Genomic DNA, 168,178 nt, shown 5'->3' on the forward strand with positions numbered 1-168,178 from the left:
AACGAAAGAATTAGGGATAGGAGCGAGCTTACTAGGAATTATTATTAATAAGTGAGAGATGGTGCGGCGAACTTTTTCGAGCCAAAACCATGAAAAGCTTATGATCTATGGATTTCATCTTTCTTGTCCCCCTGTCAGGTTCCTCACACCAATTGGCAATCTTACCAAGTCGGGGCAAAGTGTTTAAGGGATTGGGTTTCAGGTTTTTGATTAAGTCAGTCCATTCTACCCCTTGGGTCACAGCAACTGCGCCGCTATTTGAGCCACAGGTTGAAATTTTGCCCCAATTTTTACCCCAGGCGGCGCCGACGAAATCACCGTTACCGGTTTTACCGAGGGAATAGTCAGGAGCAAAGATAAACGCTTCTAGTCTTTGGTTTTGACCCACTCTCAGACAAATTTGCGGCGCGGCGGCACCTAATCCATTATCGGCATAAATTTGTAGATTGCCCGGTTTACAAACCGTGGGTGGGCTAACACTGCTGCAGTCGTGTTCGATGACACCGTTAATATCACCTCTAACATAAAAAACCACCCGTTGCCCTGGAGTAATGGCAATCTTATCGTTACCACTCAAGTTGATATTATCAACGATATACTCGTACACCTGTACGCTTTGACCGTTAATCGTGCGATTAGTGGGTGTGTCTCCCTGTCTGGGAAAAGTTTTCTGAGCAGGCAAAAGAGGACTGGTAAGTTCTCCTAGGTTTGTAATACCGTTGGGAGGCTCCGGTAAATTGGGGAAAGGGACACCGACAAATTGCGCTTTGTAGGGGGTATTGGGTGCAGGTTCGGGGGGTTCGGGCTGTTGAATATTATTTTGGTTAATATGACATTCTAGGTTCGGTTGCAAAGTTCCTGTCTCCTCGACAAATCCCGTCGCCACCGTGGTGTCGCTCATAACCACATCCCCCTGAAATTTAGCACCGCCAGAATAATTCGGATTGCTGACCGTAATCTGGCTAGTTTGACTTAGATCTTCTGTGGCTCCCTCCCTTATCCACAAAGCGGGAACCGTGGTGCGAGTAAATGCGAGGGGAAGGGAAGGCAGAATCGGGATAGTTACTACCACGCGGTTACGCGAGGCGGCGTTGTCGCCACTATCTCTATTGATATCAATGTTAGTTAGGTCTGTTTCGGCACTTTTGCGAGAACGTCCTTCGAGGATGAGAACTCCCCAACCCAAAATATTGGGGTCAGAGCTTGGGGTAAAATTGTATGCAACCACGCGATAATAACGATTATCATTCAACTGAAACCATTCACCACTAGCCAAATCTCTTAATCCTGGATTTACTGCTCGTTGTTCTGTGGGTGCGAGTATTTTGTAGGCAATTTCGTTATTACGATTGCGATTACCACAGGCGGTGGCAATGGCTAATTTTTTTAAATCTTTTTGTAAATTGGTACTAGGATTGCCAGTAGGTACTTGGGCGGTCTGCCAACAATCGCCAGCAGTACAATTACTATCAACCGTTGCCATGACTCGAACGCTATTCAGTAAATCCTGCACGCGAGCCACTCCAGCTTCGGAACTTGTTAAACTATCAGCCTGGGCTTTTTGGGCAATTACTTTCGATTGGTCTCCTTGGACGCGCATAATCACAGTTATTCCTGTTCCCATTATGATAACTCCAATTAACAGGGCAAGAGCCAAGGCAAACCCTTTTTCCCTATTAGCCATCAGGTGAAGGTATAAACGATTGTTCATGGGCCAGTCCATCTAAGAATGGTTACTTTTATTATAATACTGTCAAGTTTTGGTCAAGTGACAAATGTGATAATACAGGAATAGCACTGTGAGTAAAATCACAGACAAAAGCCAGTTAATAGAATAGTCAGCCAGTAATTTTTCGATAAGTAGGTAGGCGTTAAAAATTATCAGATGCCCCCTTTATTAAGGGGGATCGGCCCCCCCTTATCAAGGGGGGCAGGGGGGATCGAACCTAGAATCTATTTTTAATTTAATTATAACCAGCTACTTAAGTATTTTCGACTTTTGACTAAACTAAAGGGCTGTTTTTCGATTCAGAATTGCCCGCCAAATCAAGCCGATTCCCCGAAAAAAGCTGATAATTAACAACCAAAGTGATTGTAATTCTCCCGCCGTATTTTTCGGTTGCCAGCGCTGGGGACGACAGAATAGAAAAGTAATTAATTTTCTTTGCTCTGATAGGGTAAGTGGCTGGAATTTAAGGGTTGCTTGCCAGATTTTTCCTCGTTTTTCTAGATTGACTAGATGAGCCGATAGGCGCAAATCTTCGCCTAAAATATCTAGGAGCAATTTTTCTGAGGAGATGGGTTGACTCAGGTGAATTTCTGCTCCTATTTCCGAAAGTTTTTTGAGATTGCCCTGTATAATTATATCCGATTCTGTGATCAAGTTAACAGGAGATTCCAGTACTTGATATTGAGTTTCTAGGGTGAGGGGAGCTTCCAATAAAGCCACCAGAGCAGTCATGATAATAACCACGTTATATATAGCCAAAATCAAGCCAAAATTTATGGAACTTTCTTGATAATTGTGATGGTGTAAATTAAATAAAATACCAATTAAAGTAATGGTGAGAAAAAACAGCAATGGGTAGGATAAACGCCAATTATATTGATAATTTTGGCGAGCAATTCCCTTCGGTGTCACCTGAAATCCTTTGTCAAAGGGTTTCCAAAGAATATGGAGAACTGTTAGGGCTGTAGGTACACAAATAATCATCGATAGTACCTCAGAAAAAACAATAGAGCGCGAGCGAGAATTTAACCAGTGATAAGTGGCTAACTGCAGCATCATGTAGGGTAAAAAGATATAGATTGTCTCATCGATGGTAATGTTCAAAGGTACGATATATCCAAAGGTATAAAGGAGAGGAATAAGCAGAGAAAATAAACGAGCTAAGGGAGAAAACCAAGATAAGATACCTTCTAAGTGTGCCAATCTTTGGGGTAGGGTTAGTCCCGCAATTTTCAGGGGATTAGCTTTGATAAAAAATGCCTGTAAAGTTCCCCTTGCCCAGCGCAATCTTTGCCGTAAATAAGCCGATAAACTTTCAGCAGATAAACCAGCACTGAGTTTTTCATTTAAGTAAATAACTTCATAACCTTTGGCAGAGATAGCAATTCCAGTGAAATAGTCTTCACTAATAGATTCTATATTAAAATATCCCACTTCCTCTAATGCTTTTCTTCTGACAATAAAAGAAGTGCCAGCACAGACAGGACTACCCACCCCATCTTTAGCCGGTTGGATATGACGATAAAATAATTCTTCATCGGGAGTAACGATATTTTCTAAACCTAAGTTATGGGCAATAGGATCGGCATTATAAAAGCTTTGGGGAGTTTGCACTAGGGCAATTTTTGGGTTTTGAAACCAGCCAACAGTTCTTTCTAGAAAGTTCCGACAAGGGATAAAATCTGCATCAAAAACTACCACTAATTCCCCTTGGGTTTGTCTGAGAGCATGGTTTAAATTACCTGCTTTAGCATTTTTTCTATCCTCACGAGTCAGATAATGACAATTTAATTTTTCTGCCAATTGATTAATTTCTAATCTCTGGGTATCATCGAGGATATAAATATTTTTATGAGGATAATTAAGGGCTTGACAACCGATAATAGTTCTTTTTAAGATGAAGGCTGGCTCATTATAGGTGGGAATCAGAATATCTACCGTGGGCAAATACTGTTTATTGATCACTGCTTGGCTATAAAAATCAGCTTCTTTGCGTCTATCCTTCGTGGTTAAGACTAAAACTAACTGAATTATGCTAATACTTAAAACCATCATCTCAACGCCTAAAAGTAGTAAACTAAAAAAGCCATTGAGAGGAGTAGAAAGATTTAAGGTTTCCAGAATCCTCCAGAGTAGATAGCGCAGGGTGATAGCGAGAGTGATAGAAATAATGACTAATCTTGACCAAACTTGCGGACGCGGAGACAAGAAAATGATTAACTGCGTAGAAATTAGCAGGATAACCGTGGGTAATAATAATTGATAGCTATGAGCAACCGTGGGAACTTTAATCCAAGCAAAGGGATTAAAAAAATCTTCTACTAAGCCAAGGAGTAATCGATAAATATTGTCTTCCGGCCAACATAATGATAAACTGACCATCATTAACCCGCCGATCACTGCTAACATAATTAAGATAACTGATATTATCGCTAAAATCGGCTTGAATACGGAGGAATACACTGGTTTTTGAGGGAATGGAAAAATCGACTCTCGGTTAGACATAAATCCCTTTCTGAGTGAATAAATCTAACTACATTTTACAATTCTTAACAAAAACCCGGGCATTTTTGGCAATGACAGGAGCGCTCTCCACCAAAATGCTAAATTTTGTATCAAGCCGAAGATGAAACTAGCGAGAAAAAGTCTAAAAATAGTATACTTCGGTTAACCGTGAGGAAAAATTAATCTATGATAGCCGTCAAAATCGCCGTTGTTAGCGCTCTCGTTTTAGTTGTGGTCAAATTCGTCGCTTCTGTTCTAGGTAAAGGCAATATACCCCTACTTAATCAGGCTGTCACCGTGATTTTAAGCCTTTTTATCGGTTTTGAGTTGATTCAACTAGGACAAACGGTGATTGAAAAGATTAATTAAGGGCTAAACGGGCCAGATAGAAGCTAGTAATAGTTTTAGCATCGATCGATTCTCCCCTAGCGATCGCTGATTCCATTTCCTCAAAACTCATCAAAACCACTTCCAGATCTTCATCGGCATCTTGAGCGGGGGGCAAGCTTAATTTTTCCAGATCCCTGGCCAGAAAAGCATAGATGTATTCATCGGAATAACCAGGCGCTAGGGCAAATTTACCCAAAGATTGCCAATTGTGCGCCCGATAACCCGCTTCTTCCTCTAATTCTCGTTTTACCGTCGTAGCGGGGTCTTCTCCTTCATCGATCGTTCCGGCGGGAAATTCCAGAATGCGAGCTTGCAAACTAAACCGATACTGACGTACTAAAACTAATTGACCTTCCTTGGTGATTGGAACTGCTAAAGCACCCCCCGGATGACGCACACATTCCCATTCTCCCTCGACACCGTTAGGTAAACGCAGTTTCGAGACTTCAAATTGAAAGACGCGACCCTGATAAAAAAGACGTTGTTGGAGAAATTGAGGCGGTTCAGACATAGAAAATTTGCAACTAGGACTTTAAGAATTAATATCAAGAAATGTCACCTTTGTCACCGGTGTTTCAGGTTATAATAGAAAATGCTGTCTTTACAGGTTAAATCTTTTTCGAGAAACCCCATGGCAAAAAAATCGATGGTAGAACGCGAGAAAAAACGCGCTCGTCTCAGACAAAAATACGAAGCTAAACGGGCGGAACTAAAAGAACAATTCCGTACCGCCGAAGATTTTGAAGAAAAACTAGCAATTCACCAAAAATTACAGGAATTACCCCGCAATAGCGCCCCCAGTCGTCACCGCAACCGTTGTTTAACGACCGGCAGACCGAGAGGATACTATCGCGATTTTGGTTTATCCCGCAACGTTTTACGCGAATGGGCTCACCAAGGTCTTTTACCCGGTGTGGTCAAGTCTAGCTGGTAGTCAGAAACAATATCTAGGGAAAATACTGGGATAGAGGCGTGGTTTTTGCGTCTCTATTGCTGTTTTTAGGTAATTTTAGCGATAAAATAAAAACTCTCGATCGAGCGATCGAGAGTTAACCATGAACAGAAAATTTACCTAGACTACAGTAGCAGCTTTACGGGCAGCGGCGGCCTCATCGGGATGAATACCGAGACGGGTGAGATTGAGACGACCTTTACTATCGATCTCGCGTACCTTGACTAACACCTCATCCCCCACGGCCACTTCATCCTCCACCTTACCGACGCGTCCCTCGGCCAATTGGGAAATATGGATCATTCCCTCTTTGCCTGGCAAAACTTCCACAAAAGCACCGATTTGGATAATGCGAGTCACGCGACCGAGATAAACCTCACCCTCATTGAGTTTGCGGGTCATATTGTAGATCAGTCGTTTAGCTTTTTCGGCCTGTTCCCCATCGGTAGAGGAAATGGTGACAGTACCATCGTCATCGATATCGATTTTCGTGCCGGTCTGTTCAGTAATCCCTTTAACCGTCTTACCACCCGGCCCGATGACTAACCCGATCAGATCCGGATCGATCTTGATCGTCAATAACCGGGGTGCGTGGGGAGATAATTCCGTGCGGGGTTTTTCTAGGGTCGCTAACATCTTCTCGAGGATATGTTTGCGGGCCGGTAAAGCTTGTTCGATCGCCTTGGCCACCACTTCCATGGTTAAACCGGGGATTTTCATATCCATCTGGAGAGCGGTGATGCCAGAATCAGTACCAGCCACCTTAAAGTCCATATCTCCCAGAAAATCCTCGATACCCTGAATATCGGTCAAAATCCGCACTTCTTCCCCTTCTTTAATTAAACCCATGGCCGCACCGCTAACGGGTTTTTTCAGGGGAACACCGGCATCCATCAGCGCCAGGGTAGAACCGCACACGGAACCCATGGAGGTGGAACCATTAGAAGAGAGGACTTCCGACACCACCCGCAGCACATAGGGAAATTCCTCCTGGGGGGGAAGGACAGGTACGATCGCCCTTTCCGCTAAAGCACCGTGACCGATTTCTCGACGGCCGGGAGAACGCATGGGACGGGTTTCACCGACGGAAAAGGGTGGGAAATTGTAGTGATGAAGATAGCGTTTTTCGTCTTCGGGATGGAGATCGTCGCCCAAATCCTGAGCATCACCGGGGGTGCCAAGAGTGGCGATCGAAAGCACTTGGGTTAAACCGCGATTAAACAAACCGCTACCGTGAACCCGACGGGGTAAAACTCCTACCCGGCAAGAAATCGGGCGTACTTCGTCCAGTTTACGACCATCAACCCGCACCCCATCCTCGATAATTTGGGCGCGCATCAGTTTTTTGGTCAGATCCTTAAAGAGATTACCGATTAACTTTGGCTCTTCCAGCGTTGGAGCTTTTAAGGGATCTTCATCGGGGAGAGCGGTTATAGTTTCCTTGAGCCGATTTTCGATCGCATCTAATTTCTCATCCCGTTCGGTTTTGCTGAGGGTAAACTGAGAGAGAATCTGTTTAATTTCCTCTTTAGCTTGTTCTCTCAGGAAATTCTGCACGGTTTCGTTTACTGCCGGTGCTTCTCGGGTGACGAGGGGAATACCCAACTGATCGATCAATTCCCGTTGAGCGGTGATCAGGTCGCGCACTGCTTCATAACCAAAATCGATCGCCTCAATAATATCCCGTTCCGGTAACTGATTGGCTCCCGCTTCGATCATCACCACCCCTTCAGGACTACCGGCCACCACTAGATCCAATTCTCCGTTATGGATTTCCTTGTAGGTGGGATTGATGATAAATTCATCCCCTAATAAACCGACGCGCACCGCTGCCATCGGTCCTTGGAAGGGAATACCTGCCAACAAAACCGCCACGGAGGCTCCAGTAACAGCCAAAACATCCGGGGGTACCTCCTCATCCATCGAGAGGGTCGTAGCGACCACCTGAATATCATCCCGCATCCAACTGGGAAATAGGGGCCGCAGGGGGCGATCGATCAAACGACCAGTCAGAATCGCTTTTTCCGGGGGACGACCTTCACGACGCAAAAATCCTCCCGGGATGCGCCCGGCGGCGTATAATCTTTCTTCATAGTCAACGGTTAAGGGTAGGAAATCTACTCCTTCTCTGGCTTTGGCTGTGGTTGCTGTCACTAAAACCGCCGTTTCTCCCGATTGGATCAGAACACTCCCGCCAGCTTGGGGGGCTAAAAGCCCTATTTTTAGTCGAATATCCCTGCCATCAAAGGATATTGACTTGTCAAACTCTTCCATGTAAAGCTATATTCCTTTCTTTCACTTTTCTCTGTGCTGTGGCAATCCTAGCATTTTTTGTACCCCTTTCCGGCAGGTTTAGTATTCAGTGATCAGTTATCAGTGATCAGTTATCAGTGATCAGTTATCGGTTATCAGCTTTTTTCTCCCTGCTTCCATCTCCGATCTCCCCACTTCCCCAATTTCCCACACCCCACACCCCACACCCCACTACCCCACTACCCCACACCCCACACCCCACACCCCAATTCCCCACTTCCCCACTTCCCTGCTTTTAAACAGGATTTAACATGACTTGCTCAAACCGGCCAAAAAATGATAGTTTCAGATAGAGGAATAATCTGGTTAAGAAAAAAAATGTCTTCCCTTGCCGCTTGCTGGCCTAAAAATATTTCTAAGTATTAGCAAAACTGACTGACTGTCAGCAGTTGGGCGGGATTTTTCCAGGCTCGAAGAACCCCAGACAAAGAAAATTAAGACAATTAAAAGGATTGCGTCTCTATTATCTGTCAGACGCTTCTATTCCAGTGAATTTGCGGGTTATCTTCCAATTAACCCCGTTTAACCCTATTTATTATCGATCATGGCTGAAAGTTACTTATTAAACAAACTGCAATCTGTAGAACAGACCTACAAAGAATTAACCCGTCGTCTAGCGGATCCCGATGTCACCAGTAATCCTGGTGAATTGCATCGTCTGGCCAAATCCCGCGCTTCCCTAGAGGAAACGGTCAACACCTACGAAATTTGGCAAAAAAGTCAAGAGGATTTAATCGGTGCGAAACAAATCTTCAAAGAATCCGCCAGCGATCCCGAATTACGCGAAATGGCCGCCCTAGAAGTGGCAGAATTAGAGGCAAAAATCGCCACTTTGGAAGACCAATTAACAATTCTGCTGCTGCCCCGGGATCCCCTCGATGAAAAGAATATCATGCTGGAAATTCGCGCCGGGACTGGCGGTGATGAGGCCAGTATTTGGGCGGGGGATTTAGTGCGTTTGTACTCAAAATATGCCGAAACTCAAAACTGGAAAGTTAGCCTTTTGAGTGAATCTCCAGCGGATATGGGAGGATTTAAAGAGGCAATTTTAGAGATTAAAGGCGATAACGTCTATAGTAAGCTGAAATTTGAGGCAGGAGTCCATCGGGTGCAGCGGGTTCCTCTGACGGAAGCGAGTGGTCGCGTCCACACTTCCACCGCTACCGTGGCGATTATGCCAGAAGTGGACGATGTGGAAGTGCATATCGATCCCAAGGATATTGAGTTAACCACGGCTAGATCTGGGGGAGCAGGCGGTCAAAATGTCAATAAAGTGGAAACTGCGGTCGATTTAATCCATAAACCCACGGGAATCCGGGTTTTTTGCACCGAAGAACGCTCGCAATTGCAAAACCGGGAACGAGCTATGCAGATTCTCCGGGCGAAACTGTACGATATGAAGTTACAGGAACAACAGGAAGCGGTCAGTTCCATGCGACGCTCTCAGGTGGGAACCGGTTCGCGTTCGGAAAAAATTCGCACCTATAACTATAAGGATAATCGTCTCACCGATCATCGCTTAAATCAGAATTTTTCCCTCGATCGCATTTTAGACGGCGATATCGAAGATGTGATTCAATCCTGTATCGCCAAGGATCAACAGGGAAAACTGGAGGAATTAGCCGCTGCCCAAGAGACAGCTTAATCAGTGATCAGTTACCAGTGATCAGATTTTATTTTTCAGTGAATAGTATTGAGTGGCAAGTTCAGAGCTTTCTGTTCACTGATTACTGATTACTGGTTACTGTTTACTATTCACAACAAAAAGCTCCCCACTTCCGGCACTTTCCCCACTGGTGGGGGTGAGTGCGGGTGGGGACTGATGCCGGTTAGTTCAACTCACGACTAATTCTAAGCTTCCACTAAACGAAAAGCCGCACCCAAACCGACAGCGATCTCATCGGGAGAAATCTTCCCATCATGGTTAATATCGATCGCATCGAATACCGCATCGGTTCCCGCCCATTCTTCCCGGGTGATGAAACCATCGCCATCATGGTCATAGACTCGGAAAATATCTTCGGCGGCGTGTTCTAGGGTTGACTGACCTTCCAACTGGGTTAAACGTTGAATCAGCAATTGTTCCAATAATTCTAAAGCTTTGGTAAAACCTTGAATACCTTCCGCTAGTTTTTCGGAAGCCATGGCATCTTCGGCGTGCATTTTCTCAAAAGTCGCTTGATCCATGGTAATTTTGACAATATCAAGGGTTGCAGCCTGGTCTGGATCGAGCTTACGGGGTAAATCGGCTTCTGTCTCTTGTAATTGTTCGAGAAGTTTCGGAGAAATGGTTAAAAGATCACAACCAGCTAACTCGCAAATTTCACCGATATTGCGGAAACTTGCCCCCATAACTTCGGTTTTATAGCCAAACTTTTTATAGTAGTTATAGATCTGGGTAACGGATTGGACTCCGGGATCTTCAGCACCAACGTAGTCTTTACCAGTTTCTTTTTTATACCAATCGAGAATGCGACCGACAAAGGGAGAAATTAAGGTGACTCCCGCTTCCGCACAGGCGATCGCCTGATGAAAACCGAATAATAGGGTTAAATTACAGTGAATTCCTTCTTTTTCGAGGACTTCTGCCGCTTTAATCCCTTCCCAAGTCGAGGCAATTTTAATTAAGACTCTTTCTCTAGAGATACCCGCTTGTTCATACTGGGAAATGAGATAACGGGCCTTGTCGATGGTAGCTTGGGTATCGTAGGAAAGACGGGCATCCACTTCGGTGGAGACGCGGCCGGGGACGATTTGCAGGATTTGCAGACCAAAACCGATCGCTAGACGATCAAAAGCTAATTTGGCCACATCTTCCGGGGTGGCCTGCTCCCCTAATTCTTTTCTGGCCGCTTGCAGGGTTTGATCGACAATCGGCTGATATTGGGGCATTTGGGCCGCAGCCGTGATCAGGGAGGGGTTAGTGGTGGTATCTTGGGGGGTAAAAGCTTCGATCGCTTGGATATCGCCGGTATCGGCAACAACCACTGTAAATTGGCGTAATTGTTCTAGTAGGGTTTTAGCCATAACTTCTCCAGATGCGTGTTAACGCGAGACATTATCTGGATCTTAGCGATTCGATCAAGAGGAAGGGGAAAAATTCCCGATTGATTTAATTCCCAAGTACAGACCTGGCCAAAGTAAGGATGAGCCGGGGAATCTTTTGGCCACTCCTTGCCTAAAGTCCTCTATTTGTGATAGTATTAGTGATTGTGTCGATTTAATAAAAGGGAGTTTATGCCCAAGCTAAAAACGCGAAAGGCGGCGGCCAAACGATTTGAGGCCACGGGAAGCGGCAAAAAAATCAAACGTCGCAAAGCCTTCAAAAATCATCTACTCGATCATAAGAGTGCCGAACGCAAGCGCCGTCGTTTGTCCCAGATTACCCTGGTACACGAGCGCGACGAGAAGGAAGTGCGCTTAATGTTGCCCTATTTGTAAATTTTCCAGAAAAATCGTCTAAAGGATTATCATGTCTAGAGTAAAACGGGGGAATGTCGCCCGCAAGCGACGCAAAAAAGTTCTCAAATTAGCCAAAGGTTTTCGCGGTTCCCACTCGCGCTTATTCCGTACCGCTAACCAACAGGTAATGAAGGCCTTGCGGAATGCCTATAGAGACCGTCGCAAACGTAAACGCGATTTTCGTCGTCTTTGGATTACCCGCATTAACGCGGCTGCTCGTCAACAGGGCATCAGTTACAGCCAACTAACCGGACAATTAAAGAAAGCTAATATCCTCCTGAATCGGAAAATGTTGGCCCAATTAGCTGTCCTCGATCCCGTCGCTTTTGCTAAAGTGGTAGAAACAGCCAAAGGATAATTTAGCCCCAAGCATGACGGAAACTTGGCAAACGATTCAATTCCCCAGTTCAGAAAGTGCGATCGCTTTAGCGGGTCATCAAGAAGCTAACCTCAAATTGATAGCCAGGCAAACTGGGGCGAATTTAGTCCTCAGAGGCATGGAATTGCGGATTGGGGGACAACCAACCCCGGTGGAGCGTGCCACAGCGATTGTACGCTCCTTAAGTATTTTATGGCAAGAGGCCAAGTTAATCGCCGAAGCCGATATTATGACCGCTATCCATGCCCTCGATACGGGGCGTTCTAGCGAGTATAAAGAACTACAGCAGGATATTCTCGCTCGTACCCGTCGCGGGGAGCTAATTCGGGCGAAAACCTTCCGTCAGCGTCAATATATCCAAGCGATTCAAAGTCACGATATCACCTTTTGTATTGGACCTGCCGGCACGGGGAAAACCTTTTTAGCCGCCGTTTTGGCTGTACAGGCTTTATTAGAAGATAAAGTAGAACGGATTATCCTTACCCGGCCGGCCGTGGAAGCGGGGGAAAAATTAGGCTTTCTCCCGGGGGATTTACAGCAAAAAGTCGATCCTTTTTTGCGTCCCCTCTACGATGCTTTATACGAATTTATCGAAGCGGCCAAAATTCCCGACCTGATGGAACGGGGTAAAATTGAAATCGCTCCCTTAGCTTATATGCGGGGACGAACCTTAGCTAATGCTTTTGTTATCGTTGATGAGGCCCAAAATACCACCCCAGCACAGTTAAAAATGGTCTTAACTCGCTTGGGATTCGGTTCGCGCATGGTAGTAACCGGAGATGTCACCCAAACCGATTTACCGCAACAACAGGAATCGGGGTTAATTGCCGCTCAAAAAATCCTCAAATCAGTAGAAGGGATCGCTTTTTGTTACCTATCGCGGGCCGATGTGGTGCGTCATCCCTTAGTACAAAAAATCGTCTCAGCCTACGAACAGCACGAAAAATAACAGATTGTTGAGATAGTCGCTCTTGTACTCTTGCGAGAGAGTATTAATCAAGATTGGCAGTAATTTTTCCTTTGACAGCCGAAATTGCGACCGTTCTGGGGGAAGCCAAATAGTTTTTAGCGGTAGGGTCGCCACTGCGTCCTTTAAAATTACGATTGGTGGCATAGACTCCCGTTTCTTCCTTGTCTAATACTCCCTTTCCTGAATTAATACAAGCTCCACAACCAGATTTGAGCATTTGCGCTCCAGATTCCTCAAAAATGGTAAGATAGCCCAATTCTTCGGCTTTTTGACGGACTTCCATCGAAGCTGGCACTACAAATAAATCTACCCCCTGGGCAACCTGACGATCTTTTAATACAGCCGCCGCTTGGGCGAGATCGTAGAGTTTTCCGCCAGTACAAGAGCCAATAAAAGCTTTGGTGATGGGAACATCTCCTAATTGACTAACGTTAACCACTTTTGTAGGGGATTAACACTGTTAAGCCCTTTTATGCGTCTATCAAGCAATACATTGTCTGTTGACCGTTGAGATTAAGGACATAATGGTGTTCATCGGTTTATTGCTCAAGGTCTTTATCCAAACGATTGGGGAATGAGAGAAATTCCCATTATTCCTGATAATATTCGCGATGAGTAACGGTAGTAACCTAATATAGAAAGAAGAAAGGCGCGTTAAGAAACGCACTCTACGCGATCTATGTGATCGGCTAACACATCCTACTGGACTGTTTCAGCTAAAATAGGGCAATAGATTTTGGCTTAAAGTCTTAGATTATAGAATTTATAGCATTTTTCTAATACACCAAATTAGCTGAAACAGTCCACTACGTTATCCCACAGTGGCTATCGGCTTGGGAAGATGAAATTTGCTATAGTTTTTACCAGATTTTTATCCAGTAAGCCCTATTTAAACTTCCTTGGTAGTGTAGTGCTGTAGTAAAGCCAAATATAGTCTCCATATGCACCTTCATTCAGGTCTTGGGGAATGGCTACCCATCCAGGAATATTTGGAGGAGAACTTTGGTTACCTGCAATAACTAGAACATTGATAATATAGCGGTGTGCAGTCGTATGAAGTACAGTGTCACGAGCTATAAACCATGCTAGGCAAGGCTTGGTCTGTATCTCACTCAAGCGCTTACCGCTATAGGAGGCTTAGGTTCTCCAGTTTTCCACAACACATAAATATACTTACCACTTGCGCCTGCATTTAAATCTGACGGATCCCAAAGCCAACCAGAGGGGGGATTAGATTGTGCAGAATCATAAGCTTTAACATCGATAGAAGTAACCGGAGTGTTTCCACTGATCGCCTGAAAACCTAGATAGATATATTTTCCGCCAGCTCTTTGATTAAGGTCTGTGGTCAAAAAATCCCACCCTTCCTCATATTTAGGACCAGATTGACTGAGAGTCTGAATTTTGAGTTGAGTTATTGGATTACTCATGATTTCTCCGATTTGTAATTGACTTTGCCATTATAAACTTTGGGTTTCCTTATGTCAATCATTGGTGTCAACTATCAGCAATTCTCATTTCAAAAAGTAACAATTTATACAGACAGAAAAAGAGATTTAACAGGTGGCAAAATCGTGATCGCCAATCAGTGTTGGACGGGTGTAATTTCAGCTATTCAGTCATTATGAGGGTTATGACATTTTTGGTGGGGGTGCTAAAATCTGCTTCTAGCATCAAAATGAGAATTGCTGTCAATAACGGTTTTCGGGTAGTCTGCGTATTCGGGAGGACTTTGTAACCCTTTTTCTCTTTTTTCCCTTTTTACCCTTTTTCGATTTTTTTGAGCAGATGTACTATATGTGTACTATAAAAAGATTGAGAGAATTATCATGAGTAGAAAAAGGGTTTCTCCGAGAAACCCTTTTTCTGTGGGGTATAAATTGCTTGTTGAGACGAGACAAGAGGCAACAGTAAAGGGATTGGGGGAAGTTCAACTAATCTAAGAATAAGCGGTTTAAATGCGTCTTAGTTTACATCAACAGCGGCTCAGTTATTAGTATTCTCCCCCATCATTTTTTTTCTGGTCTAAAAGATGATTATAGATCACACTTTTGAGAGATTGCCAAAAAGGAACTAATAAAATATTCAGAAGTAAGAAAATAGTAGTCAGACCATAGAAAAACATCGCCATTTGTCGGAAAAAAAGAGGATTTTCCGTGAGCGTTTCCCAGTCCTCCACCGATTCAAAGCTACTATAAAAAGAAGAAAAATTGACCCAAAGGGGAATTGAAGCCAAAGCTCCTGACAGAAGATAAACTGGAATAATTAATAAACTGGCAATAAATATCACTCCCACAATTCTCCAAGCCGAGTTTTTAGTTAAATGCCAACCTCTCTTGATTGCTTGCCAACTGCCTAAATTATCTTCAATTACTAAGGGCAATTCTGCAATATAAATCCGAGCAGATAACCAAAGGAAGAAAACAGGAAGACAGAAAGAAGCCAGTAAAATAAGCAATACACCAAGGATGGGGATAAAACCTACTAGCACCAGAGACAGCGTTATCGCCAAAATTATTGCCGCTCCCAACAAACCGATCAAAACCTGCATCCACCACAAGCGCCACATTTTCGGCTTAACTTTTTTTTCCGCTTGTCCGGCAGTTTCTGGCTGATAAATGATGTCTTGAAAAGCTAATCGTGAGATAACCGCATTATTGAAAAGATACTTAGCAGCCGAGAAAATTTGTATCGGGAAAAGAAATAAACGTAAACCGATATCGCTGCCTTGTTCGGGGGTAATTGTTTGATAAAGTAATTGACTGAGAATTAATTGCAAAACTAAGGGAAAAAGCGACCACAAACAGGCGCGGACAGCAAAGAATACATAAGTCTGGAAGCGATCACGATAAAGACGGAAGGCAGTATTAATCGTATTGCCAATATTCAAAGGCTCGATGGAATTGTTAGTCACGGCGGGACTCCTTACAGAATGCCACCAATATATTAGGTTAAGTAACTAATAACAGCTAAAAAACTTCCAATTGAATCAATATTTCCAGCTAAGACAACAATTTTGCTAAAGTGGTAGAAATTGGCCAACGATTCAATTCCCCAGTGGAGAAAGTGCGATCGCATTGATGATCTTAACTCGCTTGGGATTCGGTTCGCGCATGGTAGTAACCGGAGATGTCACCCAAACCGATTTACCGCAACCACAGGAATCGGGGTTAATTGCCGCTCAAAAAATCCTAAAATCAGTAGAAGGGATCGCTTTTTCTTACCTATCGCGGGCCGATGTGGTGCGTCATCCCTTAGTACAAAAAATCGTCTCAGCCTACGAACAGCACGAAAAATAACAGATTATGGATATTAAAAATGGTTTCGTCGATGCGGTGGGTAATACTCCCCTAATTCGTCTCAATAGTTTTAGCGAGGAAACCGGCTGCGAGATTCTCGGTAAGGCCGAATTTCTTAACCCCGGTGGTTCGGTCAAGGATCGGGCCGCTTTATATATTATTCAAGAAGCGGAAAAAGCCGGTACTCTCCAACCGGGGGGAACCGTTGTCGAAGGAACCGCCGGCAATACTGGCATCGGTTTGGCCCATATCTGCAATGCTAAAGGTTATAAATGCCTGATTATCATTCCCGATACCCAATCCCAAGAGAAAATCGACCTATTGAGAACCCTTGGCGCGGAAGTGCGTACTGTTCCCGCCGTTCCCTACCGAGATGCCAATAATTACGTTAAATTATCGGGGAGATTGGCCAGTGAGATGGAAAATGCTATCTGGGCCAATCAATTCGATAATCTGGCTAATCGTCGCGCTCACTACGAAACCACCGGCCGGGAAATCTGGGAACAAACCGACGGTAAAATTGATGCTTGGGTGGCTGCCACAGGAACCGGGGGAACCTACGCGGGGGTGGCGATGTTTTTAAAAGACCAAAATCCGCAGGTGCGTTGCGTGGTGGCGGATCCGATGGGTAGCGGTTTATATAGTTATGTGAAAACTGGGACAATTACCCTGGAAGGTAGTTCAATTACGGAAGGGATTGGTAATAGTCGTATTACCGCTAATATGGAAGGCGCACCCATAGATGATGCCATTCAAATTGATGATCCCACTGCCATTAAAGTTGTTTATCAACTATTACAAAAAGATGGTTTATTTATGGGAGGTTCTGTGGGTATTAATGTTGGTGCTGCGGTGGCTTTAGCTAAACAAATGGGGCCGGGCCACACCATAGTTACTGTTCTTTGTGATGGTGGGGCCCGTTATCAATCTCGTTTATATAATCCTCAATGGTTGGCTGAGAAAGGATTGGCTTAATCAGGAATTATCGGCTCATAAATTAGTGGAGATAATGGGAGGGGGAGGGCAACAATGAGGGAAGGCAGCAAGGGAAAATGAGGCACGACTTTGGGCAAGCAATTAAGACAAGATAGATAACAATACTGATAACTATCATTATTAGGAGAATCATCAGATGTCAGTTACTATTGAACAGGATCTCAAAGAAATTTTAGGTTCAATTAATCAGAAGTTGGATAATCTACAAAAAGATGTTATGGATATTAAAATAGTACAGGCGAGATTAGAGGAAAAAGTCGATAGTTTAGAAAAAGATATTGAAGGGGTAAAAGAAGATACAAAAGAATTAAAAGGCTCCCAGAAAGCCCAGATTTGGACGTTAATCGGCATCTTGGGAACAGCTTTAATAGGAACAGTGATTCGCTATATTATTCTCCCTTTTCCTCAATCATAATTAAGATAATGAATTTTGAACCGCCTTGTGCAACAGTTATTCCTCAAATTGCAGAAAATCACTGTAGGGGTGAAGCATTTGGGCATAACCTATCGCTAAAACCCTAGATTTTTTATCCGAATGCTTCGCCCCTACCCCGACCAATGTTTAGGCCATGCTAGAATGGTGATAAAAGCATAGAATCCTATGTAGTTTAATTAATGGATGAAGATTCTACAGCGTTCAAAAGGCTTTAGATAATCCGGCTTGTTTCAAAACTGCATTGGCAGTATGGCGTGATTTAATAGTATTATCAACTACAAATCTTCTTTCTGTCAGAGGACTATACCAAATTTCATGATCTCCTTTACCTTGACGTTCAAAATAACATCCGGCTGCTGAGAGCATTTTTTTTAATGCAGGTGTTAAAGAAGTAGCCATCTAAACAGCGCACTCAATTGATTCTTGGCGATGACTAATTAGTTCAAAAGTTATCGATGCTTGAGGTTCAAGAGTAATTAGATGATTTAGTTGTAATAATTCTGGAATCATCTGTCGTAATTTAGCTGTTAAAGCTTCGATGGTATCAGCTTCGGTGACTAATCCCGGAATATCTTCACTCTCTGCTACCCACACTTGCGCCTCTCGATCCCAAAATGCTTCTACTTGGTACGGTTTTTGATTCATGATGATTTAGTTCAAGTGAGTAGAATTAGCTTATCTATCAATCAAGATTATACAGTGCGATCGCCTTTCTGACAATCTTACCACCAATCCCCAACTCTTGATGATTGCCGCTGAATCGCCTATAACTGAATTAACCGCCACCATCCGCCACGCTATGAATGAACAACGCACCCAAGCCTACCTAAACCTCATTAATCAATTATCATCGTCCTCATTCAATTATGTCCAATTTTTTACGGAATGGCGAATCAAGGTGTTGTAGTTCTGATAAGTTTCGTGGTTTAGAAGTGATAAGGAGTCTAAATTATGTTTGAACGGTTTACAGAGAAAGCGATTAAGGTAATTATGTTAGCGCAGGAGGAAGCGCGTCGCTTGGGGCATAATTTTGTAGGAGCGGAGTTTATATTTTTAGGGTTAATCGGTGAAGCATCAGGAGTTGCGTCGCAAGTTTTAAGACAGCAGGGAATAACGCTAAAAAATGCTCGAATTGAAGTTGAAAAAATTCTAGGAAAGGGTTCAGGAATTAGCCCAGAAATGAATCCTGTAGATATTCCTTTTACAGAGTCCGCAAAACTCGTTTTAAACAGTGCATTATCATTTGCTGATAAATTAGGGAGTGAATCTATTGATACAGAGCATTTACTGATTGGGATTTTTCAAGAGGGGGAAAGTACAGCGATAATTTTACAAAATTTACAGGTTAATCTAAAAGATTTAACTGTTTCTTTGAGTCAGTATTTTCAGCAGCAACCCTCTAATCAGTTACCTCAAACTGTTTATGTTCTGCTTTACAATGTGGGAACAGATGATGAGGGTATTCATACTATAAGCACAGGCAATAAGGATACAATATTAATATTTGAGACTCAAGAAGATGCGGCTACTTTCGCACGACGATTAGGGGAGCAAAATTTTCCTGTACCGAGTGTTGAAGCAGTAGAATATGAGAATATTTTGGGATTTTGTCAGCAGCAGGGTTATGATTGGGATTTAGTGCCAGAAGAAGAAAATCGAAATCCTCCTAGAGAAGGTGTAATTTTTAATCAAGCAACATCAGAACTTAATGACTCAAAACCTTCATTAAAAATAGAGTATTTAGAGCTAATTCATAAAATACTTTCTACAGCTTCAGAAGATAAGGAACAAACCGCACAAATATTCGCTCAAGTATTAGAAGACAACTTAGATTTGCTAGATTCGGAGTTACTTGAAACGATGAGGAGTTTTGCACAGCAGCTTGAAGAAAACGGGGAAAAAGAAGGATCACAAGGAATTATTGCCATAGCTCAAGAATTACCAAGCTTATTTGATTTGTATGAAGTTGAAATTATCAATTCAGCAAACCAACCTCAAAGTTATTTTGAGTTGTTTATAAAGTTATTGGAGCTAAGTTCTGCACCTTCTGCATCTTTTAATTATTTTCTTAAAAAACACTTAGATAAATTAGATAATTCTTTTATAGAAGTAATCAGTGATTGGGGGATAAATACATTTTCAACTTTTGAGAAAAAGACAGTCGAATATACTGAAGATGGTGGTGTACTAGATTTTGATATCAAATATACTGCGGATGCTCTAGTAAATCTTGGCGATAAATTTCAAGAATTTCCTCTGGGTAATATTTCTATTAATCAAGAGATTGCTATTACATTTCATAAAATTTCTCTCACTTTCTTTGATTTTGATGATTTTCCTTATGACTGGGCAAGATCAAAAAATAATTTAGGAAATGCTTATGTTAGTAGAATAAAAGGTAATATAGCAGATAATATCGAAGAAGCGATAGGATTTTTTAATGAATCTCTAAAAGTTTATACCTTTAAGAGTTCTCCATTTTATTGGGCAACAACTCTATATAATTTAGGCCATGCTTATTCTCATAGAATTAAAGGTAATAAAGCTAATAATATAGAAGAAGCAATCAAGTGTTACACTGAATCTCTGAAAGTAAGAACATTAAATGCTTACCCTTATAAATGGGCAATGAATCAAAATGCTTTAGGGAACATTTACATAGATAGAATCAAAGGGAACAAAGCTGATAATATTGAAATGGCTATTAACTTTTGCAATGAATCTCTTAAAGTGAGAACTTTAACAGCCTATCCTTATGATTGGGCATTTACAAAAATGATTTTAGGTGATGCCTACCAATACAGAATACAAGGAAATAAAAGCGATAATATAAAAGAATCAATAAAGCATTATACTGAATCTCTTCAAGTTTTTACAATTAATTTTTTTCCTTATAAATGGGCATACATAAAAAATGGCTTGGCATTGATTTATTTGGATAAAACTGAAGGTGAATTAAGCGAAAACCAAGAAATGGCTAAAAGCCTATTAATTGAAGCACTACAAGTTTATACTTATGACAATCATCGTGTTAAATGGGCCATGATTCAGGGAAATTTAGCTCAATTATATTCTGAAAGAAAATACGGAAATAGAGAAAATAACCTGAAAAAAGCAATCTATCACTCCAACGAAACTCTAAAAGTTTATACGTTTGATGCGTTTCCTGAAAGATGGGCAGGCACCCAAAATAATCTAGGATTAATTTACAGAAATCTTGATCAAATTCCTCAAGCGATAGAGGCTTTTCGCTTATGTTTAAAAGTTGCTAATCCGACAGATTTTCCCTTAAAGTGTGCAAATACAGGACAAAATCTTGGAGAAACCGCCAGACTTATTGAAGATTGGGAAACTGCAATTGAGGGTTATAGTATTGCTATTGAAGCGGTAGAGAATGCCCGCTTAGAAGCATTAAACCCCCACAGTCGTCAAGAAGTTTTATCCAATGCCATTGGTGTTTTCCATCGCATTGTGCAAGCCCATCTTAACCTCAATCAACCTGAGAAGGCATTAGAATATATCGAACGCAGCAAAGGGCGTAACCTTGTGGAATTAATCACCCAGAAAAACCTACAACCCCAAGGCGTTAGTCAAGAAATTATCGCCCAATTAAATGAATTAAAGCAAAGAGTTGTTAACGAGCAAATCCGCTTACACCATCAAAGCATTAACCAGAATTTAATGAGTCGTGATAACCTAACTCCCTACGTTCAAGATCACAGTTATCTGAAAGAATATAAACAAGACTTAGATAATTTTATTGCAAGAGAAATTAAAGATCCTCTCTTTAGCCTCACTCAAAAAGTTGAGCCGATCGCATTTACAGAGATTCAGGCTTTAACTGATGCTGAAACTTGTCTGCTGCAATGGTACATTACAGGGGAGAAAATACTCGCTTTTGTGGTGTCTGCTGAGGGAGAGGTTAAAGTTTGGCAATCTTCCGAAGATGATGTAAAGCAATTATTTGATACAATCAAAAATTATCTACAGCTTTACTACTCCAAAAATGGCAAACAAGAATGGAGAAATCAACTGTCTAACCTCTTACAGACTTTTGCTGATATTCTGCATATTAATGATATTCTTGCCCTGATTCCCGATACTTGTCAACGCTTAATTATTATTCCCCATTGGTTTCTGCATATTCTCCCTATACACGCCTTACCTGTTGATCCCCCCCAACCCCCCTTAAAAAGTGGGGAGTCGGCAACGGGGAGATCAGAATTACAAGATTTATTCCCCAAAGGCGTACAATATGCCCCCAGTTGTCAAATCTTGCAAAAAATCTCCCAAACTTTTCACCATTCCGACTTTAATAAACTGTTCGCCATTCAAAACCCCACCAAAGACTTATTTTACACCGACTTAGAAGTTAATATCCTCTCAACTTTCTTTACTGAACCTCAAGTTATCGCTAAAGATAACGCCACTAAAAACGCTGTTCTTCCCCATCTCAAATCCTCAGATAACCACTGTTATCACTTCTCCTGTCATGGAAGCTTTAACCCAGCTAACCCCCTTGAATCCGCCTTATTTTTAGCGAATAAGGAACCCTTAACATTAGGCGAAATCTTTGAACTGCGCTTGAATAAATGCCGCCTTATCACCCTTTCCGCTTGCGAAACTGGCATGATTGATATAAACTCTATCAGCGATGAATATATCGGTTTACCCAGTGGGTTTCTGTTTGCAGGAAGTCCCAGTGTTGTCAGTAGTTTATGGACAGTTAATGACCTGTCAACCTCCTTCTTGATGATTAAATTATATGAGATTTTATTTGATGAGAATCAGCAAGTTTCTGTACCAGTTGCTTTAAAACAAGCTCAAAACTGGTTACAGAATTTAACCGTACAAGAATACTTTAATCAGTTGGATAGTTGCCTAAAAATTGTCAAGTCAATGCAACAAAAATTAACATCAAAAGAATTTAATCGATTGATGGATATGATTGAAGATGAACAAATTAGAATAAAAGGGTTTGAACTTAATTATAAGCTGTTCAATAACCCTTTTTATTGGGCTGCTTTTACCGCATCAGGTATCTAAACTAATCACAAAAATTGTCTAATGTTTCCCTAAAAACGTGAATAGCGAGAGGAGTTGCTACCACTACCAAAACTGGATTACCAGAAGTAGCAAGTAAACCAACTAATCCACCTAATATATTAGGTGCTAAATCATCTTTAACTCGGTCATGACATATTAATTGACGTGCTTGGGTGATAGCTTGTTGCCAAAAATTATCTTCATCTGCTCTCACTGTATCAATATTTGAACGCCTTGCTAATCTCATAGCAGCATACTTCAAATCGCCATCACACCGCTCAATTAAGTCAATATCTCCTAATGCGTTAGAATCCTCTGCCAATTCAGCGCGAAACTGGGCAATTTCTTCGGGAGTAACTTTAGTTGATTCAATATCCATAGGTTGTTCTTATTTACAGACAATACTGATTGTATAGTTTCTATTTTGCCATCTAAAGTATTAATCTGACTGGTTACTGATAACTGAAAAGGTTCTTCATTCCCTACCATTGTGATAATTGCTGTCATTTAAACCACGACAAAATTAACTAATTTGCCCGGGACAACAATCACTTTTTTGATTTCCTTACCCTCTAAATAACGTTGGGCGATTTCTGATTCCAGGGCGAGGGTTTCTAGGGTGCTTTTATCGGCACTAGCGGGAACTTGTATCGTGCCTCTGGTTTTTCCCAAAATTTGGATGACAAGGGTAATCTCGTCCACAATAAGGGCAGTGGGATCAACTTTTGGCCAGGGTTGCAGGTGAATTGATTGGCTATAGCCTAAAGCTTGCCATAATTCTTCGCTAAGATGGGGAGCAAAGAGGGAAAGTAAGATTAATAGGGTTTCGATTCCTTCCCGATAAATGGGGGATTCAAAACACTTATTATCCCCTAAAGCGTTACTGAGTTTCATCAATTCGGAAATGGCGGTATTAAATTGATAATCTCCTTCTAAATCCTCGGAGATTTCTTTAATAGCGGTGTGAATTGCCCGTCTTAAATCTTTGTCAGTTTTCGAGAAAGTCTCTATTTTTTTGACTTGCTTGGGTTTATTTTCAATATATTCGCTGACTAAACGCCACACCCGATTAAGAAAGCGAAATTGTCCTTCTACCCCCGCATCATCCCACTGTAAATCTTTTTCTGGGGGTGCCGTAAAAAGTATAAACATTCGGGCAGTATCGGCCCCATATTTTTCGAGAACTTTCAGAGGATCAACGCCGTTATATTTCGACTTAGACATTTTTTCAAAGAAGAAAGATAGAACTTCTCCCGTGTCTTTATCGCAATATTTATCCTCTTTATAGATAACATTTTCTGCGGGGACATATTTGCCAGTTTCGGGATTTTTGTAGGTCAATCCCTGTACCATTCCCTGGGTTAACAGACGGTTAAAAGGTTCATCGACATTAACTAAACCTCGGTCCCTTAAAACTTTGGTAAAGAAACGAGAATAGAGTAAATGTAGGATAGCGTGTTCGATTCCTCCGACGTATTGATCCACGGGCATCCAATCATTAACCTTCTCGAATTGAAAGGGTATATCTTCATTTTTAGCATCGGTATAACGGAGGAAATACCAACTAGAATCGATGAAAGTATCCATAGTGTCCGTTTCCCGTTTTGCGGGAGTTCCACAGCGAGGACAATCCACATTTACCCAGTCTTCTAATTTGGCTAAAGGAGAAGCACCTCGACCGCTAAATTCGACATTTTCTGGTAAATTAACGGGTAAATTATCGATAGGTACTGGCACGGTCCCACAGTTAGGACAGTGGATAACTGGAATCGGACAACCCCAATATCTTTGACGGGAAATTAACCAATCCCGGAGGCGATATTGTATTCTAGCTTTGCCGTAACCTTGGGCAGTGGCATAATCAATAATAGCGGTTTTTCCTGCTGTAGAATTAAGTCCATTAAATTGAGCGGAATTAATCATAATTCCCGCTTCTGTGTAGGCTTCTTTTAACTCAATTTCGCCACTTTCTGGAGTAATAACTATCTTAATTGGTAGGTTATTTTCCCGAGCAAATTTAAAATCGCGACTGTCGTGAGCCGGGACTCCCATCACTGCCCCCGTCCCGTATTCGTAGAGGACATAATCAGCAATTAAAATCGGAATTTCTTCACCAGTAAAAGGATTAATTGCCAGTCCTCCGGTTTTAATACCGCGTTTGGGTTTATCTTCGGCAGTTCTTTCTAATTCGCTTTCGCTGGCTATCTCTTGAATAAAAGTTTCTACGGCCGATTTTTGTTCGGGAGTGGTAACTTGTAAAGTTAAGGGATGTTCGGGAGCAAGTACCACATAAGTCACTCCATAAACCGTATCGGGACGAGTGGTAAAAACAGCAATTTTTTCTGTGGAATTAACAAGAGGAAATTCTAAATAAGCACCTACCGATTTACCAATCCAGTTGGCCTGCATGGTTTTAACCCGTTCTGGCCAACCGGTAAGTTTATCTAAATCAGTCAGTAATTGTTCGGCATAATCGGTGATTTTTAGGAACCATTGCCGGAGTAATTTTCTTTCTACTTTAGCACCCGATCGCCAAGATTTTCCTTCACTATCTACCTGTTCATTTGCTAAGACAGTTTGATCGATAGGATCCCAATTCACTGCCGCTTCTTTTTGGTAGGCTAATCCCGATTCAAAAAACTGTAAAAATAGCCATTGGGTCCAACGATAATATTCCGGGGAACAGGTGGCAACTTCTCTTTCCCAATCGATAGATAATCCTAACTGTTGTAATTGCCGTTTCATCTGGGCAATATTTTGGTAAGTCCATTTTGCCGGAGGAACTCCCCTTTCAATAGCGGCATTTTCTGCGGGTAATCCGAAAGCATCCCACCCCATGGGATGCAGCACGCGATAACCCTGCATTCTTTTCAGACGGGCAATCACATCGGTAATAGTATAGTTACGAACGTGACCCATGTGCAGGTTGCCCGATGGATAGGGGAACATGGAGAGGGCGTAAAATTTCAGTTTATCGGCGTTTTCTGGGGTTTTGTCCAATCCCATTTGCTGCCAAATCTTCTGCCATTTCTGTTCGATTTCTGCGGGGTTGTACGGCACTGGGGTCTTTTCTCCTGAGTTGTATCTATCCTTCCTATTTTACAGCAGCCGGCTGGGGGCGATTGCCAGTTTTGGGGCTATCCACCCTAGCAAAAACCCTCTGGGTTTTAAGTAAGTGGTTCTAATTAAATATGAAGATAGATTTTGCCTCCGGTCCCCCCTCTCTATCCATTAGTCAGATATTTCTTAACAAAAAGAGAAGAAACTTAAAAAAAGGGGAAACGATTGATAGGTATAGTTTTGAAAGAAGGAATCAAGGTGGAGGTCAGCAAAAAAATGGAGAAATGGGCAGCCCAAGAATTACAGTATCGTGGAAAACTTGGCTGGACAATTTAGTACAAGTGTTCCGTAAGCTTCGGAAAATCTAGCCGCGATGAATGGCAATTTTTGTGTGACACTATTCATAAAAACGTTCCGCTCAATTTCTTCTTATCAATATGCTCTTAAAATTTCCTCAAAACCTGAAAATTAAGCGAATAGTATTATTAGTATTCTGCCTAGTGATAGGGATATTTGTCTGGTGGTTATCGTGGCAATCCACCGGGATGAGCCAAATTCAACGACCCGAAACAGTTGCTCAACAAATTTACCAAGTAATGCCAGATTTACCGAAAGAAAACAACTATATCCGTCGAGACACAGGAAAGATCGATCCGAATAATACTTTAATCAGTCGCTTTCTTCGTTATCATCAAGATACAAAAAAAAGGTTTACTCTCATCCGTTTTGATTGGCAATTAACCCTAGGGGATTATCTAGGAGTGAACGAGAAAATCAGCGAAGAAAACTATCCCGGACAGGTCACTCTTACGGTTAACCCGATGGCAGCCGATATCAAAGCGATGAACAGTCTTAATCGTCGTCAACGGCAGCAGTTAGTCACCCTTCTAGTCGAAATTTATAACCCCGCTATTCTCCCCCAAGAAACCCCCAATCCTAGTCCTTCTCCTAGTCCCTCTCCCCGTCGTCCATCTTTATCAAAACCGGGAGATGCTGACCTATTAAAATTCTAGAAAATTATGGAAAAAATTCTCAAATATGGTTCGGGTTGGCGCCTGGGTTGGAATCCTACGGCAGCCGTTTATAAAGGATTAATTGGTGGCGATGATTGGGCGATGGAGTTGACCGAGGCCGAGTGGCAAGATTTGCGTCGGTTACTATCACAATTGACCGCAACTATGGCGGCCATGGCCACAGAATTAATGGATGAAGAAAGTATTGCTTGTGAAGCGGAAAGCGAGCTTTTATGGTTAGAAGCGGCAGGATTTCCCGATCATTATTCCCTGCGATTGATTCTCTATCAAGGTCGCGGTTGTGAGGGCAATTGGTCAGCCACTGCCCTGCCAGAGTTGCTCGCCGCTTGGGACAATTTGCTTTACAATTTTTAAGAAAGCGGTGGACATAAGTTAATTTTTGTTTCCCCCTCTTGACTTTTAGATTCCCCTGTGCTGCCATGATTGCCCATCCGAGGACGAAGACCGATAATCTCACCTACACTCCGCCCCCATTGCTGAAAAACGGTTTTGCCATGACTCTCTATGTGGCCCTGAAAGCGCGAGAAACCTGGCAAAATACGATCGCTATTCCCGAACCAGTCTATCAAGAAACCATTTTCACCGGGGCCAATGCCGTCCCTATCTACGGGATTGTTTCCATTCCCCCGCAAGCGAAAGGAACAATTATCGGGACCTACGGCATCACGGGAGACTTAGATAATCAATGGTTTTTAAGGATTTTAGGCAGAAAAGCCGTAGCGAGAGACTACGCAGTCGTCCTCTTCGATTGGCGGGCCCACGGTAAGACAGCCGAATTATCCCCGACTCTCACCTCCGATGGCATCTATGAAGGGCTAGATTTCATTCATATTGCCGCCCAAGCCCAAAAAATGGGCTGTCCCGCTCCTTTTTGGTTCACAGGTTACTCTCTGGGGGGACAATTGGCCCTCTGGGGAATTAAATCGGCAGAGAATCAGGAAGATATGGGGATCGATCCCGTCGATATCGGCGGTGGGGCGGTAATTTGTCCTAATTTAGACTCTAATCGTTCCTTATCCTATCTCGTCCGGGATCCCTGGGGGAAACATTTGGAAAAAGCGATCGCCAGGGAATTACGCAAGTTAGCCAAACGCATCCATCAAGCTCATCCCGATCATATCGATCCCGAAGCAATTACTCGCGCCACCACGATTGCCGGATTCGATCGAGAATTAGTGATTAAAAACTTAGGATTTGAGACAGTTTTTGACTATTATGCCGCTAGTAGTCCCTTGCCCTTTCAACCCTATTTAACTAAACCCACTTTTATCCTCTACGCGGCCGATGATCCCCTCTTTTCCCCCGCAGTTATTCCCGATCTGCAAGCAGCGATCGCTGATAATCCCCACGTCGATCTACTCTTAACCAACCATGGCGGTCATGTGGGCTATATCAGCAGTTTATCCTGTCAGCGTCAGTGGGGCGATAGCGATCGCTGGTGGGCATGGAATCGGGTTTTAGACTGGTTTGACCAAAAAACTGGCAAATAAGGGCTAATTTCTAGGATTCAAAGGCCGCTAGAAACTCCTCCAGCTGCTGCCGAGTCGGTTGGGATGCGATCGCTCCTGCCCCCCTTGTCACCATTGCCCCCACCGCACAGGCATAAATCACCGCCTTACGCGCTAAATCGGCATTTTCCCCGATTTTATCGCCTCCAAGACCGGCAAGAGCCAAAAAACCAGCCACAAAGCCATCTCCTGCCCCGGTTGTATCCACCGCCTCCCCGGGAAAAGCCTTGACAGTGCCGCTATTTTCGCCTAAATGATATTTACAACCTTTTGCGCCGCCAGTAACCAAAATTACCCCTAAATTGGGGTATTGTGATGATATTTCTCCGGGGGTATCAGTGCCAAATAACCATGCTGCTTCTTCCTCGCTACATTTGAGCAAATCGGCCTGGACGATAAAATCTCGAATGATATCAGGAGCGGCCTCAAGATTAGGCCAAAAAACCGGCCGCCAGTTGATATCGATCAATACTTTCACCGCGTCAATTTTAGCCAATTGCAGGGCCCGCATCATCGCCGCTCTCGCCGGGGGATAGGCTAACCCTAGGGTTCCCATCACTAGATAATCGGCATTTTTCCAGAGATTTTCGGGCAATAGGTCAGCATTAAGGGCAGTATCGGCAAAATCAGTCGTTTTTCTGCCGCCAAAACCCGCAAAATGTCTTTCTCCCCCAGCATCGCGGGTGACATAAACTTGTCGGGTGGGTAGGGTGGCATGATACTGTACACCAGTGGTATCGACTCCGAGAGCGTCTAGCAAGGCGATTAACTGTTCTCCTGGTTGATCTTTGCCCACACAACCGATAAAAGCCGAATTTATGCCCAATTTTCGCAATCCACAGGCCACGTTTGCCGGCGCACCCCCGGCGTAGGTTGTCCAAGAAGTTACTTGCTCTATAGAGCGATCGCTTTGATCGGCAATTAGATCATAGAGGATTTCCCCTAAACAAATGACAGACACCGGCGAAGATCTTTGATTGTTAAGCATTGGTGTGGGAATTATGAATTATGAATTATGAATTATGAAGTGGGGTAGTGGGGAAGCTGTCTCATCACCCTATCACCCCAAAACCCTATCACCCTATCTCCTCCTGACTCCCGACTCCTATCTCCTGACTGTTGACTCCTGATCACTGATTAATAACTTGTCAAGAAATCACGATAAATCAACTAGAGATTATCTTAGACATTTAGTATAATCAAACACATAGATTAGGGGAAATTGCTCATAAATCAGCCCGATCGAGCGTGAATCCTCTTTTATTTTTTAGTCTTAGACTAAGGAAATATCATGGTTGATTGTAGTCAGATTCAGTTTGACGAGGATAAAAGCAAGATAGATCTATTGCAACTACGAGAATTATTTAATTTAACCGCATTTTGGGCAATAGATCGCCGTTTAGAAGATTTAGAAACCGCAATTGACTATAGTGATCCGGTGGTGACGGTGTGGAATGAGCGGCAATTAATTGGTTTTGCTCGCGCCACTTCTGACGGCATTTATCGGGCAACTATTTGGGATGTGATCGTTCATCCCGATTATCAGGGAGCCGGTTTAGGGCGTAAATTAGTAGAAACAGTTTTGGCCCATCCCCGAATAAATCGGGTGGAAAGAGTCTATTTGATGACTACTAATCAAGAAAATTTTTACCAGCGCATTGGCTTCCAAAGCAACGCCACCACGACGATGGTATTATTTAATCGTTATCCCGAGGAGTTTTCCTATCCGGCGATCGAGGTAAAGAAAAAACGATCCGTGTGAGCTTGTCCTGACTATTGTTATCGATTTGATCTAAGCTCATTTCCCCCCCCGAGACTTCGATAATTCCCTTCGCTAACTGAAATTTAAGACCGGGAGAAAGATCGAGAGCTTGAGTAAATTGTTTTACTTCTTCTGGCTTTGATTCTAAACTCAAGGGGGAAATTTCTGGCATTTGCCAGAGAGCGATTTCCCCCGGAAATTCTAGGGTAATAGTGACTTTTTTCTCGCCAAGGGCGCTTACCGATATACAAATAGAGCCACTCGTTAAGTTGGCGATCGCTGCATCGACGAGAAGGACAAGAGCGGAGGATAAACACTGATAATCGGCAATAATAGCAATATCATCGGTTAAAGGGCTAAATTTAAGCTTAATATTGCGATTAGCTGCCTGTAAATAGGTTAAACTTGCCCAATCTTGCCAGAGTTTAGTTAAAGAAAAAATTTCTTGATCGAGAGGTATAGTACCAGACTCTAGTTTGGAGAGATTAATCATCTCATCGAGCATTGCCATCAGTTTACGGCCCGCCAGTTGTCCTTGGGCGATAAATTCCCTTTCTTCGGCTGGACTTTCACAAAGATCGGCGAGAATCAGTTGATGGAGACTGATCATACTGCTCAATGGCGATCGCAATTCGTGGGCAACCCGTCCCAAAAAACTGCTTTTGAGGTGATTAATTGCCACAGCCAGGTGATAAGCGAGGCGAGTTTGCTGTAATTCCCGTTTTAAAGCGTCAATATCGTCCATATTTACAGAAAAACTGCCCCCTGTCGTAAGATATCCCATCCTTGACATTGCCAACGTGCGACGGTGGAGGGTTGTCCACTATTGATTATTCCCCATGCTTGCCTTTCTGTGGGCGCTAACACCGTCACGGAGGGAAAAGTAGTCATAATTGCGGATGGAGTTAATAAAGGCTCTTGTCCTGACAGATTAGCACTTGTGGTCGCTAAAACACCAGTTCGACCGAGAATTTCTCTTGCGATCGCATGAGCGGGAACTCGGATACCAATCGTGCTAGGATTTTTAGGGTTAAGAGCTTTTGGTACTTTTTCAGAAGCAGGTAAAACCAAAGTTAGAGACCCAGGCCAGTGTTTTTCGGTCATTTGCTGCCAAATTTCCCTTTCTTCCTGATTTCCCTTGACATAATCCCATAAATCTGCTGCTGAGGCCGCCATGAGAATTAAAGGTTTATCAAAAGTCCGTTTTTTAGCGGCAAAAATCAGGGAAGAATAGGGGGGAGAAACCGCTAAAGCGGGGACTGTATCCGTGGGAAAAGAAACCACTTGACCACTGAGGGCTGCGTGAACAATTTCGTTAAGAGAAGCAGTAGGCATTGAGAATTGATCATTTTTGGGGACTAATTTAGCCTAAGACTTTTTGGTACAATTTTAAACGGGTAGGGTTGATTCATGAATCAACCCTACCTTGAATCAACTCTACCTTGAATCAACCTACTTGATCAGCGGGGTATCTGAAAGTTTTTAACACCTACCGACTTATCTCCAACCAATTATCGACAGTTAATTATGAACGAGCCTGATACTTTTGCTAATCTCGAACAATTAGAATATATTCCTTACCTAGATACCACGGGTAATATATCTGCTGATTTCCAGGGAAAAATCGGGGTTTATGCCATTTTTGATCGAGAACAAGTCTTAGAGTTTGTCGGCTATTCTCGTGATATTTATCTCAGTTTAAAACAACATCTTGCCCGACAGCCTCAAGCTTGTTATTGGCTAAAAGTACAGTTGATTGATCGTCCTAATCGGACTATTCTCGAATCGATTAAACAAGCTTGGCTAAGAGAAAGTCAGGCAGTAATCGGCAATGAAAAACTCTGGACAGAACCAATTGATGCTAAATTAGCCATGACTGAGACAGAAAAAGAAATTTATCAAAGTGCTGACGAATTGGGGCAAATTAAGTTATTAAAACAGGTATCCAGACGAGTAGAAAACGATATTTTATCAACCCTAGAAAAACGGGGAGTACAGATGGAAATTCGTTTTAATCCCAAGTTAAAAGAACAGGGTTTGCTCGATTTAAAGTAAAAATTCCTAGGGGCGATCGATTCTCCAGACAAACCGCTATGATAATATATCGCCCCCTCCCGACACCAATGGAACAGCGATGACCACTCCAGACTGGCCAAACCTACTGCAGCAACTACTCGAGCAAAAATCCCTTTCCCTTAACCAAGCTGAAGAATTAATGACCGGATGGTTAAACGTTGAGATTCCGGAAGTTTTATCGGGGGCGATTTTAGCGGCTTTGCAAGCAAAAGGAGTCTCGGCCGCCGAATTAGCGGGAATGGCCAGAGTTTTACGGCAACAATCTCGCTTAGAAGACCCTAAACCCCATACCACTCCCGTTATCGATACCTGTGGCACCGGCGGTGACGGGGCTTCAACCTTTAATATTTCCACTGCTGTGGCTTTTGTGGCGGCCGCCGGGGGCGTAAAGGTGGCTAAACACGGCAACCGCTCGGCCTCCAGTAAAGTCGGTTCGGCCGATGTTCTAGAATATCTTGGGGTTAATTTGAGTGCCCCTAGCGAGAAGGTGGCGGCGGCTTTAGATGGGGTGGGAGTGACCTTTCTTTTTGCCCCCGGTTGGCATCCAGCCCTGAAAAGTGTGGCTAATCTCCGCAAAACCCTGAAAGTTCGCACGGTTTTTAATCTTCTGGGACCTCTAGTTAATCCTCTCCGTCCCACAGGTCAAGTTATCGGGGTTTATGACCAGCAATTTCTCACCCCCATGGCCACAGCTTTGGCACAAATGGGAACCCCCAAGGCGATTATTGTTCACGGCCGGGAAAAACTCGACGAGGTGGGGTTAGGAGAGCTGACCGATATGGCTTTATTAAATAATGGCGAGGTGATTTCTGGGGCGATCGATCCCTTGTCAATTTCTATCCCTAGAGCCAGTTTAAATGCCCTTAAAGGCGGGGAAGTGCCAGAAAATGCCGAAATCCTCAAAAATGTCCTGCAAGGGGGGGGAACGCCCGCTCAACGGGATGCTGTGGCGATTAATGCCTCTCTTGCCCTACAGGTGGCAGAAAAGGTCACTTTTGGCGATCATGCTGCTGGTTTCGCCCTCGCTCGCGAGATTTTAGCCAGTGGGTTAGCTTGGCAAAAATTAGAGGAGTTGGTTAAGTTTCTCGCCTAGGACAATTCAGAGGAGACAGAAAGCAGTCGCGATGCCAAAGTTGACACCACCAAGTATGACAATATTCTGATTGACGAATTGGCGTTATTTCAGCTTCTATTTTCCAGTCAGTGCCTCTCTTGATATGTAGCCTATACTCAACGGATTTAGTATTACTTACGATTTTATTGCTCAATCCAAGTTTTTGGGGGGTTCTACCCCCCAAACCCCCCGTTGGGGGCGTGGCGCCGCCCCCAAACCCCCCGCGCATTAGTTTTTCGGTAGGATGCTTACACGCGGCTGCTGATACATCTGTAATAATTTAAGAGTCACTCCACTTGCAGGAGTGCCTGTCCTGATATGTAGCCTATACTCAACGGATTTAGTATGATTGACGAATTTGCGTTATTTCAGCCTCTATTTTCAAGTTAGGAGATTATTTTTATTTATTCTCCCATCTCCCATCTCCCATCTCCTCACACCCCACACCCCACACCCCACCCCCACTTCATAATTCATAATTCATAATTCCATCTCAATGCACTTACTGCATGATATAAATGCCTAAACACGATGGTGAGCGAATTTCTGTTACAAACAATACAAAATTATCCAAGTTAAAAAGAATTAAATAACAAATAGAGACTAGGTAAATTACTAAATTTTTGCTAATGACGACAGTATTTTACAGAATACTTATTGTTAAATCCCGATTTCTTCATTTCTAACCCGCACCAACTAGAACAATTACACCCACAGACCAGTAAGGAGATAGATTCGTGGTACAAGCACCTGAAAAAGATGGAACAACTCTCAATAAATTCGAGAAATTTAAAGCCGAAAAAGACGGATTAGCCATTAAAGATGAACTGGATCATTTTGCCCAAATCGGTTGGGAAGCGATGGATAAAACCGATTTAGAACATCGCTTAAAATGGGTGGGGGTTTTTTATCGTCCTGTCACCCCGGGTAAATTCATGATGCGTTTGCGGGTTCCTAACGGCATTATTAGCAGTGAGCAAATGCGAGTTTTAGGGGAAATTGTGCAGCGTTACGGTGATGATGGCAATGCCGATATTACTACTCGTCAAAACCTACAATTACGCGGTATTCGTATCGAAGATATTCCTGATATTTTCCAACGACTAAAATCCGTGGGCATGACTTCGGTACAATCGGGCATGGATAATGTCAGAAATATTACTGGTTCACCCATGGCAGGACTAGACGCAGATGAATTAATTGACACCAGGGAATTAGTCCAAAAAGTCCAAGATATGATTACCAACTACGGTCAAGGTAATTATCAATTTAGCAATCTGCCCCGCAAATTTAATATTGCCATCGAGGGGGGCCGGGATAACTCGGTTCATGCGGAAATTAACGATATTGCCTTTGTTCCTGCCTATAAAGAGGGAGAATTAGGCTTTAATGTTGTGGTGGGTGGCTTTTTCTCCGCTAAACGCTGTGAAGCGGCAATTCCCATGAATGTTTGGGTGAGACCGAATCAGGAAGTGGTGGATTTATGCCGAGGGATTTTGGAAGTTTACCGCGATAACGGATTGCGTGCCAATCGTCAAAAATCCCGTTTAATGTGGTTAATTGATGAGTGGGGAATTGAGGAATTCCGCACGCGGGTGGCTAATCACCTAGGTTATCCCTTGGCAACGGCAGCGGAAAAAGACGCTATTGACTGGGAAAAACGAGATCATTTAGGAGTTTTTCCGCAAAAACAGGAGGGATTGAGCTATATCGGTCTTTGTATTCCCGTTGGTCGTCTATTTGCCGATGATATGTTCGATTTAGCCCGGATTGCCGAAGTGTATGGCAGCGGAGAATTGCGTTTAACTGTGGAACAAAACGTGATTATTCCCAATATAGCGGCTGAAAATATGCCAACTCTTTTAACCGAGCCTTTACTGGCTAAGTTTACCCCCAATCCCACTCCTTTACAACGAGCGCTCGTTTCCTGCACGGGGGCGCAATTCTGCAATTTTGCCCTGATTGAAACCAAAAATAAGGCTGTGGACTTGATTCGTCAGTTAGATGCCGAATTAAATATTCCCCGGGGTGTGCGGATCCATTGGACCGGTTGCCCTAACTCCTGCGGACAACCCCAAGTGGCCGATATCGGTTTGATGGGGACAAAAGCGCGCAAAGACGGCAAAACTGTAGAAGGAGTTGACCTCTACATGGGGGGTAAAGTGGGTAAAGATGCTCACCTGGGAAGTTGTGTGCAAAAAGGGATTCCCTGTGAAGATCTAAAATCGGTGTTAACTTCTATCCTCATCGAACAATTTGGGGCGACACCGAAAGGTTAATTAAGTAGGGTTTGCTGAAAAAGTTTTTCGTGGGGGTAGGGTGTGGGGTGTAGGGTGTGGGGTGTAGGGTTTTACCGATTTTGAGGGTGTCAATTACCTAATTTTCAGGGAAAAAGTCCCTGAATTTTCCCCCCGAACACTCCCATATCCGGTACTTTTTGATTGACAAAAAGTCTAAAAGTCTTACCCAACAAGGTTTTTAGATTTATTCAGCCCACCCTACTTAGCTTCAAATTGAGCTTGTTTACGAAGTAATTCCCCGATGGTTAAATTGGGTTGGGGTCTGCCATCAAAAACCGTTCCTATCTCAAATTTTTGCAACTGTACCCTTGCCAAATGATAGGCATCATCGGGTAGGGGAATATAACCAATACTATCTAATAAATCAGGAACTCGATCGAGATAATATTCGACAAATTTCTCTAAAGCGGGATTCTCTTGGGCTTTTTGAGCATTAACATAAATAAACAAAGGACGAGATAAAGGCTGATATTTACTATCCTCGACATTGCTGCGAGTTGGTTCAATACCGTTAACTTTCAAGGCTTTTAATTTATCCCGATTTTGTTCATAGTAAGCATGACCAAAATAGCCTAAAGCGTTGGCATCTTGACTGACGGCATTAACTAAAGCTTCATCATCTTCACTAAAATTAAAGTCCCCACGACTGGCATCTTTACTGTTAATTACATCACTAAAAAAATCGTAGGTTCCAGAGTCTTTACCTGGTCCGTGAAGGGTCATCGGTCGGTCGGGCCAAGCGGGATTAATTTGATTCCAACGTTTGATTTTATTCTCGGCCGCTGGTTCCCAAATAGTTCTTAATTCTGTGGTGGAAATATCATCAACCCAGTTATTTTGGGGATTGACTACCACGGTTAAAGCATCAAAAGCGATCGGTAGTTCAATAAATCTTACCTTATTAGCATCACATTCTTTTAATTCTTCCACAGAAATCGGCCGAGAAGCATTATTAATATCGGTTTCTCCCGCACAAAATTTTCTAAAACCGCCGCCGGTTCCTGAAATATTAGCGTCAATTTTAACATCAGCCAAAACTTTGTTAGGGGTATTAGCTTTAAAATCTTCGAGAACTTTATCGGTAATTGGTGCTACGGTACTCGAACCATCGATTTTAATTGGTTTTAGGTCTTGAGGATTAATATTGGCACAGGCGGGTAAAATTAGGGCAGTACCCAGGACAATTGCCACTACTTTGGTCGGACGAGATAGCTGAGTAAAAATTTCTAGCATAGGTGTGAAAAGGACAAAGTAAAAACGGGTATTGGGGAGACTTTTCAGTTATCAGTGGGGTAGTGGGGTAGTGGGGTAGTGGGGTAGTGGGGAAGTGGGAAGAAAAAAGCTGCGGGATGATGGCTGTAAACCTTAATCTTTTCTTTGTTGTTTTTACGTCACTATAATGGTAAGGAAAGAGAAACCCCCTATATAGACGGGAAAAGTTAGCGGCTTTACCTGCGACTTAAAACTAATGTTTAGTCAAAATAAATAGTAAAAGAAGTTAAGATTTTTGTCTAGTTATCGAGAAAATTTTTCTTGACAATAGATTATGTTTTTTTATTCACTTCTTAACCTATTCTTTACCAAGCAGTGGTAACTTTTAGCGTAAGATTTAAGGCAGTTTACGGATCAAAATTAATCCTATGCTCAACAAAAACAGAACCCATTTACTAACAGCCTTATCCATAGCGACTTTAACAGCGACTTTAACCGCTTGTGGGGGCGGTGATACGGCAGGAACTAGCGGAGAGGGAAGCAATAGAATTGCCCAAGTTCCTCTACAAGGAGAAGTGTCGCTCAATGGTGCGGGTGCTTCTTTCCCTGCACCCCTATATCAAAACTGGTTTGTCACCATTAATCAAATATTTTCTAAACTACTAATTAACTATCAATCTACCGGCAGCGGGGCGGGAGTCGAACAATTTATCCAAGGTACGATCGATTTTGGCGCTTCCGACGTAGCCATGAGTGACGAAGATATGGCCAGAGTTAGCCGCGGGGTTTTACTGCTACCGATGACGGCGGGAAGCATCGTTATGGCTTATAATTTGCCCGGAGTAGAAGGGCTGAAACTAAGTAGGGAAGCCTATGTAGGTATCTTTTTAGGCACGATTACCCGTTGGAACGATGCCAAAATTGCCGCCGATAACCCCGATTTAAAACTACCCGATGAAGAAATTACCGTAGTTCACCGGGCAGACGGTAGCGGAACAACGGGAGTTTTTACCAAGTTTTTAAGCGCCGTTAGTCCCGAATGGAAAAAAAGTATCGGTGAAGGAAAAGCCGTACAATGGCCGACCAAAAAAGGTAAATTTCTCGGCGGTAGAGGAAATGAAGGTGTAACTGCCCTAATTCAACAAAATCAAGGCTCGATTGGCTATATCGAGTACGGTTTCGCTAAAAATAATAACCTGCCCATGGCGGTCCTGCAAAACCAAGCCGGTCAATTCGTTATCCCCAATGAAACTAACGCCGCTGCCACCTTAGCCACGGTGGAATTACCCGAAAATCTGCGGGCTTTTATCGTTGATCCCCCGGGGGAAAATTCCTACCCCATTGTCACCTATAGTTGGATGTTGGTTTATAAAAAATACAACGATCCCCAAAAAGCTTTAGCTATGGAGGCGATGATCGAATTTGGACTCAATCAGGGACAGGAACAGTCCGCCGTCCTTGGTTATATTCCCCTACCGAAAAATGTCCGCGAACGAGTAGCCGCCGCCGCCGATGTCATCTATCCCGATTACACAATCAAGGTGGATTAGTCGCCGAAAAAATGTATTCAAAGTTACAATAATAGTGTAGAAAAGTCAATTTCGACCTTAGCTACCGCAAACTAGCTGGATTTAAACCCTAATCATGAGTGCGCCCACAGTTTCGCCCGACTCAAATTTTAAAGAACGTCCAGAATCGGAAAAAATCCTCGACAAAGGCTTTGTTGGATTAACCACCGCCTTTGCCATCGCTATTGGGGTAATTTTGCTCCTAATTGCCCTAGTTATTTTTATTCGGGCCTTACCAGCGATTCAAACCTTTGGTCTGGGATTTTTGACCAGTAGTGCTTGGAATCCCGTGCGCGGTCGGGAAGAATTCGGAGTTCTGCCCGTTATCTACGGAACTCTCGTTAGTTCTCTGATTGCCCTCCTGATTGCTGTTCCCCTCGGTATCGGTTCAGCCATTTTTTTAAGCGAAGATTTTATTCCCTTAAATGCGCGGACAATTTTGGTTTTTCTCGTACAACTTTTGGCCGCTATTCCCAGTGTTGTTTACGGATTGTGGGGTATATTTGTACTGATTCCTATAATCAGACCCCTTGGTAACTGGTTAAATGCTAATTTTAGTTGGATTCCTCTGTTTAGTACTCCTTTAGGGGGTCCTGGAATGTTACCGGCGGGGGTTATTTTAGCAATTATGATCCTGCCGATTATTATCGCTATCTCTCGCGACTCTTTGGCCGCTTTACCGACGGATCTAAGGCAAGCTTCCCTAGGCTTGGGGGCCACCCGTTGGGAAACGATTTTTCGGGTATTAATTCCCGCCGCTTTTTCCGGGATTGTCGGGGGGATTATGTTAGCTTTAGGGCGCGCTTTAGGGGAAACCATGGCAGTAACGATGATTATCGGCAATTCTAACCGCATTAGTGCCTCTATTCTCGCCCCCGCTAACACGATCGCTTCCTTATTGGCTAACCAATTCGCCGAAGCATCGGGAATGCAAGTATCAGCTTTAATGTATGCAGGTTTTGTTCTCTTGGTTTTGTCCCTAGTAGTCAATATCTTCGCCGAATTAATCGTTAATCGCGTCAAAGCTAAGTATTAAGCCGTCAGAAGGCAGAAGGCATCTTTTTTCTCCCCACTCCCCACTCCCCCACTTCATAATTCATAATTCATAATTCATAATTTCCACTGATAACTGATATGGATAGTGCGAATTTAGGCAATAATCTCAAAAAGAAACCGAGTAGTCCTCGATCGCTATTGGGGACAATTATGACCGTGATTTCGGGTTTATGTTTAGCAGTGACGATTATTCCCCTTTTTGCCGTCCTAGGCTTCGTTTTTGTGCAAGGGGTGGGCAGTTTAAACGCCAATCTCTTTACCAAATTACCGCCACCGCCGGGGTTAGGAGGGGGAGGCATCGCTAACGCCATTTTAGGCACAATTATCGTCGTTGCCCTAGCCACAGCGATCGCAGTTCCCATCGGCGTTTTAGCGGCGGTTTATCTCTCGGAATTTAGCGGTGATAACAAACTTGCCCAGGGTGTGCGCTTTGCTACCAACGTTCTAGCGGGTGTCCCTTCAATTATTGTCGGGGTTTTCGCCTACGGTTTGCTAGTTGCCCCCTTATTTGGCGAAGGAACAGCCCTTTTAGGCTTTTCTGCCCTTGCAGGTTCGATCGGTTTAGCGGTGTTAATGTTACCCACTATTATTAGAACCACCGATGAGGCTTTAAAAATCGTTCCCCAAGACATCCGCTGGGCGGCCATGGGTTTGGGGGCCTATAACTACCAAACCGTCCTAAAAATCGTCCTTCCTGCGGCAGTTCCCGCTATTTTGACCGGTGTTACTTTAGCAATTGCTAGGGCTGCTGGAGAAACCGCCTCCTTAATTTTTACGGCATTATTCTCTAACTTTTGGCCCCGGGGTGTCTTTGAACCGATTGCCACCCTTTCGGTCTTAGTGTTCAACTTTGCTACTGCCCCTTTTGCCCCCCAACAGCAATTAGCTTGGGCAGGTGCTTTAATTCTGGTGTTTTTGGTGTTGGTAACTAACATTTTATCCCGTTTAGCCACGCGCCAGAAAACCTATTAAGTCAAGGAAAAAGTAAAAAGGGATATTTAAGTAAAAATCTACCTATCTTTCCAATTCCTCAATTATCCAAATTCAAGGTCAATAATTTATGCTAACTAATCGCACTACCCAATCAACTGCAACCGTTTTAAAGGTTGATAAGGCTGATATCTACTATGGTAATTATCGAGCAGTGCGGGACGTTTCGATCAATATTCCTAAAAATAAAGTCACCGCTTTTATCGGACCCTCTGGCTGCGGAAAAAGTACCATTCTCAGGTGTTTTAATCGTCTCAATGATTTAATTCACGGTTTTCGTATTGACGGCAAAGTTTTTTATCATAACCAAGATATTTACTCTCAAGAGGTGGATCCTGTCGAAGTAAGAAAATGTATCGGGATGGTGTTCCAGCGCCCTAATCCTTTTCCCAAATCCATTTATGATAATGTGGTTTACGGAGCGCGCTTAAATGGTTATAAAGGCGATTTGGATGAATTAGTAGAAACTTCCCTGCGTCGGGCTGCTCTCTGGGAAGAAGTAAAAGATAAACTGAAAGAAAGCGGTTTTTCCCTATCGGGGGGACAACAACAAAGATTATGTATTGCTCGCGCTATTGCCGCTCAACCAGAAGTATTATTAATGGATGAACCCTGTTCGGCACTCGATCCGATTTCAACTTTAAAAGTTGAGGAATTAATGCACGAATTAAAAGAACGTTACACGATTATTATTGTTACTCACAATATGCAACAAGCCACAAGAGTAGCAGATTTAACGGCTTTTTATAATGCTGAAGCCACCGATAAAGGTGGCAAAATTGGTTATCTAGTCGAGTTTGATCATACGGACAAAATCTTCGGTGATCCTCAAGAACAAGCAACTAAAGATTATGTTAGTGGACGTTTTGGCTAAATCAGTTATCAGTTATCAGTTATCAGCTTTTTTCTTCCCTCTCCTCCTCTCCCTTTTCCCTTTTCCCTTTTCCCTTTTCCCCAACACCTATTCCTTTAAAGATTATGTATAGTACCGATGTTGTTACCGATGCGGTTTTGAGAACCAAAAATTTAAATGTTTACTATGGTTCTAATCTCGCTGTTCGTGATGTTAACCTTGATATTCCTGAGAAAAAAGCGGTCGCTTTTATCGGTCCTTCTGGCTGCGGGAAAAGTACGGTTTTGCGCTGTTTTAATCGCATGAATGATCTGGTTAAAAGTGCCAAAATTGAGGGAAAAGTTACCTTTCGCGGTCAAGATATTTATGGTAATTCCGTTAATCCTATCGGGTTACGCAGTCGTATTGGTATGGTTTTTCAGAAACCGAATCCTTTCCCTAAATCTATCTATGAAAATATCGCTTTTGGGGCGCGATTAAATGGTTACATCGGTGATATGGATCAATTGGTAGAGGAATCTTTAAAAAAAGCCGTTCTCTGGGATGATGTTAAAGATAAACTTAAAGAAAGTGGTTTAGCTTTATCGGGGGGACAACAACAAAGGTTATGTATTGCTCGCGCTATTGCGGTTAAACCGGAAGTTGTTTTAATGGATGAACCCTGTGCGGCACTCGATCCAATTTCTACCCTAAAAATTGAGGAATTAATTCACGAATTGAAAACCCAATATACTATAGTTATTGTTACTCATAATATGCAACAAGCGTCGCGGGTTTCTGATTTAACGGCTTTTTATAATGCTGAACCGACCCCAAAAGGGGGTAAAGTAGGTTATTTAGTGGAATATGATCGCACCGAGGTTATCTTTCAAAATCCCGCTCAAGAGTCCACTAGAGATTATGTTAGCGGTCGTTTTGGTTAAAGGATTAATAATTAATCGTTATTCACGACTCCAGGATAGATTAATTTTTTTCCCAGGGAATTATTGAAAAACGATTAACTTAACTGATTGCGAAAACGTTTGATGCTAATAGTTAAAAGTATCACAGCGAAACCAATCAGAGCCAATACATGAACCCATAAAGCTTCTAAACCGACACCCTTTAAAAGAATACCGCGGATAATAGCTATGTAGTGACGGAGAGGATTAAAAAGAGAGAGATATTGAAAAAATGGCGGCATCGTTTCAATCGGCGCGATCGCTCCTGATAATTGTACCATGGGTAAATTGATAAAAAAGGTGGTTAAAACTACCTGCTGTTGGGATTGACAGAGTGTCGCTAACATAATACCGACACCAATACTAACAAAAATATAGAGACTAGCTAAAGCCATAAATAGGAAAAAGTTGCCCCGAAATGGCACATTAAAAATCACTTTACCGATGGTTAATGCTAACAAAACATCACCCAAAAGGAGGATGAATAAAGGCACAACTTTAGCTAACAAAATCTCCCAAGCAGCGGCAGGAGTCATCAGTAATTGTTCGAGAGTTCCCGTATCTTTTTCTTTAACAACGGTGATAGAAGAAACGATCGAACCGATTAAAGTTAATACTAATCCCATGACTCCGGGGACAAAAAACCAACTGCTAGAAAGTCCAGGATTATAAAAGAAAATTACTTGTGTTGAGATGGGAAGTGGCGCATTTTGATTAACTTTTCCCGTACCGAATTCTTGTACAATTTGATTGATATAACCCTTAGCAATTCCTGCGGTATTGGCATCCACTCCATCGATAAAAACTTGAATAGATGCGGTTTTTTCTCGGGTGAGATTGCGACTAAATTCGGGAGGAATTATCAAACCTGCGGTTAATTTTCCTGTTTCCACCTGTTGGGTTAATGTCTTCTCATCAAAAGTGATCATTTCAGCATCAAAAATCTGATTTTCGGTAAAAGCAGCGATGAGGGAGCGACTTTCAGCAGTAGCTGCATAATCGACTATTCCTAATTTAATATGATGAACATCGGGATTAAGCGCAAATCCATAAATTAATAGTTGAATAGTTGGGGGGAAAATCAAGATAATAATTAACTGTTTGTTGCGTAATATCTGGCGAATTTCTTTAATAACTAAAGATAAAAAACGACCTGTAAATAATTGCTTAAACATCTTATTATTCTCCTAACTGCATTCTTGATAGAGCTTTTATTGCCAATAAAAATAAGACCATTCCCAAGAGGAAAATGATAACTAAATTATTGCCAATACCCGCCCAACCCACACCCCTGACAAAAGCATCTCTAGTAATTTCGATATAATAACGAGCGGGAACTATATTTGAAACTAAAGAGAGGGGAAAGGGAATATTACTTAACGGATAAATAAAACCACTGAGTAATAACGCAGTGAGAAAACCCACTAAAGAAACACCTTGCACCGCAGAATTTTGATTACCGGTACGCGCACCTAACATTAATCCAAACATCACACTTGCCCATAAATAGAGGATAGTTCCTAATAGTAATGGCATTGGATCACCGGCAAAATCTAATTGAAAAATGAGACTTCCTAAACCCATAACTCCGATAGCGATTCCGATTCCTACTATTAGATAAGCGAGGGATTTACCTAGTATTAATTCTCCAGCAGTGAGAGCGGAAGCATAAACTTGTAAAATTGTGCCTTTTTCCTTTTCTCGTACCATAGCGATCGCTGATAAAAGTGAGGGAAAAATCCATAAAACCACAGCATAAACCCCCGGCACAATATAGAGAGATTCTTGTCGTCCCGGATTAAACCAAAGTCGGGTGGCAGTTTCGATAGGAATAGTGGCAGAAATTAATTTTTCTGCTTGTAAAAAAGAGCGGGTAGTCGCTTTAATCGCATTGCGAATAATTCGGGCATTATTAGCATCTGTACCATCAACAATTGCTTGAATTTCGGCAGTTTTATTGGCTTGTAAATTACGACTAAAATCGGGAGGAATCACAACAATTGCCCTAGCAATACCTCGATCTAAAGCGGTTTCAGGGTTGCCTTCCCAAACCACGGGAATAAATAAATTAGTGGCGAACAAGCGATCGCTATAATTTTGACTAAAAACTGTTCGATCTTGATCTTGCACTAAAACCGGTATATCTTTCGCCTCTAAACGAATAGCAAAACCAAAGATAAAAAGAGTCATCACGGGTAAAATGAAAGCGAGGGCGAGGGTAAGTCGATCACGACTAAACTGCACTAATTCCTTACGACATTGGGAGATAATTCGTTTCATGAAATTGCCCGATTAAGAATAAATTTTTACGGCATTTCTAGGGAACTTATTCAGCAAGCCCTATATAATTCTTAGTAGAGGGACAGATAAAAAGCTCTAAAGGGATTGTAACCGATGACAGATGAAAGATTAGAATGGATCGAGAGCATACTACAGGCTACCGTTGTCCTCACGCAACAGAATCGAGAAGATATAGCACAGCTAACCCGTGAGGTTAGGACAATAGCAGCGAGTCTGGAACGAACCAACGAGCGCTTAAATCAATTTATCACTCAAGCTGAGAGCGATCGACAGTTTTTCCGCAACGAAGTCACTGGTATCCGTACAGAAGTTAAGCGAATCGTAGAGCATCTTTTCGGACAATCCCCGGATCAGGAATAAAGATTAGCCAACGGGTATATAGTGTTTCTCACACCTGTGTGGCACAGTTAAACTTTTGCTGATTAAGCTTTTCACCATCGACAATGTACCTCTTGCGAACAGGAAACGCTATATATGGAACCTGCGTAGGAATAACATCCCAGGGAGACAATGGCTCTGTAGAAGGAGTGGACTAACCCTAAATGGGACAATATAGAAGTTACGCATTGACAGAAAGCCTCAAATAGGCATAGCAAGTTTATGCGAACATAGTCTCCGTAATATTCTCCATAATAAATTGGCGAATAACAGGGATAAATAGCTTTCGGGCAAATTCATAGCAGTTGTTAATCAGTTGATTAAGGCAGGCAGTCTGAAGATGAGAGAAAGCAGGGAAAGCGCAAAAGAAATGATTACGAATTGCCCACTCATCACTACTACCGAATCACCACCAAGCGCGTGAGAACCGATTTATCGAGAGACGCGACACCTGTCTACGACACGCTGTCTGTTGACTTCCAGAAAAATCTTTCTTACGATAGGTAGAACAAAATCTCTGACAAAATATATGTTTATTTTGACTAATAAGGCTTTAAATGCCTTTTTCGTCTCGATTTCCGCCGTCTTTCTTAGTTCGACCGCGAGCCTCGCCCAATCCCATAGTAGTCATCATCATATTATGGTCGGGATAGACGGACTCCCGACTCTAGCCAGCGGGACTTATAAAGCTCTGGCCAATCCGAACTATGGGAGACTATCGCTTCTGTTCCCGCATCAACATGAACCCGTCAATATCAGTCATTTCCACGCCATCGGTATTTATAGTTACACGGGGGAGGCAACGAACGCGACAGTGGTAGAGACCAGTACCAATAACCGATTGCCCGAAACACGGTTCAACCTATCCCCGATCCCCCTGTTTCCGGGTAGCGGCGTTTTTGCGGGAAAGAATATTAGCCAGAAAACGGACGATCATATGTATTCGGATTTGAAAATACGTCCGGTCGCCCATTTAACCGACGATCTCGCCGATCCTTACGTGAACGCAATTTATAATACGGGAAACGGTCGCTGGAAGGACTTGTTGGGAGACGAGGCGACGATCGCCCTACAATTAATCGATATCACGCCAGGTTTGACGGTAACGGACGCTTCGGGAATAAATTTGTTTAACGCGGTCAACGATACTTATGTTATCGGGCAAGGAGATTGGTTCGCTTTCACTCCCGTGTTTTCAACAGATGGGAACGCGCCGTTAGGAACCTATTCCGCTACCTTTCGCTTCGTGGATACGAATACCGCAAACGGTCGTACCCCGCTATTACCATCGGGAACCTTTAGCCTCGATTTCCAACCGGTTCCCGAATCCTCTACCTTGCCCGGAATCGTTCTCTTGGGTTCGCTCGGTCTTCTCGGCGGAGTAAAAAGGCAAAAAAAGAAAAATAGCCGATAATCCGTCCAAAATGTTAGGACTTTTCTAATCTAACGACCTACCATTGTAGGGAACCTGCGTAGGAATAACATCCCACGGAGACAATGGCTCTGTAGAAGGAGCGGACTAACCCTAAATGGTACAATATTAAAGAGCAGGTCTCTATTATCCAAGTTATCGGCAAAAAACTTGATCAATCCTCATTAATTCTCTGCACAACGCTGATAAATGCGTCTTCTAAAGAAAAGGGAAGCAAACGCAAGGATTGTACCTGTATTCCTGCGGTGCTGACAATCTTTTTTATCTCTGGAATTTCCCTGTCGGGATGATCGAGAGTCAGGTGCAAGCAATCGCCAAAAATCGAGACGCGCCAAGCTTGTAAACGGGTTTTGAAAATTTCTGCCGCTTGTTGCACTCGATCGAGACGTAATTCGATTAATTGCCCCGGTTGTGCTGCTTTAATTTGACTGGGGGAACCTTGCATCACCACTTCTCCAGCTACCATAAAACCGAGACGATTGCATTGTTCCGCTTCTTCGAGATAATGGGTTGTCACTAATACCGCAGTTCCCTGACGAGCCAAATCGTTAATTAAGCGCCAGAATTGTCGTCGCGCTAGGGGATCAACTCCAGAAGTGGGTTCATCGAGAAATAATATCTCCGGTTCGTGCATCACGGAAGCGCCAAAAGCGACGCGTTGTTTCCATCCTCCCGGCAGTCTTCCGGTTAACATTGTTTCCCGTCCGATTAATCCCACCGTTTCCAAAACCCAAGCGATTTTTTGGCGACGGTAGCGCGGGGGAACCCCATAAACCCCGCAGTAAAATTCCAGATTTTCGATCACAGTGAGATCATCATAAAGGGTGAATTTTTGGCTCATATAACCGATTTTTTGCCGTAATACGGGATTACGCAGGTCTTGACTGCGCCCAGCTAAGGAAATATCGCCATCAGAGGCGGAAAGTAGCCCACACAGCATTTTAATCGTGGTGGTTTTTCCCGCACCATTCGCCCCCAATAACCCGTATATTTCTCCGTAGTCAATGGTTAAAGTAACACCTTTGACGGCGCAAAAATTAGCGAAGCTTTTCCGCAAATCCCTAGCATCGATCGCTATTCCCGTGGTGATGGTCTCGGATTTAAACTTTGGTAAGGGGATAAAAGGGGGATCGGAACCCTGTTGTCGCAAACGGGTGACAAAGACGTTTTCTAGGGTTGCCTCGCTAGGGTGGATAGCGCTGAGATTATCGATCGCATTCTGAATAATTCTGGTTGCTTGCTGGGGATTGCCAGTTAACACATCTAGACGATCACCAAATAACTGCACGTCATTAATATTTTGTCCATCAACCAAAAGAAGTATTTTTTCGGCGGTAGCGGCGATATCGGGCGATCGAATTTCCAAGCGTTGTAAACCGAGACGTTGGCGCAATTGGCTGAGAGTTCCGATCTCGTGAATTTCTCCCTCGTACATCAAAGCGATGCGGTGACAACGTTCCGCTTCATCGAGGTAGGGAGTAGCCACCACAATTGTTATACCTTCGCGGGCTAAAGTGGCTAAAATATCCCAAAATTCTCGCCGAGAGACGGGATCAACTCCGGTGGTGGGTTCATCGAGAAGTAGGATTTGGGGACGGGAAATCAGGGCGCAACAGAGGGCGAGTTTTTGTTTCATGCCCCCGGAAAGTTGACCAGCCAGGCGATCGCCGATGCCCTTCAGGTTCATTAAAGTTAAATATTTATCCCGGCGCGCTTGCAAATCCCTCTCGGTTACTTGGCGCAAATTGGCCACATAACGCAGGTTTTCATCAATGCTGAGGTCAAGATAGAGGGAAAATTGTTGGGTTAAATAGCCGATAGTTTGACGGACGTGACGGGGCTTTTTTCCCTCTAAATCCACATAACCACCCGATGGGTTCATCACCCCCCCCAGAATATGAAAGGTGCTGGTTTTTCCCGCCCCATCTGGACCAATTAAGCCAAAAATTTCCCCGGGATAGACTTGGAAATTTATCCCTCTGACGGCGGCAAAATTGCCGTAGTTTTTCTGGAGGTTGACGACTTCAATTAAGGGGGATAAAGAGGGATCGGCGGCGGAAACCATGGTTATTTCAAGTCAATTTTAGCATCGGCGGGCATCCCGGGTTTAGCGTAGGTTTCCGACTGATCGATCGCTAATCTGACACCAAACACCTGCCGGACGCGATCTTTTTGGAAGTAAATATTTTCGGGAGTAAAGGCCGCTTTTAGATCGATCGCACTAACTTTAGCAGCTAAGGGGCGATCGGGATCGGAGTCGAGAAATACCTGCGCTGGTTTGCCCACATAAATTTTGCCGATGTCCCCTTCTGGTATATAGGCGCGCAGATAGATCGATTGGGGATCGATGACGGTGAGCAGGGTTTTCCCACTGGTAACTACGGCCCCCGGTTGCAAGGGACGATCCTGAACGATGCCATTAATGGGACTTTTCACCTGCATGGAGTCGAGACGTTTTTGTAATTGTTGTTGATTAGCGATCGCCGCTTGTAAATTTGCCCGGGCGATGGCTAATCGGGCCTTAGCTTGTTCTTTTTGTTGTTGGTAAGCGCTTAACTGATTACTGCGAATGACGGAATTAAGGGCGGTGGAACGGGTTTGGGCTAAATTTCCCTGCGCTGCTCGCAGTTGCTGCCAGGCAGTGTTAACGGCGGCTTTTCGTGCCACGAGAGTAGCTTTAGCGGTGTCTAAGTCTGCTTTGGCCGCGTCGGCATCGGTACGGGTGCGATCGAATTGTTGCTGGCTAACTACTCCTTGCCTAAATAGTTGATCGTAACGTTCTCGATCGGCTAAAGCCAGTTTTAATTGGGCTTCTGCCCTGATTATTGCCGCTTCTGCCTGTTTTACCTCCGCTTTTGCCTGTTCTACTGCCGCTTGACCGGCAGCAACGTTGGCGCTCGCTTGGCTAACTCGTCCGGAGGAGTCTTCTTTTGCCTGCACTAAGTTCGCTGCCGCTTCTTGAATGCGACTTTCGGCCACGCTAATATCTAACAATGCTTGTGCTTCCTCTTGTCGGGCGGCGTTAACGGACGCGATCGCTGCTTGCAGTTGTTGATTAACTTCCTCATCGACGATTACTGCGATCACTTGTCCTGCTTTGACTCGATCGCCCTCCCGGACTAAAATTTGATCTACTCGTCCGCCAGTTTTTGCCCCGATATCAGTTTCGTCTGCTTCAATCCTGCCACTGACATTGAGTACCGTAGCTGGGGGGACAGGGGCAAAATGTCGCCAACCGAGATAACCGGCGGCAATCACAACAGCTAGGGGCAACAGCAACCGCGGGTTGAATTGCCGTTTTTCCGGGGCTACCGGCAAGTTAGGAACGAGGTGAGATCGAGCCATTACCTTTACTTCCCAAATTTGGCCAAGGTTGATACTTCGATCATAAACGATAACTAGGGGCGCAATTTTTGAGAACTTATAAGTAGTCGTGGACAATTAATTTCCTAGTTGAGACAGGAGTCAGGAGTCAGTAGCCGGTCGTTTCAGGCTTTGTTGCCCTCTCTTTTTGTACTAGTTTATGTACTACAAGAAGGATAATGCAAGGTTTTTGAGGGTTCCAATCCGATTTTCTGGCACTAAGATCGGATTTTAACAGGTCAAAAGCCTTATTTTAAAAGGGTTTTACCATTATTCAGCAAGCCCTAATTAATTCTCTGCACAACGCTGATCAATGTGTCTTCTCAAGGAAAAGGAAGCAAACCCAAGAATTTTAGCTTTATTCCCGCAGCATAAATAAAAGTTGATAGGGTGAGTTAATCTCACCCTATTTTAAGTTTCTAAAACTTGGCTTTCTGGCGCAGTAATTCGGCTAAAGTCACATCGAATTTTGAGTGTCCCCCGAAAACTGTTCCCGCTTCCCCGTTAAAGAAAGTGACCTTGGCTAAATGATAATGCTCACCGCTCAGGGGAATATAACCGACCTCTTGAACGATATTTTGAGCTTGACTGAGATAATACTCGACAAAACGCTGTAAATCCTTATTAGACTGAGCTTTTTGGGCGTTAACGTAGATAAATAAAGGACGGGCTAAGGGTTGATAGGTGGATTGTAGCACCGTTTCCCGGGAGGGCAAAATAGCCCCTTTACCACTGTCTATTGCTAAGGCTTTTAAGTTTGCCGCTTGTTTTTCGTAGTAAGCTAGACCAAAATATCCCAGGGCGTTGGCATCTTGACTAACTCCTTGGATTAGAGTGTCGTCATCTTCACTGGCAACGTAATCGCTACGGCTAACATCTTCTTTTCCTACCACCGCTTCCGTAAAATAATCGAAAGTTCCCGAATCTTTGCCCGCACCAAAGAGATTGAGAGGTTTATCCGGCAATCCTGATCGCACTTGACTCCACTTGGTAATTTTACCCTGGGCCGCAGGTTCCCAGATTTTTTTTAATTCCTCTAAAGTGATGCTATCAATCCAATTGTTTTCTTTATTGACTGCGATGGTAAGTGCATCAAAGGCGATCGGCAATTCGATAAATCTAATGTTATTCCGATTACAAGCTTCGATCTCATCGCTGCGAATCGGTCGCGAAGCATTGCTAATATCGGTTTTTCCAGCGCAAAACTGCCGAAATCCGCCAGTAGTACCCGAAAATTTGACGCTTATATCCGCAGACGGCTGTTTTTGTTTTTTGTATTCATCGGCGACAGCTTTGGTGATCGGGTAAACGGTGCTAGACCCATCAATAATAATTGATTTGTTTGATTGGGAGTCAACGGGAGCGCAAGCAACTAAAACACCAGCACTAACAAAAATAAGAGCCTTTTTGAGCAATTTATCGAGATTTATCAGCATTTATCCATCCCCTTGCTTTTCTGGGAGTCAGAAAAATCTATCTCCATCATTTCAAAAAAAATTGATTTGACACGAAAATTCCACCAAAAAGATAACAAACTTAACAGTAGCGAAAAGCAGCGGTGGCCCTGTTTGCCTTGACAGGCCCAGATAAAAAGCTTTGTCTGGGCAATTTCTCCCCAATAGATGGTTTAATACCATTTTTCTTTATTCGTAGCAGGTATCTTACTCCCCTCTCCCTTTCTGGGAGAGGGGTTGGGGGTGAGGGCAATTAACCATCTCTGCCATTACTTTTGAAAAATGGTATAAATTAAGATTTCATCCTCGAATAGATACAATCGATTTTTGTCTTGATCGATCTAAATTATTGCCAAAAGCTGTAAACTTTTTAAATTAAACTTAACCAAAATTTTACCCAATCTTAACCAAAAAAATCCCCAATATTTCTAGATTTAAAAGTAATATTTATGCCTTAAACTATATTTTGAAGAAAGTTCAACTTTTCCAATTGTGCAGGATCCTTCAACCAGAAAACTTATGATATTCTCAACTGCTACCCTAACTCGTGTGTGTGCTGTCTCCTTCGCCACGGCAGCAGCTTTAATGGGAACTATGGGAGAAGCTTTCGCCCAAACCCTTAACGGTGCAGGAGCCTCCTTTCCCGCACCCCTATACCAGCGTTATTTTGCCGACTATAAAAACGCCACTGGTGTCACCGTTAACTATAATTCCGTCGGTAGCGGTGCTGGTGTCCGGCAATTTATCGCCGGAACCGTCGATTTTGGGGCTTCCGATGCCGCTCCTTCCTCCTCGGAAAAAAGCCAGATGAAAAACGGTTTACTGCTAGTTCCCACCGCCGGAGGAGCCGTCGCCGTGGTTTATAATCTGCCTGGGGTAAATAACCTACAAATTTCCCGGGCTAACCTCGGTAAAATCTTCAGTGGCGAGATCACTAACTGGAGACAAGTGGATCCGAAACTGCCCAACCAACCCATTAAAGTGGTGGTTAGGGCTGATGGTAGCGGTACTACCGAGATTTTTACCTCTCATCTGAGTGCGATTAGTCCTTCCTTCAAAAGTAAAGTGGGAACCAGCAAAGAACCTAACTGGGGTTTTACCGTTCTCAAAGGACCGAAAAATGATGGTGTGGCAGCCCTGGTTAAACAAACAGAAGGCTCGATCGGTTACGTTCAAGATACCTTTGCCCGCAAAAACGAAGGGGCAACCATGAGAACCGCCAAAGTTCAAAATAAAGCCGGTCAATTTGTCGAACCCAGTCTCGCTCAAGCTAACAAGGCGATGGAAGGGATCAAATTTAACGCCGATTTTACCGCTAATATGGACGATCCGAGCAGTGGTTATCCGATCGTCGGGATTACTTGGTTATTAGTACCGAAAGACTACGCTGATAACAAAAAAGCGGCGGAAATTAAAAGACTGTTGACTTGGATTCTCACCACCGGTCAAGGTATTAACAATCAATTGGAATTTACCCGGATTCCCCAATCGGTGACTCAAAAAGTTTTAGCCGAAGTTAACAAAATTAAATAAATACTTTTGTATTAGTTTGAACTTGATTGTCACTGCTTTCCAGTAAGATGGAAAAAAGTTACCGGTTAACCCCATAACTAATAACTGCAAGTATTTCTTTTCTCTGGGCTGAACATTGTTCAGCCCCTACAGTTGCGTTTTAAACAACTGATAACTGGTAATCGCTCTCTACCTTATGGCCAATTTTTCTGAACCTGTCGAGTACTTGGATGTCTCGGCGGCCAATCTTAACGAAAACCCCGGCACTGCGGGTTTATTCAATCGCATTTTTACAATCCTAGTCTGGATTTGTGCCGCCTCCGGTTTAATTTTTCTGCTCTGGATGGCCTGGATTGTTTTTCAGGATGCGCGGCCGGCGATCAATGAATTCGGTTGGGGATTTCTCTGGGGAACCACTTGGGATGTGAACGTCCTCAAATTTGGTGGTTTACCCTTTATTTTCGGTTCCGTTGTTTCCTCGATTCTGGCTCTTTTATTAGCTATTCCCCTCAGTGTTGCCGTTGCTTTAACCACTAGCGAGAATTATTTACCAGCAAGTATCCGTTATCCCATCGGTTTTCTAGTGGAATTAATCGCCTCGATTCCTAGTGTAATTATCGGGTTATGGGGGATTTTTGTGCTAATTCCCGTGCTTAAACCCCTGCAAGAATGGTTATTTCAAAATTTTGCTTGGTTCCCTTTGTTTAATACCCAACCTTTGGGACCAAGTATGCTGATCGCCGGTGTCATCCTGGCCATCATGATCGTGCCGACCATTTCCGCTATCAGTCGCGATGTTTTGCTTACCGTCCCCCCGGAATTACGCAGCGCGTCCATGGCCCTAGGTGCCACTCGTTGGGAAACCATCTGGCGCGTGTTGTTGCCGGCGGCCAGTTCTGGCATTATCGGGGCGATTATCCTCGGTTTAGGTCGCGCTTTAGGGGAAACTATGGCGGTGGCCATGGTAATCGGTAACTCCTCGATTATTAGTCCCTCCCTCTTGGCCCCCGGTTATACTATTCCTGCTGTACTAGCTAATACTTTCCCAGAAGCTTTTGAAAAAATCCACATCGGAGCCTTGATGTATCTAGCTTTGATTCTATTTGTTATTACCTTGGCCGTCAATAGTGTAGCGGCTTTATTAGTACAATTTATCAACCGCAATCGTTAAATTTATGAATCAAGGAGCTTTTCCCGAAGAAGATTTACAGCAACCCCTGTCACCGTGGCGACATTTTTTTACCAACGGTCTCACGGGTTTAGCGATCGCTCTTAGTGCCGTCGCCATTCTGCCTTTATTCGCTATTCTTTTTCAAATTGTCAAAGAAGGTTTACCCGGATTCAATTGGCAAGTTTTCACCTCTTTACCCGCCCCAGTTGGCTCCGATCCTAGTGTTCCCAACGGTTTCGCCAATGCGATCCTCGGGACTTTAACTATGGTCGGTTTAGCATCCCTCGGCAGCATACCTCTGGGGATTCTCACCGGGGTTTTTCTCTCGGAATTCGCTCGCGGTTCCAAAATTGGCGCTATTCTGCGCTTTGCGATCGTGGTGTTGAGTAGTACTCCTTCCGTTATCGTCGGGGTGTTTTCCTTCGGGGTTTTGGTGTTAACTACCAAACAATTTTCCGCCGTGGCGGGGGCCTTTGCTTTGGGGGTGATCATGTTGCCGATCATCGCTTTAACCACGGAAGAGGCACTTAAACTAATACCCATGTCCTACCGTCTCGGTTCCTCCGCTTTGGGGGGTTCCCGTTTCGATACGGTATTTCGCATTGTCCTGCCAGCAGCGATCGCACCGATTATGACCGGGATATTATTAGCGGTGGCCCGGGCTGCCGGAGAAACTGCCCCTTTAATGTTTACGGCTTTATTTAGTCAATTTTGGCAAGAAAGTCTTTGGTCGCCCACACCGGCTTTAACGGTGTTGATTTATAACTATGCTAGTTCCCCCTTTCCTGAACAAAATTCCTTGGCTTGGACAGCTTCTTTAGTACTAATTATCTTAGTTTTAATTACTAGCCTTCTCTCCCGTTTTGTCACTCGTAAACGCTCAAATTAAGTATTTTTCTGATGATCGATTCCTCTCTCATGAACAGTCCTACTTCTCTAGCTAATTCGGCGATTGAAGTCGAAAATCTTAGCTTTTTCTACGGTAGCAAAAAAGCCCTGGAAGGGGTTTCTTTACAAATCCCGCAAAGGCAAGTAACCGCCATGATCGGCCCCTCTGGTTGTGGTAAATCCACTCTCTTAAAAGCTCTCAATCGCATCGGGGAATTAGAGGGACAAGTGACAGTTAAGGGCAAAGTTAGGTTTTTTGGCCAGGATATCTACGCCCCCAAAGTTAACCTTCATACCTTACGGCGACAGGTGGGTATGGTGTTTCAGCGCCCTAACCCTTTTCCCGCTAGTATTTACGATAATATTGCCTACGGTATTAGAATTTATCGTTCCGCTAGTCGCAGTGAATTAGATGGGATTGTGGAATCAGCTTTAAAAGGGGCTGCTCTTTGGAATGAAGTTAAAGATCTGTTGAATAAATCCGCTTTAGGATTATCGGGAGGACAACAACAAAGATTGTGTATTGCTCGCGCTTTGGCGGTAAAACCAAAAGTATTATTAATGGATGAACCTTGTTCGGCCTTAGACCCCCTTTCTACCCTCAAAGTCGAGGAATTAATCCATGAATTGAAGCAACAATACACGATCGTCATTGTCACCCATAATATGCAACAGGCCTCTAGGGTATCCGATCGCACGGCCTTTTTTAATGCCGATGAAACCCGCGTCGGTCGTTTGGTGGAATTTGACACCACCCAGAAAATTTTCACCGATGCAGTTAATCAACAAACTCGCGATTATGTAGCCGGTAGATTCGGTTAATTTGTCTTGTCAGGAGATAGGAGACAGTTATCAGTTATCAGTTATCAGTTATCAGTTATCAGTAGTCAGGAGACAGGAGACAGGAGATTATTTTTATTTATTCTCCCCACACCCCACTCCCTGCTCCCCAATTCATAATTCATAATTCATAATTCATAATTCCCCCACACCCCACACCCCACACCCCACACCCCACACCCTAAACCCTAAGACTGCCCGATTTTGCTAGGATAAGAAATGTAACAAGAATCTTTCTCAACAGTCGGATAATTCATGGGCAACGATACCATCACCTTACTCTCCCCGCGGGAAATTGAAAAAATGCGTCGAGCCGGACGATTAGCGGCTAAACTGTTAGATCATCTGGCAGAAATGGTTAAACCGGGGGTAAGTACCCTAGAAATCAATGATGAGGCAGAACGTTGGACTCGCGCCCATGGAGCCAAAAGTGCGCCCCTAGGATACCATGGCTTTCCTAAGTCCATCTGTACTAGCATTAACGAGGTTATCTGTCACGGCATCCCCAGCGCCGATCAAATCCTCAAAGACGGCGATATTATTAACATCGATGTCACCCCGATTTTAGAAGGTTATCACGGCGATACCTCCCAGACTTTCTTTGTTGGTACTCCCTCCCCCCTGGCCAAAAAGTTAGTGGAAGTTACCAGAGAATGTCTGCAAAGAGGCATAGATGCAGTGCAGCCGGGGGGTAAAATCGGCGATATCGGCGCAGCTATCCAAGAATACGCCGAAGGACAAGGATTCTCGGTGGTTAGAGATTTTGTCGGTCATGGTATCAGTAATGTCTTTCATACCGGCCCACAGGTTCCCCACTACGGCACTCGCGGCAAGGGCAAAAAAATTCGTCCCGGCATGGTATTCACCATTGAACCAATGATTAATGAGGGAACCTGGCAACATATTGTTTTAAAAGACGGTTGGACTGCTATTACTAAAGATGGTAAACTTTCGGCCCAATTTGAACACACCATCGCCGTCACCGAAACTGGTGTCGAAATTCTCACTGTACCCGATTAAATTTAGGGAACAGGGAACAGGGGATAGGGAATGGGGGAATGGGGAAATAGGGAAGTTTCAACTAATACCCCAAAACCCTAAAACCCTAAAACCCTAAAACCCCATCTCCCCACCTCCCCACTTCATAATTCATAATTCATAATTCATAATTCATAATTCATAATTCCCACTGATAACTGAATATATGCAGTATCGTCGTTTCGGTCGCACTAATCTACAAATGCCAGTGTTTTCCTGTGGGGGGATGCGCTATCAATTTCAGTGGCAGGATGTGCCAATGTCGCAAATTCCCGCCGAGAATCAAGGCAATTTAGAGGCAATTATCAATAAATCTCTGGAAGTGGGGATTAATCACATCGAAACCGCTAGGGGTTACGGCACTTCCGAGATGCAATTGGGCAAAATTTTGCCGCAACTACCGAGGGAAAAGATTATCGTGCAGACGAAAGTTTCTCCTAGTCAAGATGTGCGGGAATTTCGCCGTAAATTTGAGCAATCCCTGCAATTTTTACGGTTAGATTATGTGGATTTGTTGGGCATCCATGGCATCAACACCGAGGAAATTCTCGATGACACTATGGCCGAGGGCGGTTGTTGGCAAGAGGCGAACAAATTACAGCAACAGGGAAAAGTTCGTTTTATCGGTTTCTCCACCCATGCACCAACTGATGTAATTGTCAAGACTATTGCAACAAATTGTTACGATTACCTCAATCTGCACTGGTACTATATTTTTCAGAATAACTGGCCGGCCATAGAAGCGGCAAAACAGCACGATATGGGGGTTTTTATCATTAGTCCCTCCGATAAGGGCGGCCATCTCTACAATCCTCCCCCTAAGCTCGTGGCTCTCTGTTCTCCTCTCAGTCCGATGGTTTTTAATGACCTATTTTGTCTCAGTCATCCGGCCGTCCATACCCTTAGTATCGGTGCTGCGCGAGCCAGAGATTTTGATGAACACCTGAAAACTTTACCCTTACTCGATCGAGCCGAGGAGATTTTACCGGCAATTATCGAGAGATTGCAAGGGGAGATGATCAACTGTTTAGGGGATAATTGGGTAAAAACTTGGTCTGTGGGTTTACCTAGCTGGGAAAATACCCCCAATCAGATTAATATTCCTTCTATCCTCTGGTTACGCAATCTCGCTATCGCCTACGATATGATTGACTTTGCCAAGGCCAGATACAATCTCTTGGGGAATGGGGGTCATTGGTTCCCCGGTCAACAGGCAAAAGAGGTGGAAAAACTCGATTTAACTGCCTGTTTAGCCTCTAGTCCCCACGCTGATAAAATTCCTTATCTTCTCGCCGAAACTCATCGATTATTGTCGGGAGAGACCGTACAACGCTTAAGCAGTAGTTAATTAAAATTCGATGCCGGGTTGCGCTTTCACTCCCTGTTGACGAAAGGGATGTTTAATTAACTTCATTTCCGTGACTAAATCCGCTATCTCGATTAATTCGGGTAAAGCTCCTCTACCAGTGAGAATAACGTGACAATTAGCGGGTTTTTGGGCTAAACCAGCGATAACTTCCTGAATATCCAGATAACCGAATTTAAGGGCGATATTGATCTCATCGAGTAAAATTAATTGATATTGGGGATTTTCGAGAAAAGTTAGGGCTTTTTGCCATGCTTCTTCGGCTTTCTCTATATCTCTTTCTCTATCTTGGGTTTCCCAGGTGAAACCTTCCCCCATAGCATAAAACTCGATTTGTTCCCCCCAAACACTAAAAATCTTTTGTTCGGCAGGTTCCCAAGCACCTTTGATGAATTGTACCACCGCCACTTTGTAACCATGACCGAGGGAACGTAAAACCATACCGAGGGCTGCCGTGGTTTTTCCCTTACCATCGCCGGTATTAACGATAATTAAACCTTTTTCAGCAATTTTTTCGGCTAAACGTTCCTCTTGGATGACCTTGCGGCGCTGCATTTTTTCTTTGTATTGTTCGGGAGTGAGTTGCATTCAAGTCTGTCCAGTCAAATCAAGATAATTGTAACTCAAGGGGTTATCGATCGCTATGTGAAGATTTTGACCGGCTAAATTGTCTGGGGGTTGATGCCTAATTCTCGTAATTTTGCCGCTAATCTTTCCTTAGCTTGTCGTTCTTGTTCTTTTTCTACAAGAGCCTGTTCTTTTCCCTGTCGTTCTTGTTCCTTTTCTAAAAGAATCTGTTCTTTTTCTAAAAGAGCCTGTTCTTTTCCCTGTCGTTCCTGTTCTTTTTCTAAAAGAGCCTGTTCCTTTGCTTGTCTTTGCTGTAATTCAGCTTCTTGGGGAGTGGGAACCAATTGACCATCGGCGGTAAAATAACGCAGTTTACGGTCAAATATGCCTAAATATAATCCTAACTGTTCACTCCATAGATAACCCCGGTCATTGGGAGAAATAGCTTGATATTGTCCCTCAAGTATCGTAAATCCTTGGAATTCTAAGGTATTAGGATCGAACCAAAAATAATTAGGAGTGCGAAAAGTATTTTGGTAGAGAATTTTCTTTTTAGTGCGGTCAATATTGGCCGTAGAATCGGAAATAATCTCCACGATCACATTGGGATATTTACCCTGTTCTCCCCAAACCACCCAACTTTTGCGGGGACGTTTTTCTGTATCTAAAACCACAAAAAAATCAGGACCGCAGAAATCGCGCTTTTTCAGTTGTTCTTCGTTATAGTAGATAGTCAGATTACCGGAAGCGTAGTAATCGTTTTTCTCTTGCCATAATAATTCTAGACAACTGAGAAGAATTATGATCTGTTGCAGGTGTAAATCACTTTCCAAGGGTGGTTCATCACTCCATAAATCGGTGGGAGGACAGGTAACTTCTGGTAAAATGTCGAGAGTTGTCATAGTTTTTCCCCTGGCTGGGACATTTATTTAATTAGGGTTTACTGAATAAATGTGAAATATAGACTAGATAAGAGTTTTAGGATATTTTTTTGCAAAACAGGTACAAGGTTTTGAGAATCCTGTAGGGGCGAAGCATTTGGGCATAACCTATCGCTGAAACCGTAGATTTCCTATCCGAATGCTTCGCCCGTACCCCAAATTTTTCTCTAGCAACGCACCAAATAAATTAATGATAGGTGTGGTGCGTTACGACGGATTGTTAGATTTAAGTTTAAGCAAAGATTGTCGCCGTCTAACGCACCCTACATTTTACTACATTTTACTTGCAACAAGGAAATAATTCCTAATTTTAAGGAAGTCCCAGACAGTAGAACGCCCCCCAGTAACGATAATCCTGAAAAGGCACTGCATCGGGAGCAAATTCGTCAAGCCACTTGATCAATTCGCCGATTTTTTGATAATTGGCCCCAGCGGCATCGGTGTTGGGGTCTTGGGCGCGGCGCATTTGTTGCCAAGTCTGGAAAGCCTGCTTCAAATCGGCATCTAAACTGTCCCGCCAGTCTTTTTGGCAAGTCTCCCGCAACGCTTGGCGAGCCTGATGTAGAGCCGTTAAGCGTTCCTCTCCGGCCCGTCGTGCGCGATGGTACTCCCGCGAAAACAGCGTTGTGGCTAGGTCAGTCACGGCCCAATGACTACTGATCACACTTCGAGCGCCCCCCAGCAGAAAGCCTGTACCTAAGCTGAGGGGTTCGTCCAGTAATTCCCGTCGCAGGTTTCCCTCCTCATCTCGGAAACTGGCAAAACTGAGACCAGTTTCACAACAGGAGAGAAACACTTCCGACAATTCCGGAAAGCGCCACGAGGGACTAATTAAATCCCGCAAGGTGACTTTTTGCTCCCCGTCTAGGACGAGGTGGGAGTTGAGAGGATCATCGGGGCGACTGGTGGCGTGGTGGCTGGAAAGTAGGGCCTGCACTTGTTTGAGCAGTTGCAGATAAGAGTCGGCGGTGACTGTGCGCCCCTGTAGCCGCCGTTGGCGAGGCACATTCCAGGTTTGGGCGACCCACTCACACTCTAGGGGAGTATAGGGCAAATCCTCTGTGGTGTTTTCCACAATCCCCAGGGTGTCGGGAGTGGGTTGCGATCGCTCTTGGCACAGTCCCAGAATTTTGGTACTGGGGACAAACTGAAGGCGAAAGCGATCGCCCAGTAGTTTGCCTTCGGCGGTGGGTAGAAGGTCGAAGGGAATTTGGTGCAGAAAGAGGTGGGGAATCAGGATTAAGTCAGTGATGCCCTGGAGGTGCTGTTGGATGAGGGTATCGAATTGCAGGCGGGTTGCCAATTCTTGCAGACGAGCGGCCATAGCTTGGTGCCACTCCTCCCGACGCTGCTGGCGGGATTGGGCGGTCTCTGCTTGATTAATCGCAATGTAGGGGTTAACCCAGTTTTCGACCAGCCAGTTTTGCAGGTCGTTGGCCGACTCCGGGGGATTGGGAATAGTGTGGCAGTTGACCCCTTCCCCGCCATCCCGGGAGGGGCGACGCAGGACAAAGATGTGGGTATGGGTGGCGGTGGTGTAGAAGCTGAGGAGGGCGGTCTGGGGAGAGGGGAGCAGCGCCATTAACTCATCAAGGCGAGGTTGGGGTTGGGGTTGCTGAAGTTGGGCGGTAATGGCATCAAAGCGGTAGAGAGCTTCCCAGGCTTGACGTTCAGCGGCTTCGGCGGCGAGGAGTTGTTCAGAGGCAAAGCTAGCGCGGGTGTTGCCGCTTAGTGCAGGGGTCAAGGATGGTCTATCGTCTTTGGACAGTTCAGGACGGTCTTGAGCGAGTTGGGATTTGCTGCGGCGGCTGTCCTGAAGTTGCTGATACCAGGCTTGTATTTCTGGGGGGATGCGCCCATCGGCGTAGAGGTCGCTGATGGCGATTAGGTCGGCAAGGCGTTTGGAGCGGGAACGTTCGACGGTTCGCAGCGCCAGGGAGAGGTCGCCCTGGTTAACGGCGGCTTGGATTAGGTTTTCATAAACGCCGATAGACTTGCGGACAATTTCTTGGCGCAGGGCTTCGCTGGTAGCCCAGGCGCGGCTTTGTTCAACGGCTTCCACGGCAACCCTGTAGCCTTCTAAGGCAATGTCCCACCAGCCCTGCTTAAAGCCCAAGTTGCCGAGGTTCCGTCCAGTTCTGAGGGTGTCAGCCGGTAAGAGAGTGGGGTTGAGAAAGGAAAGTGCCTCTCGATAAAAGGCGATCGCCCGTTCTAGGTTGGCTACCGGCTCTTGACCCAATTGGGCTTGGGTCCTGTAGGCTACGCCCAGATTATTGAGGGTTTGGGCTAAATCCCTTTCTAATCCGGGTTGGCGGAAGATGGTGGCGGCTTCGGTGTAGTTGGCGATCGCCCGTTCTAGGTTGGCTACCGGCTCTTGACCCAGTTCGGCTTGGGTGACGTAGGCTGCGCCCAGATTATTCAGGGTTGCGGCTAATTCCCTTTCTAATCCCGGTTGGCGGCGGATGGTGGCGGCTTCGGTGTAGTTGGCGATCGCCCGTTCTAGGTTGGCTACCGGCTCTTGACCCAATTGGGCTTGGGTCCAGTAGGCATTGCCCAGATTATTGAGGGTTTGGGCTAAATCCCTTTCTAATCCGGGTTGGCGGCGGATGGTGGCGGCTTCGGTGTGGTTGGCGATCGCCCGTTCTAGGTTGGCTACCGGCTCTTGACCCAATTGGGCTTGGGTCCAGTAGGCATTGCCCAGATTATTGAGGGTTTGGGCTAATTCCCTTTCTAATCCGGGTTGGCGGAAGATGGTGGCGGCTTCGGTGTAGTTGGCGATCGCCCGTTCTAGGTTGGCTACCGGCTCTTGACCCAATTCGGCTTGGGTCTGGTAGGCTACGCCCAGATTAGTCAGGGTTTGGGCTAAATCCCTTTCTAATCCCGGTTGGCGGTAAGTTGTGGTGGCTTCGGTGTAGTTGGCGATCGCCCGTTCTAGGTTGGCTACCGGCTCTTGACCCAATTCGGCTTGGGTCCAGTAGGCATTGCCCAGATTAGTCAGGGTTGCGGCTAATCCCCTTTCTAATCCGGGTTGGCGGCAGATAGTGGCGCAAAATTCGTATCCATAGATGGCGATGTCTAGGTTAATGCGTGGATTACCTTTAGGAAATTCATCAAAAACATCAGCAAGAGAATAGAATAATGTCCCTAGTTGGTTGGTTTCCTCTGGACTGGCTTGTTCCTTGGTTTGATTTCCCCAAGCACGGAGGAGGTTAAGTAAGTTTTCATCTAAGAGATGGAGGTTATTGTCGAGCAGGGGATAAATTGCTTGGCGGTTTCCGTCACTTTCCTCGACAGTTTCCAGTAGGGTTTGTAAAAAACTGATGTAGGGGTTTTGGTTGTCTCTGGGCGGTTCTAAAAATTGTTCTAACTGTTGCGCCATATTCAGCAACCATCTCCCGTTATTGCTTTGTCCTTGCTGTTCTAAGAAGTCTGCATACTGCTTCATCACAGCGACTAAGCCTGCATCAAGTAATTCCGCATTAGCTTGTAATAGCGCTGGTTCCTGACCATTTTCGCACTGGAGGAGCGCTTGGATTAGGGCTAAGTAAGCTTCTATTCTTGCTTCGTTCATGATTGTTTTTAGTAGGGTGCGCTCTTCGATAGCGTAACGCACCCAGATAGCGTAACGCACCAAGTAGTAGTTAAATTAATGATAGATGTGGTGCGTTACGACGGATTGTTAGATTTAAGTTTAAGCAGAAATTGTCGCCGTAAATACGCACCCTACATTCTATTTTTCTGAATTACACAATGTAGAATGTAGAGGAAAAACGCGATCATCTTTTCTCAACAATGTTACTCTTCTTTTGGGAAATCAGAACTGCCTACAACCTGAATGGCTCCGAAGTCAGGAAGCTTGACGGTGAGATGCCACTCTCCACCAAGTGAACGCACAAAGTTGGAAAAGTCCTCGAAGGTAAGACCCCGTGACCCATTCTCTAGTCGAGAGATTTGCGACTGAGATACTCCCACTCGTTCGGCCAACTCCTCTTGTGTGAGACCGAGATGGGAGCGAAGTTCTCGAATCGCTCGGATCTCCTTCAGAGTCTCCTCGGCGCGTGCTTGTATGCGTGCCCTCCTTTCCGGGGACAGCGAAGCCATTTTCTCCTCGTGACTAATCATTTCCCCTCCTCCTTCATGCTGCGTAGGTGTTCTTCAAACCTCTTGTCGGCGATACGGATATTTTCCTTGTACCAGTTGGAACCGCTTCCTGTCTTATTCCCTCCAAGCAAGATAATCGCTCTTCGTTTTGGGTCGAAGGCAAAGAGCACCCGCCACGGCTCCCCCCTGTGCTGTACCCGAAGTTCTTTCAGGTTCGGGTACTTACTCCCTTTGACGGTATCAACATAGGGCCGTCCGAGCATTGGTCCTTCAGCTTGAAGAAGCTCGATGGAGAACAAGAGCGCATCTTGTAAGCTCTCATCTTGCTCGTTCAGCCAAGCGTCGAACTCATCGTGGTAAAGAACTATCCAGATCATAACTAGAGTATATGACAAATTGGCATAAAGTCAAGCCGACCATTCTGCCGCTTAATCGCACTCAGAACTTGACCAAAACGAGGAATCCCACTTGATTTAACTCTTCAGCAATTTGTCAATAAGACTCAATTAGACCTCGACCTAATATTATCTCAAGACCAAAAGTCTTTCTAGTCAAGGAATCTACCTGAACAAAAATTATTTTAATTGCCTCAAATTCTCACTAAAGACTACTTTAAGGCAGAGCCTTGGAACAAGGGATAGATGTGGTGCGTTACGACGGATTATTAGATTCAAGTTTGAGCAGAGATTGTCGTCTAACGCACCCTACATTCTACTATAATCAAAGATGTTGATTTATCCTATGAGGTAACAATGTTATCCATTAATCTAGATCGAGAAACCGAGAACTATCTAGCGGACATCATTTCTGAAGAGAATATTAGCTCAGAAGAACTTCTAAAAAAACTCATTTACGAACATTGGCAAAGCTTAAAACCGCGTAAAACTTTATTACAACGCCGGGGAGGTCATCCTCAGCATCTTTTAGAAAATGCTCCACCTGATTTGTCATTGCGAGAAAACCGCAAAAAAGTAGTGGCAGAATATATCCAAAACCATCATCAGCAAGATCATTTATGACAAATTATCCCCCAAAAATTATTACAGAATCAATCAACCAATTCTCTAACTTCAAAGCAGGCACACGCTCAAATTCACGAGTATTTGCGGTAACAAGAGTCAGATCAAGCGCTAGAGAATGAGCAGCAATCAGTAAATCATTTGGACCGATTGGGGTTCCTGCTTGCTCCAAATGTTTACGAATTAGGGCATAGTGCTTATCTACAGTTGATTCTAATGGCAAAACTGTCAAGAACTCCAGGATGCGTTCTAGTTGCTGCACCAGACGGGAGGAACCACTTTTAACCACTCCAAATCTTAATTCACACGCCACAATGATGCTCGTACAAACGCTTTCTTCGCCGACATCCACAATATGCTGGAAAACCTGACCTTGGGGATACCTGATCAAATGTGATAGGATGTTAGTATCAAGAAGATATTGATAGGTCATTGGGTGGTACTAAAATGTAATGTCATCAAGGGGAAGCAACCCTTCATCTATATCAGGAAAATTGTCTGTAATGTCTGGCAAAGTAATCAGCAAAGAAAGTAGAGAACCAGAAGAAATCGGCTCAATGATTAAGCGATGACCTTCTTTGCGTAACAAAACCTCTGTGCTTGATAGGGCAAGTTCAGGAGGAATAGTTAAGACTTGCTCTTGTCCACTTGTTAGTAAAGAAACCTGACGTAAGTTTTGCATCTGTTGACCTCTTTGTTAATGATCACCTTACTATAATAGACGCTTCTAAGACAGAATATTCAGTATCTAAAACTTCTACTCCAAAGGTTTCAATATGAAAACGGAGTGCTGATTTCGCATCTTCTAGCACTTCTTGATATGATTCGCCTTCGCCAATGACAACACCTTCAATACCTAAAGGATAAGCAATATAGCCATCTGGGTGTTTTTCGACAATTATTTTAATGCTTTTCATGATTATTTTTTAAATACATTTTCCCAATTCATCAAGCAAATCCATCGCCACCTCTAGCCAGTCCACCGCACCCTCTGAAGACGGCTCAGGCGTTGCTTCCCTTACCTCTTGGAGATTCGAGGCTGAGGGTTTAAAATTCTCATGATTCTCGCTGGCCTTCTCTGCTAAAAAGTCCTTTAATAGCATCGGACGTTCATACTCTGAGCTATTTGTCAAGAGCCAGTTCAAAAATGTGATCGTCTCGGTTCGTTGTTGCGCTGACCAGCCTTGTTTATCGCTAAACTGCGCCGTAATTTGCTGGCATTTTTGCCACCAGCCATAAGCCTCCCACAGCGCCGACATAGGTTTCCTCATGGCCAAGGACACCGCGCCTCCTTCTGGGAAATCTTGGCGCAGGTCCGAACTCAACAGAACCCCAGTTAACCAAGCTCCTCCTTCCCCTAACTCGACTAAAATATAGGCCAATGTTGCCGGATTTAGGTCAATATTGACCCTAATTTGGCTTAAATCCAACGGTTCTCCATCAGAGTCTTGAGGAATCAATATAGCTTCCAGTTTACCTAGCTTGGGTAGTACCACTTGAGCATTATCAGCCGCCGCAGCATCTACCTCTATCCCATGCTCTTTTAGATAATCTGTCAGCACCGCCGCCGCTAAGGTGTTCTGGCGAATCAATTCCCCAAAGCTGGGATAGGGAACCCAAACAGAGTCGGCTAAATCTGTTTTAGGGTCTAAACCCGCAAGTTTAGCTAACTCAACCAGATCATCTGTATCTGCATTAGCAAGACGCAGGTACAGTTCTTCAACTTCTCGAATAAAATCTGCATCACTCATAACGTAATACCTGACGACTTAGATAGGGTTGGGTTTTATGCTTTAAAAATAACTTAGCTAAGGCTAACTCAAATATGTTTAATTTTTTGTGTCGATAAATATCATCTTTAAATAAATTTTCTAAACCCGTAATCACAACCTGACGCATTTCAGGAGTAAATGTCGCTTCAACGCTCCAGGGAACACCCGCAATTAACATTTTACCCAGGGAATCCGCTAATTCCCCAATCAAAACAGGCTCACCTGTCCTATTCTCGAACACCCACACAGGCTGATTATTTGCTCCCTTGTGACTAATTTGCGCTATTTTAAGCTGAAACTTATCCCCCTGGGACTCTTTCTGACGCTGTTCTCTAACTCCCTTTAAGCTTGCTTTCGGTAAATCAGGAGTTACAGTTCCTTCTAGTTGAAACTTGCTTTCCTGTTCTCCTCCTAACTGACGTTCAATCTCCAACTCCCTTGCTAAAATCTTTTTCAACGCTTCATTTCTCAACTCAGAAGGCATTTGGCCATTCTCCAGTTTTAAGCGTAACTCTCCCCCCCGCAAACCAAACTTAACCCGTCCAAAGCGAAAATCAAGCCACTGCTGATTAAAAATAATCCGCACCGATAGGGAAAACGCCTCTGGATCAGACTTTTTCAAAAGCGAAAAAACACCCTTAGACTCAGGCGCAAGGGGTTCTCCCAAAATCTCCAAGTGCAGACATTCAGGACACTTATTGTCATGTTCTGTTACCGCGATCGCCCTTGATTGCTTTGCCATCATCCTAGGCCTTTCAAACCCTTAACTGTAATAATTGTACTGTATGTGGGGTTTGCGGCAAAAAATTTGTTGTTTTGCTAATAAAGTCCCAAAACCATTTTTTAGCAAAGCTGCTACCGATAAGTAGTCGTGCAAAATAAATTTCCTAGTGAAGAAAGGCAAAAGGCAAAAGGCAAAAGGCAAGGGGGGTTAGATATGTGTAATTAATTTTGCTTAGGTACTTATTCAGCTAGTCCTATTTACTTTTCCAGATTGCCTATCCCCAATTCATAATTCATAATTCATAATTCATAATTCATAATTCATAATTTCTGAAGGATTGGATAATTGAAGCCTTCTGAAGCAAAAGAATATCTGTGATTGCCATCAAAACTGTTATATTATAGAAAAATATTTCTGAGATTTTTCCTATGCCTCTAATTAAAATTCAAACTTCTGTCACCTCCCTCGATGATGAGACGGTTAATCAACTTTTGCAGAGTCTTTCGGCTAAATTAGCTAAACATCTGGGAAAACCCGAATCCTATGTGATGACAGCTTTAGAATCGGGGATAAAAATGACTTTTGCTGGCACTTTTGAGCCGGTTTGTTATATGGAGATTAGAAGTGTTGGTTCTATTTCCGCCGCTCAAACTAAAAGCATGAGTAGTGATTTTTGTCAAGAAATTGAGGCTTATTTAGGAATACCGAAAAATCGCATTTATCTAGAATTTGCCGAGGCGAAAGGTGATCTTTGGGGATGGAATGGCAGTACTTTTGGTTAATTTATGCCAAAATTATCGGAGATAGGGCTTATTTTAACTCTCTGGTTAAGATTTTCGCCTGTTCAATCCAAGCTAACATCACCGCAATATCGGGACATAAATCGCGTCTTTGCAGATTAGCCACCTGAAAGCGGAGAATCTGTCGATGCAATTGCTGAATTGATGTCTGTGCCAATTGCGGGATGGAAGCAATACCGGCATGAACCAGCAAACCGCAGTATTGACAACCCACGGCGGGAATTGAGGCTAATTCCGCCATTGCCACCCACTTATTAATATGTTTAGCCTGAATTTGCATTCTTACCGCTAATTTTTCCTTACCCAATTGCGGACGAACTTTTTGCAAAAGTTGTGCGGTGGTGTCGATACCGCAATCCTTTAATTTTTGGCAATCTTGGTCACTTAACCCCGGCAAATGTTCAATTAACCAGCTTTGCCTGTGGATAAGTTGCGATCGATTCATCGAAATTATTAACTATTGATAAGTAGATTATAGCAGTTATCTTCAGGCCCAGATTAGCTGGTCGATGTCTGGTGAGAATCGCTCCCCCTAGCTTCGGTATCCCCTTTTTTAAGGGGAAAAGGGAGGAATTTGACGTGTAGTTTTTATGAATTGTACACAGAAAAAAAGTTGATAGAACCAAAACGGTCTATCAACTCTTAAAATTATCTATTCAAGAACTAAAAATTAACGTTCTTGAAAGACGATTTTTTTGTCCAGGGAAGGACGGTTATTCGACTTAGAGGGATACTTATTACCACCACTGCGGGGAGTTTTATTAATCACCGGTTTACTGCTGGCCGCTGCGGGAACTTCCCAATCGGTTTTCATCCACTGGGGACAATTTTGATCGTAGATCATTTGCAGGGCAGCCGCCGCGATCGCTTGGGGATCGTATTCTTCACTTAAATCCCGCACTAAAGGCAAGAAAGAAGCCATACGTTCCCCCGATAAAGCCTCTTTTAGCTGATTTTGCAGCTTGGCCAGGCGTTTTGCTTCCACTTCGGTGCGACTAGGAATGGGACTAGATTCCAGACGTTGACGCAAACGCTGTTCAATCTGACGTAATAAACGCCGATCGATCGGTTCTACTAAAGATATAGCAGTTCCCGTTTTACCGGCGCGGCCCGTGCGACCAATGCGGTGAATATAGGTTTCGGCATTATCCGGCAGATCATAGTTAATAACGTGGCTGAGATTTTCCACATCTAGACCGCGGGCCGCGATATCCGTGGCTACCACCAATTTAATTTTGCCCTCGCGGAAACGTTGCACCAGTCGTTCCCGTTGCACTTGGCTTAAGTTACCGTGGTATTCATCCACCGTTTGCCCCGCTTCTTGCAGTTTGCTGGTTAATTCGGCCGCGGTTTGCTTGGTGCGGACGAAAATAATCGCCGATTCTAGGGGTTCGATCTCTAACAGGGGTTGCAGGACTTTTAATTTCGTCCAACCGCGAGGGATCAGATAAATTTTCTGCTCGATCTTAGCAGGAGCGGCCTGGGGTTGAGAAACCGTCACAGAAATGGGAGATTTCAAGAAATTAGCGATTAAATCGCGGATTTCCCGGGGCATAGTGGCCGAGAAACAGGCGGTTTGACGGGTGGAGGGGGATGCTTGCAGAATTTTCTTCACATCATCAATAAAACCCATACTGAGCATTTCGTCCGCTTCATCGAGGACTACCCAGTTTAGGGATTCTAGATGGAGTTTTTTGCGATCGAGTAGATCGATTACCCGGCCGGGAGTCCCGACCACAATCTGGACACCTTTTTCCAGACTGCGGATCTGACGTTCCATGGATTGACCACCACAGACTGTCAGGATAAAGAGACGACGATCATCAGAGAAATCTTTGATGGCGCTGGCTACCTGTTGGGCTAATTCCCGGGTGGGGGTGAGGATTAAAGCTTGAACGTTAGGATTTTTGGTGTCCATGCGTTCCAGTAAAGGCAGGGAATAGGCGGCGGTTTTGCCGGTTCCCGTTTGTGACATTCCTACCATGTCATGCCCTTCTAGAAGGAGAGGGATGGCTTTGGTTTGAATTTCGGTGGGGGTGGTGAATCCAAGCGTTTCTAGGTGTTGAAGACGGCTATCGGATAAACCTAAATTGTTGAAACCAGTGGTCATAGGGATTGTTTTGTGGGAATTAAATTAGAAAAATGGAAAAATTAGACTATTTCGCCGTAGAGATCGTAGGTATCGGCCGCAGTGATTCGGACCTGTACGATCGCACCTAGAATCGCCTCCCCTGTCACATAAACCAAGCCATCCACTTCCGGGGAAAAACGAGCCGAGCGCCCGATTAATTCTCCTGTTTCTGGGTTTTCCTGTTCGATGAGAACATCGACAGTGTGACCTATATAAGCTTGATTTTTGCGCTCCGAGATTGGTTGCTGAGTTAACATCAACCTTTCGCGGCGTTCGTCCATAATTGCCTGTGGCACTGGATTGGGCAGGTCAAAAGCGGCTGTACCTTCTTCGGCGGAGAAGGTAAACACCCCGACGTGATCGAACTCATGACGATTGACAAATTCCAGCAGATGGCTGAAATGTTCCTCGGTTTCTCCGGGGAAACCGACGATAAAAGTCGTTCGTAAAACCGCGTTCGGGATAGCTTGCTTGATCCGCTCGATAATGCCATCGTTGACTCGTCCTTGCCAGGGACGGTTCATCCCCCGCAGGATGTCGGGATGGGAATGCTGTAGCGGCAAGTCTAGATAGGGTAAAACATTCGGGGTCTCTCGGATCGCCTCGATAACCTTTGGCGTTAACCCGGTCGGGTAAGCGTAGTGAACGCGAATCCAAGGTATATCGACTTCTCCCAGCGCTCGCAAGAGTTCCGCTAATTTGGGTTCGCCATATAAGTCTAACCCATAATTGGTTGTTATTTGCGAAATGAGAATTAATTCTTGGACCCCTTGGCTGGCCAATTGTCGCGCTTCGGCCACAATGGACTCGATCGAACGGGATCTTTGATCACCGCGCAGCTGGGGAATAATACAGAAAGCACAGCGATAATCGCAGCCTTCGGCCACCCGCAGATAGGCGACTCCCTCGCTGGTGGTGCGATAACGGGGCAGATTTTCGTCGGCGATAAAAGTGGGATCGGTGCTGACTTCTTTGACTCGTTCTCCCGTCTCTACCCGTGCCACGATCTCGACAATTTTCTGATAATCCCCTGTGCCGACAATGGCCACGGCTTCCGGCAATTCCGTCAGGAGTTCATCTTGGAAATGTTGGGCCATACAGCCGGAGATAATAATTTTTTTATTAGCTTCCGCCAGTTCCACGAGGGTGCGAACGGATTCTTCTCTAGCTGCTTGAATGAAACTACAGGTATTAACGATAACGTAATCGGCCAACTCCTCGTCATTATCTACGGGATAGCCGGCCTTGGCCAGCAGTCCTAACATATGCTCGGAGTCGATCCGGTTTTTCTCACAGCCTAGGTGTGAGATAGCGATGGTTGGCTTATTGCCCATGCGATCGAGTATCAACCAAATCTTAAACTTATTTAATGTTAAGACATTTTAACGGATTCCGGACTTGATAAAATCATTAGCAGTTAAAATAATTTCCCCCCGGTGGCCCGTGGCTAGGCCTTCACCCTGTTAAAATGGGTGGGCGGCGCATGGTTGGGTACGCTAAGAGTAGTAGACGCTGTGAACTTAATTGCAACTTTCAAGACAAAAAACCCGATTATTGGCGTGGTTCATCTCGCCCCCCTGCCCACTTCCCCCCGTTGGGGTGGTAGTCTCAAGACGGTGATCGAGCGGGCTGAACAGGAGGCGACGGCTTTGGCTGCCGGTGGTGTTGATGGTTTGATTATCGAGAATTTTTTTGATGCCCCCTTTACTAAGCAACAGGTGGATCCAGCCGTGGTTAGTGCCATGACTTTAATTGTTGATCGCATTAAAAATCTGGTGGTCTTACCGATTGGTCTTAATGTTCTCCGCAATGATGCCCATAGTGCCTTAGCGATCGCTACCTGTGTCAATGCCCAATTTATTCGGGTTAATGTGCTAACGGGGGTTATGGCTACCGATCAGGGCATTATTGAGGGTCAGGCCCACGAACTTCTGCGTTATCGGCGCGAATTGGGGTCTGAGGTCAAAATTTTAGCGGATGTTTTGGTTAAACACGGCCGCCCCTTGGGAACCCCTAATCTGACTACAGCAGTTCAAGATACGATCGAACGGGGACTAGCAGACGGGGTGATCCTCTCTGGTTGGGCTACCGGTAGCCCCCCCAGTTTTGAGGATTTGGAACTGGCAGTGGCGGCGGCCAAGGGAACACCGGTTTTTATCGGCAGCGGGGCTGATTTGGACAATATCGGGCGGTTGCTGCCGGCTGCCGATGGGGTGATCGTGGCTAGTTCCCTCAAGCGTCATGGCAAAATTACTGAACCGGTGGATCCGATCCGGGTGTCGCAATTTGTGGAAACGGCACGCCTGATCAACGATCAAAAGGCAAAAATTAATAATTCTCTCCCTTCTTTGCCCCTGTCCACATAACCCCTTGCTAGAATGGCGGATAGTTTCAGGGGATAGCTATCCTAAGTTTTTAGGAATTGAAAACGTCCTAATTAACACAATATGGTTAGGGAATTTTTCCTTTCAACAAAGTACATTTAGATTTCTCTCCTGACTCCTGACTCCTGAATTCTGCTGTAATTTAATCTAAATAATATTATGCGTCGTCGTTCTGTACCTTGGATTCATCGCTACTCCCGGCCCCTAATTGGGGGCGTTTCGATCGTGGGGGCGATTCTGACCGGCTATTTAACCATTACCAAACTGACGGGAGGGGCTGCAGCCTGTACCGCCGGGGCTAGTGATGGGGCTGGTTGTAGTGGTGTTCTTAATAGTCCCTACGCTACGGTTTTCGGGCTGCCCTTGAGTTTGTTCGGTTTTTTGGCCTATATTGCCATGGCGGTTTTTGCCCTCAGTCCTCTATTTATCAATGGGGAAACTCAGAAAAATCTCCGCAAAAGTTTAGAAAATAATACCTGGTTATTGCTGTTAGCGGGGGCGACGGCGATGGCGGTATTTAGTGGTTATTTAATGTATGTTCTAGCCACGGAATTAAAGGAATTGTGTCCCTACTGCATCACTTCGGCTTTGTTCGCTTTAACCTTATTAATTCTCACAATTGTCGGTCGCGAATGGGAAAGTTTAGGACAAATTATACTGCCGATGGTTGTAGTGGCCATGATTACTTTTGTGGGAACTTTAGCGGTTTATGCGGGAGTAAATTCCCCGACGGTGGCAGGAGGAAAAGAAGAAATTACCCGGCCAATGACAGCGGCTACACCCCCCTACGGTTGGGAAGTAACCACGGTTTCGGGAGAGGCAGAAATTGCCCTGGCTAAACATTTAAAAGCAATTGGTGCGAAAGAATACGGGGCTTTTTGGTGTCCCCACTGTTACGATCAAAAACAGTTATTTGGTAAGGAAGCGGGAGAAATCCTCAAAAAAGAAGGGGTTTATATCGAATGCGATCCCCAAGGGGTTAATGGTAATCCCCAAGCTTGTCGCGATGCCGGAATTAAAGGTTTCCCCACTTGGATTATTAAGGGTCAAGAATATTCGGGAACCCAAAGATTAGAGAAATTAGCGGAGGTTTCTGGTTATACCGGCCCGATGAATTTTAAATATACAGTTCCGGGACGTAAGTAGGAAAGAGTTAAAATTTATACTGGAGGCTGAACAAGGTTCAGCCTTTATTGTTGTTTATTAAGTTTAGCTACTTTGATTTATAATAAAAACGTAGATAAGTTGCTAATTATTGGTTATGACTCAGGTAAATCTACAAAAAGCCGCTAATATTCTCGGTGTAACTACCGCAGAAATACTAACATGGCAAAAGAAAAAATTAATCAAAGGTCAGAAAATTAATCAAGTTGATTGGCTATTTGATCTCGATCAATTAACCAATCTTAAAAATAACCAATCCCCCAGAGAATTGAAAATTTTACAAACTGTTGAGCCAACTAATTACACGGTTATCGAATTATTTGCTGGCTGTGGTGGTATGGCTTTAGGTTTAGAAAATGCGGGAATAAAAACACAATTACTGGTGGACATTAATCAAGATTGTGTTAATACTTTAAGACTCAATCGACCGCAATGGAATGTTATAAATAAAGACATAAAAAAGATTAAATTTTCTGATTTTAGAGACAAAATAGATATTGTAGTTGGAGGTTTTCCCTGCCAACCTTTTAGTTATGCTGGATTAGGGAAAGGATTAGAAGATTTGAGAGGGAGCTTATTTTTTGAGTTTGCTCGTTGTTTACAGGAAGTGCAACCTAAAATCGCTATGGCCGAAAATGTTCGAGGATTATTAAGCAATAAAAAAGGAGAAACTCTGCAATTAATGCTGCAAGCTTTACAGGAAATCGGTTATTATGCTGCTTATCAAGTTTTATCAGCCCAATTTCTTGATGTTCCCCAAAAAAGAGAAAGATTAATTATTATCGCCACCCGTCAAGACCTAAATATTAAACCCATTTTTCCCCAATATAGAAACTATACTATTTCTCTGAAAAAAGCTCTAGAGAATTGTCCAAGTTCTCCAGGAGTAGAATATAAAGAAAGAAAAAAAGAGATTATGTCCTTAGTTCCCGCAGGAGGAAATTGGCGGAATTTGCCGATGGATATTCAAAAAGAATATATGAAAAATAGTCTCAAAAATCACGGCGGACGGACAGGATATGCTAAAAGATTATCTTGGGATGAACCAGCTTTAACTATTACCTGTAGTCCGGCACAAACCCAAACAGAAAGATGCCATCCCCAAGAAACTCGTCCTTTGACTGTGAGAGAATATGCACGAGTGCAGTCCTTTCCCGATGATTGGCAATTTACCGGTAATTTAACCTCTCAATATCGACAGATTGGTAACGCGGTTCCCGTTAATATGGCCTATCATCTTGGTGGCTGTTTAATTAATATGTTGCAAGGGGATTATTTCGGGGAAACACAGCCAAAAACTGAACAGTTAAGCATTCCGGGGTTAGAAGTTAATTAATTTTGACTAAAAGTAAATAGGGCTTGCTGAATAAATGTGAAATGTAGGCAAGGTAAGGGTTTTAGGGATCGTCGCCCGTACTTTTTCAGCAAACCCTAACTATTGATAACTACTGACACGCAAAAACTATTGATTTAGGATAACAAATACAATTATAATACTTTTGAATCACCGATAACTGTTTCAGTTTTATTGTTATACCATTTCTCTAAATGAAAACTACACATCGAATTTAAATCCCCCTTTAAGTTCCCCTTTTTAAGGGGGATTTAGGGGGATTTAACTTCTGTAGTCAGACTTTGGAGAATTGGTATAACTATCAAGCCGGTAGAGCGTCGGATCAAGGTAATACCATTTCTCTAAATGAAAACTACACATCGAAGTTAAATCCCCCTTTAAGTTCCCCTTTTTAAGGGGGATTTAGGGGGATTTAACTTCTGTAGTCAGACTTTGGAGAATTGGTATTAGATGGTATAGGGAATCTCAATAAATGGATGTTGATTGAGATCAAAATCTTGGGTATTACGAGTGACTAATTTGAGATTATAGTAAAGGGCGATCGCTGCTTGAATGGCATCGGGCAATTTCCATTGAATAACCTTTTTGTTAGGCTGTTTGGTTGCCTTTTTTTTGATTTGTTCACGACGGATTTGAATGACTAAATCAGTGATGTTGATATCTAAATCTATCAGGGGAAAATTGCTTAACAACTCTGCTGCTTTTTCAAAGGAATTATCATCATCAAAACCAATGAGAACTTCGGCTTTAGTAATGACAGAAATATAACTTTCATCTCGGTGAGCTTTTAGATAAACTGTAGCTTGGGTAATACCATTAAAATGGTCGATTAAAATACAGGAGTCTATTAATCGTTTCATATCCACTCCTCCCGAATTTTTTGCTGATATTCTAAGCCATCTCCTTTAGTCCAGATTCCCTTAGTTTTATCTAATAAGGCTTCAAAATCGGCTTCTGTCTTTTCATCCTCAACTACTTGAATGTTAATGGCTAACTTTGTTCCTGCTTTAAAGGGTAAGTTAGAGAGGATAATCTTCTGAGAATGATCGATGATTAAATAGGTTTGATAACTATTCATAATTATTGACACGCAAAAACTATTGATTTAGGATAACAAAGACAATTATAATACTTTTGAATCACCGATAACCGTTGCAGTTTCATTGTTCTTAATAAAACTTAATATACTTCAATTTTCTCAAAAAAATCGACTGGCCTTTACAGGACTCGGATTAATGGGACTTCGCAAGAAACGTTAATCCAATAGTTAGGGTTTGCTGAAAGAAGCTAGATACAATTGAGTAACGCACAGAAAACGGGTTTCTCCGAGAAACCCGTTTTCTACTCATGCACTCATGCAAAAAGGGGAATAAATAATCAGTCTTTAATAACCAGATTTAGTACAACTACCTCTTGCATGAGTTCCTATCCTCAGCCAGAAATTGATTTTGTCCGATTTTACTGTCTGGAGTCTGTAGGGTTGATTCATGAATCAACCCTACCCCACTAGAAATTGATTTTGTCCGATTTTACTGTGCGGGGGGAATAACTTCTAACGGAATACTTTCAGTTTCTCCATCTTTAGATGGATTGACATCCGGACTTTTTTCTGCATCTGGAGTTTTTTCCACCGCTTTGGTTTCTGAGGTGGGGGGATTTTCGGGGGGTACTTCTGGACTGGGGTTCTTTTCCGGGATGGGAGTGAATTCTACTGGGGTTTCGCTTTCAGGAGACGGGGAGACTTCGGGGGAAGGTTCGATATTACGGGTGGTTTCCCGGGGAGTTTCTTCTATCCGGGGAGATTCTGGGGTAGTTGCGGGGGTATCTGGGGGGGTGTCTTCACTGATGTTTCGTTCTTCCTGGGGACAGGCTGCCGATTCTAAACCGAGATGACATCGGACTTCCTCCCGTCCCAAAGACACGGCAATTCCCGACACCGACATTAACAAAGCTAGGATGGGTAAGATATTCTTCATAAAATTAGACTTGATTCTACTCCTCGACATCACATTATCTATTTTAGATAGGATCGAATTGATATTGAGAACCCTTTGGCCCCTCATTGCCGCGATTAGCACGCACCAAGGGAACTTGATTAAAAATGTTAAAATCCGTGGTGCTTCCCTGCAAGGTGATTCCTCGATTTAAAGTTTCGACTACAGTAGCACGGTCAGAACTTTTAGCGATCGCTTCCCCTAATACTTTCATGCTATCGTAGGCGGTAGCAGTACGCCAACTGACGCGACCGCGCCAACTTTTCAGCGCATCCTTAGCAAAAGGATCTGTTGCTTGGAAACTCCAAGGTACTGCTAGAACTAATCCGTCGATGCTATCCGCTCCTTGAATAAGGATATCGGGTGTATAAAGTTCATTTCCGCCTAATAAGAGCATTCCAGACGATTCTTGGGCAATAGCCACGGCTTGATCGATGCGATCGCCGTCTTTACTCAAGGCCAAAAATACCACCCTAGCGCCGGCTTGTTTTGCCTGATCTATGGCGGTTTTAGCGTTAAAATTGGCTTTGGTGGTGTCTATTGCCTTAACTATCTTGCCTCCAGGTTCCTTTATCGCTTTAGCAAAGGAATCCTTTAATTTTTGACTATAGGGACTATCGGAATTATAAAAAAGAACCACTGAGGGAGAATTCTCTTGCTGACTAGCATAATTAGCCAAAGTTTTGGCCACTGCTTCCAGATAACTGCCTAAAACTTCCTGAGATTTATCCTTAAGGGGAATGGTTTTCAGGGTTGATTTTCCCGTTTGACTAACACTGGTAGTCAGGGGAGAAAGAATCGCTAATCCTTCTTTTTCGTAACTTTCAATCGCTTTTTGACTAAAAGGATCGATTCCGTGGCCCATAACTGCTAAAACTTGACCGGATTGAATCAGATCATCAGCGATCGCTTTTGATTGTAACCCACCGCCATCATTAGCGATAACTATTTCCAAAGGATTACCCGGATTAGAATTATTAAACTCCTCTTGATACCTTGCCACACCTCGGAGAATTTCCTTGGCGCTGTTGGGGTCGTTAGCGATGGGGACAACGACGGCTATAGTATTTTGATTACCTTTTTGTCTAGCTTTGGCGTTATTGTAATAGATTTTGCCCTCCGGATCGTTTGCTTGGGGAGTGGCTGCTAGTTGGTAAGATGCGATCGCATTTATCCAATCTTCTTTTTTAAAGGCCGCTGCGCCTTTTTCTTTGTTAGGAGTGGAATTAAGCAGTATTTTCTCACCTTGGCTAAATAAATCGGGATTTTTAGCCGTATCACTCACAAAAGTTGCCTCGGTTTGCTTGTCTGGGGTTTCTTCCCCGACAACTTGGGGAGTATCGGGTTTGGGAATGAGCATTTGCAATAGACTCCAACCCCCTAAACCTGCGGTTAAAGCGGTAATTATCAAAGCGAAGGGAAGTAACCAGTTAGATTTTTGACCGACTCTAGTTGTACCCCCCGGGGAGACGACAACTGTGGTTTTAACCGTCGTTGTGACGGGATCCATCGCTTCCCTAGGCAGGCCACAGATAGGACAATCAGGAGTAGTATTGTCGCAGGGTTCATGACCTCCCGCAATCGCTTGCGGATAAGTTTTACCATCTTTAGGGATACCGTCACATTGCCAAGTAGTCATAATCAGTTATCAGTTATCAGTTATCAGTTATCAGTGGGTAAGTTATCAGTGGGTAAGTTATCAGATTTGAGTTTTAAGTGAGCAGTATGTGTTAAGTGAGCAGTATTAAATAGCAGTTTCTTGCCATCTTTTCACTGTTTACCGTTCACTGATTACTGTTTACTGGTCACTGGTCACTGTTTGAGGACGTTGTCGTAAGCTTTGGAAATAGAGGCCACCGATAAGCAGTAAAAAGAGGATATAAGCAACAATTTGACTGATATAGAGGTTTTGACGATAACCAAATAGGGATTTAAGGAGGAGTCCGGGAAAAGTGCGATCGCTCAAAATTTGGGAACCGTCCCAAACCTGAAAACCGAGAAGACAGGAGGAGGGGAGAGAAGGACAGAAATTGCGATAAAAAGGGTCAATTTCAGTTAAAAGACTGATTCCTGCGTCGATATGTTTCAAAACACCGATGAGTAATCCCGCAACGATTAAGAGTAGGAAAGTCCCCATAATTTGAAAAAAGAGACGGATATTAATTTTTACTCCCCCCGCAAATAGGAGAATTCCCAACAAAGTCGCGACACTTAACCCTGCTATCGCACCGAACGTTTGTATCTGCCAATCTTTTTGGAATTGGGCCAGGATAAAGAGGACAGTTTCAAATCCCTCCCGCAAGACAGCGATAAAAACGAGCAGAAAAATCGCTTTTCCTGCCCCATTTTCCGATTTTAAACCCGCTTTTACCGCACTTTCTACCTCAGATTTCAAATATTTGGCCTGTTGAGTCATCCAAATTAACATCCAACTCAACATCAAAACGGCAATCAGTCCAAAAGTGGCGGCCAGTAATTCCTTAATCATTGGTACAAATGGACTAGGAGAGGCATCCACTTGCAAAAGGATTCCCCCTAACAAAACACCGACCAAAACACTAGCGACCACTCCCGCACCAATACCACGATACACCCATGAGTTAAGTTGCGATCGACCCGATTTTTGTAAACAAGCGAGGACAATTCCCACCACTAAAGCGGCCTCAAAACCTTCCCGGAGAGTGATAATAAAAGTGGGTAAAGCGGAACTGAGATTCATAAGCTAGTCGATAAACTCTAGCTTTGATCCTAGCTTAAGCAAAATCTCGCAGCATCTTGCGAATTTCCAGATTGTGTAATTCTTCTTGTCCGATCATACCGCGAGCGAATTCTTCTAGGTAAATACTGGCATCTTCAACGGTTTCTAGGAGTGCTTTGTACAAATCAAGGGATTTTTTCTCATGATTGAGGCTCTCACTCAAGATTGCTTTGATATTGTGTTCATAGCTCTCCTCGATGGGGGCAATTTTTAAGCTAGGATGACCTTCTAAACCGGTGAGAATTTCCCCGACTTGTTGCGCGTGGGTGAGGGATTCCGTGGCCTGAGTCTGGAAAAATTGGACGATAGGGATGCGATGGGGACCTGTCACCATCAGGGAATAGTGGGTGTAACGGACAACTCCCGCTAGTTCAAATTCCATGATTTCGTTTAGTTGTTCGATGGTTTTGTCTCTGTCTAGTTCTCGCATAAGATTCTCAATAATTTGTCTCTAATTGCAATTGTAGCTAATCCAGACTGGCTAAATAAATCTAAAAACCTTGTTGGCTAATATCTTTAGGCTTTTTTGCCATCAAAAAAGTGCCAGCCATTTGAGCAATAGAGGGGAAAATTTAGGCACTTTTTCCCTGAAAATGCCTAAAACCCCACACCCCACAAAAAACCTTTTCAGCAAACCCTAGGTGATGCAAAAAGACTTTAGCTGGGGAAATAGCAACTCAAGAGGTCATTAAAGGCTTCATTTTGCCTTAAACCATCGAAAACAAAGTTATTACGCGCTAATTCGCCGCAAATATCCGGTTCTATGTCTAGAGCTTCCCGTAAACAGTCGATCGCTTTTTGTTGTTGACCGAGGGCGGCATAACAGCAGGCTGCATTATACCACGCATAGCGATCATCTCGATCGATTTTTAACGATTCTTCATAACAGGCGATCGCTTCTGGTAAACGCTGTAATTCCTGTAGGATCACACCCTGTTGATACCAAGACCAGTAATCTTGCGGTCGGATATCGAGGGCGGTACGATAATTAAATAAAGCCTCTTGGGGATTGCCCCAATCCCGGAAAGCGTCGCCACGACGATACCAGGCCCAATAATCCTGGGGTCGCGCCCCCAAGGCCAGATCATAGGAAGTGATAGCGCGTTCGTAGTTTTTGAGCAATCGATAGGCCTCCCCTTGCCGGTAGGCGGCCCAATAGTCCCCCGGACTATGACTTAGGGCCCGTTGAAAACAAGCGATCGCTTTTTCGTAGTCTTTTAATTCTTGCAGATAAACACAACCTTGATCGTACCAAGCCCAATAGTTATCATCCTTTACCTGTGCTGCGTTAGAGTAACTTTCAGCCGCTTCTTCATACATTCCCAAGTCTTCTAGTATCATACCCCTTTTGTACCATGCCCAATAATCATCTGGATAATATTCTAAGGCTTTTTCGTAACTGATTAAGGCTCCAAAATAGTCCATTCTTTCTTTTAAAATATTGCCTTGGTCATACCAGTCCCGATAGGTATCCGGACGGCATTCGAGCGCTCGATAGACAGTGAGTAGATAGGTCATAGTCATTAATCTATAGTAATTAGGTTCGTCAGTCTTATCAGTTATCAGTTATCAGTTATCAGTGGGAGTGTTGGGTGAGCAGTGGGTGCTTTTTCCCTGAAAATTAGGTAGTTGACCACCTGAAAATCGATAAAACCCCACACCCTACACCCCACACCCCACACCCTGCCCCCAGGAAAAGCTTTTTGCCGCAAACCCTAGTTATACTTTTAGAACAGATTCAGATCCGTTAAAGCACCGAGACTGCTAGAGGAGACTAACTTGGCGAATTTGCCGAGAATTCCCGTTTTATAGCGTGGGGGACGCGGTTGCCAATGGTTACGACGACGGGTTAATTCTTCCTCAGATACATTTAAACTCAAGAGACGCTGACGAGCATCAATAGTGATTTGATCCCCTTCCTCTACTAGGGCAATTGTACCACCCACCGCCGCTTCTGGAGCGACGTGACCGACCACCAGACCGTAGGTTCCCCCGGAAAAACGACCATCGGTAATTAATCCCACGGAATCCCCTAAACCGGCGCCGATAATTGCCGAAGTGGGGGCTAACATTTCCCGCATACCCGGTCCACCTACTGGTCCCTCGTAACGGACAACCACCACATCCCCGGCTTGAATTTTTCCGGCTAAAATTGCCTCTAAACAGGTTTCTTCCGACTCAAACACCCTGGCGGGCCCGGTGATTACCGGAGTTTTCACGCCGCTAATTTTGGCCACGGACCCCTCTGTGGCCAGATTTCCTTTTAAAATGGCTAAATGACCCTCTTTATAGACAGGATTGCTAAAAGGACGGATAACGTCTTGGCCTGACGGCGGTTGGTCGGGAATATCGGCTAAAATCTCGGCGATAGTCTGACCGCTAATGGTGAGAGCATCCCCGTGCAGTAAACCATTAACCAGGAGAATTTTCATCACTTGGGGAATACCGCCGGCTTTATGCAGATCTACGGTAACGTAACGCCCGGAGGGTTTAAGATCGCAGATAACCGGTACACGCTGCCGGATGGTTTCAAAATCATCGATCGATAATTCTACCCCGATGGTGCGGGAAATGGCTAAAAGGTGCAGCACAGCGTTAGTGGAACCTCCCACCGCCATAATTACCGAAATGGCGTTTTCAAAGGCTTTACGGGTCAAAATTTGGCTAGGTAGAATCTGTTTTCTAACCGCCTCGACCAAAACCTTGGCCGATTCTTCGGTACTATCAGCTTTTTCCGCATCTTCGGCGGCCATGGTCGAGGAGTAGGGTAAACTCATCCCCATGGCTTCAAAAATGGAAGACATGGTATTAGCAGTAAACATTCCACCACAGGAACCAGCGCCAGGGCAAGCGTTGCGTTCAATTCCGATGAGGTCTTCTTCACTGATTTTACCGGCGCTGTACTGTCCCACGGCTTCAAAGGAACTGACCACGGTTAAATCGCAATCTTTGTAGCGCCCTGGTTTAATCGTGCCACCATAGACGAAAATAGCGGGAATATTCATCCGGGCCATGGCAATCATTGCCCCCGGCATATTTTTGTCACAACCCCCGATAGCGAGGACTCCATCGAGACTTTGACCATTACAGACGGTTTCAATGGAATCGGCGATTACTTCCCTAGAAACGAGAGAATATTTCATTCCTTCTGTTCCCATGGAAATCCCGTCACTAATGGTGATAGTCCCGAAAAGTTGCGGCATTCCCCCCGCTAATCTGGTTCCTGCTTCGGCACGCATTGCTAAATCATTAATTCCCATGTTACAGGGGGTAATGGTGCTAAATCCGTTAGCGATGCCGATGATTGGTTTGTTAAAGTCCTCATCCCCAAAACCTACCGCTCTTAACATGGCCCGATTCGGACTGCGTTGGGTACCTTGGGTAACAATGCGACTTCTGTAGTTATCTGCCATAACTTTATCTTTCTCCAATGGCGGCTTATGTGTGCGATCGCGGCTCAAGTTCTCTAATCGCACCTTTATTTCTATTTTCTGACTTTTGGCCGCTCTGAGCAGGTTTTGGGACAGCCCATCTCTAAAGAAAATATAAAACTGTGGGATGATTCAGGGGACAACTATCGGGAATCAGCAGTCGGACGAAATCCGTTTTCTTCTGAAACCCGTTTACTTGGGCGACAAACCAGAATTATTCAGGTTTGTTTAACTGATTTAAATAGCCTTGAAAATCTGAGATTGAGTCAAGAGTAATCGCTTGTCTGTGGAGATTTTTTAGAAGAGAAGTCTCTTGAATTTGGCTAATCTTATTAACCAGTTCAGAAGGCACATTCTCAAACCGAATCTCAAGGGCATCAATGACAGATTCTCTCATCCCCTTTTCCATTCCCATTCTTTGAACACTGGTAATATAACGCACTCGTTTTTCTTCCTCGTACTGATTTAATTCCTGTTGAAACTCTTGTTCTAAGTCAGTGGGTAAGCTCATCAGCCAATCGATAAACTTAAAGAGGTTGATAATGTCCTCTCGTTGATAACCCTGTTCGTACAACCGTTTAGTTAATATTAGTTTCGCTTCTTTGCGGGGGAGATGGGAGAATAAATAAACGCAATCTCCTAAATACTGACTCCTGACTCCTGACTCCTGACTCCTGATAACTGATAACTGATAACTGATAACTGATAAGTTCCGCTAATCTTTAAATAAATTGCGAGAAACATACCAAGTAAAACCACCGCCGATAACTGCCATAACTGCTAAAGCTAATAGTACCGGTCGGAGTCCGAATTGAGTTTCGGCGATACCCGCAACAGCTAAGGGTAAAGAGAGGGCAATATTAACGGCATTATTTTCTAAACCAAAGACTTTGCCGCGCATTTCGGGGGGTGTATCTGCCTGTAGGGTAGTTTGCATGGGAACCCCGACTAAAGCGGCAAAAATCCCTAATAAAGCGGTCATAGCGAAGGCTAAAATTAAACTCTTTGTTGCTAGAGATAAACCGATTAAAGCTGCCGCCATACCCAGGGAACCCCAGAGACTTAATTGGGTGTGGGAGAATTTTTGACCCCAATAACCCAAAGTAATCGCACTAACTGCCATTCCTGCACCACAGGAGGCTAATAAAAAGCCGAATTGAGAAGCTTTTAACCCGGGTAGTTTTTCCGCCATACTGACGGCTAATACTGATAGAGCAGCAAAAATACAGAATAAGATAACTAATTGAATCAGAGCATTACGAACTTTATGATTTTTGTTGAGGTAACGAATGCCGTCGCGGATATCTTCCCAAACATGGGGCTGTTCTGCGGTAGGAATGACATATTTTTCGTTAGTTCGCAGGATAATTAGAATTAAACCGGCAATTATATAAAAAGCACCGACAATCATCACTTTGCCAATATCAAATTGTCCGGCTCTCGTGCCGAAAATGCTATCGGCAAAAGCTAATACCGGTTCACCGATGGCAAAACCGATAATTAATACTGCCATCGTGGTTAAAGTGTTGAGGGAATTAGCGGGTAGAAGATGACGACGTTTTACCACTAATGGCAGGGTAGATTGTTCGGCGGGGGCAAAAAATTGGGTTAAGGTGGAGACAAGAAAAGTAATGACTAACAACAGGAAAAAACCGAAGGGTAAGTTAAATTCTCCCTGTAACCGATAATGCCAATTTCTTAAACCTTCTGGCAACCAACCGAGGGGAACGGCTAAAGTTTGCTCGCGCACTAACCATAATAATAGGGGAATGAGGAGGACAAAAGCCCCGCGTAAAAGGTTAGAAATAACTAAAACTTGTTTTTTTAACCATCTATCAACATATACACCCGCCACCGAACCCACTAACACCGCCGGAATTGTATTAGCAATCATTATCGCCGATACCCAGCCACTAATCGACTGATCGGCTTTTTGGTAATGGGTGGCAATTAGGGAGATCATCAGGACTAAATAGAATTTATCCGCTAATTGGGAAAAAATTCCCCCCGCCCAGAGGATGAGAAAGCGTGGGTTTTTTAGCACCGGGGCAAAACCCTGACTAGGATTGGATTTGGGCGCACGTTTAGGCAAGCGGTTCATGGTTTCTGCGTCGGATTGCCTCGGTGAGGAATCGGAAGAATTAAAAACAGGTGTGGAAGAGTCGCTAGACGTAGCGTCGTCAGTTTCTGAGTCAAACAGTTGCATTATGATGATTTTTGCTATCTGTTTAAAATTCTAAGGGAGATAAACCCTCAACTAATGCCGAGGAGCGAAAAGTTTTTCCCAGATGATATTGAGTATAGCGGCGCAGCAGGCGATCGAGGTTAATCCAAGCGAGTTCTGAGGTAAGGTTTTCTTCTGGGGGAAAATCGGGTTTTCCTAAGCATTGCAGTAATTGCAGTTCTTGCAACGTCAGTTTACTATCGATTTTGGGCGGGTTGATTGTTTCTGTTAGGGCAGATAGATCTATTATTCCCCCTGCCTCGAAACTAAATCCTAGGCAATTGTCCCCAATTAAAGCTTTTCCCGTCAACAGGCAGTTATGGACTTGCGGCACTAAACCGGCAATTATTAAGAAATGAAAAATTGCTTGACAAAGGTAGGGAAGTATGTATTGATTTTCGTCGAGGACTTCAATTCTGGCCAGATGGCTGCAGATTAATTCGTATAATTCCCTCTGGGGTTGTTCGCTCAGTGCGATCGCCAAAACCAGTTCGCAGAGGTATTGGCTAACGGTGAGTTTGGCGAGATTTTGACTTAATTTGGGATAAGATTCGATAGTTTCAGCTTGAACGACCTTATCTAGGGATTTTCCAGCGACTATCAACAGATTATTGACCACAAATAGTTCACTTCTACCCCGCAGGGAAGATTTATACTTGCGCGCACCTGGAGCGATGGCTCTAATTAAACCATATTCGGCCGTCAAAATAGTTAAGAGGCGATCGGCTTCTCCGAAGGCCATTCCTTGCAGATTGATTCCAGTAGCTTGATAGGTACGAGACATCATTTAATAATTAACTAGCTAATTGTCTCCCCAAGAAGACTTGAGCTAATCACCAAACAAAGGGGAATCAGTTAGGACTATGGGGGAGATGCTATGGAGGTTAGCGGACTCGAACCGCTGACATCCTGCTTGCAAAGCAGGCGCTCTACCAACTGAGCTAAACCCCCGATCTGGTTTTTAGGACACTTTCGTTATCATAACCTATAGTGAAAAATATTACAAGTTAATTTTTCCCTTGCCTGCCATGTCTTATCTAGTCGCCACTTTTTACCAGTTTGTGGCTTTGTCAGATTATCGTCAAAAACAGCCAGAAATACAAAAATACTGCCAAGAAAGAGGAATTAAAGGAACTATTCTTCTGGCAGCCGAGGGGATTAATGCAACGATCGCCGGGAACCGTCAAGCGATCGCCGAGGTGATTAGTTGGTTAAAAACCGATACTCGTTTAGCTAATCTAGAGGTGAAAGAGTCTGTTTGTGATTATTTGCCCTTTCAACGCTTAAAAATTCGCTTAAAAAAGGAAATTGTGACTTTCGGTCAACCCAAGGCTAATCCTCTCGAAAAAACAGGAATTCATCTCAAAACTGAAGAGTGGAACCAATTGCTGAAAGAGCCGGACGTGGTAGTTATCGATACTCGGAATAATTATGAAGTGGCGATCGGTACTTTTGCGGGAGCGCTTAACCCAGAAATCCAGCATTTTCGCCAATTTTCTGAGTATATTCAGGAAAATTTTGATAGTATTAACGATAAAAAAATAGCTCTTTTTTGTACGGGGGGAATTCGTTGTGAAAAGGCGGCAGCTTTTTTATTAAATCAAGGTTTTTCTCAAGTTTATCAGCTAGAGGGAGGTATTTTGAAATACTTAGAAGAAGTTAGTCCCGATCAGAGTCTTTGGCAAGGAGAATGTTTTGTTTTTGATCAAAGAGTGGCCCTAACAGCTAATTTAGAGGTAGGACATTATGAAATGTGTCCCGCTTGCGGTCATCCCATCGATGAAAAAGATCAACAGTCCCCCAATTACCGAGCGGGAATATCTTGTCCCTATTGTAGTTAATTTTCTCCTATCTTAACCGCTCTCATCTCCCTACTTTTCTAGTATCTGGTTACTTTTTCTTGCGGATTTGTGTACCAGAAATCATGTCATGAAGGGCGCGTTTTTTCTTTGTCCAGGCTGCCAGCAAAAAGCCCAAATATAAGGGAGCAGTGGAGAGAAATTTTAGTAAGTAGCGGCGATTGGCTCTTGCAAAAGATATGCGTCTTCCTTGGCTATCGGTGACGGATAAATCAAAAAACATTTTACCAATAGTGGCCTTAAAAAGATATTCTAAGAAAACATAATATAACCATTTAATAACTATTCCTAAACCAAGAGCGGTCAGGATGGCAATATGTTCGTGAGTAAAGTTAAGTTTGGCTTGAATATTATAGATAATTGCCGCTATAAATAAAGCAAACCCGATAATTGTTGTTCCAGCTGCACTTAATCCCGCTGCATAGTAAACCCACATTTCTTTGGGTATATTAAAGTTAAGATTTAAATCTTGGAAAGTTGACCATTGTTGTAAGCGAAAACAGATATAACCACCTAATAAAGCGGCGATAATAAAAACGATAAAAGAATCAATTAAAGAGGCTTTTAATCGGAGCCAAAACCCAGCATAACTAGGAGAAATTGCGGCGAGTAAAGAAAAAAGTGCAGGATTGGGAATAGGAACAATTTTAGGTTTTTCAGGAGAAGAATTTTTGGTTTTTTTAGTTTGATGGAGATTAGCTTTAATATCGGCAATAATTTTTAGCAAAGTTTTGGTATCTTTAGGTCGATCAATAGGTTTTTCTACCATTAAATTATCGATAAAATCTGCTAATCTAGAAGGGATATTTGGGGCATATTTACGCCAGTTAAATTCATTGGTATTGATATTATAAATTTTTGGGTCACTGGGTTCTTTACCGGTTAACAAAAAGACGAAAGTTTTGCCCAAAGCATAAAAGTCTGATTGGGGGACAGAGTGACCACGAGATTGTTCAGGAGGAGCATATCCGGGGGTATAAATTCCCGTATTTTTACCTCCTGCTAGGACAGTTTTAGTCACCTGTCGCGCTGCTCCAAAATCAATTAAAACTAATTGACCATCGGGTTTTAAAATAATATTAGAGGGTTTGATGTCGCGATGATAGAATTTATGTTTATGAACCTCGTGGAGAATATTAGCTAACTGAGTTAACCAATCCAAAGCGAGATGATAATCAATCGGTTTAAATCCTCTTTGTTTTTGATGTTCTTCTAAGTCAATACCAGCAATTTTCTCCATAACTAAACAGTGTAAAGCAGTTTGACTCTCCCGGGGATGATAAATAAAATAGTTTTCTCCTTTGGGAATACCGGGGTGATTTAATTGTTTTAAAAGATTGGCTTCCTGTTGAAATAAATCAATAGCTTTGCTGGAATCGTAGGTAAGAACTTTTAATACTTTGGTTATTTTATGTTCATCTATCACTTCATAGGTATTACCAAATCCACCTTTGGCACTCAATAAATTTGTGACTCGATATTTACCATTTAAAAGCAAGTCGGAACCACAGGATTGACAGTAACGACTCTCCGTGATACTTTTCGGTTTAGGACAATGGGGATTAATACAAAAACTCATAGATTTTATTGGTAGAGTACAAAATAAACTTGATGATAACAATATTCCCTGCTATATTTAAGGTTTGTTGCCAAGAAAAAAGCCGCGCAATCCCAAAGTGACCACGGCACTTAAAAAAGCCACAACCATGGGGATAATCAGAGATTTAAACCCTTTCAAGTCCGCAATATCTTTAACTAGGATTGCATAACTATCCTCGACTTTTTCCAGTCGTTTATCCATTGTTTCGACTTTCTGATCAAGAGTTTTAATATCTCCTTTGATTTCTGTGACTTCCACCTTTAAATCATTAACATCTCTTTGGAGAATGTCAAATTTTTGATCCATATCTCTTTGGAGAGTATCAAATTTTTGATTAACATCTCTTTGGAGAGAGTCAATTTTCTGATTAACCTCTTTAATACTATCTTTAATTTCTTTCAGGACAGATTCGAGAGAATAGGTAACGGTTTCGCTAGTTTGTGTCATAATTAGAAACCTCTTGTTGATATAGCCAAATATAATTAGGTTATGCTGAAAAAGTTTTTCGTTGGTGTGGGTTGTCGGGTGTGGGGGTTGACCCATTTTAGGGAAAAAGTACCTGAATTTTCCCCCCGATTACTCCAATGGCTGGCACTTTTTGATTTCAAAAAAGCCTAAAGATATTATCCAACAAAGTTTTTAGATTTATTCAGCCAGCCCTAATTATTCCCCTGTTGCCTATTGGTAGGAGCCAAGGACGATTTTGCTACCAGAAAATTTTCAATTGTGGCCAGAGATCGATCATGGTAATTTAAGAAAGCGATCGGGGAACTCTCACAGGGAAGATCCCGACCCTAACCAGGGAGTGACTGTTTAACTGTCTGTCCTATGTACAAGTCTATTACTGTTTTAACGCTGCTGACGGGAATTATCGCCGTTGACGTGGTTTTTGCTCAATCCACTGTTAATCTTACCATCGCAGTTCAACAGGGAGAATCCTACGAAGGATTATTGACTAGAGCATCGCAATTAGCGGAGAAAACTATCATCAGTCGTTTTAATCAACAACAGGGTATTAATAAAATTGATTTATTAATAACCGCCGAAAAATCAGGGGCGATCGCACCTTTGCTCTCGGTGAAGGTATCCCGTCAAGATTGGTTTGGCCATCCCAATATTCAACGCTGGGCTAATGTTTTTCCCTTTGGCAAAGCTCTCCTCGGTTTTAGCTCTCCCGCACCCGTAGTCACCCCGAAAAGTCCCCCCGCTGCCGTTAATCCCACGCCATCTCCAGCACCATCTCCCAGTGCTACCACTCCTCCTCCTGCTTTACCCTTCGAGGATGAGCCGAATAATGCTCCCCAAATCCCCATTCCTAAGCAAAGATTAACCACTCCAGCTAATCGTTAATTGATAGGAAAAGGAGGGACTTTCGGCAGATATAGCAGTTCTCACACCTGTGTGGTACAGTTAAACCTTTGCTAATTAAGCTTTTCAACATCGATAATGTACCTCTTGCGAACAGGAAACGCTATATATTGACTTTTAAGTAGCAAAACGAGGCCGAAACCAGTCTAGGGGAAAAATATCATCTTCTTGGACGATTTCTGTCCAACCAGTGACACTCTCAAAACAAGTCCCCGTCAAGTTAGCACCCCTCAAGTCCGCTCCCTGTAGATTTACCTCTTGTAAACGCGCTCCCGCTAGATTAGCACCCGCTAAATTGGCCCCGCGTAAATCACTACCGGTCAGACGTGCCTCGCTAAAATTAGCCCTTTCTAAATTAGCCCCCTGAAAGTTCACCTCTTTTAGAAAAGAGCTGCTAAAATTGGCTTCCCTTGCGGAAATCTGACGACATTTAGCCCCACTTAACCGCGCTTCCTGCAAATTGGCCCAATTGAGATTGACTTTATCTAGGGTTGCCTCCAAGAGATTAACTAAGTATAAATTCGCCCCGCATAAATTCGCCCCGCATAAATTCGCCCCCCGGAGATTAGCATGGGAAAGATCCGCCCCACTTAATCGCGAGTTACGCAGGTTAGCCTGTACCATAAAGGCCCCGGTGAGATTGGCCTTGGTTAAGTCCGCTTCCACTAATTGCGCTTGACTTAATTTGGCATAGGTTAAATTCGCCCAATTCAAACTCGCTCCCCGCAGATTTGATTTAGTCAGAAAAGAGCGGCTCAAATTAGTTCCGCACAAATTGGCCGCAGCAAAATTGACAGCGATTAGAGTCACTTGTTGTAGATCTAGACTCATCAAGTCAATGCCTAAAAAATCCCGTTCTCCTTGTTCGTAGAGTCTTAGTAACTGATTAACTTTCATCTCCCTTCTTCTACTTTAAGATGGTGGTTAAGAAGTAATCAACAAAAGCACCTAAAAACTTTGTCCGATAACTAACTCAGCTTTTAGATAAGAAATTTATCAGGCTCTCTTTTGAGTTTATGTAAAGTTTTTTGTCGATTTTTTAAGAGAAGATAACGCGAACAGCAAGTTAATTTTCATCATAGTTAAGTAGCTTGGCTAAAACAGTTGGACTGGTTTTTCCAATTCTACCCCAGTCCATCGGGTAATTAGTATCTAACACTACTCTTGTTAAAAAACTTATCTATTGTTTAAACTCGATTATATTTAACTCAGCTAATTCTCCGTACTTTCTCGGATCAGGGCGGTGGAGCCGAGAGGACTTTCAGGGTATTTTTACCCAAATCAATAGAGACGTTGCTAGGCAACGTCTCTACAAAAGTGGTATTTAATCAAGCTACTCAGAAACAGACAGAGGGGAAACCTTTTGGGCTTGAGCGAGATAGTACCATCCCGACGGGACAAATACCAGTGCGCTTAGGGTGGTTCCCATCACCCCGATGGAAATACAGAGAGCGAGGGGTTCCCAAAAAGCGCCGCCGTAGAGAAATAATGGCACAAATCCCGTCACCGTGGTTAAGGTAGTGGTGAGAATGTGACGGGTGGAAGCAATGACCACTTCCCGGATTGCCTTTCGTTGGCGTTGAAGATGGGGGGGTAAAGCTTGTAAAGCCGCTACCACGACAATAGAATCATTAACGGAAACCCCAACTAAGCCGATAGTGCCTAAAATCGACATGAATCCTAGGGGATATTCAAATAACCAGAGGGAAAATAAGGCTAGTCCAATCGAACTAATACCGACGACAGTAACTAGAGCAGCAAGACGGAAGGAGTTAAAAGAAAGAACAAGGGTTGATAGCATTAGAATCGTCAAGACTCCCACACTAGCAATTAGATTAGCCACAGCCGTATCTCTTTCTTCTTCCTCTCCGCCAAATTCGAGCCGATACCCTGGCGGAAGGGAAAATTTGCCCGATTCTAAGTTTTGGCGAAATTCGTCTAAAACCGTTGCAGCGATCGCATCAGCTTGAACATAGGCCTTCACCGTATTAATTCGCTTGCCATTTCGTCGAGGAATCGTGGCTAATTCGGGGAGAAAATCAAATTCTGCCACAGAGGAAAGGGAAATATTCGCCCGTTCAGCAGTGGCGGAATTACCGAGAATATTTAAAGAGGCAATTTGTGGCAGTTGCTCGCGATCGCGATTACCGACTCGGACTCGTACGGGTAATTCTTCCGTTGCTTCTAAAATCGAGCCACCCACAGAACCTTCTAAAAGGTTATCCAATTGACTTGCGATCGCCGCATTATCCAAACCAATCAGTCGAGCTTTTTCTTCATTAATTTTTAAGGCTAATTTAGCTTGAATTTCACTTAAATCAGCAACAGAATAGGTTATTTCGGGTATTTTTGCCAGTTCTTCCCGTAAGGACTCGCCAATTTTCCTTAACATCTCCAATTCTGAGCCATAAACCCTAATTTCGATCGGAGCCCCCACCGGTGGACCCTGTTCTAGGGGGCTGACTAATACCCTAGCCATCGGTAGAGCTTGACTCAATTCTTTTTGTAAGGTTTCGATCAATTGGGGATCATCAGAAACTTGCCGAAGTTGAATCAATGCTTGGGCAAAATTAGGAGAGTCTTTGACGCCATCGGAGAGATTATAGTAGAAGGGGGGAGCATTACGCCCTAAAAACCAGTGAACTTCTGCAATTTCTCGATGATCTAGCAGTATTTTTTCAGCTTGAGCCACTTTTACCTGAGTTACTTCTAGGGTTGTGGTGGGGGCCAGTTCGATTTCTAGGGTTAACTGATCTCGTTCTGCCGGCGGAAAGAATTCTTCCGGGAGAGTGCCGGCGACAACAAAGCCAGTAATTGGGATAATCAAGCCAATAACCAGACCTAATACGGGAAAATAGAGAATTAACTTCAAAATTTGGCGATACAACCCCGTTAGGAGCGGTAAATTAATTCCCGTATCCCACCAATGGGTTTTTGTCTGGTGCGATCGATGAGTCAGTTGATATAAACGTAAACTGAGAATAGGAATAATCGTTAGGGACAAAATTAGAGAACTAACCAAGGCTAAGATCACTGTTTGGGCGATAGTACGCACGAATTCGCCGGTGCCTCCTTGCAAAAGAGCGATCGGCATAAAAGACAAAATCGTGGTTAGGGTAGAAGCTAAGAGGGGAATCCCTAACTGTTTAACGGTTTCAGCAACAATATGTTGGTGAGCTATTCCCGTCCGTAGTCCTTTTTGCAGTTCATCGACAATCACAATAGCGTTATCGATCAAAAGTCCCAAAGCAATAACAATTCCTGTCACCGACATTTGATGTAGGGGAATTTGCCAGAGATTCATACCGGCAAAGACCATCAGGATCGATAAAGGCAAGGATAGACTTACTACCAAGGCGGACTGCCATCCCATCATCACAAAAGCTGTCCCCATGACACAGAGTAGCCCTAGGATCATGTTGCTGAATAATCCATCGATTCGGTTAGCCACATAACGATTTTGGGCAAAAATTATCTTGAGGCTAACACCTTGGGGGAGAGAGGGTCGAAACAGGTCTAACTTGGCCTGGGCTGCCGTTGTCCATTCGTCTATGCGTTGCCCCGATTCCATCATAGCGGCCACCACAATAGCCGGTTTACCGTTAATAATAGTTAGTTCTGGCGGCGGTTCTTGAATTCCCCTGGTAACTAGGGCGATATCTCCTAAACGGGTAAATTGTCCATCATTACTGTAACGAATCGGAATTGCTCGAATCCGAGAGAGTGATTCTAAACTGGTATCGACTTCCAATAATAAATTATTGCGATTACTGCGAAGTTGTCCGGCGGCGACCTTGGCATCACTGGTTTGAATTTGTTGGGCAACTTCGACGGCAGTTAGGCCTAGGGAGGATAATTTCACCGGATCAATTTCGACTAAAATTTCCTCGGCCGGAACCCCGACTAACTCGACCCTTTCGGTTCCCCAAAGGGCTTCTAATTCATCGAACAGTTCTTGGCCAAGTCGGCGTAAAATAGCGTAATTAGGAGCGGTATCTAGCTCCCAAAGGATGGCAGTCAATAAACTAAAGGCTTGACTATATCCTTCTTCGTATAAGGGTCTTTCGGCTTCTGGGGGTAGTTGCGGGATGACATCGGTAATCCGATCGCGAATGCGTGACCAGACGGGATCCACATCAGTCACTTCATCTTTAAGTTCAATATTGACCGTGGAACTCCCTAATTCTGAGGAGGACTCAATCAGGCTAATTTCTTTGATGCTAGAGAGAGATTGTTCAATTTTTTCGGTCACTAGGGATTCGACCCGATAAGGACTGGCACCGGGTAAATTGGTGGTAATGGTGGCACCTCGATTAATTGTTTCGGGATCTTCCATGCGCGGCAAAATTTGAAAGGAAGACAATCCCCAGACAATAATCAGAATTAAGGTCAGAATTAGTAATCTAGGTTTACGTTCAAATAAGTTATTCATTGGAGATTATTAGGGATAATAAAGCTGATTAATGACCGCTGACTACCAAATTTCCACCATTTGCCCTGGTACGATGCGGTGAACCCCTTCGACGATCACCCGATCACCGGAGGTGAGCGTCCCGCGCACCAACAAGCGATCGCCTTGAATCGCTAGAACTTCTAAATCTTGGCGTTTGACGGTAAATTGTCGAGGATTATCGGGATTAGCTTCTCCTAGAACATAGGAAGACCATAATCCTCTCGTGCCTTGTACTAAAGCTTCTGTGGGCAACCAATAGCCCGATTGTGGAACCGATTGAGATAATTCTAGGCTGACCACTTGCCCCGGAATCAGGCCCTGAGTCTGATTTAAACTTAAAATAACCGTGGCGGTACGGGTAGTTGGATCAACTTGGGGTAAGGTTGAAGTGACTTGTCCTGTTACTATTTTGTCACCAATTTTTAAACGATGTTTACTCCCAATTGGTAATTTTTCGGACTGGTCAACGGGAACCCCTATACGCGCTTCCAGTTGATTACTTTCGACCAAACGAACGATCGGATTACTTGCAGAAACAACAGTGCCAATATTGACGTGAAGGAGGGCAATAGTGCCATCGTAGGGTGCTTTAAGTTGGCTTTTCTCAATCTCTAAGTTAATATTCTTCAGTTGGGCATCGAATTGGTCAATAACGGCTTTTTGCAGAGAAATTAATTCGGGACGAGTACCGGCTTTGAGTTCATCTAATTCACTTTGGGCTTGATCAATTCTCGCTTGTTGGGCATTAACATCGGTTTGCACTTCTTCGAGTTGTTCTCTAGTAATTGCCCCTTCTTGATACAATCCTAGCCGTCTTTGGTATTTAGATTGGGCTAAAGCTAATTGTTCCCTGAGATCTCGGACTTTTGCTTGGGCTGCGGCGATACTTTCTTTCCTGGAACCAGCTTGTAATTCTTGCAGTTTAGCCGTGGCTTGCGATCGCTGGGCGATGAGTTCTTGTTTTTGTGCTTCTAAATTGCGTGTATCCAGAGTAGCAATTAAAGTACCTCGGCGTACCTCTTGACCCTCTTGAACCAATAAATTAATTAATTGTCCCGAACGCTCAAATCCTAGTTCACTTGTCCGTTTAGCCACAATATTACCCGTATAACGGCGCGGTTCTTGATGATGGGTGACAGGAGTTAAAGTTAAGGTTCGCACCGGTAAGGCTGCCGTCTTGCTCTTATCGATTGCTAACGAAGCGCTTTCTTCTGAGGTGGTGGATTCAGAGGTGTCTTCTAAGAGGACATTACGCAGGGTAGGATAGGCAAAAACCGAGGTGGCTGCTAGGATACCAGTAATAATTAATCGCCAGGGCAATCGCAGTTTTTTGATGGCAGTTTCTTGCTGTTTGGTGACGGGATTGGGGGAAGTCATAATCTAGTTCCAAATGAGTAGGGTTTTGTCAAGAGTAATAACAGATTAGCGAGGAAAGAACTATTTTTTGATGGCATAAGGCCGTAGGACAAAAGCCGCTGCTAGGGATAATATACCGGCGGACAAAAAGGCAATTTGTACCCCCCAGGGGTTATCAGGAGTTTTCCCGAAAGACAGGATTAATCCTGTTAGAAAAGACCCCGCACCTTGACTAAATTGAATTAGAAGACCCCTGGTTCCAAAAAATATTGCTTCTCGGCCCATTCCTTGTTGCTCCGCATCTTGATCGATAATGTCCGATAACATGGCATTCGGCAGACTAAAAAAGCTGGCTAGGGCTAAATTAGCGATGATCGAAAGGATTAACCAGGGAATCAAAGAATCTTGCCACCAAAAACGACCACAGGCCATGGCAATCATACCCAGACCAACCCAGATTAAAGAACCTTGAAAAACCAGTTTTTTGCCATATTTTTGCGCTAAGGGTAAAACCAGGGTAAATCCAGCCAAGGCACTACCGACGATAATAGTATTAATCACGGCGGCAAAACTTACCTCTCGTTTGAGGAGAGCAATTACTAAAAAAGTCGGAATCACCGAGATAATACTAATCACCATCCACGCCAAGATCATGGTGATCATATAGATACAAAAAGTCCGATTAGTAAAAGCCGCCGTTAAGGTGGTTTTAAAGTTAGGATATTTGCCCTTAGAAGGAGTATATTCTTCTTTTTCTAGCAAGGGCATGGCTAGAGTAATTACCCCAATAAGACTAATAGCAATCCCCATGCCCTGAAAGCCATAGCTATCAGTTAACCAAGGGGCAATAATCCCACCAATGGTGGCACCAACTAAACCAAAAATTCCGATTTGAGTTGATAATTTAACCCTTCCTTCTGGGCTTTTAGCGAGAGTGGGCAACCAGGCTAAATAGGGAACATGGTAGGATGCCATACCCACATAAAACACCCAAAGCATGGTGACTAAATAAATGAAGTAAGTGGTTTGATTTAAGTTATTAGGGGGATTAAACAACAGGATAAAACCACCAATTAAAGGGAGTAAACTGACCAGTATAAATGGTCTTCTTTTGCCCCAAGGACTCCAAAAGCGATCGGAAAAATAACCGATCACTGGCTGCACAAAAGCCCCAGCAATACGGCTAATCATTATCGCTATCCCCACTAAAGCAGAGGGCAATAAAATGGATAAGTTATAGTCATTGGGAATGCCAGGGTCGTAGCGATAGATTAGCATGGTTAGAAGGGCATTATTAACGATAAAGTTACCAAACCAACCAGTGATATACGGAAGATAATCTATTCGGAGATGTTGCCATTTGCTAGAAGTGCTAGAAGTCATTAGAATTGGGGTAGAGATGGGCAGTTAGCAGTAGATTGTTAGGCTTATTTAAAGAAATTCGTAGCGACCGGGTGAGAGAATGTGATTGGGATCTAAGCTGTCTTTAATTTTCTGGATTAAGCAACTATAATCGTCTTTGGCTAGGGGTAAACTATTCATAGAGTGGGTACTAAGACGGTAGGGATAATAGCCTTGATTGATCAATTCTGCCAACATTTCATCGTGACAATTTAAGGCTTTTTGGTCTTCTCCTTCTAGCAATCGATCATAAAAAATGGCAGCATTGATGTTGATATTCCGCTCGGTAATACAGTTAATGCCGATATTAGGTTCATAACCATATTTTTGAGCGATGCTGCTGATAATATTGAGAGCATTTCTGAGATGATTTCCCAGAAAAGGAACGGCGGGAACACACCAAATCATGCCACAGGCATCCAGATCTAAATTCAACTTATCAGTGGGAGGCGTTTTTTTGCGCCAATAGGCCATCTTCAGCACTTTTTCGGTAATCATTCCTCGTTGGGGATTTTTGTGATAAATTAAATCCACCTTGTCCTTAATTTCCACACCAGTAAATACTTTAAAAATGGGACTCATTTTGCTGGCCATTTTGAACTTATTTTCATCAAAAAACATAAGTTTATTGACAATTCCTTTCAAGGCTTTTTCAATTAGGTTTCTTTCAACTTTTCCCTGTTCTGGTGAAGCCGAATATAAAGCACCTTCTCCTATCCAAACACCGCCACCCCATTGATGACTTAATTGTTCTAATAAATCGGGGGGTAAAGGGGTTTTTTCTTGGCATTCCTGCCAGGGATATTGTTGTTGAATAGACAACATTCGGTAGTTATTATTAATGTGGAAGGTGGTTTTAATTACCCCTGCCATTTTCAGTTGACGTAGTTTATCGATCAATAACTCTAATTTATTTTCCTGATCGATGCTATAGAAAAAAGCCTGAAAATATTCAGGATAGGGGGTTAACCAAAAAGTCATTTTGGTGACGATTCCCAGGTTAGATTGGGTAAAAATTCCATCAAAATAAGGACCGACTCCCCAACGATTGACCGCCCCTATTTGGGAGTTTTCAAAGCGATTAAATCCCGTATGAACACATTCACCGGTGGGCAAAACTACTTCCATTCCACAGACATGATTAAAGCGATCGCCCAAAGGTCCTTTGGCTTCACCTCGTTCGAGAATATTGCCAATAATACTAGAATCAGGAGTCGAACCAGTGACACTCATTAATAATTTATTGCCATTTTTCTGCAAAAAATCGTAGAGTTGTCGCTGAGTAACACCCGCTTCAATAGTTACATAAGCTAGGGTTTCATTATAATCCAAAATCTGATTTAATCGACTCAAATCCATTAAAACCGAACCGGTGCGGCTAGGAACTCGCGAACCATAACCCCAATTTTTACCCGTACTAATAGGATAGACAGGGGTTTGATAGCGATTAGCAATTTTTAGAGATTCTTGGACTTCTTGACGATTACCTGGGCGAATAATTGCCGGGATTTTAGCATGGGTTTCGTAGGTAGCGGTCTCGGCTTCTAGGCGTTTTTTGTTATCGGTGCTGACATATTCGGAGCCTAATAAATTTTCCCATTCCTGTAGAGCGTTAGTTAAATTGTCGCTAATAATATTTTCGGAAACAATTAGAGAGTCCATAGTATTTTTTTTCTCCTTGAAATTCAGGTATGAAGGGTAATTAAAGGGCCGTAGGGAACCGGCCCTGCTATCCGTGGCAATTAACTTTTAAGCGGTTGCTGTTTGCGAGAGAAAATTGCGCTAAAACTAGGAATAAAACGGGGAGTATTGGCGAAAACTGCTTGATAATTGGTGTCTTGACTCAAAGCTTCTTCTTCAGCCGGAATGCGTTGGATTAATAACCAAGCATTCAGGAGACTAAAGACTATAGATGTCAGATAAGCGGTATGAAACAAGGGAACCACCGCTAATTCCGTGATCATGGCCCACCAGTTAGGATGACGGATATATTGATAAATGCCATTGTCGATCACGGGTGTCTGAGGAACCGTGACCACCTGATGAATCCAGCGATCGCCCAAGGCTTCAATGGAGGCATAGCGGAGCTTTTGAGCTAAAAAAGTAGTAATTAGGGAAAATAAAGCCAATGCTGGAATAAAAGGTCGATCGAGCAGATAAACTTCCCCGATCATGCAAAGCATCCAGCTAGATTGGAAAATCTTGACGAATCCCACATAATTAGAACTATGCAGTTTGCCACCTTCCGCTAAGACTTTGGCCATATTCTGTTTACTCAGACGAGTAACGCGCACTCGTTGGACAATAATGTAACTAATCAGGGCAATGAAAACTATTTGGCTTAACATCCTTAAATATCCTTAGAATTGAACTAAAATGGCTTCTTGAGCAAATCCAGGCCCCATGGAAATTATTAATCCGTAGGAACCCGTGGGAGGATGGGGACGGGAAAGGGTTTCATCGAGAATGCAGAGGATAGTAGCAGAGGCAATATTGCCAATTTCTGCCAAAATATCCCAACTAACCTGTAAAATATCCGGTTCTAACTGAAATTCTTCAACTATTGCATCGAGAATCTTTGGACCCCCCGGATGCACCATCCAACAGACAATTTCCTCGAGGGAAACTCCTGTTTTTTCCAGTAAAGATGTCACCGCTTTTCTCACCCCACCCTTGACGTAATCAGAGACTTCTGGGCGAAGAATTTGGCGAAAACCGTAGTCTGTTAAAGGTAATGCCATTAAATGCTCTGTGTGGGGCATTAATAGCGATTGAGTGCCGATAATCTTCAGTTTTGCTTTACCTTGCTTGACTAAGGGATGTTCATCTCCCGCTAAGAGAACCGTGCCGACTCCATCGCCAAATAAAGCCGCTACCACAAGGGTCATAATGATATTGCTATATTGAGACGGATCTTCGGGTAATTGTCCCAATAATTCCGTTAAATCGCTATGAATTGACCCTTGCCAAAGGCCAGAGGAGGGATCGGTGGTAAACAAAATCGCTGCTTCGGTGGGATGTCCTTGCAGATAATCGTTTACTCTGGCTAATCCTTGGGCGCCTCCCAAACAGCCGACACCGGATAACGCTTGCCGCTTGATATCGAGGGAAAAATCTAGACGATTGAGGAGTAAACTTTCTAGGGAAGGAACGGAAGGAAGAACAGTAACGGAAGTAACTAGGGAGATTTCTTTGGGAGAAAGAGCGGCTTTTTTGAGCAAATTAGTTACTGTCGATGTTACTAAATCCATAGTTAGATCGACCATTTGACGAAAGGGTTGGGCGATTCCAGGAGGATTATCGGCATCGAATTCATCTAGGGGAATAGTGAAGTATCGCCCTTGAATTTTGACATTACTGAAAAAACGATGAATTTGTTCTAAATCAAAAAAGGTTTGTTCCTGGAAGTCGAGTTGATTTTCTCGGCAATAATCTTGAAGAAGATTAGCACAATGATTTCTGATATTGACTTCTAGAACTTCTTGGGGATAGTAATGTTCTGGAAAACCAGTAGCTGTCTCAATAATGTAGGGCATTGGAGTTAAGAGAGAGGGATTTCAGGGGGGGGGAATTATCGTGGGAGATTTAAGCCAGTAATCGGCGAGCTAATCCTTGGGCTTGGCGTATATAACCCAATTTGTCAATCACTAAGGAGTGAGTACCGCTATGGTGTTTATTGTCGGCGCTTAAATTGGCACTAATTTGACGTTTTAGCTTTTCAAATTTATAGACAAACCGGGATTTTTTATCCTGAGCTTGTAGATAAGCGGCCACTAAATTACTTTGTTCTTCAAATACTCGCCAGTGGGTGCCAGTGGGATGAACCATTCCGATGACAAACAGGTTATTTTCCTCTGGGTGAAAAACATTCATATAGAGGTTAGGCTGGGTGGTTCCTTCTTGCCAATTTAAATCCGATTTGTCAATAAAAGAAAATTCAATTTTGTAACCAGTGGCGTAGATAATCAGATCAATTTCTTCTGTACTGCCATCGGCAAAAATAACATTCTTTCCGTCTAATTCTTGGATATTAGGCTTATGGGTGACATCTCCATGCACATAATAACGATAGATTTGTTGGTCACTGTTGGGAATAATTAGACCGTTACTTTTACAATCTGTAGGAATATTGAGTTTTTTGAGATTAACTCCTTGTAAGAATAGAGCTATTGGTGATAATAAAGCCATCATTTTCATGTGTTCTTGGGCTGGAATTAGATTCATGATTGGCGTGTTAATCATCACCCATTCTGGGGGCAAACCGAACAAAAATTTCGGCATACAGAGAAAGCCACGGCGGGTACTATGGAAAGTTTTACTGCCATTGATAGCCGCTTCGACGACTAAATCCATGGCTGATTGTCCCGCTCCAACTACTAGGACTTTTTTAGCATTTAGTTGAGCGGGATTATCATAATCTTTTGAATGGATAATTTCCCCGTCAAAATGCCCAGAAAATTGAGGAATATTCGGTTTACTATGATAACCACTAGCGATTAAAACCCCTCGGTATCGTCTGGTTTCTTGGTTGCTAAGGGTGACATCCCAAAAGTTACCCGCTTTTTTTACTTTCTCCACGCTGAGATTAAATTCCATGAAATCATAGAGATTGAAATGAGCGGCATAATTGCGAAGATATTCATAGACTAACCGATGATTGGGATAATCTGGGTAATCTTTTGGCATGGGAAAATCGGAAAAAGGTTGTGTGGTTTTATGACCAATCAGATGTGTATTTTTATACATTGGACTATCGGGACGATCATAAATCCAAATACCCCCAACATCCTGGGCAGATTCGATAACATTAAAGGGAATTTTGGCTTTGCTTAAGGCTCTAGCCGCCGCTAATCCTGCGGCACCAGCCCCAATAATACAGTATTGCTCTTTGTAATCTAAAGTCATGATTTTTCTCCCTTGAATAATTGGTTGATTAGGCAGTCATTTGTTCAGGAAACTCTCGTAAACTTTGGCAAATTATTTTCATAATTTTCTCCGTATGTTGATTGATAAAGAAATGTCCTCCCGGTAAGGTATGCAGGACAAAATCTTGATTGGTTTGCAGTTGCCATTGTTGTAATTGATCGGCAGAAACCTTGGCATCGTTGTGGCCTCCAAAAACGGTAATAGGACAATTTAAGGGTTGACCTTGTTGATAAGAATAGGTCTCTAGGAGTTTGAAATCTGCTCGTAAAATTGGCAAAAAAGCCGCCATTAAATCGGGATTTTTGAGGAGAGTTTCTGGGGTTCCTTGAAAATGACCTAAAGCTGTTAAAAATTGCTCATCTCCCAGACGATGAATGGGTAAATCAGGATTGACAATTTGAGGCGCTCGAAATCCAGACATAAATAAATGTTGGGGTAGATTTTGCCGAGTTTTAGCTAATTCTCTGGTTAATTCAAAACTGATTAAAGAACCCATGCTATGACCAAAAAAAGCATAAGGTTGGTCTAAATAGGGAGTCAGAATCGGAATGAGACGATTAATCAGGGATTTTAGCGATGTAATCGCAGTTTCCTGAAGACGCGTTTCGCGTCCGGGTAGTTGAATCGCCCACAATTCCACTTGCTTGGGGCAGTAATTCAGCCAATTTTGGAATACGGAGGCACTCCCACCGGCGTAGGGAAAACAAAATAGACGAATGCTGGCGTTAGGATTAGCTTGTTTGCGAATTAGCCAAAGTTTCGGATCATTAGAGATATTTTCGGCTTTAGTCGTCTTGATTGGTTTTTTCTGTTTTGAGGGGAGAGGAGTTTTATTGCTAGTTGCAGTTTGGGAATTTTGGGTGATTAAGTTGAATATTTGCGGTAAAAACTGCTCAATACTCAATCCCGCTAGGTATTCCACGGGAACAATAATTTTTAAATCCTCCTCTAGTTGACGTCGTAATTGACTGGACATGAGAGAATCTAAGCCTAAACTAGAGAGCGGTTGCTTGGTATGTAGCTTGACCACGGATAAACCAGTAATCTGTTCTAAAACACCGATAATGTAGGTTTCTAGTTGTTTAAGCTGTTTCTCTGCGGGTGTGGCCAAAAGAGAGTCAAGGGTAATTAGATGACCAGAAGATGATGCGGTGGTGGTTTTGACAACTTCCGGCGGTTGCGGCGGTGTTTCTAGGAGATATTTCGACAATTCAGGCAATAATTGCGCTTCTTCTGGGGTCAAGTCGCCTGTTTTTAGCCAATAACTACTTCTTTCAAAGCTGTAAGTCGGTAAGATACAGGGTTTACTGTCTTGATTGGCCGTTATCTCTTGCCAATTCAGGGCGAATCCCCGCAGATAAAGCTGACTGACACTCTCGAGAATCTGTTGTCGGTCAGAGGTTTGACGACGCAAACTGGGCAACCAAAGACAAGAATAATTTTTATCCAGTAGGCTGCCCATACCCGATAAAACGGGATGGGAGCCGCATTCGACAAATAGCTCATAACCGTTGTCCAGTAAGGTTTTTATCCCATCGGCAAAGCGAACAGAAGACCGGAGATGACGACACCAATAATCGGGAGTAGTGACCTCAAAATTGACTAAGTTGCCATTAAGGTTAGAAATTAAGGCTCGTTGGGGGGGATGATAGGTGATAGTTTCAGCAATTTGTCGGAACTCGTCTAAAATCTTCTCCATCAGAGGGGAATGAAAGGCTTGAGAGACATTTAACCGGGTAATTTTCAGATTTTTGACCTGAAGCTGTTTTACCAGGGTTTCTATGGTCTCTGCAGCACCGGACAGGACAATATTATCCTGACCATTAATAGCGGCAATAGCGACCTGAGATTGATAGGGGGCAATTAAGGGAATAATTTCAGCTTCACTAGCCGAGATAACGACCATTGAACCGCTTTTTCCCACAGAATCCATCAATTTAGCCCGATAGAAGACTAATTTTAAGGCATCTTCTAAACTAAAGACTCCAGCAACACAGGCGGCCACATATTCCCCTAAACTATGACCCATAACCCCATGGGGGGTAATTCCCCAGGATTCCCAGAGTTTAAAAAGGGCGTATTCGAGAGCAAATAGGGCAGGTTGGCTGTAAAAAGTTTGATTGAGATGATTTTCTTGGTCAATAATCTCCGTTAGGCAATAGTCCCCATATTGACGGAGAATCTCAGCACAGCGATCGAGTGTTTGACGAAATAGAGGATAACATTGGTATAGTTCCCTTCCCATACCTGGGTATTGAGAACCCTGTCCCGGAAAGAGAAAGGCAATTTTTGCCCGATTTTTGCCATTAAATTCACTTTTTTGGCGAAAAGAACTGGGTTCACCTTGAACGAAAGCGGCTAATTTTTCTTGAAGTTGGCAGTGACTAGAGACAATACAGGTGAAACGATGGGGTAATTGGGAGCGACTGCGATTGCTAGTAGCACAAATGGAGCTTAAAGCAATATTTTTCGCACTTTCTAGGTAATGTGCGTATTTTTGGGCTAGTTTGATTAAAGCCGATTCAGTCTTGGCTGAGAGGGTGAACAGATAGGGCGATGAATCAGGTGCCGCAGTCGTTTGAGGTTCGTAAGGGTATTCTTCGAGAATAATATGGGCATTAGTGCCATTTAAGCCAAAAGAACTAACTCCAGCTAAACGAGCAGAATTTTCACTAACCCATTCACGGTTTTTAGTCGGAACTTTCAGCGGCTGATTTTCCCAGTCTAGATGGGGTGTCGGTTGCTGGAAGTGGAGATGGGGGGCAATTTGTCGATGTTGCAAGCATAAAATCACTTTCATCAGTCCGGCAATACCAGCGGCCGCTTCTAGATGGCCGATATTGGTTTTGACGGAACCAACCCAAACCGGTTGGGGATTTTTAGCAAAAACTGTCGATAATGCACCTAATTCAATGGGATCGCCTAAAGAAGTGCCAGTTCCATGGGCTTCAATATAGCTAATGTCCTCTGGCTTTACCTGAGCATTTTTTAAAGCTTGACGAATCAATTGTTCTTGACTAAGTTGATTGGGAACTGTTAAACCGCTACTCGTACCACCATGGTTAACGGCCGAACCTTTAATTAGTCCTAAAATCAAGTTATTATCCCGAATAGCCGCAGATAAAGACTTTAAAACTATAATACCGCCGCCTTCTCCCCGCACATAGCCATTTGCTGTTCTATCAAAGGTTTTACAACGACCGTCAGGAGACAACATCTGGGCGCGGGATTCCATGATAGTAACGAAGGGAGTTAACATTAGGTTGACTCCCCCAGCTAGGGCAACTTCACACTCGTTATTGCGTAAACTTTGGCAAGCTAAATGAACAGCGACTAAAGAGGAGGCACAAGCAGTATCAACCGTTAAAGTTGGGCCATGAAATCCAAAAAGATAGGATAAACGTCCCGAAGCTACACTTTTAGCATTTCCCGTTCCCGTATAGGCATCAATCAGATCGGGATGATGGCTAAAATGGGAGTAATCTTGAGTCATCATGCCGATAAATACCCCCGTTTGACTTCCTCGCCGATTTAAGGGTGATATTCCCGCATTTTCCAGAGCTTCCCAGGCTAGTTCCAGCAGTAATCGCTGTTGCGGATCCATTTGTGCTACCTCCCGGGGAGAAAGACCAAAAAAATCAGCGTCAAATTGATCTATCGGTTGATTTAAGAAGCCACCGTGACGGGTATAGACTTTTCCCCTTGCATCGGGCTTAGGATCGTAATAATTGTCAATATTCCAGCGCTGCGGCGGAATTTCGCTGATGGCATCGGTTCCTGATTGCAATAATTCCCAAAAAGTTTCCGGTGAATTAGCTCCCTGGGGAAAGCGACAGGACATACCAATAATTGCAATTGGTTCATTCTTAGCTTTTTCTAGGGTATGTAGCTTAGTTTTTAAGACCTTAATTTGATTTAAGGCATCTTTTATTAAGCTCATTTGATCAGTTTTGGCAGGTGTTTGTGTCATGGTAAACAGGTTATTTAGATAGAGTTTGAGGTCTGCTTTTCTAACTTAAGGAATTTAACTCCTGTAGCAGTAAATCGGACAATTCTTCTAGGGATAAGTCTTCTTCGTTTAGGGGATCAAGATTGCTATCTTGATTTGCTCCTATTGCTAAGGGTTTTAAACTAAAGTCAAGGTCAATAACTTCAGCTACCAGATAATCGACCAAACTGGTCACTGTTGGGTATTTAAAAGTGATAGTTGCCGCCAGAGATTTACCTAAATCCTTGGCTAAACGATTGCGTAATTCCACCGTCATTAAAGAATCCATTCCCAACTCAAAAAAACCTTGGTCAACTTGGGTAAATTCTCTAGCCGGAATAGCGAGAATTTCCGCTACAATACCTTGAACATGAGCAGTCAAAGCCGCAAAACGCTCCTCAATTGGCACTGTCCTTAAGACATCAATAAAATTATTGTCTGGGGTTAATTTTTGGGCTGAAAAACTTTGGAAATCTCGTAATAAAGGCGGAATTTTTTGATTCTCGAAACTGTTAAAAAAGCTATTCCAATTGAGAGAAGCGACAGTTACCTGTGTCCGAGAAGTCGTCAGCAATGTTTCGAGGAGATGTAAACATTTTTGGGGATCAAGAGGGGTAAAACCCTGTTTAATTAGCCTTTTTTTCGCTTTTTCGCCTAAATTTTCGGCCATACCACCCTCTGCCCAGGGTCCCCAATTAATAGTCAGGGCCGGCAGTCCTTGCGCTTGACGATAATGAGCTAGACTATCTAAAAAGGCATTAGCACTAGCATAATTACTCTGTCCAGAAGACCCTAACACCGAGGCCATCGAGGAAAAATTAATAAACCAGTCTAAATCCACTTCTTGACTGAGGAGATGCAAATTCCAAGCGCCGAGTATTTTGGGGGAAAAGACGCGCTCAAATTTCTCCCAAGTCTGTTTGGATAAGCTGGCATCCTCTAACACCCCGGCCGTGTGAATAATGCCTTTTAAGGGGGGTAACTGTTGCTCGATTATCTCAAAAGCCCGACGCATTTGGCCAAAGTCGCTAACGTCGGCGGCAAAAACTTCTACATTGGTTCCCTCTTGTCGCCATTGGTCTATAATTGGTTGGGTTTCTGGAGTTATTCCCCGGCGACTCAGTAAGACGAGGGATTTTGCTCCTTTTTTCCTTAACCAATTAGCCACTTGCTGCCCTAAGGCCCCTAGACCACCAGTAATAAGATAGGTGGCATTTTCGGCAATTTCTCGGTTTTTTAGCGACGATTTCGGGATAAATCGCCCTAAACGAGCCACATAGCTCTGGCCTTGCCGCCAAACGATTTGATTTTCCTCCTCCGAACTTTGTAAAGATTGGAACACCTCTAGGGCTAAGGTGTGGCTATCCTGAAATTTATCTCCATCTAGACACAGACAGCGCAATTCTGGGTGTTCTAGGGCAATAGTCCGTCCTAATCCCCAGAGGGAACTTTGGGCAAGGGCAATCACTGTGGGTTGAGAAGGAATGTATTGAGCCGATTGGGTGACAATATAGAGGCGAGGAGAGTAATTAACCTCTATTTTGCCTAGTTCTTGCACTATTTCCAGCAAAGTTCCACAAATTCGCTCCTGAGTGACGGCTAGGTTTTGATTATTTTCTAAAGCTTGGTCGTCATCGATTCCCCAGAGATAAATTAGACCTTGATAGGGTTTTTTGAGGAAATATTGCCAAGTCTGGCGATTGTTTTCGGCGATAAGTTGGCATCTATGCCCTTGTTGCAGCAATTTTTCGGCTAATTGTTGCCCTACTCCCTTTTTGTCAGCAAAAATTAACCAATCTCCTGTTTCTGTCCAATCCATTCCCGTCAAGTCCGTGGCTTGCCAAGTAATTTCGTATAAACTATCCTTGAGGTCGTTGGTCTGGGAAAAGAGGGTTTCTGGCCGGGCTTGTTGAAAAGTTAATCCGTCAATTTGGCTAATTAATTGACCCGATTCGCTGAAAATAGTCAAATCAGCGATTAGGATGCCGTTTTGCAAATTGCTATGGCTGAAGCGACCATGACAGTATATAGAGGTGTCCTTAACTCCCGAAAAGGTCAATCGGTCAATATTAGTGGGAAGATAGGTGCTATTCCCTGCGGGAAATAGTGCCGACATAGCGTGAAAGCAACCATCAAGTAAGACAGGATGTAGCTGGTAATCCACCGCTTGCGAGAGTAGATGGGAAGAAAGTTGAATTTTTGCGACAATTTCGGACTGATTGCGGTAAAGTTGCTGGATAACTCGAAAACTTTCCCCGTAGTTCACTCCTTTACTTAAACAGTCCTGATAATGCTGTGCAATTTCGATTTTTTGGTGACAACGGTCCCGGATATCTGTCCAATTGCCGCTGGGTAAGTCCTGGTTTTCATTGGTTAAATTACCGGATAGATGCAGTAGGGAAACTTCCCCTTCCCCAAGACTGAGAATCTGAAATTGTCCCCCCGCTAGTAAGCTTAACTGTACCTTTTTACTCTGGTTGTCTGAGAAAATTAAGGGTCGATTCAGACTCAATTGACCAATAGTAAACTGCTGATTGGGATATTGTTGACCGGCTGCCACTATAATCATCTCTAGATAGGCCGCGGCCGGGAAAACTACCTGGCCAAAAACTTGATGTTCTTGCAGATAGCTCGGAGAGCAGGGAGAAAGAGAGGATTGATAGTGAACATCCTTTGACCCCAATAGATGCAGCGGTTGCTGTAGGAGAGGGTGGAAAGCTGCCGCCACTGTCGGGGTTTTTAGCTGAGAATCAATGTAATCTAACCAATAGCGTTTTCTTTGGAAGGGATAGGTCGGTAAGGGGATTTTTTCGCGTAAATAATCCAGGTCGAATCCATTCCAGTCAATTTTGACCCCTTTTACATAAAGGGTCGCTAAACTTTGGAGCAGGGTTTCCCAATTCGACTGTTTTGGGGATAAACTAGCTAACCAGAGACCTCGGTCGGGGAGATTTTGCTGACCTAGGTTAATTAAGGTGGTTTTTGCGCCAATTTCTAGGAATATTTCCGTATTTAACTCTCCTAATCTTTCTATACCCCGGGCAAACTCTACGGGAGACAGTAGATGATTGACCCAATATTGGGAAGTTGCTATCTCTGCATCGATAACATCCCCAGTCAGATTAGAAATAAGGGGAAGATGCGGAGAATGATAGGTGATAGTTTCGGCAATCTTGGCAAATTCCCCCACCATACCCGTCATTAAGGGAGAATGGAAAGCATGGGAAACCGCTAAAGTCTGACTTTCAATGCCTCTCTGATTGAAGTTAGCGATTAAATGGTTAATAGCCTCAGTTTCGCCAGAAATGACCGTATTTTCTCGACTATTGACCGCAGCAATGGTACAGATGCCCCTAATCTTCCTGAGATGATTGGTCACGGTGTCGGAATCGGTAAAAATTGCCGCCATTATGCCGTTTTTCGGTAATGTCTGCATTAAGCGTCCCCGATGGGCAATTAACTTCAAACCGTCTTCTAAGCTAAAGACTCCCGCTAAACAAGCGGCCACATATTCCCCTAAACTATGACCGATGAGAGCATCGGGTTTCACTCCCCAAGATAACCAGAGTTGGGCGAGGGCATATTCCAGAGAAAATAGGGTAATTTGACTGTAAAAAGTCTGATTAATCAACTGACTGGTTTTTTCGTCCCCATATAACACTTGCAGTAAGGATTTCACCCCATAGCTCCGTAAAATTTCGTCACATTTCTCTAAAGTTTGGCGAAAAGTCGGTTGCGTTTCGTAGAGTTCCCTAGCCATTCCGGGATATTGTGAACCCTGTCCCGTACACATAAAAGCCAGTTTAGGGGCTTTTTTCGAGGTTAAAAGACTTTTTTGACCTGAAAAGCGATTTTCACCCCTAATAAAGTCTTTTAAAGCTTGCTCAAGCTGTTTTTGAGCCAGAAAGGGAATAGCTAAACGATGCTCAAAATGCGATCGCCCAGTATTAGCGGTATAGGCCAGATTTGCCATGACCGTCTGGGAATTTTGACCTAAAAAATCGTAGTAGCGTTGAGCTAATTCCCGTAAGGCTGGCTCACTTTTCGCCGAAAGGGTAATTAAATGACAAGGACGTTCTAAATGAGGTTTTTCGTCACCAAGCCGCTCAAAATTGCTTTCCTCAACGATTAAATGGACGTTAGTGCCACTCATCCCAAAAGCGCTCACTCCAGCCCGTCGGACTCCTTCTCTGACCAACCAAGGGGTAAGAGTGGTGGGGATTTTGACCGGCAGTTTTTCCCAGGGAATATAGGGATTAGGGTTCTTAAAATGAAGATTAGGGGCTATTTGCTGATTTTGTAGCTGTAAAACTGTCTTAATTAACGCCGCAATTCCCGCAGCTCCTTCCAGATGCCCCATATTAGTTTTCACGGTTCCCAAAATCAGGGGATTATCTTGGCTATGACCCTGGCCATAAATTTTCCCTAAGGATAAAACCTCGATGGGATCTCCTAAAGATGTACCTGTACCGTGAACTTCGACGTATTGCAGATCTTTAGGTTGAATTTTCGCTCTTTCGAGGGCTTGTCTGAGTAAAGCTTCCTGTGCCTGACCATTGGGGGCGGTTAAGCCATTACTTTTTCCATCGTGATTGACAGCCGAACCGCGAATTTGGGCGAAAATAAGATTGCCATCTCGGAGAGCATCACTGAGACGTTTTAAGACCACGACGCCGCAACCTTCGCCCCGACCATAACCATCGGCCGAAGCATCAAAGGTTTTACTGCGACCCTGGGGAGAAACGGCTTTTAATTTACAATTACTAATCGCAGTGGCCGGGGTTAACATCAGATTCACCCCCCCCGCTAAAGCGAGATTGCATTCTTGGCCGCGCAGACTTTGACAGGCCAAATGTACTGCCAAGAGGGAGGAGGAACAGGCCGTATCAATTTGCAGAGTCGGACCGTGAAACCCAAATAGATAAGAGATTCTGCCGACGGCAATAGCGCGACTGGTTCCTAAACTGTTGTAAGCATCAATGTGATTGACTACGCCTTGATGAAAACACAATTGGGCATAATCATCGCGAAAAATGCCCATAAATACGCCAGTTTGACTATTAATCAAACTTTCTGGCGCAATAGCCGCATTTTCTAGGGATTCCCAACAGACTTCTAACAGTAACCGTTGTTGCGGATCCATGGCGGCGGCTTCCCGGGGTGAGATGCCGAAGAAAGCTGGGTCAAATTCGTCAACTTTGTCTAAAAATGCCCCTTCCCGACTATACATTTTACCCGGAACATCGGCATCTTGGTGATAATAATCAGCAATATTCCAACGTTCTAGAGGAATTTCCGTTACTGCATCGATGCCATTAACCAATAACTGCCAATAACTTGCGGAATCATTGACTCCTGCGGGAAAACGACAGCCCATACCCACAATAGCGATGGGTTCGGTTTGCGCTTTGACCATTGCATCGAGGTGTTTGTATTGTTCTAAAAAAGCTTGTTTTTGTTGATTCATCTTCCTAACAACTCTTGTCTTGTTATGTCACGTCACTTTCATCTCAGGTTATGCGTGGGAAAAAGTCACGGATAAGCGGGAAAAACCTTGATACTGTCGGGATGGGAAAATTTAGTGGCATAGTCACAATTGTCCCCGTGACTCCGAGGTGGGGGATAGGACAAGGGCAATTAGCTATCCTATCCCCACCAGCGATTAACTAAAGAAAGCAGAGATTTCTTCTTCGGATATTTGGGGTAAAACTGCTAAAATTTCGTTTTTTTCTCGATTATTTGCCGATTCAGCCCCAGTATTGCTTTGATTAATCTGGTTAGCTAAATATTCTGCCAAACTATCAATAGTGGGATAATTCCAAACAATGGTGGCTTCGACGGGGATTCCCGACCAATCGGCAAGATCTTGGGCTAATTCCACGGCAAAAATTGAATCTAAGCCAAAATCAGCAAAAGACTGGCTGGTTTGGATAGTGGCTGGATTGACCTTTAATTTCTGGTGTAACCAATTACCTAACCACATTTCCACCTTTTCGGGAGTTTGTTGGCTAAGAAGGGACTTTTTCGGACTAGAGGTGCTATTTACTCGGTCTTGCCGCGCTTGACTAGCAATTTCGACCAGAGAAGTTTCAGCTTGAGGATGAGTCTGTTTAGCTTCTGGTTCCAACGTCAATAACTCGTCGAGTTGATAATCGGAACCCTCTAGACGTTGTTCAATATCATCAATAGATTGAGTATAATCGAGGATACGATCGCGGATAGTCGCCACCGAAGAAGCAAAGTTTTCTTCGGGTGTTCCCCGGAGAGCTTTCTGCACACATAAATCAAACTGCAATTGACTCCAAGCTAGGGCATGACTGTACTTTTCCCCGGGGTGAATTTGGGACATTTTCGCCGTTGTTGCTACTAAAGCGGCGTAACAACCCAATTCTCCGATTAAAGAATAGGCCCAAGCTAAGGCGGCAGAACGATCACCCCAGAGATTAGACTGGAGACAGCGCTGATTAATAGATTGGGCAGTGCTGTGGAGTTGCAGGGCAATTTCGGGCGCTTCCAGAACTTTTGTCAGAAATTCGCCTAATTTGTCCGTATGGGTGATACTTTTGCCCAAAAAGATTTTCAAACTCTCGTTAGGACCTTCGCCAATTCGTAAAACTCTGGCATCCCGGAGAATTTGCGGGGCAAGATTAGTTTCCATGTAACCTCTACCCCCGAGCATCTGAACGAGACTATCGGCCGCTTCCCAGAGGTAATCAGCCCCCGTAATCTTGGCAATAACTGCCATTTCCCTGGGAACGGCCACTTTTTGGTCTAAGGCGGTGGTAATACACTTTAAGAGACTGGACAAGGCCACAGTAGCCCCAGTTAAATGGTCAAAACGGGCTAAAGTAATCGGACTTTCTAGCAATTTACCGGTAGCGATCGAACGACGACTGGCATAACGTAACATTAATTGTAAACAGCGTTTCATGCCGCCAACTCCCATCATGCCAATACCTAAACGGGCATAAAGTAAAGCATCGTCGGCGGGTTCAGTGCCATTGCCCAATTCTCCCAGCAATTGCTCTTTAGTGACTAAAACATCCTCAAAATAGATGGCATTTTGCATAATTCCCCGTAATCCCATAGTTAGGGATTCCGGTCCCAAACGCAGACCGGGGGTACCTTGACGGACAAGAAAACCTGTCAAACCGTTATTCCCCGGTTCTTCCGAATCAAGCAAACGGACAAAAACATTAATCATTCCGGCCCAAGCGGAACCATTCCAACGCTTAAGGCCGCGAATTCGCCATTTATCTCGACCATCTGGCACGGCAACGGTACTAATTGCCCCGATATTCGCTCCTGCTTCCGGTTCCGTCATGCCAAAGGAGGATAATTGTCTTCCTGTCGCTAAAAGAGGTAATAACTCTTGCTTGAGGGAAATAGTCCCGTAGTTGAGCAGCGGACGGATACCTAAGCTGTTATTAAGACTCACCATCGTCGCCAGGGTTAAATCAATGGCGGCTAATTGTTCCATCACCTGCAAAAAATTGCGATTATTAAGGGCTATTCCCCCGTATTCCTCAGGAATCTGCATTCCCATCAGTCCTTGATTGCCAAAATCCATGACAATATAGGGCGGCACACAACGACGGTCATCAATCAGATGGGAATTAATGCGAGTTTTGGCGTAATCTCGCAACCAAGTCAAGATTTGCTCGGTTTTTTCTTGACTAGCGGTTGTGGGGTCAGCTTGGTGACTGCTGAGGGGGGGGGTTAGCGTCGGCATAGGGGATGAAATTAGTGGAAGTTGCTGGTTTAAATACTGTTGACGGCAAGCGTGGCGTTGAATTTTGCCGCTAGAAGTTTTGGACAAAGATGCGGGTTTGATAAAAGCGATATCATAAACTTGCAATTCGTGTTCTTGAAAAACCGCTCGACGAACTGCTTCTAGGGCTTTTTGCTGGTTAAAACGGCGAATTGCCGTTCTTTCTACCTCTTGAACTAGGACTAACTTTTCTTCTGCCTCGATTTCTACGGTAAAGGCGGCAGTTCCACTGGGGCAAAAGTCGGGATAGCATTGTTCTACGGTCTGTTCGATATCCTGGGGATAGTAGTTACCGCCGCGAATAATCATCAGGTCTTTCAAGCGTCCGGTGATGTATAGTTGACCCTGATGAATAAAACCTAAATCCCCTGTACGCAAATAAAAACCCTGTCCGGTATCGGCGATAACTGCTTGAAAAGTTTTTTCTGTCGCTTCGGGATGTTGCCAATAGCCTTGGGCAACGGTTTTGCCTTTCACCCAAATTTCTCCCACCTGCTGGGAGGGACAGCGTTGACAGGTTTCAGGATTAACAATGGCAATTTCTGTGTCGATTTCTGTTTGTCCACAACTGACTAAGGATTGAGAATTTGGGCTTTTTTCCGTAAAAACGATTTGATGACGGTTTAAAGCGGCTTTTTCAACCCAGCAGATTTGAGGAACTTGATTTTTCCTGACAGCAGCAACTTTTAAGGTGGCCTCGGCTAAACCATAACCTGGACAAAAGGCGGCAAACTCAAAACCACAGGGGGCAAATTTACGAGCAAATTCGCTTAAAATTTCCATTCTGACGGTTTCTGCGCCATTTAAAGCCACTTTCCAGCTGCTTAAGTCTAAATCCGTCAGCTGCTCCTCTTTAATCTTGTCAAGACAACGTTTATAGGCAAAATTAGGGGCGGCAGTGTGGGTGGCCCTGTATTTGCTGATGGCATTTAACCAACCGAAAGGACGTTGTAAAAAGGAAACCGGAGACATTAGATAACAGGGAAATCCTCGATAAAAAGGCAGTAAAATGCCATAAATTAGCCCCATATCATGAAAAGTTGGCAACCATGTCACCATAACGCTCTTTTCATCGTGTTCCCAACCTAAATCTAAATCTCGGAGGTTGGTCAAAAGATTCTCGTGATTGACCATCACTCCTTTGGGAGTCCCCGTGGAACCAGAGGTGTATTGTAAAAAGGCTAAGGTATCTGCTTTTATCTGAGTGGGGTGGTCTTCGGCTAAACTTTTGCCGATTAAGCTATCCGTAGCTAGAAAGGGAATATCTCTATCTAGTTGTGTTTTTAATTGGGCTAATTCCGATTGTGTGCTTAAAAGTAAGCTTGCTTGCGAATTGTTAAGAATAGAAGTTAAGCGAGCCATCTTTTGGTTTTTCTTGGGCAAATTAACTGGAATTGCCACTACTCCTGCTAATAAACAGCCGAAAAACCCAGTAATAAACTCTAATCCCGAAGGGTATGCTAATAAAACTCGTTCTCCCGGTAATAGAATCGATTGTAGAATATTTGCGATCGCTTGAGCTTCTCGAAATAATTCCCCGTAGGTAAGGCGTTTTTCTTCGGTTTCCCCATCGACTAAAAAGGTATAAGCAGTTTTTTGGGGTTGGTATTGGGCGCGATAACGAATAATTTCGACTAAATTGCTTATTTCTGACAAATTAAGCTTAGTATCTAAACAAAGAGTCATTGTTTCACTCCTCATTATTAAATGGAATCGAAGACAAAGATTTAATCCCCTCGCACCGAGACAAGTTTCTGGTGACGGAGAGCGAATGGAATTCTAGGGATGATTTGGGCTTAAATTAAAGGTTTCTCCGTAAATTTCGCCATAGCAGAGCTTCTGAGTCCCAAAACGTCCCCCATACTCGCTCAAAGGTTCATCAGCGTATCCCAGGGCCAACAGACAACAGACATCGACCGTATCGGGAATTTGGAAATACTCGCGCAAGGGTTTAGCCACAAATCCTTCTAGGGGACAACTATCCACCCCCAAGCTTTGCGCCGCTATCATGAGATAAGTAACCGCAATCATAACTTGTCGGTTGCTCCAAGCTTCTGGAGACTGATAACAGGGTTTAAATTGGAAAAAAGGCGGAATGGCCATGTGCATGAACTTGGCCCGTTTTTCGGAAACCGTCCCCTCTTGCTTTCCTAACTCAATCACTTGATTAATGTAACCACGATGGTTAACTTGGCGATCGCCACAACAGATTAAAACCACGGGTGCATCGACTAATTTATCTTGTTCAAAGCCGAATTCTCGCAATTTTGCCTTATTTTCTGGTTCTCTAACCACAATAAATCGCCATGGTTGCAAATTATAACTAGAGGGTGCTTGGAATCCTAAACGAAAAATTTCCGCTAAAATTTCTTCGGGAATGGCATCGGTGCGAAATTTACGAGTAGAGCGTCTTTTTTGAAATATTTCAGCAATATTCATCATCTAAACCCTTTTATGAGACGTTTTCAACGGTTTAACCTAAAAAACTTTCGGGAATCGCCGGTCCCCATTGATAGAGAATATCTAACCCACCCGCATGAAGTTCTGGCTCGGTGGTTTGCTCAAAAAGGTCCCCATCGGTAAAATGTTCAATGAGGCTACCGAAAGGATCTTGCCAATAGTCAAACACTTGACTTCCCAACAAATGGCGACCAATTCCCCACACAGGAGTCCATTCTTTTTCTCGTAACCAATCGTGGCCGATTTTAATAGAGTCAAAATCTTGCACCTCGAAGGCAGTATGATGGACTTTGGGGTGAGAACCTTGCAACATGGCGATGGTGTGATGATCAACCCATTCCTCTCCCCGTTGACAACGAAGAAAACCCCCGACTCGTAAACTGGGATGGCCGTAATAAATTAAATCTGTTGCTTTTAAGCCAAAAGTCTGCTGATACCAGTGATAGCTTTCCTCAAAGTCTTTGACATCAATAGCTAGATGACCTAGACGTAAAATAGGTGCGGGTTCTTTTTTCGGCCTTTGGGTGCGACCTAAACGGGTTTTCCGACTAGCGTGATTCCATTGCAAGGGTTCAGGAATCGGCAAAGGTTCCACTTCCTCGATACCATAGACCAATTCTAGGTTAAAACCGTTGGGGTCAATAATTTTGATGCGCTGACCACCGCCGGGGGTGAATAGGGTTTCCACGGTCGAAGCGGAGGCTAAAGTGGCTAGTTCATGTAAGACGGATTCTGATGTCGCTTCTAGGGCAAAACTGACAAATTTAGCTTTTTTTCCCCATTCTACGACATAGACAAACTGTTTTTTGCCTCTAGCTCGCATATACAAGGCTGTATCGGTTTTAACTGCGGTAATCAGGCCAAAATCCCTCAAAAAACGTTCGCACAGGTCTAAATCCGGATGTTGATAGGTAACGTAGGCAATATCAGCAATTTTAGTCATAGTCGGTCATCCAGTGGAGTTGTCTAATTCGGCACAAAATAGCCAGACAGATATCGGTCAAAGTGCTGCCATAGCAAGGGGAAAAAGACTATTTAAGAAAATCTGAACTTTGTTGTGGTTGATTATGGCATTGTGGGTACACCCACAGTCAAAGGCTAATTTTTCTTGCCCTCAATTGCTATCCCAGACTGGAGTGTGAGTAACTTGGGGGTGGAGAAAAACCTTGGGGAACTTCGGGGTTTTGCGGAAAATTTTTTTGAGAGATGTGGTCAAGGTCGTCTAGAAAAATCCGCTATCGTTGCCATAACGGGAAATTCATGTTACTACTTGGAAATACTTGGATGGTCAACAGCCACAACCACCAGGCCCGCCAAATAGGGCTAAGTGGGTAGGTGAAAAAACTCATAAAATAGCCGAGAAACCTTTGTGGAGGATGAATCAAACCTTGCCAGACCCCCTAAAAATCGATTCGGATTTAGCATCACCGCTAAACAAGAGATCAAAGCTTGCACTCAAAAAGGAGGAGAGGAAACTCACTGTTTTAAGTTTATTCCCTAACCAAATCATTACTTAAATTTCTCAATTACCAGCAAAGTCCTTAATTACTAAACTTGAGATAATGTCTAGAAAAGTTACCTATGGGGATATTCCCAGGCAAAGAACCAAATATCTGCTTAATGCTCTGTTAAAGTTTGCTAACTACGAGGTGGATAATTGTGAAAATCTGGCGATTAAATTTAGCTGGATTAATGAGAAAAAATTGAAAATTCAAGCCGAACTTAATGCTTTAGAAATGCTGACAGAAAAATGTGGTCAAAGGCTGGAGTTATGGCAAATTCGGGATGCTTTGACGGAATATCTTAACGAAAAGTTTTTAGGTATTTTGGAAGATCATCGTCTCAATAATCAAGGGAAAATTCGTACTTTTCAAATTACTTTTTGGCAACGGGGTCATGATATTTTAACTAACCTAAGGAGCTTTGATCAAGAGTGGGCAAACAAAAGTAAACATCAATCTCCCGCAATTGCTGCTATTTTCTCCTCTTTAGATGAGGAAAAACAACAGGATTATCAGACCTATATTAAGGATTATGTAAAACGTCCACCTCTGGAGGAAAATTGTCTCAAAGTTCTTCAGCAAGAACAATCGTTGCTAAGAATTCGCGCACCTCATAATAGTGGCAAAACCCGTTTAGTTAATTGGTTAGTCCATCATCTCAAACAAGATAATTATCAACCAGTTATCATTGATTGTGAGGAGGAAAAAGCTACTATTGCCCTTAGTTGTGAAGACTTGCTGCTGTCGATTTGTCGTACCATTACCCAAGAATTAAAGATTAACGAATCTCTTCTCGATAAATTTTGGTCTCGTCCCGGAACTCCTGCCCACAAAACTCGACGATATTTAGAGGAATATGTTCTCCAACCCAGTGCTAATCCTCTGGTTTTTGTCTTTGAAAAATTTGATACAATTTTGGAAACTGAAACCCTCGGTAATGAAATTTGTGGTATTCTCAGAAGTTGGCATGAAAGACGTTCCCCACCTTGGCGGAAACTGCGCTTAATTATTATTCATTCAACGGAATTTTATAGCAACTACGATTTTTATGCCTCTCCCTTAATTGGTGTAGGTTATGTGGCTAGTTTATCGGATTTTAATGCGGAACAAGTTCTCTCTTTCGCTCAAGTTAATGGCATTAATTGGACGTTATCAGATGTTCATAAGGTCATGAACTTAGTGGGAGGTAATCCTTATTTAATTAAGTTAATCTTGGTAAAATTGCAAGAAGGAAATTCTCTAGAAAAGGTTCTAGATGATGCCTTGCAGGGACGAGAGCCATTTCAAAGTCATTTTTTCCTACTGATGAGATATCTGAAAAGTAATGCTAACCTACGGAATATTTTTAGGCAAATTCTTCAGAAAAAAGCTCTGACTCCGGCTCAAATGAAAGGAGAATCTGTCCAATTTTTGGACCGATTGGGACTGATCGACAAAAATTATGATACCCTAGAGGTGCGTTGCAATTTGTATCAAGTATATTTTGACGATTTACTTGATTAGTCTCGTTGAGATTCCAATTGAAACTGAATTGAGTTTTCAAGTTTTGCTTCTAACTTACTCTTAACCCTCACAGTAATTGGTTCTCGATTAGATTCAGATTCATTATCTACAAACCTGAGAGAATTGCCTGAGGTCAAACTGGCCGAAAGATTGAGGTTTTCTAAATGTTCTTGTATCAACTCTAAAGAAATTTTATTCTGGGATTGCAAGGCTCTAATAGCAGCTATAAATGATTGGGCCGCATCATAACTGGTAGCGGTTCGCCAACTAATATCTTCTTTCCATAAAGCTTGAGCATCTCTGACAAAATTTTGGGACTTAATTAGATGGGAAAACCAAGGCACAGCCAAAACTAAATTATTAATAAATTTACCGCTATCAACCAACATTTCATGTTCATACATGGAATGACTCCCTAAAAGAACTAGCTTATTTTTCAGTTCTGGAGTGGTGCTGGTATTTAACTGTTCAAGAGTATGGGATAATTCTACTACCACAGAAGCTGATTCCAAACTGGGAAATAAGACAATTCCTCTAACTTGATCTTGGGAAAATGCTTTTAAAACTTCTGCGTCAATATCTAGGGAAGATGATAAATCAATTACTTTAGTGATTTTACCGCCTTTTTTTTGGAAAGCTTGATGAAACTCTTGAGTAAGTTCTTGGCTATCAATCTGGTTAGAATTATTAAAAATAATTACTTTATCTAGATCATGTTGGCTGGCATAATTAGCTAAAGTTTCACCAATTTTTTCATTGGTAATAACGGTTCTAAAAAAGTATTCACTCTCAATTACATCCGAGGAACTTGTCGAAGAAATTAAAGTAATTTTGGCTCTTTCATAGATAGGTAAAGCTGCTAAGGTGGCTTCACTAGAATAATGTCCAATTACTCCAATAACTTTGGGGTCTTTAACGATTTCCTTGGCGACTATCTTAGCAACTTTTTCGTCATTATTATCATTGGCAATAACGATATTTAAAAATAAATTATTCGCACTTGTCGGTAATTGGCTATTAAATAAATATTGTGCTTGAGCAATCCCTTTCAGGATTTCTTGGGAAATTTCATTTTTTTTGCCACTGGGAATAACCACCGCCAAAGTCACATAATTATCACTTAAATAAGCGATAGCATTATTATAATAAATCAAGGTTTCTGCATCTTCAGGATGAGCAAGATAGGCTTTTTTGAATAACTGTTTAGCTTCCAAATAATTAGCATTTTTAAAAGCCAAAATACCCCGATCTTTATAAAAATTTTCCTGTTTAATAAGTAGCTTTTTTTCGCCTTGGCTAAATAGTTCAGGCTCCTTAGTATAGGGAATTTTATAAAAGTAAGGTAACAGCCATGAATGGTAGAATCCCAACCCAAGTAAACCTGTAACAATGCTAGTAAATATTCCCGCTGCCAACATAAATAAACGAGATTGTTTTTGACGAGTAATGCTCTCAGATGCGGCTAAAAAACGATAATCGATACTATCTAATTCTTTATCTTCTTGCCATTTTTTAGATTCCTCTAACTTTTTACCTGTCAGTAAACAATTTGTATCGGTAAAATTTGAGTCTTCCCACTTAGCAATTTCCGATTGATAAGGACGACTAGCTGCTAATACATTATATAACCATTTTTGATTAAAAATTGCCTGATAAATAGCATTAGCCACTCTAAGATAGCCCTGATTATCGACGATAACTAATCCAGATAGTAATAATTCATCATGTTCTGGTGTGTTACTAGCTTTCACCAATTTACCTTTTAAAAGGTTGGCATAAACCCTTAGTAAATATCCTTGATCAGGATGATAAATCAGTCGCTCTCTTATACTTGATAAAAAAGCAGGTTCATCTTTTTTTTCCCAGTTATCAATAATGTGTTTATAAACAAAATCTCGCATCCAGGCTGATAAGAGAGACCGAGGTATTGTAACTTTAAACTTGGCAATTAAATAACACAATTTTTGAGTTAGAAAAGGTTGACCATTAGTCCAGCTAAAAATTTCTTGTAGAATTTCTTGAGGGGAAACACCCAACCCTTCTAGTCCCTGCATCAAGGGTTGACAGTTATCTTCTAACGACAGTCCATTTAATTCAATTGCTTTACCAATATTGAAAGGAGTTCTTTGACTATCTTGAATTAATTGATTGGGGGTAGCCGTGCCAATTAAAACAAATGAAATACGATTAAAATCTGCATTAATAACTCGCTTTTCATGACAAGACCTAATGTAAGCAAAAAAGTCATCAGTAGCAAAAGGTAGTTTTCTAACCACATCAATTTCATCAATAAAGATAACAATACTGGTTGAAATTTTTCTTAATAAAATTTCTTTAATAAATTGTCTAAGTAACCCAACATTAGAAACAGATTGACTGGCGATCCAGGATTCTAAATCCGTCATGTTTAGTTTTAATTGTTCGGCAATTTCAATAATTAAGGAATGATACCAGCTAGATTGATCTACTGATGTCCCCAATTCATTTAAGTCTATACGGGAACAGGCTACTCCTTGGACTTCAATTTGAGTTTGGATGCGTACCGTCAAACTCGACTTGCCCATTTTGCGAGAATTGAAAATATAACAATACTGACTGTTCATCAGAGCTTGGTACAGTTCCAGATCAGCCCTTCTATCCACATAGCTTGGATCGGAAGGAGATAAGGTACTAGAAAACTTATAAACATTCTCGGCGGTTGCGTTTTCTTGCATATTTCGGTATTTTATTGACCAGATAACCAAAACTTGGGTAAGTAATACCAGTTTGAACTACACTAACCCCGGTGATAAATCCAGAAAAAACCGCGCTCACTCATAGCCGATTATTGGTAAGCTAGTTCTGCTCTGAATGAAATTGGCATATTTTCTTCGGGTAAACTCATCTAAGCTGAATTCTCTCAACTGCGCGAGTCCCCACCCTCAGCAACGGGTTCGGGGGAGACTGAAAAGTCTCCTATCCCCTAATTCCCTACTCTAAAGCGTAGATACGACCATCCATGAGCAGACGGGTGATCCCTTTCGCTTCCAGTTGAGCGTGAGCTTTTTCGATTAGGCGACCGTCGGGAACTTTAATCACTTTTTCCTTGCGCTTGGAGAAACGACGAGCGATGCGATGACTTTCAAAGATGGGGAGAGTGCGCTGCTGGATTTCCTGAGGGGGAACCTTACCCAATTCGGCAAAATCCTTGAGGGGACGGGTGATTAATTCGGCAGCACGATCGATCACCAAGTAACAGGTTTTGGGAAAAGCCGCCGCCGATAGGGGTAATATCTGTAATTGGGCTGTTTTAACGATAGTGGGGCCTAAATAGCTCCCCGCTAGTTCCTCCTCCTCCTCATCCTCATCCTCATCCTCATCCTCCTCATCTTCCTCTTCGTCCCAATCCTCGTCAAGCTCATCTTCCTCCTCCTCTTCCTCGATAGCTTCGACGAAAAAATCGGTTAAATTAGCGTTTTCTAGGGGTTTATCGCCATTAATTTCTGTGTCTTCCGAATTATCTGCTTCTGGCGGGTAAGAGGTATCTATTAACAGGGTTAATTGTTCCACAGCGGCGATCGGTTGCTGAAAAGCCGGCTCATCCTTAGCTGCGATGTGGGCTGCCGGAAAACCAATCACCTCGAGCGCTTCTTCCGATAAATCCGCTGCTGCTCCCTCCTCCTCGAGGCCGCGAGGATTGCGGGCCAAGCGTTTTTTCTGGATTAATTGCTCGTATTCCTCGCTAGAAAAGGAATTTTTGAGAAAACGACTGACCGTAGAACTACTCACGCCATAACGCTCGGCTAAGGTGGAAGTGGTGGCCTCCGTTTCCCGATAAAGCTTAAGAATTTCTTTTTTCGTGGCATCAGTCAGTTTTCTTGGACTCATATTACTTATATAGTTATTTTTTAAGCGATAGGATCTTGCCGATGGCTAGTCAGGGGAAGCTGTTGTCCTTGAGCGGATGTACTCTTAATCATAAAACGCTCTAGCCAATTAAAACTAAGCAATTCGTTTTCTAGTCCCTGTTCTAGTCTATCCTTGACTTCTGTTTCTCACCACTACTCAAGATTAAAAAATTGACGATGATATCAAGTGCTGCTAGTCAAAAAGCCTTATTAGTTCTGGCCGATGGTACGGTTTACGAGGGTTATTCCTTCGGGGCCAAGGGAACCACTGTCGGCGAAGTTGTCTTTAACACGGGGATGACCGGTTATCAGGAAGTCCTCACCGATCCCAGTTATGCCGGTCAAATCGTCACTTTTACCTATCCGGAATTGGGAAATACGGGGGTTAACCCCGAGGATGAGGAGTCAATTCGTCCCCAGGTGAAAGGAGCGATCGCCAAAAATATCTGCCACCGGCCCAGTAATTGGCGTTCTAGCCAATCCCTACCGGATTATCTGGCCGCTCATGATGTTATTGGCATCTATGGCATCGATACCCGGTCTTTGACCCGCAAAATTCGCTCGGTTGGGGCGATGAATGGGGCAATTTCTACGGAAATACTCGATTATCACGATTTACTGCGGCTAGTGCAGGCGGCCCCCAGTATGGCGGGGTTAAATCTCGTTAAAGAAGTTACCACCAAGGAAGTGTACGAATGGACGACTCCCACCCCGTCCGCCTGGGAATTTGCGCCAATCGATAGTGATCAAGAACCGTTAACGGTGGTGGCGATCGATTTTGGCATCAAACGCAATATTCTCCGGCGTTTAGCCAGCTACGGTTGTCGGGTGATCGTGGTTCCCGCTGACACTCCCCCGGAAAAAATCGCAGCCTATAATCCCGATGGTATTTTCTTTTCTAACGGACCGGGAGATCCGGCGGCTGTCACCGAAGGGATTGCCCTAGCCAAGCAACTTTTGCAAGGGGAAAAACCCACTTTTGGCATCTGTATGGGTCATCAAATTTTAGGGCTATCCCTGGGAGCAGAAACCTTTAAGCTGAAATTTGGCCATCGCGGGTTAAATCAACCCTGTGGACTGCGGCAACAGGTGGAAATTACCAGTCAGAATCACGGTTTTGCCGTGCAGGAAGCCTCTTTAAATCCGCAAGTGGAGATTACCCATCTCAACCTCAATGATCGCACCGTAGCGGGTTTAAAACACAAGTCTCTGCCCTTTTTCTCGGTACAATACCACCCCGAGGCCAGTCCCGGCCCCCACGATGCCGATTATCTGTTTGGCCAATTTGTCGATTTAATGCGGGAAGCAAAAAAGGGTCGGTCGTAAATTTTTAGGATATACTAGGGTTTTGATTTTTACGGCTCTAGAGCTAGGAGGCGATTATTCCAGAAGCAATTAACTTGACCGTCAGCTTGCGAGGCACGCGTGAGGTCAGAGATAAGTACCAAATTTTCCGTTTGACGGGTCTTTTAGATGCCTTTTCCGAACCGACTTTTTGTAAGGTGATCGAAGGCTATGTGGAGGAAGGTCCTAAGGATGTGATTATTAGCCTCGCTCAGATTGATTTTATCGATAGCTCCGGTTTAGGGGCTTTAGTAAAATTGGTGAAAAAGGCCAAAACCGAAGGAGGCAGTTTACAAATTGTTACCAATGCGCGGGTAACTCAAACCGTAAAACTGGTGCGATTGGAGAAGTTTTTGTCCCTGCAACCCACCCTAGAAGCAGCGGTCGAATATCTAGAAAAAGCGTAAATCGTGGAATCTCCTCTCGAAAAAATTCGCTTACAGGTCAATGGCGAGGGTTCACCAATCCTAGAGGGTCTTGACCGATTATCGCCCGCTTCCCTGGCCTATCTAGGGGATGCTGTTTATGAATTATATATCCGCACCTATTATTTACTGCCGCCCCAGCGTCTGGGAGACTATCACGCTCAGGTGGTGAGCAAGGTCAGGGCCGAACAACAGGCTTTAGATTTAGAACAACTGCAGCCCTATCTGACGGACCAAGAAAAAGAAATTCTGCGCCGGGGACGCAATGCGGTCACGGGAAAACGCCGTCGTCTGACAGCCCAAGTCTATCAGCAGGCCAGCAGTTTAGAAACCCTGTTCGGCTATCTTTATCTACAAGACCCCTCAAGATTACATCAACTATTAGAAAAACTAGAATTATAGCCCTCAGGTATTATTCCCGACCCCCTTTTATTAATCCATCCAATCATGAGCGATCGACCATTTCGTGGCAAGTCCGATAATAGTAATTTTCGCCGGCCCTCGCGGCCGAAAACCGGGCCAATTCTGGCTAAATCCCCGGCAGTAACTCCAGAAAACCAAGAAGCTGATGATCTGCTCTACGGTCGCCGGGTGGTTTTAACGGCCATGGAGGAGGAGCGCCAACTGAATCGGATTTGGGTAGTCAATCGACTCCGTTATGATCCCCGTTATCATACCCTCTTAGAAAAAGCCAAAGCCAACGGCACGGTAATTGATGAGGTGGATGATCTGCGTCTCGATCAGATTACCAATAAGGCCAATCATCAGGGGATCGCCGCCCAGATGTCTCCCTATGAGTATATAGAATTAGCCGATCTGATCGAGAAAGCTAAGGGCAAAAGTCGCCACCCCGTCATCGTCATCGCTGAAGGTATTACGGATCCCCATAACCTTGGGGCAATTATTCGCACCGCCGAAGCCATGGGTTGTCAGGGGGTAGTTATTCCCCAACGTCGCGCCGCCGGGGTGACATCGACGGTGATGAAAGTGGCGGCGGGGGCCTTGGAATATTTACCTGTGGCTAGGGTGGTTAATCTCAATCGTGCTTTAGAAGAATTAAAAGCGGCCGGTTTTTGGCTCTACGGCACGGCGGCAAAAACTGGTAAATCTTTACACACAATCAATTTAACGGGCGCGATAGGATTGGTCATAGGTTCGGAGGGAGAGGGGTTGAGTCTGTTGACCCAAAAGTCCTGCGATGAGTTGGTATCTATCCCCTTGGCAGGCAAAACCCCCAGTCTCAATGCTTCGGTGGCGGCGGCTATGGCTCTTTATGAAGTTTACCGTCAACGCTGGCAAAATTCCCCCGACTGAAAATCTGTATTTTTCGACACTCCCAATAGCCAAAAGGAGAAAGTATAAATAAAATAGGAAGGAAGTTTGCGAAATGTAAACGAACGTAACAAAACCACCAGAGTAGATTTAGATGGGGAACGAAATGAAAGAATTTTTGATTAGCTTACTGGAAATGTTCGGATTAGCCTACTGGGTCGAGATTAAAACCGACTATCCCAGATGTACTTATTATTTCGGTCCTTTTCTCGCTAAAGACGAGGCTGAAGTCGCTCAAGCTGGTTACGAAGAAGATTTGAAAACAGAAGGAGCGCAGGGAATTAAATTGCATATAAAACGTTGTAAACCCGAAGATTTAACTATTTTTGAGGAAAAAGAAGAAAGCAAGCTCCTGAATACCCTAAAGGTATTACGCAGTCAAGCTTCTTAACGACTTTCAGTGATCGGTAATCAGTAATCAGTGATCAGTAAACAGTAAACAGTAATCAGTGAAAAGACAGCGGAAAGCTGCCTTTTAATAATGCACACTTAATACCGATAACTGGTAACTGATAACTGATAACTGATGGCTAAATATCAATGGGATCGATTTAAAAAACAGCTATATTCTGCTTCTGTCAGTCTTCCCGCTTCGTAGAGAGTATCGGTAATTTCTGCCAGGGTTAAAACCGAATAAGGTTGATAACCATGACTACGAAGTTTATCTTTAACGGGACCACCATGGTCGATAAAAACCACGATATCATTAACTAATAATCCCGCCGATTTAATCTTTGCTGCCCCCTCGATCGCACTTTTGCCAGAAATTAAAATATCGTCCACCACTACCACAGTTTCCCCCACTTGAAAATTACCTTCAATTACTCTTCTTGTGCCGTGAGCTTTTACTTCTTTGCGGGGGAAAATCATCGGATGATTTAATAATAAAGATAAACCCGTAGCTGTCGGTAAAGAGCCGTAGGGAATACCAGCAATGCGGTCAAATGTCAAGGTTTTTAATATTTCTCCATAGGCTTCAATTACCTGCTGAAAAATATTAGGATTAGAGATAATTTTTCTGAGATCAATATAATAGGAAAAAGTTTCTCCCGATGCTTGCACATAATCGCCAAACATCAAGCAGCCAATATCAAATAATTGTAGAATTAAATCCTGATGAGGATGTTGTTTTAAAAGACAAACGTTAGCAGTCCAAGTCTCATCTCCGCTTGATTCTTGCTGGTGATTTTGTTGAATTTTGTTGACTTCCTCGCGTAAATCCTTGACTTTTGCCCCCAAATCGGGTTGAGATAAAAAGTCTTGGGGTACAGGAATTAATAAACCCTCGCCATGACTATTTAAACCCACAGTAATTAACTCGGAGAATTTACTTTTGTCTTCCCAAATACTGCGTAATAAAATCAATCTTTCGGGGGCAAAATTGCGAATCTTTTTCAATATCTCCGGTTGAGTGGTTCCCACTTCTAAAAATACTTGTTCGGGAGTTCCCCAAGTGCAAGCTTCTTTGACAACTTGCAGATAAAAAGGATTGTCGCGACTGGGGAATTCTTGCAGATTAATCGCGCCTTGATTGGAAGTATGACAGAGGATAAAAGCGCCATGCTCGGGGTAAACTAAAAAAGGAGCAACGTGATCCTGTCCGGAGTAGGGATTGAGAGTAACCGCGTCCACCTGCCAAGTTTTAAAGATAGTCTCGGCTAAAATACTGCTAGTATTAATATCACCGTGTTTAGCATCCAAAATTACCGGGATATGAGCGGGAATTGCCGTTAAAATTCGCTGTAATAATTCTAACCCTGCCGCTCCCAAAGCTTGATAAAAGCCTAAAGTTGGTTTGTAGGCACAGACAAAAGGGGCAGTTTCATCGATAATAAACTTGAGCCACCGTTCTAAATTAACGATTAATTCTCCCGGGGTGGGGGGCATCATTTCGGGGTTAGCATCTAAACCGAGGACAAGTAGAGTCTGGTTTTGACTAATGGCGTGGTTTAACTTTTGAAAAAAATTCATCGGTTCCTAATCTCAGGATTCTGGATTAGTTCCTAATTCTACACTATTTGGTCGAAAAATAGGCTGTAAAATTGTCTCGTGCAGACTTTTTCTGGTGTCAGCGTCAAGGAATTTCTTTTGTAGCGGTTGCCATTCTTGCCATTTTTGGTGACGGATATTTCGGAAAATTTCTAGTAAGGTGGGCATTTCCTTGGCAAGACAATTAGGGAAAATTTGGCTAAGAAAAGCCGAGAGAACACAACAATCCTGCATTTCTCCGAGAATACTTTGAAGGTTTTTAATATCTTCTAGATACTCTTGATATTTGTCGCCATAAAAGTGAGTGAATAACTCCATATTATAGCGGGAACGCTTGGCTTCTTTGCGGAGATCGTGCAGTAATAATCCTTCTTTTTCCAATAAGTCATCAATTTCTTGACTAGAAAACTCTCTTACTTTTTGATCTTCCTCTAAATTTACCCCAACTAACCAGCCTTCATGGAGTAAAAAGCGACTTGCTTGCGGTAATAATAAGTCCGGTAAAACTGTGGCAATATCTAATTTTCCAATCGGTTGATAGGTAGGATTATCCAACCAACTGGCAAAATCTGCCTTAAAATTGAGAAATTTATCGGACTTTAAGAGTTTTTCTACCTTAGTAAAAGCCTTCTTTCTTTGGCCTTCGAGAACTTGTAAAACTTTCTTCAGTAAATCCTGTTCTTTCGGGGGTAAAATTGGCTGATAATGGCCGACAAAAGCCGATTTTAACACATCTAAATCCCGCAATTCTCCTAAAATTCTGCCCAGATTACCCACCCGTTTTTGATCGGCAGATTTCGGCATGGTTAAAGCGGGGGCAAAACCGGTTAAGGTACTGCGAAGACGACGCATTCCCACCCGAATTTGATGTAATTCTTCCGTATCCTGATCGAGTAAAACCCCAACTTCATGTTTAAGAACTTTATGAAAATGTTTATCAATACCGATATAGGCCCAATCGGCAACAGTTTTAGCCCGAGGATTAAATTTGTTAGTCATTTGTCTTTAGGGAGGAAATAATGTCAAGATGATGATAGAATCTTTAAATAAAGACTGGAACTAATAGATCCCATTTATTCTATACAATAGGATGAAGCAGCAGCTTTAAGAGAAGTTTATGGATAGTTTTTGGCTAGATTATGCGGGGGAAATCGCTTTTCGCACTGGAGAGCATCTTTTCTTGACGGGAATAGCCATGGCTATGGGTAGCTTAATCGGTATTCCTCTAGGTATTTTAATTAGTCGTCAAGCTATTCTCGCTCAACCGATTATAGCGATCGTTAACACCCTACAGACTATCCCCAGTTTAGCCCTATTTGGTTTTTTAATTTCCGTGCCTTTTTTGGGAGGAATCGGCAAAATTCCCGCTATTGTTGCCCTAACTCTCTATACTTTACTGCCAATTGTTTTAAATACCTATCTGGGCATCAAAAAAGTTGATCCCGAATTAAAATTAGCCGGGTTATCCCTAGGCATGACCGACGGTCAAATCCTGCGCTATATCGAATTACCCCTGGCCAGGGCGACAATTTTGGCAGGAGTGAGAATTGCCACGGTGATTGCTATCGGTGTGGCTACGATCGCAGCTGCCATCGGTGGCGGTGGTTTGGGAGTGTTTATTTTTCGCGGTATTGCCACGGTCAACAATCAGTTAATTTTGGCGGGGGCAATTCCTGCCGCTTTTTTAGCCCTTGTTGCCGATTGGAGTCTCGGTCGGCTAGAAAAGACCTTTTCCCCTTCGCAACGTCCGAAAAAGCCCTCTAAATGGCAATGGGGCTTAGGTTTAATCGGGTTGGCCTTGCTATCTTTCCTCTTGACTCAAATTTTCCATTCATCCCCCGGCACCGTGGTGATCGGTTCCAAAAATTTTACCGAACAGGTGATTTTAGGGGAAATTTTGGCACAGGAAATCGAAAAAGAGACGAATTTACGGGTTGAACGTCAATTTAATCTCGGTGGTACTCTGATCTGTCATGAAGCGGTGAAAGCGGGTAAAATCGATGGTTATGTGGAGTATTCTGGCACGGCTTTCACGGGAATTTTGCAGGAAAAACCCCTTAACGATGCCCGATTAGTCTTTGAAAAGCTGCAAGAGATTTATCCAGAAAAATTTAATCTAGAAGTCTTTCCCAGTTTAGGATTCGAGAATACTTTCGCCATTGTTATCCGGGGAGAAACCGCCAGTCAATACAATCTGAAAACTCTCTCGCAAGTGGCTAAATATACCCCCAATTGGCAAGCGGGTTTTGGTTATGAATTCTTGGAAAGGGAAGACGGTTACAAGGGATTAGCGAAGACCTATGGTCTAACTTTTGCCGGACCCCCGAAAGTGATGGATTTAGGGTTAATGTACCGCGCTTTAGCCGAAAAACAGGTGGATTTAGTGGCGGGAAATTCCACCGATGGCTTAATTCCCGTGCTAGATTTAGTCATCCTAGAAGATGATCAACGCTATTTTCCTCCCTACGAAGCGGTACCGATTTTTAACCGGGATAGTTTGCAAAAATATCCGCAATTGCGACAGGTTTTAGCTAAACTCACTGGCAAAATTACCTCCACAGCTATGCAGAAATTAAACTATCAGGTGGATGGCCGCGATCGCAGGGTGGAGGAAGTGGTTAAAGAATTTCTAGTCTCCCTCTCTTAACCATTTAGTCACTCCCCCGGGTTGATCGATTAAAGTAATGCCTTGGGCTTTTAATTCTGCTCGAATGCGATCGCTTTCGGCGTAATTTTTCGCTTTTTTCGCCTCTGTCCGTTGTTGGATGAGATTTTCGATATCCGCTGCACTAATTCCCTCAGAAACAGGGGTTTCTCCCTGGTCAGCGGCCATTTCTAAGCCCAAAACCCTAGACAATTTCACCAAAGTATGCCATTTTACCGCTAATTGGGCCAGATTGCTGTCCGTCTTACCCGCATGGGTTAAATTATTACCCTCCTTGCGTAATTCCTTAGCGATTTCAAATAACACCGCTAAACCACCGGCAAAGTTAAAATCGTGATTTACCGCCTCTTGAAAGCGATTTTCTAGCTCTTGGTCAGTAATTGCGGGATTATCTGGCGGAAGATGCTTATAACCAAAGGATAAACCCTCTTGTAAAGTATGCCAGCCATTAGTGGCCGCCTGCAATCCCTCATCGGAAAAATCGATCGGTTTGCGGTATTGGGCGCCTAAAATTAATAATCTCACGGCTAAGGGGTCATATTTTGCCAATAACTCGCGAATAGTGATGAAATTACCGAGGGATTTCGACATTTTTTCCCCAGCCACCTTAACCATGCCATTATGTAACCAATAGTGGGCCAGAGGTTTACCCGTAGCCGCTTCACTTTGGGCAATTTCGTTTTCGTGGTGGGGAAAAATTAGATCACTTCCCCCCACATGAATATCGATAGTTTCTCCCAATTGTTCTTTGACCATGGCCGAACATTCAATATGCCACCCCGGACGACCTTGGCCCCAGGGAGAATCCCAACTAGGTTCCCCCGGTTTTGCCCCTTTCCAGAGGGCAAAATCAAAGGGGTCTTGTTTTTTAATTGCTTCCGGGTCGTCGGTTTCTACCCGGCCGCTGGCCCCAGCTTGCAAATCATCCAGTTTTCGCCCTGATAGTTTGCCATAATCAGAAAAACGACGGACGGAGTAGTAAACATCGCCATCGCTGGGGTAAGCATAGCCTTTTTGTTCTAATTCATAGACTAGGCGCTTGATACCGTCGAGGGTATGAGTGGCCCGGGGATAAGCGTCCGCCGGTCTGACTCCTAATTTTGCCATATCCTCAAAGTAGGCCTCGATAAATCTCTCGGCCACGGCCGCCATGGTGGTATGTTCATTTTTAGCCCGATTGAGAATTTTATCGTCAATATCGGTGAAATTCTGAATATAGCGCACTTTATAACCGAGATACTCTAAATAACGCCGCACCACATCCCAAACCACACAGGTACGCGCATGACCCAAATGGCAATAATCATAGACGGTAATGCCGCAGCAATACATGGAGACCATGCCGGGGATGAGGGGGGTAAAGGGTTCTTCGCGACGACTGAGGGTGTTGTAGAGGATTAAGGTCATGGAGGGGGAATTTTTTTTCTGGGGAAAAAGGCTAGTCCAATTTTATAGCAGTTATCAGTGATCAGTTATCAGTTACCGCTAACCACTTTCCCCGTTCCCTGAATTTCGTTACTATACTTTGTGTTTTTTGTCAAGAGGTTTTTAGGGTTTTAGTAAAGATATGACGGTAAGATTCGAGGAGATAGGACTGTTTTGATGACAACTATTATTGATAGAATCGATAGAATAACGAGAGGAAAGCTTGATTGTTTGCCTCAACCGACAATTTTTAATTGTTAATAAACTTTGACCAGACCCTAACTATGAATGAACCACCTAATAGCGCTGGCGATGAAATCCAATTACCCCGGGGAGAAAGAGTTGACCAGCTAAGAAATCTCATCGAAACCCTACGCATTGCCGATGAAGTGGCCAATCGCGGTTATTTGATTACCAGCGCCGAAGTGGCCGATTTAATGGATATTAATCCAGGTGCCGTTACCAGTCGCGGCGACCATTGGCCGTGGCGAAATTGGGTAATCTCCCGGGTCAGACGCGAGGGAAACCAAATTCTTTGGCAGTTGGAAAAAGTCGATTAGGATTAATTGCAACTATCGGTTAATTTCTCTCGTAATTATCTCGTCATTTTCCCCGAGCAGATGACGCGCAAAACGTCGGGCCAGGGGCGGAGCCGATACGAGTGTACTGGTAAAACCAGAAAATACCTGCAATCCCACTTTATCTGCGATCGCTCCCACTAGGGGCCGTCCCGAGGGGGCAAAGGCCACTAGGCAATGATGACAGCTGCCGGGGAGAGAGGCTAAAGAGGGCAGCAATGTCCCCACGGCGGCGCGTATTGCTTTTTCCCCCGCCAGAGGGTTTAAAATCGCGCCTGGATCGGTGATAATGGCGCTAATTTGCCCTAGATAAAGACTTTGATCCCGGAATTGTACCGCTCCCGTTTCTAAAACACTGGCAATTATTTCTGGGGTTTCTCTCTGCCAAATGCCCTGCTTTTCTAGTTGGGTGATTTTTTGCTCTAATAGCAATCTAGCAGCAATTGCGGGCATAACTAGGGTGTTTAATTTGATCTCAGTGGGGGGAATTTTGATCACCTGGGCATGGGTAAAATAGACGGGAGCAGCAATACCAGATTTTTGCAGTAAAGACCGGGTTAATCCCCCCGCACAGACAATAGTTTCCCCAGCATGATAATTATTTTTAGGAGTTTTTACGCCGGTAATTCTCGATGCAGTTTCAATTAATTCGATGACAGCTTCCCGAATAATCGTGCCTCCCAGACGCAGAAAAGCTTGTTGATAGGCAAGATTAGTTTTTTCGGCGTTGATGTGACCGTGGGGCAGTCGTAAAGCTCCGGAGATAGCAGCGGGATTTAATAGGGGTTCTAAAGCGATCGCTGCTTGCGGATCGAGAATTTCGGGGGTAATAGCAAAGATAGCAAATTTTTCGGCCACAGTGGCTGGATCATCTTCGGGGTTAACGGTGAGAATTAGCTCTAGGTCCCGGTATTCGTTATCTATGCCCAATTCCTGCGATAAATTGCGCTGAATTTCTCGACCTTCTTGATATAATTTTCTCTGGATTTCTGTGGTGGCCGACCAATAGGCTAAACCCCCGTAACTGTAGAAAGTGGCGTTGAGGGGATGGGTTTCTTTTTCTAATAAGAGGACTCGACTGCCTAGATTGGCTAGTTCATAACTTAAGGCGGAACCGGTGATACCACCACCGATAATTATATAATCATAAGTTGTGGTCATAATTGGGCTAATTTTTCCTCGATTAACCTATTCTATCATTATACTTGCTCGGTTCCCTGGTTCTGATTTGAGCAATAATTGCTATAATTACAGAAAATGTTAAAGGCGGGATCGGATAACTATGAAACAGTTAGAAACTAGGGGGATAACTGACTCATGGATTAAAGGTAGTTGGGAAGAATACCTAGCAGCGATTAACAACTTCCCAGAAAATCAAGGCAAAAGTTATTATTACAATGGCTATTATCGATTAGAAATGACTCCTATTGGATTTGAACACGCTAGAGATCATCACGTTGTCTTTTTGGGGGTGAGTCTCTACGCTATCCTCAAAGAAATTCCTTTTCAAGGACTCCCCACTTGTTCTTATCGTAAAAGAGGAATTAGAGAAGTGCAGCCAGATATATCTTACTATCTAGGAGAAAAAGCGAATCTGATACCAAATGGGACTTCGATTATTGATTTAAATCAGTATCCCCCACCAGATTTAGTCATTGAAATCTCAAAATCTACCCTCAATGATGATCTAGGCAATAAACGCTTACTCTATGAAGAATTAGGGGTTAGTGAATACTGGAGTGTTAAGGTAGATGATCCTCAAATATTCGCCTTTGAAATAATCGATCGAGGTAGCAAAAGAATTGATATATCAAAGGTTTTACCTAATTTAAAACTTGCGGTTTTAGAATCAGCTTTACAACAGGCACGCACCAGAGATCAAAGTCAGGTGGGACGTTGGTTAATCAGTCAATTTCAAGGTTAAATCTTACTGTTTTTTGGCAGCCGCTTTCTCCAATAAAGACTCGGCAAAAGCGAGGGCATCTGCTGCCGAATTTCCTCCCGTTAATTGTGCCAATTCTTCCCTTCTCGTCTGACGATTATCGAGAGAAGTAACCCGGACAACCGTGCGAATTTCCGAGAGATTAGTGGGATTATCTTCGGCAATCATTTGTTTATAAACTCGAAAATGGTGATCAGCTAAAGCAGCCACTAAGGGTTGATGAGTGACGCATAAAACCTGATATTGTTGACCTAATTGATCTAATTTATCGGCAATTGCCTGGGCAACTTTTCCCGATACTCCCGCATCAATCTCGTCAAAAATTAGGGTTGCCGCTGCCGATTGAGATTGGGAAAAACAGGACTTTAACGCGAGGAGAAAACGACTCATTTCTCCTCCGGAAGCGGTACTGGATAAAGGTTGGATTTTTTCCCCCGGATTGGGACTAAAATAAAATACCACTTGATCGACTCCCAGACTGCTAGGATTACCCGGGGCAATCCGACAGACAAAAATCACCTTTTCCATGGCTAAAGGTTTTAATTCCTGTACCAATTGTTTTTCTAGTTGACTAGCGGTTTCTTGTCGCAAAAAGGTCAACTGGGTGCTAGTTTCTTGATAGATTTTTTCCTGTTGCTGACAAATTTTTTCTAATTCCTCAATCGATTGTCCTTCTCCCGTCAACTCCGCTAATTCCTGCTGTAATTTCTGATAATAATCGATCGCTTCGGCTAAACTTGGGCCATATTTGCGACAAATGCGCTTAAGTTGGACAATTCTCTCTTCTATCTCGTTCAATCTCTCGGGATCTGCCTCTAGACTATCCCCATAAACGTTGATTTCCTGTCCCGCTTCTACCACCTGATTTAATGCCGATCGCACCATCTCTAAAATTGGCTCTAAACTTGTATCATAAACCATCATATTTGTCAAAATATTTTCAGCTTTTCCTAACAAATCGGCGACGGCCGGTTGATCGCGATCGTTTTGGTAGAGTAGTTGATAGACTTGATAACTGGAATTTTGCAAATCGACACCGTGGGAGAGTCGGTTTCTTTCCTGTTCTAACTGTTCCAACTCGTTAGCGTCAGTTAAATTAGCTGATTCTAGTTCTTTTAGTTGATATTCTAATAAATCTAATCTCTGTAGGCGATTTTGTTCCGATTGCAATCTATTATTGAAAATATTCTTGCTTTCTTGCCAGTTAGCGTAGGCTGTGACTACTTTTTCCCGCTGCAGCAGCAGGGATTCACCCCCGTAGAGATCTAATAATTCCCTCTGTCGATTAGCGTCCATTAACTGAACTGTTTGACCTTGAGCGGTGATTTCTACCAAAAAATCTCTTATTTGCGCCATTTGTTGGCGATTAGCGACGACTCCGTTAATCCGAGAGCGAGAACGCAAGGAATTATTAGTAATCACTAATTCCCGGCTGATGGTCAGACTATTATCCTCTAATAGGTCAATTTCCTGACTTTCTAGCCAAGCAATTAATTCTGGAGTCAGAGAAAAAGTCGCTTCTAGGGTTGATTGTTGGCTTCCCTGACGGATGACGCGATGATTGACTTTACCACCGAGAACAATATCGATCGCATCTAATATAATTGATTTTCCTGCCCCCGTCTCACCGGTCAGTACATTTAATCCGCTGCCGAAAGTTAATTCTAAGCGATCGATGAGGGTAAAATTGTGAATTTGTAGGCAGGATAACATATATCGGTAATCAGTAATCAGTTGCTATTCTTATTATCCTTCAGCATCCCCTAATTGTCCCCGAAACGGTAGCCCTTCCCATAGACAGTATTAATTAGAGGTGTTTCTCCGGCCGCTTCGATTTTACGACGCAGCAAACGCATCAGGGCAGGAACCACATTACTATTAGGTTGCTCTCCTTCTGACCAGAGATGCTGATAAATTTGTTCATGGGTGAGAAGTTGACCAGGATGGGTCATAAATAAAGTCAACAATTGTACTTCTTTTGCTGATAAACTGATCGTGCGACCGTGACGATAGGCCACTTGATTTTCGCTATCGAGTTCCAAATCAGCAGATTTTAGTTTACTGCTATTACTAGCTTCAAAATTGGGAGAACGACGCAATAAAGCGCGGACTCTCGCTAATAATTCTCGCAGTTGAAAGGGTTTGACTAAATAATCATCAGCACCGGCATCTAATCCCGCCACTCGATCGTCTATGGTATCCTTAGCGGTTAGAAACAAAACGGGAGTGGTGTCCCCTTGATTGCGTAAATATTGACAGATTTGTAATCCGGATTGCTGGGGTAACATCCAATCGAGAATTAAGAGGTCATAATTATTCTCTTGTGCCAATTCTAAACCCGTCCGACCATTATCAGCAATATCAACTTCATAGCCTTCTTGAGCAAGAATTTGTTCTAAGGGTTCGGTTAATTCTTTTTCATCGTCAACAATAAGTATTTTCATAAAAGTAAAAAAGATGGTGTCGGGTGTTGGGGTGTTGGGGTGTTGGGGTTTTGGGGTTTTTTAGTTGAATCTCCCCATTTCCCCATATCCCCATTTCTCCTAATTATCGATCTTTGGGTAATAAATTGCGCCATTCGAGAGGGATATAACTTTCAATAAATCTAGCTAGGGTTGGGTAATGACGCTGATATAAAACTCCCATATAGATAATACCAAGTCCTAGGACGGTTAGGGCAAAGGGAAAAAAAATTGAATCGGCAAAGAGACGATAGGAGAGATAGGAAAGATAGCCAAATACTCCGATCCCTCCGAAAACCACAAATAATCTTCTTTTTAGCAGGACGGATAATAACATCAATCCCAAGTTAATTAGACAGTACAAAAATCGTTGCGCTTCATTATCATCGATGAGGAGAGATAGACTAAACCAAAACATAATTAATCCGAATAGGTATAGCCAAAAAGCAAAATCTCCCCGACTGCGACGCTGACGTACATCAATTAAATAGGCAGTTATTAAACAGGCAATTCCAAACCAAAAGGATACCCACAGTCGCAGTCTCCATGTATATTCGTTCTCTCCAAATAGTAAAGAGGTTAAGTCCATTGACATATACCACAGACTAAAAGCGATCGGTGCAGTTAAAAAGGGAAATTTAACAAATCTCAAGGTTATTAATCCTGCGATAATCGTGCCTAATTCCATTAAAAACCAACTACCTTTAATCCATATATGGAAATCTCGATAGATGCCCGGATATCCAGCTTGCCAGTATCCTGTCCAGCGTTGTAAACCATAGATTGCTAAGGGAGTCATTGCCACTGCCATAGTGAATAAAAGGCCGCCGGGGATTTTGAGGTTTTGCTGAAAATAGAGATTTTTTCCCGTAAAAATAAAACAAACTGCATAAATCAGGGCGATAAAAAATAGGCCTGCACCGCCGAAACTCTCCCAAGCTTCGTTCATAAACCACCCCAGGGCGGAAATAACAATTAATGCCCCAAAATAATAGGCCACATTGGCAAAATTAAAGCGAGGGCGATTAACTTCATCTTCTTGGGGATAACGGGATAAAAAAGCCGTCCATAAATTTTCAGCTTGGCTGGCAGTAATTAGGTTTTGTTGTACCGCCCAATCAAAATCTTCTCTTTCTAGTCTCATAACATTCTCTAGTCCTTAAGCTAAGATGTATTTTAACCGCTTATCCTAAGGATAAGGGAATAGGGCATAGGCGCAGATGTTAAATCCTGTAGTAAAACTTAACATTTACCGATTGCAACATCCGAAATCTGCAAAATAGAGTATAATTCAGTCTAGATTAACTATTATCGAAGCAATTATGATAACTAAATCAGAACTCTATGAACAAGATTTTCAATTATGGCTGATCACAACAATAGGTCAGTTGGAACAAGGAGATTTTCAGGCATTAGATGTATCTCATTTGGTTGAGGAGTTGAAAGAATTGGGTAAATCAGATAAAAATGCCTTGGAAGGAAATTTAATGATTTTGCTGGCTCATTTACTGAAATTACAAGTACAATCCTCCGCCCCTGAAAGCATAAAATCTAGCTGGTATAGCTCCATTGTCGAACACAGAGAACGAGTTATCGCCTTACTAGAAAACACCCCTTCTTTGAAATCTCATCTAGCAATCGCCATCGATAAAACCTATCCTAAAGGTCGTAAAATTGCCATCAAGGAAAGTAAATTGGCTGACTTTGGCATTGCGATTCCTCCAGAGGAAACCTATCCCCTAGACTGTCCTTTTTCCTTAGAACAAATTCTTGACGAAGATTTCTATGGCTGATAATTCAAAATGCTGCTAAAAAGTCTTCAAATCTCAAAAACTGGGAAACTATACAAGTCACATCTGTCTCCCGATACTAACCGATTCGACTGACTTTAAATAGAGCTTACAAGCTTTTTTGCCCAACCCTAGTTAATCAGCCTTCAAAAATAAGTAAAAATTATAAATTTAAGGTAAATAATTAAAATATTTAAATATTTGGGGCGATTAGTTCAATGTAACAAGTAAGTTACAAGATTTTGATTTTCCCAGAATTTGCCAAAATTTAGCTGTAAATCGGGGTTGCCTAGATTTAATAATATGGTATGATCGTGGTATGCTGTGGGCTTAGTTTAAGCATTAAACCTTAAATCAACGGAAAACCAAGACAATCAGGGGACTGTGTTGATTCTCTTGCCCAAAAAAAGCCCCTAATGGTGACATTTCTTTATGTGACAATTTTTTAAGTTTTGTAAAGGCTATTGACTTAAAGCCAGAATTGTGTAATGTGGATCGAGAAATAGTCTTGAGTATTGACAAAAAAACCCTTACCTGTAACCTGTAGGTAAGGGGTTGGGGGGTTAGGTCAAATCAATTGCGCTTAAGGTACTTCAGTCCAGCGCCTAAGCCTCCTAGCACCAGCAAACTCAGCACAGCTGACGGTTCGGGAATAGGGGCCGAAAAGTTAGAAATCGTCACACTGCCCCGTCCAACAATGTTGTCCACAGTGAAAATACGGAAACCGAAACTGTCGCCAGCTAGGACGTTAAACGTCGATGTCCCGTTTTGGACAACACCTCCCCAATTATCAGTTACTTGGGTGAAGCTGCCGTTGAGCAGATAGCCAAAGGGATCCCAGAAAGGCGCATCAGGAGTCGAGTAGTTCCAATCAAACGTCACCGTCCCAGCCGCAGCCGCAGTGGTGGTGTAGTCTGTGGTTCCAAAAGTGCCAGAACCATTGTCCCCCCCAGTCAGGCTAATGGAAGCGGGAGCGCCGGTGGTATCGACGAACCCGTCGGCATTACTATTGGCAAATGTCCAATTAATGGGAGCGTAGGCATCTTGGAAACCGAACACTGTGGCGGCACTAGCACTAGAAGCAGCGGCCAGAGTGAGGCTAACAGTAGTGACAGTCATTGCGGTCTATGACCGCAATGACTCGAATAATTTTGGCGATTTGGTGGCCATGGCCTTGGAAATAAATTAATGTACCCCCTAAGTCTAAAGACGACCAAAATATTTTTCAAGAGGATTGGCTAAAAACTGGGACAATGTGGACATCGATCGAAAGACTAAGCTAAACTGGTAATGAGTATGTATTAGGGCGGAGGTCAAGGGATACAACTATGGACAATGTGGAGGTAAAACAAAAACCGATCCGGTGTTTAGAAGATGCGATCGAAAGGTGTCAAACTTTAGGAATGCGGGTTAGTCGTCAGCGTCGCTATATTTTAGAATTGCTGTGGCAAGCGCAGGAACACCTATCAGCGCGAGAAATTTATGATCGTCTCAATCTGCAAGGAAAAAACATCGGTCATACCTCAGTGTACCAAAACCTAGAGGCTCTATCGGGTCAAGGCATTATCGAATCTGTGGAACGCTGGGACGGCAGACTCTACGGCAACATCAGCGATTCCCACAGTCACGTCAATTGTCTGGACAGTCAACAAATAATCGATGTGCATATCGAACTTCCCCCGGAATTAATTAAACAGATCGAGGCATCGACGGGGGTAAAAATTACCGATTATCGCATCGATTTCTATGGCTATAAACAAAACAAATGAGCCAGATCACTGTATAATTGCCCCTGTGAATAGTATCCGTTGACAGGCTGCAACTCTTGTGATCGATCGCCCTCTCACCCTAATTATCATCGATAATGACCCGATTTTTCGCTTGGGTCTGGTGCAGGCCTTGTCGCAGATAGAAAATATTACTATCGTCACCGAAGGGGATTTAGAAACAATTTTCGCTTTGACTCTTAATCCGTCCCCCGAAATTATTATTATTGATCCTCTCTTTGATTGGTCTTACTGTGAAATTCTCCACTCTCGCTATCCTGAAAGTAAAATTGTTTTATTAACCTTTCCTCTCGACTCCCGACAGCAACTAATCGCCAGAGAATTAGGCATTGCTGGTTATATTCCCAAAGGCACAAATTTAGAGCAATTTATCACTATTTTAGGGCAAATTTCCCGGGATGAATCCCACGATGTTGTCCCTTCTCCCCTCACCATTGCTACCCGTGCAAGTTTAGCCCCTAGTCATTGGTTAATCACTGCGGGCAAAACGGGATTAAATCGCATCGAAAGTGAATTACATTTAATTGATCTCCATCTTAATCAACAGTCTTTATCCGGCTTTGATCGCTTTTATTGGCAGGGAAGAAAACGAGAACTTTTAGCAGCAATATGGCTAGTGAGAAAACTAATTCCCCTCGAAGGTAGCTATTACAATTCAGCTTCAGTCACACCCCAGGTAATAATCAACAATATCGATCGGGAATTACCAATTTTAAGCCGCGAGCGTCCCCTCTGTGTTTCGGCGGTTTTTGAATCGACTTTAGCAGTTATTCGATCGCCTTTAATCAATAGAACCAAGATCAGTTTTGAAATTGATGTTTTACAGGATAATCGGCAACGGGAATTATTGTATTTAGTTCTCGATGAAATTCGTAAAAATGTCGATGAGATGAGATATTTACAGATTAGCTGCGGGGAATTAACCAGTCGCTTAAATCTGATTATTTACGATATCTGGGAGAAAGTTACCCGTAAATTTTTAGAAATTAATGCCTCGGTTTATGATGAAATTAGTAAAAGTAGGCTTAACGAAATTATTCTGGAAGAAAGAGAGGCAATTCAAACAGAAATACTCAATAAAATTCCTTTTACTCTTGACTTATTTTCCTATTTAGTGTACGAAAATAGTTTAACGATTGACGGAGTAGAATACCGAGCTAATGCTCCTGAAACCATCGCCAGAGCCGAAATTCTGCTGCAAAATCTCATTCATAATCTTGCCAATGCAGTGACGGTAATTATTCTCAATAACTTCTCGGAATCGGAAAGAGTCAAACAAAAACTTTACCGTTCAGAATTTCTCATCGCCAGAAAATTAGCTAAAATCCGCAATGAACTATCTTGGAAATACCGACGACAACAATATTGGCAGGAACCTAAAGATATCTTTGAAAGTCAATATCAATTATTTCACTATAGCGAGGGACAAATCAAATCTCTAGCCATTTATTCCCCCCGACAGGAAGAATTAAACAGTTTAACAGGCATACCCTGGTTAGTTTCGATCGCCTTAGAATTAAGAGACTCTTTATCTCCTCGTTTACGCGCTTTTTTTCGGGTGGTGGGTAAGGGAGTAGTCTATATTCTTATCCAAGTTATCGGTCGCGGTATTGGTTTAGTAGTTCGCGGGGTTTTACAGGGAGTCGGTAATACTTGGCAGGAAGTCAAAGGTAAAAAGGAATTATGAGAATTTACCTTGATAAGTCCTAATTCAGTTGGGCGAATCTAAAAAAAATCCTTAAGAATAGCGTAGGGTAATTGACAATCGAAGGGGCAGTGTATGTATGATTATCATGTAACCATTACATCTGAGTTGTGGGCATTCTCGCCCAGTGATTTTAGATTGAGCAAGGAGTACAGAGATTTTTCCCGATAGAAAGAACTGTCATCCTTTTCTCCGTCTGATTTGTCAGTACCATAGTCGTTTATCTGGGGCTAGATATCGATCAGGATATTACCTACATTGATGACGAAGGGGGAGTACCTCAGGGGTTAATTTTGTCCTAGTTTTGCTAGGGATTAAATGAGCGCTAAGGATTTGATCGCCTTTTCATTAACAAAACTCAATCAAATATTTAAGGAAATCATCAATCTATGGTTTTATACCGATGCAAAGATCCCTATGTCATCACCGTCAGAAATGAGGAGGGATCTTTTCTCTGGAATTTTAATAATTTTCCCTGTAGTTTTGTCGGAGACAGACAGGGTGAAGCCTATACAGGAACGATTCCTTTTGAGTTTAAACCCTACAATATTCCCCTAGTGTTTGCCAATGCGAGATTGTTTTCTGTTTTTGGCTTTGATGATCCAGCCTGGCGGGGAACTCCCTTAGATATTCATCTTTGTTTTGCAGCGGATCAAGGGATGCAGTCTATTACTTTGATTCCGAATAAAGCGGCGAATTTTGATGTAATTGAAGACAGCGAATATTGTAACATTATTCGTCATGTCTATAACAGTAGTTCCTATTTTGAAATCTTTCTGGGTAGTACAGAAAAAGTAAAATATACAGATACTATTTGGCTGTCTATTATGAACGTCTATCCAGACTGACTGTTTACCCACTGCTTGAGGAAGTAGCCTCTCAAATCATTCTCAAAACAACCATTGCTAAATTTAGGAGACAATTCAATGAGTCCTAGCTACGATCAACAACAAATCATCTTCTGTCTTTCGATGTTTGCTAATATCAGTGACAGTAGTACCATAATCAGTGACTTAGCTAATCCCAGTGTCCAGGCAAAAATTGGTCAATGGACAGTGGTTTGGGGACCGGTAATTTACCAACCTTCTGGCAGTTCCACCTGGGGTAATATTATGTATGTAGCTAAAGGACAAAATTCGGCAACCAATAACCCCCAATATGTCGTGGCAATCGCCGCAACCAACCCCAAGTCTGTTTTTGACTGGTTACAGGAAGATTGTGATACCGGCAATATGGTTGTATGGTCAACACAATATCCAGAAAGAGGCAAAATTTCTGAAGGGACGAATGAAGGAATAACAATTTTGCAAAACATGAAAGATTCCTCGAATTTATCTCTCTTAGAATTTCTGACTAAGGAAATTCAAAGCCAACCCAATCAACCAATAGAAGTTATGACCACAGGTCACAGTTTAGGTGGTGCATTATCTCCAGTTATGGCGTTATGGCTTTACGAAAATCAAAAAACCTGGAATCCCACAGGTAAACAAGTCACTGTACAGACACAGTTTTCCGCCGGAGCAACTCCTGGAGATCAAAACTTTTCCGATTACTACGGAACCACACAGCCAGGTCTTAACCAATCTAGCCGAATCTGGAATAGTTTAGACATTGTTCCCCACGCCTGGAATATTCAACAATTAAAGCAGATTCCATCTCTTTACAAACCCTGTAACATTCCTGAATCTTTAACCATTTCGGCAATAGTTGAGAAGCAAATTAACAAAGTCAAAAACTGTAACTATCAGCCTCTTAACCCCACAACTTACGCCATGAAAGGTTCCTGTGGCGTGTTTTCTCAAACAGAAAGTACGGCAGTAAAACAGTTTCTTCAGGAGGCTTATTTTCAACACATTCAAGCTTATTTTAATCTGCTGGATATTGACTGGCCTATCACGCAAAATGTCTCTGATGCTTTAAATTTAACACAGCAGGAATTAGATACAATAGCGAACAATTTGAGTTAAGACATTTTTAACAGAAATTGGGTTTCTTTTTCTTGCAAGAAACCCGATTTCTTAGGTGAGGCAATCTAAAAATTTCTTTCATTACAAAACATCAATCAGGAGAAAAGCCATGAATGTTATTCGCGTTCCTAATAGCACCGAATTAATTAGCGGAATCGGCGTTGGTTTTAATTGTTTTACCGGCCAACAAATGACGAGTGCTTTGGCAGCAAATCCAACGGTTACTCAATTAGGACTTGATTCCCAAAGTTTTTTTAAAATTTGTTATTCCGCTGAGGACTTTAATAATACCATTACCCATTCCTTGGGTGTTTCGGCGCAGATTAACCTAAAAAAAGCCAGTTCCAGTCCCGATTCTATTTCTGATTCTAGTTCTAGTTCCGATTCTACCTTTAGCGACCCGTCGGTAAGTTCAACCCTGAGCTTATCTAATGCCTTATCCATCAATGATACGTCGGTCAGCGTTATTGTTTATGCGCGGGTCGAGAACATTCATCAAGCGCTGAGTCAATGCCAATTAAGCAGTAGTATTCCTGTACCCACAACACAAACCGAATGCTTGAATTTTTATCAGCAGTATGGCGATAGTTTTGTGTCTGAATTGACTGAAGGGGCAGAATATGTCGCAGTTTTTGTTTTTTCTTGCCAAACCCAAGAAGACCAGCGCAGTTTACAGGAGGCTTTAACAGCGCAGGTAACGGTGAATGTTTGCGATAATATTTCGCCAGAGGTGGGTGCGAATTTGATTGCTGGCTTAACAGCAACGTTGAACAATACCACTGTGCGTTGTCAGATTTATCAATCTTTAGTTGGCAGCAATGCCAGTTTGCCGACTTTTGGGTCAGATGTGAATAGTTTTATCGGCAGCATAGTTTCAGCTGCACAGAGCTTGAACGCAAATACGCCAGTAGTGTTTGATTTTGCCTTAACTGGCTATGAAACTCTGTTTGGCAGTAACTTAAGCGCCTCATTTATCAATATTGCGACTAATCGACAAATTTATATCGATTATATTGCCCCAACAGTGACAAATTTAGGGCATCTTGCCACTAAGTATCAGTGGATTGCTACCGCGTATCAGGCTTATAACTATAGCGGCGATACCACATTTATCACCAACCAAAAGCAGTTAAATAGCGATATAAACAACGTCAATGCCTGGATTAGTAGTGTTGCTGGTAATCCAACGCAAACACCGAGCATTCCCAGTTCAATGAATCCGCCACTGAGCTTGATGAATGGCACACCAGTATTTAATTATTTAGTGCCGACGCAGCCACTGTATGGCAATACCAGTAATGAGCCGTTTCAGGATATTGATGTCGGCTCCGTGGTGAGTTCCTCCAGCAGCACAACTACCGCCACAACAGCGCTGAATGCGGGAATTAACGGCTCAATTTCTGGTAATAATAGCCCAAGTGCTTCGCTTAATTATTCGCGAATAACCAGCCAAACTACCGGCATAGCGGCGGCAATGTCTAATATTCCAGTGCTTTATACGATCACTGTCTGGGGTAATAACAATGTCGCTCAGTTTTATGCCTCTTACAACACGCTGAATTATAGCAATCCATTTGCTCATGGCGCGGCTAATGTCTCTTCCTGTCATGACGCAACCCTGTTTTTAACCCGTGACAACCAGGATGATGGTGGCAATAGCTTGCACAATCATGTATATATCAGCAATATGAGCGGTCAAGTTTCCGGCGGCGTGATTGCCCAGTTGAGTTTTACCGATAGTGTTAATCAGAGCATCACCCAACCATCAAACGCCAGCGGCAGTAGTTTTAGCTGGACTTTGCCACAGGGGGCGACGCTGATTGGCTTTCAAGGATATTGCAACAGCAATAATCTCGTGGGATTGCAGCCAATTTGCATTTCTGTACAGCCAGCAAAATGGTTAGCACCATCGATTGAGACAATGCCATTTGTCACCACGCTGCCGGTTAGTACCTTGGGGGTGGGCTATAACTCTTTTCTGGGTAGCGGCTTGCCGAATTCTGCACTGAACAGTAGTGCTTGTGTCAGCGTTAATCAGGGGGCGCAAAACGAGGCAATCATTAAAATTTGCGCCAGTCGCCAGTCATTAGCCGAAACTTTGAGCAAAACCACCGGATTTTCCATTGGCGTTCTTGGCTTTAAACTCAGCCACAGCAAAACCACAACGAAAACCATACAAGTGACCGATACCGATGTTAGCGTGGTGCTGATTAGCCGTGTGGTGACATCGAGTCCAGTTTATACGCAATGCGCGTTATCGCCCACGTTGGCTAATTTAAGCGCAGAGCAATTTCTCATCGAATATGGCGATTCATTTGTCTGCGCTACAGTTAACGGCGGATTGTATGTAGCAGTATTTGTGTTTCAATGCGATAGCAGTGCCGTGCAGGAAACGGTGCAAAAAACCTTGAGTGTCAGCGCGTCGATTAAATCGGCATCCCTCAATGCCAGCTTAAGTTCTGATTTGAGCAATGCACAAAGTTCTAAAGGGGTTAATTTGACCTGTTACCAACAGGTTATCGGTAGCAGTAGTTTCACGTTGCCGAATATAACTGGTAATGTCAAAACCGATGCCGAAAATTTGGTTCAGGCGGCGAGCAGTTTTTCTGCTAAAGACATTGATACGCCCTGTGTGCTGTCATTTATGACTATGGGCTATGAAACTTTGCTACCTAGTTCTGCTTTGAGTAGCTTTCAGCCGATAGTCACCAATCGCCAGACTTATCAACTGCAAGTTGCGCCCACTCTGACGCAGCTTTATGGCGTTTGGGCAGAAATTTTGACCATTAGCCAGGTTTATACAACATACAATTACAACGGTGATGTCAATATCGACTTTTTCATCATGGGCGCTGAGAACAACAGCGGACTCGTCATCAGCGCCATTAATGGATTTAATAGCTGGCTTGACAGTGTTATCGCCTCGCCGCTAGAAGTTGTCCCACTCAGTTCCAGTCTCAATCCGCCTCTGGCGTTAACAGTCGGTTCGCCCAGTCTTAATTATAGTGTCACCGTCGCGCCGTGTAACAGCCTCAACAATATCTCGGCAATATGGGGTGGCGTTAATTCTAGTCCGTTTCAGGATATTTGTGCGGGCCAGGCATTTTTTAACAGCAATCCAGGCTTTAACGGCAGTAATCCGGCAAACAACACGCCAACACCGATTGCCTTAAAAGACTTACCAACCATTGCCAGCATTGAGTTACACAGCGGCTATTATATTGATCAATTAACCACAACCTACAGCTACACAGCAGGGGTACAAAGTTTTAGTCATGGCGGCGGCGGTGGCGGGCCTAGTTTTAGCCTGAATTTACGCGCCGGTGAATTTATCAGCAGTGTCGGCGGGACTTGCGGCGATTACATCAATCAGCTGAGCTTCACCACCACCATGGGGCAGACTTATACTTACCCGCTATCGCCTCAAAGCACTGGTGGCAAAATTAGCTGGACAGCGGCAGAAAATCAAGTCTTGCTCGGTTTTCAAGGCTCTAGCGGTAAGTATCTGAATCAGTTGCAATTGATTTTACTCAATCTCAATCCATCAATTTGGTCAAAACCATTGCTTTATGACCTGTCCACGCCTTGGCCTTCCCTACCCGTAACTGGGGTTGGCATTGGCTTTAACAGCTTTACCAATAGCGCCATGCCCAATAGCGCCTTCGATTTATCAGCGCTGACTATCGGCGCTCAAAAAGCTACCGGCAAACAGTGGTATCAGGTGTGTTCTTCCGGTCAAAGTGTGTCCCATACACTGAAATACGCCTTTGGCGGTGGCGCTGACGGTGATTCCCTGCATCGCAAAGTCATGCGTACAGCCAAGATTAGCGATTTGGCGGTAACGTTGGTGATCTATGTCTCCCACGAACAAACCAGCCCGATCATCAATGGCACTCCGCAATTAACCAGTAATGCACAAAGTTTGTTGAGCAGTTCACCGGAGCAGTTTTATAGCGCTTATGGCGATAGCTATGTGTCATCGGTAGGGTTAGGACTGGAATACATGGCACTATTCGTGTTTGAATGCAGCAGCCTGTCTGAACAGCAATCGGTACTCAACAGCTTAAGCGCACAAGGGATTGTACCCAGTGAACCGCCGGTGACTTTAGGTGCTAATTTTTCCCATCAAGTTACCAGTGCGGTGTCATCATTGACCCTCGACTTCTATGCGTATCAATTGATTCGTGGCAGTGATACGCCGCTGCCTAATCCCTATAACAGCGTCAGTAGTTCCAGCAGTTCCAGCAGTTCTAGCACCAATAAGGGTGCGGCACTGCTAATGAAAGTGCTCAATCCTGAAATCAGTAAGCTGTCGATTCCCTATGCTACCAGCACCACAACCACCAGCAATCCTGCTGACAGCGTGACCTGTAATGAGGTTATCCAAAGCCTGATCGATTTTGCCTTGGGCCTGAGCGATCAAAATGTCACCGGCTTAGGTGTGGCACTCAGTCGCACTACTGCTGGTTATGAGACTCTGGTGAGCAAAGTCAGCAGCAGTTGGCAAACGCTGGTGAATAATCGTGACACTTCTTGCGCTATTGCTTTCTATCTGGGTGCTATAGCCACTATCAACAACCAAATGCAGGTCGTTGCCGATTTTTATCAACGCTACGACTACTCGGACGGGGAGTTTGTCTTAAAATGCACCCAGCTTAACAGTGATTATCAAACACTACGGACACAGCAAACCGCTTTGGTACTCAACCCATTTGGTGCTTCCCCTGCACTTACTATGCCGCAAAGTATTATAAACGGCGTACCCAGTGTTAACTACCGTGTTACTACTAGCCCAATCTGGGGCAGTAAGCCAGCAAATACCGATTTCTGGGACATCAACAGCCAAATTGCCATTAGCTGCGAAACCATAAACGGCGGCACTGTCACCACAGCGACTTGTAGCAATAACACCAGTAATCCTACGCCGATACCGTTAAGCCAATTGCCGGTGTTAATTTCAGTATCCATCTGGGGCAGTGATTATGTATATCAAATCGGCACAACCTACCAAACGCTTAATGGTACGCAACAATTTGCTCATGGCGGTGCCAGTGTCAATGCCTGGCCAGCACTGAATCTAGGGAAAGGCGAATTTATTACTGGCATCAACTACCTCGCCGGTGATTATGTCAACGCACTGCAATTTAGTACCAACTTTGGTCAAACCTCTTTACTGGTGCCTACTGACTGTCAATCAGCCAGCAAGGGCAGTTGGAGTGTTCCTTCCGGTTCGACCCTCATCGGTTTTCAAGGCAGCAGCGGAGATTATCTCAACCAGTTGCAAGCGGTGTGTTTGACATTTTCTCCTGCCACTTGGTCGCCTATTTCGGTGGGTCTAGTGCCATGGCTCGGAAATTATACCCAAACCACTTATTCGCCCTGGGCAGTCCCGCCGCAATTAACTATTAGTCTAGATACGGAATCGTCCAGTGTTCAAGTATATCTTGATGGTTCCCTGATTAATGGCTGGAGTTTTGATCCCTCTACATCCTTGTTAACTTGGCCTGCAACCGGGGGTAATTGGTCATCAGCAAGCTTAACCTTTTCCATAAATGGCAGTGGTCTGAATAGCTTTACCGGGACTTTACAAATAGTTGCCCCAGAAACGCCTGAATCGGGTACTTATTCAGGAGCAATTTCAACTTACAGTACTGCAATTTCGTTTCCCTACAATCAAAGTGTTCAGGCTTTCACTGGATCCGTAAACTATTTTGGTACCCTTGTTGTTTGTGCGACTACCAATGGTATTGGAGTCGGTCAAATTGTACCTACCTCTAACACCGAATACGAATGTTCTTTTGCCTACGACATTGACACGCAAGGGAGTTCGACATCAACACTAGCGTGGATTCTCAGCGCAGGACAAGAAAGTCCCCCTTACTATTTTCTGGTGGGTTCAATAGCAGGCAATTTATGGCTTTACTCCTGTAACCCTCCCTCTAGTAGCACTGGCTTCAGTTCGAGCAATATTTCGGAGGTAGCAAAGGTGGATACCAGTAACATTGATACCGCAATAGCAAGTATCCTTTATTATCCTCCTTTAAACCTACTCTTTGTTGGTGGCGAAAATGGCAATCTTTACACCTATAGCGTTAGTTGGAATCAGGGAGTACCTTCTTTTTCTTACCAAGGAGCTAATAAAAACTACGACTCGTCAACTGGTTGTGCCGTATCTCTAAGCCTGATTAGCCTTTCGAGCGGTACCATGAGCCTTCCGGGTACTACTGGTAACAGCAATGACTTGAGTGACTTCTTAATTGTCACAGGATTATGTCAAGGCTCCCAGAATGGTTCTTTCTATTTTCCAATTTCCTCTGCTAACAATGGGGTACTACCCAATGCCACTGGGTTAATTGGGTACACCAGCAATAGTGTTGCCACGGTGGTTGCTGATTTAAGTTTGTCAAATCAGCTGGTGTACACAGCAACCCAAACGCAGCTGGTTTCTAATTCGGTGACTGATCTACAGTCTCCGGGTACAATTATCTGGACTGCCAGCAGTGAGAGTGTACCTCAGCTAATTTTATCGATGGCATACGCCCCCCCCAGTGGTTCTGGGAATGGTTTCCCTAAAGGGGCATTGCTTATCGGAACGGTTCCTGTGTCATCGGGAGCCGAGAATAATACTATTGGCAGTATTTACGTTTATGATCCCTCGGCTGGTACCGTTAGTTTATGGAATAGCCAAATTCCAGGTTCACCTTTTTCCATTTATGCTGATGACAAACTTCATTTTCTGGTAAATTGTGGTGCGACTGGGCTGAACTACTACTCTCTTGTTGATAATGAAACTTCTCCCTCGGCTGCAACGCTGATTGTCAACACCGCTGTTTCTGATCAAAGCCCATCGACCAGTTTTTCCTCTGTCCTGGAGATTGTCTTTCCTATGTGAGACCAATGGGTTGCATGAACTCTCAATCCTGAACAGCTTTTAAACCATTCCTTGTATGTCAAAATATACAGGATTAGGTTCTAATGATTCCCAGGCATTAATTAATGCCTGATCAAGGAAAACTAACCTTCTTACTACAGAATTAGTGGCTTAGTTACGCTGATTTTAATGACTTTTATCGCTCTAATTAAGCGTGATCACCTGACTCTCATCGTTTTTTGTCTTTGTTAGGAGCAACAACAATCATGTGTACGAATTTGGCCTTGTTTTCTACAGGAGCTAATACGCCCTACCGTATTACCGCTCGCACGATGGATTTCGCCGCCGATTTAATGACCCAACTCAAAGTCACTCCCCGGGGTCAATCTTTTCCTGATGTAGTGGTAACGCCTTTAACCAATCCCCTGAAATGGACTAATCAATACGGTTATGTAGGTATGGAATGTGGTCCAGAAGGAGTCAAACAAATTAGCGATGGTCTGAATGAAGCAGGGGTTTCTGTTGGGTTATTATGGTTAGCCGATAGTCAATATCCCACCTCAGAATCAGCTAAAAGTCCCACTATTTATAATATTTGTTTAGGGGATTGGATTTTAGGGAATTTTGCCAGTGTTGCTGCTTTAAAATCTGCCCTAGAAAATGTCACAGTACTCAATATCAACGAGCGTATTCCCGTGCGTTTTGTGTTACATTATGTCGTGAGCGACAGTACTGGGGCTAATTTAGTCATTGAGTTTACTAATGGGCAAATGCAGACCTATGAACCGGCTAATGGCGTAATGACTAACGCTCCCCCCTATCCCTATCACTTAGACAATTTAAGTAATTATGTCAATTTGAGTCTAAAGAATAACGCTCAAGTGTGGTGGGGTCAGGAAATTAATGGCAGTGGTTGCTTGGGAATGCCTGGGGATTATACGGCTCCTTCTCGTTTTATTAAGGCGACCATGTTACAGCAATCTACTCAAAACTATACCCCAGAAAATCAGGAGCAAGCAGTCGGTTTGGCCCTGCGAATTTTACAAAACTTTGGTACTCCCAAAGGCTCAGTAGTGGAAGTCAATGACGGCAAATTAGATTATACTCAGTGGGGGGTTGTGCGAGATCATAAAAATTTGGTTTACTACTTTTTTACTCAGTTTAATAACAATATATTTTCCGTCGATCTGAGTAAGATTAATTTTGAAACCGTTAAACCTAATGGTATTTCGATTGAGCAACCAGTTTGGACGACGGATATTACCCCTAGCTTGCAAAGTTAGTCAGGGCGAGCCAGAGATACCTTTGTCGGCCTAAAAAAAGTTGGGCCTCTCTTTTTGGCATTTTCTCCGCTCGCGGTTAGGAGGAGATGGGCAAATCCCACCTTTACCTGAGGTGATTCGAGCCATAACCTAGCTGCCTGGCAGCTAGGTTATGGCTTCTCTACCAGCACTTTTTGAGAATTTACGGAGAATTGCCAGATTTTTTCTGGGAGCCTTTTGCCTCCAGAAACTGATAACTGAAGTGACCCTAACTTTTACAATTCCTTATCAAAACTGTATTGATCGCGAATTTGTCCGACAAAAAACTGTCCTTTCGATGGTGCAGACTGAAAATCTTTATATACTGCCAAAGGTAGATCATGATAAAGATAGATACCACCGTGATTAAATTCTACTTTCAGAATTTTTTTGTCCTCATCGTAGTCAAAAGATTTAATCGCTGTACTTTGACTTTTTAATAAGGGGAAAGCAATCACATCGCGAATACTGGCAGAATCGGTTAATAACATGATCAGGCGATCGATGCCAATTCCTAAGCCTCCCGTGGGGGGCATTCCGTATTCTAAAGCGGTTAAAAAGTCCTCATCAACGCCTTGGGCCTCCAAATCTCCAGCCGCTTTTTTGAGTGCCTGTGCTTCCAATCTTTGCCGTTGATCGATGGGATCGGTTAACTCAGAAAAACTATTGGCTAATTCCCGTCCAACCACATATAATTCAAATCTTTCTACGAGGTCAGTTTTTGAGCGATGGGGTTTAGCTAAAGGGGAAATTTCCACGGGAAAATCTAGCACAAAAGTGGGCTGTATTAGGGTTTCTTCGACTTTTTGTTCAAAAGCTTCATTTAAGAGCTTACCGATGGTTTTACAGTCCTCTGGAACGCCAATACCAGCATTTTCTGCGACAATACGAGCCGACTCGAAATCCTCAAAACTATTAAAGTCAACCCCGGTTATTTCTTGGACTAATTCGTGCATAGTCACTCGTCGCCAAGGCGGAGTTAGGTCAATTTCCCTGTCTTGATAGCTGATTTTCAGCGTACCTAAAACATCTTGTGCGGCATTAACAATAATGTTTTCGGTTAACTCCATCATGTCATAATAATCGGCATAGGCCTGATATATTTCGATGGAAGTAAACTCAGGGTTATGTTTAGTAGAAACCCCTTCATTGCGAAAAATTCTGCCTAACTCGAAGACTTTTTCAAAACCCCCGACTATCAATCTTTTTAGATGTAACTCGGTGGCAATGCGGAGATATAACTCCATCTCCAGCGTATTATGATAGGTGATAAACGGTCTAGCATCGGCTCCTCCCGCTTCACTTTGTAGCACGGGAGTTTCAATTTCAATAAAACCTTCTTGGTCTAAATATCTGCGAATGGCAGCGGTAATTTGGGCGCGACGGCGAAAAGTTTGTCGCACTTCGGGATTAACAATTAAATCCACATATCTTTGTCGATAACGTTTTTCTACATCGGTTAAACCGTGCCATTTATCCGGGAGAGGTAAGAGGGATTTGGTGAGAATTTCGTACTCGTTTACATAGATAGATAATTCCCCGCGTTCTGTGCGTTTAATTGTGCCTTTTGCTCCTAAAATATCGCCCGTATCGGTCAGTTTAATTACCGTGTTAAAGGCATTCGGCACGGCGGCCATGGTTTCACTAATGCGTTTTTTATCGAGGTATAATTGAATCGTTCCCGTTTCATCTTGCAGGTTAAAAAAGGCTAGTTTACCCATAATTCTTCGGGCAATAATCCGACCAGCAATGGCTACTTCTGTGCTAATTTCTTCCCCCGGTGCTAAGTCAGCGTACTGCTCTTGTAATTGTTGAGCGTGAGCGGTAGATTTCCACTGATAAGCGTAGGGATTTAAGCCAGCTTTTTGCAATCCTGCCACTTTTTCTAAACGAGCGGCCCGGATTTCTTCGAGGGTAGAGGAGGGTTGATTTTCAGGATTTTGTGCTTGAGATGCCATCGTTTTCTAAGAGGAACAATTCTGGGGAATTTTTAGGTGTTGGGGATTTCAGTTATCAGTGATCAAGTGATCAGTTATCAGATGTGAGTTATCAGTTTACTGTTTACTGTTCACTGCTCACTGAAAAATTATCGTCCCATTTCTCGCTTTAATTTTTTCAATTCTTCTTCCATTTCCCATTCTTTAAATTTTAGATCGAGATTATCGTAGTTCGAGCGCTGATAGTCCGATTCTTGGGGTTGATCCCAAAAACTGGTTTCCCAGTCACGCGACTGATTTTTAGGGGCTTTTTCAGCTTTAATTTGCACTTCCTGACGACGTTGTTGGACTTGTTGCAGTAACTCTTGGGATTGAGTCAGACGTTTTTTCACTCCTTCCATCCGTCCCCAAAGTTGATTACCCTGACGAAATAGAGCCGCCTCGCGTTCACTGGCAGCCTTAACCAAGTCCTGCCGTCCAGCGGCCTTAGCTTTATCAATTCTAGCGTGCCAAGTTTGGATATCTTGGGCAGTGGCCAAAATTTGCTGTTCGAGACGTTGACGCTCATTTTCTAGGGCGGTAATCAGTTTAGCAGTATCGCGCTCCTGTTCGCGCAGTTGTTCCACCAGCGCCTGTAATTCTAATTGGGGATGACTTTTGAGAAATTCTTCCAGTTGGGTTTCAAGAAAGCGACTGACATCATCAAATAGATTGCCCATCTGTGCAGTATCCTAAATTTGCAATTAAAGTCTAGGAGCGATTTTAATCCCCCTCTTTTTAGCATAGGCTAGATCAACCCTAGATTTAAATATATTTGGGAAAAGTAGTACAAAAATGTTATTCGGTTGTGGGTTAGCGACGGGGAAACCAGTATGATAAAACTAAGTAGCTGGTTATAATTAAATTAAAAATGGATTTTAGGTTCGATCCCCCCTTCCCCCCTTGATAAGGGGGGTGCCGATCCCCCCTTAGTCCCCCCTTAATAAGGGGGGCATCTGATAATTTTTAACTCCTACCTACTTAGAGTGATATTTCCTGAAACCCTCTTAATTGTTTGACTTAAGTGACAACTTCACCAGCTTGGACAGAACGCATCGGTTATCAACGGGATTGGGTGTGGCGCGGTTGGCAAATTCGTTATAGTTTTATGCCGGCAAAAAACCGCCAAGATGCCGATAATCCCCCTTTAATTTTACTGCATGGATTTGGAGCGGCGATCGAACATTGGCGCCATAATATTCCTATTCTCAGCCAAAATCATCGAGTTTACGCGGTAGATTTATTAGGTTTTGGTGGTTCGCGCAAAGTGCAGGTTCCCTATACCGTTAATCTCTGGGTGGAACAAATACACGATTTCTGGCAAACTTTTATCAATAGACCGGTGGTATTAGTGGGAAATTCGATCGGTTCTTTAGTTAGTATGGCCCTAGCGGGTAAATATCCGGAAATGGTAGCCGGATTAGTTATGCTCAGTTTACCCGATGTCAGCCGTCGGCGGGAAATGATCGCCAATTGGTTATTAAATATCGTCACTCCTATCGAGAACTTTTTCACTTCTCCTTGGCTATTAAAACCGATATTTTACTATCTGCGTCGTCCGCAAGTCTTGAAAAAATGGACAGGAATCGCCTACGAAGACAAGAAAGCCGTTAGCGACGAATTAGTACAAATTATCGCCGCCCCAACCCTAGATGAGGGGGCAGCCGAGGCCTTTATTTCCCTGGCACAAGCTGTCAATCATCCCGAATATTGTCCACCGGCAAAGTTAATTTTACCACGCTTAGAAATCCCGATTTTATTGTGTTGGGGCAAGCAAGATCGCATGGTTCCCATCCAGTTAGCGCAGGGTTTTGTCTCCCTTAATCCTAGGATTAAATATGTAGAATTTGAACGGGCCGGTCATTGTTTACAGGATGAATGTCCTGACCGTTTTAACCCAATTTTATTAGAGTGGCTAGAATCTGTTGCTGTTCTTTGAGAGAATAGGGAGAGTGATTGTTGGTCATAGTCCTATGCAAACCTTGGAATCGACGCTCAACCCCCCCGCAACTGCCTCCGAATTCGACACCACGATTCACCGGCGCAAAACCCGTCCCGTCCGGGTAGGTAGCGTTACCATCGGTGGTGGTCATCCCGTGGTCGTGCAGTCGATGATTAACGAGGATACCCTTGATATAGATGGTTCCGTGGCCGGTATCCGTCGCCTCCATGAAATCGGCTGTGAAATTGTCCGCGTCACCGTGCCGAGTCTGTCCCACGCCACCGCTTTAGCTAAAATTAGGGAAAAACTGCTCGCCACCTATCAACCCGTGCCGTTAGTAGCCGATGTACATCACAACGGCATGAAAATCGCCCTAGAAGTGGCCAAGCACGTCGATAAAGTGCGGATTAACCCCGGTTTGTACGTTTTCGAGAAACCGAAAGCCGACCGCAGCGAGTACAGTCAAGCAGAATTTGATGAAATTGGCGAAAAAATTGCCGAAACCCTGAAACCTTTAGTGATTTCTCTGCGAGATCAAGGTAAAGCGATGCGAATCGGCGTTAACCACGGTTCTCTGGCCGAAAGAATGCTCTTTACCTACGGTGACACCCCCGAAGGAATGGTACAGTCGGCTTTAGAATTTATCCGCATCTGCGAATCCCTCGATTTTCGCAATCTGGTCGTTTCCCTGAAAGCTTCCCGGGTGCCAGTGATGGTAGCCGCCTATCGTCTCATGGTTAAGCGCATGGACGAGTTAGGTATGGATTATCCCCTACATTTGGGTGTTACTGAAGCAGGAGATGGGGAATACGGACGAATTAAATCCACTGCCGGGATTGCCACTCTCTTAGCGGACGGTATTGGTGATACGATTCGCGTTTCTCTGACGGAAGCTCCCGAAAAGGAAATTCCCGTCTGTTACAGCATTCTCCAGGCCCTGGGACTGCGGAAAACTATGGTCGAATACGTTGCCTGTCCTTCCTGTGGTCGCACTCTTTTTAATTTAGAAGATGTCCTGCAGCAAGTGCGGGGAGCGACTCAACACCTCACCGGACTCGATATCGCCGTTATGGGTTGTATTGTCAATGGACCGGGAGAAATGGCCGACGCAGACTATGGTTATGTGGGGAAACAGGCCGGTTATATCTCCCTTTATCGCGGTCGCGAGGAAATTAAACGGGTCCCCGAAAGTGAAGGTGTCAACGAGTTGATTAATTTAATTAAAGCCGATGGCCGTTGGGTAGAACCCTAATTAGTTTTACCATTGGGGGTTGACATCTATTCAACCCCCAATCATCGGCAAGGATTTGTTACAATAGAAAGCTTGCTAGAAATTGCCGCCCCAGAGAGTCCATGCTACCTACACGCGATTGTGTTCGTCAAACCCCCGCCTACACTCCGGGAGAACAGCCCCAAACTGCGGGATTTACCAAACTTAACACCAATGAGAATCCCTATCCCCCACCGGCGGAAATTTTTTCCCACCTGCCAGAGCAATTAGAGAAAGTCCGACTCTATCCCGATCCTATCTCCAAAGAGTTACGGCAAACGGCGGCGGAATTATACGGCATAACAGCCGATCAGATAATCGCAGGTAATGGGTCCGATGATATCCTTAATATCGCCCTGCGAACTTTTGTTAACCCTGGCGAAAGTGTCGCTTTTTTAGATTTAACCTATTCCCTTTACGAGACAATTGCCCGGGTACACGGGGCAAATATTATCGAATTTCCCACTAATGATAAATTTGAATTAGCCGGACCGATTATTTGTCCGGAAGCGAAATTAATTTTTCTGGCTTCTCCTAATCCTCCCGTCGGGAAACATCTTGATCGCAACTATTTAGAAGCAACCTGTGCTAATGCGTCGGGATTGGTATTAATTGATGAAGCTTATGTGGATTTTAGTGATGACAATCATCTCGATTTTCTCTCCCGTTACGATAATGTCATCATTAGTCGCACTATGTCGAAAAGTTATAGTTTAGCGGGGTTAAGAGTCGGTTTTGGTTTTGCTTCCAGGGCCATTATCGAACAGATGGATAAGGTGCGTGATTCCTATAATTTAGATCGCATCGCTCAAACTTTAGCCACAGCAGCTTTAAAACACCATAATTATTTTGAGCAAGTTTGGCAAAAAGTCCGTCAAACCCGCAGCCGTTTAATTACTTCTCTGCGCGAGTTGGGATTTATTGTTTTTGACTCGGAAGCTAATTTTATCCTCGCTTCTCCCCCCCAGATTAGTGCCAGTGAGTTATATAATCAACTCAAAGAGCGTCAGATATTAGTGCGATACTTTAAACATCCTCGCATTCAGAATTATGTGCGGATTTCTATCGGCACTGATGAGGAAATTGATCGTCTTTTATCTGCTATTCAAGAGATTATGGGAACAAATTAATCTCTATTTCCGTCAAGGTTTTATTAGCATTTTAAACCCTAATAACTTCTCGAAAAAAAGGCTAGATTGATCGGAACAAAGCAGCGACAAACAAGGGTCTAATGGCCTGTCGTTTCTCCCGATTACTAGCCTTGGCTATCAAGATTATTAGTCCGACAAAAGGACTAAATACTAGCGCACAAATTTTTGAACTTATGCAATTTTATCCCCAAGGAATCACAGTTCAAGAATTGAGCCAACGCTTAAATCGTCCCGTTTCTATGCTCAATCTTTGTCTAAAATCTTTGGTCGCTTCTAAAAAAATCGTGGCCAAAAAAAATCATAATCAGTGGGTTTATACTAGACCTATTGTAAAAATCAAAAACTGTTGTTAGGGTTAGGAGTCGGTCGTCAGGAGTCAGGAGATAGGAGATTATTTTATTTATTCTCCCCACACCCCACACCCCACACCCCACACCCCACACCCTGTCCCGACGAAAAACTTTTTCAGCAGACCCTAATTATTAACCCTATTGCTGAATAACTATTTTAGGCTGTAGGCAGTATTCATCTTCTCGGACAACTATCTCACCAATGCCGATAAATTGAGCTTCTAAAGACTCCACGGCAACCAGAGAACCGATCATAACATTTGTATCGGTTAGATTAATTTTTCTGCCGTGAAACCAATCGATAACTCTTTCTGATGTCAAAGAAATCCAGTCTAGATGTGCCAAGGCAATGCGAGGCGAAATTAAACCTTCAGAATTAGCCATTAAAGCTTCCAGATTAATACTATCGGCTAACTGAAAACCACAGCTTTCCGTGCGCGTTAAACTGGCTAAAGTGCCACCGACAGCTAACACCTTGCCCAAATCTCTGGCCAGGGAACGGATATAAGTCCCCGATCCACAGTGAATATCTAGCTCTATTTGCGGAAATTCGCCCTCTAACCAGTCTAAAACCGTAATTTGGTCAATTTTGACCTGACGAGGCTCCACTGCGATTATTTCCCCTTTGCGAGCCAATTCGTAGAGACGGCGACCATCCTGGTGAATAGCACTATACATCGGCGGAATCTGGGCAATATTGCCAATAAATTCCGCTAAATGGGGCTTAACTGCCTCTAAAGTTAAATCGGCACAGGGACAAGTAGCGATCGCTTTTCCGGTAATATCATCGGTATCGGTGCTGAGTCCTAACTGGATTTTTGCCCGATAAGCCTTATTTTCGGGTAAATAGGGCAGTAATCGGGTGGCAGATCCGACAGCGATCGGTAAAACTCCCGTGGCCATAGGATCTAAAGTTCCGCCATGGCCGACTCGTTTTGTCTTAAGAATTTTTCGGACTTTGGCCACACAATCGTGAGAAGTCCAATCGGGGGGTTTATTGAGATTTAAAAAGCCAAACATTATGAATTATCAATTATGAATTATGAAGTGGGGAGACGGGGAGAATAGATAAAAGCAATCTCCTCAATTCTGAATACTGACGGCTGATAGCTAAAAATCTGACGTATTATATAATTGCATAACTTCGCTTAAAGGTAAACGGGAACGAACACCGAGAGAAAGGTCAGAAAAATGACCAAGATCATAATGATCAACAGCAGCGCGAGCAATCATAGCGGCGTTATCGGTACAGAGTTTAAGCGGCGGAAAATAGACGGTTAAATGATGATTTTTGGCGGCAGTTTGCAGATGATTTCTTAAGGCACTATTGGCCGCCACTCCTCCCCCGATTGCGATAGTTTTTAAGCCATAATCTAAGGCACAATTGATTGTCCGACGGGTTAAACTTCTGGCTACCGTATCTTGAAAACTAGCGGCTATATCAGCTACGGGTAAATTATCTGGCTCGAATTTCTCTACTAAGCGCAAAACAGCAGTTTTTAAACCACTAAAACTGGAATCGTAGGCATGAAAACCGCCGGTTGGTAAAGATATTTTACCCTCAGGTAAGGGAAAAGCTTGCGGATTACCATCTTTAGCCATGCGATCGATTATCGGACCACCCGGATAACTTAAGTTTAATAATCTTGCCACTTTATCAAAAGCTTCTCCGGCTGCATCATCTCTAGTGGTTCCTAATTGTTGATATTTGCCGCAGGCCTGCACATGGATTAAACTGGTATGACCCCCAGAGACTAAAAGAGATAAAAAAGGAGGTTTAAGATCAGATTCAGCGAGATAGGAAGCATAGATATGACCTTCGAGATGATGAATGCCGATAAAGGGTTTATCGTGGACAATAGCCAGGGTTTTAGCCGCCGTCATTCCCACCATTAAAGCACCTACTAAACCGGGGGCAACTGTGGCGGCTATTCCATCAATTTCTGACCAATTTAACCCCGTTTCTTGCCAAGCTTTTTCTAGACAAAAATTAATGGTTTCTAGGTGTTGTCGGGAGGCCATTTCTGGCACAACACCGCCATAGGGACGATGGAGATCAATTTGAGAAAAAACTACACTACTCAACACATGGTTATTGTTAACAATAGCCACAGCCGTTTCATCGCAACTGGTTTCGATCGCTAAGATAATTGTCATGAATTAATCAGTAAATCGTCAGACACCCCCCTTAATAAGGGGGGATTAAGGGGGGATTAAGGGGGGATCCATCTTTAATTTAATTATAACCACTTACTTAATTTTGCTTAGGTACTTAATTAAAATTAAAGTTATCGTTCAGCAATTTCCATAGCCACCACCGCCGGGAGTTTCAATAATAAAAATATCACCAGGGTTCATTTCTACAGTAGCAGTGCCGAGCAATTCTTCGATAGTTCCATCGTTTCTTTCCACGGCATTACGTCCTATTTTACCAGCTTTTCCTCCCGCTAGTCCAAAGGGGGGAATCCGGCGATTACCCGACAGAATATTAGCAGTCATAGCCTCTTGAAATTTAATTCTTCTAATTACACCATCACCTCCAGAATATTGTCCCTTACCGCCACTATCTTGGCGAATGCTAAAACTTTCTACTAACACAGGATAGCGCATTTCTAATACTTCTGGATCGGTAAGACGGGAATTAGTCATCTGGGTTTGTACCGCAGCGGTTCCCGCAAAATTTGCCCCCGCACCAGAACCGCCACAAATAGTCTCATAATATTGATATTCTTGGTTGCCAAAAGTGAAATTATTCATCGTCCCTTGACTGGCTGCCTGAATGCCTAAAGCACCGTATAAAGTATTAACTATTGCCTGGGAAGTTTCCACATTTCCAGCTACTACGGCTGCTGGATAAACGGGATTAAGAAAACAGCCAGATGGGATAATTAAATGGAGGGGTTTGAAACAGCCAGCATTTAAAGGGATTGCCTCCTCCACAAGGGTACGAAAAACGTATAAAACCGCCGCTCTTGTCACTGCCAGGGGTGCATTAAAATTATTATTTAACTGGTCAGATGTGCCAGTAAAATCAATTGTTGCTTGACAATTATCAATATCTATGCTAGTTCGGACTTTGATGACAGCACCGTTATCCAGATAATAAGTAAATTCACCATCTTTTAAGACAGATATAGCTTTTCTAACCGCTAATTCGGCATTATCTTGAACAAACTGTTGATAGGCTTTAACCATAGCTAATCCGTAGCGATTAACCATATTATGTAATTCTCTTTCCCCCTTGGCATTAGCGGCTATTTGTGCCTGAAAATCGGCAATATTTTGGGCGATATTGCGCGCAGGAAAAGGACTATTAGTTAAGTGATTAATTAATTCTTGTTCCCGAAATTTACCCGCCGCTACCAGCAAAAAATTATCGAATAAAATTCCCTCTTCGCTAATATGGACAGAATGGGGAGGCATAGAACCGGGGGTAATTCCACCGATATCAGCTTGATGTCCCCGGGAGGCAAGATAAAATAATATTTCCTGATTTTGGCGGTCAAAAATAGGACTAATTACTGTGACATCCGGCAGGTGAGTACCGCCATTATAAGGATTATTAGCTAGATAAACATTCCCCGGACGAATCGTCTCACCTTTATCCTGAATTAAGCTTTTAACGCTATCGGCCATGGAGCCTAAATGGACGGGAATATGAGGAGCATTAGCGATTAAATTTCCCACCTCATCAAAGATAGCACAGGAGAAGTCTAGGCGCTCTTTAATATTGACACTTGCTGCCGTATTTTGGAGAGTAATCCCCATTTCTTCGGCAATAAATTGATAGAGATTTTTAAAGATTTCTAAATAAATAGGATCGGCAACGGTAGTTATTTCTGAGCGGTGAGAATTGAGAGGGGACATAGGAAAGTCAGTTATCAGTTATCAGTTATCAGTTATCAGTTATCAGTTATCAGTTATCAGTGATTAGTTATCAGTTAAGCTGTACTGAATTTAATTGGAAATTTTAGTACAAATGCTCAAACTGCCTCTCCCTGCTCCGCGGCTCTGGCGCTCCCCTGCAATCTTAACGAGTAATTTAGATAGTCAACAGCTTACTGGTGATCACTGGCTGTTCACTGTTCACCGATCACTGTTCACTGATAGGGGCTGACTGATATATAATCGCAGTCAGTACCAGAGGGTGAATTATGGATAAAATCAGCTTGATCGATAAAGTGAAACAAATGGCTAATAAACGGGATTATTTACTGCAATTGCGCGATAAACCCGACATTGGGGGTCTGAGATTAGATGTTAATCAAGCTCTTGAGGAGTTAGATGAATTACTCGATGAGTTTCAAGCAACTTTTCCTGAAGAAAAACTTAGTTAACTAACCGACTCGACGGAATTGAGATTTGTCCGATTGTGCTAATTTTCCCAAGTCATCGATCGCTTTGATCAGAGCTTGGGAAGATATATCTTTAGGGCAGTATAGATCAAAGGCTGTACTTTGATTATTTTTTTCCATTGGAAGCTTTGCCAAGGAACTATAGGCGATAATGCGGACATAAGGGTCGAATTGTTTGATATGAATAGCGGCGCTGTGTCCATTTAAGACAGGCATCCGTACATCTAAAATAATTACATCTGGTTGATAAATTTTCGCCAATGCGATCGCCTGTTGACCATTAACAGCAATTCCCACCACCTGACAATGCGGCTGCTTGGAAATTAAAGTCTTGAGTACTAAACAAGTTAGCTCGTGATCTTCGGCAATTAAGACTTTAATTGGCTCTCTCGGCTTCATTATAATCATTTTTCTTTACTTGGAGGTCTGACTTGTTATCATTGTAGAGCCTGTTGATCTTTTGTCCTTCACTTCACGATACTTCCCACTTCCCCACCTCCCCAATTCATAATTCATAATTCCCCCACTCCCTTCTCTCTTTTCTCTTCTCCCCTCTCCCCAACTCCCACTCTGCAATAACTACTGGCAGCCAGAAATACCTTTGGTTCATATCACACTTTGTGCTTTTTGTCAAAAAAACTTTTTTTTTGCAATAAAACTACACAAAAAAAAGATCATCGTTGCTGGTGAAATTGACTAATTTACCCGTCTTAATTAGGATCACCTTGTAGGTGTGGCAAGGGTTTCAACCATTGCTGCCCAAAAAAGCACAGAATGACCCATCGTGAAATTCAGTAAAATCGCTGTAATCAGCATAACATCGTTGTTAAATAAAAATCTTTCTCAATTAATTTTTAAGAATTTGTAAATATTGCGGAATGTTAATTTAAATATTCTCAAGTTTTTGGAGCCAATATATAACTTTTGCTTATCTGTGTCGGAAAATAGAACTCCTGCAAAAATCCAACATCTACCATTGGGTTAGAATTCAGGAGTCGGTCTTCAGGAGACAGAATTCAGGAGTCAGGAGATTATTTTTATTTATTCTTCCCACTTCATAATTCATAATTCCCCTTCTCCCCCACTGTTGACTTAAAACCCCCCACTGATAACTGATCACTGAAAAAAGCCCAACTTTGGGCAAAAATCTGGTTTGTGTCCCCTCTTAGCGGTAAAATTTCTACATCTGGACCGTCGAAAAGCATAAGTTTTGTAAAGTAAAATTAAGAAGGGAGACAAATTTAAGATAACCAACGTATGGAAGTAACTTTTACCGCTGCCGAATCCCTAGAAATTGTTGTTGCTGAACAAACCATCCCGATTCAGCATTATCTGCGCCAACCGCAAAGATTAGTACGGGCTATCGTTGAGACTAGCTTAACGGAAAACTTGTCTGAGAATCGGTTTCGCCTAAAAATGCGTCCCCTAAACTTCTTGAATATGTACTATTTTCAGCCCACGGTTATTCTCAATGTCTGGGCCACCTCTGAGGGGACGATATTTTTGCAATCAGAAGACTGTCAGATCAAAGGTATTGATTATATCAACGATCGCTTTAGCCTCAATGTTAAAGGCAAACTCGCTCCTGTGGAAAAAAATAATCAAACCTATCTAGCGGGGAAAGCCAATCTTGAGGTGAAAGTCGCCCTACCACCGCCATTATGGTTAACCCCGCGTCCGTTGTTAGAAATCACCGGCAATAGTCTCTTAAAAGGGGTTTTATTGCGGATTAAACAGCGTTTAATGAGTCAATTGTTGCAAGATTACCAACAATGGGCTAAACAGGATATTATTGCCCAAAATTACCCCGAAACGATTCTCGATCTCTCCCTTAGTTAAATAAAAATATGAGTTGGACAAAAGTATTATCTGTAGATTCCCTTGCCCCCGGCGCCCGTCAAGTGGTAAAAGTGGGGGAAAATTCCATTCTGTTGATTAACAATAACGGTCAATTCCACGCCGTCGGTAATCGTTGTCCTCATTTAAAATTATCGATGACGAAGGGCAAAATTACCGAAGACGGCGCGATCGTTTGTCCCTGGCATCGTAGTTCTTTTGATCTCTGTACTGGTGCTGTCAAAGACTGGATTACTTGGCCCCCTGTGGTTAACAAAGCGATGGCGGCAGTTTCTCAACCCCAAGCTTTACCCGTTTATCCCCTTCGCATCGAAGACGGCAGCATCTGGATAGACGCATAACCGCTCACCGAGGGGGGGGTTTTGGGCAACCTAAAGAGCAGTTGCTTTAACCAACACCGATTCCGGTGCGGTGGAGGTATTGGCCGATGATATTCCCAATACAGACTTGGTCTTTGAATTTAGACCTAGATATCTTAGTGGAAACCCTGCGAATTGTTCTTTTCGGTAAGGGTGCTTATTAATCAACAAAATCACTTGGTAGTGGGATAATATTACACAGCTAACCCAGTCTATTAGAAAACAGGAGCATCTTGACTAGATAAAAATTTAGCCTGAAATCTATTAGGTTATCTTGGTTGTGTCATTCCACTACCAATGAGGTATTTTTAGAGACCGTCTTTAGTTGGTGAATTGAAATTTTAAATCGATAGTTTAGATTTATCGATTCCCGTCATCGCGGAGGGCAAACAATCCAGCAACTGCTACTGCTGCCGCACCCATTAATGCGGCAAACAATTGGGGACTGCGTTTTTTTCCTGTCAGAACATCATAAGCAAAATGTTCACAGTTGCTAGATAATGTACTATAGCTTGTCTCTGCGTATTTTAACAGTCTTTCTCTCGCAGCAGAAGTATCAGAACAAATTCCATCGACTGAAAAAACAGGATGTGTGTTCTTGTTATCATAATAGTCATTGCAATATTCCCTTAAAGTACAAAATTGAAGCCCATCTCCAGTAAAATGATAAACCATACAATCATCTACTTTTTTTCCCGTTCGTCTTATATCTCCATGTAGCTTAAGAGTATCCTTGATATCTAAGAGAATAGCATGATCGACCTCTATAGGATTAATAGATAAAGCAACAACATTCAATAGAAACAGATTAGGAGGAGAACTTTTTGCTTTCTCCATTAGTCTTTGATGATCGATTACAATCCTTTGTGGTGAGAAGCTACGATAATTGCCACTCCCGTCAGTATAACCTGTCATTTTTAATTCGTTGTCTCTACTCATACAACTCCTTAGTGTCTTGTTCGCTAAACTGATTGCTCAATAAAATATTAATCACAGACAGCAAAAAGACTGCTGTGATTAATAGCAAATATTTGAATGACTCTAGCATTACTTTGGATCAGAAAACTAATCCTTGTTATTTCCAGAATCAGAAGACTTGCTTGATTTTCCTGATACAATTTTTTGAGTTGCTACCTTACCAGCTTCGCTGGCAGCACCTTTTGCCGCTTCTTTTAGCACTTCCTTAAGAGAATGTCCAATAGCGTCTTTACTGGAACCTGACATAAATCCTGCCTCCCTAATTAAGATTAAATGGTATAAACTGTTCGTCATCTAAATTCCCGAATTAATCTAAGCTAGACAATGGGTTCAGTGCCTAAAAACACTGCTTAGAGTGCGAACTGCTTATTTATGTCCCTGATCATAGCTTCAAAAATTGGCATCAGAGCCTTAAAAAGACTTGGAATAAAAGCCTTAAAAAGACTGTAGCAAATTCAAAAAAGCCAGAAAAAACTTTTTTAGACGCAAAAAGCATGATATAATCCTTAGCGTTAATTACCAGTAGAATGTATGATTGATATTCAAGAGATTGTTAACATTGCTGATGAGTTAATTTTTTCTCATATTGGAGAACATCTTAATGACTTGCAAAAAACTGTTCTCTTAGGCACAATACAAGGCAAAAGTTACCTTGAAATTGCCTCTGAAGCTCAATACACAGAAAAATACATTAAAGATACTGCGGGAAAACTCTGGAAGATTTTATCTGAATCAGTAGGAGAAAAAGTAAAAAAATCTAATGTAAAAGCAACCATAGAAAGATGTTATTATTCTTCAAACAATATTTTTCAAGGTATTCAAATTAACAGTGGCAATATTTGTCGAGACACATCTTCAGATATGCACTCACATCAAGAGAAAACTGTTAATCATGAAGATTTAAGTGATGCTCCTAATATTGAGAATTTTTATGGTCGGATGGAAGAATTAAAGGAATTAGAACAAAAAATTATTCAAGAAAAATGTAATCTAATAAACATTGTTGGTGTTAAAGGTATTGGTAAAACAGCCTTGAGCTTAAATTTAGTTGCGATCATCAAGCCGCACTTTGATTATGTCATCTATCTGAGAGGGGGACAAGCGAGCTAGAAGGTAGATAGGGCAAGCGATATCGCTCTTTGTCCTTTGATGTAATCCTTCAACCGATAGCGGCTAATTTGCATTAGCTCTTCTATATTTTTTTGGAACATTTGATGTAGCCCGA

The 168,178-nt window shown here is 43.3% G+C and carries 138 protein-coding genes, 1 tRNA gene and 2 pseudogenes; 61 read left to right on the forward strand and 80 right to left on the reverse strand.

Annotated features, from left to right (window positions below; all coding sequences use genetic code 11):
* Nucleotides 1–31: 31 nt before the first annotated feature.
* Together IM473_RS00315 and IM473_RS00320 are read right to left on the reverse strand one after the other, a co-directional pair.
* Nucleotides 32–1,711, reverse strand: a complete 1,680-nt coding sequence (locus tag IM473_RS00315; RefSeq protein WP_287656816.1) for a hypothetical protein — start codon at nt 1,709–1,711, stop codon at nt 32–34.
* Nucleotides 1,712–2,008: 297 nt separating this feature from the next.
* Nucleotides 2,009–4,234 (reverse strand): glycosyltransferase, encoded by a 2,226-nt coding sequence (locus IM473_RS00320; RefSeq protein ID WP_287656818.1) that lies wholly within the window; start codon nt 4,232–4,234, stop codon nt 2,009–2,011.
* A gap of 186 nt (nt 4,235–4,420) precedes the next feature.
* On the opposite strand from IM473_RS00320, the gene IM473_RS00325 reads away from it, so the two are divergent.
* Nucleotides 4,421–4,603 (forward strand): hypothetical protein, encoded by a 183-nt coding sequence (locus tag IM473_RS00325; protein ID WP_002739991.1) that lies wholly within the window; start codon nt 4,421–4,423, stop codon nt 4,601–4,603.
* Here IM473_RS00325 and IM473_RS00330 read toward each other — a convergent pair.
* Nucleotides 4,596–5,135, reverse strand: a complete 540-nt coding sequence (locus IM473_RS00330; RefSeq protein ID WP_287656820.1) for an NUDIX hydrolase — start codon at nt 5,133–5,135, stop codon at nt 4,596–4,598. The two genes, IM473_RS00325 and IM473_RS00330, sit on opposite strands and share 8 nt — an antisense overlap.
* Nucleotides 5,136–5,255: 120 nt before the next feature.
* On the opposite strand from IM473_RS00330, the gene rpsN reads away from it, so the two are divergent.
* Entirely contained in the window at nt 5,256–5,558 is a 303-nt protein-coding gene (rpsN, locus tag IM473_RS00335; protein ID WP_002740009.1) for a 30S ribosomal protein S14, read from the forward strand.
* Nucleotides 5,559–5,696: 138 nt separating this feature from the next.
* Here rpsN and IM473_RS00340 read toward each other — a convergent pair whose 3' ends face one another.
* On the reverse strand, nt 5,697–7,850 hold the full coding sequence (locus IM473_RS00340; protein ID WP_287656822.1) for a polyribonucleotide nucleotidyltransferase: 2,154 nt from the start codon (nt 7,848–7,850) through the stop codon (nt 5,697–5,699).
* A gap of 583 nt (nt 7,851–8,433) precedes the next feature.
* Here IM473_RS00340 and prfA point away from each other — a divergent pair.
* Nucleotides 8,434–9,534: a peptide chain release factor 1 gene (gene prfA, locus IM473_RS00345; RefSeq protein WP_287656823.1), complete on the forward strand. Its 1,101-nt coding sequence runs from the start codon at nt 8,434–8,436 to the stop codon at nt 9,532–9,534.
* A gap of 206 nt (nt 9,535–9,740) precedes the next feature.
* On the opposite strand, the gene IM473_RS00350 is transcribed toward prfA, so the two are convergent.
* Nucleotides 9,741–10,916: a transaldolase gene (locus IM473_RS00350; protein ID WP_287656825.1), complete on the reverse strand. Its 1,176-nt coding sequence runs from the start codon at nt 10,914–10,916 to the stop codon at nt 9,741–9,743.
* Between the two features lie 210 nt (nt 10,917–11,126).
* Here IM473_RS00350 and rpmI point away from each other — a divergent pair, with 210 nt between their 5' ends.
* From rpmI to IM473_RS00365, 3 genes are read left to right on the forward strand one after another with little or no spacing between them, the layout of a single operon-like run.
* A complete protein-coding gene (gene rpmI, locus IM473_RS00355; protein ID WP_002781071.1) occupies nt 11,127–11,330 on the forward strand; it encodes a 50S ribosomal protein L35 in 204 nt (67 codons plus the stop codon).
* Nucleotides 11,331–11,361: 31 nt separating this feature from the next.
* Entirely contained in the window at nt 11,362–11,709 is a 348-nt protein-coding gene (rplT, locus tag IM473_RS00360) for a 50S ribosomal protein L20 (protein WP_002739593.1), read from the forward strand.
* A gap of 13 nt (nt 11,710–11,722) precedes the next feature.
* Nucleotides 11,723–12,679, forward strand: a complete 957-nt coding sequence (locus IM473_RS00365; RefSeq protein ID WP_072926257.1) for a PhoH family protein — start codon at nt 11,723–11,725, stop codon at nt 12,677–12,679.
* A 43-nt stretch (nt 12,680–12,722) separates the two neighbouring features.
* On the opposite strand, the gene IM473_RS00370 is transcribed toward IM473_RS00365, so the two are convergent.
* From IM473_RS00370 to IM473_RS00380, 3 genes are all read right to left on the reverse strand, one after another.
* The gene (locus tag IM473_RS00370; RefSeq protein WP_002776707.1) at nt 12,723–13,139 is read right to left on the reverse strand and encodes an aconitase family protein; all 417 of its coding nucleotides are present in this window, start codon (nt 13,137–13,139) and stop codon (nt 12,723–12,725) included.
* A gap of 673 nt (nt 13,140–13,812) precedes the next feature.
* Nucleotides 13,813–14,130 carry a hypothetical protein gene (locus IM473_RS00375; RefSeq protein WP_287656828.1) on the reverse strand — a complete coding sequence of 106 codons (318 nt, stop codon included), beginning with the start codon at nt 14,128–14,130 and terminating at the stop codon, nt 13,813–13,815.
* 563 nt (nt 14,131–14,693) lie between these two features.
* The gene (locus tag IM473_RS00380) at nt 14,694–15,614 is read right to left on the reverse strand and encodes a hypothetical protein (protein WP_287656831.1); all 921 of its coding nucleotides are present in this window, start codon (nt 15,612–15,614) and stop codon (nt 14,694–14,696) included.
* Nucleotides 15,615–15,780: 166 nt separating this feature from the next.
* On the opposite strand from IM473_RS00380, the pseudogene IM473_RS00385 reads away from it, so the two are divergent.
* The 3 genes and pseudogenes from IM473_RS00385 to IM473_RS00395 all read left to right on the forward strand — a co-directional run.
* A pseudogene (locus tag IM473_RS00385) lies at nt 15,781–15,999 on the forward strand (PhoH family protein); the annotation flags it as partial.
* A gap of 6 nt (nt 16,000–16,005) precedes the next feature.
* Nucleotides 16,006–16,974: a cysteine synthase A gene (locus IM473_RS00390; RefSeq protein WP_002757201.1), complete on the forward strand. Its 969-nt coding sequence runs from the start codon at nt 16,006–16,008 to the stop codon at nt 16,972–16,974.
* 157 nt (nt 16,975–17,131) lie between these two features.
* Nucleotides 17,132–17,410, forward strand: a complete 279-nt coding sequence (locus tag IM473_RS00395; RefSeq protein ID WP_004162819.1) for a hemolysin XhlA family protein — start codon at nt 17,132–17,134, stop codon at nt 17,408–17,410.
* 222 nt (nt 17,411–17,632) lie between these two features.
* Here IM473_RS00395 and IM473_RS00400 read toward each other — a convergent pair whose 3' ends face one another.
* Nucleotides 17,633–17,830, reverse strand: coding sequence for a type II toxin-antitoxin system HicA family toxin (locus IM473_RS00400; protein ID WP_104396363.1), 198 nt, complete (start codon nt 17,828–17,830; stop codon nt 17,633–17,635).
* Complete coding sequence (locus tag IM473_RS00405; RefSeq protein WP_287656834.1) at nt 17,831–18,076, reverse strand: DUF1902 domain-containing protein; 246 nt, start codon at nt 18,074–18,076, stop codon at nt 17,831–17,833.
* A gap of 306 nt (nt 18,077–18,382) precedes the next feature.
* Between IM473_RS00405 and IM473_RS00410 the strand changes: the two genes are divergently transcribed.
* A complete protein-coding gene (locus tag IM473_RS00410; protein WP_287656837.1) occupies nt 18,383–22,477 on the forward strand; it encodes a DUF3110 domain-containing protein in 4,095 nt (1,364 codons plus the stop codon).
* Between the two features lies 1 nt (nt 22,478).
* Here the strand turns inward: IM473_RS00410 and IM473_RS00415 are convergent, their stop codons facing one another.
* Entirely contained in the window at nt 22,479–22,856 is a 378-nt protein-coding gene (locus tag IM473_RS00415) for a hypothetical protein (protein WP_104396360.1), read from the reverse strand.
* A gap of 128 nt (nt 22,857–22,984) precedes the next feature.
* Nucleotides 22,985–25,537 carry a leucine--tRNA ligase gene (gene leuS, locus IM473_RS00420; protein WP_287656838.1) on the reverse strand — a complete coding sequence of 851 codons (2,553 nt, stop codon included), beginning with the start codon at nt 25,535–25,537 and terminating at the stop codon, nt 22,985–22,987.
* Nucleotides 25,538–25,974: 437 nt separating this feature from the next.
* Here leuS and IM473_RS00425 point away from each other — a divergent pair, with 437 nt between their 5' ends.
* The 3 genes from IM473_RS00425 to IM473_RS00435 all read left to right on the forward strand — a co-directional run bounded on the left by IM473_RS00425 (nt 25,975) and on the right by IM473_RS00435 (nt 28,061).
* Entirely contained in the window at nt 25,975–26,550 is a 576-nt protein-coding gene (locus IM473_RS00425) for a hypothetical protein (protein WP_287656839.1), read from the forward strand.
* Between the two features lie 6 nt (nt 26,551–26,556).
* Entirely contained in the window at nt 26,557–26,925 is a 369-nt protein-coding gene (locus IM473_RS00430; RefSeq protein ID WP_287656841.1) for a DUF1818 family protein, read from the forward strand.
* Between the two features lie 65 nt (nt 26,926–26,990).
* Nucleotides 26,991–28,061, forward strand: coding sequence for a YheT family hydrolase (locus IM473_RS00435; protein WP_287656842.1), 1,071 nt, complete (start codon nt 26,991–26,993; stop codon nt 28,059–28,061).
* A 10-nt stretch (nt 28,062–28,071) separates the two neighbouring features.
* Here the strand turns inward: IM473_RS00435 and IM473_RS00440 are convergent, their stop codons facing one another.
* Nucleotides 28,072–29,067 carry a carbohydrate kinase family protein gene (locus tag IM473_RS00440; protein WP_287656844.1) on the reverse strand — a complete coding sequence of 332 codons (996 nt, stop codon included), beginning with the start codon at nt 29,065–29,067 and terminating at the stop codon, nt 28,072–28,074.
* 303 nt (nt 29,068–29,370) lie between these two features.
* Between IM473_RS00440 and IM473_RS00445 the strand changes: the two genes are divergently transcribed.
* Nucleotides 29,371–29,841, forward strand: a complete 471-nt coding sequence (locus IM473_RS00445) for a GNAT family N-acetyltransferase (protein WP_150977130.1) — start codon at nt 29,371–29,373, stop codon at nt 29,839–29,841.
* Here IM473_RS00445 and IM473_RS00450 read toward each other — a convergent pair.
* Nucleotides 29,777–30,634 carry a sensor histidine kinase gene (locus IM473_RS00450; RefSeq protein ID WP_287656845.1) on the reverse strand — a complete coding sequence of 286 codons (858 nt, stop codon included), beginning with the start codon at nt 30,632–30,634 and terminating at the stop codon, nt 29,777–29,779. The two genes, IM473_RS00445 and IM473_RS00450, sit on opposite strands and share 65 nt — an antisense overlap.
* A complete protein-coding gene (locus tag IM473_RS00455; RefSeq protein WP_287656847.1) occupies nt 30,589–31,176 on the reverse strand; it encodes an L-threonylcarbamoyladenylate synthase in 588 nt (195 codons plus the stop codon). Before IM473_RS00455 ends, IM473_RS00450 begins: the two co-directional genes overlap by 46 nt.
* Nucleotides 31,177–31,368: 192 nt before the next feature.
* On the opposite strand from IM473_RS00455, the gene IM473_RS00460 reads away from it, so the two are divergent.
* The 3 genes from IM473_RS00460 to IM473_RS00470 all read left to right on the forward strand — a co-directional run bounded on the left by IM473_RS00460 (nt 31,369) and on the right by IM473_RS00470 (nt 35,310).
* Nucleotides 31,369–31,896, forward strand: coding sequence for a GIY-YIG nuclease family protein (locus tag IM473_RS00460; RefSeq protein ID WP_287656848.1), 528 nt, complete (start codon nt 31,369–31,371; stop codon nt 31,894–31,896).
* A 79-nt stretch (nt 31,897–31,975) separates the two neighbouring features.
* Nucleotides 31,976–33,010 carry an anthranilate phosphoribosyltransferase gene (gene trpD / locus IM473_RS00465; RefSeq protein WP_287656849.1) on the forward strand — a complete coding sequence of 345 codons (1,035 nt, stop codon included), beginning with the start codon at nt 31,976–31,978 and terminating at the stop codon, nt 33,008–33,010.
* Between the two features lie 758 nt (nt 33,011–33,768).
* Nucleotides 33,769–35,310, forward strand: a complete 1,542-nt coding sequence (locus IM473_RS00470; RefSeq protein WP_287656850.1) for a ferredoxin--nitrite reductase — start codon at nt 33,769–33,771, stop codon at nt 35,308–35,310.
* Nucleotides 35,311–35,529: 219 nt separating this feature from the next.
* On the opposite strand, the gene IM473_RS00475 is transcribed toward IM473_RS00470, so the two are convergent.
* Entirely contained in the window at nt 35,530–36,564 is a 1,035-nt protein-coding gene (locus IM473_RS00475; protein WP_287656852.1) for a PstS family phosphate ABC transporter substrate-binding protein, read from the reverse strand.
* Nucleotides 36,565–36,971: 407 nt separating this feature from the next.
* On the opposite strand from IM473_RS00475, the gene pstS (IM473_RS00480) reads away from it, so the two are divergent.
* The 5 genes from pstS (IM473_RS00480) to pstB (IM473_RS00500) all read left to right on the forward strand — a co-directional run bounded on the left by pstS (IM473_RS00480) (nt 36,972) and on the right by pstB (IM473_RS00500) (nt 41,933).
* Nucleotides 36,972–38,093 (forward strand): phosphate ABC transporter substrate-binding protein PstS, encoded by a 1,122-nt coding sequence (gene pstS / locus IM473_RS00480; RefSeq protein WP_287656854.1) that lies wholly within the window; start codon nt 36,972–36,974, stop codon nt 38,091–38,093.
* 94 nt (nt 38,094–38,187) lie between these two features.
* Complete coding sequence (gene pstC, locus IM473_RS00485; RefSeq protein WP_287656855.1) at nt 38,188–39,147, forward strand: phosphate ABC transporter permease subunit PstC; 960 nt, start codon at nt 38,188–38,190, stop codon at nt 39,145–39,147.
* A gap of 98 nt (nt 39,148–39,245) precedes the next feature.
* A complete protein-coding gene (gene pstA, locus IM473_RS00490) occupies nt 39,246–40,139 on the forward strand; it encodes a phosphate ABC transporter permease PstA (protein ID WP_287656857.1) in 894 nt (297 codons plus the stop codon).
* An 88-nt stretch (nt 40,140–40,227) separates the two neighbouring features.
* Nucleotides 40,228–41,031: a phosphate ABC transporter ATP-binding protein PstB gene (gene pstB / locus IM473_RS00495; RefSeq protein ID WP_287656858.1), complete on the forward strand. Its 804-nt coding sequence runs from the start codon at nt 40,228–40,230 to the stop codon at nt 41,029–41,031.
* A 104-nt stretch (nt 41,032–41,135) separates the two neighbouring features.
* Complete coding sequence (pstB, locus tag IM473_RS00500; RefSeq protein ID WP_012265133.1) at nt 41,136–41,933, forward strand: phosphate ABC transporter ATP-binding protein PstB; 798 nt, start codon at nt 41,136–41,138, stop codon at nt 41,931–41,933.
* Between the two features lie 74 nt (nt 41,934–42,007).
* Here pstB (IM473_RS00500) and IM473_RS00505 read toward each other — a convergent pair whose 3' ends face one another.
* Nucleotides 42,008–43,126 (reverse strand): ABC transporter permease, encoded by a 1,119-nt coding sequence (locus tag IM473_RS00505; RefSeq protein ID WP_287656859.1) that lies wholly within the window; start codon nt 43,124–43,126, stop codon nt 42,008–42,010.
* A gap of 4 nt (nt 43,127–43,130) precedes the next feature.
* Entirely contained in the window at nt 43,131–44,231 is a 1,101-nt protein-coding gene (locus IM473_RS00510) for an ABC transporter permease (protein WP_287656861.1), read from the reverse strand.
* A gap of 114 nt (nt 44,232–44,345) precedes the next feature.
* Between IM473_RS00510 and IM473_RS00515 the strand changes: the two genes are divergently transcribed.
* Entirely contained in the window at nt 44,346–44,612 is a 267-nt protein-coding gene (locus IM473_RS00515; protein WP_287656862.1) for a hypothetical protein, read from the forward strand.
* Nucleotides 44,613–44,850: 238 nt separating this feature from the next.
* On the opposite strand, the pseudogene IM473_RS00520 reads toward IM473_RS00515, so the two are convergent.
* A pseudogene (locus IM473_RS00520) lies at nt 44,851–45,024 on the reverse strand (IS701 family transposase); the annotation flags it as partial.
* A gap of 246 nt (nt 45,025–45,270) precedes the next feature.
* On the opposite strand from IM473_RS00520, the gene IM473_RS00525 reads away from it, so the two are divergent.
* A complete protein-coding gene (locus tag IM473_RS00525) occupies nt 45,271–46,044 on the forward strand; it encodes an all3515 family Zur-repressed PEP-CTERM protein (RefSeq protein WP_287657013.1) in 774 nt (257 codons plus the stop codon).
* A 172-nt stretch (nt 46,045–46,216) separates the two neighbouring features.
* On the opposite strand, the gene IM473_RS00530 is transcribed toward IM473_RS00525, so the two are convergent.
* The 3 genes from IM473_RS00530 to IM473_RS00540 form a co-directional block, all read right to left on the reverse strand.
* Entirely contained in the window at nt 46,217–48,127 is a 1,911-nt protein-coding gene (locus tag IM473_RS00530) for an ATP-binding cassette domain-containing protein (RefSeq protein ID WP_287656864.1), read from the reverse strand.
* A 2-nt stretch (nt 48,128–48,129) separates the two neighbouring features.
* Nucleotides 48,130–49,407, reverse strand: coding sequence for an HlyD family secretion protein (locus IM473_RS00535; protein ID WP_287656865.1), 1,278 nt, complete (start codon nt 49,405–49,407; stop codon nt 48,130–48,132).
* Nucleotides 49,408–49,844: 437 nt separating this feature from the next.
* Entirely contained in the window at nt 49,845–50,861 is a 1,017-nt protein-coding gene (locus IM473_RS00540) for a PstS family phosphate ABC transporter substrate-binding protein (protein WP_287656866.1), read from the reverse strand.
* Between the two features lie 537 nt (nt 50,862–51,398).
* On the opposite strand from IM473_RS00540, the gene pstS (IM473_RS00545) reads away from it, so the two are divergent.
* The 6 genes from pstS (IM473_RS00545) (at nt 51,399) to IM473_RS00570 (ending at nt 57,676) form a co-directional block, all read left to right on the forward strand.
* Complete coding sequence (pstS, locus tag IM473_RS00545; protein WP_287656868.1) at nt 51,399–52,412, forward strand: phosphate ABC transporter substrate-binding protein PstS; 1,014 nt, start codon at nt 51,399–51,401, stop codon at nt 52,410–52,412.
* A 175-nt stretch (nt 52,413–52,587) separates the two neighbouring features.
* The gene (gene pstC / locus IM473_RS00550) at nt 52,588–53,562 is read left to right on the forward strand and encodes a phosphate ABC transporter permease subunit PstC (protein ID WP_287656870.1); all 975 of its coding nucleotides are present in this window, start codon (nt 52,588–52,590) and stop codon (nt 53,560–53,562) included.
* A 4-nt stretch (nt 53,563–53,566) separates the two neighbouring features.
* Nucleotides 53,567–54,451: a phosphate ABC transporter permease PstA gene (pstA, locus tag IM473_RS00555; RefSeq protein ID WP_287656871.1), complete on the forward strand. Its 885-nt coding sequence runs from the start codon at nt 53,567–53,569 to the stop codon at nt 54,449–54,451.
* 11 nt (nt 54,452–54,462) lie between these two features.
* Nucleotides 54,463–55,272, forward strand: coding sequence for a phosphate ABC transporter ATP-binding protein PstB (gene pstB / locus IM473_RS00560; protein ID WP_287656874.1), 810 nt, complete (start codon nt 54,463–54,465; stop codon nt 55,270–55,272).
* 273 nt (nt 55,273–55,545) lie between these two features.
* Nucleotides 55,546–56,310 (forward strand): type I methionyl aminopeptidase, encoded by a 765-nt coding sequence (map, locus tag IM473_RS00565; protein ID WP_287656875.1) that lies wholly within the window; start codon nt 55,546–55,548, stop codon nt 56,308–56,310.
* Between the two features lie 184 nt (nt 56,311–56,494).
* Complete coding sequence (locus IM473_RS00570; protein WP_287656877.1) at nt 56,495–57,676, forward strand: aldo/keto reductase; 1,182 nt, start codon at nt 56,495–56,497, stop codon at nt 57,674–57,676.
* Here IM473_RS00570 and cobO read toward each other — a convergent pair whose 3' ends face one another.
* The 5 genes from cobO to IM473_RS00590 all read right to left on the reverse strand — a co-directional run bounded on the left by cobO (nt 57,677) and on the right by IM473_RS00590 (nt 63,680).
* A complete protein-coding gene (cobO, locus tag IM473_RS00575) occupies nt 57,677–58,282 on the reverse strand; it encodes a cob(I)yrinic acid a,c-diamide adenosyltransferase (RefSeq protein ID WP_287656878.1) in 606 nt (201 codons plus the stop codon). It lies immediately after the preceding gene.
* Between the two features lie 74 nt (nt 58,283–58,356).
* Complete coding sequence (locus IM473_RS00580) at nt 58,357–59,163, reverse strand: Uma2 family endonuclease (RefSeq protein ID WP_287690305.1); 807 nt, start codon at nt 59,161–59,163, stop codon at nt 58,357–58,359.
* A 349-nt stretch (nt 59,164–59,512) separates the two neighbouring features.
* Entirely contained in the window at nt 59,513–62,773 is a 3,261-nt protein-coding gene (locus tag IM473_RS00585) for a CHAT domain-containing protein (protein ID WP_407069677.1), read from the reverse strand.
* A gap of 224 nt (nt 62,774–62,997) precedes the next feature.
* Nucleotides 62,998–63,324 carry a helix-turn-helix domain-containing protein gene (locus IM473_RS22440; RefSeq protein WP_353738129.1) on the reverse strand — a complete coding sequence of 109 codons (327 nt, stop codon included), beginning with the start codon at nt 63,322–63,324 and terminating at the stop codon, nt 62,998–63,000.
* Nucleotides 63,321–63,680: a type II toxin-antitoxin system RelE/ParE family toxin gene (locus tag IM473_RS00590; RefSeq protein ID WP_287656882.1), complete on the reverse strand. Its 360-nt coding sequence runs from the start codon at nt 63,678–63,680 to the stop codon at nt 63,321–63,323. Before IM473_RS00590 ends, IM473_RS22440 begins: the two co-directional genes overlap by 4 nt.
* Before the next feature lie 375 nt (nt 63,681–64,055).
* On the opposite strand from IM473_RS00590, the gene IM473_RS00595 reads away from it, so the two are divergent.
* A complete protein-coding gene (locus IM473_RS00595; protein ID WP_103111475.1) occupies nt 64,056–64,322 on the forward strand; it encodes a hypothetical protein in 267 nt (88 codons plus the stop codon).
* A 4-nt stretch (nt 64,323–64,326) separates the two neighbouring features.
* On the opposite strand, the gene IM473_RS00600 is transcribed toward IM473_RS00595, so the two are convergent.
* Genes IM473_RS00600 through IM473_RS00620 form a run of 5 tightly spaced genes read right to left on the reverse strand, consistent with a single transcriptional unit; the run spans nt 64,327 to nt 66,836 of the window.
* A complete protein-coding gene (locus IM473_RS00600; RefSeq protein WP_002788601.1) occupies nt 64,327–64,755 on the reverse strand; it encodes a type II toxin-antitoxin system VapC family toxin in 429 nt (142 codons plus the stop codon).
* A gap of 9 nt (nt 64,756–64,764) precedes the next feature.
* Nucleotides 64,765–65,004, reverse strand: coding sequence for an antitoxin (locus IM473_RS00605; RefSeq protein ID WP_287656884.1), 240 nt, complete (start codon nt 65,002–65,004; stop codon nt 64,765–64,767).
* Nucleotides 65,005–65,026: 22 nt separating this feature from the next.
* A complete protein-coding gene (locus IM473_RS00610; protein WP_002753241.1) occupies nt 65,027–65,239 on the reverse strand; it encodes a type II toxin-antitoxin system HicB family antitoxin in 213 nt (70 codons plus the stop codon).
* Between the two features lie 9 nt (nt 65,240–65,248).
* Nucleotides 65,249–66,073, reverse strand: a complete 825-nt coding sequence (locus IM473_RS00615; protein WP_287656886.1) for a hypothetical protein — start codon at nt 66,071–66,073, stop codon at nt 65,249–65,251.
* On the reverse strand, nt 66,066–66,836 hold the full coding sequence (locus IM473_RS00620; protein ID WP_287656888.1) for a hypothetical protein: 771 nt from the start codon (nt 66,834–66,836) through the stop codon (nt 66,066–66,068). The genes IM473_RS00615 and IM473_RS00620 overlap by 8 nt, the downstream gene beginning before the upstream one ends.
* A gap of 410 nt (nt 66,837–67,246) precedes the next feature.
* Here IM473_RS00620 and IM473_RS00625 point away from each other — a divergent pair, with 410 nt between their 5' ends.
* Nucleotides 67,247–67,600, forward strand: a complete 354-nt coding sequence (locus tag IM473_RS00625; RefSeq protein WP_287656890.1) for a phenylpyruvate tautomerase MIF-related protein — start codon at nt 67,247–67,249, stop codon at nt 67,598–67,600.
* A gap of 28 nt (nt 67,601–67,628) precedes the next feature.
* On the opposite strand, the gene IM473_RS00630 is transcribed toward IM473_RS00625, so the two are convergent.
* The 3 genes from IM473_RS00630 to rimO all read right to left on the reverse strand — a co-directional run bounded on the left by IM473_RS00630 (nt 67,629) and on the right by rimO (nt 71,083).
* Entirely contained in the window at nt 67,629–68,063 is a 435-nt protein-coding gene (locus IM473_RS00630; protein WP_287656891.1) for a DUF4332 domain-containing protein, read from the reverse strand.
* 225 nt (nt 68,064–68,288) lie between these two features.
* On the reverse strand, nt 68,289–69,728 hold the full coding sequence (locus IM473_RS00635) for a DEAD/DEAH box helicase (RefSeq protein WP_287656893.1): 1,440 nt from the start codon (nt 69,726–69,728) through the stop codon (nt 68,289–68,291).
* Between the two features lie 41 nt (nt 69,729–69,769).
* The gene (gene rimO / locus IM473_RS00640) at nt 69,770–71,083 is read right to left on the reverse strand and encodes a 30S ribosomal protein S12 methylthiotransferase RimO (protein ID WP_287656895.1); all 1,314 of its coding nucleotides are present in this window, start codon (nt 71,081–71,083) and stop codon (nt 69,770–69,772) included.
* A gap of 180 nt (nt 71,084–71,263) precedes the next feature.
* On the opposite strand from rimO, the gene btpA reads away from it, so the two are divergent.
* The 3 genes from btpA to IM473_RS00655 all read left to right on the forward strand — a co-directional run bounded on the left by btpA (nt 71,264) and on the right by IM473_RS00655 (nt 74,633).
* Entirely contained in the window at nt 71,264–72,115 is an 852-nt protein-coding gene (gene btpA / locus IM473_RS00645; RefSeq protein WP_287656896.1) for a photosystem I biogenesis protein BtpA, read from the forward strand.
* Nucleotides 72,116–72,292: 177 nt separating this feature from the next.
* Entirely contained in the window at nt 72,293–73,279 is a 987-nt protein-coding gene (locus IM473_RS00650) for a vitamin K epoxide reductase family protein (protein ID WP_287656897.1), read from the forward strand.
* Between the two features lie 115 nt (nt 73,280–73,394).
* Nucleotides 73,395–74,633, forward strand: coding sequence for a DNA cytosine methyltransferase (locus IM473_RS00655; protein WP_287656898.1), 1,239 nt, complete (start codon nt 73,395–73,397; stop codon nt 74,631–74,633).
* Between the two features lie 464 nt (nt 74,634–75,097).
* Here the strand turns inward: IM473_RS00655 and IM473_RS00660 are convergent, their stop codons facing one another.
* The 12 genes from IM473_RS00660 to IM473_RS00715 form a co-directional block, all read right to left on the reverse strand.
* Nucleotides 75,098–75,511, reverse strand: a complete 414-nt coding sequence (locus IM473_RS00660; protein WP_287656899.1) for a PIN domain-containing protein — start codon at nt 75,509–75,511, stop codon at nt 75,098–75,100.
* Complete coding sequence (locus IM473_RS00665) at nt 75,508–75,729, reverse strand: hypothetical protein (protein ID WP_008198534.1); 222 nt, start codon at nt 75,727–75,729, stop codon at nt 75,508–75,510. Before IM473_RS00665 ends, IM473_RS00660 begins: the two co-directional genes overlap by 4 nt.
* A 451-nt stretch (nt 75,730–76,180) precedes the next feature.
* On the reverse strand, nt 76,181–76,627 hold the full coding sequence (locus tag IM473_RS00670) for a hypothetical protein (protein WP_287656901.1): 447 nt from the start codon (nt 76,625–76,627) through the stop codon (nt 76,181–76,183).
* A gap of 43 nt (nt 76,628–76,670) precedes the next feature.
* A complete protein-coding gene (locus IM473_RS00675; RefSeq protein WP_287656903.1) occupies nt 76,671–78,284 on the reverse strand; it encodes an ABC transporter substrate-binding protein in 1,614 nt (537 codons plus the stop codon).
* Nucleotides 78,285–78,443: 159 nt separating this feature from the next.
* Entirely contained in the window at nt 78,444–79,364 is a 921-nt protein-coding gene (locus tag IM473_RS00680) for an FTR1 family iron permease (RefSeq protein WP_287656905.1), read from the reverse strand.
* Between the two features lie 34 nt (nt 79,365–79,398).
* A complete protein-coding gene (locus tag IM473_RS00685; RefSeq protein WP_002731529.1) occupies nt 79,399–79,833 on the reverse strand; it encodes a ferritin-like domain-containing protein in 435 nt (144 codons plus the stop codon).
* A 227-nt stretch (nt 79,834–80,060) separates the two neighbouring features.
* Nucleotides 80,061–80,921: a tetratricopeptide repeat protein gene (locus IM473_RS00690; RefSeq protein WP_287656907.1), complete on the reverse strand. Its 861-nt coding sequence runs from the start codon at nt 80,919–80,921 to the stop codon at nt 80,061–80,063.
* 209 nt (nt 80,922–81,130) lie between these two features.
* Entirely contained in the window at nt 81,131–82,816 is a 1,686-nt protein-coding gene (gene ilvD, locus IM473_RS00695; RefSeq protein ID WP_287656909.1) for a dihydroxy-acid dehydratase, read from the reverse strand.
* 232 nt (nt 82,817–83,048) lie between these two features.
* Complete coding sequence (locus IM473_RS00700) at nt 83,049–83,345, reverse strand: hypothetical protein (RefSeq protein ID WP_287690309.1); 297 nt, start codon at nt 83,343–83,345, stop codon at nt 83,049–83,051.
* A 204-nt stretch (nt 83,346–83,549) separates the two neighbouring features.
* Nucleotides 83,550–85,040, reverse strand: coding sequence for an MFS transporter (locus IM473_RS00705; RefSeq protein WP_287656912.1), 1,491 nt, complete (start codon nt 85,038–85,040; stop codon nt 83,550–83,552).
* Between the two features lie 22 nt (nt 85,041–85,062).
* Nucleotides 85,063–85,845 (reverse strand): DNA repair protein RecO, encoded by a 783-nt coding sequence (recO, locus tag IM473_RS00710; RefSeq protein WP_287656915.1) that lies wholly within the window; start codon nt 85,843–85,845, stop codon nt 85,063–85,065.
* A 91-nt stretch (nt 85,846–85,936) separates the two neighbouring features.
* Nucleotides 85,937–86,009 (reverse strand) — tRNA-Ala (locus IM473_RS00715).
* A 77-nt stretch (nt 86,010–86,086) separates the two neighbouring features.
* On the opposite strand from IM473_RS00715, the gene trhO reads away from it, so the two are divergent.
* Nucleotides 86,087–86,899, forward strand: a complete 813-nt coding sequence (gene trhO, locus IM473_RS00720) for an oxygen-dependent tRNA uridine(34) hydroxylase TrhO (protein WP_287656917.1) — start codon at nt 86,087–86,089, stop codon at nt 86,897–86,899.
* 49 nt (nt 86,900–86,948) lie between these two features.
* On the opposite strand, the gene IM473_RS00725 is transcribed toward trhO, so the two are convergent.
* Together IM473_RS00725 and IM473_RS00730 are read right to left on the reverse strand one after the other, a co-directional pair.
* Entirely contained in the window at nt 86,949–88,496 is a 1,548-nt protein-coding gene (locus IM473_RS00725) for a protein kinase domain-containing protein (RefSeq protein WP_287656919.1), read from the reverse strand.
* A 57-nt stretch (nt 88,497–88,553) separates the two neighbouring features.
* Complete coding sequence (locus IM473_RS00730) at nt 88,554–88,964, reverse strand: coiled-coil domain-containing protein (RefSeq protein ID WP_287656921.1); 411 nt, start codon at nt 88,962–88,964, stop codon at nt 88,554–88,556.
* Between the two features lie 381 nt (nt 88,965–89,345).
* On the opposite strand from IM473_RS00730, the gene IM473_RS00735 reads away from it, so the two are divergent.
* A complete protein-coding gene (locus IM473_RS00735) occupies nt 89,346–89,867 on the forward strand; it encodes a hypothetical protein (RefSeq protein WP_287656922.1) in 522 nt (173 codons plus the stop codon).
* Between the two features lie 135 nt (nt 89,868–90,002).
* Here IM473_RS00735 and IM473_RS00740 read toward each other — a convergent pair whose 3' ends face one another.
* The 13 genes from IM473_RS00740 to IM473_RS00800 all read right to left on the reverse strand — a co-directional run bounded on the left by IM473_RS00740 (nt 90,003) and on the right by IM473_RS00800 (nt 117,183).
* The gene (locus IM473_RS00740; protein ID WP_287656924.1) at nt 90,003–90,782 is read right to left on the reverse strand and encodes a pentapeptide repeat-containing protein; all 780 of its coding nucleotides are present in this window, start codon (nt 90,780–90,782) and stop codon (nt 90,003–90,005) included.
* 436 nt (nt 90,783–91,218) lie between these two features.
* The gene (locus IM473_RS00745) at nt 91,219–94,317 is read right to left on the reverse strand and encodes an efflux RND transporter permease subunit (protein WP_287656926.1); all 3,099 of its coding nucleotides are present in this window, start codon (nt 94,315–94,317) and stop codon (nt 91,219–91,221) included.
* Between the two features lie 42 nt (nt 94,318–94,359).
* On the reverse strand, nt 94,360–95,715 hold the full coding sequence (locus IM473_RS00750; protein WP_287656927.1) for an efflux RND transporter periplasmic adaptor subunit: 1,356 nt from the start codon (nt 95,713–95,715) through the stop codon (nt 94,360–94,362).
* Between the two features lie 60 nt (nt 95,716–95,775).
* Nucleotides 95,776–97,077, reverse strand: coding sequence for an MFS transporter (locus IM473_RS00755; protein ID WP_287656928.1), 1,302 nt, complete (start codon nt 97,075–97,077; stop codon nt 95,776–95,778).
* Nucleotides 97,078–97,125: 48 nt separating this feature from the next.
* Nucleotides 97,126–98,757, reverse strand: coding sequence for an FAD-binding oxidoreductase (locus tag IM473_RS00760; RefSeq protein WP_287656929.1), 1,632 nt, complete (start codon nt 98,755–98,757; stop codon nt 97,126–97,128).
* Between the two features lie 80 nt (nt 98,758–98,837).
* Nucleotides 98,838–99,443 carry an isoprenylcysteine carboxyl methyltransferase family protein gene (locus IM473_RS00765; protein ID WP_002731647.1) on the reverse strand — a complete coding sequence of 202 codons (606 nt, stop codon included), beginning with the start codon at nt 99,441–99,443 and terminating at the stop codon, nt 98,838–98,840.
* A gap of 12 nt (nt 99,444–99,455) precedes the next feature.
* On the reverse strand, nt 99,456–100,631 hold the full coding sequence (locus IM473_RS00770) for a type III polyketide synthase (RefSeq protein ID WP_104397156.1): 1,176 nt from the start codon (nt 100,629–100,631) through the stop codon (nt 99,456–99,458).
* Nucleotides 100,632–100,680: 49 nt separating this feature from the next.
* Nucleotides 100,681–102,000, reverse strand: a complete 1,320-nt coding sequence (locus IM473_RS00775; RefSeq protein ID WP_002798961.1) for a flavin-containing monooxygenase — start codon at nt 101,998–102,000, stop codon at nt 100,681–100,683.
* Between the two features lie 28 nt (nt 102,001–102,028).
* Nucleotides 102,029–105,961 (reverse strand): beta-ketoacyl synthase N-terminal-like domain-containing protein, encoded by a 3,933-nt coding sequence (locus IM473_RS00780; protein WP_287690311.1) that lies wholly within the window; start codon nt 105,959–105,961, stop codon nt 102,029–102,031.
* Nucleotides 105,962–106,031: 70 nt separating this feature from the next.
* A complete protein-coding gene (locus IM473_RS00785; RefSeq protein ID WP_287656934.1) occupies nt 106,032–111,476 on the reverse strand; it encodes a type I polyketide synthase in 5,445 nt (1,814 codons plus the stop codon).
* 195 nt (nt 111,477–111,671) lie between these two features.
* Entirely contained in the window at nt 111,672–115,466 is a 3,795-nt protein-coding gene (locus IM473_RS00790; protein ID WP_287656936.1) for an AMP-binding protein, read from the reverse strand.
* Between the two features lie 93 nt (nt 115,467–115,559).
* The gene (locus IM473_RS00795; RefSeq protein WP_287656939.1) at nt 115,560–116,222 is read right to left on the reverse strand and encodes a nitroreductase family protein; all 663 of its coding nucleotides are present in this window, start codon (nt 116,220–116,222) and stop codon (nt 115,560–115,562) included.
* Nucleotides 116,223–116,253: 31 nt separating this feature from the next.
* The gene (locus IM473_RS00800; RefSeq protein WP_287656941.1) at nt 116,254–117,183 is read right to left on the reverse strand and encodes a VOC family protein; all 930 of its coding nucleotides are present in this window, start codon (nt 117,181–117,183) and stop codon (nt 116,254–116,256) included.
* A 619-nt stretch (nt 117,184–117,802) separates the two neighbouring features.
* Between IM473_RS00800 and IM473_RS00805 the strand changes: the two genes are divergently transcribed.
* A complete protein-coding gene (locus tag IM473_RS00805; RefSeq protein ID WP_287656944.1) occupies nt 117,803–119,245 on the forward strand; it encodes an AAA-like domain-containing protein in 1,443 nt (480 codons plus the stop codon).
* On the opposite strand, the gene IM473_RS00810 is transcribed toward IM473_RS00805, so the two are convergent.
* Nucleotides 119,242–121,959, reverse strand: coding sequence for an AAA-like domain-containing protein (locus tag IM473_RS00810; RefSeq protein WP_287656947.1), 2,718 nt, complete (start codon nt 121,957–121,959; stop codon nt 119,242–119,244). The genes IM473_RS00805 and IM473_RS00810 overlap by 4 nt on opposite strands.
* Nucleotides 121,960–122,215: 256 nt before the next feature.
* Entirely contained in the window at nt 122,216–123,112 is an 897-nt protein-coding gene (locus IM473_RS00815) for a helix-turn-helix domain-containing protein (RefSeq protein WP_287656949.1), read from the reverse strand.
* A 197-nt stretch (nt 123,113–123,309) separates the two neighbouring features.
* Here IM473_RS00815 and carA point away from each other — a divergent pair, with 197 nt between their 5' ends.
* The 5 genes from carA to IM473_RS00840 all read left to right on the forward strand — a co-directional run bounded on the left by carA (nt 123,310) and on the right by IM473_RS00840 (nt 126,624).
* On the forward strand, nt 123,310–124,458 hold the full coding sequence (gene carA / locus IM473_RS00820) for a glutamine-hydrolyzing carbamoyl-phosphate synthase small subunit (protein WP_287656952.1): 1,149 nt from the start codon (nt 123,310–123,312) through the stop codon (nt 124,456–124,458).
* Nucleotides 124,459–124,532: 74 nt separating this feature from the next.
* The gene (locus IM473_RS00825) at nt 124,533–124,883 is read left to right on the forward strand and encodes an STAS domain-containing protein (protein ID WP_287656954.1); all 351 of its coding nucleotides are present in this window, start codon (nt 124,533–124,535) and stop codon (nt 124,881–124,883) included.
* A gap of 3 nt (nt 124,884–124,886) precedes the next feature.
* A complete protein-coding gene (locus IM473_RS00830; protein WP_287656956.1) occupies nt 124,887–125,303 on the forward strand; it encodes a Mini-ribonuclease 3 in 417 nt (138 codons plus the stop codon).
* Between the two features lie 45 nt (nt 125,304–125,348).
* Nucleotides 125,349–126,215, forward strand: coding sequence for a 23S rRNA (guanosine(2251)-2'-O)-methyltransferase RlmB (gene rlmB / locus IM473_RS00835; protein WP_287656958.1), 867 nt, complete (start codon nt 125,349–125,351; stop codon nt 126,213–126,215).
* Between the two features lie 112 nt (nt 126,216–126,327).
* A complete protein-coding gene (locus tag IM473_RS00840) occupies nt 126,328–126,624 on the forward strand; it encodes a DUF1816 domain-containing protein (RefSeq protein ID WP_287656960.1) in 297 nt (98 codons plus the stop codon).
* Nucleotides 126,625–126,770: 146 nt separating this feature from the next.
* Here IM473_RS00840 and IM473_RS00845 read toward each other — a convergent pair whose 3' ends face one another.
* Nucleotides 126,771–128,204: a bifunctional orotidine-5'-phosphate decarboxylase/orotate phosphoribosyltransferase gene (locus IM473_RS00845; RefSeq protein WP_287656962.1), complete on the reverse strand. Its 1,434-nt coding sequence runs from the start codon at nt 128,202–128,204 to the stop codon at nt 126,771–126,773.
* Between the two features lie 12 nt (nt 128,205–128,216).
* Complete coding sequence (locus IM473_RS00850) at nt 128,217–129,221, reverse strand: CHAD domain-containing protein (protein WP_287656964.1); 1,005 nt, start codon at nt 129,219–129,221, stop codon at nt 128,217–128,219.
* Nucleotides 129,222–129,339: 118 nt separating this feature from the next.
* Between IM473_RS00850 and IM473_RS00855 the strand changes: the two genes are divergently transcribed.
* A complete protein-coding gene (locus tag IM473_RS00855; RefSeq protein WP_287656966.1) occupies nt 129,340–130,869 on the forward strand; it encodes a glycine betaine ABC transporter substrate-binding protein in 1,530 nt (509 codons plus the stop codon).
* Here IM473_RS00855 and cysS read toward each other — a convergent pair.
* Nucleotides 130,852–132,294, reverse strand: coding sequence for a cysteine--tRNA ligase (gene cysS, locus IM473_RS00860; RefSeq protein ID WP_271935288.1), 1,443 nt, complete (start codon nt 132,292–132,294; stop codon nt 130,852–130,854). The genes IM473_RS00855 and cysS overlap by 18 nt on opposite strands.
* Nucleotides 132,295–132,596: 302 nt before the next feature.
* On the opposite strand from cysS, the gene IM473_RS00865 reads away from it, so the two are divergent.
* Entirely contained in the window at nt 132,597–132,872 is a 276-nt protein-coding gene (locus IM473_RS00865; protein WP_002768833.1) for a hypothetical protein, read from the forward strand.
* A 12-nt stretch (nt 132,873–132,884) separates the two neighbouring features.
* Here IM473_RS00865 and IM473_RS00870 read toward each other — a convergent pair whose 3' ends face one another.
* Nucleotides 132,885–134,051 carry an NAD(P)/FAD-dependent oxidoreductase gene (locus IM473_RS00870; RefSeq protein ID WP_287656968.1) on the reverse strand — a complete coding sequence of 389 codons (1,167 nt, stop codon included), beginning with the start codon at nt 134,049–134,051 and terminating at the stop codon, nt 132,885–132,887.
* A 121-nt stretch (nt 134,052–134,172) separates the two neighbouring features.
* Here IM473_RS00870 and IM473_RS00875 point away from each other — a divergent pair, with 121 nt between their 5' ends.
* On the forward strand, nt 134,173–134,814 hold the full coding sequence (locus IM473_RS00875) for a Uma2 family endonuclease (protein ID WP_287690316.1): 642 nt from the start codon (nt 134,173–134,175) through the stop codon (nt 134,812–134,814).
* A gap of 3 nt (nt 134,815–134,817) precedes the next feature.
* Here IM473_RS00875 and recN read toward each other — a convergent pair whose 3' ends face one another.
* From recN to IM473_RS00890, 3 genes are all read right to left on the reverse strand, one after another.
* On the reverse strand, nt 134,818–136,545 hold the full coding sequence (recN, locus tag IM473_RS00880) for a DNA repair protein RecN (RefSeq protein WP_287656974.1): 1,728 nt from the start codon (nt 136,543–136,545) through the stop codon (nt 134,818–134,820).
* 50 nt (nt 136,546–136,595) lie between these two features.
* Nucleotides 136,596–137,276: a two-component system response regulator RppA gene (rppA, locus tag IM473_RS00885; RefSeq protein ID WP_287656975.1), complete on the reverse strand. Its 681-nt coding sequence runs from the start codon at nt 137,274–137,276 to the stop codon at nt 136,596–136,598.
* Between the two features lie 103 nt (nt 137,277–137,379).
* Nucleotides 137,380–138,438 (reverse strand): DUF2157 domain-containing protein, encoded by a 1,059-nt coding sequence (locus IM473_RS00890; protein WP_287656976.1) that lies wholly within the window; start codon nt 138,436–138,438, stop codon nt 137,380–137,382.
* A 178-nt stretch (nt 138,439–138,616) separates the two neighbouring features.
* Here IM473_RS00890 and IM473_RS00895 point away from each other — a divergent pair, with 178 nt between their 5' ends.
* Nucleotides 138,617–139,087 carry a DUF29 domain-containing protein gene (locus tag IM473_RS00895; protein ID WP_287656978.1) on the forward strand — a complete coding sequence of 157 codons (471 nt, stop codon included), beginning with the start codon at nt 138,617–138,619 and terminating at the stop codon, nt 139,085–139,087.
* A gap of 570 nt (nt 139,088–139,657) precedes the next feature.
* Here IM473_RS00895 and IM473_RS00900 read toward each other — a convergent pair.
* Nucleotides 139,658–140,203 carry a PEP-CTERM sorting domain-containing protein gene (locus tag IM473_RS00900; protein ID WP_287656980.1) on the reverse strand — a complete coding sequence of 182 codons (546 nt, stop codon included), beginning with the start codon at nt 140,201–140,203 and terminating at the stop codon, nt 139,658–139,660.
* Between the two features lie 209 nt (nt 140,204–140,412).
* Here IM473_RS00900 and IM473_RS00905 point away from each other — a divergent pair, with 209 nt between their 5' ends.
* From IM473_RS00905 to IM473_RS00930, 6 genes are all read left to right on the forward strand, one after another.
* On the forward strand, nt 140,413–140,853 hold the full coding sequence (locus IM473_RS00905; protein WP_287656981.1) for a Fur family transcriptional regulator: 441 nt from the start codon (nt 140,413–140,415) through the stop codon (nt 140,851–140,853).
* 58 nt (nt 140,854–140,911) lie between these two features.
* Nucleotides 140,912–142,558, forward strand: a complete 1,647-nt coding sequence (locus IM473_RS00910; protein ID WP_287656982.1) for a DUF3685 domain-containing protein — start codon at nt 140,912–140,914, stop codon at nt 142,556–142,558.
* 407 nt (nt 142,559–142,965) lie between these two features.
* Complete coding sequence (locus IM473_RS00915) at nt 142,966–143,424, forward strand: hypothetical protein (RefSeq protein WP_287690317.1); 459 nt, start codon at nt 142,966–142,968, stop codon at nt 143,422–143,424.
* Nucleotides 143,425–143,502: 78 nt separating this feature from the next.
* On the forward strand, nt 143,503–144,543 hold the full coding sequence (locus IM473_RS00920) for a lipase family protein (protein WP_287656984.1): 1,041 nt from the start codon (nt 143,503–143,505) through the stop codon (nt 144,541–144,543).
* A 109-nt stretch (nt 144,544–144,652) separates the two neighbouring features.
* The gene (locus IM473_RS00925) at nt 144,653–151,435 is read left to right on the forward strand and encodes a jacalin-like lectin (protein ID WP_287656985.1); all 6,783 of its coding nucleotides are present in this window, start codon (nt 144,653–144,655) and stop codon (nt 151,433–151,435) included.
* A gap of 245 nt (nt 151,436–151,680) precedes the next feature.
* Complete coding sequence (locus IM473_RS00930; RefSeq protein WP_287656986.1) at nt 151,681–152,697, forward strand: linear amide C-N hydrolase; 1,017 nt, start codon at nt 151,681–151,683, stop codon at nt 152,695–152,697.
* Nucleotides 152,698–152,951: 254 nt separating this feature from the next.
* Here IM473_RS00930 and lysS read toward each other — a convergent pair whose 3' ends face one another.
* Both lysS and IM473_RS00940 read right to left on the reverse strand, forming a co-directional pair.
* The gene (lysS, locus tag IM473_RS00935; RefSeq protein ID WP_287656987.1) at nt 152,952–154,673 is read right to left on the reverse strand and encodes a lysine--tRNA ligase; all 1,722 of its coding nucleotides are present in this window, start codon (nt 154,671–154,673) and stop codon (nt 152,952–152,954) included.
* A 128-nt stretch (nt 154,674–154,801) separates the two neighbouring features.
* Complete coding sequence (locus tag IM473_RS00940) at nt 154,802–155,371, reverse strand: TIGR04376 family protein (protein WP_287656988.1); 570 nt, start codon at nt 155,369–155,371, stop codon at nt 154,802–154,804.
* Nucleotides 155,372–155,715: 344 nt separating this feature from the next.
* Here IM473_RS00940 and IM473_RS00945 point away from each other — a divergent pair, with 344 nt between their 5' ends.
* From IM473_RS00945 to IM473_RS00960, 4 genes are all read left to right on the forward strand, one after another.
* On the forward strand, nt 155,716–156,630 hold the full coding sequence (locus IM473_RS00945; RefSeq protein ID WP_287656989.1) for an alpha/beta fold hydrolase: 915 nt from the start codon (nt 155,716–155,718) through the stop codon (nt 156,628–156,630).
* 34 nt (nt 156,631–156,664) lie between these two features.
* Complete coding sequence (ispG, locus tag IM473_RS00950) at nt 156,665–157,885, forward strand: (E)-4-hydroxy-3-methylbut-2-enyl-diphosphate synthase (RefSeq protein ID WP_287656991.1); 1,221 nt, start codon at nt 156,665–156,667, stop codon at nt 157,883–157,885.
* 101 nt (nt 157,886–157,986) lie between these two features.
* Nucleotides 157,987–159,033, forward strand: a complete 1,047-nt coding sequence (hisC, locus tag IM473_RS00955; protein WP_287656993.1) for a histidinol-phosphate transaminase — start codon at nt 157,987–157,989, stop codon at nt 159,031–159,033.
* A 101-nt stretch (nt 159,034–159,134) separates the two neighbouring features.
* Entirely contained in the window at nt 159,135–159,407 is a 273-nt protein-coding gene (locus IM473_RS00960; protein WP_002798928.1) for a hypothetical protein, read from the forward strand.
* 135 nt (nt 159,408–159,542) lie between these two features.
* Here the strand turns inward: IM473_RS00960 and truB are convergent, their stop codons facing one another.
* The 3 genes from truB to IM473_RS00975 all read right to left on the reverse strand — a co-directional run bounded on the left by truB (nt 159,543) and on the right by IM473_RS00975 (nt 163,271).
* On the reverse strand, nt 159,543–160,424 hold the full coding sequence (truB, locus tag IM473_RS00965; RefSeq protein ID WP_287656995.1) for a tRNA pseudouridine(55) synthase TruB: 882 nt from the start codon (nt 160,422–160,424) through the stop codon (nt 159,543–159,545).
* Nucleotides 160,425–160,514: 90 nt separating this feature from the next.
* The gene (gene tsaD, locus IM473_RS00970) at nt 160,515–161,561 is read right to left on the reverse strand and encodes a tRNA (adenosine(37)-N6)-threonylcarbamoyltransferase complex transferase subunit TsaD (RefSeq protein WP_287656998.1); all 1,047 of its coding nucleotides are present in this window, start codon (nt 161,559–161,561) and stop codon (nt 160,515–160,517) included.
* Between the two features lie 138 nt (nt 161,562–161,699).
* Complete coding sequence (locus tag IM473_RS00975; protein ID WP_287657000.1) at nt 161,700–163,271, reverse strand: hydantoinase B/oxoprolinase family protein; 1,572 nt, start codon at nt 163,269–163,271, stop codon at nt 161,700–161,702.
* A gap of 287 nt (nt 163,272–163,558) precedes the next feature.
* Here IM473_RS00975 and IM473_RS00980 point away from each other — a divergent pair, with 287 nt between their 5' ends.
* Complete coding sequence (locus tag IM473_RS00980) at nt 163,559–163,741, forward strand: hypothetical protein (protein WP_287657002.1); 183 nt, start codon at nt 163,559–163,561, stop codon at nt 163,739–163,741.
* Here IM473_RS00980 and IM473_RS00985 read toward each other — a convergent pair whose 3' ends face one another.
* Nucleotides 163,742–164,167: a response regulator gene (locus tag IM473_RS00985; protein ID WP_287657004.1), complete on the reverse strand. Its 426-nt coding sequence runs from the start codon at nt 164,165–164,167 to the stop codon at nt 163,742–163,744. It abuts the gene before it with no gap.
* An 849-nt stretch (nt 164,168–165,016) separates the two neighbouring features.
* Here IM473_RS00985 and IM473_RS00990 point away from each other — a divergent pair.
* Together IM473_RS00990 and IM473_RS00995 are read left to right on the forward strand one after the other, a co-directional pair.
* Nucleotides 165,017–165,598: a DUF1997 domain-containing protein gene (locus tag IM473_RS00990; RefSeq protein ID WP_287657006.1), complete on the forward strand. Its 582-nt coding sequence runs from the start codon at nt 165,017–165,019 to the stop codon at nt 165,596–165,598.
* An 8-nt stretch (nt 165,599–165,606) separates the two neighbouring features.
* A complete protein-coding gene (locus tag IM473_RS00995; RefSeq protein WP_008204906.1) occupies nt 165,607–165,957 on the forward strand; it encodes a Rieske (2Fe-2S) protein in 351 nt (116 codons plus the stop codon).
* 378 nt (nt 165,958–166,335) lie between these two features.
* Here the strand turns inward: IM473_RS00995 and IM473_RS01000 are convergent, their stop codons facing one another.
* Both IM473_RS01000 and IM473_RS01005 read right to left on the reverse strand, forming a co-directional pair.
* A complete protein-coding gene (locus IM473_RS01000; protein WP_287657008.1) occupies nt 166,336–166,914 on the reverse strand; it encodes a C40 family peptidase in 579 nt (192 codons plus the stop codon).
* Nucleotides 166,915–167,040: 126 nt separating this feature from the next.
* Entirely contained in the window at nt 167,041–167,247 is a 207-nt protein-coding gene (locus tag IM473_RS01005) for a hypothetical protein (protein ID WP_004158486.1), read from the reverse strand.
* A gap of 237 nt (nt 167,248–167,484) precedes the next feature.
* On the opposite strand from IM473_RS01005, the gene IM473_RS01010 reads away from it, so the two are divergent.
* Nucleotides 167,485–168,063 carry a helix-turn-helix domain-containing protein gene (locus IM473_RS01010; RefSeq protein WP_287657010.1) on the forward strand — a complete coding sequence of 193 codons (579 nt, stop codon included), beginning with the start codon at nt 167,485–167,487 and terminating at the stop codon, nt 168,061–168,063.
* The last annotated feature ends 115 nt before the right edge of the window (nt 168,064–168,178 follow it).

The organism is Microcystis sp. M015S2 (genome assembly GCF_020245945.1).
GTDB lineage: Bacteria > Cyanobacteriota > Cyanobacteriia > Cyanobacteriales > Microcystaceae > Microcystis.

What these genes read in the sequence shown, in the direction of transcription:
- IM473_RS00315 (WP_287656816.1), bottom strand. Translation starts at nt 1,711, where the DNA reads ATGAACAATCGTTTATACCTTCACCTGATGGCTAATAGGGAAAAAGGG.
- IM473_RS00320 (WP_287656818.1), bottom strand. Translation starts at nt 4,234, where the DNA reads ATGTCTAACCGAGAGTCGATTTTTCCATTCCCTCAAAAACCAGTGTAT.
- IM473_RS00325 (WP_002739991.1), top strand. Translation starts at nt 4,421, where the DNA reads ATGATAGCCGTCAAAATCGCCGTTGTTAGCGCTCTCGTTTTAGTTGTG.
- IM473_RS00330 (WP_287656820.1), bottom strand. Translation starts at nt 5,135, where the DNA reads ATGTCTGAACCGCCTCAATTTCTCCAACAACGTCTTTTTTATCAGGGT.
- rpsN (WP_002740009.1), top strand. Translation starts at nt 5,256, where the DNA reads ATGGCAAAAAAATCGATGGTAGAACGCGAGAAAAAACGCGCTCGTCTC.
- IM473_RS00340 (WP_287656822.1), bottom strand. Translation starts at nt 7,850, where the DNA reads ATGGAAGAGTTTGACAAGTCAATATCCTTTGATGGCAGGGATATTCGA.
- prfA (WP_287656823.1), top strand. Translation starts at nt 8,434, where the DNA reads ATGGCTGAAAGTTACTTATTAAACAAACTGCAATCTGTAGAACAGACC.
- IM473_RS00350 (WP_287656825.1), bottom strand. Translation starts at nt 10,916, where the DNA reads ATGGCTAAAACCCTACTAGAACAATTACGCCAATTTACAGTGGTTGTT.
- rpmI (WP_002781071.1), top strand. Translation starts at nt 11,127, where the DNA reads ATGCCCAAGCTAAAAACGCGAAAGGCGGCGGCCAAACGATTTGAGGCC.
- rplT (WP_002739593.1), top strand. Translation starts at nt 11,362, where the DNA reads ATGTCTAGAGTAAAACGGGGGAATGTCGCCCGCAAGCGACGCAAAAAA.
- IM473_RS00365 (WP_072926257.1), top strand. Translation starts at nt 11,723, where the DNA reads ATGACGGAAACTTGGCAAACGATTCAATTCCCCAGTTCAGAAAGTGCG.
- IM473_RS00375 (WP_287656828.1), bottom strand. Translation starts at nt 14,130, where the DNA reads ATGAGTAATCCAATAACTCAACTCAAAATTCAGACTCTCAGTCAATCT.
- IM473_RS00390 (WP_002757201.1), top strand. Translation starts at nt 16,006, where the DNA reads ATGGATATTAAAAATGGTTTCGTCGATGCGGTGGGTAATACTCCCCTA.
- IM473_RS00395 (WP_004162819.1), top strand. Translation starts at nt 17,132, where the DNA reads ATGTCAGTTACTATTGAACAGGATCTCAAAGAAATTTTAGGTTCAATT.
- IM473_RS00400 (WP_104396363.1), bottom strand. Translation starts at nt 17,830, where the DNA reads ATGGCTACTTCTTTAACACCTGCATTAAAAAAAATGCTCTCAGCAGCC.
- IM473_RS00405 (WP_287656834.1), bottom strand. Translation starts at nt 18,076, where the DNA reads ATGAATCAAAAACCGTACCAAGTAGAAGCATTTTGGGATCGAGAGGCG.
- IM473_RS00410 (WP_287656837.1), top strand. Translation starts at nt 18,383, where the DNA reads ATGTTTGAACGGTTTACAGAGAAAGCGATTAAGGTAATTATGTTAGCG.
- IM473_RS00415 (WP_104396360.1), bottom strand. Translation starts at nt 22,856, where the DNA reads ATGGATATTGAATCAACTAAAGTTACTCCCGAAGAAATTGCCCAGTTT.
- IM473_RS00425 (WP_287656839.1), top strand. Translation starts at nt 25,975, where the DNA reads ATGCTCTTAAAATTTCCTCAAAACCTGAAAATTAAGCGAATAGTATTA.
- IM473_RS00430 (WP_287656841.1), top strand. Translation starts at nt 26,557, where the DNA reads ATGGAAAAAATTCTCAAATATGGTTCGGGTTGGCGCCTGGGTTGGAAT.
- IM473_RS00435 (WP_287656842.1), top strand. Translation starts at nt 26,991, where the DNA reads ATGATTGCCCATCCGAGGACGAAGACCGATAATCTCACCTACACTCCG.
- IM473_RS00440 (WP_287656844.1), bottom strand. Translation starts at nt 29,067, where the DNA reads ATGCTTAACAATCAAAGATCTTCGCCGGTGTCTGTCATTTGTTTAGGG.
- IM473_RS00445 (WP_150977130.1), top strand. Translation starts at nt 29,371, where the DNA reads ATGGTTGATTGTAGTCAGATTCAGTTTGACGAGGATAAAAGCAAGATA.
- IM473_RS00450 (WP_287656845.1), bottom strand. Translation starts at nt 30,634, where the DNA reads ATGTCAAGGATGGGATATCTTACGACAGGGGGCAGTTTTTCTGTAAAT.
- IM473_RS00455 (WP_287656847.1), bottom strand. Translation starts at nt 31,176, where the DNA reads ATGCCTACTGCTTCTCTTAACGAAATTGTTCACGCAGCCCTCAGTGGT.
- IM473_RS00460 (WP_287656848.1), top strand. Translation starts at nt 31,369, where the DNA reads ATGAACGAGCCTGATACTTTTGCTAATCTCGAACAATTAGAATATATT.
- trpD (WP_287656849.1), top strand. Translation starts at nt 31,976, where the DNA reads ATGACCACTCCAGACTGGCCAAACCTACTGCAGCAACTACTCGAGCAA.
- IM473_RS00475 (WP_287656852.1), bottom strand. Translation starts at nt 36,564, where the DNA reads ATGCTAGAAATTTTTACTCAGCTATCTCGTCCGACCAAAGTAGTGGCA.
- pstS (WP_287656854.1), top strand. Translation starts at nt 36,972, where the DNA reads ATGCTCAACAAAAACAGAACCCATTTACTAACAGCCTTATCCATAGCG.
- pstC (WP_287656855.1), top strand. Translation starts at nt 38,188, where the DNA reads ATGAGTGCGCCCACAGTTTCGCCCGACTCAAATTTTAAAGAACGTCCA.
- pstA (WP_287656857.1), top strand. Translation starts at nt 39,246, where the DNA reads ATGGATAGTGCGAATTTAGGCAATAATCTCAAAAAGAAACCGAGTAGT.
- pstB (WP_287656858.1), top strand. Translation starts at nt 40,228, where the DNA reads ATGCTAACTAATCGCACTACCCAATCAACTGCAACCGTTTTAAAGGTT.
- pstB (WP_012265133.1), top strand. Translation starts at nt 41,136, where the DNA reads ATGTATAGTACCGATGTTGTTACCGATGCGGTTTTGAGAACCAAAAAT.
- IM473_RS00505 (WP_287656859.1), bottom strand. Translation starts at nt 43,126, where the DNA reads ATGTTTAAGCAATTATTTACAGGTCGTTTTTTATCTTTAGTTATTAAA.
- IM473_RS00510 (WP_287656861.1), bottom strand. Translation starts at nt 44,231, where the DNA reads ATGAAACGAATTATCTCCCAATGTCGTAAGGAATTAGTGCAGTTTAGT.
- IM473_RS00515 (WP_287656862.1), top strand. Translation starts at nt 44,346, where the DNA reads ATGACAGATGAAAGATTAGAATGGATCGAGAGCATACTACAGGCTACC.
- IM473_RS00525 (WP_287657013.1), top strand. Translation starts at nt 45,271, where the DNA reads ATGGTCGGGATAGACGGACTCCCGACTCTAGCCAGCGGGACTTATAAA.
- IM473_RS00530 (WP_287656864.1), bottom strand. Translation starts at nt 48,127, where the DNA reads ATGGTTTCCGCCGCCGATCCCTCTTTATCCCCCTTAATTGAAGTCGTC.
- IM473_RS00535 (WP_287656865.1), bottom strand. Translation starts at nt 49,407, where the DNA reads ATGGCTCGATCTCACCTCGTTCCTAACTTGCCGGTAGCCCCGGAAAAA.
- IM473_RS00540 (WP_287656866.1), bottom strand. Translation starts at nt 50,861, where the DNA reads ATGCTGATAAATCTCGATAAATTGCTCAAAAAGGCTCTTATTTTTGTT.
- pstS (WP_287656868.1), top strand. Translation starts at nt 51,399, where the DNA reads ATGATATTCTCAACTGCTACCCTAACTCGTGTGTGTGCTGTCTCCTTC.
- pstC (WP_287656870.1), top strand. Translation starts at nt 52,588, where the DNA reads ATGGCCAATTTTTCTGAACCTGTCGAGTACTTGGATGTCTCGGCGGCC.
- pstA (WP_287656871.1), top strand. Translation starts at nt 53,567, where the DNA reads ATGAATCAAGGAGCTTTTCCCGAAGAAGATTTACAGCAACCCCTGTCA.
- pstB (WP_287656874.1), top strand. Translation starts at nt 54,463, where the DNA reads ATGATCGATTCCTCTCTCATGAACAGTCCTACTTCTCTAGCTAATTCG.
- map (WP_287656875.1), top strand. Translation starts at nt 55,546, where the DNA reads ATGGGCAACGATACCATCACCTTACTCTCCCCGCGGGAAATTGAAAAA.
- IM473_RS00570 (WP_287656877.1), top strand. Translation starts at nt 56,495, where the DNA reads ATGCAGTATCGTCGTTTCGGTCGCACTAATCTACAAATGCCAGTGTTT.
- cobO (WP_287656878.1), bottom strand. Translation starts at nt 58,282, where the DNA reads ATGCAACTCACTCCCGAACAATACAAAGAAAAAATGCAGCGCCGCAAG.
- IM473_RS00580 (WP_287690305.1), bottom strand. Translation starts at nt 59,163, where the DNA reads ATGACAACTCTCGACATTTTACCAGAAGTTACCTGTCCTCCCACCGAT.
- IM473_RS00585 (WP_407069677.1), bottom strand. Translation starts at nt 62,773, where the DNA reads ATGAACGAAGCAAGAATAGAAGCTTACTTAGCCCTAATCCAAGCGCTC.
- IM473_RS22440 (WP_353738129.1), bottom strand. Translation starts at nt 63,324, where the DNA reads ATGATTAGTCACGAGGAGAAAATGGCTTCGCTGTCCCCGGAAAGGAGG.
- IM473_RS00590 (WP_287656882.1), bottom strand. Translation starts at nt 63,680, where the DNA reads ATGATCTGGATAGTTCTTTACCACGATGAGTTCGACGCTTGGCTGAAC.
- IM473_RS00595 (WP_103111475.1), top strand. Translation starts at nt 64,056, where the DNA reads ATGTTATCCATTAATCTAGATCGAGAAACCGAGAACTATCTAGCGGAC.
- IM473_RS00600 (WP_002788601.1), bottom strand. Translation starts at nt 64,755, where the DNA reads ATGACCTATCAATATCTTCTTGATACTAACATCCTATCACATTTGATC.
- IM473_RS00605 (WP_287656884.1), bottom strand. Translation starts at nt 65,004, where the DNA reads ATGCAAAACTTACGTCAGGTTTCTTTACTAACAAGTGGACAAGAGCAA.
- IM473_RS00610 (WP_002753241.1), bottom strand. Translation starts at nt 65,239, where the DNA reads ATGAAAAGCATTAAAATAATTGTCGAAAAACACCCAGATGGCTATATT.
- IM473_RS00615 (WP_287656886.1), bottom strand. Translation starts at nt 66,073, where the DNA reads ATGAGTGATGCAGATTTTATTCGAGAAGTTGAAGAACTGTACCTGCGT.
- IM473_RS00620 (WP_287656888.1), bottom strand. Translation starts at nt 66,836, where the DNA reads ATGGCAAAGCAATCAAGGGCGATCGCGGTAACAGAACATGACAATAAG.
- IM473_RS00625 (WP_287656890.1), top strand. Translation starts at nt 67,247, where the DNA reads ATGCCTCTAATTAAAATTCAAACTTCTGTCACCTCCCTCGATGATGAG.
- IM473_RS00630 (WP_287656891.1), bottom strand. Translation starts at nt 68,063, where the DNA reads ATGAATCGATCGCAACTTATCCACAGGCAAAGCTGGTTAATTGAACAT.
- IM473_RS00635 (WP_287656893.1), bottom strand. Translation starts at nt 69,728, where the DNA reads ATGACCACTGGTTTCAACAATTTAGGTTTATCCGATAGCCGTCTTCAA.
- rimO (WP_287656895.1), bottom strand. Translation starts at nt 71,083, where the DNA reads ATGGGCAATAAGCCAACCATCGCTATCTCACACCTAGGCTGTGAGAAA.
- IM473_RS00650 (WP_287656897.1), top strand. Translation starts at nt 72,293, where the DNA reads ATGCGTCGTCGTTCTGTACCTTGGATTCATCGCTACTCCCGGCCCCTA.
- IM473_RS00655 (WP_287656898.1), top strand. Translation starts at nt 73,395, where the DNA reads ATGACTCAGGTAAATCTACAAAAAGCCGCTAATATTCTCGGTGTAACT.
- IM473_RS00660 (WP_287656899.1), bottom strand. Translation starts at nt 75,511, where the DNA reads ATGAAACGATTAATAGACTCCTGTATTTTAATCGACCATTTTAATGGT.
- IM473_RS00665 (WP_008198534.1), bottom strand. Translation starts at nt 75,729, where the DNA reads ATGAATAGTTATCAAACCTATTTAATCATCGATCATTCTCAGAAGATT.
- IM473_RS00670 (WP_287656901.1), bottom strand. Translation starts at nt 76,627, where the DNA reads ATGAAGAATATCTTACCCATCCTAGCTTTGTTAATGTCGGTGTCGGGA.
- IM473_RS00675 (WP_287656903.1), bottom strand. Translation starts at nt 78,284, where the DNA reads ATGACTACTTGGCAATGTGACGGTATCCCTAAAGATGGTAAAACTTAT.
- IM473_RS00680 (WP_287656905.1), bottom strand. Translation starts at nt 79,364, where the DNA reads ATGAATCTCAGTTCCGCTTTACCCACTTTTATTATCACTCTCCGGGAA.
- IM473_RS00685 (WP_002731529.1), bottom strand. Translation starts at nt 79,833, where the DNA reads ATGCGAGAACTAGACAGAGACAAAACCATCGAACAACTAAACGAAATC.
- IM473_RS00690 (WP_287656907.1), bottom strand. Translation starts at nt 80,921, where the DNA reads ATGACCTATCTACTCACTGTCTATCGAGCGCTCGAATGCCGTCCGGAT.
- ilvD (WP_287656909.1), bottom strand. Translation starts at nt 82,816, where the DNA reads ATGGCAGATAACTACAGAAGTCGCATTGTTACCCAAGGTACCCAACGC.
- IM473_RS00700 (WP_287690309.1), bottom strand. Translation starts at nt 83,345, where the DNA reads ATGAGCTTACCCACTGACTTAGAACAAGAGTTTCAACAGGAATTAAAT.
- IM473_RS00705 (WP_287656912.1), bottom strand. Translation starts at nt 85,040, where the DNA reads ATGCAACTGTTTGACTCAGAAACTGACGACGCTACGTCTAGCGACTCT.
- recO (WP_287656915.1), bottom strand. Translation starts at nt 85,845, where the DNA reads ATGATGTCTCGTACCTATCAAGCTACTGGAATCAATCTGCAAGGAATG.
- trhO (WP_287656917.1), top strand. Translation starts at nt 86,087, where the DNA reads ATGTCTTATCTAGTCGCCACTTTTTACCAGTTTGTGGCTTTGTCAGAT.
- IM473_RS00725 (WP_287656919.1), bottom strand. Translation starts at nt 88,496, where the DNA reads ATGAGTTTTTGTATTAATCCCCATTGTCCTAAACCGAAAAGTATCACG.
- IM473_RS00730 (WP_287656921.1), bottom strand. Translation starts at nt 88,964, where the DNA reads ATGACACAAACTAGCGAAACCGTTACCTATTCTCTCGAATCTGTCCTG.
- IM473_RS00735 (WP_287656922.1), top strand. Translation starts at nt 89,346, where the DNA reads ATGTACAAGTCTATTACTGTTTTAACGCTGCTGACGGGAATTATCGCC.
- IM473_RS00740 (WP_287656924.1), bottom strand. Translation starts at nt 90,782, where the DNA reads ATGAAAGTTAATCAGTTACTAAGACTCTACGAACAAGGAGAACGGGAT.
- IM473_RS00745 (WP_287656926.1), bottom strand. Translation starts at nt 94,317, where the DNA reads ATGAATAACTTATTTGAACGTAAACCTAGATTACTAATTCTGACCTTA.
- IM473_RS00750 (WP_287656927.1), bottom strand. Translation starts at nt 95,715, where the DNA reads ATGACTTCCCCCAATCCCGTCACCAAACAGCAAGAAACTGCCATCAAA.
- IM473_RS00755 (WP_287656928.1), bottom strand. Translation starts at nt 97,077, where the DNA reads ATGACTTCTAGCACTTCTAGCAAATGGCAACATCTCCGAATAGATTAT.
- IM473_RS00760 (WP_287656929.1), bottom strand. Translation starts at nt 98,757, where the DNA reads ATGGACTCTCTAATTGTTTCCGAAAATATTATTAGCGACAATTTAACT.
- IM473_RS00765 (WP_002731647.1), bottom strand. Translation starts at nt 99,443, where the DNA reads ATGTTAAGCCAAATAGTTTTCATTGCCCTGATTAGTTACATTATTGTC.
- IM473_RS00770 (WP_104397156.1), bottom strand. Translation starts at nt 100,631, where the DNA reads ATGCCCTACATTATTGAGACAGCTACTGGTTTTCCAGAACATTACTAT.
- IM473_RS00775 (WP_002798961.1), bottom strand. Translation starts at nt 102,000, where the DNA reads ATGACTTTAGATTACAAAGAGCAATACTGTATTATTGGGGCTGGTGCC.
- IM473_RS00780 (WP_287690311.1), bottom strand. Translation starts at nt 105,961, where the DNA reads ATGAGCTTAATAAAAGATGCCTTAAATCAAATTAAGGTCTTAAAAACT.
- IM473_RS00785 (WP_287656934.1), bottom strand. Translation starts at nt 111,476, where the DNA reads ATGAATCAACAAAAACAAGCTTTTTTAGAACAATACAAACACCTCGAT.
- IM473_RS00790 (WP_287656936.1), bottom strand. Translation starts at nt 115,466, where the DNA reads ATGACTCTTTGTTTAGATACTAAGCTTAATTTGTCAGAAATAAGCAAT.
- IM473_RS00795 (WP_287656939.1), bottom strand. Translation starts at nt 116,222, where the DNA reads ATGATGAATATTGCTGAAATATTTCAAAAAAGACGCTCTACTCGTAAA.
- IM473_RS00800 (WP_287656941.1), bottom strand. Translation starts at nt 117,183, where the DNA reads ATGACTAAAATTGCTGATATTGCCTACGTTACCTATCAACATCCGGAT.
- IM473_RS00805 (WP_287656944.1), top strand. Translation starts at nt 117,803, where the DNA reads ATGTCTAGAAAAGTTACCTATGGGGATATTCCCAGGCAAAGAACCAAA.
- IM473_RS00810 (WP_287656947.1), bottom strand. Translation starts at nt 121,959, where the DNA reads ATGCAAGAAAACGCAACCGCCGAGAATGTTTATAAGTTTTCTAGTACC.
- IM473_RS00815 (WP_287656949.1), bottom strand. Translation starts at nt 123,112, where the DNA reads ATGAGTCCAAGAAAACTGACTGATGCCACGAAAAAAGAAATTCTTAAG.
- carA (WP_287656952.1), top strand. Translation starts at nt 123,310, where the DNA reads ATGATATCAAGTGCTGCTAGTCAAAAAGCCTTATTAGTTCTGGCCGAT.
- rlmB (WP_287656958.1), top strand. Translation starts at nt 125,349, where the DNA reads ATGAGCGATCGACCATTTCGTGGCAAGTCCGATAATAGTAATTTTCGC.
- IM473_RS00840 (WP_287656960.1), top strand. Translation starts at nt 126,328, where the DNA reads ATGGGGAACGAAATGAAAGAATTTTTGATTAGCTTACTGGAAATGTTC.
- IM473_RS00845 (WP_287656962.1), bottom strand. Translation starts at nt 128,204, where the DNA reads ATGAATTTTTTTCAAAAGTTAAACCACGCCATTAGTCAAAACCAGACT.
- IM473_RS00850 (WP_287656964.1), bottom strand. Translation starts at nt 129,221, where the DNA reads ATGACTAACAAATTTAATCCTCGGGCTAAAACTGTTGCCGATTGGGCC.
- IM473_RS00855 (WP_287656966.1), top strand. Translation starts at nt 129,340, where the DNA reads ATGGATAGTTTTTGGCTAGATTATGCGGGGGAAATCGCTTTTCGCACT.
- cysS (WP_271935288.1), bottom strand. Translation starts at nt 132,294, where the DNA reads ATGACCTTAATCCTCTACAACACCCTCAGTCGTCGCGAAGAACCCTTT.
- IM473_RS00865 (WP_002768833.1), top strand. Translation starts at nt 132,597, where the DNA reads ATGAATGAACCACCTAATAGCGCTGGCGATGAAATCCAATTACCCCGG.
- IM473_RS00870 (WP_287656968.1), bottom strand. Translation starts at nt 134,051, where the DNA reads ATGACCACAACTTATGATTATATAATTATCGGTGGTGGTATCACCGGT.
- IM473_RS00875 (WP_287690316.1), top strand. Translation starts at nt 134,173, where the DNA reads ATGAAACAGTTAGAAACTAGGGGGATAACTGACTCATGGATTAAAGGT.
- recN (WP_287656974.1), bottom strand. Translation starts at nt 136,545, where the DNA reads ATGTTATCCTGCCTACAAATTCACAATTTTACCCTCATCGATCGCTTA.
- rppA (WP_287656975.1), bottom strand. Translation starts at nt 137,276, where the DNA reads ATGAAAATACTTATTGTTGACGATGAAAAAGAATTAACCGAACCCTTA.
- IM473_RS00890 (WP_287656976.1), bottom strand. Translation starts at nt 138,438, where the DNA reads ATGAGACTAGAAAGAGAAGATTTTGATTGGGCGGTACAACAAAACCTA.
- IM473_RS00895 (WP_287656978.1), top strand. Translation starts at nt 138,617, where the DNA reads ATGATAACTAAATCAGAACTCTATGAACAAGATTTTCAATTATGGCTG.
- IM473_RS00900 (WP_287656980.1), bottom strand. Translation starts at nt 140,203, where the DNA reads ATGACTGTCACTACTGTTAGCCTCACTCTGGCCGCTGCTTCTAGTGCT.
- IM473_RS00905 (WP_287656981.1), top strand. Translation starts at nt 140,413, where the DNA reads ATGGACAATGTGGAGGTAAAACAAAAACCGATCCGGTGTTTAGAAGAT.
- IM473_RS00915 (WP_287690317.1), top strand. Translation starts at nt 142,966, where the DNA reads ATGGTTTTATACCGATGCAAAGATCCCTATGTCATCACCGTCAGAAAT.
- IM473_RS00920 (WP_287656984.1), top strand. Translation starts at nt 143,503, where the DNA reads ATGAGTCCTAGCTACGATCAACAACAAATCATCTTCTGTCTTTCGATG.
- IM473_RS00925 (WP_287656985.1), top strand. Translation starts at nt 144,653, where the DNA reads ATGAATGTTATTCGCGTTCCTAATAGCACCGAATTAATTAGCGGAATC.
- IM473_RS00930 (WP_287656986.1), top strand. Translation starts at nt 151,681, where the DNA reads ATGTGTACGAATTTGGCCTTGTTTTCTACAGGAGCTAATACGCCCTAC.
- lysS (WP_287656987.1), bottom strand. Translation starts at nt 154,673, where the DNA reads ATGGCATCTCAAGCACAAAATCCTGAAAATCAACCCTCCTCTACCCTC.
- IM473_RS00940 (WP_287656988.1), bottom strand. Translation starts at nt 155,371, where the DNA reads ATGGGCAATCTATTTGATGATGTCAGTCGCTTTCTTGAAACCCAACTG.
- ispG (WP_287656991.1), top strand. Translation starts at nt 156,665, where the DNA reads ATGCAAACCTTGGAATCGACGCTCAACCCCCCCGCAACTGCCTCCGAA.
- hisC (WP_287656993.1), top strand. Translation starts at nt 157,987, where the DNA reads ATGCTACCTACACGCGATTGTGTTCGTCAAACCCCCGCCTACACTCCG.
- IM473_RS00960 (WP_002798928.1), top strand. Translation starts at nt 159,135, where the DNA reads ATGGCCTGTCGTTTCTCCCGATTACTAGCCTTGGCTATCAAGATTATT.
- truB (WP_287656995.1), bottom strand. Translation starts at nt 160,424, where the DNA reads ATGTTTGGCTTTTTAAATCTCAATAAACCCCCCGATTGGACTTCTCAC.
- tsaD (WP_287656998.1), bottom strand. Translation starts at nt 161,561, where the DNA reads ATGACAATTATCTTAGCGATCGAAACCAGTTGCGATGAAACGGCTGTG.
- IM473_RS00975 (WP_287657000.1), bottom strand. Translation starts at nt 163,271, where the DNA reads ATGTCCCCTCTCAATTCTCACCGCTCAGAAATAACTACCGTTGCCGAT.
- IM473_RS00980 (WP_287657002.1), top strand. Translation starts at nt 163,559, where the DNA reads ATGGATAAAATCAGCTTGATCGATAAAGTGAAACAAATGGCTAATAAA.
- IM473_RS00985 (WP_287657004.1), bottom strand. Translation starts at nt 164,167, where the DNA reads ATGATTATAATGAAGCCGAGAGAGCCAATTAAAGTCTTAATTGCCGAA.
- IM473_RS00990 (WP_287657006.1), top strand. Translation starts at nt 165,017, where the DNA reads ATGGAAGTAACTTTTACCGCTGCCGAATCCCTAGAAATTGTTGTTGCT.
- IM473_RS00995 (WP_008204906.1), top strand. Translation starts at nt 165,607, where the DNA reads ATGAGTTGGACAAAAGTATTATCTGTAGATTCCCTTGCCCCCGGCGCC.
- IM473_RS01000 (WP_287657008.1), bottom strand. Translation starts at nt 166,914, where the DNA reads ATGAGTAGAGACAACGAATTAAAAATGACAGGTTATACTGACGGGAGT.
- IM473_RS01005 (WP_004158486.1), bottom strand. Translation starts at nt 167,247, where the DNA reads ATGACGAACAGTTTATACCATTTAATCTTAATTAGGGAGGCAGGATTT.
- IM473_RS01010 (WP_287657010.1), top strand. Translation starts at nt 167,485, where the DNA reads ATGATTGATATTCAAGAGATTGTTAACATTGCTGATGAGTTAATTTTT.